Genomic DNA, 196,263 nt, shown 5'->3' with positions numbered 1-196,263 from the left:
CGGCTTCCTCCACCGCTACAACTACCATCGCTGTCACACCGCACTCGGAGGCCAAACCCCCATCAGCCGAGTCAACAACGCTGCGGATCAATACAGCTAGGGCCTTCCTGCTCCTCGATGCCGTCGCCGGACCGGAAGCGTCAGGCCAGCGCCCGCGCGAGGTCGTCGCAGAGGTCCTCGGTGTCCTCCAGGCCGACCGAGAGGCGCAGCAGCGACGGGTGCGGGCGCGCCTCCGGGGCGACCGGGCGGTGGGTGAGCGAGGCCGGGTGCTGGATCAGCGAGTCGACGCCGCCGAGTGAGACCGCGTGGGTGACCAGCTCGCAGCGCTCGGCCGCCGAGGCCGCCGCCGCATAACCGCCGCGCAACGAGAACGCCAGCACCGAGCCCGGCGCGGACATCTGGGTACCGACCAGCCCGTGCGGGTCGCACTCCGGCAGGCCCGGGTAGAAGACGCGCTCGACGGCGGGCTGTTCGGCGAGCCAGAGGGCGAGCTTGCCCGCGCTGTCGCTCTGGTGGCGGACGCGCAGCGGCAGCGTCTGCAGGCCGCGGTGGAGCAGGTAGGAGGCGAGCGGGTGCAGGATGCCGCCGGTCACCGCGCGGACCGGGCGGATCTTCTGCGCCCACTCCGCCGAGGTCGCCACCACGCCGGCCAGCACGTCGCCGTGGCCGCCGAGGTACTTGGTCGCACTGTGGACGACGAGGGTCGCGCCGTGCCGGAGCGGCTGCTGCAGCACCGGGGTGGCGAAGGTGTTGTCGACCATCAGCGGCACGGAGCCGCAGCGGGCCGCGAGCGCGGCCAGGTCGATGAGTTCGAGGGTCGGGTTGGCGGGCGTCTCGACGACGACCAGGCCGGTGTCGGGGCGGATCGCGCCGTCGACCTCGTCGGCGCCGGCGTAGGTGACCTCCGTGCCGAGCAGGCCCGTGGCGAGCAGGTGGTCCGTGCCGCCGTAGAGGGGACGAACGGCGACGACGTGCCCGCGGCCCTCGGCGCGCGCGGCCAGCAGGCAGGCGGTGATCGCGGCCATGCCGGAGCTGAACGCGACCGCCTGCTCGGCGCCCTCCAGCTCGGCCAGCGCCTCCTCGAACCGACCCGTGGTCGGGTTCCACAGCCGCTGGTAGACGGCACTGCCGCCCTCCGGCATCAGTCCGCCGGTTGCCAGCGCCTCATAGCTGTCGCCACCGAGTTCGACACCGGGCAGCGGGTTGGTGGAGGAGAGGTCGATCGGCGGGACGTGGACGCCGAGGGCGCGCAGGTCGCGGCGTCCGGCGTGCACGGCGCGGGTGTCGGGGCGGGCGGCAGTGCGGGCAGCGGGGTGCGGGGTGACGTCGGCGGGGGGCATGGGTGGGACCTCTCCGTCCTGTGCTGTGGGGTGGCCCCCAGGGTGAAGATCTGCCAAGGCAATGGCCAGTGTTTCGAAGGAAATTCGGATCCGGTCGGACCGGGCATGTACTTCTTCGACCGACAGGGGGCAGCATGGGCCTCGTGCCGAAGAAACCGCAGCCCGAACTCCTCCCCGTCGACCGCGCCATCCTGCGGCTGCTCGCCGAGAACGCGCGGATGCCCAACAACGCGATCGCCGAGCAGGTCGGCATCGCCCCCTCGACCTGCCTGTCCCGGATCCGGGCACTGCGCGAGCGCGGAGTGATCCGCGGCTACCACGCGGACGTGGACCCGGCCACGCTCGGGCTCGGGATCCAGGCGATGATCGCGGTCCGTCTGCACGCCCACACCAAGGAGCGGATCTCCAGCTTCACCGCGCAGATCCCGCTGCTGCCCGGTGTCCTCGCCGCGTACCACCTGGCCGGGGCGGACGACTACCTGCTGCATGTGGCTGTCCCGGAGACCGACGCGCTGCGGGACTTCGTACTGGAGCATCTGACGGCTCATCCGGCGGTCGCCCACACCGAGACCAGCCTGATCTTCGGCCACATGCGCGGCCAGATGACCACGTAGGCGCTGAAGCAAAAGCCGCCGAGTCATAACCGCCGAGCAGTATCGACGTTTGGATCCGCGCGGATCCAAAGTGCTCCGTGCGAGACTGGCACGAGCCCGGAGCGCCGTCAATGGCGCCCAGGGAACCGAAGACACCACGACCCGAGGAGCCGGGGAGGCCCTAGCAGTGGGGACGGACAGGCCGGCCGACGTGCCGGACGCAGCCGAGGATCTCGGCCCCGCGGAGCAGCGCGCTCCCTCGCACGCCGTCGTCGCCGACGCGCTGCGGACGCGTATCACCCTCGGCGGGTTCGCGCCCGGCGCCCGGCTGCCCACCGAGCGGGACCTGGCCGCCGCGCTCGGCGTCGGCCGGAACACCGTCCGCCAGGCGCTGCGCCAACTGGCCGACGAGGGCCTGGTGGTGACCACTCCGGGACGCGCGGGCGGGACCCGGGTCCGCACGGCGGACGACGCCACGGCGGCTCCGTCCGTCCAGGCCGAGGCCCTCGCGGAGCTGCGTGCCTCGCTGCGCGACTACATGGAGTACCGGGCCGCGATCGAGCCGCTGGCGGCCCGGCTCGCTGCCGAGCGCGGCCCGACCGCCGCCCGGCGTGCGCTGGTACGGATGCTCGACGAGGAGGTCACCGACCTCACCAGCTACCACCGAATGGACTCGCGGTTCCATCTGGCCGTCGCTGCGGCAGCCGGGAACGAGGTGCTGCGCGAGGCCGTCTCCCGGGCCCGGACGGAGATGTTCGTCGGCGGCAACTCCCTCTGGTTGCAGACCGACTGGGGCGTGGTCTACCCCGAGGGCCGTGATCTGGCGCAGGTCTTCCGCGAGGAGCATCTGGCCACCGCGCTGGCTGTGCTGGCCGGGGACGGAGCCGCCGCGGAGGCCTCGATGCGGCGCCATCTGGAGGAGGCCGCAACCCAGTTCACGGCCCTGCTGGACCGCCTCACCCCGGGACGCGGTTCCGACGCCGCGCAGGCGGGCACCGAAGCACCCGCTCTCGACGCGAGGGATTGACCTCGCCGGCATGCCCCCCTAACCTCCCGGCATTGGGTCTGAATCAGATCCAAAAGCGCGACCGGCACCGAGCGGCTTCCCCCTGCCCTGCTCCGGCCGCCGGTAGTTCCACCGGGAGGACCGCCCCTTGCACGCCTTCGACACCAAACTCACCGACACGATCGTCCGGCATATGGTCGACCGCCTGAGCCTGGATCCGGCCTCACTCGGGCGGATCGGCGGGGCGGCCGAGCTGGAGGTCCAGCTCAAGGGCGCGATCGGCGCCCGGGGCGCGGACCCGGCCGATGTCCTGCGCCGCTACACCGAGGCCGTGGAGCCGACCGTCGTCTCCTGCGACAGCCCGCGCTTCCTGGCCTTCATACCCGGCGCGCCGACCAAGGCCGCCGCACTCTTCGACATGGTGGTCTCCGCCGCCTCCCTGCACGGCGTCTCCTGGCTGGAGGCGTCCGGGGCGATCGCCGCCGAGAACCAGGTGCTGCGACTCCTCGCCGACCTGGCCGGACTGCCCGCGGAGGCAGGCGGCTGCTTCGTCAGCGGCGGTTCCGCAGGCAACCTCTCCGCGCTGGTCGTCGCCCGCGACACCGCGCGCCGTTCGCTCGGTCTGGACCGCCGCGCGCCGCTGCGGATCGCGGTCAGCGACCAGACCCACTCCTCGGTCGCCAACACGCTCTCGATCATCGGCGTCGACCCGCTCGTGGTGCCGACCGAGGACCACCGGCTCACCGGCCGGGCCCTGGCGGCAGCGCTCGCCGAGGCCGAGCGCACCGCCGCGGAGGACGGTCCGGTGATCGGCGTGGTCGCCACCGCCGGCACCACCAACGCGGGCATCATCGACGACCTGGCCGGGATCGCGGACCAGGCCGCCGCGCACGGGCTCTGGCTCCATGTCGACGCCGCCTACGGCGGTGCCGGGCTGTTCGCGCCGGAGATCCGCGCGGCCATGACGGGCATCGAGCGCGCCGACTCCGTCGTCATCGACCCGCACAAGTGGCTCTTCGCGCCCTTCGACTGCGGCGCACTGCTCTACCGCGACCCGCGCCTCGCCCGCGCCGTGCACACCCAGGACGCGTCCTACCTGGACGCGATCCACGGCGACGGCGCCGAGGGCCACGACGAGTGGAACCCCAGCGACTACGCCTACCACCTCACCCGGCGCCCGCGCGGCCTGCCGCTCTGGTTCTCGCTCGCGGTCCACGGCACCGACGCCTACCGCGCGGCGGTGGAGCAGGGGCTGCGGATCGCGCGTTTCACGGCCGAGCTGGTGCGGCGCACCGACGGGTTGGAGCTGGTGCGCGAGCCGGAGCTGTCGGTCGTGGTGCTGCGCCGCGTCGGCTGGAGCTGTGCCGACTACCGGGCCTGGTGCGACGACTTGATGCAGCGTCAGATCGCCTTTGTCGCACCGACCGTGTGGGAGGGCGAGACCGTCGCCCGGCTCGCCTACGTCCACCCCGACATCACCGAGCAGATGGTCGAGGAGATCGTCGCCACCCTGGTCGCACCCGCCGCCTCCGCTGAAGGTCGTGCCTAGCAAGAGAGGAGCACCACCATGAGCAGAACCTCCGCACCGTCCACGGGCTCAACCGGCTCCACCAACGACGGGAATGGGAGCGGCAGCGCCGATCCCGACGGCAGAGGCCGCACGCTGCGGCGCGAGGTCGGCCTGATCGGCCTGCTGTGGGCGTCGGTCGGCTCGATCATCGGCTCGGGCTGGCTGTTCAGCGCGAAGAACGCGGTCACCGCCGCCGGACCGGCGGCGCTGGTCGCCTGGGGCATCGGCGCGGTCGCGATGATCATCCTGGCCCTGGTCCACGCCGAACTCGGCGGCATGTTCCCGATATCCGGCGGCACCGCCCGCTACCCCCACCTGGCCTTCGGCGGCGCGGCCGGTGCGTCGTTCGGCTGGTTCTCCTGGCTCTCCGTGGCGACCACCGCGCCGATCGAGGTCATGGCGATGATCGGCTACGCGGACCACTACAGCTGGGCCAGGGGCTTCGAGAACGGCCAGGGCCTGCTGACCGGTTCGGGCCTGGTGATCGCGGTGCTGCTGATGGCGGTCTTCTGCGGCATCAACCTGATGGGCATCAAAACCCTCGCCCGTGCCAACAACGCCGCGACCTGGTGGAAGATCGGCGTGCCGATGCTGGTCGTGCTGCTGCTGGCGATCGCCGGCTTCCACCCCGCCAACTTCACGGCGGGCGGCGGGTTCGCGCCCTTCGGCGCCAAGGGCGTGCTGCTGGCCGTGCCCGGAAGCGGGATCATCTTCGCGCTGATGGGCTTCGAGCAGGCGATCCAGATCGGCGGGGAGAGCAAGCAGCCCGGACGGGACATCCCGCGCGCCGTGGTCGGCTCGATGGTGCTGGGCGTGCTGCTCTACATCCTGCTGCAGATCGTCTACATCGGCGCGCTGCCCAGCGGCGCCATCCACCACTGGGCGGACCTGGCGTACGCGGGGATCTCCGGGCCCTTCGCCGGTCTGGTCTCGGTGGTGGGCATGGGCTGGCTGGCGGCCGTGCTCTACCTGGACGCCGTCATCTCCCCCGCCGGAACGGGTCTGATCTACACCACCGCCGCCTCCCGGATCTCCTACGGGCTCAGCCGCAACGGCTACGTGCCGTCCGCCTTCGAGAAGTTGGACCGACGCGGGGTTCCGTGGGTCGGCATCGTGGCGGCGTTCGTGGTCGGCTGCGTGGCCTTCCTGCCCTTCCCGAGCTGGAACTCGCTGGTCAACCTGGTGACGTCGGCGAGTGTGCTGATGTACGCGGGCGCGCCGCTGGCGTTCGGCGTGTTCCGGTCCCGACTGCCGGACGTGGCACGGCCGTTCAGGCTGAAGGCGGGCGGGGTGCTGGCTCCCGCGGCCTTCGTGGTGGCCAATCTGATCATCTTCTGGAGCGGCTGGGACACCGTCTGGAAGCTGGGAGTGGCCGTCGGCATCGGCTATCTGCTGCTCGCGATCGCCCGCGTACTGCACACCAATCCGGTCGAGGTACGACTGGACTTCCGCGCCGCGCAGTGGCTGCCGGCCTACCTGGTCGGCATGGGCCTGATCACCTGGGTCAGCGACTTCGGGCCCTGGGCCCACCCGTGGCTGCCGTTCGGCTGGGACATGGCGGTGGTCGCCGTGTTCAGCATCGCCATCTACGCCTGGGCCGTGGCGGTGGCCCTGCCGACCGATCGTATCGAGGAACTCACCCGCGAGACGCAGGACTTGGCGGACACGCCGGTGGCGGACCCGCAGGCAACGCCCTGAGTTCGAGTGCCTCTGGTGCCATGGCGCGAGCCGGGGCACCATGGCCGCGTGACGTCAACTCACGCTCCTGCCAACGGAATCCATGCGCCGTCCGCCACGGGACCGCGCGGTCTGCCGCTGCTCGGCAACCTGCCCGCGTTCGCGCGCGATCCGCTCGCCTTCTTCTGCCACCTCCGCGACAGCTACGGCGACTGGGCGCCGTGGTCGCTGGGCCCGAAGCGCAGTCTGCTGGTCTCCCGGCCCGAGGACGTCGGCGAGTTGCTGGCCGGGGTCGAGGTCACCTTCAGCCCCGTCGACCTGGGCTGGGCGATGCACCAGGTGCTCGGTGAGGGCGTGGTGACCAGCACCGGGGCGGACTGGCGGCGCAAGCGGGCCCTGGTCCAGCCCTCCGTCCGGCCCCGCCAGGTGCGCAGCTACGCGGCGACCATGGTCGAGTGCGCGGACGCGACGGCGTCGGCCTGGACGGACGGTCAGGCCGTGGACGTGCAGCAGGAGATGACCCGGCTGACGCAGCGGATCGCGGTGCGGACGTTGTTCGGCGTGGAGACCGCCGGACGCGAGGAGGTCGTCGCCGGTGCGATGGCGGTGGCCCAGCAGGCGATCGGTGCGGAGTTGCGCGGCGTCACCGTCTTCCTGCCGTCGTGGATCCCGACCCCGGGCCGGCGGCGCCTGCGCGCGGCAGTGGGCCGGCTCGACGAGGAGATCCACCGCATCATCGCCGAGCACCAGGCCGCCTCTGCGGCGGGCCAGGAACGCGACGACCTGCTCAGCCGTCTGCTCACCGCCCGGGACGAGCACGGCGCGCCGCTGTCGCAGCAGGAGCTGCGGGACGAGGCCGTCACCCTCTACATCGGCGGCCACGAGACCACGTCGACCACCCTGACCTGGGCCTGGCATCTGCTCTCCGGCTCCCCGGAGGCCAGGGAACGCCTGGACGCGGAGCTGGCCGAGGTGCTGGACGGGCGGCTGCCGGACTTCGACGACTACGCCCGGTTGCCGTTCACCCAGGCGATCGTCAAGGAGTCGCTGCGCCTCTACCCGCCGATCTGGCTGATCACTGCGGTGTCACGCGCCGGAGCGACGCTGGGCGGCCGTCCCGTCCCGGAGGGGACGACGGTCTGGGCGAGCCAGTGGTCGGTCCACCGCGACCGTCGGTACTTCCCGCAGCCGGACGCGTTCCGGCCCGAACGCTGGGACCCCGACGCCGCCGACGTCATCCCCGACCACGCCTGGTTCCCCTTCGGCGGCGGCCAACGCACCTGCCTCGGCGCGCGGTTCGCGCTGGTGGAGGCGGTTCTCGTGCTGGCGGTGCTGGCGCAGCGGTTCCGCGTCGAGACCGAGCCGGGCGAGGTGAAGCCGCACACGGGCCTGACCCTCCAGCCGTCCCGCCCGATTCCGGCGGTGCTGCGGTCGGCCGCGCGCTGACCGACGCGTCAGGACTGGGCGAGGCGCAGCAGGTACTCGGCCAGGTCCGCGCCGCCCTGCGGGTCGCGGCTGATGACCAGGACGGTGTCGTCCCCCGCGATGGTGCCGATGATCTCCTCGACGCCGGACTGGTCGATCGAGGAGGCGAAGAACTGCGCCGCCCCCGGCGGCGTCCGCAGCACCACGAGGTTGCCCGAGGACGTCGCCGAGACGAGCAGCTCCGCGGCCAGCCGTGCCATCCGGCTCTCCGACGCGGACTCGCCCATCGGGGCGAGCGGGGTGCGGTCGCCGCCCTCCGCCGGGACGGCGTAGATCAGCGCGCCGTCCGAGCTACGGATCTTGACCGCACCCAGTTCGTCCAGATCGCGCGAGAGCGTCGCCTGAGTGACCATCAGCCCGTCGTCGGCGAGCAGCTTGGCCAGCTGGCTCTGCGAGCGGACGGGCTGACGGGTCAGCAGCTCCACGATCCGTCGGTGCCGCGCCGTGCGCGTCTGCGGTAGGTGCACCGCAGGGGCGTCGCGATGGGGTTCGGTCATGGAGCAATTGTTCCTTACTTGACGGAGCGGAGCACACCCGGAAGCACGGCCAGGAACGCGTCGACGTCACGCTCGGTGAGAATCAGCGGCGGCGCGAGCCGGATCGTGTCCGTTGTGGCGGCGTTGACCAGGAAGCCCGCCCGCTGCAGCGCCGCCTGCACCTCACCCGCCACCGGACGGGTCAGCACCACGCCGAGCAGCAGTCCCGCGCCACGGACGTGGTCGACCATCGGGTCGCCCAGCGCCTCGACGCCGGAGCGGAGCCGGTCCCCCACCTTGGCGACCTGGTCGAGCAGACCGTCGTACTCGATGGTGTCCAGCACCGCGTTGGCCGCCGCGCAGACGACCGGGTTGCCGGAGAAGGTGCTGCCGTGGTGGCCCGGCTGGAAGAGCTGCGCCGCCTCGCCGAAGGCCAGGGTCGCACCGATCGGCAGCCCGCCGCCGAGGCCCTTGGCGAGGGTGACCACGTCGGGGTCGACGCCCTCGAAGGCCTGGTAGGCGAACCAGTGGCCGCAGCGGCCGATGCCGGTCTGGATCTCGTCCAGGATCAGCAGCGTGCCGGTGGCCCGGGTGATCTCGCGGGCGGCGAGCAGGTAGTCGGCGGGCGGGACGACCACGCCGTTCTCGCCCTGGATCGGCTCCAGGAACACCGCCGCGGTCTCCTCCGTCACCGCCGCCCGCAGCGCGTCCACGTCCCCGAAGGGGACGTTGGTGACGTCCCCCGGCAGCGGGTGGAAGCCGTCCTGCTTCTTCGGCTGCGCGGTCAGCGAGAGCGCGCCCATGGTCCGGCCGTGGAAGGCGCCGGTCGCGGAGACCAGGTGGGTCCGGCCGGTGAGCCGGCTCAGCTTGAACGCGGCCTCGTTGGCCTCGGCGCCGGAGTTGGAGAAGTAGACCCGGGCGTCCTCGCGGCCGCTGAAGGCGACCAGCCGCTCGGCCAGCCGGACCGGCGGCTCGGCGACGAAGAGGTTCGAGACATGGCCCAGCGTGCCGATCTGCTGGGTGACCGCCGCGACGATCGCCGGATGCGCGTGGCCCAGGGAGTTGACCGCGATACCGCCGAGGAAGTCGGTGTAGCGCTTGCCGTCGGCATCCCAGACGTGCACGCCCTCACCGCGGACCAGCGGGACCCGCGGGGTGCCGAAGTTGTCCATCAGCGCGTGCTGCCAACGGGCGGTCAGTTCCTCGTTGCCCGTGCCGGTCATGCCAGTCCCCCATTGATGACGGTCTCGTCGGTGTCGATGGCATCCGGCGTGTCCGGAACGACCATGGTGCCGATGCCCTCGTCGGTGAAGATCTCCAGCAACAGGCTGTGCTGGACCCGGCCGTCCAGCACGCGCGCGGTGCCGACGCCCTCGCGGACGGCGCGCAGGCAGCCCTCCATCTTCGGCAGCATGCCGCTGGCCAGCGTCGGCAGCAGCTTCTCCAGCTCGCTCGCGCCGAGCAGGCTGATCACGTCGTCGGAGGCGGGCCAGTCGGCGTAGAGGCCTTCGACGTCGGTCAGCACGACCAGCATCTCCGCCTTGAGCGCGACCGCCATGGCGCTGGCGGCGGTGTCCGCGTTGACGTTGTAGACGTGGCCGTCCGCGCCGCGCGCCACCGAGGAGATGACCGGGATCCGGCCGTCGTCCAGCAGCGCCCTGACCGCGCCGATCTCGACATGGGCGATGTCGCCGACCAGGCCGATGTCGACCTGCTCGCCGTCCACGTCGGCGAAGCGCTTGACCGCGGTCATGGTGTGGGCGTCTTCGCCGGTCATGCCGACGGCGAAGGGGCCGTGCGTGTTGAGCAGCCCGACCAGCTCGCGCTGGACCTGTCCGGCCAGGACCATCCGGACCACGTCCATGGTCTCCGGCGTGGTCACCCGCAGCCCGGCGGTAAAGGTGGACTCCAGCCCCAGCTTGGCGAGTTGGGCGCTGATCTGCGGTCCGCCGCCGTGCACGACGACCGGGCGCAGCCCGGCGTAGCGGAGGAAGACGACGTCCTGGGCGAAGGCCGCCTTGAGCGAGTCGTCGACCATGGCGTTGCCGCCGAACTTGATCACGACGGTCTTGCCGTGGAAGCGCTCCAACCACGGCAACGCTTCCACGAGCGTCATCGCCTTGGGCAGCGCGGTGTTGTTGCGGGCCTGTTCGCCCTTGGGTGCGATCTGCACGACGGGTCCCGGTCCTCCGGTAGGCAGGGTCAGCTGGGGTCAGGGTCAGCTGGAGTAGGCGCTGTTCTCGTGGACGTACTCGGCGGTCAGGTCGTTGGTCCAGACGGTCGCGGCCTGGTCCCCGGCCTTGAGGTCGGCGGTGATGACCACCTCGCGGTCCTTCATGCTCACCAGCTCGCGGTCCTCGCCCACGCCGCCGTCGCGGCAGACCCAGACGCCGTTGATGGCGACGTCCAGTTGGTCCGGCTCGAAGGCGGCCGAGGTGGTGCCGATCGCGGAGAGCACCCGGCCCCAGTTCGGGTCCTCACCGTGGATCGCGCACTTGAGCAGGTTGTTGCGGGCGATGGAGCGTGCCACCTCGACGGCGTCGGCCTCGGTGGCGGCGTTCACGATGTCGATCCGGATGTCCTTGCTGGCGCCCTCGGCGTCGCCGATCAGCTGGCGGGCCAGGTCGGCGCTGACCTCGCGGACGGCGGCGGCGAACTCGTCGGCGTCGGGGACGATGCCGCTGGCGCCGGAGGCGAGCAGCAGCACGGTGTCGTTGGTGGACATGCAGCCGTCGGAGTCGACCCGGTCGAAGGTCTTCGCCGTCGCGCCGCGCAGCACCGCGTCCAGCTCCGGGGCCTCGACCAGCGCGTCGGTGGTGATCACGACGAGCATGGTGGCCAGGCCCGGGGCGAGCATGCCCGCGCCCTTGGCCATGCCGCCGACGGTCCAGCCGGTGCCGTGGGCGACGGCGGTCTTGTGGACGGTGTCGGTGGTCTTGATCGCGATCGCGGCCTGCTCGCCGCCGCCGTCGCTGAGCGCGGCAGCGGCCGTCTCCACGCCCGGAAGCAGCTTGTCCATCGGCAGCCGGACGCCGATCAGACCGGTCGACGCGACGGCGACCTCACCCGCGTTCAGGCCCAGCACCTCGGCGACCCTCTCGGCGGTGGCGTGGGTGTCCTGGAACCCCAGCGGGCCGGTACAGGCGTTGGCGCCACCGGAGTTGAGGATGACGGCGCTGATCGCGCCGCCCTTGACGACCTGCTCCGACCAGTACACCGGAGCGGCCTTGACCCGGTTGGAGGTGAAGACGCCTGCGGCGGCGAGCGACGGGCCGTCGTTGACGACGAGCGCGAGGTCCGGCGTTCCGGAGGCCTTGATCCCGGCGGTGACGCCCGCCGCGCGGAAACCGCGGGCCGCCGTGACGCCGATGCCTTCGTGGGTCACGGGGTTCTGGCTCACGGTGCGACTCCTGTCTGCGGAAGGCCGAGCTCCTCGGGCAGGCCGAGGGCGAGGTTCATGCTCTGGACGGCGCCGCCAGCGGTGCCCTTGACCAGGTTGTCGATGGCGGCGATCGCGATGATCCGGCCGACGCTCTCGTCGAGCGCGACCTGGACCAGCGCGTTGTTGGACCCGTGGACGGAGGCGGTGGCGGGCCACTGCCCCTCCGGGAGCAGGTGGACGAAGGGCTCCCCGTCGAACGCCTCGGCATAGGCGGCGCGGACCTGCGCGGCGGTGACACCGGGCTTGGCCTTGGCGCTGCAGGTGGCGAGGATGCCACGGGACATCGGCGCGAGGGTCGGGGTGAAGGAGACCGCGATGCGCTCTCCCGCGACGGCGGAGAGGTTCTGCGTCATCTCCGGCGTGTGCCGGTGGACGCCGCCGACGCCGTAGGGGCTCATCGACCCCATCACCTCGCTGCCGAGCAGGTGCGGCTTGGGCGCCTTGCCCGCGCCGGACGTGCCGGACGCGGCGACGACCACGGCCTCGGGCTCGGCGATCCCGGCGGCGTACGCGGGGAAGAGCGCGAGCGAGACGGAGGTGGGGTAGCAGCCGGGGACGGCGATCCGCTTGGTGCCCTCCAGCGCCTTGCGCCCGCCGGGCAGCTCCGGCAGGCCGTAGGGCCAGGTGCCGGCGTGCGGGGAACCGTAGAAGTTCTCCCAGTCCTCGGCGCTGTGCAGGCGGAAGTCCGCGCCGCAGTCGACGACCAGCACATCGGGACCGAGCTGCTCGGCCACGGCGGCGGACTGGCCGTGCGGCAGCCCGAGGAAGACGACGTCGTGCCCGGCGAGCGTCTCCGGCGTGGTCGGCTCCAGCACCCGGTCGGCCAACGGCCACAGATGCGGCTGCAGTTCGCCCAGCGTCGCCCCGGCGTTGGACCCGCCGGTCAGCGCGCCGATCTCGATCGCGGGATGAGCGAGCAACAGCCGCAGCACCTCACCCCCGGCGTACCCGCTCGCGCCGGCGACTGCCGCGCGGAATCTCGCCTGGGATGCCATCTGCGTGCCTCCTCGAACCCGAACAGCTTCCGTCGGGATAACTATACGGAGGATGGCACATTCATGCAATGAAGGGCATGGATATACATCGAGGCGGCCAAGTGCCGCCCGAAGGGCAGGCCCTACTGCTCGTCGTCCGGGGAGTAGCGGCGCAGCTTGCCGGTGTCGATCGTCCACTCCTCGACGGTGATGACGTCGCCGAACACATAGGGGACGTGGGCGTCGTAGACGGCCCGCCCGTTCTTGACCACCGGCTTCCAGTAATGGTGTGCCGTGCCGTCACGCGGGTCGATGATCACGTAATGCGGGATGCCCATCGCGGGGTAGTCACGCAACTTGCCCTTGTAGTCGTTGTCCGGGTTGTTCGGGGACACGATCTCGACCGCGAGCAGTATCTCCGCCGGGTCGAGAGCAGAGTCGGAGGTGTCGAAGGCAGCCTCTGGGACCACGATGACGTCCGGCCGGCGCAGCACACCCAGGTTCTCGTCCTCGATGTCGCCGAGTGTTGCCGCAACCAGCCCATCGCCCAACTGCCTCATGAGCTGTTGCTGGATACGGAGAGCATTCAGGTCATGACGCGGCGACGGGCTCATCATCATGAGGATCTGGCCGCGGCTGATCTCGGGCCAGGCGAAGTGGGGCGCGGGCGTCAGGGTGTCCCGGTGCTCGCGAAGATGCCGGTAGATCTCAGCCTGCGTCTCCATACCCCCGAGTCTATCGACAGTCACCGACAGTGCTCAGGCGTAAGCCGCGAGCGGGTCCCCGTCGCCGTAGGTGCGCAGGCGCAGGGTGCGGGCGTCGTGGTCGCGGATGGTCGCCGCGTCGCGGAGGAGGGCCTCCAGGTTGTCCTGGCCGAGGTGGAGGAAGCGTCCGTGGAGTGGGTCGAAGCGGCCGCGGGCGGCGTCGACGACCGTGCTGACCAGGTACGGGATGCTGCCCCAGTGCACCATGCCGTCGAACATCGGCATGCTCGCCGTCATCTCGGTGGCCACCGCGCCGGGCGAGATGTCCAGCACCGTCACGCCGTGCGGGCGCAGCGACTCCGCGATGTTGTCGCTGAGCCGCAGCAGGGCCGCCTTGGAGGTGGCGTACGCCGTGTAACGGCCGTCCGGGCGCAGCGCGAAACCGGAGTTGAGGTTGACCACCCGGCCCGCGCCGCGTGCGACCATCCCCGGCAGGACCGAGCGGAGCAGGTTGAACGGTCCGCGCAGGTTGGTCTCCATCACCTGCCACCACTGGGTCTGGTCCGCCTCCCAGAGCGGCACCTCGGCGCGGTCGACCTGGCCCGCGTTGTTGACCAGCAGGTCGATCCGGCCCAGGTCGCGCTGCATGCTGGTGATCGCGGACTTGACCTGCCCGGGGTGGGAGACGTCGGCGGCGAGTGCGATGCATTTCACGCCGTGGCGTGCGCAGAGCCGCAGCGTCTGGGTCAGGGTGTCCCGATGGCGTCCGAGCAGGCCGAGGTTCATGCCCTCCTCGGCGAGCCCGATCGCGATCTCCCGTCCGATGCCGCGTCCCGCACCGGTCACCAGCGCCGACTGGCCCTGAAGGCTGCGGAGCCCCATGGCGACTCCCTCCCGTCCATCCTGAAATCGGCTTGTTCGATCAGCCCATCCTGAGGCGGTCCCGGCGATACCGGCGGCGGACACGCGGAGGGGACAGGAGGTAACGTCGGGCCGTTGCGTGGATTGCACCGACGAACCGACTAACTGAGGAAGCCACGAGTGAGCGACATCGCGCGTGTAGGAGTGGTGGGCTGCGGCCTGATGGGGTCCGGGATCGCGGAGGTGTTCGCCCGCTCCGGCCTGGACGTCAAGGTCTCCGAGGCCAACGGTGAGGCGCTGGAGCTGGGCCGCACCCGGATCACCACCTCCTTCGACACCGCCGTCAAGCGCGGCAAGCTCACGCAGGAGGACCGCGACACCGCGCTGGCGCGGATCTCCTTCACCACCGACCTCGCCGAGTTCGCCGACCGCGACCTCACGATCGAGGCCGTCGCGGAGCGCGAGGACATCAAGATCGCCATCTTCGAGACCCTGGACCGGGTCGTCGAGCGCCGCGATGCGATCCTCGCCTCGAACACCTCGTCGATCCCGATCGTCAAGCTGGCCGCCTCGACCAGCCGCCCCGAGCAGGTCCTGGGCGTGCACTTCTTCAACCCCGCGCCGGTGCAGAAGCTGGTCGAGATCATCCCGACGCTGACCACCTCGGCCGAGACCGTGGCCCGCGCCGAGGCCTTCACCCGCGACATCCTCACCAAGGACCCGATCCGCGCCCGCGACCGCGCGGGCTTCGTGGTCAACGCGCTGCTGGTGCCCTACCTGCTGTCCGCCGTCCGCATGTTCGAGTCCGGCATCGCCACCGCCGAGGACATCGACAAGGGCATGGAGGCCGGCTGCGCCCACCCGATGGGCCCGCTCCGCCTGTGCGACCTGATCGGCCTGGACACCATCGTCTCCATCGCCGAGTCGATGTACGACGAATTCAAGGAGCCCCTGTACGCGGCCCCGCCGCTGCTCCAGCGCATGGTCGACGCGGGCCTGCTGGGCCGCAAGTCCGGCCGCGGCTTCTACCAGTACTGAGCGTGTACTCAGCTGCCCTCCCCGCCTCCTCGGCCTCGGCCGGCCGGGGAGGGCGTGCGGACGACGGAAACTGACGGAGTATCGTCGCTGCCATGGCTTCGACGATCCGGATCGTGACCCGCTCCTCCCCCATGGCCCTCGCCCAGGTCGAGCGGGTCCGCGCGCTGCTCCACCGGCAGCATCCGGGCCTGGAGACGCAGGTCGTTCCCGTCACCACCAGCGGCGACCGCTGGCAGGGCGCGCTGTCCCAGCTCGGCGGCAAGGGCGCGTTCACCAAGGAGGTCGACGCAGCACTGCTCTCCGGCGAGGCGGACCTGGCCGTCCACTGCCTCAAGGACATGCCCGGCGACCGGCCGCTGCCCGAGGGCACCACCGTGGCCGCCTACCTGGAACGCGACGACATCCGCGACGCCGTCGTCCACCCCCGGGGCCTCACCCTCGACGAACTGCCGCACGGCGCCAGGGTCGGCACCAGCTCGGTCCGCCGGATCGCCCAACTCGCCGACTCCCACCCGTGGCTGGACTGCGTGCCGATCCGCGGCAACGCCAACTCCCGTCTGGCCAAGCTGGACGCGGGCGAGTTCGACGCGCTGATCCTCGCCGTCTCCGGTCTGCACCGGATCGGCCTGGAGGAGCGCATCAGCCACATCCTCGACGTGGACGCCATGTGCCCGCCGATCGGCGCGGGCATCCTCGCCCTGCAGTGCCGCGACGACGACACCGACACCATCGACGCCATCGCGCCGCTGAACCACGTCCCGACCTGGCGCGAGGCCCACGCGGAGCGGATGATGCTGCACGCCCTCCAGGGCCACTGCAACTCCCCCATCGCGGGCTACGCCGCCTGCGCCGCCGACGGCAGCCTCTCGCTGCGCGCCAAGGTCTTCACCCCGGACGGCAAGAAGGTCGTCAACGCCCACGAGTGGGCGGGCGCGCTCACCCCGGACGAGCTGGGCATGGCCACCGCCCTCGCCCTGCTCCGCCAGGGCGCACGCGAGCTGATCGACCAGATCCCGCACTGAGCACTGAGCGCCGCTGCGCGGCCTCAGTCCCGCCAGGCGTAGCGCCGGCACGCACGACCGGCCGCCGGAAAACCGTTCGCTGAGCCAATCCCCCGTCCGTAGAGTCGATCTCGGCACCGCAGCAGCAGCCCGACACCGGGCGGCGCTTGCGGATGTCATGGCGTCGTACCCCAACGGCAGAGGGATCCGGTTCAGGACCGGAACAGTGTGCGTTCGAATCGCACCGACGCTACGCAAGGCGCTGTGGCCCAACGGTAGAGGCAGCGGTCTGAGGGACCGCACGGTGCAGGTTCGAATCCTGTCGGCGTCACGTTTCACGCGGCCGTCGAAGGGGCCCGGGAGCCGGACGCGCTCCCGGGCCCCAGGGCATCAGCCGCCGACACGGGCCCAGCACTGGACCATGGTGAACGACATGCCCCAACGCCCCGGATCGCCCAGCTCCTCGGTCGCGGCGGCGACGAGCGCGTCGAGCGTCCCCTCCTCGACCGAGGCGAGCAGCCCGGGCCGCAGCGACTCCGCGAGGTGGAGCGGTGACCGCAGGTACGGATGGCCCGGTTCGAGCGCCAGGACCTCGGTGCGTATCCGCGGGGTGAGGCCCTGCGCCCGGAACAGGGCCGGGAGTCGACGCCCCGCGTCCATGTCGCCGCCCGCTGCGGCGACGGCCTCGGTGATCAGGCCGACCAGCCGTTCCGCCGCCGGGGCCGGGGCGTTGAACCGCCAGGAGCAGGTGTCGGGCTCCTCCAGGACCAGCGCACCGCCCGGCGCCACCAGCGCCAGATGGCTGCGGAGTTGCTCCTCGGCGCGGCCGAGGGAGGCGAGCGTCAGCCGCGCGTGGACGAGGTCGAAGCCGTGCTGCTCCAGCTCCGAGGCGAACGGGTCGTCCACGATCAGGCGGACGTTGACCAGGCTCTCCTCCTCGACCAGGCCCGCCGCGTGCTCCAGCTTCCTCCGGTCGGCGTCGGCCCCGAGCACCGCGCCGGACTCGCCGGTCCAGTCGCTGAGCAGCCGTAGCCAGCCGAGGCTGCCGCAGCCCACGTCGAGGGCGCGCGTGCCGCGCCCGTCCCCCGCCAGCTCCAGCAGACGTCGTCCGGCGGGCTCCCACACGGTCGACTCCAGCCGGAGCCGCTCCAGCTCGGCGACTTCCTGACCTGTCATCAGACGGCTGTTCACTGACCCCCCTCAGCGTCGGGAACGGCCGCCGAAGCCGAGCCCCATCGCCAGCCCGAAGAGCAGCGCGAGCGCGAGCCCGGCGATGAACGCGTCCAGCGTGCTGACCGTGCCGAACGCGTGGTTGAGCACGGTGACGTGGTACGTGGGCCCACCGCCCCGGTTGTCCGCGATCAGCAGCCCGGCGAAGGCCGCAGCCGCGGCGGCAATGATCAGTCGTATCGCCTTCATGCGCGTGGCACCTCTCATCCCAGTCGGTCACACAGAAGCCGAGTGATCCACCATCAAGAGTGATGCCTGCGGGGCCGTGTGACCAGAGGTCGGCAGGACGCGGCCAACTGGGCAGGTCAGCGCACGTGCTGGAGCCAGGCGGGACGCCCGGCCAGGGTCTCGCGGCGCTTGGCCGCCTCGCGGTCGGCGAGCTCCTGCGGGGTGGCGAAGCAGCGCGGGATCCACTCGTCGGAGCGGGCCACGCGCGCGGCGAGTTGGGCGACGTAGGCCTCGCGCAGCCCATCCGGCGTCGCGAGACCGGCCTGGGACCCGGATTCGGGCTCCAGCCACGGATCCGGGACCTCGGCCAGCACCTCCCGCAGCAGCGCCTCCGTCACCAGCGGCGCGAGCGCGGTGTCGGCGGCGAGGACGTCGGGGCGGTAGCCGCCGAGCGCGTGCGCGGACAGGTCGTAGGCCTTGGCCACGGCGTCCTCGGCGGTCTCCCAGCGGTGGTGGAAGATCAGCGCCGCACCGTGGTCGATCAGCCAGAGGCGGCGGTGCCAGACCATCAGATTGGGGTTGCGGACGGTCCGGTCGACGTTCCCGACGAGCGCGTCGAACCAGACCACGCGACCCGCCTCCTCGGCGGAGATGTCGACCCCTTCCTGTCCGGGCCGGAAGTCCGTCGCACCGGGCAGGTAGTCGAGCCCCAGGTTCAGCCCCTCGCTGGCCCGGTGCAGGTCCTGCACCTCCTGGTCCGGCTCGGCGGCGGAGACCGCCGGGTCGAACCGCACCAGCACCAGCTCCGGCACCCGCAGCCCCAGCCTGCGGCCCAGCTCCCCCACGATCACCTCGGCGACCAGCGCCTTGCGTCCCTGGGCCGCGGCGTGAAACTTCACCACATAGGTGCCCAGGTCGTCGGTCTCGACGATCGCGGGCAGGGAGCCGCCCGCGCGCAGCGGCGCGACGTACCCGAGCGCCGTGACCTCGGCGAGCGCAGCGCGCCCGGCGGGCCCGGTCACCGTCCGCTCCCGGCTAGTGCGCCGAGCAGCGCGGAGAGCGTGGCCACCTCGGCGGTCGAGCAGCTCGGGGTGAACCAGTCGGAGGCGACCTCCTGCGCGCTCACCGTCATCTCGACGAGCAGCGCCCGCCCGGTCTCGGTCAGCGCGGCGTATGCGACGCGGGCGTCGCGGGGGTCCTTCTCGCGGTCCACCAGCCCGATCCGCTCCAGCGGCCCGAGGCCCCTGGTCACCCCGGACGCGGTCAGTCCCAGCGCCTCCGCGAGGTCCACGCGCCGCATCCGGGTGTTGGGCGCAGCGCCCAGGTGCAGCAGGATCTGGAAGTCGGAGTAGCTGATGCCGTGCCGGTTGGAGAGGACCGCGTCCAACCGCTTGGCCATGGCGGTGTGCGCGCGGGTGAAGCGCAGTGCGGTGTCGAGCGAGTCGGTGGCGGAGCGGGTGGACATACACCCACGCTAGCAGATACTTGAGCACTCAAGGATCAGTCCAGCAATCAACCTGTTCCGTGCTGACGATTGCCTCCGGCCGCGCTCGTGGTGTTGCCTTGGCTGAGGCCATGTCAGAAACCGGGGGCTGCGTTGGGCTCAGGCTTACGGGCATTGGCCCGCTGGACGACGGTCGTCGCGGTGGTGACGCTGTACGTGGCACTGCAGCTGGCGATCAACGCGGGTCTGGACCTCCAGGCCCGCGACCGCTTCCGCGAGGCCCCGGACCAGGCGGCGGCGTTCGTCGCGGCGCTGGACCACTACGCCGACGGGGACGCCTCGGCGCGCGCCGGGATCACGGCGGGCAGCGCCTGGTTCGCGAAGAACGCTCCCCCAGCGGGCGAGAGCCGACCCACGGTCGCCGCTGCCGCCGAGGAGGCCGAGGCCGGCAGGGTCGCACCGGCCCGCCAGCGGGTCGCCTCACTGTCGGCGCAGGTCGCCCACGATCAGGCCTCGCTCAGCCGACAGTTCACCTCCTCGGCCCTGGACGCACTGTGGTGGCTGGTGGCGGCCGAGGCCCTGCTTGCGCCCGCGCTGTGGCTGCGGCGTCGCCGCCGGGCGGGCGCGGCGGAGATGGCCAGGATCGTCAGCCGGTTCGCGCCGAACCATCCCTGGTGGCGGCGGCCGCTCTTCCTGACGGCGAACGGCTTCGGCAGCGGTCTCTTCGCGGCGGGCTTCTACGCCTACAGCGCGTTCACCCACCAGGGCGCCTCCCCTATGCCCGTGGTGGTGCAGATGCTCCTCCTCCCGCTCGGGCTGGGCTCGCTGGCCGCCGGATTCTTCCTGCTGCGCTACACCCGCCCGCGCGCAGCGAGGGACGCGGCACGGGCGCTGCTCTCCGACGGTCGACGTCCCGTGCTCTACCTGCGCAGCTTCAAGCCCGCCGACGAGGACATGGCCGAGGTCGACGACGTGGTGGCCGTCAACATCCACTCCCGTGAGGAGCAGCTCGCGGCGTCCCTGAGCGCCTTCGGCCCGGTGATCGCGGTGGGCGACCCCGAGGAATCGCTGCCGCGACTCGGCGCGGCCCGGTTCTACCTGCCGACCGACGACTGGAAGCCCGCGGTCAGACAGCTCATGGACCTGTCCCAACTCATCGTGCTGCACCTGGGTTTGGGCGACGGCCTGTGGTGGGAGGTCGAGCAGGCACGCTCCACCCAGCCCCCACGGAAGCTGATCCTGCTGGTGCCGAAGGACCGGGAGGACCTGGCCCCCCGGCTGGACGTGCTGCTGCCGACACCGACCCGACTCGACGAGGTGACCGCGGGGCAATCCTGGATCTCCGCAGTCGTCTCCTTCGACGCCGAATGGAATCCCCAGGTGCACCCGGTGCACCGCCCGCCATGGGAGTCGCCCCGGCGCAGCTGGCTGGCCCGCCTCCCCTCCCGTTCGAAGTCCGCCTTCCTGGCGACGATGACCACGTTCACCCCGGTCCACCTCGTGGCCCGCGCCGTGAAGGCCGCCCTCGCGTCGAACGGGATCCGCCGACGAGGCATGGTCGCCCGGGGCGACTACGCCGCACAGGCCGTGCTGTGGAAGGGCATCGAGCTGGTCACCGGGCTGGGCCTGCTGGTCTGGCTCGCGGTCCGGGTACTGCAGCTCTTCGGACTGTCCTAGCCACGATCGTGCAAAGAGCCACTAGTGGCTGTTCGTGTCATGACAGTGCCTCTACCATCCGAAGTCCTGCTCGGCGGCTTTCAGGGGGACGGATGGACAGCCCACGGTCTGGCACAGCACAGCCCGCGAACACCACGAATGCAACCGGCTCACAAAGGCCCCGGTCGGTGACCGGCTCCGCGCAGCTGGTGACGTTTCTGATCGCGCTGACGATCGTGCGCGAAATCGTGGTCCTGGCCGGGAACTGGCGCGACTACTTCCTGATCCACGACTACCTCGCGGGAACCGCGAGCGCCGCGGACCTCGAGTCCGCGAGCAACGACCTGCTCACCCAGCTGAGTTCGGAGTGGACCCTGCTGGTCTGGTTCGTGACCGGCGTGGTCTTCCTGGTCTGGCTGTGGCGCGCGCGGATCAACGCCGAGCTGCTACGCGGCGTCGAGTCACAGCACCGCTCCCGGCCCTGGGTCATCGGCGCCTGGATCACGCCGGTGGCCAACCTCTGGTACCCGTACCAGGTCCTCCGCGACATCTGGCGGGCCAGCGCTCCTAAGCGGCCCGCGCCCTCGCTGACCCTGGTTCAGTGGTGGTGGGCGTGCTTCCTGCTCGACGGCTTCCTCAAGCCGACCCAGTGGCGGCTCGCCCAGCAGGAGGCCTCCGAACACGACGCCCTGGTCAACGCGAACGTCGACACGGTACTCATGCTGCTCATCCTGGGGGCCGGCGTGTTCCTCGTCCTCGTCGTCAGGCGGATCACCGCCTGGCAGACCGCCGGCCTGGTCGACTGAAAACGGCCCGCCCCTCCCCCGCGAAACGGGTGGAGGGGCGGGCCTTTCCGCTGAGCCCGGCAGGTCAGCCGCGGAGCGTCGCTCCGACGCGCGCGCTCGCCTCGGCGACCGCCGACTCGCGGGCCGCGCTCGCCTCGTCCGCGGTGAGGGTGCGGTCCGACGCGCGGAAGCGCAGCGCGTACGCCAGGGACTTCCGGCCCTCGCCGACGCTCTCGCCCCGGTAGACGTCGAAGAGCCGCAGGCTCTCCAGCAGGTCGCCCGCCCCGGCGCGCAGCGCCGCCTCGACGTCGCCGGCCGGGACCGCGTCGTCCACGATCAGGGCCACGTCCTGGGTCGCCACCGGGAAGGTGGAGATCTTCGGACCCTCCGGCTTGACCGCGCCGTCCTCGACGAGCGCGTCGAGGTCCAGCTCCATCGCGCAGGTGCGCTCCGTCAGGTTCAGCGCCTTGATGACGCGCGGGTGCAGCTCGCCCGCGTGGCCGACCAGCCGATCGCCGGCATAAAGGGCGGCGCAGCGGCCCGGATGCCAGGGGGCGTGCTGGTCCTGACGGACCGTCAGCGGGACGCCGGCCGCGTCCGCGACGGTGCGCGCGGCCTCGACCGCGTCGACCCAGGTCCACGCCTCGGCCTTGCCCCACCAGCCCTGCGGGTCGCGGCTGCCCGCGAGCACCACACCGACCCGGTACGGCTGACGCGGCAGGGCGGCGTCCAGCTGCGCGATCTCGTCCTCGGTGGGACGGCGGTCGATCGGCAGACGCGGCGCGCTGTAGAGCGTGTCGGCGGTGCCGTCGACGCGGAAGATCCGACCGAGCTCGAACAGCGCCACGTCCGTCGTGCCACGGCCGACGTTGCGGTGCAGCGCACCCAGCAGGCCGGGCAGGATCGTCGTACGGAGCGAGGGCTCCTCGTGGGAGATCGGGTTGGCGATCTTCACCGTCTCGCGGCGCGGGTCGCCCGCCTCGATGCCGAGGTGGTCGAGGACCGCCTCGCCGATGAACGGGTAGTTCTGCACCTCGACGTGACCGGCCGCGGCCAGCGCCAGGCCGATCCGGCGGCGCAGCCGCTGAATCTCCGTCAGGCCGGTGCCCGCCGGGACGTTCGGCAGCGTGGAGGGCAGGTTCTCGTAGCCCTCCAGGCGGATGACCTCCTCCGCCAGGTCGTTCGGGTCGGTGAGGTCCGGACGCCAGCTCGGCGGGGTGACCGTCAGCACGTCCGAGCCGACGACCGTGCAGCCGACCTCCTGGAGGCGGCGGACGACGGTCTCGCGCCCGTACTCCTGGCCCGCGACGCGGTCCGGGTGGTCGGCGGCGATGGTGATCGCGTGGACCGGGTGCGGGGCGACGACGTCGGTGACGCCCGCCTCGGCGGTGCCGCCCGCGACCAGGACCAGCAGGTCCACGGCTCGCTGCGCGGCAGCCTTGGTGGCCTCCGGGTCGACGCCGCGCTCGAACCGCTTGGCGGCCTCGGAGGGCAGCTTGTGGCGACGGGCGCTGCGGGCGATGGAGACCGGCGCGAAGTGCGCGGCCTCGATGACGACCTCGGTGGTGCCGGTGGCCAGGCCCGTCTCCGGGTCCACGACCGGGTCGGCGATCTCGGTGCCCGCGCCGCCCATGACACCGGCGATGCCGATCGGGCCGCTGTTGTCCGTGATCAGCAGGTCCTCGGGGTCGAGGGTGCGCTCCACGCCGTCCAGCGTGCGCAGCTTCTCGCCCGGCGTCGCACGGCGGACCGTGATGCCGCCGTCGACGCGGTGCTTGTCGTACGCGTGCAGCGGCTGACCCAGCTCCAGCATCACGTAGTTGGTGATGTCGACGGCCAGCGAGATCGGGCGCATGCCCGCCTTCTGGACCCGGCGCTGCATCCAGATCGGCGACTTGGCCGCCGGGTCCAGGCCGATGACGCTGCGCGCGACGAAGCGGTCGCAAGCGGCCTGGTCCTCGACCGTGACCAGCGGGCCGTAGGAGTTGGCCGGCGGCACGTCGATCAGGGCCGGGTCGCGCAGTGGCAGGTCGTAGGCGATGGCGGTCTCCCGCGCCACGCCGCGGACCGAGAGGCAGTAGCCACGGTCCGCGGTGACGGCGATGTCCAGCACCTCGTCGACCAGCTCCAGCAGCTCGATCGCGTCGGTGCCGGGCTCGTACTCCGGCGGCAGCACGATGATGCCGTCGTGGTCGTCGCCCATGCCCAGCTCGCGGGCCGAGCAGATCATGCCCTCGGAGGTCTTGCCGTAGGTCTGACGCGCCGCGATCGGGAACGGACCGGGCAGCACCGCGCCCGGGAGCACGACGACGACCTTGTCGCCGACGGCGAAGTTCCGCGCGCCGCAGACGATGTTCTGCGGCTCACCGGTTCCGTTGGCGACGCCGACGTCCACCTGGCAGTAGCGGATCGGCTTCTTGAAGCCCGTGAGCTCCTCGATGGCCAGGACCTTGCCGACCACCAGCGGGCCCTTGAGGTCGCCGCCGAGCTGCTCGACGGACTCGACCTCCAGGCCGGCCCGGACCAGCTTGGCCTGGATGTCTCGGCCGGTCTCACCGGCAGGGAGGTCGACGTACTCCCGCAGCCAGGAAAGCGGGACGCGCATCAGATCTCCATCCCGAAGGGAAGGGTGAAACGGACGTCACCCTCGACGATGTCTCGCATGTCCTCGACGTTGTGCCGGAACATGAGCATGCGCTCGATGCCGAAGCCGAACGCGAAGCCGCTGTACTTGTTGGGGTCGATGCCGCAGGCGACCAGCACCCGCGGGTTGACCATGCCGCAGCCGCCGAGCTCGATCCATCCCTCGGAGGAGCAGGTCCGGCAGGGACGGTCCGGGTTGCCGACGGACTCGCCGCGGCAGACGAAGCAGACCATGTCCATCTCGGCGGACGGCTCGGTGAAGGGGAAGTAGTTCGGGCGCAGGCGGGTGGTGAGGCCCTCGCCGAACAGCGCCTGGACCATGTGGTCCAGGGTGCCCTTGAGGTCCGACATGGTCAGACCCTGGTCGACGGCCAGCAGCTCGACCTGGTTGAAGACGGGGGTGTGCGTCGCGTCCAGCTCGTCGCTGCGGAAGACGCGGCCCGGGCAGATCACGTAGACCGGCGGCTCGGCGGCGGCGAGGAGGGAGCGGATCTGCACGCCGGACGTGTGGGTCCGGAGGACGACGGAGTCGGCGTCCTTGAGGAAGAAGGTGTCCTGGGTGGACCGCGCCGGGTGGTCCGGGCCCATGTTCAGGGCGTCGAAGTTGAGCCACTCGGCCTCGACCTCGGGGCCCTCGGCGACGGAGTAGCCCATGGCCGTGAAGACGTCCATCAGCCGCTCGGCGAAGGTCGTCAGCGGGTGCCGACCACCGCGCGGGGCACGGTCGTAGGGCAGCGTGACGTCGACGGCCTCCTCGACGAGCACGCGCGCGTCGCGCTCGGCCTCCAGCGCGGTACGACGCTCGGCGAGGGCCTTGTTGACGGCGCCACGGGCCGCGCCGACGCGCTTGCCGGCGTCCGCCTTGGCGGCGGGCGGCAGGGCGCCGATCTCACGGTTGGCGAGCGCGAGCGGGGAACGGTCACCGGTGTGGGCGACCTTGGCCTCGTGCAGGGCGTCGAGATCGGTCGCAGCGGCGAAGGCAGCGATCGCCTCGTCGCGCAGGCGCTCGATCTCCTCCGGCTTCAAGGCCTCGACCTCCACCGGGTCGTACGACTTGTTGGGTGCGGACATCTCTCTCTTCCCGTTTACGGCGAAGCGGCCAATGGCCGAGTCTAGTGGGTTTGCCGACGTTCCCTTTTCCCGGGCCAGGGACGATGCACTATCCAGGGGCGCGAGGAACTGCGCGAGAAACCACTGATGAGCGGATGGCCCTGCGCGTTCGGTGCTCGACCTGCGTGGGTGGCGTGTCGCGCAGTTCCCCGCGCCCCTGTGGTGGCTTACGCCAGAACCTCGGGAATCCCGGGCGGCAGAATAAATCGGAAACTCGCCCCGCCCTCGGGCCCGCGGTCGACACGGATCGTTCCGCCGTGCGCTTCGACGATGCCCTTGACGATGTAAAGGCCCAGGCCCGTGCCGCCGCGCTTGCTGCCGCGCCAGAAGCGGGTGAAGACGCGCGGGATCGACTCCTCGGGAATGCCGGGTCCCTGGTCGCTCACCGTCACCGCCGTCCCTTCGCGCACGCGGCCCGAGGCTTCCTCGGACTTCGTCGGTTCCACCATGATGGTGACAGTGCCCTCACCGTGCCGCACGGCATTTTCCAGCAGGTTCCCCAGCACCTGGTCCAACTTGTCGGAGTCGGCCCACAACTGCGGCAGCGGCTCCGCGAGCCGCACCGCGAAACGTTCCTCCGGCACGCCCGCCGCGACGAGGCCGTCCACATGACGCCGCACCGCCACGTCCAGCCGGACCGGCTGCCGCCGCACTTCCAGGCGGCCGGAGTCGATCCGGGAGATGTCGAGCAGCTCGGCGATCAGCCGGGTGACCCGGTTGGCGTCGGCGTCGACCGTCTCCAGCATCAGCTTCTTCTGCGGTTCGGTGAACCGCTCCCACTTCTGCAGCAGGGTGGCCGTGAACCCCTTGACGCTGGTCAGCGGCGAGCGCAACTCGTGGGCGACGGTGGCGATCAGCTCCGCATGGCTGCGTTCCGTGCGCCGTCGCGCCTCCGTGCCGCGCAACGCGACCACGACGCGGCGGACCGGGCCGGTGCGGCCGCCGGCGCGGAGGTAGCGCGCGGAGACCAGGACCTCGCGTCCGCCGGGGCCGGGCAGCAGCAGATTGCGCTCGGGCTGGCTGGTGCGGATGGAGAGGCCGCCGTACGGATCGGTCAACTGCCACCAGCGGCGGCCCTCGAGGTCTTCGAGCGGGAGCGCCGCGGCCAGCGGACGGCCGAGGACGGTTTCACGACGCAGACCGGTGATCCTGGCGGCGGCGAGGTTGAAGACCACGACGACGCCGTTCTCGTCGGCGATCAGCAGACCGTCGGGCAGGTCCTCGGGATCGACGGAGTCGTCCGTGGGAACGTCGTCTTTGGGAACGCAGGCACCGCGCTGTTCCGGTATCGGACTCCCCATGGCCGCGCCTCCCCTCCAGACCCCGTACGCCGAGCCCCGCGATCGCGGCCCCGCGACCGCGATTACGACAGCACGGCCACCCTAGCGACATCCGCCCTACCCACGGCAGTCAGGAACGACACCCTCCGGGTGCACGCTGGGCGCGCGCCGAGGCGTAGAGGCAGACGGCGGCGGCCGTGGCCAGGTTGAGGCTCTCCGCATGCCCGTGGATCGGGACCCGGACGACCGCGTCTGCCAGCGCCCGGGTCTCCTCCGGCAGGCCCCAGGCCTCGTTGCCGAAGAGCCACGCGGTGGGCGCGCCGAGGGCGCCCTCGTCCAGTTCGGCGTCGAGGTCGCGGTCGCCCGCGCCGTCCGCCGCGACGACCCGGATCCCGGCCTCGCGCAGTCCGGCCACGGCCTCCTCCACGGGGACTCCGACGGCCACCGGCAGGTGGTAGAGGCTGCCGACGGAGGCGCGCACGGCCTTGGGGTTGTAGAGGTCGACCGAGGCGTCGGTCAGCACGACCGCGTCGGCGCCCGCGGCGTCCGCGGTGCGCAGGACGGTCCCGGCGTTGCCGGGGTCGCGGACGTTGGCGAGCAGCGCGACCAGGCGCGGCTTGGCGGCCAGCACCGAGGCGAAGGAGGCATCGACAAAGCGACAAACCGCCACGATCCCCTGGGGCGTGACGGTCTGGCAGACGGCCGCGATGACCTCGTCGGTCGCGGTCAGCACCGGCACCCGCTCGTCGCGGGCGCGGCCGATCAGGTCGGCGTGCCGCTCGGCGGCCTCGAAGGTGGTGTAGATCTCGACGACCGAGTGGCTGCCGTCGGGCAGCGTCCCGAAGTCGACCGCCTCGCGCACGGCCTGCGGCCCCTCGGCGATGAATCGCCGCTCCTTGCCGCGCTGGGCACGCCGGGAGAGCCGCCGGGCGGCGTTGACCCGGGGCGAGCGCAGCGAGGTGAGCTCGGGCTGGGACTGCGAGTACGGCAGGGACATCGCGGTGATCACTCCACAGAAGACGGTCGCGCCGGGGGCGAGGGCCTGTTTGAGAACTCGCGGCGGCGCGGGCCCGGCGAGAGTTCTCAAACAGGCTCCGCCACCGCCGCAGCCACAGAACGGGCCCGCAGGGGATTACCCCCTGCGGGCCCACAGCACTACAGACGTGCGATGCCTGTCACTCAGGCGGCGTCAGCGGCGACCTTCGGCGCGTTGACGTCGGCCGGCAGGGCCTTGCGAGCGGCCTCGACGAGCGCCTCGAACGCGGCGATGTCGTTGACGGCGAGCTCGGCCAGCATCTTGCGGTCGATCTCGATGTTGGCAGCCTTCAGGCCCTGGATCAGGCGGTTGTAGGTCATGCCGTTCGCGCGGGCAGCGGCGTTGATGCGCTGGATCCACAGCTGACGGAAGTCGCCCTTGCGCTTCTTCCGGTCGTTGTAGTTGTAGACGAACGAGTGGGTGACCTGCTCCTTCGCCTTGCGGTACAGGCGCGAGCGCTGGCCGCGGTAACCGCTGGCCAGCTCGAGGACGACCCGGCGCTTCTTGTGGGCGTTGACTGCCCGCTTGACGCGTGCCACGTTTTACTCCTTCAAAGGGACCGCGGTCGTGTCACACGGTCCGGTTACTGATGTGGTCGAAAGGATCGGCGTGCCCTGATCGGGCAGCGATCACTTGCCGAGAAGCTTCTTGATCTTCTTCGCGTCGGCGGGAGCCACCTCGACGGTGCCGGCCAGGCGGCGCGTCAGGGTGGACGACTTGTGCTCGAGCAGGTGGCGGCGACCGGCGCGCTGGCGCAGCACCTTGCCGGAGCCGGTGAGCTTGAAGCGCTTGCTGGCACCGGAGTGCGTCTTGTTCTTCGGCATGTCGCCGTACTCTCCTCGTCGGTCCGCTCCCGCCCGCGACCGCCTCACGGCGGGACGAGCGGGAGCGCTTCGTGATTACTGGGGCCCTCGGGCGGGTGCCCGGGGGCCGGTGCGGTCGGGGCGCACCGGCGTCAGCCGGCCGCGGCCTCCGAACCAGCCTCGGTCGAGACCTCTTCGACGGCGTCAGCCTGCGGCTGCTCCTCCGCCTCGACGACCTCGACGATCTCGTCGACCTCGCCTGCCTCGTCGACCTCGTCGGTCGCGGTGCGACCGGTGCGTCCGCCCAACGCCGCCTTGCGGGCGGCCTGGGCCTCGCGGGCCTCGGCCATGGCTTCGGTCTTCTTCTTGTGCGGACCGAGGACCATGATCATGTTGCGGCCGTCCTGCTTCGGGTTCGACTCGACGAACCCGAGGTCCTGGACGTCCTCCGCGAGACGCTGCAGCAGTCGGAAGCCCAGCTCGGGGCGGGACTGCTCACGGCCACGGAACATGATCGTGATCTTGACCTTGTCGCCCTGCTTGAGGAACCGAACGACGTGACCCTTCTTGGTGTCATAGTCGTGCGGGTCGATCTTCGGCCGGAGCTTCATTTCCTTGATGACCGTGTGCGCCTGGTTCTTGCGCGCCTCACGGGCCTTCATGGCGGACTCGTACTTGAACTTGCCGTAGTCCATGAGCTTGCACACGGGCGGACGCGCGGTCGCGGCAACCTCGACCAGGTCGAGGTCGTATTCCTGCGCGAGCTCGAGGGCCTTGGCAAGCGGAACGATGCCGACCTGCTCGCCGCTGGGACCAACGAGTCGCACCTCGGGGACGCGAATCCGGTCGTTGATGCGGGGCTCGGTGCTGATGGATCCTCCTCGGTTGCATTCCGCGCCTGCCGGGTGGCAGTCGCGACAGCTGGCTTGGTACCGCCACGCAGAGCTTCATTCGCATCCGCGGTGTCGAAACTGCACCGCGGGCACGAAAAAAGCCCCGCATGACGCGCAGGCGGGGCTCCGAGGTACAACGAACGAACGCGCACCGCTGGTGGCACGCCATCAATGGCATGCCGGCGCGGAACGCCACGTCGGACCGTTGACCCGACGACCCGGAGGTCGATGCGGGTGGGAGCCTTGGAGCCTCCACTTGCGGGCCGGGACTGCTGAAGCCGTAATGGCAGAGCGGTACCTGGCCGGTCTCAGTCTGCAAGCATAGCAGCGTCCGCCGGTACCGCAGAATTCCCGCTCTCGCGGGTGATTCCGGCACACTGCGGGTGAGACACCGACCAGCGTAGACGAAGTGAGACCTGAGCCATGAGCGGCGAGACTCCCGAATTCGACGACCTGACCCGTGACATCGCGGACGTCCCTGCCGTGGAGGTCATCACGACCGTCGCGGTCCACCTGATGAGCGCGGCGGCGGTCAACCTGGGCCTGGCGGAGGGCGGCGAGGGCCACAAGGACCTCGACGAGGCCCGGAAGCTGATCACCGCACTGGCCGGGCTGGTGACGGCGGGGGCGCCGGAGATCAGCAACTTCCATGCTGCGCCGCTGCGCGACGGCCTGAAGTCGCTCCAGCTGGCCTTCCGCGAGGCCTCTCTCGTCCCGGACGCCCCGGGCACGGGTCCGGGCGAGAAGTTCACGGGTCCCGTGTACAGCTGAGACACGCCTTTCGACACGGGGGACGTCGCAGTACCCGGGGGCGCGGGGAACTGCGCGAGAACCACTGATATGCGGATGGCCCTGAACGTTCGGGGCCCTGCCTCACCGGGTGGCTTGTCGCGCAGTTCCCCGCGCCCCTGCTGGTGCGACTACCTGCGGGAGCGAACCGTCAGCGTTCGTACAGCGGAGCCTTCGGCTCCGAGGGGCTCGGGGCGATGACGGCGAGGTCGAGGCCGCGGTCCAGGCGGATGCGCAACAGCTGACTGTCCGCCAGGTCCCCCGCCACCGCCTGGAACGCTTCCGCGGGAGCGCCCGGCTCGGCGATGAGGACGAGTTGGGCGTCGGTCTGCTCGCTTGCGAGCAGGTGCGCGCGCAACACGGCCGGGTGCTTGGCCAGAAGCGCGCGCAGTGCGTCCGCGATCTCCGGATCGTCCAACGGACGACGATGCGCGCGGCCCTCGGCGACAGCCCGCAGCGCCGCTCCGGACAGCTCGTAGGGGACCGGCCCGGCCAGGTCGATCAGCAGGGCCTCCGCCTGCTCACTCCACGCTGCCTGGACGGCCTGCGCCGCGGGCACCGGCGCCGGGCGGGCGTCGGCGCGCCAGCGGGCGAGGGCGTCGAGGGAGGTGAAGGCCGGCAGGCCCTTGCGTCCGTCGGGGGCTTGGAGGGTGGGGACGGCCATGTCGCTGGTCTTCTCGTGGCGGTGACCGTGCTCGTCCGTCTCGACCTCGCCGAGGATCGCGACGATCGGCACCATCAGCCGGGCCTTCGCGAGCAGGGCGAGGACCCGCGTCTCCGCCTCAGGGCCGGAGTCCGCCGCGTACGCGGCGAACGCCGCTGCCAGCTCGGGGTCTGCTGAACCGTCGTCACCCGCGAACCCCGGGTCAGGGATGTTCTTGCGCTCCACCCCGCGAGCGTAGTCCAGTCCGCCGCCAGCGGAATCCCAGGCCCCGGCCAGGCTCCTTCTCTACCGTCGACGGGATGGTCCGTCATGGTGCATGGCGTGTGCTCCTTGGGGTGGGGACGGTGCTCACGGCCGTCGTTCTGTGTGCGGTTCTGCTGCACGCTTCGGCCGCGCGGCGGCCGGAGGCGAGGCCCTCGGCCGCTCCTTCGAGGATCCGGACGAGGACGGTGAGATCGTTACCTGTGCCACGTCACTCCCCCTCCGCGCCGCCGACCCGCAGCGCGACACCGACACCACGTCCCACTCCCCCTCCCACATCGGCCCCGGCCCCGACTCCGACCCTGCACACCGACGGCATCGACGCCGCTCTCGCGAGCGCGGACGGGAACGCGGCGGTCGCCGCCGTCGACCTGACCACCGGCCTCTCGCTCGATCGCGGGGACACCGGGCACGCGTTCGTCACCGCGAGCATCGTCAAGGTCGACATCCTGGCCACACTGCTGCTCCAGCACCAGGACAACGGCACCTCGCTCGACTCGGACGAGCGAGCGCTCGCCCGGCAGATGATCGAGAACAGCGACAACGACGCGGCGACCAGTCTCTTCGACGCGGTGGGCGGTGCGTCCGGGGTGGACGCGGCCAACCAGCGCTTCGGCCTGAACGACACCAGTGCCGGGACCGGCGGCTACTGGGGTCTGACCACGACCACCGCGCGCGACCAACTGACCCTGCTGCGCCAGGTGTTCACTTCGCACTCGCACCTGGACCGCGGCTCCAGGGAGTATCTGGACTCGCTGATGTCCTCCGTCGAGCCGGACCAGGCCTGGGGCGTCAGCGCGGCGGCCGACGACGGCGGGTCGTTCGCGCTGAAGAACGGGTGGCTGCCGCGCTCCGCCACCGGCCTGTGGGTGATCAACAGCATCGGCGAGGTCCACCGGGACGGCCACACCCTGCTGATCGCCGCGCTCTCCGACGACATCCAGAGCATGGACGGCGGCGTCGGCCTGGTGCAGCGCGTCGCTACAGCCGTCGGATCCGCCTTCGACTGACCCGAACTGGACCCGAGCGGGGTCGGTGCGGGGTCGGTGCGGTTCGGACGAGTCGGATGGTTCGGACGAGTCGGACCGACCCCTACCCGCAGGTAGTTCCGTGTGGCAGGCTTCGGCCATGGTGCACCGTTCCGCTGGTTCCCTTGCCGTCGGCTCCCTCGCTGCCGACCGCGCACGTTACGACCGTGCCACGGCGCATCTCGACGCCCCGCTGGCGATCGTCGACCTTGCGGCGTTCGACGCGAACGCCGCCGACCTGGTGCGCCGCGCGAGCGGCAAGCCGGTCCGGGTGGCGAGCAAGTCGGTGCGCTGCCGGACGCTGCTGGAACGGGTGCTCGCCAAGGACGGCTTCCAGGGGATCATGAGCTTCACCCTGGAGGAGTCGATCTGGCTGGCCCGCGAGGGCTTCGACGACATCCTGCTCGCCTACCCGTCGGTGGACCGCGCGGGGTTCGCCGCGGTGGCCGCCGACCCGAAGCTGGCCGGGGCGATCAGCGTCCTGGTCGACGACCCGGCCCAGCTGGACCTGATCGACGCGGCTCGCGAGGGCGGGACCGAGGAGATCCGGGTCTGCCTGGAGCTGGACACCGCGCTGCACCTGCTGGGCGGGCGCGTCCGGATCGGCGCGCGCCGATCGCCGCTGCGTACGCCCGAGGCGCTGCGCGGGCTGGCGGAACTGATCGGCCGTCGGCCGGGCTTCCGGGTGGTCGGGCTGATGGCCTACGAGGGCCACGTCGCCGGGGTCGGCGACAGCATCGCCGGGCGGCCGTTCCGGTCCCGGGCGATCCAGCTGATGCAGCGGACCGCGCGCCAGGAGCTGGCGGCGCGGCGCGACGCCGTGGTCCGGGCCGTCCGCGAGGTCGCCGACCTGGAGTTCGTCAACGGCGGCGGCACCGGCAGTGTGGAGAGCACCGTCGCCGAGAGCTGCGTGACCGAGGTGGCCGCCGGCTCCGGGCTCTACGTCCCGCGCCTCTTCGACAACTACCGCTCCTTCAGCGGCCGTCCGGCCGCGCTGTTCGCCCAGCCCGTGGTGCGCCGTCCCGGTGTGGGCGTGGTGACCGTGCTCGGCGGCGGCTACCCCGCCTCCGGCGCGGCGGGCGCGGACCGGTCACCCGTCCCCTACCTCCCGGAGAGCCTGCGCTACGACCCGCAGGAGGGCGCGGGCGAGGTGCAGACGCCGCTGCTCGGCTCCCCCGCAGACGATCTGCGAATCGGCGACCGGGTCTGGTTCCGGCACGCCAAGGCCGGCGAGCTGTGCGAGCGCTTCGCCACGCTGCACCTGGTCGAGGGCGACCGCGTGGTCGAGTCCGTGCCGACCTACCGGGGCGAGGGCAGGACCTTCCTCTGACGTCGGATCAGCTGACGGCGGTGGCCCCGGTCGAGGACTCGACCGGGGCCACCGCCGTTGGGAGTCGGCTCAGCTGCTGCCGGGCGCGTCGCTCGCAGAACCTGACGACCCCGACGAGCCCGCGCTGCCGCCGCCGGTGAGTGCGCCGGCGGAGAAGTCGGTGATGCTGGAGACGATCTGGTCCATCTCGGAGACGCTCGGGGCCTTGCTCGCGATGTCGAAGCCCATCCGCACGGCGACCAGCTTGTTCCCGGCCGTGTTCGGGAAGACGACGGTCTCCACCGTCCCGTTGTTGCCGACCTTGGCGTCCACCTGCCACCGGACCAGGTAACCGGAGCGGCCCGCGACGGTGACGGCCTTCTGCTCCAGGACCTGGTGGCCGGTGATGGCGGCGTAGGACTCCTTGGCAGCGGCGGAGATGTCCGTCTCGGCCGCGGCCTGCACGCCGGTGCTGACGGGAGTGCTCAGGGTCACACTGTCGACGCCCGCGAGGGAGCAGGAGTTGCTCGACCCCGCGCAGGTGTAGCTGCCGAAGTAGGCCGAGGCGTGGCCGTCCTGCGTCGTGCCGCCGGTCCAGCCGCTCGGGACCGGGAAGCTGATGCCGTCGACGACGTCGACCGCCGTGTTCGAACCGCTGCCGCCGGAGCCGCCCGTGCTCCCGCCCGAACCGCCGGTGCTGCCGCCGCCGCTGCTGCCGCCCGAACCGCCGGTGCTGCCGCCGCCGCTGCCGAACGGGTTGAGCCCGCCGCTGCCACCGGAACCGCCGTTGCCACCCTGACCGCCGTTGCCGTCCTGGGAGAACGGGCTGCTCGACGCGGTGGTCGACGCGTTGTCGTGGTGCATCACCAGGTACGTGCTGAGCGTGCCGAGGCCCGCGCCGACCAGGGCCGCCGCGACGCCCACGACCACCAGCGGGCGGCGAGGTCCGCGCGTGGGCGCGGCCGGGGGCTCACCGGAGATGAAGACCGTGGTCTCGTCGCTGCGGGTGCTGACGGTCCATTCGGAACCGTTCCACCAGCGTTCGCCGATGTGGTCGGGGTCGGCCGGCTTGGGGTCCGGATACCAGCCGGCTGGTGGGGGCGTCGTATCACTCACGTGGGCAACGTACCGTGCGGCCGATAAGCATCCGATCAGCTCCGCCTGTCGAGCCGTGCGCCGAGCCTTGCGCCGAGTCGTCGCGAACCGTCGCGAACCGTGCCGGCTCGCACCGCGTCGTGGCGCGTCTTCCCAGGTCAGGACAGGCCGGGGCAGGCCGGACCGAGCGGTGCTCCAGGGCTGGGACGGGTCTTGACGTGCGCGGATATCGCCCGCAGATTGTGGCGCGAACGCCGAACCGCGGGAAGGACAGCGCCATGAGGGGTACCAGCAGATCGGATCAGCTCGGGCGCTGGGGTCGCTCGCGTCGGAGGACGGCGGGTTCTGGACGCCGATGGCGCGGGGGCAGGCGGAGCTGGTCCTGGTCGAGCTGGTCGCCGTCCTCGCGGTGCTGGCGCTGCGTCCGCTGCTGGCGCGGGTTCCCCGTGCCCGCCTGCCCTACGGGCCCGTGCCGGTGCTGGCGTTGGCGTTCGTCGTGGTCTGCGCGGCGGTGCAGTGGCAGGAGTTCGGCTTCGCCGACGCGTCGACGCTCGACACGCTGCTCGGCATCAGCGACCGGGCCAAGGAGATGCTGCCGGGCCTGCTCGCGGGCTGGTGGCTGCTGCGCGGGAACCGTCGTGCGAGCTTCCCCACGACGATTCCCGCGCAGCGGGACGAGTCGGTCATCGAGCTCACCCTCGAACCCTTCGAGGTGCTGACCGAGCGCGGCTGAGACCCCGACCGGCCCGCCACGTTCTCCTGGGTCTCCTACAGCGGGGTGACGTACGCGCCGGAGATCCCGCCGTCGACCAGGAACTCGCTGGCGGTGATGAACGCGGAGTCGTCGCTGGCCAGGAACGCGACCGCGGCGGCGATCTCCTCGGCGTGCGCGAACCGTCCGACCGGGATGTGGACCAGACGGCGCGCGGCGCGCTCCGGGTCCTTGGCGAACAGCTCCTGCAGCAGCGGCGTGTTCACCGGTCCCGGGCAGAGCGCGTTGACGCGGATCCCCTCGCGGGCGAACTGGACGCCCAGCTCGCGGGACATCGCCAGGACCCCACCCTTGGAGGCGGTGTAGGAGATCTGCGAGGTGGCTGCGCCCATCTTGGCCACGAAGCTGGCCGTGTTGATGATCGAGCCCTTGCCCTGCCGCTGCATGTACGGCAGCGCCGCCTTGCAACAGAGGTAGACCGAGGTCAGGTTGACCTCCTGGACGCGGCGCCAGGCGTCGATGCCGGTGGTGAGGATGGAGTCGTCGTCGGGCGGCGAGATGCCCGCGTTGTTGAAGGCGACGTCGACGCTGCCGTAAGTGTCGAAGGCGGCCTTGAACAGCGCCTCGACCTGCTCGGCGTCGGTGACGTCGACCTTGACGAAGAGTCCGCCGACCTCCTCGGCGGCGGCCTTTCCGGCCGTCTCGTCGATGTCCGCGCAGACGACGTTCGCGCCCTCGGACGCCAGCCGGCGGGCGGTGGCCAGGCCGATCCCGGAGCCCGCGCCGGTGACGACGGCGGTCCGGCCGACCAGACGACGGCAGACCGGCGCGGCCTGCTGCTCCTCGTGCTGAGTGGTGGTCACCACGTGTCTCCTGTCTTCCTATTCCTCGGTGCTGATGAAGACGTTCTTGGTCTCGGTGAAGTGCGCCAGTGCGTCCGGGCCGAGCTCGCGGCCGAGGCCGGACTCGCCGAAGCCGCCGAAGGGCGTCCAGTAACGGACCGAGCTGTGCGAGTTGACGGACAGGTTGCCCGCGTTGACGCCGCGCGCCATCCGCACCGCGCGGCCGATGTCGCGCGTCCAGAGCGAGCCGGAGAGCCCGTAGCGGGTGGCGTTGGCCAGCCGCAGCGCGTCGGCCTCGTCGGTGAAGGGGAGGACGACGGCGACCGGCCCGAAGATCTCCTCGGTGGCGGCGCGGCAGCCCTCGTCCTCGGGCGCGAGCAGCGTCGGCGCCTGCCAGAAGCCGGGGCCCTCCGGGGCCTTGCCGCGGGCCAACACCGGCACGTCGTCGGTGAGGTAGGAGCGGACCCGTTCGCGCTGGACGGCGGAGATCAGCGGGCCCATCTCGGTCGCCGCGTCGCGCGGGTCGCCCACACGGACCGCCTCGATCGCGGGCGCGACCAGCGCGAGGAAGTCGTCGTAGACCTTTCGCTGGACCAGGATCCGGGTTCGGGCACAGCAGTCCTGGCCGCTGTTGTCGAGGAACGACATCGGCGCGGCGGCTGCGGCGCGCTGCAGGTCGGCGTCGGCGAAGACGATGTTGGGGCTCTTTCCGCCGAGTTCGAGGGTGACCCGCTTCAGGTCCGCGGCGCAGCGGGACATGATCCCCTTGCCGACCGGGGTGGAGCCGGTGAAGACGATCTTCCGTACGCCGGGGTGGTCGACGATCGCCTGCCCGGTGATCCGCCCGTGGCCGGGCAGCACCTGGAACAGGCCCTCGGGCAGACCGGCCGCCAGCGCGATGTCCTGCAGCAACAGCGCGGTCAGCGGGGTGGTCTCGGCCGGCTTGAGCAGCACCGAGTTCCCGGCCGCCAGCGCGGGTGCGAAGCCCCAGGCGGCGATCGGCATCGGGAAGTTCCACGGCGCGATCACCCCGACGACGCCGAGCGGCTCGTGGAAAGTGACGTTCAGGCCGCCCGCGACCGGGATCTGACGGCCGGTCAGCCGCTCGATGCCGCCTGCCGCGTACTCCAGCAGGTCACGGGCGTTGCCCGCCTCCCAGCGGGCGTTGCCGAGGGTGTGCCCGGCCTCGGTGACCTCCAGGTCGGCCAGCTCGTCGATCCGCGCGTCGACGCCGTCGGCGAAGCGGCGCAGCAGGCGCGCCCGGTCGCCGGGGGCGAGCGCGGCCCACGACTGCTGGGCCTTGGCCGCGCGTTCGACGGCGACGGCCACCTGTTCGGGTGAAGCGGCCGGGATCTCCGCGACAACCTCTTCCGTCGCGGGGTTCAATACCGTCAGAGATTCGGGGAGATCGCGAAGTTCGGGTAGATCGGGAATTTCGGGAAGTTCGGGGAGCGAAGCAGTCCTGGCATTCACGGGGCGGCTCACATGCGCTCGAAGGAGCGGTAGCGCTCCCAGTCGGTGACGGCGGTGTCGAAGGCGTCCTGCTCGACCTGGGCCATGGTCAGGTAGTGCTGGACGACGTCAGGACCGAAGGCGGCCTTGGCGAGTTCGCTGCCGGCCCAGAGCTCGGCTGCCTCACGCAGGGTCGTCGGCAAGTGGGCGTAGTCGGCGGAGTAGGCGTTGCCGGTGCACGGTTCGGGCAGCTCCAGGCGCTGTTCGATGCCGTGCAGTCCGGCCGCGATCATGCCCGCGATGGCGAGATAGGGGTTGACGTCGCCGCCTGGCGCGCGGTTCTCGAAGCGCAGCGAGGGCCCGTGGCCGACGACGCGGAGCGAACAGGTGCGGTTGTCGGGGCCCCAGGCCACGGCGGTCGGCGCGAAGGAGCCCGGCCGGTACCGCTTGTACGAGTTGATGTTGGGTGCGTAGAGGAGCGTCAGCTCGCGCATGGCCGCCAGCTGACCGGCGAGGAAGTGCCGCATCAGCGGGGACATGTGCCCGCTGCCGTCGGCGAAGGCCGGGCTGCCGTCGGCGTCGCGCAGCGAGAGGTGGATGTGGCAGCTGTTGCCCTCGCGCTCGTCGTACTTGGCCATGAAGGTGAGCGCCATGCCCTCCTGGGAGGCGATCTCCTTGGCGCCGGTCTTGTAGACGCTGTGCTGGTCACAGGTGGTCAGCGCGCGGTCGTAGCGGAAGGCGATCTCGTGCTGCCCGAGGTTGCACTCGCCCTTGGCGGACTCCACGACGAGCCCGGCGGCGCCCATCTCGTTGCGGATCCGGGCCAGCAGCGGCTCGATCCGGGCGGTGGCGAGGAGGGAGTAGTCGGCGTTGTACTGGTTGGCCGGGGTCAGCGTGCGGTAGCCGCGCTCCCAGGCCTGTTCGTAGGTGTCGCGGAAGACGATGAACTCGAGCTCGGTGCCCGCCCAGGCGGTCAGCCCGCGCTCGGCCAGGCGGTCCAGTTGCCGCTTGAGGATCTGCCGGGGTGAGGCGACGACGGGCGTGCCGTCCTCCCAGGTCAGGTCGGCGGTGACCAGCGCGGTTCCCAGCTGCCAGGGCAGCCGGCGGAGCGTGTCGAAGTCCGGGCGGAACACGAAGTCGCCGTAGCCGGTCTCCCAGGAGGCCATGGTGTAGCCGGGCACGGTGTTGAGCTCGACGTCCACGGCGAGCAGGTAGGCGCAGCCCTCGCTGCCGTGGGCGACCACCTCGTCGAGGAAGTGGCCGGCCGCGAAGCGCTTGCCCTGAAGCCTGCCCTGCATGTCGGTGAAGGCGAGGGCTACGGTGTGGATCTCTCCTGACGCGACGAGGCCACGGAGCGCCTCCAGGGTCAGGGGCGCTTGCAGGGGCGCCTGAGAAGTCATGGGTGGTGCCTCCGGGTGCATGGGGACATGTGGACCGGGTCGGGCGCTTTAAAGGTATGGCCTTGTACCATTGAAAGGGAAGGGGGTGCCATGATCGAAAAAGACGTGTCCGCCGACGGCGGCTCCAGGGCCTCGGGCGACGGCGCATCCGTCGTCGACGCCTACGCGGCCGTGCTGCGTCCGGTTCGCTCCGGCAACACCTTTGAGGAGACGGTCCAGAAGGTGCTGCAGCTGGTCCGGTTGGGCCTGGTCCCGGTCGGCGAGCGGTTGCCGCCCGAGCGCGAGCTCGCGGAACGGCTCCAGATCAGCCGGGTGACGCTGCGTGAGGCGCTCAAGGTGCTGCAGGACGCGGGAGTGCTGGAGGTCCGCCGCGGCCGGTACGGGGGCGCGTTCGTCCGCCAGCCCGTCGCCGCGCCGTCCGCCGCCGAGGGCGACGGCGAGCAACTGCGGCGCCGCACCGAGGAGTTGGGCGACCAGCTGGAGGACACCCTGCTCTTCCGCGAGGTCCTGGAGGTCGGCGCGGCCGAGCTGTGCGCGGCACGCCGCCCCATCGGCGCCGAGGCCGAGCTGCTGCGCGAGTTGCTCACCGCCACCGGCGAGGCCTCACTCGACGAGTACCGGCGGGTAGACACCCGGCTGCACCTGGCCGTCGCCGAGCTCAGCGGCTCCCCCTCCGTGGCCGCGCACTACGCGACGGTGCGCGCCACCGTCAACGAGCTGCTCGACTGCATACCGCTGCTGCCGCCCAACCTGGACCACTCCCAATGCCAGCACGAGCAGCTGGTCGAGGCGATCCTGGCGGGCGACCAGGACCGCGCCCGCGCCGCGATGCGCGAACACCTCGCCGGCACGGCCGCACTGCTGCGCGGCTTCCTCGCCTGACCACCTCTGCTTCCCAGCCTGCCCGCCTTTGCTGCCTCCCCCGACTGCCTCTGCTTCTCCGCTTCCCTTCCGTTCACCTTTCCGTACAGCTTTTCGTACAGCTTCCGTCCCTGCCCCTCACTCCGGAGGTCTCCGTGCCCCGCCCGCTGATCGGCATCACCACCTATCTGAACTCCGCCAGTTGGGGAGTCTGGCGGGACACCCCCGCCGATCTGCTGCCCAGGCGCTACGCCGAGTTCATCCAGGCGGGCGGCGGTCTGGTCGCCATGCTCCCGCCCGACGACCACCCGGACGCGGCAGCCGAGGCGGTCGCCCGGCTGGACGGCCTGATCATCGCCGGTGGACCCGACGTTGCCCCGGCCCGCTACGGCGCGGTCGCCGACCCGCACACACAGGCCCCCACCCCCGACTCCCTCACCCGCGATGCCTGGGAACTCGCGCTGATCCGCGCGGCCCTCGACCGCGAGCGACCGCTGCTGGGCATCTGCCGCGGCATGCAACTCCTCAACGTCGCCCTCGGCGGCGACCTGACGCAGCATCTGCCGAACCTCATCGGCGGCAATCTGGAGCACTCCCCCGCTCCGGGCCGCTACGGCCACCACACCGTCAACGCCGTCGACGGCACTCGCACCGCAACCATCCTCGGCACCGACGCCCTCACTGTTCCCACCTACCACCACCAGGCCGTCGCCACCCTCGGCCACGGCCTCCGTCCCTCCGCCCACGCAGACGACGGCACGGTCGAGGCGGTGGAGGGCGGGGGCCAATCCTTCCTCCTCGCCGTCCAGTGGCACCCGGAGCAGGACGACGACGCCCGCCTCACCGCCGCCCTGGTCCACGCCTCCGCCCGGGTCCACGCCGCGAGCTGACTGGCCGGCGGTGCGCCGATGGTGCGCCGACGGCGCGATCTGATCGCACCACCCCTGGTCGAAAGACCCGGGCCCGGCAAGACTGTCCGCATGCCGACGAACCCGCAGCAGCCCCATGGGGCAACGCCGTTCCACGACCTCGACGCCTTCCTCGCGATCCCGCGCATCGGCGGGCTCGCGCTCTCACCCGACGGATCGTGCCTGGTCACGACCGTGTCGGAACTCTCCTCCGACCGGACCCGGTCCATCTCCGCGCTGTGGGAGCTCGACCCGGAGGGCGAACGGCCCGCGAGGCGGTTGACCCGGTCCGACAAGGGCGAGTCCGCGCCCGCCTTCCGTGCGGACGGCGCGCTGCTGTTCCTCTCCGGCCGGGCGCAGCCCGACGCGCCGAAGGGCGAGCCGGAGGTGAAGACGGCCACGCTGTGGGCGCTGCCCGCCGACGGCGGCGAGGCGGAGCGGATCCTGCACCCTGCCGCCGGGGTCGACTCGTTCGCGACGGCGCGGTCGGGTGGTCGGATCGCCTACCTCTCCCCCCGGCTCCCCGGCGCGGTCGACGCCGAGTCGGACGCCGCGCTGCGCAAGGCGCGTGACGAGGCGAAGGTCAGCGCCGTACTGCACGAGGACGCGATCGTGCGCTACTGGGACCACGACCTCGGCCCCGGTCGCCCGCACGTCATCACCGCCTCGGACACCGCCCCCGCCGAGGCGCCGGTGGACTGCGGTTCCTCGAACGCCTTCGAGCCCACCGTCGTGATCTCCCCCGACGGCTCGCTCGTCGCCTGGACCGCGCTCAGCGGCGGCCACCCGGACACCACCACCGAAGTGATCGTCGTCTCCGACGCGGTGACCGGCAAGGAGCTGCGGCGGATTCACGTCGACGGCGTCTCCTTCACGTCCGCGCTCTTCACCCCCGACTCGCGCGGGCTGGTCTGCCTGCGCTCACTCAACTCCTCCTGGGAGAAGAGCCACGAGGCCACGCTGTGGTACTTCACCGACGCCACCGACCCCCTCGACGCGGGCCGCGACCTGCTGCCGGACTTCCCGCACTGGCCGGGAAACGTCGCCGTCTCCCCCGTCCCGGGGCGGGACGGGGCACCGGTCGTCTTCTTCACCGCCGACACGGAGGGCCGTTCGCCGATCTACCGGCTCGACACCGCCGACACCGGCAACTCCGGCAACACCGCCACGCGCAATGGCACAGGCAACGGCAACGGCAACCGCAGCGGCACCCCGACCCGCCTGACGCTGTCGGGCGCCTACACCAACCTGACCGTCTCCCCGGACGGGACGACGCTCTACGCGCTGCGCGCCGCGGTCGACAGCCCGCCGACCCCTGTCCGCCTGGACGCGCGGCGCGCCGACCAGGACGACCCGGCGGTCCTGCCCGCGCCCGGCCGGATCGCATCGGTCCCGGGGTCGCTGACCGAGGTCACCACCACCGCCGAGGACGGCACCCCGCTGCGCGCCTGGCTGGTCCTGCCGGAGGGCGCGTCGGCGGAGCGTCCGGCACCACTCCTGCTCTGGGTTCACGGCGGGCCGCAGATGAGCTGGAACTCCTGGACCTGGCGCTGGAACCCGTGGGTCGCGGCTGCGGCCGGCTACGCCGTCCTGCTGCCCGACCCGGCCCTCTCCACCGGCTACGGCCAGGAGATGCACGCCCGCGGCTGGGGTGACTGGGGCGGCAACCCGTTCACGGACGTGCTCGCCCTCACCGACGCCGCGCTGGAGCGCGACGACCTCGACGCGGAGCGGACCGCCATGATGGGCGGCTCGTTCGGCGGCTACATGGCCAACTGGATCGCCGGCCACACCGACCGGTTCAAGGCCATCGTCACCCACGCCGCCCTCTGGAACCTGTACTCGTTCAACGGCACCACCGACGCGACCGCCTGGTGGCGCAGGCACTTCGGCGACCCGCTGACCCGGCCGGAGCGGCTGGACTCCTCCTCCCCGCACTTCCACGCGGCGTCCATCCGGACCCCGATGCTGGTCGTCCACGGCGACAAGGACTACCGCGTCCCGATCGGCGAGGCACTGGCGCTCTGGTCGGACCTGGTCCGCTTCGAGGTCCCGGCGAAGTTCCTCTACTTCCCGGACGAGGGCCACTGGGTGCTCAAGCCCAACAACGCCAAGCTCTGGTACACCACCGTGCTGGCGTTCCTCGCCCACCACGTGCTGGGCGAGGAGTGGCGCCGCCCCGACCACGTCTGAGCCGGACGGCGCCAGGCGACCGACAGGGTGTCAGACGGTGTAGGTGACCCCGGTCAGCTCCTCCGACACCGACCACAGCCGTCGCTGTGCGTCGGTGTCGTGGGAGGCCCGGGTGGAGTTGACCCGCTTCGGCGCGCCGCGCATCTCCTGGAATCCGTCGGGTCCGTAGTACTCGCCGCCCTGCGCCTGCGGGTCGGTCGCGGCGCGCAGCGACGGCAACGCGCCGGCCACGGCGGGCTGGGCCAGCAGCGGCTCGACCAGAACCCGGTTGGCGGGCTGCAGGAACTGCGGCAGATGACGCGTCAGCTCGGTGCTGGAGTAGCCGGGGTGGGCGGCCAGCGCCACGGTCCGGACGTTCTCCGCGGCGGCGAGACGGCGCTGCAGCTCGTAGGTGAAGAGCAGGTTGGCCAGCTTGGACTGCCCGTAGGCGAGCACCCGGTTGTAGCTGCGCTCGGACTGCAGGTCGTCGAAGTTGACGCCGCGTCGGGCGAACTGGTGGGCCAGGCTGGCCACGACCACGATCCGCGAGTCGGGCACGTCGCGCAGCAGGTCGAGCACGAGCCCGGTGAAGGCGAAGTGCCCGAGGTGGTTGGTGCCGAGCTGCAGCTCGAAGCCGTCGGCGGTCCGGCCGTACGGCGGGAACATCACCCCGGCGTTGTTGACCAGCAGGTCGACGCGCGGGTGCCGCTCGTGCAGCTCCTCCGCCGCCGACCGGACGGAGTCCAGCGACGCCAGGTCCAGCCGGAGCACCTCGGCCTTGCCGTCCCCCTGCTGTCCGACCTCGGCGGCGGCCTGCTCGGCGCGCTGCGGATCGCGGCAGGCCATCACGACGGTCGCACCACGCGCGGCAAGGACCTTGGCGGTCTCCAGCCCGAGACCGCTGTTGGCGCCGGTGACGACGGCCACCCGGCCGCTCTGATCGGGTACGTCGGCTGCGCTCCAAGCCACGAAGGCCCTCCGAATCCGAGAATCACAGAAAAGTAAACGCTGTAAACAACAGCCTTGTCCCGATCGTGCGCCTCCGCCGTGGGGGCTGTCAAGCGCCGAGGTCAGCGCCGCTCCCGCGAAGTGCAGTGGTGTCCGACCGCGACTGTCGGTGCCGTACGGCAAGATGAGCGTATGAGTCGAACCGCCCCCCGGCTGATGCTGCTGGACTCCGCGAGCCTCTACTTCCGCGCCTACTTCGGCGTTCCCGACTCCGTGCGGTCCCCGCAGGGCGAGCCGGTCAACGCGGTGCGCGGGCTGCTCGACTTCATCGCCCGCCTGGTCGCGGACCACGCCCCGGACCAGCTGGTCGCCTGCATGGACGCCGACTGGCGTCCTCAGTGGCGCGTCGACCTGATCCCGAGCTACAAGACCCACCGCCTCGCCCAGCCCGCCGACGAGGCGTCAGGCGACGCTTCCGGCGCGGCATCCGGCGCGGAGGAGATCCCGGACACGCTCTCCCCGCAGGTCCCGGTCATCACCGCCGTCCTCGACGCCCTCGGCATCGCCCGGCTCGGCGTCCCCGACTACGAGGCCGACGACGTCATCGGCACCCTCACCACGCGCGCCACCGGACCGGTCGACGTGGTGACGGGTGACCGGGACCTCTTCCAGCTCGTGGACGACGCCCGGGGCGTCCGCGTGCTTTACCCGATCAAGGGCATGGGCACCCTCCAACTCACCGACAACGCCCAGCTGATGGAGAAGTACGGCGTCACCGGCGCCCAGTACGCCGACATGGCCGCCCTGCGCGGCGACCCCAGCGACGGTCTCCCCGGCGTCCCCGGCATCGGCGACAAGACCGCCGCCAAGCTCATCACCCAGTTCGGCGACCTCGCCGCGATCCAGGCGGCTGCCCTGGACCCCTCCGCCAAGCTCACCCCCACCCAACGCAAGCGCATCGCCGACGCCACCGGCTACCTCGCCGTCGCCCCCAAGGTCGTCCGCGTCGCCACCGACGTCCCCATCCCCACCGACCTCGACCCCACCCTCCCCACCGAACCCCGCGACCCCATGACCCTGGAAGAACTCGCCACCCGCTGGGGCCTCGGCGGCTCCCTCACCCGCGTCCTCGACGCCCTCGCCCAGAACGGAAATAGGACCTGAGGATTCGCTTTTCCGGCGGGCGGACAATGAGTCAACTCACGGGATAGCCATACACCGGTGGCGCGCTCGATGTGAGCCCCTCGAGGAGTGACTGCTTCACCCGGAGGTGTAAGCCGTCCGGCGCGAGGCGGCTGGTGGAGCCGTCACAAGAGGCCGGCGAGCGGTTCGCCGATGCGGATGCGCCATGCGGGGATGCGGACCGTGCGGACGACGGTGCCAGGCTTGCGCCTTGGCCGCCGCTGGGCGCGCCGGTGAGCAGGTCCGCCCGGGTGTGGAGCAGCCGTAGGTGACGTGCGAGGTCGTCCTGGTCGTGGGGGCCGGTGTCGATGAGGACGGCCATGTTGCCTTCGGGCGTGGTGATGATGAAGTCGCAGAGGTGCCCCATGACGGTGGTGGCGCGTTCACATGCTGACAGGCCCTCTGTGCGGAGCCGGGGTTGGAGGAGGTCCGCGAGGTGGGTGCGCTCATCGTCTTGGATGGCCGTGGGTGGGAGGTGCTCGTCGGCCGAGGCGGTGCAGTGCGCGGTGAGGATCTGAGGAAGGCCGCTGCGGGAGGCCCACAGGTCGCGGTGTCCGACGACAGCGAGGCGGGACTTGGCGCGGGTGATGGCCACGTTCCAGATCCGGGTCTGTTCGGCTACCCAGGTGATGCTGTCTGCGGGGCTGTCCGTGGTTGGGACCAGGCTGAGCACGACGGCGTCGAACTCCCCGCCCTGGACGGAGTGGATGGTGCCGACGTGGACTCTGCCCTTCGCACCCTGTAGTGCTTTCAGGCGCCGCTCAACTGCGCTTTTCTGGGCGTGGCACGGGTCGAGTGGATCGTGGGTCTGTCGCCTGGGACGCGGGGCTCGGCTGTGGCGTAGCGGAAGCCCGGGCGTGGGCTCGCCTGGGCCGGAGTTCCCCGCCGCACCGGCTGGGAAAAGCGCTGTCGGGCAAGTGAATCAAGGTGGTAGAACCACCGCTGTGCATAAGACTCTGGAGTTTTCCGATCTGCTGCGGCTGATCGACGAACGTGCGACCGCCTTCCGCGCCGTGATCGCCTCGGCGCCCAGCCTCGACGTGCAGGTGCCGACCTGCCCTGAGTGGACGCTGTTCGATCTGGCGCAGCACCTCGGCCAGGGGCGTCGTTTCCGGGCCGCCACCATCGCCGCGGGACCTGCCGACGCTCCCCCGGCCGAGGCCGTCGCCGAGAGCACTGTGCCGGCCCCCCGGGAGCGCGATGAGCTGCTGGCCTGGTCGGCCGCAACGACGCAGCAGTTGCTGGACGCGTTGCTGGCGGCTGACCCGGACGGCAGTTGCTGGACCGGGTGGGGTCTCACGCAGGTGACGGACACCTGCGGTTCCGTCGCCCGGCACCAGATCCTGGAGATCGCGGTGCACACGTACGACGCTCAGGTCGCCGTGGGCGCACCGCAGCCGCTGCCGACCGAGGTGGCACTCGACGGTGTCGAGGAGGACCTGTTCATCAGCTGCTTCACGACGAGCGCCTGGCCGCACAAGCCCACCGCCTTCGACTTCCACGCCACCGAGGGCCGCTCCTGGCGCCTCACGGTCGACGGCGACGGTGCACGGACCACTCGGCTGCCCGCTACCGGCGAGGACCCGGACGCGGCCGGTCTCTCCATTGGCGGCACCGCCAGTGATCTGGTCCTCTACCTGTACCAACGCATTTCGGTGGACTCCCTGCAACTCGACGGGGACCTGGAGCTGCTCGACCTGTTCCACGCCTGGGAACCGGAGGACTGAGCGTCACGACACGCCACCGCGTACAAACGGGCCGCCTGAATCGCGAACGGTCTCGTACCGAACGGCCGCGGTCTCACCGGATGATCGATTCCAACGGGTCCAGGGGTAGAACGTCAGCGTGACGATGTGCCGTATGGCTGGAAAGAAATAGGTCGCGGCGGCGTTGATGGGCCCCTACCGTCACCTCCCATGAAGCTGCTCTCCGTCAATGTCGGCAGGCCCCGGCCCAACCCGTGGAACGGCCTGAGCGCGACGGGCATCGACAAGCAGCCCGTCAACGGTCCAGTCCCCGTCACCGCACCTGGACCGAAGGGCACCGGTGAGGTCGGTCTCCTTGGCGATCGAGTGTACGACGTGAAGCACCACGGCGGAGTCGACCAGGCCGTCTACGCCTACGCGCGCGAGGACCTCGACGGCTGGGAGGCCGAGTTGGGCAGGCCGCTTCACAACGGTGTCTTCGGGGAGAACCTCACAAGCCTGGGCCTGGACGTCAACGGCGCCCTGATCGGTGAGCGTTGGCGGATCGGGTCGGACGTCGTCCTGGAGGTGTCGTGCGCGCGGATCCCGTGTGGCACCTTCCAGGGCTGGCTGGAGCGCGACGGCTGGATCAAGCGGTTCACGCAGGCCGCACGGCCCGGCGCGTATCTGCGCGTGATCGAGCCCGGCGATATCCGCGCTGCTGACCCGGTCGAGATCGTGCACCGGCCCGACCACGACGTGACCGTCGCGCTCGTCTTCCGTGCGATGACCCTGGAACCGGACCTGCTGCCGCGGCTGCTGGTCGCCGAGGCGCTGCCGTTGGAGGAGAAGGAGCTGGCCCGCAAGCGCTCCGCATAGACATCAGCTGCGGGGATCGCCCGCGCGGGCGAGGTGAGGGAGTCCAGCGTCGGTGTGTGTGAAGACAGAGTTGGACTCCCTCGCGACCGCACTCTGGCCCAACGCCGGCTCGACGACGAGGACGCGAGTAGCCGACAGCCGAGAGCCCTCTGCCCCAGGCACCATGCGGGAAGACAGAGGGCTTCGTCGTGCCGCTTGTCAGTTCTGGGTGTCAGTCCTGCTCATCGGCATTCGCACCGGCGATCTCACGAACGGCGTCGCCGATGGCACCGGCGCCGCCGGTGAGGATCTTGCCGTGCCCGGTCGGCACTTTGGCACTGATTTTGAGGTTTGCGTTCTTCGCGAGCACCGGCTCGATGGAGGCCCGCACCTGCTCCATCTCCTCAGTGCTGGAGCCGATGTTGCCACCGGTGGCCAGCACGTACCGGACCTGGAAGGCCGCGCCCTCCAGCATCGGCCCGATGCCCGCGTTGATCTCGTTGTTCTCGATGCTGACGTCGGCGTGCTGCGCGGCGCTCATCCGCGCGGCCAGGCCCAGCGGACGCAGGATCCACATCATGGGCCGCATCCGGCCGAACAGCTTCCGGATCCGCGCCTGCGCCTCCGGCCCGGTGATACCGAAGGGCACCGCGCCGTCGATCGCGACCACACCCACGATCTTCGCGGGGTTCCGGTCGCCCCAGAACACGCCGGTCGGCGCGCCGTAGGACCACCCGACAAGGACAGGCTCTTCGACGTCCCGTGCCTTCAGGACCGCGTCGAGGCTGCGGATGCAGGCCTCGAAGGAGTAGTCCTTCGACGTCTTGGACTTGCCCCGGCCGCGCTCGTCGAAGCAGATGTGCCGGTAGCCGTCACCGAGGCCAGCGATCACGTACTTCCAGTACTTCATTCCAGCAAACGAGCCGTTCAGATAGACGACCACGGGGCCGGAGCCGCCGCTGTCGGTCACCCACAGCTCGGTGTCGTCTACTGGCACCATGCCTGACCAGGCGGAGATCGTGTCACTCACTATTCTGCCCCTCTCCCGTTCGACGTGCGTTCGGATCGGTGCATGGTGCTGCCGTGAGGGTGGGCGCGTTGCGCGCCTCGACAACTGTGTCAGTTTCCTGAGACCAGGAGCGGCTGTCCAGACATCCGGGACAGCGGCCGAGTCCCGGCGAGGCCGCAGCCCGTATGAGTCAAGGTCTCGCCGACCGTCGTGGCCGACGCGGCCCGTCCAGCCGCAGCACAGTTGACGTTGTCTCATTCACCGGAGATCGGGACCTCTTCCAGCTCGTCGACGACGCCCGGGGCGTCCGCGTGCCTTACCCGATCAAGGGCATGGGCACCCTCCAACTCACCGACAACGCCCAGCTGATGGAGAAGTACGGCGTCACCGGCGCCCAGTACGGCGTCACCCCAGTACGCCGACATGGCCGCCCTGCGGGGCGACCCGAGCGGCGGTCTCCCCGGCGTCCCGTCCGCGTCGCCACCGACGTCCCCATCCCCACCGACCTCGACCCACCCTCCCCACCGAACCCCGCGACCCCATGACCCTGGAAGAACTCGCCACCCGCTGCCGTGGAAGACCGCCCGGCCCTGCGGAGCGAGCGCCACAAGGGCGTCGGCGATGACGGCCTCGGCCTGTGGCGTGGCGTGACGGCCCGTGGCGTGACGGCGGCCAGCACACGGTGACCCTCGTCGGTCACGTGGTAGTCCACGATCCGGCCGCGCCCCGAGCCCCGTTCGACGAGCCCGCGGTCCTCCAGTCGCTGCAGCACCCGCTGAGCGTCTGGCCGGAAGACCGATGATCCAGACGGATCGGCATCCGCGTCCTGGCCTGCCGTGCGCCGCCTAGCTGCGTTCGAGGCGGCTGCGTTCGAGGCACTGCTTCAGCGTCGCCAGATTGGCCGGCATCTCCGTGCGAGCCTGACGGCGGACGACGAGCGGGACAAGGAGCCTGCCGATGCCGTGGCCTTCGAAGTCCACGGTGATGGTCAGCCGGGATCGATCAGCCGTCAGGGGCTCGACAGTGACGTCGACGGCCGCCCGGATGGGCCCGTCGATGCCTCGCACGCCCCAGGTCTTGGGCGGGTTGATGGGCACGACTTCGGCGGTGCTGGGACGGTTGGCGCCGCCGATGCGCCGGGTCGTCAGGCACCGGTCTCCTTCAGCGGGGGCGCCGGGGTGGTCCATGCGGCCGTCGATGACGCCCGCCTGCCATTCGTGGAAGCGAGTCGGGTCGACGGCGTAGGCGAACACGTCCTCGGCTGACCGGTCCACCTCGGTGCTGACCGTGATCGCAGACATTCAACTGCCCTCCGTGAACAGGGCCGCGTACCGCGCGAGGTACAGCGGCCATCCCTGGTCGTGGGCGATGCCGTCGCTGACGGCCTGCCAGCCGGGGCCGTGCCGGTCGATGTGGCGGTGCTCCAGCTCCACCCGGGTGCGGTGCGGGGTCTCGGCGACGAAGGTGACCTCGACCTCGCTGGTGTTGTCCGGGTCGGTCTCGATCTGCCACTGCGGGCTGATGTCCCAGCTGAACACCACCCGGTCCGGCGTCTCGAAGGCCAGGATGCGCGCCCAGCGGCACTCGCTGCCGTCGACGCCCCGGTCGTAGATGTGACCGCCGACCTTCGGTTCGAACACCGTCTCGGCGATCGCGACACCGAGCAGGTTGTGCTCCGGCGGCTTGAAGTCGCCGAACCGCTCGGTGAACACGGTGAAGGCCCGCTCGATCGGCGCCTGGACGACGATCTCCCTGTGGACCACGGCAGCCGCTGCTTGGGTCATGGCTTCTCCTCGGTCTGTTCCACGACGTCCTGATAGCTGTCCAGCGCGCGGTTCCAGAACGTCTCAAGCTGATCGCGCAGCGCGGCCACGCCCGCCGGATTGAGCCGGTAGACGCGGCGGGTGCCGACCGCGCGGTCGGTGACCAGCCCTGCCTCCTTGAGCACCTTCAGGTGCTGGGACACCGCCGGCCGACTGATCGGCAGCTCGTCGGCCAGCTCGCCGACGGCACGCGGCCGCTCCGCCAAACACGCGACTATGGAGCGCCTGGTGCGATCCCCCAAGGCGTCAAAGCCATCGCCAGCTCGGTAAGTATCCACGAACAGTAAGTTACGACTTACGGATGCTTCGAGTCAAGACCCCGGCCGAGACCCCGGCCAGCCGACCCGCCTCCGCGGCGGCCCTGGCCGCCCAGCCGCGACCCGGCGGTGTCCTCCAGGTCGAGGTCGGGTTGGCGACGGGCCCATTGCCCGCTCCGGCCCACGACCGCCACAGCGTGCGCCGGTGGATACCACCTCGCTCATGTGGGGTCATGTACCTGACGATTGCTCAATTTCTGCTTATGCTTCGAAGAGTGCTGGACTCACGCCATCTCGCCACCTTCCACGAAGTCGTACGGGCGGGCACGCTCTCCGCGGCGGCGCGGACCATGGGGTGCACGCAGCCGGCGGTCACGCAGCAGATCAAGGCCCTCGAGCGCAGCGTCGGTATGCCGCTCTTCGTCCGGGCCGGGCGCCGGCTGCGGCTGACCGAGGCAGGCGAGACGCTCGCGCGGCACACCGGCCTGATCCTCGGGCAGTTGTCGGCTGCGGAGCAGCAGCTCGGAGCCCTGGCCAGACTGCACGGCGGACGGGTGCGGATCTGCTCCTTCCCCAGCGCGAACGCCACCCTGGTGCCGGAGGCGATCGCACGCCTGCTGGCGGAACATCCGGGCATCCGGATCGAGTTGCAGGAGGACGAGCCTCCCGCTTCGCTGCGGCGCGTGCCGCAGGGCAGCTGCGACGTGGCGCTCGCGTTCAGCTATCCGGAGCTCCAGGCGAGCGACTCGGCGGAGCTGGTCGAGTTCCCGCTGATGGAGGACCCGGTCACCGCACTCCTGCCGGTCGGCCACCCGAGCGCGCGGCGGCACGTGGTCCGGCTGTCCGACCTGGCGTCGGAGCGCTGGATCGCGGGCTGCCCGCGGTGCCAGGCGCACCTGCTCCACACCTGCGCGGAGCAGGGGTTCGCGCCCGACATCGTCTTCGCCACCGACGACAACCTCGCGGTGCAGAACCTCGTCTCCGTCGGGGCCGGGGTCGCGCTGGTGCCCGCGCTGATGTTGGCCTTCCTCTGCCACGACCGGGTGACGGCACGTCCGGTGGAACCGCACTCCCGGCGCAGGATCGCGGCGTACGTGCTGCGCGACCACGTGCACGTGCCCGCGATCGGCCTGGTGCTCGACGTGCTCAAGCAGGTCGCCGACGCCCACAACCATTTCTGATGGTCGATAAGCAACGCTGTGCAGCACCCAACAGACCGTTCTTGGACGCGATCCACCGCGCGCTGCACTGTGAAGCGCGTGACTTCCTCCACCTCACGTAGCACCGAACGTCACGCTACAGGTCACGCTGAACGTGGCTCTGAACGTGACGCTGAACGTGACTCGTCCGACCTCGGGACGCCGCCGTGGATCGACGACCTGGCCTCCGGCATCCGCCGGGTGCTCCGACGCGGCCTGCCCCCGCTCCTGACCGCACACCGCGTGGCCGACCTGCTCGGACCGTTACTCGGCCGACCGGGCCTCCTCACCCCTGCCCAGGAGGCGGGAGATCCCCGGTCCTACCGTCAACACCTGCTGCACACCGGCCCCGAAGACGGGTTCTCCGTCGTCGCGCTGGTCTGGCTGCCGGGCCAGCACACCCCCGTCCACGACCATGTCTGCTGGTGCGTCGCGGGCGTCCATGAGGGCCAGGAGACCGAGCGGACCTATTGCCGGGCCCCCGGCGACCGGACCGGCCGACTGATCCCGGACGGGAGCGTGGTGAACCCGACCGGCGCGCTCTCCGCGCTCGCGCCGCCCGGCGACATCCACCGCGTCGGCAACACCGGTCCCGCAAAGGCGATCTCGCTCCACGTCTACGGGGCGGACCTCTCCCGGCTCGGTTCCAGCATCCGCCGGGTCTACCCGGAAGCGCCCGGTGGGATCTGAGGTCACACCGGCTCGGCGACCGCCGACGGCGCGGTGGCGAACCGGGCCCCCGGACGCGGCAGGCCGTAGTGCTCGCGCAGCGTGCGGCCCTCGTAGTCGGTGCGGAACAGCCCGCGCTCGCGCAGGATCGGGAGCACCTTCGCCACGAAGACCTCCAAGCCGGACGGCAGCACCGCGGGCATCACGTTGAACCCGTCGGCCGCACCGTGCTCGAACCAGTGCCCGATCGTGTCGGCGACCTGGACCGGTGTGCCGGTGAACGTCCGGTGCCCGCGGCCGCCGCCGAGCCGGCCGATGAGTTGACGCACCGTCAGCTGCTCCCGGCGGGCCAGCTCCACGATCAGGGTGTAGCGGCTCTTCGACCCCTCGACCTCGTCCTCGGAGGGGAGGTCGTCGGGCAACTGCGCGTCGAAGGCCAACCGCTCCGGCTCCACCTTCAGCAGCGCGGCCAGCTGCTCGCGCGCGTACTCGGGCCGGATCAGCCGGTCCAGTTCGGCCTCCAGCTCGCGTGCTTCGGCCTCGGTGTCGCCGATGACCGGGACGATGCCGGGCAGGATCTTGACGTGCTCGGGGTCGCGGCCGAAGGCCACCGCACGGCGTTTGACGTCGGCGTAGAAGGCCTGCCCCTCCGCCAGCGTCGGCTGGGCGGTGAACACCGCCTCCGCCCACCGGGCGGCGAACTCCCTGCCGTCCTCCGAGGAGCCGGCCTGCACGAGCAGGGGGTGCCCCTGCGGCGAGCGGCGCACGTTCAGCGCCCCCTCGACGCGGAAGAACCGGCCCTGATGCCCAGCGGGACGCACGCGGTCCGGCAGCGCGTGCACGCCGGTGTCCTTGTCCCCCACCAGCGCGTCGTCGGCCCAGCTGTCCCAAAGCTTGGCCGAGACGTCGAGGAACTCCGCGGCCCGCTCGTAGCGGGTCCGGTGCAGCGGCTGCCCGTCCAGGCCGAAGTTGCGTGCCGCCGCGTCGCCCGCGGTGGTGACGATGTTCCAGCCTGCGCGCCCACCCGACAGGTGGTCCAGTGAGGCGAACCGGCGGGCCAGGTTGTACGGCTCGTTGTAGCTGGTCGAGGCCGTGGCGATCAGCCCGATGCGCGTCGTGCCCGCAGCGAGTGCGGCGAGGAGGACGGTGGGCTCCAGCCTCGCAGAGGGCCGGCGGGAGGGGTCGCCCCAGAGCACCGGGCTGTCGGCCAGGAACACCGAGTCGAACTTCGCGTCCTCCGCGATGCGGGCCAGTCTCTGGTGGAAGCCGAGGTCCAGGTCGGCATGGGGATCGGACTCAGGGAGCCGCCAGGACGCCTCATGGTGTCCGGTGTCGTGGATGAACAGGTTGAGGTGCAGTTGCCGTTGCGGTCGCTTGCTCATGAGTGGTCCTTCGTAGGGTGGTCGGTGCGGAGTGAACGGAACGTCCCGGTGTGGAAGACCAGGGGCTCGACGTCCGGTTCGGCGTACAGGTCGTGGACGCGGAGGACGAGGATGTCGTGGTCCCCGGCGCGGATCTCCTGCTCGACCGAACAGTCGAACCAGGCACTCGCGCCGTCCAGCAGCACGGCGCCGTCCGGGGTCGCCCGCCAGGCGACGCCGGTGAACCGCTCGTCGCTCGGACCGGCCAGCTGGCGGCAGAGCAGAGCGTGCTCCGCGCCCAGCACACTGACCCCAAGGCGCTCGGCGCGGCGCAGCAGCGGCCAGGTCGACGAGGTCTGCCCCGCGCACACCGAGACGAGCGGCGGCGCGAGGGACACGGACGTGAAGGAGCTGGCCGCCAGCCCGACCGGTCGCCCCTCGACCAGGGCGGCGACTGCCGTGACGCCGGAGGGAAAGGCACCGTAGACCGCGCGCAGTGCTGCCGCGTCGTGCAGTGCTGACGTGTCGTGCACGAGTGTGGTCATGCGGGGACCTCCAGCGGGGTCGTGGCGGGAGCGGGCTGCTTCAGCAGCGGCAGGAGCTGGTCGCCGACCCTGGCGATCTCCTGCTTGTAGGGCGTGTCGGACAGCACGAAGTGGGTCACACCCAACGCGCGGTACCGCTCCAGGGCGTCGGCGACCTCCCGTGCGGAGCCGACCAGCCAGGTCGTCCCGGCGCCGCCGCCTCCGTAGCGGCCCGGCTCCGTGTAGAGGCAGCTGTCCAGGACCTCCCCGCGTGCCGTCAGGTCGAGCAGGCGGCGCTGGCCGACCGCCGTCCGGCGTTGGAACGCCTCGGGGTCCTTCGGTCCCTGCTGTGCCATCCGGGCGACCTTGTCCTCCGCGTCGCGCCAGGCCTCCTCGCTGGTGTCCCGGACGAGGGTCGTCACGCGCAGTCCGAACTCCAGTGGCCGGTGCCGTCTTTCGACCGTCCCGCTGAGGGTGCGGAGCCGGTCGATCCGCTCGGCGACGCCGTCCAGCGGTTCGCCCCAGAACAGTTGGACGTCCGCCTCCTGCGCGGCCACCCGCTCCGCGGCGGCGCTCGCTCCACCGAAGTACAGGCGCGGATGCCGTCCCTCGTCCGCGCCCCACGGACGCGGACGGACGGAGGAGTCGGTCACCCGGTAGTGCTCGCCGTGGAAGGTCACCTGCTCCTCGCTCCACAGCCGGCGCACCAACTGGAGGAACTCCCGCGTGCGCTCGTAACGGCGGGACTGGTCGAACTCGCCGTCGCCGTAGGACGCGGCGTTGTCCAGGCCGCTGACGATGTTGACCAGGACCCGGCCCCGGCTGAGCTGGTCGAGCGTGGCCGCGGCCGATGCGAAGTTCGCCGGGTGCCAGTACCCGGGCCGGACCGCGACGAGCGGCTTGAAGGTCGTCGTGCGCGCCGCGAGCGACGCCGCGACGGTGAAGGTGTCGGGCCGTCCCCAGCCGGTGCCCAGCAGCGCCCCGGCCCAGCCGTGGTCCTCCACGGCCCGCGCGAGTTCGGTCGAGTGGTCGAGCGTGCCCCAGCCGTCGCGCGTGTCGTCACCGCGGTGGCCGGGTTCCACCGTGTTGGGTATGTACCAGAGATACTCGCCCATCTCAGCCCTCCCCTCGGTCTTCGGACTCGGCTTCGCCGTCCGGGCCGACGCCGAGCGCGGCGAGCAGCCGCTCGCGGTACTCCCCCAACCGCGGGTCGCGGTAGGAACGCGGGTGGGGCAGATCGACCGTCAGGTCGAGGGAGGTGCGGCCCTGGTCGAGGACGAGGACTCGGTCGGCCAACACGGCGGCCTCGTCGACGTCGTGGGTGACCAGGAGCACGGACGGGTGGTGGCGTTGCCACAGTTCGCGCAGCAGCGCGTGCATCCGGATCCGGGTGAGGGCGTCGAGCGCGCCGAACGGCTCGTCGGCGAGCAGCAGTTCGGGATCCCTGACCAGCGCGCGGGCGAGTGCGGCACGCTGCTGCTCGCCGCCGGAGAGTTGACCGGGCCAGGCGTTCTCGCGCCCGGCCAGCCCCACCTCGGCGAGCGCCTCCCGGCCGCGCAGGGCCGCGTCACGACCGTCGGCGTCCCGCCTGTCCAGGCCGAGCAGGACGTTGTCCAACACCCGGCGCCAGGGCAGCAGTCGGGAGTCCTGGAAGACCACCGAGGCCCGCTCCGGAGTGTCGATGCCGCCGCTGCCCACCGTGTCGTGGTCGAGCCCGGCGACTGCGCGCAGCAGGGTGGTCTTGCCGGAGCCGGAGCGGCCGAGCAGGGCGACGAACTGGCCGGACGGGATCTCCAGGTCGATGCCGTCGAGCACGGTGCGCTCACCGAAGGACCTGGTCAGGCCGGTGAGTCGGACGGCGGGGGTCAGGGTCGGCAGATCAGTTGCCGTGGGGGTCAGCTGCTCAGCGATCGGCGCCATGCCAGGACCCTCCTCTCCAGGAGACGGACTGCCGCATCCGAGGCGAAGCCGAAGACGCCGTAGATGAGCAGTCCGAGGACGATGACGTCGGTCTGGCCGTAGTTCTGTGCCTGGAACATCAGGTAGCCGAGGCCGTTGGTGGCGTTGATCTGCTCCAGGACGACCAGGGAGAGCCAGGAGCCGGTGACTCCGAGGCGCAGTCCGACGAAGAATCCGGGCAGCGCACCGGGGATGACGACCTGCCGGACGAACTGCCACCGGCTCAGCCGCAGCACCTCGGCGAGTTCGACATAGCGGGCGTCGATGCCGGACAGGGCGGCATGCAGGTTGAGGTAGACCGGGATGTAGACGACGATCGCGATGATGACGATCTTGAATGTCTCGCCGATGCCCAGCCAGAGGATGAACAGCGGGATCAGGCCCAGGGTCGGGACGGCACGGTTGACCTGCACGGTGCCGTCGATCAGCGCCTCGCCGATCCGGCTCAGCCCGGCGGCGAGCGCGAGCACCACGCCGGCCACCAGCCCGATCGTGAAGCCCTGGACCGCGCGCCAGAGGGAGGTGCCCAGATCGGTGCGCAGCGTCCCTGCGGTCCACAGATGCGCGCCGGTGTGCAGCACGGTCCAGGGTGCGGGCAGGATCCTCGGGTCCAGCAGTCCGGCGGCGCTGGCCCCGGACCAGACGGCCAGCAGGAGCAGCGGGCCGACGAGCCGGGCGTAGGGTCGGCGTCGGCCGGGCGCGAGTCGCCGCACCCGGGGACGTGCGGACCTCGCACTCGGCGCACTCGGCTCGCTCGGCGCACTCGGCGCGAGTACCGGTACGACGGCCGGCGCGGACGCGGTGACGAGCCGTTCGGGCACGGCCACCGTTGCGGTCGATGCGTTCTCTGCCATCGTCAACTCCGGTATTCGACGGGGACGGCGGCGGCCGCGAGGTGCTCGAACCGGCGGTCGAAGAGCACCTCGGCCTTGAAGGAGTTCACATAGCCGCCCTGGGCCAGGAGGTCGACGGTCTCCTGCTCCCAGGCAATGGCCTCGTCCCAACTCGGGGGCAGCAGCGGCTTGTTGCTCAGCGCGGTGACCTGCTGGGCCTGGGCGGCGCTGATGTTCTGGGTCTTGACGTAGTACTCGTCCTCCCAGACGGACGGGTTCTCGTAGACCCAGACCAGGCTCTTGGCCCAGAGGGGAATGAAGGCCGCGACGGCGGCGGCCTTGTCCGAGTCGGCGAGCACCTCGGCCGGAGCCCACAGCAGGTTGAGCAGGTCCACGACGTCGGTGGTGACGGTGTGCGCACCGTCCGAGGCGTAGCGGTTGAGATAGGCGGGCGCCTGGGAGATGGCCAGCGGTGCGATGTCCACCTGTCCGGCCTCCAGGGCGGTCAGGAACTGATCGCTCGTCAGCGGCACCAGCTGCACGTCGGAGTCCTTCAGCCCTGCCTCGCGCAGCGCCCGCAACAACACCACACCCTGCGCCTGTCCCTGCGAGAAGGCCAGCTTCCTTCCCGCGAACTCGGCCACCGACCGGATGTCGCTGTGCGGCTTGGTGGCGAACAGGTACGACGGCTTGCGGGTCAGGTCGATCGCCACGATCCGGGTGTCGAAACCCTGGTAGTGGGCCTGGATCGGCGGGATGCCGGCGTTGTTGGCCAGGTCGAGGGAGTTGGCGCGGAACGCGTTGATCACGTCCGGTCCCGCGCTGATGTTCGGCCAGGACGGGACGGTGAAGGGGATCTGCTTGATCAGGCCCGAGAGTTGGAGCTGGAGCTGCTCGGCCCCGAGGGCGGAGGCGATGGTCAGGCTGTCCCCCGACGGCACCCGGGTGGGCAGCGGCGCGGTGGACGACAGGGCCGGGCCGCTGGCTGCGGCGGCGGTGCAGGCACTGAGGCCGAGCGCGGCACCGGCGCCCAGGAGGGTCTGCAGGAACAGTCTTCGGTTCGGGGCGGAGAGGCCCTGTGGAGCAGACACGGATGTGTGGTCCTTCCGGTCGGGTCGTGGCGGGAGCGGCGGCGGGTGGCTGTCCGCCGCCGCTGCAGTGCGGGTGCGGGTGTGGCTGCCGGTGCGTCAGGAGGCGACCGTGACACGGTGGTTGGCGGTGAAGGGCCGACCGGCGACGAGTTCGGACTCGCGGCCGTCCGGTCCGACCGGCGTCTCGCCGATCAGGGTGACCCGGTGCAGGCGGCGTTCCACGTCCAGGTGCTCCAGGTCGCGCGGGGCGAGGTGGGCGGTGGCGCGGTTGTCCCAGAAGGCGACATGGCCGGGCTCCCAGCGGAACCGGACCGTGTACTCGGGCCGGGTGATCTCGGCGTAGAGCAGGTCGAGGATGCGCTTGCTCTCACTCGGCGTCACGTCGACGATGTGGCTGGTGAAGCCGGGGTTGACGAAGAGCGCGCGCTCCCCCGTCTCCGGGTGCACCCGGACCACGGGATGAACGGCCACCAGCAGGTTGTCGTTGATCCTGCGGGCGTACTCGCTGCCGCCGTCGACGGTTCGGCTGCCGCCGTAGCGATGCTCGGCGCGCAGGGTGTCTACAAAGGCCCGGACGGGTGCGGACAGCCCCTCGTACGCGGCGACGAGGTTGGTCCAGTGCGTGTCACCGCCGAACTCGGGGACGGTCTCGGCGCGCAGGACGGATCCGGCGGGCGGGTTCACCGCCGGGGTGACGTCGGTGTGCCAGCCGTCGACGTAGCTGTACCGGCGCTTGCGGTACTCGTCACGGAAGTTCTTTCCGTAGCGCTCCTCGAACCGGCGCGGATCGACCGTGAAGATCTCGGGGTGCTCCTCGGGCGGGGTGTCGTCGTGCGGGTGGGCGTAGGTGAGCTCGCCGAACTGACGGGCGAAGGCGATCTGGGTGGCGTGGTCGAGTTGCTGCCCCCGGAAGAAGACGACCTTGTGGCGGTGGAGGGCCCGCTTGATGGTGTCGACAGCCTCGGCGGACAGTGGCTGGGCGAGGTCCACGCCGTCGATGTCGGCGCCGATGTGACCGGCGACGGGACGGACGGAAGGCGTGCTCATGGTGGCGGTTTCCTTTCGGTGATGACGGATCTGTTCCGTCGGGGCACGACGGCATCGCCCTGCGGGCACGTGCCTGCGGATGCGGACGTGCCAGCGGACGCGGACGTGCCTGTGGACGTGCCTGTGTGTGCGAGGAGAAGAATCCGACCCGGCGACTACTGCGCCGGGAACGGCAGTGGCAGTGGCAACGGCAGCGGCAACGGAATGCGCGCTGCGCTCAGAAGCCGGTCAGCAGGCGTGACAGCGCAGGCCCGCGAAGTGGTGCGCACGGAAGGCGTTCACGGGGTGCCGCTGCGCGGCTGCCCGGACCGTGGCCCTCTGCTGTGCGTCCATGGCAGCAGTCTGCTGCCCCGATGACCGTGCGGACAACGTTTTCTGGCGGCGCGGAAGAAACCCCACCCGGTCACGCCTCACCGCGTACCCCCGACCGTGCGCAGTCCCAACGGGTCCTGGTAGACCGCCGCGAGCACCGGCGCAGCCGCCGCCACCGCGAGCGTGTCCACGCCGAAGGAGCCGACCCGCACCTGACCGGCGGAAGCGCCCAGATCCCGGCTCAACTCGGCCAGCAGTTCCGGAAGATGGAGGGTCACGCTCTCGGTCAGCACCACGGTGTCCGGGCTGATCAGGTCGAGCATCGGCCGGACCGCACGGGCTACCGCCCGGAGCCGGGACCGGCACAGCTCCAGGGCACGGGCGTCGCCCGCACGCGCGGCACGCAGCAGCAACGGCAGGTCAGGACGCGGGACGATGCCCTCGGCTGCGGCGCGCTCCGCGACGGCGCGGTCAGCGACGGTCACCTGAAGGCAGCCGGTACGACCGCACGGGCATGCTTCCGTCGACCCGGGGACGGGGAGGTGCGCGATGCCGCCTGCACCGTACCGACGGCCGCGCATCAGGATCCCGCCGGTGGCGATCGCCGCGTCGACGGCGTTGCCCACGAACAGGTGCACGAGAACGCCGTTTCCGCCCGCACCGAACAGCAGCTCCGCCCGGGCCAGCGCCCGGGCGTGCCCCTCGACATGGACCGGCAACCGGACCATCCGCTGCAGCGCGCGCCGCAGCGGGACGTCACGCCAGCCGAGTGCGGCGTTCTCCACGAGGAGCCCCGCGCCCGGATCCACCCAGCCGCCGGTGACCACGCCGAGCCCGAGCACCGAGCCGCCCCGGGCGTGCCGCCGCACGAAGCCCGGCAGCAGTCCGGCCGCCTGCCGCAGGACCGCACCGGGGTGCGGCTCCCTCGGCACACGCTCGGACGCGACCACGCGCCCGCGCAGGTCGGTCAGCGAGAACGTCAGCTGCGGCACGGCGATGTGCACGCCCGCAGCGAAGTGGTGCGAGGTGTCGATGTCGAGGGGGATCCGTGGGCGTCCCGGCCGGGACGGCTGCGCGGGCTCGGGTGGTTGCCGGACCAGCCCCATCGCGAGCAGGTCCGCCGCATGCCGCGACACGGCCGCAGCGCTCAGCCCGGTCTCCCCCGCGATCGCGGTGCGGGCCAACGGGCCCTGGTCCAGGACGGCCCGCAGCACGGCAGCCGCTCCGTCCGGCCGCTCGGCGGCGGGCGGCTGCGGGTCCGGCGTCGCGATGAGCGCTGGCAGCACAGGTGATCCTCTGTCCGGGGTCGGCCACGGCACGGCGTGGTAGCCCGGTACTGCGGGCTACCTGATGCGGGGACACTCCGACGACGTCATGCCCGGAATGCTCGCAAGTGCCGTGGCCCCGGTCAATGGACCACCGTTACGGCCGCGTGGCAGTTGCGCGAACGGCCCGATCCGCTCCGCTGCGTCTTGTTCGTTCGTTTCATTCGTTCGAGTGGCGGTATGCCGAACCCGAGTGCGATCACTGCGTGGCCTCCCCACGCTGGACGGCATGAGCGAGCCACACGCCGAGGACACCGAGGACATCAGCGACGCCGACGGCGCCGGGGACATCAGGGACACCGGGCACGCCACGCACGTGGTCGTGCACCCCGTCGAAACCGACCCACAGACCGGTCCGTTCCGCCGGGTCGACATCCTCACCGCCCATGTCGGCAAGGCCTACGGGCTCACGGACGTGCTGGAGTTCCTACGCCGCGCGGGCCTCGACGAGCACGCCGTCGACGCGCCCGGCCTGATCGACTGGCAGGGCGGCGACGCCGGGGTGTGGGAGTGACCGGCTACGAGCTGCGCGCGCAGCACGAGCCGGCCGATCCGGTCGGCCGGGACACCACACGCTGGCACGTCGTGCGCCAGGGCGCGTTCGTGGCGATGTGCGGCTACCGCATCGATCCGGTCGCCGACACCCGGCCGATCGGGGACGTCGAGGAGATCGCCCCGGAGTGCCGCTGCCCGGAGTGCTGGGAGTGGTGGGGCGCCGTCGAGCAGGTGTGGGCCGAGGGCAGCCCCCGCGAACCGGAGCCGTGACCCGCACCGGCGCCCACGCCCCTCAGCACTGCACCAGCGCTGCGCTGACGCGGCACTAGCGCTGCTTGAGGGCGATCCACCGCCCGGGCAGCGCCAGTGCCATCAGCATCAGTGGCCAGACCGGCTGGGAGTGGCATCGGAACTCAACCGTGGACGCGTCCGCGGCGCTGAACGTCCGGACGGGACTGCGGCGCTTGCCGGTCGAGGTCAGCTGGAGGGTGTGCGAGCCGGGCGCCACCTGCGTCTCGAAGGCCTCGTCCGGTGCGATGTGCCCGACCTCCTGGCCATCGAGCAGGATCGCCCAGCTGCCGTGGCGGTCCTGGACCGCCATCGTCGCCCCCGGCATCGCGCGCTCCAGCTGCAGTGTCGTCGCCATGTCCTTCTCCCTGCTGCTGATCCGCTGCCGATCCTCTGCTGAACAAAGTGATATCACTTACTTGCCCGATTGGTAAGGCCCCCGCCAGGGAGTGAGCCGGCGAGTCTCAGCAGGCGTCGCGAGACCCGGGGCTCACCCTTCGAGGTAGGCGAGGACCGCGCGCATCCCGTCGAGGACGGCCGCGCGGGACTCGTCCGTCTGGTCGGCATGTTCGAAGGCGTGGTGGCCGTTCGGCACGTCGACGATGTCGACCGCGACTCCGGCGTCCTTCGCCGCCGTGAGGAAGTCCGCGACGGTGGCGGCGATGTCGGGGCCCTCAAGACCGGCGCGGGTCAGGACGAGGGGCAGGCGGGTCGCGCCGTGGAGGGCGTCCGCCGGGCGGAAGTGGGGGTCGACCGCGAGCCAGGCCGGCAGCGGGGCGAGGAGCGGGTAGCTGGCGGCCAGGCAGCGGAGCCAACTCGGCGGTGCGGCGAGCCAGTCGGTGGTGAGCAGGCCGCCGCCGGAGAAGAACCAGAGGGCGACGCGGTCGGCGTCGACGCGCGGGTCGCTGCGGACCGTCTCCACCGCCTCGGCGACGTCCGCCGCAGCGGTCGGGAAGTCGGTCAGGGCGTGCAGGCGGTGGGCGACGACCGCGCCGACCACGCCCAGGCTCACTGCAAGTCGGGCGTAGCAGAGGTAGAGCGGCGCGTCGCGGATACCCGGCTCCATGTCGCGGGGCAGCGGGCCGCCGTGGACGAACACGATCGCCGGACGCGGCCCGCTCGCCGCACCCCCGTCCGGCAGGTGCAGGTCCACCCGACCGATGCGCTCGCGAGGGCACTCCGGAACGTCCAACAGGAAGCCCTGCGGGCGCCCGGCCGCGCCCTCGGGCGCGTCCTTCGGCGGATCCAGCCGTCGTCCCTCCCCTGCGGCGGCGCTGAGCAACGCCCCGGCCAGCGCCTGCGGTTCGGAGAGCATCGGCCAGTGGCCGGTCGCCAGCTCGAAGAAGCCGATCCGTGGGTCGGCGAGCCACCGGAACTGCGGCGGTCCGTAGGAGACGAGGTTCTGCACCGCGGCGATCGTGGTGCCGCCCGCCGTACAGAGGATGCCGCTGGTCGGCACCGCGTCGATGCTGCCGGTCAGCCGCAGCGGCTGGGTCAGCGTGCGGCCGGGCTGCGGCGCGGCGAGCGCGGAGAGGCGGTCGAGGTGCTGCGCGGAGAGTCCGGCGGTGCTGCCCCAGCGCTGCCACTCCTCCCCCTCGGGCGGCGGGACCAGCGCGTCGGGCTGCCCGCTCAGCAGCGCGTGGACGCCCGGGTCGGGCACGAGCGCGAGCGGCGCATCGCCGTCCTGCGGCAGGCCCGCGTCCAGGTACACGATCCGGGCCACCCGCTCCGACCGCCGCGCCGCCGCGCCGAGCACGGGGTGGATGCCGTAGTCGTGGCCAACCAGGACCACGGGCGACGCGTCAGGCGCGTCTCCGGCATCGCCTGCGTCAGCCGCATCGAGGGAGTCGATCAGCCGGACAACCTCCTCGATGTGCGCTTCCAGGTCGGCCCCCGCCCCCTCCGCGCCCTCCGCTCCGGCCAGCGCAGCGGGAAGCACCTGCGCACCGGCCGCGCGCAGCCCGGCGGCCACCTCGTCCCACACGGCTGCGCCGGTGAACGGGCCGGAGGCCAGGATGAATGCCGTCATGGTGAGACCTCCACGTCTCTTGTCCCCCGCGGTACACCCTCCGGGTGCGGCCGCGCCGTACCAGTACCGTAGGAACTCCCCCTGATGGAGGTTCAAGTCGTGTCCCGACCCGAGCTGCTGACCATCGGCGAACTCGCCGAGCGCGCCGGGGTGACCGTGAAGACCCTGCGCTTCTGGTCCGACCGGGGGTTGCTGCCCGAGGCGGACCGGAGCAGCGGCGGGCACCGCCGTTACGCGCCGGAGGCCGTCGAGCGGCTGCAGCTGATCCGTTCGCTGCGCGGACTGCGCATGCCGCTGCCGGAGATCGGCCGGGTACTGGACGGCGAGCGCGGCGACGCGCCGGACGGGGCCGGACTGGACGGGGCCGCGCTGGCGGATGTCGTCGAACGGCAGCTGGACGAGCTCGGCGTCCAACTGACCGCGCTGCGCTGGCGCGAGGCAGGGCTGCGGCTGCTGCACGAGTCCGCGCCGGAGCAGCGGCCCGAGCGGCTGCGCCTGATCGGCGCGCTCGCCTCGCCGCCGGACACGGACGCGGTGGTCCGGTACTGGCGACGGCTCCTGCCGTACCCGCTCCCGGCCCGGCTGGTGGCCTCGATCACCGACATGGCCGTGCCGCAGCTCCCCGAAGCGCCCACTCCGGCGCAGGTGCTGACCTTCGCCCGACTTCACGCGCTGACCGGTTCCGCCTCCGACGCGTGCCTGGCCGCGCACCGGCCGGTCGTGCCCCGCGCCGACGTGCTCTACGACGGCCTGTTCGAGGCCTACACCCTGGCCCTCGCCCCGCTCCTCGCGCAGCGCCCGCCCCATCCAGGCGCGGCGCTCGACTGCTTCGTGGACGCGCACGCCCGCGCACAGGACGCACGCGACACCCCGGCGTTCCGCCGCACGCTCGGCCGGGCGCTCGCCTTGGGCGCGGAGCCGGTGATGGACCGGTACTGGCAACTGGCGGGCGAGCTGTCGACGGCGCCCACGCTGGGAGCCGCCCACGCCTGGCTGCAGTCCGCGCTCGACGTGGAGCTCGCGGACGCGTAGTCCCGCTGACGCAGCCGCGCCTTCACCATGGGCTACGCGACGGTCGTCGTCACGGCGACACCTTCGGGGGGAAGTTCGGAGAGGAGTTGGGAGAGGAGTTCGGGGACGCACCAGGGGACGCGCTGACGGATGCGGTCGTCGAACCCGCGCCGGACGGTGGGATGTCCTTCGTCAGGTGGGCGAAGACGACGACGTTGGCGTTGTAGCCGCCGGCACTGCTGTAGGAGCCGCCACAGGTGATCAGTCGGAGCTCCGGGCGAAGGGTGTTGTCGTAGACGGAGCTCGGGAAGGCGCTCTTCGCGTAGACGTTGATCCCGTCGATCGTGAACTCCGCGGTGTGCCTGTCCGCCCGCAGGACGTCGATGACCTCGCCCTTGTGCAGCACGCTCAGGCCGTAGAAGACGGCGGGGCCGGTCTTGCTGTCGACGTGGCCGACGATGACCGCCGTGCCGATGCTGCCCGGGGTGACGCCCTGGCTGTCCCAGCCCGCCAGGTTGCGGTTGTCGTCCGGCGGGACGGCGAGGCTCTGGCCGGTGGGGTCGGTGGTCAGCGGCATCAGCGGCGCGTCCACGGCGATCTCCGGGATGCGGATCCGCGTCGGAACCGAGTCGGCCATGTCGGGGAAGCCCAGCGCCGCGTCCTCGGCGGCGGCGCCGGATGCGGAGCCGGACGGGAGCGCGTCTGCCGCCGAGGGCGGCGGAGGCGGCGATGAGCCGGGGGCGGCAGCGGCGAGCATGACGCCGCCGAGCACGGCGGACGCGGCAACCAGCGTCCAGCCGATCCGTTGGCTGCGAGAAGAGTTACCGCTGCGCGGCTGAGCCATGGTGGTCTCCGGACTTCAACAAGCAGGTCGAGCGAGTCGACCATGTCGAGCAATCAAGCGGTCAGGCGATCGACCTGTCGAACGATCAAACAGTCAGTCGGTCAGGCGATCAGTCGATCGGGCGATGCCTGTGTCACGCAGTTCTGCCGCCACGCGCACGTCAGACGTCGATGTCCGATGTCCGTGCGCGCGGCGGCAAGCAACTGCACCTTCGCTACTTCACTACTTCACTACTTGCGGGACCTGCTACCTCAGCGACCGAGGTTGCGACGGCGCACCAGCGCCGTGCCACCCACGCCGGCCGCGGCGACGGCAGCGGCGCCGCCCGCGAGGGCACCGTTGTCGGTGCCGCTCTGGGTGCCGCCGAGACCGGCCTGGACATGACCGCGGTGGTCGCGGTGGCCCAGGCAGCAGGCGTCCTGGACACGGTCCCAGGCGCGGGCGACCTCCCGCTTGGCCTTGGCGATGGCCCAGTCCTTGTCGGACTTCAGGGCCTTCTTCAGGTCGTCCTTCGCCTTGTCGAGCTCCTTGGCGGCCTTGACGCAGGCAGCGGCGGGGTGGTGGTGGCCGGCCGGCGCCGTGGTGGTGGCGGCGAAGGCAGAGGAGACGGGCAGCGCGACCAGACCGGCCGTCAGACCGGCCGCGGCGAGAACGCGAACAGAACGCATTTTTGATGGACCTCCGAGACGGTGCGGCCACGGTGCACTGTGCACCGCGCAGACGGGCCGGAAGACCCGCGCCGCATAATCAGACAATCTGATGGTTCGTCGAATGTCGCGCTGAGCGATCGGTCCGTCACCGTGATGGAGGATCAAGGTCCCGCTTTCGGACGCAGCGGCGCCCGGAGCAGACCCACCGTCAGGCGCTGTGACCAGGGAAATCGCAGACCGCCTCAGAAAAGTCTGAACGAAGGCTGATTGTCTGCTGAAAGAGTGTCGGATCGGGCTCCGGGCCGTCCGACGTCACGCAGCGCAGCCGAAACGAGGCCGCGCAGGCCGCCCGATCCGCGTGCGCTCACGCCCCATCATTACTGTTCGGTAACGAGTCTGGTCCAAGCGTTCGCTTTGATTCACCGTCCTGCCACTTTGTTACCCGCCAGTTGACATCCGAGCGTTGGATCGTCTTCGGCGTCGGTCTGAATCTCTCGTTCCGGAGGCCTCTCGTGGCGCCCGTCACCCGTCGTACGTTCCTCGGTTCCGCAGCCGCGCTCGGCGCGGTGCTGGGACTGGACGCCCTGCCCGGCACCACGTCTCGCGCGTCCGCCGCGACCACGGGCACGATCACCGACGTCAAGCACGTCGTCGTGCTGATGCAGGAAAACCGCAGCTTCGACCACTACTTCGGCACGCTCCAGGGCGTGCGCGGCTTCGACGACCGCTCGGCCATCCAGATCTCCGGTGGCAACAGCGTCTTCAACCAGCCCAACGGCAGTGGACGGCAGTACCCGTGGCAGCTCAGCGACACCTCCACCTGGTGGTGGGGTGTGAGCAAGGAGCAACTCGCCCAGTGCGACGGCTCGTTGGACCACTCCTGGTCGACGCAGCACACCGCCTGGAACAACGGCAAGATGGACTCCTGGATCTCGGCCAAGGGCTCCGACCGGACCATGGGCTTCATGACCAGGTCCGACATCCCGTTCCACTACGCGCTGGCCGACGCCTACACCGTCTGCGACGCGTACCACTGCTCGATCCTGTCGGCGACCGGTCCCAACCGGACCTACCTGTGGTCCGGCATGATCGACCCGTCCGCCACCGCGGGCGGCCCGGCGTACGACGGCGGTTCCGAGTCCGGGCTCTCGTGGCAGACCTACGCCGAGGCACTGCAGAACGCGGGCGTCAGCTGGAAGGTCTACCAGAACGCCGGTGACAACTTCGGCGACAACGCCCTGGCTTACTTCAAGCAGTTCACCAGCGCGCCCAGTTCGAGCCCGCTGGCGACGCAGGGCATGGGATCGGTACCGAGTACCGGGTCGACGCCGGACGACATCGCCGCCGCCATCAAGGCCGACGCCCAGGCCGGGACGCTCCCGCAGGTGAGCTGGGTGGTCGCCAACCAGGCGTTCTCCGAGCACCCCGACGGTCCGCCGGAGAACGGTGCGCACTTCGTCAACCTGGTCATCCAAGCGCTCGCCGCGGACCCGGACACCTTCGACTCGACCGTCCTGTTCCTCAACTACGACGAGAACGACGGCTTCTTCGACCACGTCCCGCCGCCCGCCGCCCCGTCGGGGACCTCCGGCGAGTTCTACTCCGGCACCAACATCGGCCTCGGCTTCCGCGTGCCCATGCTGATCGTCTCGCCGTGGACCCGCGGCGGCTGGGTCGACTCCCAGGTCTACGACCACACCAGCGTCATCCAGTTCCTGGAGACCTGGACCGCAGCCCTGGGCACCCCGGCCGCGTGCGCAAACATCTCAGCCTGGCGCCGCCAGGTCTGCGGCGACCTCACCGGCGCCTTCGACTTCGCCAACCCCGTCTACGGCCTGCCGTCCCTGCCGGACACCAGCGCCACGATCAGCCAGGCGACGGCTAACCTGCAGATCAACCCGGCTCCCGGCACCAACTCCATGCCGACGCAGGAGTCCGGCACCCGCTCCGCCCGCGCGCTGCCCTACCAGCCCAACGCGTGGATCGACAGCGTCACGTACGGCGCCAACGGCCAGGTCCAGGTCTGGATCACCATGGCCAACCAGGGCGCGCAGGCCGCCGCCTACGCCCACTACTCCGTCTACGCCAACAACTTCCGCAGCGGCGGGCCGTGGCAGTACACCGTCGCGCCCTACGCCAACGGCACCGACGGCAGCACCCGGGACTTCTACAACGTCGGCACCAACTACGGTAACGGCGACTACGACCTCAGCTGCGTCGGCCCCAACCGCTTCCTGCGCCACTTCACCGGCAACGCCAACGGCGCGGCCAAGGGCTGCGAGGCGACGACCCACTACGCCCCGGCGCCGGACAGCGGCAAGGACGCGGTCTGGTTCACCATGACCAACACCGGCACTGCCACCGTCACCTACACCATCACCTCGAACCACTACCGCAGCGGCACCTGGACCTACCAGGTCGCACCGGGCGCGACGGTCTCGGACTTCTTCAACGCCGTGTCCATCGCCGACGGCTGGTACGACTTCACGGTCACCGTCGATGCCGACTCCAGCTGGAGCCGCCGGGCCATGGGCCACATCGAGACCGGCTCGGCCAGCGTCACCGGCTGAGCCGGAGCGCCCCGTACATCACTCGCACGCGCGGAACCGTGCGCGCGAAACTCGCGGAATCCGCCGGGTCCGACGGGCCCGGCGGGCTACGCTGCGATCATGGGCACGCCTTCTCCGGCCCCGCCGCCGGCGCAACCCGCAGACGACGCCGCACCCGCACTGCGGTTCGGAACCGGCCCCGGCCGGTGGGTGCTGGCGGCCACCGTGATGGGCTCCGCGCTGGCGTCCATCGACGCGACCGTGGTCGGCATCGCCCTGCCCGCGATCGGTCGGGACTTCGGCGTCGGACTGGCCGGACTCCAGTGGGTGGTCACCGCTTACACCCTCACCCTGGCAGGCCTGTTGCTGGTCGCCGGTTCGCTCGGCGACCGGTACGGGCGCAAGCGGTTCTTCGTGATCGGCGTGGTCTGGTTCGCCTGCGCGTCACTGCTCTGCGGGCTGGCGCCGAACGTGTCGGTGCTCATCGCCTCGCGCGCGTTGCAGGGCGTCGGCGCAGCGCTGTTGACGCCGGGCAGCCTGGCGATCCTGGAAGCGTCGTTCGTCCCCGAGGACCGGGGCCGGGCCATCGGCGCGTGGTCCGGGCTGAGCGGGGTGGCCACCGCCATCGGCCCGTTCCTGGGCGGCTGGCTGGTGCAGGCGGTGTCCTGGCGGCTGATCTTCGTGATCAACCTGCCGTTGGCCGTCGGGGTGGTGGCAGTGGCGCTGCGTCATGTCCCCGAGTCGCGCGATCCGGCCACGCGCGGAACGCGGATCGACCTGACCGGCGGGGCGCTGATCACGCTCGGCCTGGTCGGCGTCACCTACGGGCTGATCGAGGGACCGTCCAGCGGCTTCCAGAGCGCGGGCGTGCTCACCTCGCTGTTCGGCGGGGTGGCACTGCTGGCGGCCTTCGTCTGGTGGGAGGGGCACACGCCCGCCCCGATGCTGCCGCTCTCGCTCTTCTCCTCACGGCAGTTCACCGCGACCAACGTGGTCACCTTCGTGATGTACGGGGCGCTGGGCGGCGTGCTGTTCCTGCTGCCGATCCAACTGCAGCAGGTCTCCGGCTACTCCGCGCTGGAGGCCGGGGTCTCGCTGCTGCCGCTGACGCTGATCATGCTGGCGCTCTCCGCGCGCTCCGGCGCGCTGTCCGGACGGATCGGGCCGCGGCTGCAGATGAGCGTGGGCCCGTGCCTGGTCGGCGTGGGCATCGCGCTGATGGTCCGGGTCACCGGCTCCGGCACGTACTGGACCGAGGTGCTGCCCGCCGTGCTGGTCCTCGGCTTCGGGCTGGCAACGGTGGTCGCGCCGCTGACGTCGACCGCGCTCTCCTCCGCCCCCGCGCAGCACGCGGGCATGGCGTCGGCGGTCAACAACGACGTGGCACGTGCCGCCTCGCTGGTCGCGGTCGCGGTGCTGCCGGCCGTCGCCGGGATCACCGGCGACGCCTATCTGCACCCGGCCACGTTCTCGGCCGGGTTCCACAAGGCCTCGCTGGTCTCGGCCTCGCTCTGCCTGCTGAGCGGCGTGCTGGCCGCCGCGCTGATCCGCAATCCGGCCCGCGTCGCCGAGGCGGAGCAGCCCATCCCGCAGCACAGCTGCGGTCTGGACGCGCCGCCTCGGGAGCGGTCCTGACGACGGGTCAGCCGGTGACGCTGGCCGAGCCGGTCTCGATGTGGCCGGTGACGCGGCGGCTCCAGCTGGAGTCGCCGCTGACGGTGACCGTGAAGTCGTACCAGCCGTCCTGGTTGGCGACCGCGTTGAAGTAGTCCGACGTGGTCTGTCCGGCGGCGACCTGGTAGGTCCACGGGCCGTCACTGCGGTAGTTGTTCGACGTGACCGTGAAGGTGACGGTGCTGGTCCCGGTGTTGGTCATGTGGACGTAGAGCGCCTCCTTCCCGGTGTCCGGCGCGGTGGCGTAGGTCGTGGTGGCCTCGCAGCTCTTGCCCGCGGCGGTGGTGTTGCCGGTGAAGTGGCGCAGGAAGCGGTTGGGGCCGACGCAGGTGAGGTCGTATTTGCCGCTACCGTAGTTGGTGCCGACGTTGAAGTAGTCGATCGTCGTGCCGTCGGTGCCGTTGGCGTAGGGCGCGACGGTGTACTGCCACGGCCCGCCGCTGCGGTAGGCATTGGCGTAGATCGAGTAGTGGGCGTGACTGGTGGCCTGCGCGCCCTGGTTGGCCATCCGGATCCAGACCAGCGTCTTGCCGCCCGAGTCGAACTCGATGTGGTCGACCCACGCGTTGGGCTGGTAGGGCAGCGCGCGGGCGGAGCGGGTGCCGGACTCCTGCGCCGGCAGCGCGTTGGTGGTCGGGGCCGGATTGGGCAGCGGGTCGCAGTTGGCCTGACCGAAGACCGCACTGGTGCTGGGCAGGGACGGCAGGCCGTAGACGGGGTTGGCGAAGTCGAAGGCGCCGGTGAGGTCGCCGCAGACCTGGCGGCGCCAGGCTGAGATGTTTGCGCACGCGGCCGGGGTGCCCAGGGCTGCGGTCCAGGTCTCCAGGAACTGGATGACGCTGGTGTGGTCGTAGACCTGGGAGTCGACCCAGCCGCCGCGGGTCCACGGCGAGACGATCAGCATGGGCACGCGGAAGCCGAGGCCGATGTTGGTGCCGGAGTAGAACTCGCCGGAGGTCCCCGACGGGGCGGCGGGCGGCGGGACGTGGTCGAAGAAGCCGTCGTTCTCGTCGTAGTTGAGGAACAGGACGGTCGAGTCGAAGGTGGTCTCGTCGGCGGCCAGCGCCTGGATCACCAGGTTGAGGAAGTGGGCACCGTCGTTGGGCGGGCAGTCGGGGTGCTCGGAGAACGCCTGGTTGGCGACCACCCAGGAGACCTGCGGGAGCGTCCCGGCCTGGGCGTCGGCCTTGATGGCGGCGGCGATGTCGTCCGGGGTCGAACCGGTGACCGCCGGGACCGAGGCCATGCCCTTGGTGTAGAGGTCGCTGCCGGTCGAGGCGTTGGCGAACTGCTTGAAGTAGGCAAGGCCGTTGTCGCCGTAGTTGTCGTTGGCGTTCTGGTAGACCTTCCAGCTGACGCCCGCGTTCTGCAGTGCCTCGGCGTAGGTCTGCCAGGACAGACCGGACTCGGAACCGCCGTCGTACGCCGGGCCCCCGGCCGAGCCGGACGGATCGATCATGCCGGACCACAGGTAGGTCCGGTTGGGACCGGTCGCCGACAGGATCGAGCAGTGGTACGCGTCGCAGACGGTGTAGGCGTCGGCCAGCGCGTAGTGGAACGGGATGTCCGCGCGGGACAGGTAGCCCAGCGTGCGGTCCGTGCCCTTGGCCGAGACCCACGAGTCCATCTTGCCGTTGTTCCAGGCGGTGTGCTGCGTCGACCACGAGTGGTCCAACGAACCGTCGCACTGCGCCAGTTGCTCGGAGGTCTGGCCGTCGGCCGGAGCGGTGGTGCTCATCCGCCACGGGTACTGCCGTCCACTGCCGTTGGGCTGGTTGAAGACGCTGTTGCCACCGGACAGCTGGATGGTGGCCTTGTCGCCGAAGCCGCGCACACCCTGGAGCGTGCCGAAGTAGTGGTCGAAGCTGCGGTTCTCCTGCATCAGCACGACGACGTGCTTGACGTCGGTGATCGTGCCCGTGGTCGCCGCCGCCGCGCGCGGCGCGACACCCGGCAGGGCATCCAGTCCCAGCACCGCGCCGAGCGCGGCTGCGGAACCGAGGAAGGTTCTACGAGTAACGGGCGCCACGTGATTCCTCCGGAGGGAGAGGGGGTCGACGTGGGGACTATGGAGCGCGCGAGTGACCTGAGCCCCCGTCCAAAGTGACAGGGGCATGAAGCGCAGCCTACGTCTGGCCCAGACTCGTTGCCGATCCGTTATCTATGTGTACGCAGCAGCAGGCAAACTGATCATCCGTCAGATGCTGGTTCGAGCACAGCGCCCCCTCACACGACCCCTGATGAAAATGCCTTCCAAGGAAGGTACTCTTGTCGGGTAACCGGACCGCACCGCCCGCACCCCGCCGACCTCCCGAGGAGCCGCTCCCGTGGACGCCACCCAGGCACCCGCCCCGACCAGCCGCGCCGCCGGGCTGCGGCTGCTGCTGATCCTCGGCGCACTCTCCGCCTTCGGGCCGCTCTGCCTGGACATGTACCTCCCCGGGCTCCCGCAGCTGGCGGCGGACTTCCGGGTCTCAGACTCCGCGGTGCAGCTGACGCTGACCAGTTGCCTGGTCGGTCTGGCGCTCGGCCAGCTGATCGCCGGGCCGATGGCGGACACCTGGGGACGGCGTCGGCCGCTGCTGGTCGGGCTCGCCGCCTACGCCGCCGCGTCGGTGCTGTGCGCGCTGGCGCCCTCGGTGGAGATGCTCACCGCGCTGCGGCTCGTGCAGGGGCTGGCGGGCGGCGTCGGCATCGTCATATCCCGCGCCGTGGTCCGCGACCTGCACGAAGGCACTGCGGCGGCGCGCTTCTTCTCCATGCTGATGCTGGTCAACGGCACCGCGCCGATCCTCGCGCCGCTGCTGGGCGGGCAGTTGCTGCGGTTCACCGACTGGCGCGGGATCTTCGTCACGCTGTCGGTGATCGGCTGCGTGCTGCTGGCCGCAGCCGCCTTCGGCCTGCGCGAGACCCTTCCGCCCGAGGGCCGACGCCGCGGCGGCCTGGGCGAGACCCTGCACGGGATGCGTGCGCTGCTGCGCGACCGCGCCTTCGTCGGCTACGCGCTCTCCGGCGGCTTCTCGCTCGCGGCGATGTTCGCCTACATCTCCGGTTCGTCCTTCGTGCTGCAGGACATCTACGGCCTGGACGCGCAGACGTTCAGTCTCGTCTTCGGCGCCAACGCGCTCGGCATCGTGGCGCTGGGGCAGCTGAACGGCGCCTTGCTGCGCAGGTTCCGGGTCGAGACGCTGCTGCGGGCCGGACTGGTGCTGAGTGGTGCGGGCGGGATCGGCCTGCTCGTCTCGGTGCTGGCCGGGCTCGGGCTGCCCGGGGTGCTGGTCAGCCTGTTCGCGCTGGTCTCCAGCATCGGCCTGATCGGCCCCAACGGCACCGCGCGGGCCATGGACGGTCACGCCGGGCAGATAGGCGCGGCCTCGGCGCTGGTCGGGCTGCTCCAGTACGGCGTCGGCGGTTTCGCGGCACCGCTGGTCGGGCTCGGCGGCAGCGGGACGGCCGTGCCGATGGCGGTCGTCGCCTGCACCTTCGCGTTGGCCGCGGTCGTCGTCTACGCCGCGCTGGTCGGCCGCGTCCGGACCGGGGCCTCGGTGGACGAGGCGGTCGGGCACCCCGCCGAGGACGCCCTCACGCGGTGAGGCCGCGCTCGACCAGGTCCAGCGTCGACTCCAGCACCGCCTCGAACTGCTCCTCCCCGCACGCGGCCAGCGGACCGTCGATGCTGAGCAGCGCCAGGCCGTGCAGCGCGGCCCAGGCGGGGAACTCCGCGCCCGCACGGCGCTCCGGCCGCATCAGCCCGGCCGCCGCGACCGCGTCGAGCGCCTCGCCGACGATCCGGAACGCGCGGTAGTCCGCGAGCGCCTCCGGCTGGACGTCCAGCTCGCTCAGGCCGTGACAGAACGCGGTGCGGAACAGCCCGGGTTCGATCTGGGCGAAGCCGACGTAGGCCTTGCCCAGTGCCCGCAGCCGGGCCAGCGGGCCCGCGTCGGCCGGGACCTGCGCCAACCCCGCGTCCAGCGCCTCGGCCAGCAGCTCGAGACCGCGCTCCTTGGCCGCCCGCACCAGCTCCTCGTGCGAGGCGAAGTGCCGGTAGGCGGCGGGGGCGGAGACGCCGACGCGTCGGGCTGCCTCCCGCAGCACCACCGCCTCGGGTCCGCCCTCTCGGGCGAGCGCCACGGCCTCCTGGGCCAGGGCGTTGGCCAGGTCGCCGTGGTGGTAGCGCGTACGGGGGCGGGCGGAAGGCGGTGTCTGCGGCACACCCCGATTCTGCCGCCCGCACCGGGCGAATGGCCAAAGCCCGGGGCCCGAACCCGTGAACCGGATTCGAGCTCCGTCGCTCAGACCGACTTCTGGTACGAGCGGAAGGTCCGCATGGACAGCCAGACCGCGCCGGCCGCCAGCAGCACCAGCCAACCGCCGTGGCTGAGCACCGACCACCAGTCCGGGTGCGCGGCCATCGCCGCACGGCCCGCCTCAAGCGCCCAGTTGACCGGGTTGAACCGGGCCACCACCTGCATCCAGTGCGGCATCAGCGACGCCGCCATGAACGCCGAGGAGAGGAAGGTCATCGGCAGCAGCAGGAAGGTGTTGATGCCGATGATCGACTCACGCTCACGCACCAGCATGCCGAGCGCGTTCGAGAAGGCGCCGAACACGGTCCCCAGCACCGAGGAGGCGACGATCAGCACGAGCAGGCCGAGCACGCCGCCGGGGTAGTGGGCCCCACCCACCCAGCCGAGCAGCACGATGATCACCGACTGGAAGGCCGTGGTCAGCGCCTGCATCACCACGTTGGCGTTCATCAGCGCGCTGCGGTGGACCGGGGTGATCAGGAACCGGTTGAGCGTGCCGCGCTCGATCTCCTCCAGTGTGCCCATCCCCGCCCACATGTTGGAGGAGACGGCGCTCATCACGATGACGCCGGGGACCAGGTAGTCCAGGTAGCTGCCGGAGCCGAAGCCGGGCAACTCGACGACCCTGCGGAAGAGCGCGCCGAAGAGGAAGAGCCAGATCACCGGCTGGATCAGCGTGATGATCAGGTAGGCGGGCTGCCGCACGAAGGCCATGAACTGACGCTGCGTCATGAACAGGGTCTCGCGCAGCGCGGCCGAGGGCGCGAAGGCGGTCCGGACCGGGCCCGGGGTCAGGGTCGCGGTGCTCATCGGGAGGCTCCTTCCAGAACCGAGGAGTGGGCAGCCTCGGCGGAGGAGAAGCTGCGGCCTGCGTAGCGGAGGTAGACGTCGTCCAACGAGGGACGCGAGACGGTGACGGCGGCGACCGGCAGGCCGATCCGCTCCAGCGCGGCCAGCGCGGCAGGGACTGCGGCGGCGCCGTCGTCCGCGCGGGCCGCGACGCGGCGGCCGTCGACGGTGATGTCCCGCAGGCCCGGCAGCGCGCCGAGCGCGCCGACCACCGGGAGGTGGTCAAGGACCGGCTCGGTGAGCTCCACCGCGACCGCGTCACCGCGCAGTTCGCCCTTGAGTGCGTCCGGCGTCCCCTCGGCGACGATCCGGCCGCGGTCGACGATGGCGAGCCGCGCCGCCAGCTTGTCGGCCTCCTCCAGGTAGTGCGTGGTGAGCAGGATGGTCAGGCCCTCGGAGCCGGCCAGCCGCTCGATCTCCTCCCACATCGCGGTGCGCGCCTCCGGGTCCAGGCCGGTGGTCGGCTCGTCCAGGAAGAGCACTTGGGGGCGGTGGACCAGACCGATCGCCACGTCGAGGCGGCGCAGCATGCCGCCCGAGTAGGTCTTCACCTGCCGCCTGGCGGCGTCGACCAGGTCGAACCGCTCCAGCAGCTGGTCGACGCGGTGGGTCAGCTCGGCGCCGCGCATGCCGTAGAGGCGGCCCTGGAGCAGCAGGTTGTCGCGGCCGGTGGCGACCGGGTCGGCCCCGGACCGCTGGGCGACCACGCCGATGGCGCGCCGCACCCGGCCCGGCTCGCGGGCCACGTCGAACCCGGCGACAGTGGCGCTGCCGGAGTCGGCGGAGGCCAGCGTGGTCAGGATCTTGACGGTGGTGGACTTTCCCGCACCGTTCGGCCCGAGCAGGCCGAAGACGATGCCGGGCTCGACACTGATGCCGAGCCCGTCGAGCGCCCGCACTCCCCCGGGCACGGCCTTGCCGCGCCCCTTGGGGTGGTAGGTCTTGACGAGGCCTGTGGCGTGGACGGCGTAGCCGCCCCCGCCCGGGGCGGCCGTTGCCGCGGCCGCTCCGGGGACGACGCCGAGCGTCGTCCGGGACTGGGTGTTCATGACGGGGATTCCCTCCGGTCGTGACGGCGGACACTGCTGCCGATCTACGACGGGGGATCCGGGGCTACGATGGAGCTGCGTGTTCCTCGTAGGCGCCGGATCTGTTGCCGCAGGCCGGTCGCGAGGTCCCTGCCCCCGCCCGGTGTTGCCGCACCGCGCGGGGGCTCTTTCATTCGGTTGTGCCGGATCTCTCCGGAACTCTTCTCATGGCGTGGCGCACATGGGTGCTGACGCCCGGTCAGGCGGAGCCGAAGCCGGGGTCCTCCTCCCACAGGGCGCGGGCGCGCTCCTCGATGTCGATCCACTCCTGGGGCGGCTTTCCGGTGGCGGAGAACTGCCGCCAGCCGTCCATGCCGCTGAGCGTGCCGTCCTCCATCTCGGCGAGCAGGCCGCTCAGCCACGCCGCCTCCGCACGCCGCATCGCCAGCGCGTACTCGGCCTCGACCAGGAAGATCCGCGGCAGCAGCGTCAGGCAGGTCTCCAGCATCTGCTGCTGCGTCGCGATGCCCTCGTCCAGCGCGCTGAGCCGCTTGCGCAGCAGCACGAGGACCTCGTCCGGAGGCAGGCTGCCGGCCAGCGACAGGCCCGCCTCGAACTGGGGGTACTCCTTGGCCGGGACGCTGAGCAGCTCCGACAGCCAGTCGTGCAGCTCGGCGCGGCCGGCCTCGGTGACGCCGTAGACCGTGCGTTCGGGCCTGCGGCCGTCACGCTCACTGCCCACGGCCTCGATGAAGCCGTGACGCTCCAGGTTCTGGACCACGGTGTAGAGCGAGCCGAAGTTGATCTTGATGCTGAAGTGCTTGCCACGCTGCTTCAGTACCTGGGCGATCTCGTAGGGGTGGCGCGGCTGCTCGGCACAGGTCGAGAGCACGGCCAGGGCGAGCGGATTGCTGAGCTTGCGCTTGGCCACCGGGTCACCTCCCATCGACAACGCGAACCTACTCACTTACTCGCCTACGAGTATATGAGCACGGGTATAGCGCGTGTCAATACGCTATATCGCGATAGCCTTCCCGGCCTTGGCCCAGTTGGAGTTGAGCGTGTCGAGATACTGCTGCGCCTGCGGCCCGAGCGGGACGCCGCGTGCGAAGGCCAGCATGTTGCCCGGACCGGTGTTGTAGCCGAGGGCCAGCAGCTGGTCCTCGGTGAGGGAGCCGGTGCGCTGCGCGGGCAGGTCGGTGGCCAGGTCGTGCAGGCACCAGGCCTCCGCCTCGATGGCGAGGTCCGGGTCGTCCGGCAGGCTCAGCCAGGGCCGGTCGGCGAAGGCGCGGCCCTGCTTGACCTGGTCGTAGGTGGCCTCGTGCATGTTGGCGACACCGAGCGCCGCGGTCGGTTTGATCTTGAGCCAGGCGCGCTCGAAGGCCGGGTCGTGCGGCTTGTAGTCCTCGTTGTAGAGCACCGCCATCACCAACTGCGGGTCCACTCCCGCCTCCTTGGCCCGCTGCCGCACCTGGGCGGCGAACTGGGACGGGTCGTAGCTGCCCGTGTACCAGCTGCCGCCCGTCGCCGACGGGCTCGGCGAAGCGCCGCCGTGCCCGGCGGCGAAACCGGAGGCTGACGCCGCGTCAGTCTTCGAGGACGGCGACTTGCCCTGACCGTGCGTCACCCCCCAGAGCAGCAGCGCCGCCACCGGCAGCACGATCCACCACACCCGCGACGATCGCCCACCGGCCACGCCCCCGCTCACCCCACCGACGAGTAGGCAATGATGCCGCGCCGGATCTGGTCGACGGCCTTGCGCGCGGCCGTGCGCACCGCGCCGTCGTCCGGGGCGGCGTTCATGATCTGGCCCAGTACGTCGATCAGTTGCCGGGTCCAGCGGACGAAGTCGCCGGCGGGCATGTCGGCCTCGCGGAGCACCTTGTCCAGCGCGTCGCCGGACGCCCAGCGGAAGGCCGTCCAGGCGAAGCCGAGGTCCGGCTCGCGCTGGCCCCAGTTCTCCATGGTGGAGAGCTTGTGCTGCTCCTCCAGCGCGTCCAGGTGGCCCCAGATGCGGACCATCTCGCCCAGCGCGTCACGGGCCTTGCCGTCCGGCAGCTTGACCGCGCTGCCCTCGTCGTCGCCGCGTCGGGACTCGTACACCAGGGCCGAGGCGCAGGCCGCGAGCTCCGCCGGGCTGAGGCCGTCGAAGACGCCCTCGCGCAGGCACTCGGAGGCGAGCAGGTCCAGGTCGCCGTAGAGGCGGCCGAGGCGGCGGCCCTGCTCGGTGACGGTGTCCCCCTCGAGGTAGTCCAGGTCGGCCAGCAGTGCGCAGACCCGGTCGAAGGTGCGGGCGATGGTGTGGGTGCGCGAGCGCATCCGGCGCTCGAGCTGCTCGGTGTCGCGCTTGAGCCGGTCGTGGCGCTCGGCCCAGCGGGCGTGGTCCTCGCGCTCGTCGCAGCCGTGGCACGGGTGCTGCCGGATCTCGGCGCGCAACCGGGAGATCTCCGGGTCGTCCGCCGCCGCGGCCCGGCCCTTGCGGACCCGGCCCGGATCGATGTGCCCGGCCTTGCTGCGCAGCGCCGACGCCAGGTCGCGCCGGGACTGCGGGCTGCGCGGGTTGAAGCTCTTGGGGATCCGCAGCCGTTCGATCGCCTCGACCGGCGTCGGGAAGTCGATCATCGCCAGCCGCTTGACCTGCCGCTCGGCGGTGAGCACCACCGGACGCGGGCCGTCGCCGTACTCCTGGCCGCGGCCGTTGCCGTAGCCGCGGGTGCCGTGGCGGCCGACCGGCGGGATGCCCGGGTCCAGCACGACGGCCAGCCCGGCGAAGCGGCCGGTCGGGACGTGGATGACGTCGCCGGGACGCAGCTTCTCCAACGAGTCGGCCGCGCTGGCCCGGCGCTGCGCGGCGCCCTCGCGGGCCAGCAGCGTCTCGCGCTCCTTGAGGGCGCGGCGCAGGCCCATGTACTCCTCGAAGTCGCCGAGATGGCACTCGACCGCCTCGCGGTAACCGGCCAGGCCCTCCTCGTTGCGCTGCACCTGCCGGGCGATGCCGACGACGCTGCGGTCCGCCTGGAACTGCGCGAAGGAGGTCTCCAGCAGCTCTCGCGCGGTGTGCCGGCCGAACTGGCCGACCAGGTTGACGGCCATGTTGTACGACGGCTTGAACGACGACCGCAGCGGATACGTACGCGTGCCCGCCAGCCCGGCCAGCGCGGCCGGGTCCAGCCCCGGCTGCCAGAGCACCACGGCGTGGCCCTCGACGTCGATCCCGCGCCGCCCGGCGCGGCCGGTGAGCTGGGTGTACTCGCCCGGGGTGACGTCGGCGTGGGTCTCGCCGTTCCACTTGACCAGCTTCTCCATGACGACCGAACGGGCCGGCATGTTGATGCCCAGCGCCAGCGTCTCGGTCGCGAAGACCGCCTTGACCAGGCCCTTCTGGAAGAGCTCCTCGACGACCTCCTTGAAGGTCGGCAGCATGCCCGCGTGGTGGGCGGCGATGCCGCGCTCCAGGCCGTCCAGCCACTCGTAGTAGCCCAGGACGTGCAGGTCCTCGGCGGGGATGGCGGCGGTGCGCGACTCGACGACCTGGCGCACCTCGGCCCGCTCGGCGTCGGTGTTCAGGCGCAGGCCCGAGTGGAGGCACTGCTGGACGGCGGCCTCGCAGCCGGCGCGGCTGAAGATGAAGGTGATAGCGGGCAACAGGCCCTCGGCGTCCAGCCGGTCGATCACCTCGACCCGACTCGGCGTCCAGGCCCGGCCCGGACGACCGTTGGACATCGACCGGCCCCGACCACGCCGGTCGAACCGGTCCCGGCCACCCCGACGGTCCTGCTCGGCGCGGGCCAGCCGGACCAGCTCCGGGTTGACGTCGGCCTCTCCCCCGCGCGCGCCGTCACGCTTGCGGCCGGAGGCGCGCTCCTCGGCGACGCGGTCCGTGAACAGGTCATACATCCGATGACCCGCCAGCACGTGCTGCCAGAGCGGGACCGGGCGGTGCTCGGAGACGATGACCTTGGTGCCGCCGCGGACGGTGTCCAGCCAGTCGCCGAACTCCTCGGCGTTGGAGACGGTGGCCGAGAGCGAGACCAGGGTGACCGACTCGGGGAGGTGGATGATGACCTCCTCCCACACCGCGCCGCGGAAGCGGTCCGCGAGGTAGTGGACCTCGTCCATGACCACGTAGCCCAGGCCCGAGAGGGTGCGGGAGCCCGCGTAGAGCATGTTGCGCAGCACCTCGGTCGTCATGACGACGACGGGCGCCTCGCTGTTGACCGTGTTGTCACCGGTGAGCAGGCCGACCTTGTCGGCGCCGTAGCGCTTCACCAGGTCCTGGTACTTCTGGTTCGACAGCGCCTTGATGGGCGTCGTGTAGAAGCACTTGCGGCCCTCGGCCAGCGCGAGGTGCACGGCGAACTCGCCGACGATGGTCTTGCCGGAGCCCGTCGGTGCGGCCACGAGGACACCCTCGCCGCCCTCCAGCGCCTGGCACGCCTCCACCTGGAACGGGTCCAGCGGGAAGTCGTACAGCTGCCGGAAGGCGTGCAGGGCACTCGCCTCCTCCTGCGCGCGGCGCCGGGACGCGGCGTAGCGCTCGGAGGGGCTGAGGTTCTCCTCGTCGGACGGATCGGACGAGTCGGGCGAGAGCAGGTTCTGGTCAGTCATCTCGCTAGGAGAGTACCCGCCAGGACTGACACTCCACCTCAAGATTGTTTACTGCGTGCGCCATCGCCCGATCGGGCGGTACGGCGGGTGCTCAGGTGACGTCGTCCGGGTGGTACGTCATCGGCTCGCCCGCGGCCAGCTCGGTGGCGTTGACCGGCTCCGGGATGGGCAGGTCGTCGGCGCCGAGGGAGGACGGGCGCAGATCCACCGAGGAGGCCTGGTCCGGGTCGAGCTGGTGGTCCGGGTTCTCGGCGTAGCGCCGGGCCACGGCCTTGTCCCGCAGCGTCGCCACGCCGACGGCGGCGAAGTAGAGCAGACACATCGGGACGGCGAGCACCGTCATGGTCACCGGGTCACCGGTGGGCACGGCGATCGCGGAGAAGACGAAGATCCCGAAGACCGCACCGCGCCACCAGCCGCGCAGCCGGGCGGCGCTGACGATCCCGAGGAAGTTCAGCATCACCAGCAGCAGCGGGACCTCGAAGGAGAGCCCGAAGACCAGCACCATCCGGATGAAGAAGTCCAGGAACTCGGCGCCGGAGAAGGCCAGCGAGAAGTTGGCCGGGTTGAAGCTGGCCAGGATCTGCAGGGCCTTGGGGAAGATCTCGTACGCCAGGTACGCGCCGCCGAGGAAGAGGGGGACTGCGGCGCCGACGAACCCGAGACCGTACTTCTTCTCCTTCTTGTACAGACCCGGCGCGACGAAGGCCCAGAGCTGGTAGCTCCACACGGGGCTGGCCAGGATGAAGCCGATCATCATCGCGATCTTGAAGGTGAAGGTCAGCGGCGAGAGCACGCCGTTGTTCACCAGCAGACCGTTGGGACACGCCGCGGTCTTCTCGCCGTAGCCGTGCACGCCGGTGATGTGACAGGCCGGGGTGACCAGCTCGTTGATCGCCCAGTTGTGCATCAGCCAGCCGATGACCGTGGTCACGAGCAGGGCGAGGATCGAGACGATGAGCCGGTAGCGCAGCTCGCGGAGGTGGTCCGCGAGCGGCATCCGGCCGTCATCGTTCTTCGGAGGCCGCTGCTGCTTCTGCCTCTGTTGGGTGTCGCTCACCGTGCGGCTACGTCCCTGCGAGAAAAAGGTGGGAGTGAGGAGGAATGCGCCTGATTCAGACCTGGCTGCTCGGCTGCTTGTCCTCGGTGACGGGACGCGCGGAGGCGGTGTCCCCCGGCGCGGACTGGATGGTCCGCGGCGCGGCGGGGGCCTGCGCCTGCTCCTCGGAGGTGGTGACGTTGGAGACCTGGGCGTCGGTCTTCTTGCCGTCGTCCTTCATCGCGCCGACCTCGGACTTGAGGATGCGCAGCGACTTGCCGAGCGCACGCGCGGAGTCCGGGAGCCGCTTCGCTCCGAAGAGCAGCAGCACGATGACCGCAATGATGATGATTTCCAGAGCGCGGTTCTCGAGCATCGGGTTTCCCTCTTCGTCGTCGTGTCTGCGCCGATGATACGCACCGTGAAGGCACGGCCCATAGCGTCGCGACAGAAAGCTGCCCCAACGCATCTTCGATACTACGCGGATCCGTTTGGCGCTTGAATAGACGGTGCACGCGTGGTCAGCAGCGCGGCTCCCCCGCTGCGCGCGACCGCCTCAGCCGCGCGCTCGACGTCCGCGCCCGCCTTGGACAGCCGCTCCGAGCTGCGCGAGAGTGCCCTGGCCAGCGCGGCTACCTCGCGGTAGGCCAACACGGACAGCGCTCCCAGCACGAGCAGACCTGCGGTCGTCAGTCCCACGATGATCCACACCACGGGACCAAGCATGCACCATCGCAGGACCGGTCTTTTCGGTGGGCGGGGAAGTTGCACCATCACGGGCGCGGCGCAGTGCAACCTCCCTCTCCGTCTCCGCTTCCGTCTAAGTCCCGACGTGCAGCCTCATGGTGGGCACGCCCGCCCCCGTCAGTGCGTCGATGATCCGCGCGCCGGCGTGCTTGCGCACGGCGGAACCGCACGCCGGGCAGGTGAAGCTGTAGAAGGTCCGTTCCGCCGTACGGCCGAGCGCCAGGCGGAACGCGCGAGCGTCCAGCTCCGTGGTGACCCGGCAGTCGGGGCAGGAGGCGCGGAACCGCGTCACGCTCATCCGGTGCGCCCGTCGTGCCCGGCCTCGTACCCCGCCAGCGCGCGGGACGCGACGTCGCGGGCCCGCGCGGCCAGGGACTCGGGGGCGACCACGCGGCCGTCAGGGCCGAGCCGGAGGACGAGCCGCAGCAGGCTGGACGGGTCCGGCGTGCGCAGCACGATGCGGAGGCCGCCGTCGGGCTGCTCCTCCGCCGCCTCGTGCGGGTAGTACTCGGCGACCCAGCGGCCCGCCGGGCCGACCTCGAGGACGACCTGGGGGTCGTCGGTGGACGGGCGCATCATGCCCTCGGAGAGGTCGCGGAGCTCCAGCTTGGGCGGGTCGGCGGGGGTGTCCAGGACCTTGATCTCGGCGATCCGGTCCAGCCGGAAGATCCGCCGGTCCTCGGAGAGGCGGCACCAGGCCTCGAGGTAGGTGTGGCCCTCGGTGACCAGCCGGATCGGGTCGACCTCGCGCTCGGTGAGCTCGCCACGCGCGGAGGACCAGTACTGCAGCCAGAGCCGCTTGCGCTCGGTGAACGCGCGGTCGATCTCGGCGAAGACGTCGCCCTCGGCCTCGAAGGTCACGCCGACGCGCGTGCTGCCCTCGGCGACGTCGCCGGCGGCGGCCTCCAGCTTGGCGACCGCACGGGTCAGCGCCTCGCGGTCGCGCTCGCGCAGGCCCGGCAGACCAGCCACCGCGCGGGCGGCGACCAGCAGGGAGGTCGCCTCGTCGGCGGCGAGCCGCAACGGCTGGGCCACGTCGTCCGGGTTGTGCCACCAGATCTGCTCGCCGTCGGTGTCGATGTCGAGCAGGTCGCCGCCGCGGAAGCTGGTGCCGCACATCGGCAGCACGCTGAGGTCGCGGATCAGCTCGCGCTCGGTGACGCCGAAGGCGCGGGCGACCTCGCCGACCCGGGCACCGGGGCGCTCGCGCAGGTAGGTGACCAGCGACAGCATCCGCCGGGTCTGGTCGATCGCGCTGCTCACTCGCCCACCTCGTTCTCGGAAATGCCGGAGGTCCCCGCGTCCGTCCCACCCGCCACGGCCCGCAGACGTGCGATGACCTCCGCGCGGAGCTCGGCGGGTTCGACCACGACCACGTCCGGGCCGAACTCGACCAGGTCCGCGGCCAGGCCGTGGCCGTAAGGAATGGTCAGCTCATCCCATTCTGCGTCGTCCGGCGCGGGTGCCGCGGTGAGTGCCTTGGCCCGGACCGGGAAGGCGGCCCTCCGGCGGACCCGGACGCGGGCCTGCTCGGTCGCGCCCTCCCCCGCGAAGCGGGCGACGGTCTCGCGGACGTCGACGTGATCGGGGACGGGCACGCTGAACTGGCCGCCCTTGCTGCGGACCCGCCCGACGATCCGGCTCAGCCGGAAGACCCGGACGTCGGAGCGGTCGCGGTCCCAGCCCGCGAGGTACCAGTGGCCGTGCCAGAACTCCAGCGCCCACGGCTCGACGGTGCGCGGCTCGGCCTGGGCGGCGCCGCTCTTGCGGTAGTCGAAGGCGACCGGACGCCGATCGCGCGCGGCGACCAGCAGTGGCTCGAACGCGGCGTCGCGCGCGGGGACGCGGGGCTGGAGCGTGGTCCGGCCCTCGCCGCCGTCCTCGGCCAGCGAACCGGCGGCACGCAGCTTCTGCAGGGCGCCACTGGCGGCTCCGGCCAGGCGTGCCTGCTCCCAGACCCCGGCGGCCAGGCTCAGCGCGGCGGCCTCCTCCGCGTCCAGGTGAATCTCGGGCAGCCGGTTGACGTCGCGCCGGGCCAGATAGCCGAGTTCGCCGTCGAGCGGGTTCTCCACCACGTCGATGACCAGGCCGAGTTCGCGCAGATCGTCCTTGTCGCGCTCGAACATCCGGTTGAACGCGTCCTCGCTGACCTGCTCCCCCGCAGACCCCGCCTCACGGTAGGCCTCGATGGACGTCCGCAACTCCCGCTTGCTCAGCGGGCGTTTGGTGTTCATCAGACACAGCGCGAGGTTCATCAGGCGCTCGGACTTGGCGATGGGCATCGCTCACCCTTCTTCTACGCGCGGCACCGACCGCGACCCGGAACTCGGCACCCGGTATCAACTGACCGTACCGCTAGGGCTCTCGACGACGAAGCGCACCCCCGTCCAAAGGGACGGGGGTGCGCTTGCGTGACTCGCGCGTCGCGTGCGACTCGTGTGCGGCTCGCGTGCGACAGGGCGTCAGACGCCGAGCAGGTCCACGACGAAGATCAGCGTCTCGCCGGGCTTGATCGCGTCGCCCGCGCCACGGTCGCCGTAGGCGAGCTTGGCCGGGATGATCAGCTCGCGACGGCCGCCGACCTTCATGCCCTGGACGCCCTGGTCCCAGCCGGCGATGACCTGGCCGATGCCCAGCTTGAAGCGGAGCGGGGCGCCACGGTTCCAGCTCGCGTCGAACTCCTCGCCGGTGCTGAAGGCCACGCCGACGTAGTGGACGCTGACGTTGTCCTTGGCCTTGGCCTCGGCGCCGTCGCCCACCCAGATGTCGCGGATCTGCAGCGTCGTGGGGGCCTCGCCGCCCGGGAAGTCGATCTCCGGCTTCTCGATGCTCACGGTGGTGGTTCTCCTTGGAGGGACGAAAGATGGTGCAGAGCTGGTGCTGTGCGCCCCTACGTTACGCGGCGCCGAGGATGTCCACGACGAAGACCAGGGGTGCGTTGGCCGGAATGCCCGAACCCTGCGGCGGCTGCGCCCCGTAGGCCTCGGCCGCCGGGATGGTCAGCAGCACCCGGGAACCGACCGTCTGCCCGACCAGGCCCTTGTCCCAGCCGGGGATGACCTGGCCCTTGCCGATGACGAAGTTGGTCGCCCCGCCGTGGCTCCACGACGAGTCGAAGACCTTGCCGTTGGCCAGAACCGCACCGGTGTACTGGGCGATCAGGTTCTGGCCGGGCTGGACCGTCGGGCCGTTGCCCTTGAGCAGCACCGTGGCGCCCAGGGTCTTCGGGTCGCGCTGCGAGGAGCTGATGGTGAAGGAGGCCGCGGCCTTGTCGTTCATCTGCACCTTGGGCACGTCGGCCGTCGGCGTCTGGGGGGTGCCGTCGGCCGACCCGTCGACGGGGACAGCGGCGGTGATGTCGAAGACCATCGCCAGCGTGTCGTGGCAGGTGATCTGCAGCTGGGGGTAGCCCGCGTTGCCGAAGCCCGCCGCCGGCGGGGCGACGACCTCGACCCGGCTGCCGACCTTCTGGCCCACGACGGCCTTGCTGAACATCGGCAGCATCGGCGTGGTGTGCAGGTTGTCGACCGCGGCGCCGCCGCTGTCCTTGTAGGAGTCCTGGAAGGGCTTGCCGGCCCAGGTCTGGCCGACGATGTTGAAGCCGACCACGTCGTCGTTGGTCACCACCGGGCCGTTGCCCACGGAGATCGGCTTGACGACGAAGTTGCCCGTCGGGTCGCCCTTCGGGACGGTGATGGTCGCGCTCTTGCCGAACTCGCCCGAGACGGTCGGCAGCTGGCTGTCCGTGCTGGTCACGGGCGGCACCGGCAGCGGCGACTGGGCGGCGGAACCGGACGGGCAGGGCGCCGCGGTGTCGGCGGCCGTGGCCGTCTTGGCGCTGCTCCCACAACCGGTGAGCAGCAGCGTGGGCGCAAGAAGCAGCGCGGCGGCGAGTCGGCGCACGGTGATCCTTAGGTGGTGAGCGGTTCAGCGGTCCGCGCCACTCTATGGCCTTGTCCCGGATCTGCGCAGAGACCCCGCCCACAACTCAGGTCACAAGTCGGTCATGTTCACTCCAAAGCTGGCTCCGAGACACGAGGACCGGCCGACGGGCTCGCGCCCACCGACCGGCCCCCACGTCCGGCCCTCGCGTCCGACCCCGACCCCCGGGCTCACATGCCGGCGATCAGCTTCTCCACGCGCTCGTCGACCGATCGGAACGGGTCCTTGCACAGGACGGTCCGCTGCGCCTGGTCGTTGAGCTTGAGGTGGACCCAGTCGACGGTGAAGTCGCGCCGCTGCTCCTGGGCCCGGCGGATGAAGTCGCCACGCAGTCGCGCCCGGGTGGTCTGCGGCGGCACCGACTTGGCCTCGAAGATCTTGAGGTCGTTGGTGACCCGCTCCGCCTGCCCGCGGTTCTCGAGCAGGTAGTACAGGCCGCGGCGACGGTGGATGTCGTGGTACGCGAGGTCGATCTGGGCGACCCGCGGGTGCGACATCGAGATGCCGTTCTTGGCCCGGTAGCGCTCGATCAGCTGGTACTTCATCACCCAGTCGATCTCGCGCTCGACCTTGGCGTAGTCCTCGGTGCGGACCGCTTCCAGCGTGCGGCCCCACAGGTCGAGCACCCGCGCGATCGTGCCGGTGCGGATGCCCCGGTGGTCGGCGAAGTCGCTGGCCTTCTGGAAGTACTCCTGCTGGATCTCCAGCGCGCTGGCCTCGCGGCCGTTGGCGAGCCGGACCAGGCGCTGGCCGGTCAGGTCGTGGGAGACCTCGCGGATGGCCCGGATCGGGTTCTCCAGGGTGAGGTCGCGCAGCACCGTGCCGGCCTCGATCATCCGCAGCACCAGGTCGGTCGCGCCGACCTTGAGCAGCGTGGTGGTCTCCGACATGTTGGAGTCGCCCACGATGACGTGCAGACGGCGGTAGCGCTCGGCGTCCGCGTGCGGCTCGTCGCGGGTGTTGATGATCGGACGGGACCGGGTGGTCGCCGAGCTGACGCCCTCCCAGATGTGCTCGGCACGCTGGCTGACGCAGTAGACCGCGCCGCGCGGCGTCTGCAGCACCTTGCCCGCGCCGCAGATCAGCTGACGGGTGACCAGGAACGGGATCAGGATGTCCGCCAGGCGGGAGAACTCCCCGTGCCGCGCCACCAGGTAGTTCTCGTGGCAGCCGTAGGAGTTGCCGGCGGAGTCGGTGTTGTTCTTGAACAGGTAGACGTCCCCGGCGATGCCCTCCTCGTGGAGCCGGCGCTCGGCGTCCACCAGCAGGCCCTCGAGGATGCGCTCCCCGGCCTTGTCGTGCGTCACCAGCTCGGCGACGTCGTCGCACTCGGGGGTGGCGTACTCGGGGTGCGAACCCACATCCAGATAGAGGCGGGCACCGTTGCGCAGGAACACGTTGCTGCTGCGGCCCCATGACACGACGCGGCGGAAGAGGTACCTGGCCACCTCGTCCGGTGACAGGCGACGCTGCCCCCGGAACGTACAGGTGACGCCGTACTCGTTCTCCAACCCGAAGATTCGGCGGTCCATGCCTAGTAGTTCACCTTCCCGCCCTGATCGAAACCATGGGAAAAGCGGCTGTTGCTACTCCCCCTCGGCCGCGGCGGCCGAACCGGCCGGCGGCTCCTCGTCGTCGGACGCCGCACTGGCGTCCCCCTCCAGCAGCCGGCTCAGCTGGGTGCCGAGCAGGCGCTTGAACTTTCGCTGCTGCCAACGGCCCCGGTCCAGCACCGCGACCTCCAGTTGCTCCGGGGTCAGGGTGCGGGGCGCGCCGCCGTTCGGGTCCCTGGCCAGGCTCTCTACGGCGAGCTTGAGGGCGTCCAGCAGGGATGTGCCCTCCTCGTGGCGCTGCTCCAGGTAGGTGGCGATGGATTCGGAGTTGCCGCCGACGGCGACCGAGCCGTGCTCGTCCACGACCGAGCCGTCGGGGGTGAGGCGGTAGATCTGGTCGTCGCCCGGGGTCTTGCCGACCTCGGCGACGATCAGCTCGACCTCGTAGGGCTTCTCCCCGGTGGAGGAGAAGATGGTGCCCAGGGTCTGGGCGTAGACGTTGGCCAGACCACGGGCGTTGACGTCCGCCCGGTCGTAGGAGTAGCCGCGCAGGTCGGCGTAGCGGACGCCGCCGATCCGCAGGTTCTCGAACTCGTTGTAGCGGCCCACCGCGGCGAAGGCGATCCGGTCGTAGATCTCGGAGACCTTGTGCAGCGCGCGGGAGGTGTTCTCCGCGACGAAGAGGATGCCGTCGGCGTAGGTGAGCACGACCACCGACCGACCGCGGGCGATGCCCTTGCGGGCGTACTCGGCGCGGTCGGCCATGGCCTGCTGGGGTGAGACGTAGAACGGCGTCGACACCGGTCGCCCCTTCTTCTTGTCGAGCGGTCAGATGATTGGGGGTCAGGAACGGCCCGAACGGCTACAGCAGGGGCGCCTGCGGGCCGTCCGGCTGCTCCAGCCGGTGGCCGAGCACTGCCTTGGCGAGCTCTCCGACCTCCTGGTCGCCGAGGCGGCGGAAGCCCTCGTCGGTGATGACCGAGACGATCGGGAAGATCTGGCGGGTGAGGTCCGGCCCACCGGTCGCGGAGTCGTCGTCGGCGGCGTCGTAGAGGGCCTGGATGACCGCCGTCGCGGCCTGCTCGGCAGTCAGGCCCGCCCGGTAGAGCTTCTTCAACGAGCCCTTGGCGAAGAGCGAGCCGGAGCCGGTGGCGGCGAAGCCCGTCTCCTCGGAGCGCCCGCCGGTGACGTCGTAGGTGAAGATCCGCCCGCGGCTCTGGTCCAGGTCGTAGCCGGCGAAGAGCGGGACGACGGCGAGGCCCTGCATGGCCATGCCGAGGTTGCCGCGGATCATGGTGGTGAGGCGGTTGGCCTTGCCCTCCAGCGAGAGCGAGGTGCCCTCGATCTTCTCGTAGTGCTCCAGCTCCAGCTGGAACAGCTTCACCATCTCCACCGCGAGGCCGGCGGTGCCGGCGATGCCGACCGCGGAGTACTCGTCGGCCGGGAAGACCTTCTCGATGTCCCGCTGCGCGATGATGTTGCCCATGGTGGCGCGCCGGTCACCGGCGAGGACGACCCCGCCGTCGAACGTCGCCGCGACGATGGTGGTGCCGTGCGGCGCCTGGAGCGGCTGCGCACCGGCCGGCAGCTCACGCCGGCCGGGCAGCAGTTCGGGCTGGTGGTCGCCGAGGAACTCGATGAACGAGGACGAGCCCGGCCGCAGGAAGGCAGCCGGCAGACGCCCGGTGCCAGAGAGATAGGCTTCCACAGCTTTCCTTCCGGTTCGTTGAGTCGATCGTGGAGTCGATCAAGGAGAGAATCTACTCTCCACCCTTCTGGACGAAGCCCCGCACGAAGTCCTCGGCGTTCGACTCGAGGACCTCGTCGATCTCGTCCAGGACCGCGTCGACGTCGTCGTCGATCTTCTCCTTGCGCTCCTTGAGGTCCGAGGCCTCCTCGGCCTGGACGTCGGTCTCCTCGACCTCCTCGGAGGAGCGGTTCGCCCGCTGCTGGCCGCCGCCGGTGTCCTTGGTCGCCATTTCCCTCACCCCGCTCTTGAGTGGATCAGCTGATCTCTGACCCTACGGCTTGTAGTCGAAGAACGTCGATCGTTGCCCGGATGATGCCCAAAGGCGTGCAGTTCACCCATGGTGAACGAACACCCTCGTACAGTTACGCTCTGCGCGGACACGCGTTCACACGTGTTCACACCCGACCCCGGCTCACCCTCCGCTGAGCACCCGTACCAGCTCCTCCGCCGTGCGGCAGCGGTCCAGCAGCGCCTTGACGTGGTTCCTGGTGCCGCGCAGCGGCTCCAGGGTGGGCACGCGCTGCAGGGAGTCACGTCCGGGGATGTCGAAGATGACCGAGTCCCACGAGGCCGCCGCGACGTGGTCGGCGTACTGCTCCAGGCAACGGCCGCGGAAGTAGGCGCGGGTGTCCTCAGGTGGCTCGTGGGCGGCCCGCAGCACCTCGGCGTCGTCCAGCAGCCGGTCCATCCGCCCGCGGGCCACCAGCCGGTTGTAGAGGCCCTTCTCCTGGCGGACGTCCGCGTACTGGAGGTCGACCAGGTGCAGCCGGGCGTCGTCCCAGCCCAGGTCGTCCCGGCGGCGGTAGCCCTCCAGGATCTCCTTCTTGGCCACCCAGTCCAGCTGCCGGGAGAGCGACATCGGGTCGCGCTCCAGCTTGCCCAGCACGTCCTCCCAGCGGTCCAGGACGTCGTGGGTCTGCTCGTCGGCGTCCTGGCCGTAGCGGTCCTCGACGTACTTCCTGGCCAGCTCGCAGTACTCCATCTGGAGCTGCACCGCGGTGAGCTTGCGCCCGCTGCGCAGCTGGATCAGGTGCTGCAGTGAGGGGTCGTGGGAGACCTGGTGCAGCGTGCGGACCGGCTGGTCGACGACCAGGTCGACGGTGATGAAGGAGTCCTCGATCATGGACAGCACCAGGGCGGTGGTGCCGAGCTTGAGGTAGGTCGAGATCTCGGAGAGGTTGGCGTCGCCGATGATCACGTGCAGCCGCCGGTACTTCTCCGCGTCGGCGTGCGGTTCGTCGCGGGTGTTGATGATCGGGCGCTTGAGCGTGGTCTCCAGGCCGACCTCGACCTCGAAGTAGTCGGCGCGCTGGCTGAGCTGGAAGCCCTGGGCGGAGCCGTCCTGGTTGATGCCGACCCGGCCGGCGCCGGTGACCACCGGGCGCGAGACGAAGAACGGGGTGAGGTGGCGCACGATGTCCGCGAACGGCGTGGCCCGCTTCATCAGGTAGTTCTCGTGGGTGCCGTAGGAGGCGCCCTTGTTGTCGGTGTTGTTCTTGTACAGGTGGATCGGCTGCGCGCCGGGCAACTGCAGGGCGCGGTTGGCCGCCTCCTCCATGACCCGCTCGCCGGCCTTGTCCCAGAGCACGGCGTCGCGCGGGTTGGTGACCTCCGGCGAGGAGTACTCGGGGTGGGCGTGGTCCACGTAGAAGCGCGCGCCGTTGGTCAGGATGATGTTGGCGAGCCCGATGTCCTCGTCGGTCAGCTGGCTGGCGTCCGCCGCATCTCTGGCCAGGTCGAAGCCACGCGCGTCGCGCAGCGGGTTCTCCTCCTCGAAGTCCCAGCGGGCCCTGCGGGCCCGGTGCATCGCCGCCGCGTAGGCGTTGACGATCTGGGACGAGGTGAGCATGGCATTGGCGTTGGGATGACCCGGGACGGAGATCCCGTACTCCGTCTCGATGCCCATGACGCGCCGTACAGACATACGGCCCTCCTTCGCGCTGCCGCGGACGAACCCGTGCGGTAACCCGAGACTAAGACTGCCGACTGACAACCGGGAGATCACTGACACGATCGTTGTGACGCGAACGTCCGGCTGTGAGGGCCCACGGGCTCCCGCAGCCGGACGTCTCGAAGGTACTGCGTGGTGCTGGTGTTTCTGCCGTTCTGCGCGTGCAGGTCTTACAGGTCGTGCTGGTCCTACAGGTACTGACCCGTGTTGGCCACGGTGTCGATGGAGCGGCCGGACTCGGCGCCCTGCTTCCCGGTGACCAGCGTGCGGATGAAGACGATCCGCTCGCCCTTCTTGCCGGAGATGCGGGCCCAGTCGTCCGGGTTGGTGGTGTTGGGCAGGTCCTCGTTCTCCTTGAACTCGTCCACGCAGGCGGCGAGCAGGTGGGAGACGCGCAGACCGCGCTGGCCGTGGTCAAGGAAGTCCTTGATGGCCATCTTCTTGGCCCGGTCCACGATGTTCTGGATCATGGCGCCGGAGTTGAAGTCCTTGAAGTAGAGGACCTCCTTGTCACCGTTGGCGTAGGTGACCTCCAGGAAGCGGTTCTCCTCGGACTCGGTGTACATCCGCTCCACCACGGCCTGGATCATCGCGGCCACGGCGGCGTCGGTCGAGTCGCCGTGCTCCTTGACGTCGTCCGGGTGCAGCGGCAGCGAGGTCTTCAGGTACTTGGAGAAGATGTCCTTGGCGCCCTCGGCGTCCGGCCGCTCGATCTTGATCTTGACGTCCAGACGGCCGGGCCGCAGGATCGCCGGGTCGATCATGTCCTCGCGGTTGGAGGCGCCGATGACGATGACGTTCTCCAGCCCCTCCACACCGTCGATCTCGGCCAGCAGCTGCGGGACGATGGTGTTCTCCACGTCCGAGCTGACGCCGGAACCGCGGGTGCGGAACAGGGACTCCATCTCGTCGAAGAAGACGATGACAGGGGTGCCCTCGCTCGCCTTCTCCCGTGCGCGCTGGAAGACCAGGCGGATCTGGCGCTCGGTCTCACCGACGTACTTGTTGAGCAGCTCCGGGCCCTTGATGTTGAGGAAGTAGCTCTTCCCCTGGGGCTGGCCGGTCACCTCGGCGACCTTCTTGGCAAGCGAGTTGGCGACCGCCTTGGCGATCATCGTCTTGCCGCAGCCGGGCGGGCCGTAGAGCAGCACGCCCTTGGGCGGGCGCAGCTCGAACTCCTTGAAGAGGTCGGCGTGCAGGTAGGGCAGCTCGACCGCGTCGCGGATCTGCTCGATCTGCTGGCCGAGGCCGCCGATCCGGTCGTAGTCGGTGTCCGGGACCTCTTCGAGGACCAGCTCCTCGACCTCGCTCTTCGGCACGACCTCGTAGACGTAGCCGGAGCGCGGTTCGAGGAGCAGCGCGTCGCCGGCCCGCAGCACGATGTCGCGCAGCGGCTCGGCGAGCCGGACCACCCGCTCCTCGTCCGTGTGCCCGACGACCAGCGCGCGTTCGCCGTCCTCCAGGACCTCCTTGAGCGTGACGATGTCGCCGATGCTCTCGAAGGCCATGGCGTCGACGATGTTCAGCGCCTCGTTGAGCATGACCTCCTGGCCACGCCGCATGTCCTCGAGCGGGATGCTCGGGCTGACGTTCACCCGGAGCTTCCGTCCACCGGTGAAGATGTCGGCGGTGCCGTCCTCGTTGGCCACGAGGAAGGTGCCGAATCCGGCCGGGGGTTGTGCCAGCCGGTCGACCTCCTCCTTGAGGGCCACGATCTGGTCGCGGGCCTCGCGCAAGGTGGACGCCAGCCGCTCGTTCTGGGCGGTGACACCGTTCAGGTTGGTCTGCAGCTCGACGATCCGCTCTTCGAGGATCCTCGTGTGCCGCGTGGGCTCGGCGATCTTGCGACGCAGAGCTGCGATCTCCTGCTCCAGCATCGAGATCTGGGCCTGTGCCTCTTCAGAACCCCGTGCGGGCCTGCCGCCTCGGGCGTAGTCGTCATCGTGGGCTGCCACGGTCCTCACCTCCTCCGGGGGGAGCTGACGCTTCCAGACCCTACCTGCGCCTGGGAGTGTTGAAACCCCTTGATCGAAAGTCCGAAGGGGTGTGTCCGATCTTCACCCTTGCGTACGTCCCCTCTGGTAAGGCACATACCCACCTCGGCATTGGTCGAAAGCGGTCGGAGGTAGGCTGACGAGGTCAGCGCCATCGAGACCATCAAGAACGCAGAACGGACGGCCGGGATGTCCACCAGCACCGAGAGCGGGGCCACGGAGGCCCTGGAAGTCTGGATCGACCAGGACCTGTGCACGGGCGACGGCATCTGCGTGCAGTACGCGCCCGAGGTGTTCGAGCTCGACATCGACGGGCTCGCCTACGTGAAGGGCACCGACGAGGAGCTGCTGACGGAGCCAGGCGCCTGCGTGCCCGTCCCGTTGACGCTGCTTCAGGACGTGGCGGATTCGGCCAAGGACTGCCCCGGCGACTGCATCCACGTCCGACGCGTCCGCGACCGGGTCGAGGTGCACGGACCCGACGCGGAGTAGTCCGCGCCGACGCAAACGCCCCTCGCCACGTGACGAAGATCACATGACGAGGGGTGAGCTGTCTCTGCGTCAGTTCCCGTCGGCGGGAAGGGGCCTGAGACCCCCTCCCGGACGAGGTGACGGGTCCGGTCAGACGGAGGCCCCGTTGGCGGCCACCACGGGCTGGGCCCAGGAACCCCCCTTGCCGAAGGCCCAACTGAGGGTCTCGTTGATGTCGGGGCAGCAGTTCGGCACGGAGGCCGAGGAGTAGCCGCTGACCACCGCGCGGATGCTGCCGTCCGAACGCATGGTGACGCTCTGCACGCTCATCCGCTTGGCCGGGTCGAGCAGCGTGGCCGCCAGCACCGGTGCCGCGGCCGCGCTCTTTCCGGGCTCCAGCACGTAGAGGCCGTCCGGCGGCGTGCCACCGGCGGCGTCGCAGCGGGCCGAGGCGACGGTGACCGGGGTGCCGCTGCCGGGCAGGGCCGCGGCGAACTGCTGGTCGATCTTGACCGCCTGACCTGCGCAGTCCAGCGGCAGCTTGGCCTTGGCCGGGTTCGGCGCGGCGGCGGCCGGGACCGGGTGCGCGGCCGGGCCCGCCGCGGTGCCGGCGCCGGTGCCGGCTGCGGCGCTCGCACCGGACCCGGCTCCCGCTCCTGTGCCGGGGAGGTCTCCGGCGACGCGCTGGGCGGCGCCGGCCGGTCCGACCACCAGCACCAGACCGACCACGGAGGCGACACCGGCGGCGGTGGCGATCCAGTGCAGCGGTTTACTTCGCGCGTGGGCGGGGAGTTTTGACAGGGCCTTCGCCTTCTCGGCGACGGCGGCCTCGCCCGCGCTCTCCGCCTCGACACCGCCCGACTCGACACTCCCCGACTCGACGGACTCAACGGTCTCGTCGGACCTCGCCACCAGCTGCACCACCAGGGGACACCCCATTTCCCGCAGTCACCGCGCGATTGTGCGCGTCATCGTCCCACAGTCCGGACGCGCGCAGAGCAACGGGGAAGCGACGATTCCGTCGCCTCCCCGTGGAGGTTGTGCAGAGGCCGACTCGCGGCCATGGGACCGGCGCGCGGCTCAGTCGCGCTCGTCGGCCACGCGGTCGAAGTCCTCGACGTAGTCCTCGCCGGAGGCGTCCGCGCGGTCCTCGGCCAGCTTCAGGAACCGGCCCGGCTTGACCTTCTCCGGCGCCTCCGTCTCGCCGTAGGCGCCCTTGGCCGGACGGCGACGACGCAGCGGCGGCTCGACGCCGTCCGCGAGACGGCGCGAGGTGAGCAGGAAGCCGGTGTGACCGATCATCCGGTGGTCCGGACGCACGGCCAGGCCCTCGACGTGCCAGTTGCGCACCATCGACTCCCAGGCCTGCGGCTCGGTGAAGGTGCCGTGCTCGCGCAGCGCCTCGACGGTGCGGGAGAGCTGGGTGGTGGTCGCGACGTAGCAGCAGATCACGCCACCGGGCACCAGCGCCTTGGACACCACGTCCAGGCACTCCCAGGGCGCCAGCATGTCCAGCACGACCCGGTCGATCTCGGTCTCGACCAGGTTGTCCTGAAGGTCGCCCAGGGTGAGCTTCCACGCCGGGTGCGGGCCGCCGAAGTAGCGCTCGACGTTGCTGCGCGCGATCCCGGCGAAGTCCTCGCGGCGCTCGTAGGAGAAGAGCGAGCCGCTGTCCCCCACCGCGCGCAGCAGCGACATGCTGAGCGCACCGGAACCGACACCGGCCTCCACGACGCGCGCGCCGGGGAAGATGTCGGCCATGGTGACGATCTGCCCCGCGTCCTTCGGGTACACGACGGCGGCGCCGCGCGGCATGGAGAGGACGTAGTCGGGGAGCAGGGGGCGCAGCGCGAGGTACTGGGTGTTCCCGGTGGTGCGCACGACAGTGCCCTCGAGGGCGCCGATCAGCTCGTCATGGGAGAAGGCACCCTTGTGGGTGTGGAACGCCTTCCCTGCTTCGAGCGTGATGGTGTGGTGGCGTCCCTTGGGGTCGGTGAGCTGGACCTGGTCCCCGACCTGGAAGGGCCCGCGACGGCGGGCGGCGCCGGTCGGTTGAGTCATGGGGGCTAGTCTACGGGCGCAACTGGGGCCTGCCGACCACGTCGCGCTTGGCTCACGCGGCGGGCGGAGGGGCGGCGACCAGGACGTCCTCGCCCGACATCGCGCGGGAGAAGGCGCGTTCCACGTCGACTGCGGCGAGGACGCCGACGGGTTCGTCGTCCTCCCCGACGACCAGGTACTCCGCCGAGGGCACGGCGCGCAGCGCGTCCAGCAGTTCCTCGCCCGCCAGCCCAGTCGGGACCCGGCTGCCGGGGCCGAGCGGGACCGAGACCTCGCTGACCTGCATCCACGGACGCCGGTGTTCCGGCACCGCCCGCACCGCGCGCTCGCGGACCAGGGCGATCGGCGTGCCAGCGCTGTCGGTGACGATGATGCCGAGCGCACCGGCCGCGTCCAGCCGGCGCAGCGCCTCGGCGAGCGGGGTGTCGGCGGTGACGCTGACGGCGGGTCGGGTCAGCACGCCCGCACTGAGCTCCGGCAGCCGTTCGCGCAGCCGCGCGTTGCGCAGGCTGCTGTTCGCGCCGTTCCAGATGATCGCGGCCAGGATCGCGCCGAGCACGGCGTCGGTCAGCAGTTCGCCGGTGCCGATCTCGGCGGCCTGCGCGGCGGACAGGGCGGGCATGCCGATCAGCACCACCAGGGCCAGGCCACGCCCGGCCCAGGCCGCCGCGACCGTCCCGGCCATCGGGCGGCCGGTGAGCTTCCAGACCACCGCACGCAGCATCCGGCCGCCGTCGAGCGGCAGTCCGGGCAGCAGGTTGAAGACGGCGACGACGAAGTTGCTCAGCATCAACGCCGTCAGCAGCACGCCGGGCACCGTGGCCGGAACCACGAACTGCATCGCGCCCAGGAACACCCCGCCCAGCACCAGCGAGAGCAGCGGTCCGGCGAAGGCCAGCCAGAACTCGCGTCCGGCCGTCTCCGCCTCCTTGGTGATCTCGGAGACGCCGCCGAAGAACTGGAGTTGGATCCGGAGCACCGGCAGCTTGAAGCGCAGTGCCAGCACGGTGTGGGCCAGTTCGTGGATCAGTACCGAGCCGTAGAAGGCGACCGCGAAGAAGAGCGAGACCAGGTAGCGGGCGCCGCCGAGGCCCGGCAGCACGGCGTCGATCTGGCCGCCGAAGAGCCAGGTGATCAGCGCCGCGACCAGGAACCAGCTGGGCGTGACGTAGACCGGCACCCCGAAGGGCCGGCCCATGCGCAGCGCGCCGGGCGGACGCTCGGGATCGGGAGCGCCCGCTGTCGTCTCGCCGTTGCCGCTGTCGCCGCTGCTCACGTCCGCCCCTCCGTGCCCGTCTCCGCGCCACACGCTACGCGATCTCCCGCGCTTGCGGCGCGCGGCGGGCCGTCGGTACACCGTTGCCCCCACCCTCGTGCTTACCCACTTACCCACGCGGTGTCGGTGCCAGGCCATAGGGTCGGACCCATGCAAGCCGCCGACCCCACCGTCGACACCCCCGTCAGCCCCGCAACCGGCACCACCGACGCCGCGCCGGACCTCGCGCCCGAGGCTGCGCCGGAGGTCGCGCCGCCCGCGGTCCCGACCTCGCTCTCGCCTTCGCGGGCAGGCGACTTCATGACCTGCCCGCTGCTCTACCGGCTGCGGGTGATCGACAAGGTGCCCGAGCCGCCCAGTCCGGCGGCCACCCGGGGCACGCTGGTGCATGCCGTGCTGGAGCGCCTCTTCGACGCCCCGCTCGGCGAGCGCACACCCGAGGCGGCGCGGGCGCTGCTACGTCCGGAGTGGGAGAAGCTGCTGCTGGAGCGCCCGGAGGTGGCCGAGCTCTTCCCCGAGCAGGCGGGCGCCGACGAGCTGGCGGGCTGGCTGGCCGACGCCGAGAAGCTCCTCGACGCCTACTTCCGCGTCGAGGACCCGAACCGCCTCCAGCCCGCCGAGCGCGAGTTGCTGGTGCAGACCACGCTGGAGTCCGGGCTCCGGCTGCGCGGCTATGTGGACCGGGTCGACGTCGCCCCGACCGGCGAGGTCCGGGTGGTCGACTACAAGACCGGCCGGGCGCCCTCGCGGGACTTCGAGGGCAAGGCCATGTTCCAGATGAAGTTCTACGCGCTGGTGATCTGGCGCGAGCGCGGGGTGATCCCCAAGCGGCTCCAGCTGATGTACCTGGGCGGCGGCGGCCAGGTGGTCACCTACGACCCGGACGAGGCCGATCTGCGCGCCGTGGAGCGGAAACTGCTGGCGCTGTGGCAGGCCGTCCAGCAGGCCCTGGCGAGCGGCGACTGGCCCGCCAACCCGAACCGGCTCTGCGACTGGTGCGCGCACAAGCCGCTGTGCCCGGCGTGGGGCGGAACCCCGCCTGCGTACCCTTTGAGTGTCCCGTCCTGATCGACTGTCCCGACCTGATCAACGTGATCGACCTGATCGACGTGATCGCCGAGTGGAGCGTGCTGTGACGATCCGAGTGCTGCTGGTCGACGACCAGCCGCTGCTGCGCACCGGTTTCCGGATGATTCTGGAGGCCGAGTCCGACATCGCCGTGGTCGGCGAGGCCGGGGACGGGCAGCAGGCGCTCGACCAGGTCCGGGCGCTGCAGCCCGACGTGGTCCTGATGGACATCCGGATGCCGCGGATGGACGGCGTCGAGGCCACCCGCCGCATCGCCGGACCGGGCCGTGACGGCCCGGCCAAGGTGCTGGTGCTGACCACCTTCGACCTGGACGAGTACGTGGTGGAGGCGCTGCGCGCCGGGGCCAGCGGCTTCCTGCTCAAGGACGTCCCGGCGGAGGAGCTGGTCCAGGCGATCCGCGTGGTCGCCGAGGGCGCGGCGATGCTGGCCCCCAGCGTCACCCGCCGCCTGCTGGACATGTACGCCGGTCGGCTCCCGTCCGGCGACGAGGCCCCGCCGCCGTCCCTGGGCACGCTGACCGATCGCGAGGTGGAGGTGCTGAAGCTGGTTGCCAAGGGCCTCTCCAACGCCGAGGTCGCGGGCGAACTGTTCGTCAGCGAGACGACGGTGAAGACGCACGTCGGCCATGTGCTGACCAAGCTCGGCCTGCGCGACCGGGTCCAGGCGGCGGTCTTCGCCTACGAGAGCGGCCTGGTGCGCCCCGGCGGCAACTGAGGCTCCGTCAGCAACCAGGAGCAGGCGAACAACAAACAGGCGAACAGGCAGAGCCGAGGAACGAAACAGGCCCGGCTCCCGCGTGCTGCGGGGCCGGGCCTGCTGCTGTCGTCAGTTGCTGGTCTTGCCGATCAGCCACCAGCGGGGGGTGCCCGAGTCGTCCAGGGTCAGCGGGACGCCGGTGATGTTCGCCTGCGAGGCCGCGTACTGGGAGTTGGTCCAGATCGGTATGACCGGGACGTCCTGGGCGATGGTGTTCTGGATCTGCTTGTACGCCTTCTCCGCGGAGGTACGCGGCGTAATGGACAGCGCCTGCGAGATCTCCTGGTCGAGCGTCGGATTGTTGTAGTTGTTGTAGAGGGCGTTGCCCTCGACGATCGGCGAGATGTAGTCGTCGGCGTCCAGGTAGTCGGCTTCCCAGGCGATCATGAAGGCCTGGAAGTTGCCGCTGGTCAGGATCGCCGACTGCATCTGGCCGACGCCGCCGGGGAAGCCCTGGAGGCCGACCTGGAAGATGCCCGTGCTGTTCAGCTGCTGGGCGATCAGCTTGGTCTCGGCCTCCTTGGCCGCGTCACCCCCGCCGTAGGAGAGCGTGAACTTGACCGGGAGGGAGACCCCCGCGTCCTTCAGCTGCTGCCTGACCTCGCCGTCCGTGCGCTGCGGAGTGCTCCACATGCTGAAGGACTGCGAGGAGTTGGCGATGCCGGCGGGCATCAGCGAGTAGGCCGGCGTCACGGTGTGCTGGTAGGGCCCGGAGGCGATCTGGCTGCGGTTGATCAGCTCGGCCACCGCCTGGCGCACGTGGACGTCGTTGAACGGCGCCTTCTTGGTGTTGAAGGACATCATCCGGACCTGGCCGCCGGGGCCCTGCGCGACCTGAAGGCCGCTGCCCAGCTGCTGGTTGTTCTGCATGGTGACGACGTCGTTGGCGTTGAGGTCCTGGATGACGACGTCGGCATCCTTGTCGTCGAGCGCCTTCTTCGTCCCGTTCTGGTCCGCGTAGTACTTGACGTCGACGTAGGAGTTCTGCGGGGCGGTGGCCGCGCCCTTGTAGTTGGGGTTGAGCGCCAGCTTGAGCTCGGTCGGCTGCTGACCGCCGCCCAGGTTGCCCCACTGGGCCGACTGGACCACGTAGCGGCCTGAGCCCACCACGCCGCTGAAGGTGTTCGGCTCGGCCTGGGTGGCGCTGTAGACCTTGGGGTCGACGATGGACGCCACGCCGGAGGCGAGACGGTCCTCCATGGTCGCGTCCGGCTCGGTCAGGTGGAGCACGAAGCGGGTGGGGCTGAGCACGTCGATCGACTTGATCGTGCTGAGCAGGCCGGAGACGCCGGTCTTGGACTTGATCGCGAGCACGCGGTCCAGGGAGAACTTGACGGCGTTGGCGTCCAGCGCGTCGCCGTTGGAGAACTCCAGGCCCGGCTGCAGGTCGCAGGTCACCGTCACGCCGGAGTTGGTGCAGTCCTTGGCGGCGTCCGGCGTCGGCAGGTTGGCGCCCGGCATGTAGGTGAAGAGCTGCTGGTAGATGTTGTAGTACACATTCCACGAGCCCGAGTCGTACGCGTTGGCCGGGTCGAGCGTGGTGAAGGGCGTCGCCGAGCCGACGTTGATCGTCACATTGGGAGCACCGTCGACGGGGCCGGTCGACTTCGACGAGCCACAGGCGGTGGTCGTGGCGATCAGGCCGACGCAGCTGAGCGCCGCCAGCCGCTTGAGTGCTGACATGTGTCCTTCTTCTCCTCGCCGGCGCTGGATCTCACCACCACCCCGCGGCGCGGTATACCACGCAGAGATGGTGCGCAGGATCCGCGGCAGGGTCGATAGAGCGGTAGCCTGCCATACGATCGCACGATCCCCCAGCCGCCCTTTACCGAGGGTTTGGCCAACCGGCCGGAAATGCGGCGGAAGTGACGCCACATGTACTGATTCGTCCGTTTTAGCGTTAGCAGGTAGTTACTTTTCCGCACGTTCACAGGCTCCTCACAAGATCGCGGAGGGGCTGGACATGGCGGAGCGTCAGCCCCCTGCGACCAGCGCCCGCAGCATCGCGGTGTCGACACCCTCCAGAGTGGTGCGCACGGTCGTCCGCGGCCCCTCCTCGATCGCCGCGACCGAGGGCACCGCCAGCACGTGGCAGCCCGCCGCCTGACCGGCCCGCACTCCCGTCGGGGCGTCCTCGATCACTACGCAGCGCGCCGGGTCCGCCCCGAGCCGCGCGGCGGCCAGCAGGTACGGGTCCGGGTGGGGCTTGGTCCGTTCGACCTCGTCGCCAGCGACGGTGAAGGCGAAGTTGTGCGCGCCGAGTGTGCGCAGCACCTGGTCGATGATCCGCCGGTGCGACGCGGAGACCAACGCCGTCGGGACGCCGTGCGCGGCCAGGTCCGCAAGCAGCGCCTTGGCGCCCGGCAGGACCGGGACGCCCTGGCCGATCAGCTCGACGAAACGCTCGTTGATCAGGTCGCCCAGCCGCTCCGGCGTCAGCGGGGCGCCGGAGACCGCCAGCAGGTGGGCGACCACCCGCGACATCGGGCCGCCGACCACGATCTCGCGCTCCTCGGGCCCGATCGGATGGCCGAGCTCGGCCAGCAGCGTGCTCTCCGCCTCCCACCAGAAGTCCTCGGTGTCGACCAGCGTGCCGTCCATGTCGAGCAGGACGGCCTGCAGGGTGCGGGAGGCGACTGTGGTCACGGGCGGTTCCGGCTTTCTTGCGGCCCGGCGTCCGGGCGAGACGGCTCGGGCCGATCACCACCGAGGTGACCGGCCCGGGGCCCCCGGCCGGAGGCCGGCCAAGGGAGGGTCCTACATCGTAATCCTGTCGAGCTCAACGCGCGTTGAAGTACTTCGCCTCCGGGTGGTGGATCACGATGGCGTCGGTGGACTGCTCCGGGTGGAGCTGGAACTCCTCGGAGAGCTCGACGCCGATCCGCTCCGGGCGCAGCAGCTCGGCGATCTTGGCGCGGTCCTCCAGGTCGGGGCAGGCGCCGTAGCCGAGGGAGAAGCGCGCACCCCGGTACTTCAGGGCGAACATGTCGCGCATGTCCTTCGGGTCCTCGGAGGAGAAGCCCAGCTCGGCGCGGACGCGGGCGTGCCAGTACTCGGCCAGGGCCTCGGCCAGCTGGACGGAGAGGCCGTGCAGCTCCATGTAGTCGCGGTAGGAGTTCTCCGCGAACAGCTTGTTGGCCGCCTCGGAGATCCTGCTGCCCATGGTGACCACCTGGAAGGCGACGACGTCCTTCTCGCCGGAGTCCTCCGGGCGGAAGAAGTCCGCCAGGCAGAGCCGACGCCCGCGCCGCTGGCGCGGGAAGGTGAACGCGGTGCGCTCCCGGCCGTCCTCACCCAGCACCACCAGGGAGTTCTCCCGCGAGACCGCCGGGAAGTAGCCGTAGACCACGGCGGCCTCCAGCAGGCCCTCCGTCTGCAGCCGGTCCAGCCAGCCGCGCAACCGCGGCCGACCCTCGGTCTCCACCAGCTCCTCGTAGCTCGGACCCCCGGCACGCGCCGCCTTCAGCCCCCACTGCCCCTTGAACAGCGCGTCCTCGTCCAGCCAGGAGACGTAGTCGGCCAGCGCGATGCCCTTGACGATCCGGTCGCCCCAGAACGGCGGGGACGGCACCGGGTTGTCGGCGGCCACGTTCGAACGGGTCGTGGTCTCCTCCGGCTCGTCCACCTCGACCTTGGCGTGGCGGCGCTGCCGCAGCTCCGGCAGGGCAGCGCCGGGGACGCCGCGCTTGACCGCGACCAGCGCGTCCATCAGCCGCAGGCCCTCGAAGGCGTCGCGGGCGTAGCGGACCTCGCCGGCGTAGATCTCGTGCAGGTCCTGCTCGACATAGGCGCGGGTCAGCGCCGCGCCGCCGAGGATCACCGGGAACTCGGCGGCCAGGCCGCGCTGGTTGAGCTCCTCCAGGTTCTCCTTCATGATCACCGTGGACTTGACCAGCAGGCCGGACATGCCGATCACGTCCGCCCGGTGCTCCTGCGCGGCCTCCAGGATCGCCGAGACCGGTTGCTTGATGCCGATGTTGACGACGTTGTAGCCGTTGTTGGACAGGATGATGTCGACCAGGTTCTTGCCGATGTCGTGGACGTCGCCCTTGACGGTGGCCAGCACGATGGTGCCCTTGCCCTCCGAGTCGGACTTCTCCATGTGCGGCTCCAGATGGGCCACCGCCGCCTTCATCACCTCGGCGGACTGGAGCACGAACGGCAGCTGCATCTGGCCGGAGCCGAACAGCTCGCCGACCGTCTTCATGCCCTCCAGCAGCACCTCGTTGACGATCTCCAGCGCGGGCCGGACGGTCAGCGCCTCGTCGAGGTCCGCCTCCAGGCCCTTGCGCTCGCCGTCGACGATCCGTGCCTGCAGCCGCTCCTCCAGCGGCAGCGCGGCCAGCTCCTCCGCCTTGCCCGCGCGCACCGAGGCGGCGCTGACGCCCTCGAACAGCTCCAGGAACCGGCTCAGCGGGTCGTAGGCTGGCTCGTCGCCCTGCTCGGGCCGGCGGCGGTCGTAGACCAGGTCGAGCGCGACCTCGCGCTGCTCGTCCGGGATCCGGTTCATCGGCAGGATCTTCGCCGCGTGGACGATCGCCGAGTCCAGACCGGCCTCGACGCACTCGTTGAGGAAGACCGAGTTGAGGACCTGACGGGCGGCCGGGTTGAGGCCGAAGGAGATGTTGGACAGACCCAGCGTGGTCTGCACCGCGGGGTGACGGCGCTTCAACTCCCGGATGGCCTCGATGGTCTCCATGCCGTCGCGACGCGACTCCTCCTGGCCGGTGGCCAGGGTGAAGGCGAGACAGTCGACCAGGATGTCGTGCTCCGCGATGCCGAAGCGCGTGCCCAGGTCCTCGATCAGGCGCTCGGCGATGGCGACCTTCGTCTCGGCGGTGCGGGCCTGGCCCGCCTCGTCGATGGTCAACGCGATCAGCGCCGCACCGTGCTCGGACGCCAGCGCCGCGATCCGGCCGTAACGGGAGTCGTCCGCGTCGCCGTCCTCGAAGTTGACCGAGTTGAGCACCGCGCGACCGCCGAGCAGCTCCAGACCCGCCCGCAGCACCTGCGGCTCGGTGGAGTCCAGCACGATCGGCAGCGTCGAGGCCGTGGCCAGCCGACCGGCCAGCTCCTTCATGTCCGCGACGCCGTCACGGCCGACGTAGTCGACGCAGAGGTCGAGCAGGTGCGCGCCCTCGCGGATCTGCTCACGGGCGATGTCGACGCAGGCCTGCCAGTCCCCCGCGACCATCGACTCACGGAACTTCTTCGACCCGTTGGCGTTGGTCCGCTCACCGATCGCCAGGTAGGAGGTGTCCTGGCGGAACGGCACCGACTGGTAGAGCGAGGACGCCGCCGCCTCCGGCTGCGGGGTGCGCGGCGCGACCGGCCGGCCCTGAACACGCTCCACGACCTGGCGCAGGTGCTCCGGCGTGGTGCCGCAGCAGCCACCGACCAGGGAGAGGCCGTACTCCCGGGTGAACACGTCGTGGGCGTCGGCCAGCTCCTCGGGCGAGAGCGGGAAGACCGCGCCGTCCTTGCCCAGCACCGGCAGACCGGCGTTCGGCATGCAGGAGAGCCCGACCTTGGCGTGCCGGGCCAGGTAGCGCAGGTGCTCGCTCATCTCGGCCGGACCGGTGGCGCAGTTCATGCCGACGTAGTCGACGCCCAGCGGCTCCAACGCGGTCAGCGCCGCGCCGATCTCGGAGCCCAGCAGCATGGTGCCGGTGGTCTCCATGGTCACCTGGGCGAGGATCGGCAGGCTGATCCCGGCGTCGGCCTGCGCCTGCTTGATGCCCAGCACCGCGGCCTTGACCTGGAGCAGGTCCTGCGCCGTCTCCACCAGCAACGCGTCCGCGCCACCGGCGATCAGACCGGCCGCGTTCTGCCGGAAGCCCTCGCGCAGCGCCTCGAAGGGCATGTGGCCGAGGGTCGGCAGCTTGGTACCGGGACCGATCGAGCCGAGCACCCAGCGCTGCCGGCCGTCCTTCGCGGCGAACTCGTCCGCGGCCTCGCGCGCGATCCGCGCGCCGCACTCGGCCAGCTCGAAGATGCGGTCGGCGATGTCGTACTCGCCCATGGCGGACAGGTTCGTGCCGAAGGTGTTGGTCTCCACGCAGTCGACGCCGACCCCGAAGTAGGCCTCGTGCACCGAGCGGACGATGTCCGGGCGGGAGACGTTCAGCACCTCGTTGCAGCCCTCGTGACCCTGGAAATCCTCCAGGGTGGGGTTCTGCGCCTGGAGCATGGTCCCCATGGCCCCGTCGGCCACCACAACCCTGGTGGCGAGCGCCTCGCGCAGCGCGTCGGCGCGCTCTTGGGCGGCAAGAGGGACGAAAACGGCCATGGTGAGCTCCCTGTGTGCGACGGCTGTCGACTTTGCGCCCACACGGACGCGGGCGCACGCGCCCAGCCTATTGCAGGGACACATGGTGAGCTCAGGGATTCCGCCAGGTGGGACACGGGCGGCCACCGCGGCCCTGGTCAGCGGTGTCCGGAAAACGACGGGACACCACCCGGAGCAAGCACATCGGGTAAAAGGAATGGTTGCCCGTACGCTGGGCACTTACAGTCCGTGGGACGAGCTGAATCGGGCCCGTACCAGGCAAGTGGAGGGAGGCCCCGGGGTGATCGAGCTTGAGGACATGCCCGAGCTCATCGACCCGGTCATGGTGGCCGCGTTCGAGGGCTGGAACGATGCGGGGGACGCCGCCTCCACCGCTGTCGCGCATCTGGACGAGATCTGGGGTGGGAAGGTCTTCGCGGAGCTCGACGCCGAGGACTACTACGACTTCCAGGTGAACCGTCCCACGATCTGGATGGACGGGGGCGTCCGCCGGATCACCTGGCCCACGACCCGGCTCTCGGTGGTCCGGGTGACCGAGCCGAAGACCCGCGACCTGGTGATCATCCGCGGCATCGAGCCGAGCATGCGCTGGCGCAGCTTCTGCCAGGAGCTGTTGGGCTTCGCCCACGAGCTGGGCGTGGAGATGGTCGTCATCCTGGGCGCGCTCCTCGGCGACACCCCGCACACCCGGCCGGTGCCGGTCAGCGGCGTCACCTCCGACCCTGACGTGGCCTCCTCGCTGGAGCTGGAGGAGAGCCGGTACGAGGGCCCGACGGGCATCGTCGGCGTCCTGCAGGAGGCGTGCGCCCACGCGGGCATCCCGGTGGCGACGTTCTGGGCGGCTGTCCCCCACTACGTGGCTCAGCCGCCGAACCCGAAGGCGACGCTGGCGCTGCTGAACAAGTTGGAGGACCTGCTGGACATCCGGGTCCCGCTGGGCGAACTCCCGGACGACGCACGGGCATGGCAGCTGGGCGTCGACCAGCTGGCCGCGGAGGACAGCGAGGTCGCGGAGTACGTCCAGCAGCTGGAGGAGGCCAGGGACACGGTCGACCTCCCCGAGGCCTCCGGCGACGCGATCGCCCGCGAGTTCGAACGCTACCTGCGCCGCCGCGACAACCAACCGCCGAAGGCGGGCGAGTAGCGCTTTTGCAGACGGGCCGCTGCACTACTCCAGGGGCGCGGGGAACTGCGCGACAAGCCACCCGCCTACGTAGAGCACCGATCGCGCAGGGTCATCTGCACAGGGTGGTTAGTCGCGCAGTTCCCCGCGCCCCTGATGGTGCAACCACCTGCAGCAGCACAAGCCCGCCTTGTCGCGCCCACGCGGCGGAGCCGCACATCAGCAGAGCCCCCGCGCCCCGGACAGCGCAAGTAACTCATCGCAGCGACATCAGCCAACGCGGGATTGACGCCTGGTGACCGCACGGTGCACAGCGCGGAGCGCGGTGTGGAGAGCGACCGTCCGGTAAATATTGGCTCAACAATGGTCCCGCCTGCAGCTACACCAGGCAGGTGATCTGACCGATTTTCACACTTTCGACCCAGCCTGTGAGCCCGCCACCGCGCAATCCCCACAACTACCTGCCGTGACACTCTCCTCAGCAGGCACGTTGTGGGCTTACCGTATGCGTCATGACCTCCCGCTCCTACGACGGAGTCGGTTACTACGCTCCGTCCTTCTCCTCGGACACCCCGATCTACGACAGTCTCGTGGCTGAACGCGGCGTCCCCCAGATCGCGCCGATCAACGTGCCTGCGGCGCTGCCGCCGGCCGCATACGACAGCTTCGGCTCGTCGTCCTACGGGTCCTCTTTCGGCCAGGGCGGCAACCTGCCCGCCATCGCCACGCCCCGGCTCGCGCTGGGGCCGGGGCCGAGCAGTCCCAGCTATGCACCTTCCACTCCGACGCCCGCGCACTACCCGGCCCCGCAGCCGTACATCCCGCAGCAGCCGCAGTACGCCGGCGGGCAGACGTACGGCGGGAACCAGCAGCAGTTCGGCGGGCAGCAGTTCGGCGGGCAGCAGATGACGCCGTCGCACGGCACGCCCGTCGCGCCGGTGACGCCGCTGCGCTCCGGGTACCCGCAGGCCCAGCCCCAGCCGGGGCAGCCGCAGTACGCGCAGCCGCAGGCGGGCGGCGGTTACGGCTACCCGCAGCAGCAGCCCGGCGCCGGTTACGGCTACCCGCAGCAGCAGAGCGGCGCCGGATACGGCTACCCGCCGCAACGCGGTCGCTGAGCACCGCACCACGGAGCGACACCGCAGGGCGAAGGACGGGAGCGACACTCGGGGTCCGGGCCACCGGCACCCCGGGTGGACGTCGGGAGCTGGCACCATTGGGGGTATGGCCCAGCTCACCGCCTTGCGAATACATCCGGTCAAGTCGTTCCACGCCGTTCCGGTCGACGCGTGCCGAGTCGAGCCCTGGGGGCTGGCCGGGGACCGTCGTTGGATGCTGGTCGGCGAGGACGGCGAGACGCTGACGCAGCGCCAGGATCCGCGGCTGGCACGGTTCCACGCGTCCGTTGCCGAGGACGGCACGCTGACCGTGGAGCACCCGGACGCCGTCGCGCCGCTGCGTGTGCCCGCACCCGCGGCTGCCGGGCTGACGCAGGTCTCGATCTTCGGCGACGGCTTCAGCACGCCGGTCGTCGACTCCGCCGAGGTCGCCGCCTTCTTCCGCAAACTGCTCGGCCGCGAGCTGCGGCTCGCCCGCCTGGACCTGCCGGAACGTCGTCCGGCCCCGGCGACCACCACCTTCGCGGACCAGTACCCACTCCTGCTGACCACCACCGGCTCCCTCGACGCCCTCGACGGGCTGATCGCGCGGGACCAGCCGGACGCCGTCGCGGCCGTGCCCGTCCCGATGGACCGGTTCCGCCCCAACCTGGTGCTGGACGGCTGCGCGCCCTGGGCCGAGACCGGCTGGCGCCGGATCCGCATCGGCGAGGTCGAGTTCGAGGTCGTCCAGCAGTGCGGACGGTGTGTGATGACCACCGTCGACCAGGAGGCCGGGGTCTTCACCGGCCAGCAGCCACTGCGGACGCTGCGCAAGCGCCGCCGCTTCGGCAAGGAGGCCGCCTTCGGCATCCACATGGTGCCGCTCGCGCCCTACGGCACGCTGCGGCTCGGCGACGAGCTCACCGTGCTCGACGCCGGTCCGCTGCCGCACCCCGACTGAGCGCGCGGCACGCTCCCGGCGACCCGGGATCCCGTCCGAACGGCGGAAACTGACGCCGCATCCAGATCATCATCCCTACGAGCGACCACCCGACGTCGCCTCGCTCGTTGTCATCGTTGTCACAGGAAGAGGGCCAGGACCAGGTGCCGGACGCAGTACCGTGGGCGGACGCGGCAGAACGGAAGAGCTGGGGGCAGCGGATCGTCATGGGAGCAGGCGTGGTGCGGGTGACCCTGGACGGCGCCTCGCGCTGGCGTCGCCGCTCGGGTGAGTACACCACCGTGGCCGACGCGTTGGCGGCGGCCGAGCCCGGCGACACGATCGCCCTCGGCGCGGGTGTCTACCGCGAGACCGTCGTGCTCGACAAGGCCGTGACGCTGCGTAGCGCCGAGGGCCCGGGGACGGTGCGGATCGAGCCGCCGACCGGTAGCGCGCTGGTGGTGGCGGCCTCGGCGGCAGTGCACGGGCTGGTGCTGGAGGGTCAGGACGGATCCGCACCCGCGGTGCTCCTGGCGGCGGGCGCACCGGAGTTGGCGGAGTGCCGGATCTCGACCCGCTCGTCGGTAGGCATCGAGGTGCTGGGCGATGCGCGGCCGGTGGTCAGGCAGACCACCGTGGAGAACCCCGGCGGGCTGGGCCTGCGGGTCTCGGACGCCGCCGAGGCGGTGGTCGAGGACTGCGTGGTGGACAGCGCCGGCCAGTCCGGCGTGGTGGTCCGCAGCGGCGGCAGCCTGCAGCTGACCCGGTGCCGGATCCGCCAGTGCACCGGCGCAGGGCTGGTGCTGACCGGTGAGGGCAGCCGGGCGCGGCTGGACGAGTGCGAGATCTCCGAGGTCAACGGCAACGGCGTGCAGGCCGACAGCCTGGCCGAGGGACTGCTGGCCGACTGCACCGTCTCCCGGGTCAGCGACAACGGCCTCACCCTGGACGGGCAGGCGACGCTGACGCTGGAACGCTGCCGGATCCACGAGGTCCCGGAGAACGCCGCCGACCTGCGCGGGCGCTCGCACCTCTCGCTGACCGACTGTCAGCTCCGTGCCTTCGGCCGCAACGGCCTCTCGGTCTGGGACGCGGGCACCACGGTCGCCGCGACCAGCTGCGAACTGCGCGACAGCACCGGCGACTACCCGGCGGTCTGGGTCATCGACGGCGCGGGCGCGACGCTGACCGACTGCCGGATCCACGACGTGCCGGACGCGCTCTTCGTGCTGGACCGGGGATCCACCGCGGAGGCGGTCGGCTGTTCCATCGCCCAGGTCCGCAGCACGGCCGTCTCGGTCAGCGCGGGCGGCCAGGTGCGGATCGACGCGCTGCGGGTGCAGGATGCGACGACGGGGGTCTGGTTCCGCGACCACGGCAGCATCGGGTTGCTGACGGGCTGTGAGATCGCGGACGTGGCCACGGCCGTGATCGTCACCAAGGGCGCGGACCCGGTGGTCCGCAACACCGTGCTGCGCGGCAGCGGGGAGGCCGGGGTCTACGTCTCGGCGGGCGGCCGGGGCACCTTCGAGGAGTGCACGGCCGTACACGGCAAGGGCTTCGGCTTCCATGTGATCGACGGCTGCGCGACGGTGCTGACGCGCTGCCGCGCGGAGCAGAACGCCCGTGGCGGCTTCGAGTTCAGCGAGCCCGGCCCGGTGGTGGAGGCCTGCGTCTCCGACGACGCGAAGCCGCTCGCGCCCGCGCCCGCCGCCAGTAGCCTGCCGGTCCCCGCCGACCCGTCCGGCGCTCCCCTGGCGACGACGGCGCTGCCGACGCAGGCGCGGCTGACGGCGGCCCAACAGACCACGCGGCAGCGCGCGGAGGCACTCGGGCAGATCGCGCCGATCCCGGACTGCCGTCCGGCCGACGAGGCGCTGGCGGAGCTGGACGCGCTGGTCGGTCTGGCGACCGTCAAGCAGGAGGTGCGGACGCTGATCGACCTGATCTCGGTCGGCCGTCGCCGCCGCCAGGCGGGCCTCAAGGCGCCCTCGCTCCGCCGCCATCTAGTCTTCACCGGCTCCCCCGGTACCGGAAAGACCACGGTCGCCCGGCTCTACGGCGAGATCCTCGCCTCCCTCGGCGTGCTCCAGCGCGGCCATCTGGTCGAGGTGGCCCGGATGGACCTGGTCGGCGAGCACATCGGCTCGACCGCGCTGCGCACCGCCGAGGCCTTCGACCGCGCCCGTGGCGGGGTCCTCTTCATCGACGAGGCCTACGCGCTGGCCCCGGAGGACGGCGGGCGCGACTTCGGCCGCGAGGCGATCGACACGCTGGTCAAGCTGATGGAGGACCACCGCGACGAGGTGGTGGTCATCGTGGCCGGCTACACCACCGAGATGGAGCGGTTCCTGGGTTCGAACCCGGGCGTCGCGTCCCGGTTCTCACGGACCATCACGTTCCCGGACTACTCGGCGGAGGAACTGCTGCAGATCGCCCGCGCCCAGGCCGAGGAGCACGAGTACGACCTGGCGGAGGCGACGGCGGAGGCGCTGCTCGCGCACTTCGACACGTTGCCGAAGGGCCCCGGCTTCGGCAACGGCCGCACGGCCCGTCAGGTCTTCGAGACGATGATCGAGCGCCACGCGGTCCGCGTCGCCCACCTCCCCGACCCGACGACCGAGCAGTTGCAACTGCTGATCCCGGAGGATCTGCCGTAGGGCGCTTCGCTCCGGCTGCGGTTGCACTGCCTAGAGGCGCGGGGAACTGCGCGACAAGCCACCCGGCCACGTAGCGCCCCGAACGCGCAGGGCCATCCGCATGTCAGTAGTTCTCGCGCAGTTCCCCGCGCCCCTGGACAGTGCAACTTCCCCATCGCCACACAGGCACCGTCAGTGCGTAAGGGCGCGCAGGAGCTCGTCGCGCGCAGCGATGAAGCGCGGGTCCACGCGGTAGTCGAAGTGGGCCCGGATCGGGACCAGGATCGGATGATCCTCGCTGCGGCCGAAGGAGACCGGGTCAGGGAACGGTGGGAGGTCCGGGCTGGTCTCCGGCGCCTGCGTCGGGACACGGACCGGGCCGCCGATCGGGTCGGTCAGCCGGAACAGGTTGTCCCAGCGCGGCACGTCCCGCTCCAGCCGGGCCAGCATCGTCGGGCCCATGTAGGCCGGGAAGAACCGGCCGTAGAGGCGGCGCAGCGGCGAGCCGTAGGTCAGCAGGGCGATGCGGGAGCGGGTGTCCGGGTCGAGCTGCCACAGCGCGGCCGCCGCCAGCACCGTGCCCTGCGAATGCGCGGACAGCACCAGACGCCGTCCCGGATCGGGCTTCAGCCAGGCGCGGATGCGTGCCTCGATGTCCGGGACGGCACGCTCCGCGTAGCAGGGCGGGGCCAGCGGATGCGCGGCGCGCGGCCAGAACGTGCCGATGTCCCAGATGATGCCGACGCTGCGCCGGGTGGTGAGCGAGTCGTACGCCTTGAGCCCCAGCACCAGCAGGCCGAGGACCAGCACGGTGGTCAGCCAACCGCCCAGGTTCTGCAGCACGGTGGTGAGGTGGGAGAGGACCATCCCGTCCTTGGCGGTCACCGCCTCCGGGGAGCGTCCGACGGTGAGAGAGCCGACGAGCGCGGCCAGCGAGAGCAGCCCGGCGAGCCCGGCGAAGGCCGCGACCAGGCCGGCGGCGGACTCGGTCAGCCGGGCGCCGGAGAGCGCCTTGGCGATCTGGCCGGTGCGCACCGAGTCGGTCGTCGTCCCCGGCTCGTCGTAGGCCGCGAGGACCTGGGGGCGCAGCGACTCGGCGGTGCGCATCAACCGCCTGGCGAGGCGGGCGCCGACCACCAGCAGCACCGGGACCAGCAGTGTGGCCCCGCTCGCGGCCCAGACCAGCAGCGGCGCAGCCTGCAGGTCGCTGCCCAGCCGCTGCCCGGTGAAGAGCGCGGCGCCCGCCGTGAAGAGGCCGCCGACGCCGCAGCCCAGCATCGCTGTGACCGGTCCGGTCAGGTTGTGCAGCGCCGCGCCGTTGGGGCCGCCGAAGCCGCTGTCCGGCACCGTGGAGCCGTCCGGTGCGGGGACGGTGAGATCGGGGTCGACCGGCGAGGGTGAGGGCTGACGGTGCGTCATCTGCCAGGCGACGACGCCCAGTGCCAGCACCAGCGCCACCTGGGCGGCGACGAGTGCGGCCAGTCCGCGCTGCACGCCGGGTAGTTCGCCCGTCGGAACCCAACCGGGCCGCGACCAGGCCGCGTAGAGGTAGACGGCGGCCAACGCCGCAAGCGACGCGCGGAGTTGGGTGCGCGGCGACAGCGTCTCGTGTCCCGCACCGGCTGCCAGGGCGACCAGCAGGACCGCGCCGAGGCCGACCAGCGCGGCCAGCAGCACGTAGCCGATCCAGGCGGGCACACCACCGGACTGCGTCGAGCCACCCGCGCTGCCCGCGTGGAGGTCGTGGGCGAGGACGGGCACCAGCACGGCCCAGGCGACGGTCAGCAGCCCGGCCGCCAGGTGCAGCACCCGCAGTCGACCGACGGCGGCCTCCCCGAACCAGAAGCCGTCCCGCTCCATCTCGATCGGCTCAGGACCGTTGCCGCGCTCCGCCTCCATCGGACGGACCGCCTCGTAGCTGCTCCAGGTCATCCGGGACAGCCGGCCGAGGACGCCGAGCATCGCCAGCGGGACCAGCGCGGCCACCACCAGGCGGCGACCCGGCATGCCCCACCAACCGCCGTGGCCGCCGAGCGCGAAGACCAGCCAGGAGTGCTGCGCCACGCAGCGCCCGTCGGCGGCGCACTGCCAGGCCAGCAGGTCCAGCGCGATCTCGCAGGCGGCGGCCGTGAGCAGCACGGTGAGCGATCCGGCGATCACCCGGACCAGCGCCTCGTAGAGCACCCTGTCGCGGCTGCCCACCGCACCGTCAGCCGTGCCGCTGTCCGCACCGTCAGCCGTGCCCGTGCCCGTGCCGCCGACCGCACCGCCGGCCTGCTCCGGCTCGGCCGGGCGCATCCAGTGGGCGAGGTTGACGAACATGAAGGGCAGGAGCAGCAGCCAGAACGCGCGGCTGGCCGCACCCGAGGTGAGCCGGGCCCAGGAGTACGCCTCCAGCACCGCGCCGCCCCGGTAGTCGGCGGGACGGCGCTCGGCGTCCTGGTCCTGCCAACGGCGGTAGGTGCCGGAGACGGTGTCGCCGGTCATCTGCTTCAGGTGCGGGTCGTCGAGCATCGTCTCGGGCGTGGTGCCGCCGACCCCGTGCACCAGCAGCTCCATCCGCAGCGCGGGCACCCGGAAGCCGGGCCCCGGCCCGTCCGTGCGTTGTCTGGGCAGGATCACGCCGCCACGCCCGGCGGCCCGGCCCGCCGCCTCGTCGTCCATCGATCCCCTCCCCGGCCCTCTCCGGTCCCCCGTCATCCGGTCCCCCGTCCTCTCCTGCTCCCACGTCGGCGCGGGGACCGTCCCGGTCCCCCGTTCCACTGGACGCCGACTCCACCGGATATGCTGCCGCTTTGCGTTGATCCGTACAGCACTTTCACGCCGTGGACCACACGGCCGTGCAAGGATTCAACCGCAGGACACCGACAATGAGCCCGGAACGAGCCCGAGGGGACAGCAGCGGCGTGGCCGAGAACAGCAGTCTGCTCGCCGAACAGCGGCGTGCGCTGATCCTGGACGAGGTGCGGCGCCGCGGCGGGGTGCGGGTCAACGAGCTGACCCGCAAGCTGAACGTCTCGGACATGACGGTCCGCCGGGACCTCGACGCGCTGGCCCGGCAGGGCATGCTGGAGAAGGTCCACGGCGGCGCGGTGCCGGTGTTGGAGGCGAGCACCCACGAGCCGGGCTTCGAGGCCAAGTCGGCGCTCGAGCTCAGCGCCAAGGAGGAGATCGCCGAGGCCGCGGCCGGGCTGGTCGCCCCCGGCAGCGCGGTCGCGCTCTCCGGCGGCACCACCACCTTCGCGCTCGCCCACCGCCTGGTGCGGATCGACGGGCTGACAGTGGTGACCAACTCGGTGCGGGTCGCCGACGTCTTCGAGCACGCGGCCCGTACCGGCGGCGCAGCCGCGCAGCCCGCCACGGTGGTGCTGACCGGCGGGGTACGGACGCCGTCCGACGCGCTGGTCGGGCCGATCGCGGACCGGGCGATCCGCTCGCTCCACTTCGACCTGCTCTTCCTCGGCTGCCACGGCATCTCGCTGGAGGCGGGCCTTTCCACGCCCAACCTGGCGGAGGCGGAGACCAATCGCAGCTTCGTCGCGGCGGCGCGGCGGGTGGTCGCGGTGGCCGACCACACCAAGTGGGGAACGGTAGGGCTCTCCACCTTCGCCACGCTGGCCGAGGTGGACACCCTGGTCACCGACGCCGGCCTGCCACCGGAGATCCGCGGCGTGGTCGCCGAACAGGTCCGCGAAGTGGTCGTCGCCGGGTGAGGGCCGTGGCCGTGGCCGTGGCCATGGTGACCAGAACCACGCCACCTGCTCCCTGGAACGTTTGACGCAGCGTCAACTAGACTGCGCAGCTGCACACCTGAACGACAATCAACCGGACGCACCGCCGATCCGAGAGGGGAACTGCGATGGGAATCAGGCTTCGTCCCGTGACGACGGAGTTCCTGGAGTCCGCGCCGGTACGGATCGTGACCGAGGAGCGGCTGACCTCCGGTCCCGAGGCCGTCTTCCGCGAGCTGACCGACGACGCGTCCACCTGGCCGAGCTGGTTCGGCGCGATCAGCCGCGCCTCCTACACCGGCCCGCCGCCGTACGGGGTGGGAGCGGGCCGCGCGGTCAAGCTCGTCGGCGGGGTGCGCTTCGTGGAGAGCGTCCTGGTCTGGGAAGACTCCCAGCGGTTCGTCTACCGGATCGAGGAGACCAATCTGCTGGGCGCGCACGCCTGGTTGGAGGAGTGGCTGCTCACCCCCGACGGCGACGGCACGCTGCTGCGCTTCACCATGGCGATCGAAGGCCACGCCGTGATCGAGCTCCCGACACAGGCCGCCCACTCCCTGGTCGAACGCTCGGTCCGCACCGCGATGCACAAGCTCGACGCCCGCGCGGGCAGGAGAGCACGGGTCTCCTGACGACCCGGGTCGCCGGGCCGGGATGTGACGCGACGTCACTCCCCGGTCCACACACCCGTCTTCAGCATGGTCGTCAGGACCTCGAAGTACGGCGCGATGTCGAGACCCTGCTCGGCCAGCCAGGCGTCGGAGTAGTACTTGTCGAGGTAGCGGTCGCCCGGGTCGCAGATCAGGGTGACGACGCTGCCCTGCTCCCCCGCGGCGCGCATCTCAGCCACGATGCGCAGGGCGCTCCACACCCCGGTGCCCGTGGAGCCGCCGGGCTTGCGGCCCATGAGCTGGTCGAGCAGCCGGACCGCCGCGACCGTGGCCGCGTCCGGGACCTTCATCATCCGGTCGATCGCGCCTGGCACGAAGCTCGGTTCGACGCGAGGTCGGCCGATGCCCTCGATCCGGGAGCCACAGTCGCACGTGACCGTCGGATCGCCGCTCACCCAGCCGTCGAAGAACGCCGAGTTCTCCGGGTCGGCCACGCAGACCCGGGTGTCGGCCAGGATGTAGTGGACGTAGCGGGCGAGGGTGGCCGAGGTGCCGCCGGTCCCGGCGGTGGCGACGATCCAACTCGGCTCGGGGAACCGCTCCTCGGCCATCTGGTGGTAGATCGACTCGGCGATGTTGTTGTTGCCGCGCCAGTCGGTGGCCCGCTCCGCGTAGGTGAACTGGTCCATGTAGTGCCCGCCCGCCTCGGCGGCCAGCCGGGCGGAGACCTCGTAGAGGGTCCGGGTGTCGTCGACCAGGTGGCAGGAGCCGCCCTGGGCCTCGATCAGGCTGATCTTCTCCTGGCTGGTCGTGCGCGGCACGACCGCGATGAACGGCACCCCGATCAGCTTCGAGAAGTACGCCTCGGAGATGGCGGTCGACCCGCTGGACGCCTCGACCACCGGACGCCCGGGACGGATCCAGCCGTTGCAGAGCGCGTGCAGGAAGAGCGAGCGGGCCAGACGGTGCTTGAGGCTGCCGGTCGGGTGGGTCGACTCGTCCTTGAGGTAGAGGTCGATGCCCCACTCCTCCGGGAGCGGGAAGCGCAACAGATGGGTGTCGGCGGAGCGGTTGGCGTCCGCCTTGACCTTGCGGACGGCCTCCTTGAGCCAGGAGCGGTACTCGCCGTCGCTACGGTCCACATCCAGGGTCTTCACGACGGCCCACCTCTGCCTTGCGCGTTGCCTTGCTCGTTGCTCGAAACGACTGCCCGAGGCCGAACGGCGCAATGTCGCCGCCGCGTCACCGCAGCCTCGTCTGCATCGTAACGTGTCGCAGGTCACAACTTTTCCTTGGATCTCCCCCTACCCGGGCGCATGATCCGCAACGTTCCGCGTCCGATCACTTACCCACGGCGAACTTCCGGGGCAGGATGGACGCGTCTCCCGAGTTGCGCCACCCGGCAAGTCGGGAAACTCTTGGTTCATCACTGACTGCTTCGCATTGCTCACTCTTCGAAGTCGGCACGTCGGCCGCCTGTGCGGAAGGAGTCGAAAGCGCGATGGAGGACCTCGACCGCCACTACGAACTGCGCCTCACCGCCGAACCCTGCCGGTTCGGGGTGGTGCGCAGGATCGTCACAGCGCATCTGCGTCACTGGAACCTCGCGTCGGTCACCGACCAGACCCTGCTCGGCCTGACCGAGCTGCTCGCCAACGTCCACCAGCACGTCGGCCCCACCGCGCCGTGCACCCTGCGGATGCGCTCCGACGCGGACGCGCTGACCGTCGAGGTCCGCGACGAATCCCCCGAGCTGCCGCAGGCCAGAACGCCCGACCCGCTGGACGCGGGCGGGCGTGGGTTGGCGATCGTGGCCGCGCTCTGCAAGGACTGGGGCGCACAGGCGGACGAGAGCGGCAAGACGGTGTGGTTCACCGTCGCCACCGCTCCCGTCCAGACCCCCGCCCTGCTCCAGCCCGTCGAGCTCGCGCTCGACGTCGACCCGCTGGAGCTGGAGGCCGTGCTCGCGGACTGACGACCCCGGGTCCGCGAGCAGGGCTTCGGCTGTCCGGTCGACCCGCCTACGGCTGTGGCGTGCTGTCCTCGCCGTTGAGGACGTCCAGTCGCTGGCGGTACTCGAACTCGTCGATCTCACCGTCCGCGTAGCGGCGGTTCAGGGTTTCGAGCGGCGAGGGGGCCGGGCCCTGGCGGGTGTCCGTCCAGCCCTGGGGGCGGCCGGGACGGCCGGGTCCCGCCTGCCATCCCGGGCGCGGCCCACCGGCCGCGAACCAGGGCGCTCCCCCGCGCCCGCGGAAGAAGATCCGGCGCACCAGCACGATGGCGCCGATCCACACAAGCGGCATCAGCAGGATCCACGGGCCGGGTCCGCCGTGCCAACCGTCAGCCAGGAAGGTGTTCATCACGCGCTCCTCGATCTCGTCGTCGGCCTCCACACGGCGGCCTGGCTCGACAGCCGGACTCGCGCTGTCGGTCTACTGACGAGACTCCTCCGCGGAGCGCCGCGAGGCGTCGTACGGCGGCGGGCAGTTGTGCTGCTACCCCGGGAGTACGTGGCAGGCTCGGCGGATCCACCTGTGGGTGGTCACCCGGCGACCAGCTGCGGGTCGGCGAGGACGGGCTCCCACGCCAGTTCCGCCGCTCCGGCCAGCTCCGGCCGGGGCAGCTCGGCGGGGCGGAGCGGGACGGGCCCGTAGGCGCCCCAGTGCGCGCGGGACGCGACCGTCTCCGGGAGCAGCTCCGGCGCCCCCGCCAGCAGGGCGCTGTGGAAGGCGCCCAGGACGACCCGGTCGGGGTTCAGCACGTCGACCACGGCGGCGATACCGCGTCCGAGCCGTACCGCGACGTGCTCGACGGCCTCGTGCGCGGCCCGGTCGCCCGTGCGGGAGGCCGCCAGGATCGCGTCGACCTCGGTGAGCGGCGCGTCCGCCGGCAGCCCGTAGGCGGCGAGCAGCGCGGGTGGACCGGCCTCGACGTCCAGGCAGCCGCGTCGGCCGCAGCGGCAGCGGAGCCCGTCCGGATCGACCGTCAACTGCCCGATCTCCAGGGCCAGTCCGGCGCTGCCGGTGTGGAGGCGTCCGTCGACGACCAACGCGCCGCCGACGCCCTGGTGGCCGGAGGTGACGTAGAGCAGGTGGCGTGCGTCGCGGCCCGCGCCGTGCCGGTGCTCGGCCAGGGCGGCCAGGTTGGCGTCGTTGGCGACTGCCGGTACGACGCCGGGCGGCAACTCGACCCCGGCGGCACGGAGTTCCTCCTCCCACAGCGCGCCGATCGGCGTGCCGGTCGGCCAGCCCAGGCAGGCGGAGATGACGGCGCGTCGGTCCGGCTCGGTGACGGGGGTCGGCGCGGCCAGGCCCGCGCCGACACAGCGGCGGGGGTTGGCGGCGATCAGCCGGGCGGCCTCCTCGGCCATGGTGCGGAGCGTCTCGCGCGGGTCGTTGCCGCGGAGCGGCAGGTCCAGCGGCCGCCCGATCCGGCCGCCCAGACCGGCGAGGGCCAGGGTGAAGCCGTCGGTGTGCAGCTGCGCGGCGAGGACGACGGGCCCCTGCGGGTCGACGTCCAGCCGGTGCGAGGGACGGCCGCGCGCGCCGCCCGCCGGGCGCGCGTCGACGGTGATCAGGCGCAGCGCCTCCAGCTCGGCGGTGATCGCGCCCACGGTGGTCCGGGTGACGCCGAGCGCCCCGGTCAGCACGGATCGGGTCGGTGCGCCGCCGGTGTGGATCAGGGTCAGCGCGGGACCGAGCACGGCCCGGCCGCGCTCCAGGCTTGTCTGCGTCTGCGTCACCCTTCTATTATGAATTTGTGCCGCTGATGAACAAAATAGAGTCGGCTTCGCTCCCTCCTGCCTCCTCTGTCCACCGCTGGCCCGCCGCCCGTACGGCGCTGACCGGCTTCTTCGCCCTGGACGGCTTCCTCTTCGCCGGCTGGGTCGTGCGCATCCCCGAAATCAAGGCGCAGGTCCACGCCTCTCCCGCACTGCTCGGTCTGGCACTGCTCTGCGTGTCGGCCGGTGCCGTGGCCGTGATGGGGCCGATCGGACGGCTCTGCGTGCGCTTCGGCAACCACGCGGTGACGGTGGCCGCGTCCGTGCTGCTCTGCCTGGCGGTCGCGCTGCCGCCGCTGACGCACTCCGTGCTCGCGCTGGGGCTGGTTCTGCTGGTCTTCGGCGCCGGGTACGGCGCGATGAACGTCGGGATCAACAGCGCGGCCGTCGACTTCGTGGCCGCCGCGCGGCGTCCGGTGATGCCCGCGTTCCACGCCGCCTACAGCCTGGGCGGGTTGGTCGGCGCGACCGTCGGCGGGCTGCTGACGTCGGTGCTGACGGCCACTCAGTACCTGGGCCTGCTTGCGGTCGGCGGCCTGGTGGCCACGGCGTGGGCGGCGCTCCCACTGCTGCGCCACCCGGTCCCGCGTGCGAGGCGAGACGACGCCCCGCCCAGCTCGGCGAACACCGCTTCGGCCGCATCCGGCGTGGCTCTGCTGGTGGTACTGCTGGGCGTGGTCGCGCTCTGCGACGCCTACGGCGAGGGCGCGATGGCCGACTGGGGCGCGCTGCACCTGCGCCAGGACCTGCACGCGGCTCCCGGCGTGGCCGCCGCCGGATTCGCCCTCTACTCGGCCACGATGACCCTCGGCCGCCTCAGCGGCACCCGGCTGGTGGAGCGGTTCGGGCCGATCCGGCTGCTGGTCGGCGGCGCGGCGCTCGCCACCGTCGGGATGACCGCCGCGGCACTGAGTCCGACACTGCCGCTGGCACTGGCCGGATTCCTGCTGGTGGGGCTGGGGTTGTCCAACATCTTCCCACTGGCGATCGACCGCGCGGGCGCCCTGCGCGGACCGCGCGGCGTGGCCACCGCGTCGATGCTCGGCTACGGCGGCATGGTCGCCGGACCGCCGGTCATCGGGTTCCTGGCGCAGGGGCTGGGACTTCCGGTGGCGCTGCTCTCGGTCGCGCTGCTGGTCGCCCTGTCCGGCGTGGCCTCGCTGGCGGTGCGGCGGAAGACCACGGCCTGAAGCTGAATCTGACAGAGCGTCATATCTCCTGTCTCAGACGGAAGCTGCGGCCGAGGTCGAGATGCCGAGCACGTCCTGCGCCTTGGAGACGGCGATCTGGTAGTACGCGTAGGCGGACTGAGACGAGGTGGCGCCGACCTGGATGTAGAGGTAGACCATCGCCACATTGGAGTTGAGCCGGTCCACCACGAAGTAGCCGTTGACGGTGACACCTTGGACGGTGCCATCCATCCGCCGCGCGACCGAGCCCGGGCTGCCGAAGTCGACCGGCGAGAGCGCGAAGTCGATCGTGGTGCCGCCGGCGGACAGATTGAGGTTCTTGCAGGACGAGAGCGCGTTCTTGACCTGCGGATACGTCGTGTCGAGCACGTGCTGGGGCCGCGCGGAGAGGAACTCGCCGACGAACGGGCCGACCTGACCGCCGTTGAGCAGCACCTGAGCCTCGCCGCCCTGGTTGGCGCCCGGCGTGCTGCCGGGGCTCGACGTCGGGCTCGAACTCGGGCTGGAACCCCCGTTCTGCGGCGAGCCGTTGATCAGGTTGCTGAGCTGCTTGCAGCCCGTGGCGCCGTTGCCGGAGCCGGAGCCCTTGCCCGTGTTGAGACTCGGCGACGACGAGTCGCTGGGCTCGACGGAGAAGTTCGCCCCGAGGTCGTCCGGGCTGAGCAGTGCCGCCTGCAACGAGTCCGCGCCCGGCAGGGACTGGGAGGGGCTCGGGGTTGCTCCGGCCGCGGCGTCACCGATGCCGAGCGCGCCCTGGGAGGAGGCCGAGCATCCGGCGAGCGCCGCGAGCACCGTCGAGACGGCGAGCGCGAGGCCGCAGAACCGGACCCGGGTGGCCTGGATACGCGTGGGCCGGGTACGCATGATGGGCGGGATACGCGTGGGCTGGATACGCATGGGGTGCCTCCACGAATCCTCGAAAGGCGGGACTCATACGAATCCGTTCCACTGTGCCATCGCCACGCGAACCGCGCAGATCGCGCGACGGTGGGTGACCAGCACTTTCGGAGCGTGATCGCACCCCGGGCGTGGAGCCGTTCGCGAAGGCCTAGGAAACCGGGTCGGGATCGCTGTCCTTGGCACCGTCGGCGCCGGCCGCCTCGGTCGGCAGCCGCAGGTCCCAGCCGATCAGCGCGACCAGCTGCTCGTGCGTGATGCCCTCCGGGATCGGGCGCGGCGGCGCGGTACGGATCGGCGGCTGCCAGCCCTCCGCCTCGGTCCAGCGGCGCACGGGTTTGGCGGGCGCGCCCGCGACCACGCTGTGGTCCGGCACCGTGCCGCGCACCACGGCGTTGGCCGCCACCACCACGTTGCGGCCGATGTCCGCACCGGGGAGGATCACCGCGCCCGTGCCGATCCAGCTGCCCGCGCCGATCCGGACCGACTCGTTGCGCGGCCACTGCTTGCCGATGGGCAGCGTCGGGTCGTCGTAGGAGTGGTTCTGGTCACTGATGTAGACACTCGGTCCGGTCCACACGTTGTCCTCGATCACGATGGACTGGTGGCCGACGATGTTGCTGTCCCGGCCGATCACGCAGCCGTCGCCGATCCGCACGATGGGCTCCGGGCCGAGCTGCAGGCCGGGCGCGAAACCCGCCGAGACGGAGACCCGCTCGCCGATGATGCAGTAGCAACCGACCGCGATCGCCTGCTCGTTGAAGATCGTCCCCTGCGGGAAGGCGAGCTTGGTGAACGCCCCGAGCTCGGCGAACCGCAGCGGGCCGGGCCGCTCGGCGCTGATCGCGCCCGCCTCGCGCACGACGCCCCACCCGCGGTGGACCAGTTGCGTCGCGGCGCGGCGCGCCCGCTCCCGGGCGGCGCGGCGTATCTTCTCGGCGAACGGCATGGGCCTACGTTAACCGGTGAGTAACCGCCGGACTCACATGGCCTGCGTCACGCCGACCCGTCCCTGCGTCCCCGCGCCCCTGTGCCCCTGTGCCCCTGCGTCACTCGGCCGCCCACGCGGGCGGGCGGCGCTCCAGGAAGGAGAGCATGCCCTCGCGGGCCTCCTCGGAGCCGAAGAGCAGCGCCGACTGCGCCACCATCGACTCGCCGTCGCGCTCGAAGCTCCGCAGCACCTCGACCGTGACCAGGCGCTTGGTCTCCGCCAGGCCCTGCGGGCTGGCCTTGCGGAAGGCGTCCAGGATCTCGGTCAGCGCCTCGGCGGGAGCAGCGCAGGCCTCGGTGATCAGGCCGATCCGCTGGGCCTCGGCGGAGTCGAAGACGGAACCGGTCAGGTACCAGCGCGACGCGCCGCGCGAGTCCAGGCGCGGCAGCAGCGGCAGCGAGATGACGGCCGGGGCGAGCCCGAGCCGGACCTCGGTGAAGGCGAAGGTGGACTTCGGTCCGGCCAGCACGATGTCGCAGGCGCCCAGCAGCCCCAGGCCGCCCGCCCGGACGTGCCCGTCGACCAGCGCGACGACCGGCTTGGGCGACTCCACCACCGACCGCATCGCGGTCACCAGACGGCGCGGGTTGGCGGTCGGGTCGCCGCCGGTGGCCTCGGACAGGTCCGCACCGGCGCAGAAGGTGCCACCGGTGTGGGTGAGCACGATCGCGCGCACCGCCGGGTCCTTGCCCGCGTCCAGCAGCCCCTGCTCCAACTCCGCCACCAGGCGGGAGGAGAGGGCGTTGCGGTTGGCGGGCGAGTCGAGGGTCAGTGTGGCGACGCCTCGGTCGACGGCGTAGCGGACCAACGGCTCAAGCGGCTGTGCGGCGGACATCGGGCGATCCCTTCCGGCAGGTCGACGCCACCACCCTGTGGCGCGCGTCCCCAGCCTATGCACCAGGTCAAGCCCTTGACGGCGACTTCCGCACGGCAGGACGCGTGCCAGGCCCGACCCCTCACATCCCGACCCCTCACACCCCCGTCGCAGTGAGCTCTCGGCGGCGCGCCCGGGACCAGAGCAGCCGCTGCACCAGCAGCGTCAGCGTGCCCGCGACGGCGATCCCGCCCAGGTTGACTCCGAGTTGGACGAACGAGCCCCAGGCCTGGGCGTAGTCGCCGTAGGTGACGGCCAGCGCTGCGTTGCCCGCCGCCGGGACGGTGGTGACGGAGATGGCGACGCCGATCAGCGTGGCGGACTTGGCCGACGTCAGCGACAGCACCCCGGCGACGCCCGCGAGCATCGCGACGACCACGGACATGGCGTCCGGCTGGTAGATGAACGAGCTGGCCGGGCGCGGCCCGTTGAACCGCGTGGCGGTGAAGAGTCCCAACTGGTCCATCGCCGCGCTGAACAGGACGGTCAGCAGCATCGCCACCACGAAGCCCATCACCAACGTCACCAACGACTTCCAGGCCTGCCGGGGCTGACGCCGTACCAGCGCGACGCAGAGCCCCGCCAACGGGCCGAACTCCGGGCCGACGACCATGGCGCCGACGATCAGGATCGCGTTGTCCAGCATCACCCCGCAGGCCGCCAGCATGGTGGCGACGGAGAGGAAGGCGACGTAGACGGCGCTGAAGACCGACTCCTCCTGTGTGATACCGCTGACCGCCTCCCAGACCACCGCGTCCGCGCCCTCGCCGGGCGCCTCGGCCAGGGCGCGGGCGGCGGCGTCGGACGCGATGAACTCGGCACCGGTCATGGCGATCGCGCCCTGCTGCGGCAGGCCGAGTCGGCGCAGCGCGGCCACCAGTTCGTCCGCCGACTCGCGCGCCACGTCGCACTCGACCAGCGCCCCCGCCGGACGCAGCGCGGCCCCCGGGACCACCACGAGATGGGTGACCCCGAGGGCCTGGTCGAGCACCGAACGGACCTCGGACTCCAGCGACGGCGGGACGATGAGGCGGATGTGCATCACCTGCGTGAGGGTATGTCACCTTTCGCCCGGTTCAACCGATATCGCGCGGCTCACCTGACGTCGCGTCGCCGCCATCCGGCGAGCCCCGAGCCTGCGAGCAGCACGGAGAGCAGCACCATCCACAGCAGCGGCTGCGCCTGGAACGCGCTGCCGGGCAGCTTGGGCACGTGCGTGAACGGGCTGAGGTCGAGCAGCCACTGCCCCGCGTTCACGGCCGGGCCGAGGTAGGCGATGAAGAGCAGCACGCCCAGCACGCCCCAGGCCGCCGTGGACCACTGCGGCAGCAGCCCGAACAGCGCGACCGTCACCGCCGCGAAGATCCACACTGCCGGGAGCTGGATCAGCGCCGCGACCAGCAGCTTGCCCGTCCAGCCCGCCGCGTCGCCGAGCACCACGCCCGTGCCGAGCCCTGCGGTGATCCCACCGACCAGCAGCAGCACGGCAGATCCGAGCAGCGGGTAGAGCAGGTGACTGCCCGCCCAGCCGAGCCGGCTGACGCCGGTGGCGAGCACGGGTTCGGCGCGGCCGGAGGTCTCCTCGCCGCGCAGCCGCAGCGCGGTCTGCACCGCGTAGACGGCGGCGACCATGGCCAGCAGGTTCATCGCCGTCGCGAGGTAGGCGTCGACCATGCCCGAACTGCCGCCCATCCGCTCCATGATCTGCTCGACGTTGGAGCTGCTGGAGATCAGCTGCTTGACGCCCTCGGTGATGCCGCCCAGCATCGAGCCGCCGACCGCGAAGCCGACCGCCCAGCCGAGCAGTCCGCCCCGCTGGAGCCGCCAGGCCAGGCCGGTGGCACCGCGCAGCGACGGCTCGGCCGAGGCCGGTCCGGGACGCTGTGGCAGCAGACCGGCGCCGAGGTCACGGCGGCCGGCGAGCAGGTAGCCGACGGCGATCTGCACCGCTCCGGCGACGACCAGCAGCGCCACCAGCCACCACGCGTCGTCCGCGTAGGGGCGGACGCGCTCGGCCCAGCCGAGCGGGGAGAGCCAGAGCAGCCAGCCCGGTCCGGTCGATCCGGCGGCGTCCCCGCAGGCGCGCAGCAGGAAGGCGAGCCCGAGCAGCGCGCCGCCGATCCCGTTGGCGGCCCGGCTGGTCCCGCTGAGCTGCGCGGCCATGGCCCCGACCCCCGCGAAGCAGACCCCGCACCCGAACAGCGCGCCACCGAAGGCGAGCGAGCCGCCCAGCGGCTGCCCGGTCGCGGCCAGGACGGCGGCGGTCAGCACGCCGACCAGCGCGGACGCGATCACGGCCGTGCCCAGCCCGGCGGCCAGCGGCGCGCCACGTCCGACCGCGCCCGCGCCGATCAGCTCCAGTCGACCGGACTCCTCCTCGGCCCGGGTGTGCCGGACCACCAGCAGGATGCAGAGCAGCCCCAGCATCAGGCCGCCGTAGGGCAGCATCCGCCAGGCCGTCAGCGCGCCGTTGCTGGTCGCGTCGTAGACCGGTCCGTAGAGCGCGCGCAGCGAACCGTTGCTGTTGATGCTCTGCGCGAGTGAGACGCGGGACGCCGTGGTCGGGTAGAGCTTGCCGATCGACGCGGCGGTGGCGCCGGTCGAGCCGACCAGGGCGTAGAGCCAGACGGGCAGCATGATCCGGTCGCGGCGCAGCGCGAAGCGGAGCAGCTCGCCGGTCCCGGCGGTACCGCCGCCCCCACCGCCCCCGCCGACGGCCCAGCGCCGGGTCACGCCTGCTCCCCGACGGACGAGGTGGCGGATGACGAGCGGGGCGCCGAGGCGGACTCCGAGGCGACCGACGACGTGACGGCTGCCTGCGGATCGGCGTCCGGCGCGGACTCGTAGTGGCGCAGGAAGAGCTCCTCCAGCGTCGGCGGACGGCTCGTCAGGGAGCGGACACCGGCGTCGGTCAGCGCGCGGAGCAGGCCGTCGAGCCGGTCCGTGTCGACCTGGCAGTGCAGCCGCGCTCCCGCCGGCCCGTCCGCCAACTCCACGTCGTGCAGGCCCGGCAGCGCGTCCAGGCCGGTCGGCCGCGAGGCGAGCTCGGCGGTGACGGAGGTGCGGGTCAGATGGCGCAGCTCGGACAGGGTGCCGGTCTCGACGGTGCGGCCCGCGCGGATGATGCTGACGCGGTCGCAGAGCGCCTCGACCTCGGAGAGGATGTGGCTGCTCAGCAGCACCGTCCGGCCGCGCGCACGCTCCTCGGCGACGCAGGACCGGAACACCTCCTCCATCAGCGGGTCGAGCCCGGAGGTCGGCTCGTCCAGGATCAGCAGCTCCGCGTCCGAGCAGAACGCCGCGACCAGGGCGACCTTCTGACGGTTGCCCTTGGAGTACGTCTGGCCCTTCTTGGTCGGGTCCAGCTCGAAGCGCTCCAGCAACTCGGCGCGGCGCTCGGCCCGCTGCTCGGCGGTGGTGTTGCCGTTGCCGCGCAGTCGGCCGAGCAGGTCGATCACCTCGCCACCGCTCAGCCCACGCCACAGGGTCACGTCCCCGGGCACGTAGGCGATACGCCGGTGCAGCGCGACCGACTCGCGCCACGGATCCCCGCCGAGGAGCCGGGCGCTGCCCGCGTCGGCCCGGATCAGGCCGAGCAGCACCCGGATGGTCGTTGACTTGCCCGCGCCGTTGGGCCCGAGGAAGCCGTGCACCTCACCACGCTCGACGCGCAGGTCGAGACCGTCCAGGGCCCGGGTCCGCCCGAAGGTCTTGACCAGGCCCGACACGTCGATCGCCGGGGCGTCCCCGGCCATGCTTGCAGCGCTCACCGTCACGGTTCGACGCTACACTGATTTCACGAATTCGTGAATCTTCTGAACTCGGTGATGCCCGGGATAAGGTGAACCCCATGGCGACGAACCGGACGGATCAGGCAGCGGCCGATCAGGAGGAGCTGCGCGACTACATCGAGCGCTTCGCCAACGTCCTGACCGACACCGGCTTCCCGCGCATGCCCGCCCGCGTCTTCGTCGCCCTGCTCACCTCCGACACCGGCCGTCTCACGGCGGCGGAGCTGGCATCCCTGCTGCAGATCAGCCCGGCCGCGGTCTCCGGCGCGGTCCGCTACCTCTCGACCGTCCACCTCGTCGGCCGCGAACGCGATCCCGGCTCCCGCCGCGACCGCTACCGCGTCTTCGACGACGTCTGGCGCGACGCCCTCCTCCAGCGCGACTCGATGCTCTCCCGCTGGGAGACCTCCCTCACCGAGGGCATCCACATGCTCGGCCCCGACTCCCCGGCCGCGTCACGACTCGGCGAGTCGCTGCACTTCTTCAGCTTCGTGCGACGGGAGCTGCCCCTCCTGCTGGAGCGCTACTACCGCGAGCGCGAGGGGATGACGCCGCAGCAGTGAACTCGAAGCCACCGGGCTTCACCTTCTGCTCGCCGAATTGCAGACGGGAAATAATCGAACAGAATGACTAACTCGTTCGTGTTCGGAAGATAGTCCTGATGGGCCATGGTCTTGGGTGGGGTTATGGCTTGATAATTGTTCTATGGACGCCTCGATGTTCGGGGGCGGGTGTGAAGACGGAGATGGCGTCCATGGGTGGGGTGGGTCCCCGGAGTCCCAGGGTTCGTCTTCTGGTTCGGATCCCCGTGACCCCTCAATTCCTTCTCCTTCTCCGGCTGGTGATGACTGGCTGGGTCTGCCGCGGGATGCGGCGGGTTCCCGGTTCGTCTCGGGTACTCCTTCCTCTTCGCGTCAGGCGCGGTTCGTGGATCCGTTGCGGACTCTTCCGGGGTGTGCTCGGGAGTTGTTGACGGCGCTTGCGGATGAGGGTGATGACGCGCTGCTGGGTGCGGGTGTGGATTTCCTCGCGGAGCAGTTCCTGGCGCTTGAGCGTGTGACGGAGATGTTGGACGCGCAGAAGCTGCGCCGTCTGGCGGTCTTCGACCGCGTGGGTGGTGCGACGGCGGTGCGGTGTCGTTCGACGAAGGGTTTCCTGCGGACGCATGCGCAGATGGCGCAGGGCCACGCGAACCGCCTGGTGAATCTGGCGCGGGACTTGGACAAGTTGCCGACGGTGCGTCAGGCGCAGGCCGATGGCGTCCTGTCCACGGACCAGGTCGAGATCCTCGCGAAGGAGCTCGCCCCCATCGACGATGTCGCCGCGCGTCACGCGGCGGAGGTGTTGATGGTGGAGCAGACCCCGAAGCTCCACCTCGCCCACGTGCGCCAGGCGGCGAAGCAGATCCACGCCCACCTGATCCCTGAGCAGGACGCGGACGCTGCTGAGGTTCCGGCGGTGTTCCAGTCCTGGGTCAAGCTCTCCGCCACGGGGACGTCGGACCGGCCGTTCTGGGTCCTGTCGGGGGAGCTGTCGCCGGTGGCGGGGGAGAAGCTGCGGGTGGCTCTGGAGGCGGCGATGGGCGCCCCCGTCGAGGGCGAGACCCGGACGCATTCCGAGCGGATGGGCGACGCCCTCGAAGCCGTCACGGATCTCGCGCTGGGTTCGGACAAGCTGCCCACCACGGGTGGGCAGCGTCCGCACCTGACGCTGATCGCCGACCTCGACGCCCTGCGCACCACCTGCCCCACCCACCCGGTCCTCGCCACCGAGGACGGCGACGAGTTGTCGGGGCTGCTGCGCCCGAAGGCGGCGGCGACCACGACGCGTGGCTATCAGCTCCCGGCGTGGCAGGCGCGGAAGGAGTCCTGTGACTGCCAGCTCCGGGTCATCCTCACCCGGGGTCAGGACAAGCCGCTGTCGATCGGCCGGGCTACCCGTACTGTTCCCGCGCACCTGCGGGACGCGGTCATCGCCCGGGACCGGCACTGCGTGTGGCCCGGCTGCGACCGGCCGCCCACCTGGTGCGAGGTCCACCATCTGGTCCACTGGGCCGACGGCGGCGAGACGGGGCTGGACAACCTCGCCCTGCTCTGCAACGAACACCACACCGATCTCCACCACACCGGCTGGGAACTACAGATGAAGAGCGGCCGACCCCGAGCTGTCCCACCACCCGACACCCCACCCCCACCCAACACCCGCTACCCCCACCGCGACTAGCAACCCCCCGCCCGCCGACCAGCCGCTGTCCCAGCCGGGAGCGGCCCATCGGCACGCCCTCACACGCGTGGGCTCAGCGCACTCCGCGGGGGCGGAACTGGATGCTGATGCGTGGGCCCACCGGGCGGGCGGTCTTGGGGATGGCGTGCTCCCAGGTTCGTTGGCACGAGCCACCCATCACGATCAGGTCGCCGTGGCCCAGCAGCTGACGAACCGTTGTGCCGCTCAGGTTGTACTCGGGGCGGGGGCGGAGCAGCAGTGCCCGGGGCTCGCCAACGGACAGGATCGCCACCATGGTGTCCTCTGTCCGGCCTCGGCCGATGGTGTCGCCGTGCCAGGCGACGCTGTCGCGCCCGTCGCGGTAGTAGCAGAGGCCGAGCGTGGCGAAGTGCTCGCCGAGCTCCGCCGTGTAGTGATCGCTCAGCATGTCCCGAGCGTCTCTGAGGAGCGGGTCGGGCAGGCGGTCGCCCTCGTCGTAGAAGGCGAGCAGGCGTGGCACGTCGACCACCCGCTCGTACATCTTCCGGCGCTCCGCGTGCCACGGCACCTGGGTCGTCAGCCGTTCGAACAGTGCGTCTGCTCCCGAGAGCCAGCCGGGCAGCAGGTCGATCCAGGCGCCGGCGCCCAGGTCCGTCCGAGTCGGAGAGGACATACGCAGGGGACGCAGGCACGTCTCCTCCGCCTCGTCGAACAGTGAGGCCTGCAGTGCTGCGGAGGTTGGCGTGTCGCCGGAGTGCTGGAGGGCCATGGAACGAGCCTACCTCCTTATTCGAACATGTGAGCGATAAGGAGTGCACGTGCGCGGTGCACTTCATGAACCGCACTACTGTGACTGAGCGCCCGGGTTGGCGACTGAGCGTTCGAGTTGGCGGGGACCGGGCTCAGCAGTCCGCTCCACCCCTGAGTCGGGGCACGATAGGTGGAACCTGGCCGGGCATGTTGGAACTATCGGAGACGTGTCGCAGTCCGGACTAGGTCGGCAACGGCTCTGGACCGGCTGTGCGGGGGCCAGGCGATGACGGTGGTGACTGCTGGCGCGTCCAGCACGGGCACGGCGGCGAGGTCGCCGTGCAGTTGGGCTCGGCACGACTCCGGTGAGACCGCGCAGGCTCGGCCGAGCGCGACGAGGTGCAGCAACTGTGCGTGGTCGCGGACCAGCGGGCCGGGGCCGGGCGGGTAGGTGCCGTCGGGGTCGGGCCAGCGCGGCAGGGGCAGGCCCGGCAGGCCGGTGATGTCGGCCATGTGCACCTGGGCGCGGACGGTGAGCGGATGCCCGGCCGGCAGGACCACCACCTGGCCCTCCGTGCCGAGCTCCTCGGTGTGGAACCCCGCCGTCGAGTCGAACGGCCGGTGCAGCAGCGCCACGTCGGCCCGGCCCTCGCGCAGGAGTCGTGCCTGCTCGGCCGGGCCGCACAGGATGACGTCGACGGGGACTGCGCCGGGTTCGGCGGCGTACGCGTCGAGCAGTTTCGCCAGCAGTTCACGGGACGCGCTGGCTTTCGTCACCAGAACGAGGCCGGGACGGCCGGTCGCGGACAGGGCGGCGCGGCGCGTCCGGCGCTCGGCGGCGTCGACCGCGTCCAGGGCCGCCCGACCCTCGACCAGCAGGACCGAGCCGGCCTCGGTCAGCGTGACGGTGCGGCTGGTCCGGTCCAGCAGCGCTGTTCCGAGCCGGCGTTCGAGCTTCTGGATCGCCCGTGACAGAGGCGGCTGTGCGATTCCCAGGCGCTGCGCGGCGCGTCCGAAGTGCAGCTCTTCAGCGACAGCGACGAAATACCGCAGTTCCCGCGTCTCCATGCGGCCACGCTACCCCTGATCAATACCCGGACGGTATCGGCGCCCACCCGATTGGTCTTGGACCTCCGCCGGGGGCCGAGAGCAGCATGGTCCCCATGAGCGAACGAACGATTGCGCTGGTCACTGGCGCGAACAAGGGCATCGGCTACGAGATCGCCGCGGGCCTGGGCGCCCTTGGCTGGCGCGTCGGCGTCGGGGCCCGCGACGAGCAGCGCCGCAAGGTCGCGGTGGAGCAACTGCGTGCGGCCGGAGTGGACGCCTTCGGTGTTCCGCTGGACGTGACCGACGACGCGAGCGCGACAGCCGCCGCACGGCTGATCGAGGAGCAAGCCGGGCGCCTCGACGTGCTCGTCAACAATGCCGCCATCACCGGCGGCATGCCGCAGGAGCCCACTCAGGTCGATCCCGCGAACATCCGCACGGTCGTGGAGACCAACGTGATCGGCGTCATCCGCGTCACCAACGCGATGCTGCCGCTGCTGCGCCGCTCCGCCTCGCCGCGGATCGTGAACATGTCCAGCAGCGTCGGCTCCCTCACCCGGCAGTCGGGAACCGCTGCCGAGCAGACGGCGGGTCCGGTGGCCGTGGCGTACGCCCCCTCGAAGACGTTCCTGAACGCCGTCACCCTCCAGTACGCCCGGGAGTTGAGTGGCACGAACATCCTGATCAACGTCGGCTGCCCCGGCTACGTCGCCACCGACCTCAACGGCTTCCGTGGCGTGCGCACCCCTGAGCAGGGCGCGGCGATCGCCATCAAGCTCGCGACGCTGCCCGACGACGGGCCGACCGGCCAGTTCTTCGAGGACGCGGGCGTCGTGCCCTGGTGAAGTGCACGGCGGTGACCCGCGACAACACCGACCAGAAGTACGCGCACCTGATCGACCCGAACCGGATCGGCATGGCCGGACACTCCTGGGCGGCGACGCCACACTCAGGACCATGGCCACCGACAAGCGGGTGCGAGCCGGAGCGAACCTGGACGGTACATTCAGCAAGCCCATTCCGGACGCCGCCGTCGGGCGCCGCCCATTCCTGATGATCGGCACCCAGATCGACCACAACGTGGGTGGTTCGGACGCCAGTTGGGGAGACACCTGGGCCGGCCTGCACGGCTGGAAGCGGTGGCTGACCGTCGCCGGTACCGTCCATTTCAGTTTCACCGACCTGCCCGTCCTCAGCGCCGAGGTAGGTCTTCCCACCCCCAACGGGCAGACGCCCCCCGTGCGCGCGATGGGCATCACCCGAACCTACCTCGGGGCCTTCTTCGCCCAGCAGCTCAAGGGCATCCCGCAGCCGCTGCTCGACGGACCGTCGCCGACCGACCCCGAGGTTGCTTTCCCGAACCCCTGGGCTCGCCACGGTCGATCGCTCCGCGCGAGCCGACGGCCCCGCTGCCTGAGCTGCGGCGGAAACCATCAGCGCCTGAGCGCTTCGGCGGGCGATACCCGCCGACTGAAGCGCTCGGTCACAACTACCGGACTGCAGGGCGCTGCAGAATCCGGAGTGCCATCAGGCCCGCCTCAGGATCGCGATCATCGCGGTGTCGTCCTGCAGCGGGCCGCCCACGTGGCGCTGGACGTCGTCGGTGAGCAGACGGAGCAGCGAGTCAGGGTTCTGGGCGGCGTGGACGGCCAGGGCCTGGACCCGGGGGAGGAGCGGGTAGAACCGGCCGTGGCTGTCCCGGGCCTCGATCAGTCCGTCGGTAGTTGACGAGATGGAGCAGGGGACGCTGGTCGAAGATGTCGACAATCGCCGCGGTCACGAACCGCTCGCCGACGTCGCCCTCCGCGTCCTCGTAGCCGTAGTCGCTGCCGGAGCCGTCGTCTCTGGCGGAGTCATCGGCGTCGTAGCCGTAGTCGGCGCTGTATGCGAAGGCTTTCGCACCCCCGCCGGGGTCTGCGTTTTCCTCGTCATCGCCATGGCTGCCGCTGTCGGCGGCAGTCCGTCTGTCGATCCGGGCCTGGCTCTGCGCGAGCTCCGCCAAGCCCCAACTGACGCTGTCCTCGAGTGACGTGGCGAGCTCGGGGAGCGGGGCCTGGCGGTGTGCGGCGGCGTGAAACGCGCCCAGCAGCACGGCGGCGTCGCCCAGCGTCTCCAGGCCCTTGCCGCGGACGTCGCCGATGACCAGGCGGGTGCCCTCCTGGGTCCGAGCGGAGGCATACAGGTCACCGCCGACATGCGCGTCGACAGTGGCGGCGTGGTAGGCGGACGCGATCCGCAGCGGTCCGGCGCGGGTCGGGAGGGGGCGCAACAGGACTTGCTGCGCCGCCTCCGAGACGGATCTCACCCGTTCGAGTTCGCGGAAGCGTCGTTCGCGGACCCGGACGAAGACGACGATGAAGACCGAGATGGCGAAGAGCGAGGCGATCTGCACTTGCAGGTTCTCGGTGGTGATGGCGTCGCGGGCGATCCCGATGCTGACCAGCGCGGCCACGGCGAGCGCCCCGATGGCGGCAGTTGCCCGTGGGCCGGCGAAGGAGGCGGTGATCGCCGGAGCCACGACGAGCAGCGGGCCCAGGTGGATGTCGGCGGGGGCGACGATGTCGGAGGCGGCGATCAGCGCCATCAGCGCGAGCGGGAGCAGCAGGAGCAGTCGGCTCGACCGTCCGCCCGAGGCGCCGGACACCCCGCGCTGCCGCATGGCGCCGCTCCTCTCTCGCCCGCCTCCGCAGGTCTTCCCTGCCATGCTGGGTCTCCATGCCACGCCAACCCTGCCCCTTCCGCAACCGCTCGCGGCCGCCTGACCAGGCGGGTGATCCGGCGCGGGCCCGGTGCTGCGTCGGCGGGCGAGGCACTAGGCTCCGCGTGTGAGCAGTCCCCCGCTCGAGCCCTCTGCCGCCCTTGGCTCCTCTGCCTCCCATGCCCTTATCTCCCCTGCGTCCCCGGCACCGCTGGCGGCTGTCCGCGCGGGCGTGCCGGAGCGTGGGGAGCCGCCCAAGTACTTCCAGGTCAAGCAGAAGATCGATGCGGTCCTCGACGAGCTGGGTCAGGGGACGCCGCTTCCCACCGAGCGTGAGTTCGCCGAGCGGTTCGGGGTGTCCCGGATGACCGTGCGTCAGGCGATCCGGGAACTGCGCCTGGAGGGACGGGTACAGCGCAGCGGCCGGTCCACGGTGGCGGCCGGGCCCAAGCTGGTGCAGCCGCTGACCTTGGCCAGCTATACCGAGGGGGTGCGCCGGCAGGGGCGCCGTCCAGGGCGTCAGCTGATCGTGTTCGAGCAGGTCGCCGCGGATGCGGCACTGGCGGCGGGGTTGCGGATCGCGGTCGGCGCGCCGGTGCTGCACCTCGAACGGTTGTTGCTCGCGGACGACGAGCGCGTAGGGCTGGAGAGCACCTACCTCTCGGTGGCCCGATTCCCGGCACTGGCCGACGACTTCGACCCGACCACCTCGCTGTACGCCTTCCTCCGGGGCTCCGGCGTGATCTTCGCCGACGCCGACGAGCGGATCGAGACCGTCCTCGCCTCGCCGCGCGAGGTGCAACTGATCGGGACCAGCCCGGCCCTGCCGATGCTGCTGATGAACCGGGTGACCCGGGACGGCGACGGCATGCCCGTCGAGTGCGTGCGCGCCCTCTACCGGGGCGACCGCTTCAGCTTCACGGCACATCTCGTCGGCGAGGAGTGAGCCGCCCGGTGTCGATGGCCGTGGATAGCGCCCCTACCCACGGGCCCATTACCTAGTAGTAGGGCAGTCCGCTTTCAACTGCACCAATTCTCCGCAGAAGTCTCACATGGAGCACCTGTTCGACTTTGCCAGGGCACTTCTAGGCTCAGCCGGTACCGATCACGGCAATTTCCGCACGGAAGAATCCATGGACTACTGCCCAGCGTGCCGCCGTTACCTCAACGGTGCCCTCTGCTGCGCCGGTTGCGGCATCTCCGCCGGCGACCTTCGCGGCTCTTCCGTGCCCCCGCAGCGATCCGCTCCGCCCGTCATGCCTGCACCGGTGATGCCTGCACCGGTCATGACCGCACCGGTGATGACCGCGCCCGCGATGGCCGCGCCGGCGTTTACCCAGCCGTCGTACGCCCCGCCCACCGCTCCGCTGCCCACGCAGCCCTACGAGCCGGTGTACGAGCCCGCATACGAGGCGTCCTACCAAGGGCTGCCTGACGGATCGTCGGACGGTTTCTCCGAGATCGACCTGTCCGAGGATCTGGGTCCGCACGTGGGCTCTGACATGGTCCCGACCGCGGACCTGGACGCGGAGCCCGGCCCGGCGGATCCGGCGACCGACCTGGCCGCCGAACCGACCGCCGTGGCGGCCGCCGCGCCTGGCCCGCGGTCGGGCGGTCGACGGGCACAGGGTCGCCGTAAGGCGCGGCGGCATGGTCGGGGTGTCGTGGTGATCGGGGGAGTCGGCGCGCTGGCCATCGTCGCGGTGGGAACGGCGATCGTGGGCGGGGTGGTCTCGTCCGGCGCGGCGCCGGTGGGGGCGGCGCCGACTCCTGGTCCCGTCAGCAGCGCCGCCACGGCCTCGACGAGCGCATCGCCTGATCCTGGCCCGAGCCCCACCGAGACCGGCGTCCACCACGCTCCTGCGCCCCGGCCTTCCGCGCCGTCCGCCTCACCGCACGCCGCCGCATCGGGCAAACCGCATCCGTCGGCGCCAGCCTCCGCCTCGGCGGTGCCCAGCTCGACCGGGACCGGTTCGGCCAACGGGACAGCGGGCGGCACGACCGGATCGGGAACCGGAGGCACCCAGCCGTCGCCCACCCCCAAGCCCTCGCCGTCCTCGACCTGCCGCCCGTTCCTCTTCTGGTGTACGTGAGTTCTCGGTCTACTTCAGCAGCCGGGACATGCGGCGGTCGGCCAACGGCTTGCCACCCGTCTGGCACGTCGGGCAGTACTGCAGCGACGAGTCGCTGAACGACACTTCGAGGATGGTGTCGCCACACACCGGGCAGGGTTCCCCGGTGCGGCCGTGGACGCGGAGGCCGCTCTTCTTCTCGGCCTTGAGGTCGCGGAGCGCGAGCCCGTGGGCCCGCTCGACGGCGTCCGCAAGGGTCGTCGCCATCGCCTGGTAGAGCCGGGTGACCTCCTCGTCGGAGAGGTTGGCCGCGGGCTTGAACGGGGACATCTGCGCGGCGTGCAGGATCTCGTCGGAGTACGCGTTGCCGATCCCGGCCAGCACCGCCTGGTCGCGGAGGACGCCCTTGATCTGCCGCCGCTCGGAGCGCACCAGCTCCGCGAAGCGCTCCTCCGTCACGTCGGGGGAGAGCGGGTCGGGACCGAGTCGGGCGATCCCCGGCACGTCGTGCGGGTCGCGGACCAGGTAGACGGCCAAGTGCTTCTGCGTACCGGCCTCGGTGACGTCGAAGCCGGACCCTCCGTCCAGCGCGACCCTCAGCGCGAGCGGTCCCTTGCCGGGTCGCGGAGGCGCAGTCGGCAGCGCGTCGTACCAGCGCACCCATCCGGCCCGGGCCAGATGCACCACGAGGTGCAGCGCCTGCCCCTCCGGGTCCTCGGACGAAGCCGGCGCGGCGACGAGATCCAGGAACTTGCCGTGCCTGGTCGCGTCGGCGAACGTGCGTCCCACCAGGGCGGTCAGCGGCGGGTCGTAGGTCTTCAGTGCGGCCACCGCGACGGGATGGACACGCTCGACCGTGCGCCCGGTCAGGTGCTCGGCCAGGAACTGCGTCAACGACTCGACCTCGGGCAGCTCGGGCATGCGTCCAGTCTGCCCCGGCGTGGGCGCGCTCGCTTCACGCCTTGAGTCACGCGTCGGGTCATGCGTCGAGCCGGACCCGCCCTCGCGGATCCGGCTCGATGTGTTGCTTAGTGGCAGCCCGCTCTTACAGGTCGAAGTAGAGCTCGAACTCGTGCGGGTGCGGACGCAGGGCAATCGGGGCGACCTCGTGCGTGCGCTTGTAGTCGACCCAGGTCTCGATCAGGTCCTGGCTGAAGACACCGCCGGAGAGCAGGTACTCGTGGTCCTGCTCCAGCGCCTCGAGGACGGCCGGGAGCGTGGACGGGACCTGCGGGACCGCGGCGTGGTCCTCGGGAGCGAGCTCGTAGAGGTCCTTGTCGACCGGCTCGAGCGGCTCGACCTTGTTCTTGATGCCGTCCAGGCCTGCCATCAGCATGGCGGAGAAGGCCAGGTAGGGGTTGGAGGACGGGTCCGGCGCGCGGAACTCGATGCGCTTGGCCTTGGCGTTGGCGCCCGTGATCGGGATGCGGATCGCGGCCGAGCGGTTGCGCTGCGAGTAGACCAGGTTGACCGGGGCCTCGAAGCCGGGGACCAGGCGGTGGTAGGAGTTGACCGTCGGGTTGGTGAACGCCAGCAGCGACGGGGCGTGCTTGAGCAGGCCGCCGATGTAGTAGCGGGCGGTGTCCGACAGACCGGCGTAGCCCTGCTCGTCGTAGAAGAGCGGCGAGCCGTCCGTCCACAGCGACTGGTGGCAGTGCATGCCGGAGCCGTTGTCGCCGAAGATCGGCTTGGGCATGAAGGTCGCGGTCTTGCCGTTCCGCCAGGCGACGTTCTTGATGATGTACTTGAACAGCATCAGGTCGTCGGCGGCGGCGAGGAGCGTGTTGTACTTGTAGTTGATCTCCGCCTGGCCGGCCGTGCCGACCTCGTGGTGCTGGCGCTCGACCTGGAGGCCCGCGGCGGCCAGCTCCAGGGACATCTCGGCGCGCAGGTCGGCGAAGTGGTCGACGGGAGGGGCCGGGAAGTAGCCGCCCTTGTAGCGGACCTTGTAACCACGGTTGCCGCCCTCCTCGACCCGGCCGGTGTTCCAGGCGCCGGCCTCGGAGTCGATCTCGTAGAACGAGCGGTTCTGCTTGGTCTCGAAGCGGACGTCGTCGAAGACGTAGAACTCCGCCTCGGGGCCGAAGTACGCGGTGTCGGCGATGCCGGAGGAGGCGAGGTAGGCCTCGGCCTTCTTGGCGACGTTGCGCGGGTCGCGGCTGTACTGCTCGCCGGTGATCGGGTCGTGGATGAAGAAGTTGATGTTGAGCGTCGCGTCCTTGCGGAACGGGTCCAGTCGCGACGTGCTCAGGTCCGGAACCAGGCCCATGTCGGACTCGTGGATCGCCTGGAAGCCGCGGATCGAGGAACCGTCGAACATCAGCATCTCGGACGGATCAAACGCCGAAGCAGGCACGGTGAAGTGCTGCATGACGCCCGGCAGGTCGCAGAACCTGACATCGACGAACTTGACGTCGTTGTCCGAGATGTAGCGCGACACCTCGTCGGCGTTGTTGAACATCCATCCTCCTTGGCCCCGGCGGGTGTGCCGGGATTTTGGGTGCGGACCGCCGTTCCCGTCCGGCGATACCGTGCTGGAAACCATAGGAACGGGCCATTTCTCGGCCGTGACCCGTATGTTTCGCGGTTGTTAACCGCATGAGGTGAACGAGTTGGCAACCGGTGCCGTTCCTGGCGTCTTGTCGGGCACGGGGTTGACCAGGCGTTCACCCGCAGGAGGGTGGTCTAGACCGGTCTCGGTTGCCTTGGCGGGGTGTGGTGGTGCCTCGACGAGGTGCGGTGGGCGCGCCGACTTCTGGGGGAGGGGTGCATTCAGGGCGTGGCTCGGGGCCGGGCTAATGTTGTCGCGTGGAAGAGAGCCGTAAAGCCATAGGCAGCTGGATCGAGGGCCCCCGGGCGGCCGCCGAGCAGATGGGCGCCGACTTCGGATACCGGGGCAAGCGCCTCGGCCTGCCGGAGGAGGGCCCCGGGTCGATCGCCGGTACCGGGCGGCGACTGCTCGCCGTCCTCATCGACTGGATGCTCTGCTACCTGATCGCCTACGCATTGATCGCGGGGCGGGATGTGAACAAGGTCAGCATGTGGGTCACCCTGCTGTTCTTCCTGGTCAGCGTACTGACCCTGGGGGCGACGGGGTCCACGCCGGGCAAGAAGCTGGTCGGCCTGCGGGTGGTCAGCCTGAATGGCGGGCGCGCCGGTCTCGGCCAGATCGCGCTGCGGACCTTCCTGCTGGTCCTCGCCGTCCCTGCCCTGATCTGGGACCGCGACGGGCGAGGCCTCCACGACAAGGCCGTCCACACTGTCGAGGTCCGGGTCTGAGGCCTCAAGGGAGGGTCTGAGGCGCTGAGGTGCGAAGCCTGAGGCACGAAGCCTGAGGTATGAATCCTGAGACATGAAGAAGCCCCGGCCGTGTCCGCGAGGACGAGGCCGGGGCTTTGGCTTTGTGTGTTGTGCCGTGGGTGTGTCTGCTCAGCGCATCTTGCTGGCGCCCTTGGGCATCCGCGAGCCCTTGGGGAGCGGACCCTTCGGGACAGGGGCGTTGGTCATGAGGTCGCCCATCGCCCGCAGACGGTCGTTGATCTCGGTGGCCTGCGCGCCGGAGATGGCCTTGGGCAGCTTGGTCAGGTGCAGTTGGAGCCGCTTGAGCGGGATCTGGCCCTCGTCGTTGCCGACGATGACGTCGATCACCGGGGCGTCCCCGACGACCTTGCTCATCTTGCGCTTCTCGGCGGCCATCATCGGGCGGACCCGGTTGACGTTGCCCTCGCCGACCAGCACCACACCGGCCCGGCCGACCGCGCGGTGCACGGCGTCCTGGTTCCGGTTGGCGGCGACGACCAGCTGGATGTTCCAGCCGCGCTTGATGTTGTTGAGTACCGCGGCCGCCGCTCCGGGCTGGCCCTCGAGCTGGCCGAACGCGGCCTTCTCGGCACGGCGGCCGAAGATGATGACCGCCGCGAGCACGCCGAGCACGAAGCCCAGGATGCCTAGGTAGGCCGGGTGGCCGATCGCGAAACCGATGGCGAGGAGCACCACGAAGGTGCCGAGCCCGACGCCGGCGACGATAAGACCGATCTTCGGGTCGACCCGCTTGGTCATGGTGTATGCCTGGCGGATCTGTGAGAGCCGTCCAGAGCCGTTGGTGGATTCCTGCCTCGCCATGACGTTCATGGTACGGGGCCGGATGCCCGGTTGCCCAAGCCCGGTGCCAGGGTGGGACTGCCCGTGTCCCAGTCGTGACCGGCGGCCACGACTCAGCGCACGCTCAAGGGTCTGTCGGCCCATCCCCGAAAGGCTCCGCGCATGCCCGAAAGGCCCGGGCATGCTCGAAAGCTCAGCGCTCGCTTCAGCGCACGGCGCGGAGCAGGACGCGTTCGGTCTCCTGGCGGTCCCGGGCATGGCGGCGGTTCTCACAGACGGCGTCCCAGGCGTTGCGCCTGGCTGTCTGCTGACCGCCGCCGAAGAACACCGACTCGGCCATGCGCAGCGCGTTGGTGAGGCTCCGGGCAAACTGCATGGTGACCATCTCCCCTTGCGGCTACCAGGCCATCGTCACCACTTTGTGTTACCGCTCCATGACCGGTCGGTCAAACCCCCGTGAAGCCTGTGCGACCGAGGTCACAGGCTGCCTCACCCTCATCCTGTGACCACAGCCTGTGAACTCGGCCGGCGACTTCAGACCGCTCAGCCCGCGACGGCCTGGCGGTGTTCGACGGCCTGGCGATAGAGGCGACCGGCGCGGTAGGACGAGCGGACCAGCGGGCCGGACATGACGCCCGCGAAACCGATCTCCTCTGCCTCGGCCTGGAGCTCGACGAACTCGTGCGGCTTGACCCAGCGCTCGACGGGGTGGTGCCGAGGAGAGGGGCGCAGGTACTGGGTGATGGTGATCAGCTCGCAGCCGGCCTCGTGCAGGTCGCGCAGGGCCTCGCTGACCTCTTCGCGGGTCTCGCCCATGCCCAGGATCAGGTTGGACTTGGTGACCAGGCCGTAGGCGCGGGCCTCGGTGATCACCTTGAGGGAGCGCTCGTAGCGGAAGCCCGGGCGGATCCGCTTGAAGATGCGCGGCACCGTCTCGACGTTGTGCGCCAGCACCTGGGGCTGGGACGAGAAGACCTCGGCCAGCTGCTCCGGGACCGCGTTGAAGTCCGGGATCAGCAGCTCGACACCGGTGCGACCGGCCTCGCGCTCGGCCGTGACGGCGTGGATCTGGCGGACCGTCTCGGCGTACAGCCAGGCGCCGCCGTCCTCCAGGTCGTCACGGGCGACACCGGTGATGGTCGCGTAGTTCAGGTCCATGGTGCGCACGGACTCGGCGACGCGGCGGGGCTCGTCCCGGTCGAACTCGGCGGGCTTGCCGGTGTCGATCTGGCAGAAGTCACAGCGCCGGGTGCACTGGTCACCGCCGATGAGGAAGGTCGCCTCGCGGTCCTCCCAGCACTCGAAGATGTTCGGACAGCCGGCTTCCTGGCAGACCGTGTGCAGGCCCTCGCGCTTCACCAGCGACTGCAGTGCGGTGTACTCCGGACCCATCTTGGCGCGGGTCTTGATCCACTCGGGCTTGCGCTCGATGGGGGTCTCGCTGTTGCGGACCTCCAGACGCAGCAGCTTCCGGCCGTCGGGTGCGACAGCGGACACGTGCGGCTCCCTCATCTTCGAAATTCAGTGCGGACCCTAGGTTACGCCCGCACGGGGTGGTCGTTTTCCGGTCGGACCGAGCCGACGCCTCAGCTGCCGAACACTTCAGCTCAGCTGCCGAACACTTCGGCGAAGTGGCGCTCCACGACGGGCAGTGCCTCGGAGACCGTGACGTCCCGCTTCAACTCCGTGCTCAGGGAGCTCACTCCGGCGTCGCGGATGCCGCACGGAATGATGCGATCGAACCAGGTCATGTCCGGATTGCAGTTCAGGGCGAAACCGTGCATGGTCACGCTGCGGGCCACCCGGACTCCGATCGCGGCGAGCTTGCGGTCGTCGCCTCGCTGGCCGGCGTTGGAGGGCGCGTACTCGGGGCCCGCCATCCGCGGGTCGATGCCGAGCTTGGCCCCCATGCGGAGGGTGAGGGCGCCGATGTTGACCACCTGGGACTCGTCGACCGTGGCCCCCGGTATCTCCTGGCCGAGCACCCAGACGCCGCTGCGGCCCTCCACTCGACTGGTTCCCACGCCGAACTCGGCGCAGGCCCGGACCAGCGCCTCCTCGAGGCGGCGGACGTAGGCCACCACGTCCATGGGCTCGGCTAGCTTCATGATCGGGTAGCCGATCAGCTGGCCGGGGCCGTGCCAGGTGATTTCGCCACCGCGGGTCACCTCGACGACGGGCGTGCCGTCCAGCGGGCGGTCCTCGGGGCGGGTGCGGCGGCCGGCGGTGTAGACGGGCGGATGCTCCAGCAGCAGCACTGTGTCGGGGATCTCGTCGGCCACCCGGAGCGAGTGCAGCCGCAACTGCTCGTCGAGCGCCTCCTGGTAGGGGACCTTCGTGCCCGCACCGGCACCGTTCTCGTCGCGACCGTTCTCGCTGATGCCGAGTCGCACGAACCGCAGCTCGCTCGCCGTGTCGATGCTCACCGGGCGCCCCTCACCTTCTCTTGTTCTGCCATTCGCAACTGTACGACCCGCTCGATCTGTTCCCGCCGGATATGCGCCCCGTTCAAACGAACGAGTGACAGATATTGAAATCTGTCAGTGCATCTGTGCATACTCAAGCCATGGCACTCACACAACGCACTCTCGGCAGCGACAGCACCGACAGCGACAGCAGGGGCAGCGCACTCACCGTCTCGGCCCTCGGGCTCGGCGCGATGGGCATGTCCGACCTCTACGGGCCGGCGGACGAGGCCGAGTCCACGGCAACGATCCACGCCGCCCTCGACGCCGGCGTCACCCTGATCGACACGGGTGACTTCTACGGAATGGGCCACAACGAGCTGCTCATTCGGGACGCCCTGCGCAGCAGCGGTCGGGCCCGGGGCGAGGTGGCCGTCAGCGTGAAGTTCGGCGCCCAGCGCAGCTACGACGGCCAGTGGCTCGGTTACGACGCCAGCCCCAACGCCGTCAAGACCGCTCTTGCCTACACATTGCGCCGCCTCGGCACGGACTACGTCGACGTCTACCGTCCGGCACGGCTCGACCCGCGGGTTCCGATCGAGGAGACGGTCGGCGCCATCGCGGAGATGGTCCAGTCGGGCCACGTCCGGCACATAGGGCTTTCCGAGGTGGGAGCGGAGACGCTACGACGGGCGCACGCCGTGCACCCGATCACGGATCTTCAGATCGAGTACTCCCTGATATCCCGGGGTATCGAGGCCGCCATCCTTCCCACGGCCCGGGAGCTCGGCATCGGCATCACGGCCTACGGGGTCCTCTCCCGCGGCCTGATCAGCGGTCACTGGCAGGCCGACCGGGCGTTTGCCGCTGGGGATTTCCGCAGCGTCAGTCCACGCTTCCAGGAGGGGAACGTGGACGCCAACCTCAAGCTGGTCGAGGCGCTGCGGGCGGTTGCCGGTGCCAAGGACGCCACGGTGGCGCAGATCGCCATCGCCTGGGTGTTGGCCCAGGGTGACGACATCGTTCCGCTGGTCGGAGCCCGTCGCCGGGAGCGGCTGACGGAGGCCCTGGGCGCTGCGGGGCTCACGCTCGACGCCGCCGACCTTGCCGCCATCGAGGAGGCTGTTCCGGCGGGGGCGGTCTCCGGGGACAGGTATGTTGCTGCTCAGATGGCACATCTGGACAGCGAGAGGTAAACCCAGGCCCATGGCGGAGGCAGCACTCACCCCCGAGGACATCCTCCAGACCGCTGAGGAGGTCCTGCGTCGCTACGGGCCGGCCAAGGCCACTGTGGTGGACGTCGCCCGCGCTCTTGGGGTCAGCCATGGCACTGTCTACCGCCACTTCCCCAGCAAGGCGGCACTCCGGGAGGCGGTCACCCGGCGCTGGCTGGACCGGGCCCATGCGGCCCTCCCCGGCATCGCGGCGGGCCAGGAGGAGCCGGGCGAACGGCTGCGGCACTGGCTGGCGGCGCTGTTCGCCGCCAAGCAGGAGAAGGCACTGGCCGATCCCGAGCTCTTCGAGACCTATCAGGTACTGGTGGGCGAGAACAGCGCACTGATCACCGAGCATGTGACGGGGCTGGAGGACCAGCTTGCCGGGATCATCCGCGAGGGGCAGACGCAGGGCGTCTTCGCCCAGGGCGACGCACAGATGCTGGGCCGCGTCGTCTTCCAGGTCACGGCGCACTTCCACGATCCGGGGTATGCCCCGGAGTGGTCCCGGCCGGACGTCGACACCGAGTTCGACGCCGTCGTCGGGTTGGTGCTGAAGGGATTGATGTAAGGGGCGAGGCCTGTCGCGCTTCACTGTGTCAGGAGATGGAGACGCAGGGCGAGTTGGAGCTCAAGGGCGCGATCGGGGGAGTTCCAGTCCCGGCCGAGGAGGGCCTCGACGCGGTCCAGACGTTGCACCACGGTGTTCACATGCACGTGCAACGCGTCCTTCGCCCGGGTGAGGCTGCCGCCGCAGGCGAAGTAGGCGTCGAGGGTCCGCACCAGCTCGGTGCCCCGGCGCTCGTCGTAGGCCAGAAGCGGTCCGACGGTCTCGTGGACGAAGCCGCCCACGTCGTGACCGTCCCCGAGGAGCACCCCCAGGAAGCCCAGGTCCGCAGCACACGCGCCGTCCCCCTCACGGCCCAGGGCACGGAGTGCCCGGAGCGTGCGCACGGCCTCGGCATGGGCGGCGGCCAACTCGGCGATCCCGCAGGCCGGGCCTGCCGCGCCGACGGTGACGGGAAGGGACGTCAGCTGCGAGAGCTGGGCCGCTGCGGCTGAGGCCCCGGCGGAAGCTGTCTCGCCCGGCGCCCGCGGGCCTGGCGTCGACTCAGCAGCCGTGGACGTGGAGGCGGGAACCAGGAGGACCACGACGTCCCCGTGCTCGGCGCTGATTCCGCCCTTGCCGAAGAGCAACTGGGTTGCGGCGCTTGCCAGTTTGCCGCGGAGCTGGGCGACGGTCCCGGGGGCGGAGGCCTGCGCGGTCAGCAGCAGGTGCGGTTGTCGGAGGTCCACGCCCAGCCGCAGACCGCGCTGGATCAGCCCGGCCGGGTCGCGCTGCGGACTGTCGAGCAGATCCGTCAGCAACTCGCCCCGGACCCGGTTCTCCGCCTCGGCGACCGATCGGCGCAGCAGCAGGAGCAGCGCGGTGACCACACCGGCCCGCTCGAACAACCGCCGGTCGGCGTCCTCCAGGGTTCGACGGTCCGTCAGGACCAGGCTGCCCAGCAACTCCTGGCCGGCCAGTACCGCGCAGATCCAGCGATCCTCCGCCTTGACGGCGCGACCGCTGGCGCGGGACTCGCCGACGTGCTCGGCCACCTGTCGGGCGTTCCCGCGCGGCACCGGGGTGCCGACCAGGGGCTGCCCCTGTGGGTCCAGGACGGTGATGCCGCCACCGAGCAGGGTGGAGACCGCCTCGGCCACAGCGGTGATCTCGCCGCCGCGCAGGACGAGGTCGGTGAGTCGGTCGTGGGCCTCCTCGGCGCGTTGCATGGCTGCGGAGTGGTCGCGGATCACCGCGTTGGCCTGGGCCAGGTCGGCAAGTGCCGCACGGGTGTCGGTCAGGGCACGTGCGGTGTCGATGGCGATCGCCGCGTGGGTGGCCAGGGTGCAGAGCAGCGCGACCTCGTCCGGGGCGAACGGACGGGCACTGCGGTCGGCGGCGAAGAGTACGCCGATCACCTGCTTCCCCAACAGGAGGGGCACACCCAGGATGCCGACCAGCCCCTCGTCCAGCACCCCGGCGTCGATATTGCGGGTGTGGTGGAAGCGGCTGTCCGTCGGGTAGTCGGGAGTGGCGTAGGGGCGCGCGGTCTGGGCCACCAGACCGCCGAGGCCCTCGCCCAGCTCCAGGCGCAGAGTCTGGAAGAGCGGCGAGACGGAGCCGTCGGTCACCCGCATGTAGGTGTCGCCGGCCTCCTCGTCCGGGAGGGTGAGATAGGCGAGGTCGGTGCCGAGCAGCAGCCGCGCCCGCCGGACGATGGCCTGGAGCACCTCGTCCAGGTCCCGGGAGGCGGCCAGGTCGGTCGCAGTGTCGAAGAGCGCGCTGAGCTGGGCCTCGCGCCGGCGGTGCTGGGCCAGGGTGCGGTGTACCCGAAGCGCCTGGGCGGCGGCCCCGGACAAGCCCGCGCCGACCGCCCCCAGCTCTTCCGCTGACGCTCCGTCGGCGAGTAGCCGGAGCAGTCGCTCGGCCGTCGCGGGCGCGTCGGCGTCGGCGTCGTTGTCGGCGATGGTGCCGGCTTGGCCGTCAACATCGCTGTCGGCCTGGTCGGTGCGGGCTTCGTCGTCCATGGTGCGGGCCATCGTGGCAGCAGCGACGGTTCGTGTCACGAGGGCCGCCGACCTCACGAGGAGGTGGGGACCGCTGCCGTGCCGGCCTGCTGGTCGGCGGACCCGTCCTCGGCGTCCAGCGCGGAGCCGCGGGTCTCGCGGGCGCAGAGCACGGCGATGACCGTGACGACGGCCGAGAGGGTGACGTAGAGCGAGATCGGTGAGCCGCTGTGGTAGCTCTGCAGCAGCGCCACGGCGATCAGCGGAGCCGGCGCGCCCGCCGCGACTGAGGCGAACTGGGCGCCGATGGAGGCGCCGGAGAACCGCATCCGGGTGGCGAACAGCTCGGCGAAGAAGGCCGCCTGGGGTGCGTACATCGCGCTGTGGAAGATCAGACCGACCGTCACCGCGAGCACCAGAGCCGGGAAGGACCGGGTGTCCAGCAGGGCGAAGAAGGCCCAGGCCCACAGCCCGGTACCGATCGCCCCGACCAGGTAGACCGGCTTGCGGCCGACCCGGTCCGAGAGCGCTCCGAAGACCGGTATCAGGCAGAACTGGATCGCGGAGCCGATCAGGACGGCATTGAGCGCCGTCTGCTTGGCGAGGCCCAGGTGGTCGACGCAGTAGGTGAGAACGAAGGTGACGATCACGTAGTACGTGATGTTCTCCGCCATCCGGGCGCCCATCGCGACGAGGATGTCCCGCCAGTGGTGGCGCACCACCGCGATCAGCGGCGGCTGTTCGGCCTGACCACCGGAGGCGCGGGCAGCCGCGTCCCGGGCGTCGGCCCGGCGGCGCGCCTCCTGGAAGAGCGGCGACTCCTCGACACCGAGTCGGACCCACAGACCGATCCCGACCAGCAGCGCGGACAGCAGGAACGGGATCCGCCAACCCCAGGCGACGAAGGACGCGTCGCTCTGCAACGCGGTCATCAGGGAGAGCACGCCGACCGCCAGCAGATTGCCGAGGGGAGCTCCGCCCTGGGGCCACGAGGCCCAGAAGCCCCGGCGTCGTGCGTCGCCGTGCTCGGAGACCAGCAGCACGGCCCCGCCCCACTCGCCGCCGAGGGCGAATCCCTGGATCAGCCGCAGCAGGGTCAGCAGGATCGGCGCGGTGACGCCGAGGGTGGCGTATCCGGGGACACAGCCGATCAGGGTGCTGGCCACGCCCATCATCAGAAGGCTGATGACCAGCAGCTTCTTCCGGCCGATCCGGTCGCCGTAGTGACCGAAGACCAGGGCCCCGACGGGCCGGGCGGCGAAGCCGATCGCGTAGGTCAGGAAGGAGAGCAGGGTACCAGTGAGCGGGTCGGTGGTCGGAAAGAAGACCTTGTCGAAGACCAGCGCGGCAGCGGAGCCGTAGAGGAAGTAGTCGTACCACTCGATCGTGGTTCCGACGAGGCTGGCGGCGACGATTCTGGCGAGGGCTCTCGGAGCGGGGGATGCGGATGCCACGGCGGTGGGGCCTTCCGTTCGGAGGGAACCTGTGGGGGTCAAGAACCTGTGGGGGAGCAAGAACACACGGGGGGCAAGAACCTGCGGGGCGGGAGAGGGGTGGGGCACGGGACTGTCAGCGGGCGGTCCAGCCGCCGTCCATCGGGAGGGAGGTACCGGTGACGGAGTCGGCACCCGGGGAGCAGAGCCAGAGCACCGAGGCGGCCACCTCTTCGGGTTCGATAAGGCGCTTGATCGCCGTGCGATCGAGCAGGATCCGGTCGACGACCTCGGCTTCGGGGATGTCGTGGGCGCGTGCCTGGTCGGCGATCTGACCCTCCACCAGCGCCGTGCGCACATAGCCGGGGTTGACGCAGTTGCTGGTGACGCCGTGCGCTGCGCCCTCCAGGGCGACGACCTTGCTGAGGCCTTCGAGACCGTGCTTCGCGGTCACGTAGGCGGCCTTGAAGGCACTGGCCCGCAGCCCGTGGACGGAGGAGACGTTGACGACCCGTCCCCAACCCGTCGCGTACATGTGCGGCAGGGTCCGACGGAGGATGCGGAAGGGCGCCTCGACCATGATCTTCTGGATCAGGGCGAACTGTTCCGGCGGGAACTCGTGCAGCGGGGCGACGTGTTGCAGGCCCGCGTTGTTGACGACGATGTCCGCGTCGTCCGGGAGCGCGTCCACGGCCCCGGCGTCGGCGAGGTCGACCACCAGGGCGGTCCCGCCGATCTCTGCGGCGACTGCCTCCGCGGCCTCCGCGGCCCGGTCCACGACGTACACCCCGGCCCCGGCTTGGGCCAGGGCGTGTGCGCAGGCGCGGCCGATACCGCCGGCCGCGCCGGTGACCAGGGCCTTCCGCCCGGTCAGAAAGGTGCTGTGGGTGCTCTCCATGGGCGGAGACGGTAGGCGGCGGACGCGGGCGCTCCCATGTGGGACGGCGCTACAGAGTCGGGCCGGACTGTGGGGTGGCACACCACACAGCACGTCAGGAAGCGCCTCTGGGGGCGACTTGGGCAACGGCTCACACAGCGCCTCACGCAACGCCTCAGGCGACGCCTTCGCCCACAGGGGTGATTCAGTGGTAAACCGATACGTCGCCTCACGCGCCGCATCGTCCCCGCCAGGAGGGATGCCCTTCACCCGTTCGGACGATTGTCCGGCCGTAACCGGCCACGGGCCCCAAATGCTCGCTACATTCACGCCGTTCCCCTAGGGAGCCCGCGGCGCTCCGCAGCGCGGGCACCCGGAAGGTGTGTGCCCCATGCCCCAACGGCCTGTGACCGATCGACCGACCTTCGACGCCCGCGCGGATCGTGCCCTGCGCGTCGGCGCTCCACGGGTGCCGGAGTCCACCGCGGCCGGCCCGACCTCAGCCGGCGCAACCTCCCAGGCCGGGCCGTCCGGAGCCGCGGGAGAGTCCGGGACGCCAGGCCAGACCGGGAGTGCGAGCCAGGCCGGAGCCACCGGCCAGGGCGGAGCGAACAGCGATCGGCTGCAGTACAACGAGCGGCTGGCTGCCTTGATCGAGGAGGCGGGGTTCTCCCACGCGGGGTTGGCCAGGAGGGTGGACCAACTCGGCAGCGAGCACGGGCTGGACCTGCGCTACGACAAGACCTCGGTGACCCGTTGGCTTCGCGGACAGCAACCGCGCGGGGCTACCCCGGCGCTGATCGCCGAGGTGTTCACCCGGCGGCTGGGGCGTCGCCTGACCGCGCAGGACCTGGGGCTGGACGCCTGCGCCCCGGTCTACGCGGGCCTGGAGTTCGCCGAGAGCCCGGCCGAGGCGGTCGACATCGTCGCCAGCATGTGGCGCAAGGACACCGGGGTCCACAGCGAGCTGCGCCGGATCGCCTTCACGCCAGCGGGGTTGGTGGTGCCCAGCAGGGACTGGCTGATCGGACGGACGGACGAGCGCGTCGCGCGCGAGACGCCGCAGGACCTCGGCCGCACCGGCATCCCCACGCAGGCCCGCCGCGCTTCGACGGCCGCATCAGCAGCAGCGTCAGGAACAGCGGCGGCCGGAGCAGCCGGATCAGCCGGGGCGGAGGCTGCGAGCGCGTCACGCGCCGCACCGGCGGGGGCGACCCGTGGGCTGCAGCGGGTCAGTCGCGGGGACGTGGCGGCGGTGCGGGCCGTGGGGGACCTGTTCCGGGCCCTGGACAACGCCTACGGCGGGGGGCACGCCCGGCAGGCGCTGATCCGGTACCTGGAGAGCGAGGCCGAGCCGATGCTGCGCGGCCGGTACAACGAGGCCATCGGCCGGGCGCTCTTCGGCGCCGTCGCCGACCTGACCCGGCTGGCCGGGTGGACCTCGTACGACATCGGCGCGCACGGTCTCGCCCAGCGCTACTTCGTCCAGTCGCTCCGCCTGGCCCAGGCCGCCAACGACCGTCTCTACGGCGGCTACGTCCTGGTGACGATGAGTCGGCAGGCGGTCTACCTGGGTCATGGCCGCGAGGCGGTACAGCTGGCCAGGGTGGCCCAGCAGGGTGTGGGTAGCACGGCGCCGGTCGCCGTGCAGGCCTTGATGCACGCGGCGGAGGCGCGCGGCCACGGGCTGCTGGGCGACGCCCGTTCCTGCACGGCGGCGCTGGTGCGAGCCGAGCGCGCGCTGCAGGCCTCGCACGGCAGCGACGAACTGCCCAGCTGGGCCCGGTTCTTCGACGAGGCACAGTTGGCGGACGAGTTCGCGCACTGCTACCGCGACCTGCAGCAGTGGCGGCCTGCCGCGCAGCATGCGGAACGCTCGCTGCGGCTGCGCCCGCAGACCTACGCCCGCAGCCGGGTCTTCTGCCGGGTGGTGCTGGCCACGTCCCGACTGGGGCTGGGCGAGTTGGACGAGGCGTGCGCGGCGGCGACCGAGGCGCTGCGCGGGGTGACCGAGATGCGGTCGCTCCGGGCGGTGGAGTACCTGCGGGACTTCGCCCGGAGGCTGGCGCCCTACCGGGGCAACCCGTCGGTGCGGGCCTTCGAGGAGGCGGCCCGCACCGCAGGCCTCGCCTGACGGTCTGGACATGCCCGTCGGACAGGGCACGTCTGCCGGTCAGGGCACGTCTGACGGTCGGGACGTGTCTGGCCGCCAGGCGACGGGTCAGGCCGCCAGCTCGTCCGACGTGGCGGCCGGGGAGTGCAGCAGGCCCAGGTCGCGGAGGAGTGCGTCGGCGGCGCGGCGGCCGGAGACCAGCGCGCCCTGGACGGTGCTGGTGCCGCGATGGTCGCCGCAGACGTAGAGCCCGCGGAGGACCCGGACCGGGCGGCCGAACACGTGCGGCGGCGGCATGGCCGGGAGGGCGTCGGCGAAGTGCCGGACGGTCAGGAACCGCCAGCCGCTGGTGTCGGTGTCGTAGAGGCGGCCGAGGGAGCGTCGGACGGCGGGTTCGGCAGCTTCGGCCGTCTCGGTGGCTTCAGTTTCGGCGGCTTCGGCCGGCGCCGAGGCGCGGCCGTTGAGGGCGGCCCTGCCGAGGACGGTGGAGGCGACCAGCGCCCCGCTCGGAGCGTAGGAGCGGTCGACGTCGCTCAGCACCAGGGTGTGTGAGACGAGCGCGTCCGGCGTGGCGTCGAGGAGCAGGACGGGTTCGGCCACCGGTGACGACTCGGCGACGTGGTAGTACGTCGTGACCGGGCGGTGCGACGGCTGATGCAGGCCCGGGAGCAGCTCACTGGCGGACCGGGCGTCGGTGGCCACCACCACGGCGCGGCAGGCGAATCGGCCGTGGCGCTCGGTCTCGACGCCGTTGGCGGCGATCGCGGTGACCCGCACGCCCAGTTGGACGGTGCCGGCCGGGAGCCGCTGGGCCACGGCGAGCGGGACCGCGCCGACGCCCTGGGCGGGTAGGCAGAGCCCTCCGCGTGCGTAGCCGCGCAGGACCAGGTCGGCGACCCGGGAGCTGGTGCCCAGGGTCGGGTCGCTGAGCAGGGCGGTCAGCAGCGGGCGCAGGAAGCCGTCGACGGTGGCGGCGGGGATGCCCCGTTCGCGGAGCGCGTCGGCGGTGGTGCGTTCGGGGCGGGCCAGCAGCCGGTCGACCGGCGTGGCGGCGAGGCGGGCCAGGTTGGCGCTTAGGCGGGCACGGTCCCAGGGGCGGCCGATCGGTGCGCGGGCCGCTCCGAAGGCGGCTCGGGCGGAGGTGGGCGCGCCCACGCGGTAGCGCCGTCCGTCACTGTGGACCATGACATCGGGGCTGAGTGGGCGCAGTTCGAGGTCGGCCGGTTCGAGGTCGGCGAGGCCGAGGTTGGCCAGGCCTGGATCGGAGAGGCCCGGGTCCGAGAGGCCGGTGTGGGAGAGGCCGGGGTTGGAGAGGCCGAGGGCGCGGCGCAGCTCCGGGTAGGCGCTGTTGAGCAGGTGCGTGCCGTGGTCCAGCCGGTAGCCGTCGTACTCCTGCCCGGCCATGCGGCCGCCGACCTTGTCGGCGGCCTCCAGGACGGTCACGGACAGTCCGTGCGCGCTGAGTCTGGCGGCTGCGACGAGACCTGCGAGACCGGCTCCGACGATCACGACGTCGGCGCTGCGATGGCGCGGATACAGGGGGGTAGGGGTTGCTGCTGCGGGCACGGACGGCTCCCTCCGGGTGCCAGGCTTCCGGGGCTTCCCCCTGTGATGCCCCGTCAAGCACCCACTCAGACAAGGGAGTTTGCGGCACCGATGGCGGTCGGTCAGGCTTCGGTCACGGTCCGTGAGTGAACCGGGGCAGTTGTGCGCCCCTCGGTACCCCGGTGTGAGCGTGCGCCCCGGATGTGCTCCCGTACGCCCCCGGCCCGACCAGTCCGACCGCGAGCAGTTGCGTGGCTGTGCGCCTCTTCGTAGCGGAGCGTGACCAGTTGGGCGACCGCGTCGTGTGGGCCCGACGGGGCGGACGTGGTCCATGCGCCGGATCGCGCGGCCTTCCGGGCGAAGAAGCGCCTCGGGCCGTGACGGGGCGACCAGGTCGAGGTAGCAGCACGCCACGGGAGATCGGGCCGCAGCTCCCTGACCCGGGCGACCAGGGCCTCGGTTGAGGCGAGGCCCTCCGGATCGCGGGTGCCGTGGGTGACGACGAGGGGCGTCGCCGCCCCACGAGCAGCCACGCCGCGAGTCGCCGCGCCGCGAGCTGGTGCGTCACCAGCCGGAGCGTCACCAGCCGGTGCATCGTCGGCCTTCATCCGACCGCCAGGCGGTAGCCGCGCTTGGGGACGGTGCGGACCAGGTCGCTGTGCGGACCGAGGGCGGCGCGCAGCCGGGCCACGGCGGCCTCGACCGCGTGCTCGTCGGCGTCGGAGTCGGCCCAGGCGCGGCGCAGCAGTTCGGCGCGGCTGAGCACCCAGCCGGGATGTTCGGCGAGCGTACGCAGCAGGGCGGCGCCCTTGGGGGAGAGCCAGTAGCTCTCGCCGTCGACCAGCAACACGCTGCCCTGCAGCACCAGTTCGCGTCCGCCGAGCTTGAGGTGCCGGCGACTGCGGGCGGGCAGCACCTCGGTGAGGGTGCGGACCATCGCGCCGAGCCGGCCCCGCTCGGGCCAGACCACCGGCAGGTCGGCCTCCAGCAGCGGTCTGGCGCAGACCGGGCCGACGCAGAGTGAGAGCACGTCCGCCCGCATCGCTTCCAGGGTCAGCTCGCGCAGGCCCTCGGCCGCGGCGGTTTCCAGGAAGGCGGTGATCGCCGGGGCGCTGGTGAAGGTCAGGGCGTGGATCTCGCGGCGGACGGTCTGCTCGACGAGCCGTCGGACCGAGGCCGGGTCCTCCGGTGGGGCCCATCGGTAGACGGGGACGGAGACCACCTCCGCGCCACGCTCGCGCAGTGCGGCGGCGAACGTGTCGAGGGGCAGGCCGTGTTCCTGCACCGCGATCCGGCGACCGGCCAGGGGACGGGCCAACAGCCAGGTCAGCAGCTCGTCGGTGGCCTCGGTGGTCGGGGACCAGGCCTCGTCCAAGCCGCTGGCCCGGACCGCTTCGGTCGCCTTCGGGCCGCGGGTCAGCACCACCGCGTCGCGGCAGGCGGCGGCCAGGTCTGCACCGTGTCCCCAGCCGTCGGCGGCGCTCATCCAGCCGCGCCAGCCGACGCCGGTCGTGGCGACGACGTAGTCCAACGGCGCGGTCAGGCACTGCTCCGTGGCGCGCCGCAGTGCCACGTCGTCCTCCAGCGGGAGGACGGGGGCCTCCACCACCCGCGCACCGCGTCGCGTCAGCAGCGCGACCAGCTTGTCGCCTCGGCGCGCGGCGGTGACGCCGACGGTGAACCCGGTCAGCGGACCCATCCCGGCGAAGCCGTCAGCAGACGGTGCCGCCGGAGACGCACACGGTGCCGCCGAAGGAGCAGGCGATGGTTCCGAACGAGTCGATGGTTCTGAAGCAGGTGGTGCAGTGCCCATGAACGCAGACTCAGGCCGGCTCGTTACCGGGAGGTTGCCCGGCCATCACGTCGGCGTTAGCGAACCCGTGTGCCGGGGAGACCTGGTGCCGCTACGGCGTCCAGGCTCGGTCGGGCTGGCGATCGAACTGGAGCTGCGCTACCGGGGTTGCGCTCCCCGCACAAGCTCAAGGCGGCGGTAGCCGGCTGCGCCCGCGAGTGCACGAGCCGGCGTGGCGCGCTGCGCGAGGTCGTCCGCGAGCCGCACAGCCGGGGTCATGGCGCTGCTCTGCATCGGCAGCTTCTGCTCGTTCATCGGATTCGGCTTCACCTCCGCGCAGGTGCTCCAGGTGCAGTTCCCGCAGCAGTTCGGCACCGCGGTGGACGCGGCCACGCCGGCTGCTTCGCGGTCACCTGGGCGGTCTACCTGCGCCCGGGCGCGGGACGGCTGCGCGGGATCTGACAGGAGGCGACCTACAGCGCGGCCTGGATCGCCTGGTCGACGGTGGTGTGCGCGAACCGGAAGCCCGAGTCCAACAGCCGGGTGGGGACGCAGCGGTGACTGCCCACCACCTCGACCGCCATGTCGCCCAGCACCGCCTTGAGGGCGAACTCCGGCACCGCGAAGACGGTGGGGCGGCGCAGCACCCGACCCAGCGCCGCGGTCACCTCGGCGTTGGTGACCGGAACCGGAGCGGTCAGGTTGAACGGACCGGACAGGCCCTGGGTGTCGATCAGATGGCGCAACGCCGCCACCTCGTCGCGCAGCGAGATGAAGCTCCAGTACTGCCGACCGTCGCCGAGCCGTCCGCCGAGGCCCAGCTTGAACAGCGGGAACAGCCGGGCGAACGCCCCGCCGCCGCTGCCGACGACCAGCCCGGTGCGGGCGTGGGCGACCCGGATCCCGGCGTCGGCGGCGGGCGCGGTGGCCGCCTCCCACCCGACGCAGACCCGGGCCAGGAAGTCCCCGCCGGCCGGCGCGGACTCGTCGATGACGGCGTCCCCGGTCTGGCCGTAGTAGCCGACCGCGGAGCCGGACACCAGGACACGCGGCGGCTGCGGCAGCCCGGCCAGGGCGTCGGCGAGCGTCGCGGTGCCGAGGAGCCGGCTGTCGTGGATCTTCCGCTTGTAGGAGGCCGTCCAGCGGTGGTCGCCGACTCCGGCGCCGGCCAGATGGACGGCCGCGTCGACGCCGATCAGGCCCGTGCGGTCGATGGCGCGCAGGGGAGGGTTCCAGCGGACCTCGACGCTGCCGTCGGCACGCTCCTGCGGCTCCCGCCGGACGATGCGGACCACCTCGTGTCCGTCGTCCAGCAGCGAGCGGACCAGTGCGGAGCCGATGAGCCCGGTCGAGCCGGTGACCGCGATGCGCATGCCGACATTCAATCAGGCGGGCCGGTAAGGACCGCGTAGGCTCCCGCCATGGGAACCGGAGAATTCGCAGGCGGCGCGGCTGAAAGCGACGTGGCTGAAGGCGACGCGGCTGAAGGTGGCGCGGCCGGCGGCGGAGTTCGCCACGCGGCTGACCACGGGGCGGAGGGCCGTGACGCTCACACCGGCCGCGTCACCGCCCGCCTCGTCCTCCGTCCGGCGGTGGCGGCCGACGGGTACGAGGTCTACGCGCTGGAGTACCGCTGCTGGTCGCCGGAGTCCGAGGTCTCGGAGCGTCCCGACCCGCCGCTGCCGGACAGCACGGCGTTCCGCGACGAGCGGCATCAGCCGGAGCACATGCTGGTCGCCGAACTGGACGGCCGGATCGTCGGCTGGGTGCGGGTGCTGCCGCCGACGCCGCTGACCAGCAACGCGCATATCCGGGCGATCCAGGGGCTGTTGGTCGCGCCCGAGGCGCGCGGGCACGGGCTCGGCCACCGCCTGCTCGACGCCGCCCTGCTGAAAGCCCGCGAGGAGGGCGCCCGGCGAGTGACGCTCCGGGTCCTGGGCGGCAACTCGGTGGCCCGGTCGCTCTACGAGAAGGCCGGATTCACCGTGACCGGGGTCCAGCCGGGTGAGTTCCTGTTGGCGGGTGCCTACGTCGACGACGTGCTGATGGGGATCGAGCTGTGAGCGCTCTTCCGGGGTCGAGATTTCTGGTGATCGGCGAGAGCGTCGCCGACATCGTCCGGAGCCCGGGGCGGCGGGACGTGGCGCATCCCGGTGGCAGTCCCGCCAACGTCGCCTACGGGCTGGGCCGGCTCGGGCACCGCCCCGCGCTGCTGACCCAGCTCGGCGCGGACTCGCTCGGCGACCTGATCCGCGCCCACCTCACCTCGGCGGGTGTCACCTTGCTCGACGACGGACAGCAGGGTATTGACACTCCGTCAGCCATCGTCTCGCTGGACGAGGCGGGCCGGGCCTCGTACGCCTTCGACATCGCCTGGACGTTGCGGCACGTCGACCCGGAGACGCTCCTGGCCGCCCTGCCCGAGCCGCCGCACCACGTGCACCTGGGCTCGATCGCCTCCGTCGCGGAACCGGGCGCGGACGCCGCGCTGGCGCTGGTCCGGGCCCTGCGCGAGCGCGGGGCCGTGGTCAGCTACGACCCGAACGTACGGCCCACGCTGATCGGCGACCGGGACGCGGCGCTGACCCGCGTCGAGCGCTGCGTGGCGGCGGCGCACGTGGTGAAGGCGAGTGACGAGGACCTGGCGTGGCTCTACCCGGGCGCCACCGAGGCGGAGGTGGCGGCGCGTTGGTCGGCGGCGGGCGCGAAGTTCGTGCTCGTCACCCGCGGCGCAGCCGGCGCGGCGGCGTACGCGGGGGAGCGCGCGGTTTCCGTGGAAGCCCGACCGACGCCGGTGGTGGACACGGTCGGTGCGGGGGACCCGTTCATGGCGGCCGTCCTGCACGGGCTGGCCGCCTGCGACGTCACGGAACCCGACACGGCGACGCTGACCGCCCTGCTGGAGCTGGCGACCACGGCCGCCGCGATCACCGTCGCCCGGGCGGGCGCCAACCCGCCGGACGCGGCTGAACTGCGGCGTGGGCTCAACGCCGCCCTCGGCCCTGCCCTCAGCCCCCGTACCGCTCCCACAGGCGCGGATAGCGCTGCTCCATGACCCGGGCGTCGTCGAAGTCGAAGTCGGTGCCGACCGGGTCTTTGGCGCGACGGCCGAGATCGGGGATGTGCAGGCCGGTGAGCTGCTCGTAGGCGCGGTCACCGGCGTAGCCGAGCTCCTCGGCGTCGCCGTCCTCGTCCTCGTCGAAGTCGGGGAGGAGGTCGGCCAGCTCGTCGGGGTCGGCCAGCGCGCCCTCGAAGACCTCGCGGCCCTGGCCGATCAGCCAGGCGCAGAAGAACTCGAAGGCGTCCTCGCCCGCGCCGCCCAGCAGCAGGTCGGCGGCGCCCCACAGGTCGGTGCGCCACGCGCGGGCCATCCGTGCCTCGAAGAGCCGGGCGAAGTCGATCACCTCGTCGGGCGTCAGCCCGACCAGACGTTCGACCAGTAGGTCGGCGTGGTCGACGGGATCGCCCTGGGACGCGTCCCGGGTCTCGTCGATCAGGAGCCAGAAGTCCGTCTCGTCCATCACGACCACCAGCATCGCGGTCGGCAGCCCGGACCGCACGCGAAACGCCGTGGGCCCCGCCTCCCGGAACGGGGAGCGGGGCCCACGGCGCGAAGCCCGTGACGAGTGTCAACCCGTGACACGTCTCAGGGCGAGGGGATCACAGCCCGAGGTCGCCCTCGAACGCGCCCTCCTCGAGGCGGGCCTTGAGCGTGCCCAGGAAGCGGGCGGCGTCGGCGCCGTCCACGATCCGGTGGTCGTAGGAGAGGGCCAGGTACACCATGTCGCGGACGGCGATGGTGGTGCCCAGCTCCTCGGTCTCCATGACGACCGGGCGCTTGACCGTCGCGCCGATGCCGAGGATCGCGACCTGCGGCGGCGTGAAGATCGGGGTGTCGAACAGCGCGCCGCGCGAGCCCGTGTTGGTGACGGTGAAGGTGCCGCCGGACAGCTCGTCCGGGGTGACCTTGCTGTCGCGGGTACGGGCGGCCAGGTCGGCGGTCTTCTTGGCGATGCCGGCGATGTTGAGGTCGCCCGCGTCGTGGATGACCGGGACCATCAGGCCACGCTCGGTGTCGACGGCGATACCGATGTTCTCGACCGCGTGGTACGTGATCGTGTCGTCGTCGTTGATGGAGGCGTTGACGACCGGGTGCGCCTTGAGCGCCTCGGCGGCGGCCTTCACGAAGAACGGCATCGGCGAGAGCTTGACACCCTCACGGGCGGCGAAGCCGCCCTTGGCCTGCTCGCGCAGACGCATGATGTTGGTGACGTCGACCTCGACGACCGTGGTCAGCTGCGCGGCGGTCTGCAGCGCCTTGACCATGTTGTCGGCGATGACCTTGCGCATGCGGGTCATCTTGACGGTCTGACCACGCAGCGGGGACGCGGCGGCGATGGTCGTCGGGGCCTTGCGGGCACCGGTCGCGGCGGCGGGGGCAGCCACGGTGGCGCGGGCGGCCTCGGCGGCGGCCAGCACGTCCTGCTTACGGATGCGGCCACCGACGCCGGTGCCCTTGACGGCGTTCAGGTCGATGCCGTTCTCGGCGGCGAGCTTCCGGACCAGCGGGGTCACGTAGGCGTCGGATGCCTCCGCGGCGGCCGGGGCGGCAGCGACGGGGGCGGCGACCGGCGCGGCCGGGGCGACGGGGGCCGGGGCAGCAGCCGGAACCGGAGCGGCGACGGGAGCCGGGGCGACCGGAGCAGCAGGCGCGACCGGAGCCGGGGCCACCGGGGCAGCAGGCGCGACCGGGGCCGGGGCGGCGGCCGGAGCAGCCGGAGCGGCCGGGGCCGCCGGAGCCGGGGCGGCACCCGGAGCGCCGATGACGGCCAGACGGGCGCCGACCTCGGCGGTCTCGTCCTCGCCGACCAGGATCTCCAGCAGCACACCGCCGACCGGGGCCGGGATCTCGGTGTCGACCTTGTCGGTGGAGACCTCGAGCAGCGGCTCGTCGACGGCAATGGTGTCGCCGACCGACTTGAGCCAGCGGGTGACGGTGCCCTCGGTCACCGACTCGCCCAGGGCGGGCAGGGTGACGTCGGTGCCGGTGGCGCCACCGGCCGGTGCGGCAGCCGGAGCGGGCGCGGCGGCGACCGGCGCGGGGGCCGGGGTCTCGACGGGGGCGGCAGCGGCCGGGGCCGCCGCCGGGACCGGGGCGCCGGTGCCGTCGTCGATGATGGCCAGCTCGGAACCGACCTCGACCGTCTCGTCCTCGCCGACCTTGATCGAGGCCAGGATGCCGGACGCGGGGGCCGGGATCTCGGTGTCGACCTTGTCGGTGGAGACCTCGAGCAGGGGCTCGTCGACCTCGACGCGCTCGCCCTCGGCCTTGAGCCAACGGGTGACGGTGCCCTCGGTCACGCTCTCGCCGAGTGCGGGCAGTGTTACTGAGACCGCCATGGTTTCAGTTGCTCCTTGTGGTGCGTACGGATGATTGGCGTGTGCGAGGGGAGGTCAGTCGTGATTGTGCAGCGGCTTGCCCGCCAGCGCGAGGTGGGCCTCGCCGAGGGCCTCGTTCTGGGTCGGGTGCGCGTGGATCAGCTGCGCGACCTCGGCGGGCAGGGCCTCCCAGTTGTAGATCAGCTGGGCCTCGCCGACCTGCTCACCCATGCGCTCGCCGACCATGTGGACGCCGACCACGGCACCGTCCTTGACCTGGACCAGCTTGATCTCGCCGGCGGTCTTGAGGATCTTGCTCTTGCCGTTGCCGGCCAGGTTGAACTTGGCGGTGACGACCTTGTCGTCGCCGTACAGCTCCTTGGCCTTGGCCTCGGTGATGCCGACGGAGGCGACCTCGGGGTTGCAGTAGGTCACGCGCGGCACGCCGTCGTAGTCGATCGGGACGACCTTCTGGCCGGCGATGCGCTCGGCGACCAGGATGCCCTCGGCGAAGCCGACGTGGGCCAGCTGCAGGGTCGGGATCAGGTCGCCGACCGCGGAGATGGTGGGCACGTTGGTCTGGCAGTACTCGTCGACCAGGACGTAGCCGCGGTCCATGGCGACCCCGGCCTCCTCGTAGCCGAGACCGGACGAGACCGGGCCGCGGCCGACGGCGACGAGCATGATCTCGGCCTCGACCTGCTTGCCGTTCTCCAGCGAGGCGCGGACACCGGTCTCGGTGTACTCGACCCCCGCGAAGCGGGCGCCCAGCTCGAACTTGATGCCGCGCTTGCGGAAGGCGCGCTCCAGCAGCTTCGAGGAGTTCTCGTCCTCGAGCGGGGCCAGGTGCGGCAGCGCCTCGATGATGGTGACCTCGGCGCCGAAGGACTTCCAGACCGAGGCGAACTCGACGCCGATCACGCCGCCGCCGAGGACGATGGCGGACTTCGGCACGCGGTCCAGCGTCAGCGCGTGGTCGGAGGAGATGACCCGGTTGCCGTCGATGGCCAGGCCCGGCAGGGACTTCGGCACGGAGCCGGTGGCCAGCACGATGTGGCGGCCGGTCACGCGCTGGCCGTTGACGTCGACCGAGGTCGGGGAGGAGAGGCGGCCCTCGCCCTCGATGTAGGTGATCTTCCGGCTGGCGACCAGGCCCTGCAGGCCCTTGTAGAGGCCGGAGATGACGCCGTCCTTGTAGGCGTGCACGGCGTTGATGTCGATGCCCTCGAAGACGGCCTTGACGCCGAAGCCCGCGGCCTCGCGGGTCTGGTCGGCAACCTCGCCGGCGTGGAGCAGCGCCTTGGTCGGGATGCAGCCCTGGTGCAGGCAGGTGCCGCCCAGCTTGTTCTTCTCGATCAGGGCGACCTGCAGACCCAGCTGGGCCGCTCGCAGCGCCGCGGCGTAACCGCCGCTTCCGCCTCCGAGAATGACAACGTCGAAAACGGTGCTGGCGTCGTTCGCCACGTCACGTCCTCCATGCAAAGGGTGCGGATGCTCCCGGTCGATCGCCGGCCGGGTGTGGTGCTCCCTTGTGGGGAGACCCGTCGTGCCGGAGATACATCCTCGCACTTGTTGCCTGGTGGTGATGGACCGGGCCACGGTGTGGACAGGGCGAATCAGGTGCGGCGGACCGGGCGGCTCGCTCGGAAATGTCTGTTTCCGCAGGTCGGTAGGGGAATTCCGGCCTGAGAAAGGGGCCCAGGTCACCCGGGGCCCCGGCCGGACCGGCGGAGGACCTCCGCCCGTGTTCGCTGATGGCGAACGTGTGGGCGAGGTCCACCGCCGGTTACCGGCTGGTATAGCGCGTGATCAGCCGACTGCGTGATGGCCGACTGCGTGCTGGTCGGCCGCGTGATCAGCCTGCCGCGTGCTCGGCCAGGGCGACCAGGGTGCGGACGGCCGTGGCGGTCCCGCCCTTGGGCGTGTAGCCGAAGGGGGCGGCCTCGTTGAAGGCCGGGCCGGCGATGTCCAGGTGGGCCCAGGTGATGCCGTCGGCGACGAACTCCTTGAGGAAGAGGCCGGCGACCAGGCCGCCGCCCATCCGCTCGCCCATGTTGGCGAGGTCGGCCACGCCGGTGTCCATGCCCTTGCGCAGGTGCGCCGGGAGCGGCATCTGCCAGGCCGGCTCGCCCGCGGCCTCGGCCAGGGTGTGCACGGTCGCGCGCAGCTCGTCGTCGTTGGCCATGATGCCGAAGGTGCGGCTGCCCAGGGCCATCATCATCGCGCCGGTCAGGGTGGCCACGTCGACGATGGTGTCCGGCTTCTCCTCGCCCGCGCGGACGATGGCGTCGGCGAGTACCAGGCGGCCCTCGGCGTCGGTGTTGAGCACCTCGACGGTCTTGCCGCCGTACATCCGCAGCACGTCGCCGGGGCGGGTGGCCGTGCCCGACGGCATGTTCTCGGCCAGCGCCAGCCAGCCGGTGACGTTGACCTGGAGGCCCAGACGGGCCGCGGCCACCACGGCGCCGAAGACGGCGCCGGCACCGGCCATGTCGCACTTCATGGTCTCGTTGTGGCCGGCCGGCTTGAGCGAGATGCCGCCCGAGTCGTAGGTGATGCCCTTGCCGACGAAGGCGAGCGAGGTCTTGGCCTTCGGGTGGGTGTAGGCGATCTTGACCAGGCGCGGACCGTGCTCGGAGCCGATGCCGACGCCGAGGATGCCGCCGAAGCCGCCCTTGGTCAGCGCCTTCTCGTCGAGCACCTCGACCTTGAGGCCGTACTCCTTGCCCGCCGTGACGACCCGCTCGGCGAAGGTCTTCGGGAAGAGGTCGTTCGGGGGCAGGTTCACCAGGTCGCGGGTGCGGTTCATCTCCTCGCCCAGCACCGTGGCGCGCTCGACGGCGGCCTTGACCGCCTTGTCGCCACGCTTGGTGCCGACGATGGCGATCTCGCCCAGCGAGCCCTTGGCGTCGGCGGCGACGTTACGGGTGGCGGTGTACTCGTAGGTGCCGAGCACCGCGCCGAGTGCGACCGCGCCCGCCGCGTCCGCGTCGGCGACCGGAAGCGCGAAGGCGGCCTTCTTGGAGCCGGCCAGCGTGCGGGCGGCGACACCGGCGGCGGCGCGCAGCGCCTCGGCGTCGTAGGAGCCGTCGGTGGCTTCGCCCAGGCCCACGGCCAGCACCAGCGGAGCCTTGATCCCGGCCGCCGCGGGGACCTTGACGGCCTCGCCCTCGGCACCGGTCGCGCCCACGGTGGTGAGGACCTCGGCGAGCCTGCCCTCGAACGCCTCGTCGACCGCCTCGGCGCCGGGGGCCAGCACGAGGCCCTTGGGGCCCTTCGCCACGGCCACGACGACGGCGTCCGCGCGCAGCGCGGCGGCCGTGGAGGTGCTCAATGACACTGCAGTCACGGAAATGCGTCCTGTTCTGTCGGAGATAAGTGTCCGGTGCGCTACGGGTGGGAAACGGACCGGCCACTGGCATGGTAGTCCGCATGGTGGGCCCTGAGACCGCCCAGGAGGCCCCAATTTCGAGACAGCACCCCGCTACGGGGTGGCAGCTGCGAAAAGCACCCACACAATGAGCGTGCCGGTGGCAGCGGACTCAACCATCGCACCCAGGACATCTCCTGTGATTCCACCGAAACGGCGCACGCAGTGCGTCAGCAGCAGGGAGGCGACGGCGAGTCCGGCCACCACCGCGAGGCCCGTGCCCAGCGCCAGCGGCAGTCCGTTGTCACCCGTACGGGCGATGCCGTAGGCCACCAGTCCGAGCACGACGAGGGTCAGCGCCGCCACCGAGGCGCCCTGTCGGCGCGGCACGGTCCCGGCCACCATCGCGCCGAGTCCGTCGGGCCGCGCGGACGGGACGCCGACCTGACAGCCGCGCAGCAGCGCGGTCCGGGCGGTGACCGCGGCCAGCAGCACGCCGAACGCGCCGTCGGCCAGGCCGAGTTCGAAGCACCGGGCCAGTGCCGCGACCTGGGCCAGCAGGGTCAGCAGCAGCACCAGCACGCCGAAGGGCCCGATGTCCGAGGCCTTCATGATCTTCAGCGCCGCCTCGGGCGGGCGGTTGCTGCCCAGGCCGTCCGCGACGTCGGCCAGGCCGTCCAGATGCAGCCCGCGCGTCGACGCGGCGAGCACGGACACGCCCGCGACGGCGGCGAGCAACGGTCCGGCATGCGCCCACGCCAGTGCGGTGGCCAGGGCGGCGGCGACGCCGCCCAGCACCAGCCCCACCAGCGGGGCGAGGAGTATCGCGCGCCCCGCCGTGGGCCGGTCCCAGCGGGTGACCCGGACGGGCAGCACGGAGAGCGTGCCGAAGGAGAAGCGCAGTGCGTCGAACAAGGCGGTGAACAAGGCCGTGAACAAGATGGTCAGGCCTCGTCGGCGGGGGTGACCGGCTCGGCAACCTCGGCGGGCTTGGCAACCGGCTCCGGCTCCGGCAGCGGCAGTTCGGCCAGCAGCGCGGCGGCGCCGCGCAGCAGCGGCAGCGCCATCAGCGCGCCCGCGCCGCCACCGGCGGCCACCCGCTGCTGCTGGAGCGGCGTGATGCTCATCCGCTCGTACGCCTTCGCCTGGGCGGGTTCGCCGGTGAGCTGCCCGGCACGCCACCACTCCGGGGCGCGGAACGCGACCCGCTGCGCGACCAGCGCGCACGCGGTGGACACCACCCCGTCCAGCAGCACCGGGACCCGCCGCATCGCGCACTGCAGCAGGAAGCCCGCCATCGCCGCGAAGTCCGCGCCGCCGACGGCGGCCAGCAGGTCGATCTGGTCGGCCAGCACCGGACGCGCCCGGCGCAGCGAGTCGCGGATGGCGGCGCACTTGACCATCCACACCCTGTCGTCGATGCCCGAGCCGCGACCGGTGACGGCGGCGGCGTCGGTGCCGCACAGCACGCCGATCAGGACCGAGGCGACGGTGGTCGAGCCGACGCCGAGGTCGCCGAGGACCACCAGGTCGGTGCCGGAGTCGGCCTCCTCGTCGGCGAGCGCGACGCCGACGGCGAAGGCGCGCTCGGCCTCCTCGCGGGTCAGCGCGTTCTCGACGTCGATCCGGCCCGAGCCGCGCCGGATCCGGTGGCGGCTCACCTCCGCGGGGAACACGCCCTCCTCCGCGTCGACGGCCATGTCCACCACGCGCACCTGGGCGCCGAACTGACGGGCCAACACACTGACCGGCGCGGTGCCGTCCAGCACCTCGCGGACCCTGCGGGCGGTGGTGCCCGGCGGGAGGGCGGAGACGCCGAGCGAGGCGATGCCGTGGTCGGCGGCGAAGACCAGCACCTTGGCCTGGCTGATCGGCCGCGTCGGGACGCGGGCCTGGACCGCGGCCAGCCAGCCGGCCAGGTCCTGCAGCTCGCCGAGCGCGCCGTGCGGCAGGTCCAGCGCGTCGAAACGCTGCTCCGCGGCCAGGCGGTACTCGTCGTCGGGGCGCGCCACCTGCGCGGAGAACTCGTCGAGGTCGAAGGTGCTCACGCGCGGAACGTTACCGTCACTGGCGGCGGAGCCGTCAGTGCGAAGGTCCAGTCAGTCACCAGCGGCGGCCCCGTCAGCGAGAAGGCCCGGTCAGTCCCCGCCTTCAGCCCCGTGCCAGCGGCAGCGAGCGGCCCGCCACCACGAGCCGCACGTCCGCGCACTCGGCGGCGAACGCGGCGTTGAGGCGGCCCAGCTCGTCGCGGAACCGGCGGCCGGAGGGGGTGGCCGGGACGACGCCGCTGCCCACCTCGTTGCTGACCGCGACGACCCGGCGGCGGCTCTCACGCAGCGCGGCGACCAGCTCGGCGGTGCGCTCGCGCAGCTGCTTCTCGCCGGTCGCGTACCAGGTGGCGTCGTCCCAGGCGCCGACCCGGTCCATGGCGTCGGTCAGCCAGAGTGCCAGGCAGTCGACCAGCAGCGACCCGGCGTGGGCGGGTTCGGCGAGCAGCGGGGCCAGCTCGCAGGTCTCGACGGTGCGCCAGTGGTCGGGGCGGCGGGCCCGGTGCAGGTCGATCCGCTCGGCCCACTCGGCGTCGCCCTCGCGGCGTCCGGCGGTGGCGACGTAGGTGACGCCGCCTGGCGTGTCACGGCCGTCGGCGAGCAGCAGTCGCTCGGCGAGCGAGGACTTGCCGGAGCGGGCGCCGCCCAGCAGCAGCGTCCGCTGCGGCGGGAGCGTGTGCGCGCGTTGCCCCCAGGCAATGCCGATCCGTGTGGCCCCGTCGGCTGTTCGCTCCTTGAAGATCCTCACGGCGTCATTCTGCGGCACGACGGCTCGGCAGCGACTTTCTGGGTACTGTCCTGTCCGAGATGTGATCAGGTGCGGAAGGGAGCCCAGCATGGTGTGGACGTGGCGGTTCGAGAAGACCGACGGGTCCGCGGTCACCGCGCCGAACGGGACCGAGGAGTTCCCCACCCAGGGCGACGCGGAGACCTGGATCGGCGAGTCCTGGAAGGACCTGCTGTCCGACGGTGTCGACCAGGTCGTGCTGTTCGAGGACAGCCGGAAGATCTACGGCCCGATGAGCCTGCACTCCGGCGAGCAGTGAGGCGAGCAGTGAACTGACGTGTGGGAGCCCGCCCTCGCCACGTGCCGGGGGCGGGCTCCTCGCGCTTGTTACGGGCGCGCCTGCGGGGAGTTCTCGAGGGTCTTCGCCGGGTCGAACTCCGCGACCGGGGCGAGGATCTCGTCCATCCGCTTGACCAGCTCGGCGTCCAGCTTCACGCCCGCGGCCTTGACGTTCTCGGCGACCTGCTCGGGACGCGAGGCGCCGACGATCGCCGCCGAGACGTTCGCGTTCCGCAGCACCCAGGCCACCGCGAGCTGAGCCAGCGTCAGACCGGCCTCGGCGGCGAGCGGCTGGAGCAGCTGGACCCGCTCCAGCACGTCGTCCCGCAGCCAGCGGGAGATCATGTTCGCGCCGCCCTTGTCGTCGGTGGCGCGGGAGCCCGCCGGGGGCTCGGCGCCGGGCAGGTACTTGCCCGTCAGCGCGCCCTGGGCGATGGGGGACCAGACGATCTGACCGATGCCCAGCTCCTCGCAGGTCGGGACGACCTCGGCCTCGATGACCCGCCACAGCGCGGAGTACTGCGGCTGCGAGGAGACCAGCGGGATCCGCAGCTCGCGGGCGAGCCCGTGGGCGGCGCGGATCTGGTCGGCGGTCCACTCGGAGACGCCGATGTAGTGGGCCTTGCCGGAGTGGACGACGTCGGCGAAGGCGACCATGGTCTCCTCCAGCGGCGTCGCCACGTCGAAGCGGTGGGCCTGGTAGAGGTCGACGTAGTCGGTCTGCAGACGGCGCAGCGAGCCGTCGATCGACTCCATGATGTGCTTGCGGCTCAGGCCGCGGTCGTTCTTGCCGGGACCGGTCGGCCAGTAGACCTTGGTGAAGACCTCCAGGCCCTCGCGGCGCTGCCCCTTGAGCGCGCGGCCGAGGACGGCCTCGGCGCGGGTGGCGGCGTAGACGTCGGCGGTGTCGAAGGTGGTGATGCCCGCGTCCAGGGCGGCGTGGACGCAGGCGGTCGCCGCGTCCTCCTCGACCTGGGAGCCGTGGGTGAGCCAGTTGCCGTAGGCGATCTCGCTGATGACCAGGCCGCTACGGCCCAAGTGACGAAACTCCATGGCCTGACCTTAACTCCATGGCCTGACCCGAACTCAGGGGCCCCGACTCCAACTCAGGGGCCCCGACTCCATGACCCGACCCCGGATCGAAGCGCTACGGCCGCACGCCCACCAGGTGCAGCAGGGCGGCGACGCGGCGGTAGGGGTCGGTGCGGCCGGCCCGGTCCTCGGCGTCGAGGAGTAAGGAGAGTTCCGGCCCGGACGGCAGCGGCGCGTCGTCGTCGGCCTGGTCGGTGAAGACCCGGACGCCGAACCAGGCCTGCACCGGGACGTCCAGCTCGGCCAGGGTGCGGGCGAGCACGGCACGGCGGTCGGCGCGGGTCGGCAGGCCGAGGCGGTTGGTGTAGGCGTCGTCGTCGAAGGCGGCCAGAGCGGCTCCCCAGTCCCCGGCCAGGCCGGGACGGAGCGCCAGGGCGTCGCCGTTGCGGGCCAGCACGGACAGCAGCCCGCCGGGCGCCAGCACCCGGGCCAGCGCGGCCAGCAGCGGTTCCGGGTCGGGCAGGTACATCAGCACGCCGTGGCAGAGCACGACGTCGAAGCTGGCCGGGCCGAACCATCGGCCGCAGTCGCCGCCCTCGCCCTGCAGCAGCCGTACCCGGGCCTGGACCGCGAGCGGTTCCCGGGTGAGCGCCTGCTGGGCGGCGGCGAGGGTGCCGGGATCCGGGTCCAGGCCGGTGACCTGGTGGCCGTCCCGGGCCAGGCGGAGCAGCTGGGTGCCCTGGCCGCAGCCCGCGTCCAGTACCCGCAGCCGGGCGTCCGGGCCGAACCGGTCGTGCAGCTGCTCGGTCAGCTGGCGGGTGACCAGCTCCTGACGGACCACGTTGCGCAGCCCGCCGAGCTTGGCCAGCCAGGAGGCCGATCCCGGCGTGAAACCAGCCTGCCCGCCCGACGGGAGGGTCCGTTGGGCGGGCAGCACCATCGTCGAGTCGTCCGTTCCCGGACGCGGCTCGAGCGGCGAGTAGGAGTACCCGGGGTAGCCCGGGTGTCCGGTCAGGGCCTCTGTCCGCGCTTGACGGCCGGCTTGGGCAGACGCATCCGGCGCAGGTTCATCGAGCGCATGAGGCCGTAGGCGAGGGCGCCCCTGGTGTTCTGGCCCGGGAAGCGGGTGGCGAGCTCCTTGCGCAGCCGGGTCGCCAGCCACAGCATCTGGATCACGACGGCGACCAGGAACGCCAGCCACAGGACGTAGATCAGCTCGACGGCCGCGGGGGAGCGGAAGAACGCCAGCACCATGAAGACGACCGCGAACGGCAGGAAGAACTCCAGCACCGTGAAGCGCGAGTCGAAGTAGTCGCGGACGAACGCGCGCACCGGGCCGCGGTCACGGGCCGGGAGGTACTTGGCGTCGGCCTCGCCGCGCAGCGCCAGCATGGTCTTGTCCCGGTCGCTGCGGTTGGCCTCGCGAGACTTGCGCGCGCTGGCCTTGCGGTCCGGCGGCACGTAGGCGCGGCCGCGGCGGTTCGCCTCGGCCTCGCTGCGCTTGGGCGTGGGGCGGCCCTTCTTGGCCTCGGCGCTGGGAACGTCCGCCTCTGCCGCCTCGGCGTCGTCGCTCTTGTCGAGCGTCACGGCGTCGGCGGGGGCATCCTGGGAGCTTCGTCGGAACACAACAGCAAGAGTACGTGGTGAACGGGTGTATTCCCCAGCCCCCCGGGTAGTGGATCCCACCGGAACAATCAGCCCCACGGATGAGGCCTGGACTGTTTTCGCTGTAGCAGTCTTGTTGCAGCGCGGACCGCTGCGGTGAAGGCCGCGCGACCCGTAGGCTTGGTACGAGAAACCGGCAGGTCCGAGAAGGGGGCGCGCGAAGCCCATGAGCGACGGAATCATGAAGCGGATGGGGATGATCTTCCGCGCCAAGGCGAACAAGGCCTTGGATCGTGCGGAGGATCCGCGCGAGACGCTGGACTACTCGTACCAGAAGCAGCTCGAACTGCTGCAGAAGGTGCGTCGTGGGGTGGCGGATGTCGCGACCAGCCGCAAGCGGCTGGAACTGCAGCTCACCCAGCTGCAGCAGCAGTCCGCAAAGCTGGAGGAGCAGGGCCGCAAGGCGCTGTCGCTGGGTCGTGAGGACCTGGCCCGGGAGGCGCTGACCCGCCGCTCCGGCATCCAGCAGCAGGTGCAGGACCTGGAGGTCCAGTACCAGCAGCTGCAGGGCGAGGAGGAGAAGCTGACGCTCGCCTCCCAGCGGCTGCAGGCCAAGGTGGACGCCTTCCGTACGAAGAAGGAGACCATCAAGGCCCAGTACAGCGCCGCGCAGGCGCAGACCCAGATCGCCGAGTCGTTCTCGGGCATCTCGGAGGAGATGGGCGACGTCGGCCTGGCGATCCAGCGGGCCGAGGACAAGACGGCCCAGCTGCAGGCCCGTGCGGGTGCGATCGACGAGCTGCTTGCCAGCGGCGCGCTCGACGACCCCAGCGGTCTGCGCAAGGACGACATCTCCGCCGAGCTGGACGCCATGTCCGCGGGCAGTGACGTCGAGCTTGAGCTGGCCCGGATGAAGGCCGAGCTCACCGGTGGTTCGACGCCGACCCCGGCGATCGAGCAGGGGCAGCAGGACGCCACCCCGCAGGACCAGCCCCGCTTCGACAAGTAGGGAGAGCCGCCATGATCGTAAGGATCCTGACGGAGGGCCAGTACGAGGTGCCCGACTCCCTGGTCGACCACCTCAACGCGCTGGACAACGCGGTTCTCGCGTCGCTGGACAGCGGCCACGAGGAGGAGTTCCGGCTCCGCCTGAACGAGCTCCTGGCCGCGGTCCGGTCCGGCGGTGAGCCGGTGGCCCAGGACTATCTGGGCGCCTCGGACGCCACGCTTCCGTACGCGGACGCGACGGTGGAGGAGGTCCGCGCGCTGCTCAAGCCCGACGGGCTGATCCCCGGTTAGTTGCACACGACGAAGGGGCGTGAGGCCGTAGCCTCACGCCCCTTCGTGCTGCCCGCGCCTGCTGCTGCCTACGGCAGGGCCAGCATCTGGTCCAGCGCGGCCTTGGCGAACTTCTCCGTCTCCGGGTCGACCGTGATCACGTTCGGGACCCGGCCGTCGACCAGCGACTCCAGCGCCCAGACCAGGTGCGGCAGGTCGATCCGGTTCATCGTGCTGCAGAAGCAGACGCTCCGGTCGAGGAAGACGATCTCCTTGTCCGGGTGCGCCTTGGCCAGGCGGCGGACCAGGTTGAGCTCCGTGCCGATGGCCCACTTGGTGCCGGGCTCGGCGGCGTCCAGCGCCTTGATGATGTACTCGGTCGAGCCGACCATGTCGGCCGCCTCGACGACCTCGTGCTTGCACTCGGGGTGCACCAGCACGGTCACGCCAGGGACCCGCTCGCGGACCTCGTTGACCGAGTCCAGGCTGAACCGGCCGTGGACCGAGCAGTGGCCCCGCCAGAGGATCATCTTGGCCGCGCGCAGCTGCTCGGTGGTCAGGCCGCCGTTCGGCTTGTGCGGGTTGTAGACGACGCAGTCGGTGAGCGAGAGGCCCATGTCGCGCACGGCGGTGTTGCGGCCCAGGTGCTGGTCCGGCAGGAAGAGCACCTTCTCACCCTGCTCGAAGGCCCACTCCAGGGCGCGCTTGGCGTTGGACGAGGTGCAGATCGTCCCGCCGTGGCGACCGGTGAAGGCCTTGATGTCGGCCGAGGAGTTCATGTACGCGACCGGCACCACGCTGTCGGCCACGCCCGCGTCGACCAGCTGGTCCCAGCACTCGGCGACCTGCTCGGCGGTGGCCATGTCGGCCATCGAGCAGCCGGCGGCCAGGTCCGGCAGGACGACCTGCTGGCGCTCGGCGGTGAGGATGTCCGCGGACTCGGCCATGAAGTGCACGCCGCAGAAGACGATGTACTCGGCCTCGGGGCGGGCCGCCGCGTCGCGGGCCAGCTTGAAGGAGTCGCCGGTCACGTCGGCGAACTGGATGACCTCGTCGCGCTGGTAGTGGTGGCCCAGGATGAAGACCTTGTCGCCGAGCGCGGCCTTGGCGGCGGCGGCACGCGCGACCAGGTCGGGGTCGGAGGCGGCGGGCAGCTCGCCGGGGCAGTCGACGCCGCGCTCGCTGCCGGTGTCGGCCTCGCGGCCGAGAAGCAGCAGCGCCAGCGGAGTCGCCCCGGGCTCGGCGAAGGTGGCGCCCGTCCCGGGCGCGGTGGTGGTGGTCACGGGCTGCTGCCCTTCTGTTCGGCGGTGGTGAGGGACCGACCGCCTTATCGTCTACCTGACGCAATCTATGATAGCCCTCCCCGATCACAGTGGCGATGGTCACCGAGGCAATGTGACGTACCCCGCTGTGGCCGTTGCGGCGCTACCGTCGCGCGGCCCGGACCTGCCTTATCGTCTGGCGGGAACAGAGCGGCAGAAAAGCACCAGCTCGAACACACCGGACGCACAGGGTGGCGAAGGAGAGGGTACGCGGCGATGAGCGAGGAGCCGAGCGCGGGGGTCGGCGACACATCGGGGACGGTGCCGGGAACGGGGACTGCGCCGGGAGCGGGGACGGCGCCGGGAGCGCTGCGGCGGATGCGTCCGCGCGGGCGGGAGGAGAAGCACCGGGCCGCCACGCCGCTGGAGCTCTTCTTCGACCTCTGCTTCGTCGTCGCGGTCGCCCAGGCGGGCGCGCAGTTGGGCGGCGCGCTGGGGGAGGGACACGTCCGGCACGGGATCGCGGGATACCTCTTCGTCTTCTTCGCCATCTGGTGGGCCTGGATGAACTTCACCTGGTTCGCCTCCGCCTACGACACCGACGACGTGCCGTACCGGATCGCCACCTTCGTGATCATCGTGGGCGCGCTGATCCTGGCCGCCGGCGTGCCGCGTGCCTTCGCGGACTCGGACTTCTCGGTGACCGTCACCGGCTACGTGGTGATGCGTGTGGCGCTGGTCGCGCAGTGGCTGCGGGCGGCTGCCTCCAACGCCGGGCCGCAGCGGAGAACCGCCGCGCGGTACGCGGTCGGTGTCGCGTTGGTGCAGGTGTACTGGGTGCTCTGGCTGGTGTACGTTCCGGCCGGGGACAAGAGCTGGGCTCTCCTGCCCGGGCTGGTCGCCGACCTGGCGGTGCCGGTGGTGGCCGAGCGGGTCGCCGAGACGGCCTGGCACCCTGGGCACATCGCCGAGCGCTACGGCTGCTTCACGCTGATCGTGCTGGGGGAGTCGGTCTCGGCGGCGACCGTCGCGGTGCAGTCGGCGGTGGACGAGCACCAGGCGTTCCACGAACTGCTGCCGATCGCCGTCGGCGGACTGCTGATCTGCTTCTCCGCCTGGTGGATCTACTTCGCCCGCTCGGTCGAGGAGCACCTGAGGTCCAACCGGGTGGCCTTCACCTGGGGCTACGGGCACTACTTCGTCTTCCTCTCGGCCGCGGCGATCGGGGCGGGCATCGAGGTGGCGGTCGAGCACGCCGTCGGCAAGGTCCACATCTCCGCGCAGGCGGCCACGTTCGGGGTGACCGTCCCGGCCGCGGTCTACCTGATCACGGTCTGGGCGCTGCACTCGCGGCACACCAAGCGCGGGATCGCGCTGTGGGTGCTGCCGGTGGCCGGGGTGGCGGTGCTGTTCTCCCCGTCGGTGCTGGTGGCCGGGCTGGTCTGCGCGGTGGCGGTCGCCGTCGGACTGCTGCTCCACCGGCTGCAGGACGGCGATGCGGTTGTCGGCACGGGGGCGGGGGACCCGGCGAACGCCTGATCGGTCCGCCCTGTGAAAAGCTGGGTGCGTGCCAGCCCCGCAGCCGCCGATCAGCCCCTCCGCCGCGCTCGACGACACCGACCGTCGGCTGCTGGAGCTGCTCGGGCGTGACGGGCGCGCCTCGTACGCCGAGATCGGTCTGCTGGTGAACCTGTCCGCGACGGCCGTCAAGCGCCGGATCGACCGGCTGCGCGAGCGCGGCGTGGTGCGCGGCTTCACCGTGGTGCTCGATCCCGCGGCGCTGGACTGGCACACGGAGGCCTTCGTCGAGGTCTTCTGCCGCGAGCGCACGCCGCCGGAGGAGATCCTCTCCTCCCTGCGGCAGTTCCCCGAGGTCGTCGCGGCCTGGACGGTCACCGGCGACCCGGACGCGCTGGTCCACCTGCGGGCCGCCGACATGCGGCATCTGGAGGCCGTGATCGAGCGGATCCGCCGCGAGCCGGGCGTGCAGCGCAGCCGCAGCACGGTGGTGCTGAGCCGGCTCATCGGCTGATCCTCGCGCGCTTGCGGACGGCAGAAACTCGCGCGGCTGTACGGGGGTGCGCAGGAATCCCGCGCCGGGGGTGGTGATCACGCCGGTTGCCTGCGTGGGCTGCCGGATTCCGACATGCCCGGCGGGGGGTGCGCTGCCTAGGGTTGCAATGCCCCCCACACCCGTCACCAAAGGACCGTCCCGTGGCCCACCCTGAGCGAATGCACCAGTACGACGCCCGCATGGTCGACCTGGTCTTCGACTACATGCGGGAGCGTCTGCAGTACGACCCGGTCCCGCTGGACCACCCCGGCGACGGCGAGAAGCTGTCCGGGGCGCTCGAAGGCCTGCTGGGCGAGCGCGGAAACGATCCTGCGGACGTCCTCAAGCTCTACGACCACGAGCTGTCCCGTGCGGTCATCTCCGCCGACAGCCCGCGCTACCTGAGCTTCATCCCGTGCGCGCCGACCAAGGCCGCGCTCCTCTTCGACATGGTCGTCTCCTGCGCCTCGCTCCAGGGCATCTCGTGGCTGGAGGCGGCGGGCGCGATCGCGGCCGAGAACCAGGTGCTGCGCCTGATCGCCGACCGGGCCGGGCTGCCGGCCTCGGCAGGCGGCTGCTTCGTCTCCGGCGGCTCCGCGGGCAACCTGTCCGCGCTGGTCGTGGCCAGGGACTCGGCCCGCCGCCGGCTCGGCGTGGGCATCGGCGCACGGCTGCGGGTCGCGGTCAGCGACCAGACCCACTCCTCGGTCACCAACACGCTCAACATCATCGGCGTCGAGAAGCTGGTCGTCCCGACCGAGAACCACCGCCTGACCGGCGTGGCCCTGCGCAAGGCCATCGAGGCCGACGGGGACCCGGGCTCGATCATCGCCGTCGTCGGCACGGCCGGCACCACCAACGCGGGCATCGTCGACGACCTGGCGGGCATCGCCGAGGTCGCCCGCGAGCACGGCCTCTGGTTCCACGTCGACGGCGCCTACGGCGGCGCCGGGCTCTTCGCCCCGTCGGTGCGGGAGAAGTACAACGGCATCGAGCACGCGGACTCGTTCGTGGTGGACCCGCACAAGTGGCTCTTCGCGCCGTTCGACTGCGCCGCGCTGATCTACCGCGACCCGCGCCTGGCCAAGTCCGTGCACACCCAGGACGCGTCCTACCTGGACGTGCTCCACACCGGCGAGCACGACCAGGAGTGGAACCCGACCGACTACGCGTACCACCTGACCCGGCGCGCCCGCGGCCTGCCGCTGTGGTTCTCGCTGGCGGTCCACGGCACCGAGGCCTACAGCGAGGCGATCGAGGCCGGCATCGCGCTGGCCCGCGACACCGCCGCGCTGATCCGCGCCGAGTACCCGGACCTGGAGGTCATCCGCGAGCCGGAGCTCTCCAGCATCGTCTACCGGCGCAAGGGCTGGACGGCGGAGCAGTACTACGCCTGGTCCGAGCGGCTGCTGGCGGAGCAGACCGGCTTCGTCACCCCGACCGGCTGGGAGGGCGAGGTCGTGGCCCGGTTCGCGTTCCTGCACCCGGGGACGACCATGGACATGGTCCGCGAGATCCTCGACACGATGGTGTGAGGACACGGCGGCCTGGGAGCACGGGGGTCTAAGGGCACGGCGGTCTGAGCGCACGGCGGTCTGAGAGCGCGGCGGTCCGAGAGCACGGCGCTCCGATCCGGCCTTCCGGACCGCTACAGGTAGGCCCCCGACGGCAGGTACGGCGTCGGGGGCCTCATGCCGCGCAGGGCGAGGTAGCCACGGGTGCTGACGGAGAGTCCGACGGCCAGCGAGACGTCCACCGCCCAGTCCTGCTCCGCGGTGACGGTGCGGATCTCGGCGCTCGTGGACTCCGGTATCCGGGCCAGGGCCCCGACCAGCAGCGCCGTGGCGACCCGGCGCGAGGTCGCGGCCAGCATCATCACCCGGCCGCCCAGCCGGTAGGCGTACCCGGAACCGGCCAGGGTGTCCGCGACCAGCAACTCGTCGCTCGTGCGCAGCAGCGCGAGGTGGTCCTCGCCGTGCGCGGCGCCACGCGTGCGGCGGTCGATCGAGTCCAGCAGGTCGAAGTGGTTCGCGTCACCCAGATGGACGGGTACGCCGCCGGTCTCGGGGAGCGCGGTGCGGTCGACCGTCCCGGTCATCGCCATGGTGGGGTGCAGCCGGAAGCCCGCCGCGTGGTAGCGCCGCGCCGCGCGCGGGTCGTCGGAGGCGACGATCATGCCGCGCAGACAGCCTCCGGAGTGCGCGAGCGCGTGGTCCAGCAGCAGCCGCCCGACGCCCTTCCCCTGGGCCTCCGGACGCACCGCGAAGAGGGCCAGCCCCCACAGGCCCTCGCGCCGCAGCGACAGCGACACGCCCAGCGGATCGCCGTCACCCTCGCGGTCGTCCACGGCGAACCAGCAGCCGCCCTCGTCCGCGGCGGCCAGCCGCCTGGTGCGGACGTCGGCGCGCGCCCGTTCCCGGTCGGAGAGGGGTGGGACCGCGAACGCGGCCCGGTAGATCGAGCGGACGGCGCTCGCGTCGGCGGCGGAGTCGTGCACGGGTCGCAGGATCATCTCTGCATTCTCGTGCGCGCCCGGGTGTGCGAGCATGGAGGTTCAGGACTTCACCCGGAATACATCCGGGGCGCCGCCGGTTCTCGCCGGTGGAAGTACGTCGTCAAACCCGGGAGTATGCAGATGACCGTCCAGGACGAGACCAGCGTCGAGAGCGGGATCATCCTCACCGACACCGCCGCCGCCAAGGTCAAGAGCCTGCTGGAGCAGGAGGGCCGCGATGACCTGGCGCTCCGCGTCGCGGTGCAGCCCGGCGGCTGCTCGGGCCTGCGCTACCAGCTGTTCTTCGACGAGCGTTCGCTCGACGGCGACGTCGTGGCCGACTTCGGCGGCGTCAGCGTCGTCACCGACCGCATGAGCGCCCCCTACCTGACCGGCGCCACGGTCGACTTCGTCGACACGATCGAGAAGCAGGGCTTCACGATCGACAACCCGAACGCGACCGGCTCCTGCGCCTGCGGCGACTCCTTCAGCTGAGCGGAGCCGAATCCGGTGAAGTGAATGCAGTCCCGTGGGGCCCCGGCCGATGACGGCCGGGGCCCCACGTATGCGGTCCTCACCCCGTCATCGGACCGTGTGTCACCTTGCTGGTCGGCATGGTGCTGACCTGCGCCAGCGCCTTGCTGTCGGAGGCGTCGACGACGCGGCGGCCGTCGAGCGGGCGGCCCAGGTCCACGGTGACGTGCTGCGGGGTGATCACCAGCGGGCACATCTGGGTCGCGGGCGCGCGCTGCGTGATCACGATGCGGACCAGCACCTTGCCCGGCTGCGACTGGTCGGCGTTCGCGCCGTACTTGTCGCAGGTGCCCGCGTCGAAGTAGACGGTCAGGTCGTTGCCCGCCGCGCTGAATCCGGTGGCGGGGACGACCTGTGCGCGCGGGGCGGACGGGCTGGGGGAGAGCGTGCGCACCGGGCCGCCGGGGTTGACCGACGGTGAGGCGGACACGCTGGAACCCGCCGTGACCGAGCTGGTGCCCGCTCCGGAGGCGCAGGCCGTCAGGCCGACGGCGCCCGCCGCGGCGACGACGGCCAGAGCGACGCGGACCCGCGGGCGCGGGCGGGCGCCGGGCGGGCGGGGACTGCTGCGAAACTCCACGGTTCGGCCTCCTGGTCTGTTCCTTGCTGAACGACCATGGGACGTGGGAGTGACAGAAGCGGTTCCCCTGCCCGGCTGCTTGCGCAGGTACCTGTATCAGTCGCCTGTATCAGTCGCCTGTTCTGGCGTCTGTTCAGTCGCCGAAGGGCGACATGCTGCCGAACCTGCGCGCCTCGCGGGCGCTGACCTTGAAGCCGGGGTGGCGCACCGACGTCGCCGACTCCTTCGGGGCGGGCTGGAGCGGCCAGAACAGGCCCAGTCGACGTCCGCCCTCGACCAGCGCCGCCAGCGTGTCCTGGTCCGCGTCGCCGCGCAGGTGCGCCGGAATCCTCACAGGGCTGCGGTCGGGCATCATCAAGGCCTCCTCGGCGGCTGAGCTGCCGCCTCTCGCTCTCTCAGTTCGACACTAGAACCGCGCACGGAGCGGTTCCACCCCTACGCTGCGGTAACGCCCGGACGCGGCAAGAACAGCCCGGAGGCGGGACCCGCCCCACCGGTGGAGGCAGGCCGGTACGGTAGAACGCCTGCACTCACCGCAGCCCCGCCTTGCAGTCATAGGAGTCCGCCGCCGTGCGTATTGCTGTCACCGGCTCGATCGCCACCGACCACCTGATGACCTTTCCCGGCCGCTTCGCCGAGCAGTTCGTCGCGGAGCAGCTGCACACGGTGTCGCTCTCCTTCCTGGTGGACACCCTGGACGTGCGACGTGGCGGCGTGGCGCCGAACATCTGCTTCGGCATGGGCCTGCTCGGGCTGAAGCCGGTGCTGGTCGGCGCGGCCGGAGCCGACTTCGCCGAGTACCGCTCCTGGCTGGACCGGCACGGCGTCGAGACCGGTGCGGTGCACATCTCGGAGACCCGGCACACCGCCCGCTTCGTCTGCACCACCGACCAGGACCACAACCAGATCGCGTCCTTCTACACCGGCGCGATGAGCGAGGCCCGCAACATCGAGCTGCAGCCGATCGCCGAGCGTGCGGGCGGCCTGGACCTGGTGCTGATCGGCGCGGACGACCCGGAGGCGATGGTCCGTCACACCGAGGAGTGCCGCGCCCGTGGCTACGCCTTCGCCGCCGACCCCTCGCAGCAGCTGGCCCGGCTGGAGGGCGACGACATCCGCAACCTGGTCGACGGCGCCGCCTACCTCTTCTCCAACGAGTACGAGAAGGCCCTGATCGAGTCCAAGACCGGCTGGTCCGAGGAGGACGTGCTGGACCGGGTCGGCGTCCGGATCACGACGCTCGGGGCCAAGGGCGCGCGGATCGACCGCAAGGGCGAGGCGCCGATCTTCGTCTCCTGCCCGCAGGAGAACGCCAAGGTCGACCCGACCGGTGTCGGCGACGCCTTCCGGGCCGGCTTCGTGGCCGGTCTCACCTGGGGCATCTCGCTGGAGCGGGCCGCACAGGTCGGCGCGATGATGGCGACACTGGTCATCGAGACGCTGGGCACCCAGGAGTACGAGCTGCGCCGCGGCCACTTCGCTGAGCGGTTCGCCGTGGCCTACGGGGAAGAGGCGGCGGCAGAGCTGCGCTCCCACCTCGGCTGAGCCCCCAACTCGTCGGCTGAGCCCCTGACTCGGCTGAGCGCCCCCTGTGCAGGTGGAGCGTCAGGAGACCCGGCGGACCAGGTAGGCCGTGCCCTCGGCGCCCGGCTGGTACCGGTCCGCCGGGGCCTGGCCCTCGTACTCCTGGTCCCGCAGGTGGCACCAGGCCGGGACGTCGATCGCGGCGACCTCGTCGTCGGCGAGCAGCGCCACCCGGCCGCCCAGCGGCACCTGTTCGAAGGCCTTGGCCAATTCGGAGACGGGGACCGGGCAGAGCATGCCCAGTGCGTCCACCACGGTCACGTCCGTCACCTGCCCGGTTCCGCCCGGCGTCGGCACGGTTCCGCCCGCGGCCGGGCCCAGCAGCTGGGCCCGGACCTCGGCGACCGCGCCGGGCAGCACCGCGAGGAACTCCTCCACCTGCGCGGCGGTCGCGTCGCGGCCCAGCGAGACCCGGACGTTGCCCTCGGTCAACGCCCCCATCGCGGCCAGGACATGACTGGGCGTCAGGGTGCTGGACGTGCACGAGGAGCCGGACGAGACCGCGAAGCCGGCCCGGTCGAGTGCGCCCAGCAGGGACTCTCCGTCCACGTACAGGCAGGAGAAGGTGAGCAGGTGCGGCAGCCGTCGCGCCGGATCGCCGAGCGCCGGGTCGCCGAGCACCGACACGTCCGGGACCAGGGCGGGTACCCGCTCGTGGAGCAGGGTGATCAGCGGGCGCAGCCGGGCGTCGGCCTCCGCCGCCTCCTGGCGGGCGGCACGCAGCGCGACGGCCGAGGCCACAACGGCGGGAACGTTGACATAGCCGGGTACCCGGCCGCCCTCGCGTTCGTCCGCAGGAAGCGGTGAGCGGTAGCGGACGCCCTTGCGCACCGCGAGGACGCCGACCCCGGCCGGACCGCCCCACTTGTGCGCGGACGCGGCCAGCGCCGACCAGTCGCCGGCCACCCGTACCCAGGCCGCCGACTGTGCGGCGTCGACGAAGAGCGGGACGCCCGCCTCGGCGCACAGCTGTGCCGCCTCGGCGACCGGTTGGACGGTGCCGACCTCGTGGTTGGCCGACTGGAGGCAGAGGAGCGCGGTCCCCTCGGCGCGGGCGGCGACGGCCAGCGCGTCCAGGTTCACCCGTCCCGTCATATCCACCGGCACGGTGCTGACGGTGCCTCCGGCCGCCTCGTGTTGTTCCGCCGCGTGGAGTACGGAGGAATGTTCGACGGCGGAATGTGCGAGGTGACGTCCTTTCCGGTGGTTTCCGGAGAGGAGGCCGAGAACGGCGAGATGGTTCGCCTGCGTACCCGAAGCGGTGAAACTCACCTCGTCCGCACGGACGCCGAGATCGGCGGCGACGCTCTCGCGGGCCGCGTCCAGCAGCATCCGGGCGTGCCGGGCGTCGCGGTAGAGCCGGGCCGGGTCGGCCCATCCCTCGTCCAGGGCGGAGAGCAGCGCCTGCCTGGCCAGTGGGTGCAACGGCGCGGTGGACGCGACATCAAAGTTCGGCACGGTCCCACCGTAACGAGCGCGCGGGTGGCAGAGTGTCAGCCGGTGCTGCGCACACCGTCAGGCAGGCGCAACAGCAGGTACAGAGCAGCCAGGGCAGGAGGCGCAGGAGCAGGCGCAGTGCAGGCAACCGCCGTACCAGCGGCAGAAGGGACACCGCTCCCGTTCGCCCCTGATCGTATTACGTGCTCATAAGGCGTCAGAAGGCGGCCCCCCGGCGTGTCGCCGGGCTGTCCGCCCGGTCCGGGCAAACCGCTCTGACCTGCGATTCCGCCTGTCCGGGGGCCATCCGGAGGCATGATCGGCGCGTTAGTGGGACCTGCCCGCGAACCTTCGATTCGCCTGGAGTAGGGTTTGGGCCGCATAAACATCCAAACCCTGCCCGTGACCACGCCATCGGGAATCCCGGAGAGCTCTCCGGTGTCTCTTCGGTCGGCTGGTGAGCGGGCGAGACTTCGGGAAGGCGCTACGTGAGTCCCAACGGCTCCGACCGCTCGCCGCGGCGCTCGATGCGGCGGAAGCTGCTTTCAGCGCTGACGCTGGGCCTCGTCCTTGCCACCGCCACAGGCTGCCAGTCCAGTGACCTGCCCCGGCTCGGCCTCCCCACTCCCAGGGACCAGCAGGGCCACACGGTCCTCTTCCTCTGGCAGAGCTCCTGGATCGCCGCGCTGGCGGTCGGTGCGCTCGTCTGGGGCCTGATCCTGTGGGCGGTCTTCTTCTACCGGCGCAGCCGCACCAAGGTCGAGGTGCCGCCGCAGTTCCGCTACAACATGCCGCTCGAGGCACTGTTCACCGTGGTCCCGCTGATCATGGTGTCGGTCTTCTTCTACTACACGGCGCGGGACGAGACGGACCTGCTCAAGATCGACAACCCGACGAACCACGTCAACGTGGTCGGGTTCCAGTGGAGCTGGGCGTTCAACTACGACTACACGGTCGACCCGCACAACCAGACCGCTGCGAACCCGAACGGTCCCGGCGCCTACGACGTCGGCACGCCGGGTCAGGAGCCGACGCTGTGGCTGCCGCTCGGTGAGACCACCGAGTTCGAGCTGACGTCGCGTGACGTCATCCACGGCTTCTGGCCGATCGACTTCCTCATGAAGATGGACGTCATCCCGGGCATCGTGAACAAGTTCGAGGTCACCCCGACCGTGCTGGGCACCTTCCGCGGCAAGTGCACCGAGCTCTGCGGTGTCGACCACTCGGAGATGCTCTTCAACGTCAAGGTGGTCACGCCGGCCCAGTACCAGGCCCACCTGGCTCAGCTGCGGGCCAAGGGCCAGGGCGGCAACGTTCCGTCCGGCATCGTCACCACGGGAGCAGGGAACCTCCAGAAATGACCATCCTCAATGAACCCCATGGGCTCAGCGGGGGGACCGCCACCGCCGCGCGCCCGGCAAAGGGGCAGAAGCACGGGACGTCGATCATCAAGTGGATGACGACGACGGACCACAAGACGATCGGCACCCTGTACCTGGTGACGTCGTTCGCGTTCTTCCTGATCGGCGGCATCCTCGCGCTGACGATGCGTGCGCAGCTGGCACAGCCGGACGGCGGCGTCCTGACGAACGAACAGTTCAACCAGGCGTTCACCATGCACGGCACGATCATGCTGCTGATGTTCGCGACGCCGCTCTTCGCCGGCTTCACGAACTGGATCATGCCGCTCCAGATCGGCGCCCCTGACGTCGCGTTCCCGCGACTGAACATGTTCGCCTACTGGCTCTACCTGTTCGGCTCGCTGATCGCCGTCGGCGGCTTCCTCACCCCGCAGGGTGCGGCCGACTTCGGCTGGTTCGCCTACGCGCCGCTCTCCGACGCGATCCACAGCCCCGGTGTCGGCGGCGACATGTGGATCATGGGTCTGGCGCTCTCGGGCTTCGGCACCATCCTCGGTTCGGTGAACTTCATCACCACCATCCTCTGCATGCGTGCCCCGGGCATGACCATGTTCCGGATGCCGATCTTCGTGTGGAACGTCCTGCTGACCGCTGTCCTGGTCCTGCTGGCCTTCCCGGTCCTGGCCGCTGCGCTGCTGGCGCTGGAGGCCGACCGCAAGTTCGGTGCGCACGTCTTCGACCCGGCCAACGGTGGTGCCATCCTCTGGCAACACTTGTTCTGGTTCTTCGGGCACCCAGAGGTGTACATCATCGCGCTGCCGTTCTTCGGCATCATCTCCGAGGTCGTGCCGGTCTTCTCGCGCAAGCCGATGTTCGGTTACCAGTCGCTGATCGCGGCCACCATCGCGATCGCCGGTCTGTCCGTGACCGTGTGGGCCCACCACATGTACGTCACCGGCGCGGTGCTGCTGCCGTTCTTCTCCTTCATGACGTTCCTGATCGCCGTTCCGACCGGCGTCAAGTTCTTCAACTGGATCGGCACCATGTGGCGGGGCTCGCTGAGCTTCGAGACCCCGATGCTGTGGACCATCGGCTTCCTGGTCACCTTCGTCTTCGGTGGTCTGACGGGTGTTCTGCTCGCCTCCCCGCCGATCGACTTCCACGTCTCGGACTCGTACTTCGTCGTCGCCCACTTCCACTACGTGGTCTTCGGCACCGTCGTCTTCGCGATGTTCGCGGGCTTCCACTTCTGGTGGCCCAAGATGACCGGCAAGATGCTGGACGAGCGTCTGGGCAAGATCTGCTTCTGGATGCTGTTCGTCGGCTTCCACACCACCTTCCTGGTGCAGCACTGGCTGGGCGCCGAGGGCATGCCGCGTCGTTACGCGACGTACCTGCCCACCGACGGCTTCACCACGCTGAACCTGATCTCGACCATCGGCTCCTTCATCCTGGGCGCGTCGATCCTGCCGTTCCTCTACAACGTCTGGAAGACCGCCAAGTACGGCAAGAAGGTCGAGGTCGACGACCCGTGGGGTTACGGCCGCTCGCTCGAGTGGGCGACCTCCTGCCCGCCGCCGCGGCACAACTTCCTCACGCTGCCCCGCATCCGTTCGGAATCCCCGGCGTTCGACCTGCACCACCCGGAGATCGCGGCGCAGGACTACCTGGAGAACCACGGCGAGGTGCCGGCCCATCTGCAGGCCGCACTGGAGAAGAAGGAGGCGGGTGACCGATGAAGGAACAGGGCAAGATCTTCGCCGGCTTCGCGGTCTTCGTTCTGGGCATGGCGATCTGGTACGGCATCTGGTCCAAGGACCCGACCGGCACCACCTGCCTCTTCCTGGCCTTCGGCCTGGGTTCGTTCATCGCCTTCTATCTGCTGTTCACCGCCAACCGCGTGGACACGGGCGCGAGCGACAACCCGCAGGCCGAGGTCTCGGACGACGCGGGTGTGCAGGGCTTCTTCAGCCCGCACAGCTGGCAGCCGCTGGCCCTGGGCCTCGGCGGCACGCTGGCCTTCCTGGGCGTCATCTTCGGCTGGTGGCTGATGATGTTCGCCATGCCGGTGATCCTCATGGGCATCTGGGGTTGGAGCTTCGAGTACTACCGCGGCGAGAACCAGACGCAGTGACCCACGTGGGGCAACACCGCTGACGGTTCGTCCGGCAGAGCGTGATGCAAGGGCCGAACACCCCGCCTTCGGGCGGAGTGTTCGGCCCTTCGTGTTACCCGGACCACTCCGGTGGGTCAGCGGAGCGGTGGAAAATGTCCTGATTTCCTACGATGTGACGGAGCGTCGAAATCTGGAAGAGGGTGGTACCGCATGAAGTCCGCGAAGTCGGTATGGGTGCGCAGTCTGCTCACCGGCGCGGTGCTGGCGACCCCGCTGGTCCTGACGGCCTGCAGCGGGGGAGGAGTCGAGCCGCCGGCCCAGGTGGACGCGGCCACGCTGGTCCAGGTCTCCCCGACGGCCGACGGCAGGACGGGCGTCGACCCGAACCTGCCCGTCGTCATCACCGCGAGGAACGGCGGCCGGCTGACCGACGTCACCGTCGTCGCCGACAACGGCCGCCATGTGGCGGGCACGCTGGCCGCGGACGGCCGCTCCTGGCGCTCCAGCGGCCCGCTGGCGATCGCTACGCACTACACGGTCCACGTGACCGCCGCGAACGGCGACGGACGCGGCAGCGTCCAGCGGGACTTCACCACCCTCAACTCCTCCGCGCTGCTCACCGCGACGATGACCCCGGGCGACCACGCGGTGTACGGCGTCGGGGAACCCATCGCCGTCGCGCTCAGCGCGCCGGTGCACGACCCGGCTGCGCGGAAGATCGTGGAGCGGGCGCTGACCGTGCGTTCCACGCCACAGGTGGTCGGCGGCTGGTACTGGGTGGACGACAAGACGCTGCATTTCCGTCCGCAGTCCTACTGGCCGGCGCACGCGACGATCGCGGCCGCCTTCGACCTCGGCGGCGCACGCGTCCAGAACGGCCTCTACGGGGGCGCTCCGGCCTCCGTGGCCTTCCGCACCGGGGACCGGATGCTCGCGGTCACCGACGCCGCCAGCGACTACCTGACGGTCTACAAGAACGGCCAGGAGATCCGCAGCATCCCGGTGACCACCGGAAAGCCCGGCTTCTCCACCCGCAACGGCATCAAGGTGGTCCTGGAGCAGTCGCAGGAGGTCTTCATGAACTCCTCGACCGTCGGCATCGCCGCGGACAGCTCCAACGCCTACCACCTGGACGTCTACTGGGACACCCGGGTCACCTGGAGCGGCGAGTTCGTGCACGCCGCGCCCTGGTCGGTCGGCTCCCAGGGCGTCGCCAACGTCAGCCACGGCTGCACGGGCATGAGCACCGGCAACGCCGAGTGGTTCTACAACGCCTTCCGGCGGGGGGACCTGGTCCAGGTGATCAACAGCGCGGGCCACCAGATGGAGCCGTTCGGCAACGGCTTCGGCGACTGGAACCTCAGCTGGTCCGCGTGGCAGCAGGGCACCGCGCTCGGCGGCCCGGTCCGCACCGCGCCGGTGACGGCGGCGGACCTCGCGGCGGCGAGCTCCTCGACGTCCACGACCACGGCGTCCACGACCACGGCCTCCACCACGGCCTCCACCACCACCGCGTCCACGACGGCGTCCACGACGGCGTCGACCACGGCGTCGACGACGGCGTCCGTTTCGGGCTCCGGCGCAGCGGGCGGTGACGCGACGCGGCAGGGCGGCGCAGGCGCGCTGACGGCGGGTTACCTCCGGCCGGGCACCTGAGGCAGAACACCTGAGGCCACGCACCCCTCCTTCGAAAACTCCTGCGAACACGGAGCGCCCCCTCCACAATGGGGTGCTGCGTGATCAGGGGAGTGATCGAGGGAGGGGTGCGTGGCAGGCAGAGAACTCGGCAGACGGTTGACGCTGCCGATCGTGCTGGTCGGAACGTTCATGGCGATCCTGGACGTCGCCATCGTCAATGTGGCGATCCCGTCCATCCGTTCCGGACTCGACGCGGGGTTCGGCGCGGTGGAACTGGTGGTCTCCGGATACACCATCGCCTATGCGTCGCTGCTGGTGACGGGCGGGCGGCTCGGGGACATCCTGGGCCGCAAACGAATGTTCGTGCTGGGGTTGCTGGTCTTCACGGCCGCCTCGGCACTGTGCGGGGCGGCACCGGACATCCCGGTGCTGGTGCTGGCCCGGGTGTTGCAGGGCGTCGGCGGGGCGATGCTCTACCCGCAGGTGCTGGCCATCATCCAGACCACCTACACGGGCGCCGAACGCGGCAGGGCGCTGGGCGTCTTCGGCGCGGTGATCGGGATCGCGTCGATCGCCGGTCAGCTGATCGGGGGCGCGCTGCTGGCGCTGAACCTGTTCGGGTGGACCTGGCGGCCGGTCTTCCTGGTCAATGTACCCGTAGGGATCCTCGCGGCGGTGGCCGCCGTGGTGTGGCTGCCGGACGACCGGAGCGAGTCGCGGACGCGGCTGGACCTCGGCGGCGCCGGCCTGGTGACGGCGCTGCTGCTGCTGGTCAGCGTGCCGCTGTTGCTGGGCAGGGATGAGGGGTGGCCGCTCTGGCTGGTGCTGCTGCTGGTCGCGTCGCTGCCGGTGGGCTGGGTCTTCCTGCGGTTCGAGCGCGGCGTCGCGTCCCGTGGCGGGCAGCCGCTGGTACGGCTGGACCTCTTCCGGAACAGGGGATTCGCCGGCGGCGTGCCGATCGCGATCCTGTTCATGATGTCCTACGCGGGGTTCCTCTTCACCCTCGCCGTCTACCTGCAGACGGGGCTCGGCTTCTCTCCGCTGAAGTCGGCGCTGGTCTACACGCCGAGCGCGGTGGGGTTCTTCGCCGCCTCGCTGGTGGCGCCCCGACTGGTCCCGATGCTGGGGCGCCACGTCCTCGGCGCCGGCTACGTGCTGGCGGCGCTGGGTCTGTTCGGCACGGCCGCGACGGCGGCGGTCGCCGGGAGCTCGCTGACGGTCTGGTCACTGGCACCCACCATGCTGCTGACCGGCATCGGCCAGGGTTTCGGCATGAGCCCGCTGGTCGGCACCATTCTCTCCGGCGTGCCACCGCAGGACGCGGGCGGCGCGTCGGGCATCGTCACGACGTCGATGCAGACGGCGAACGTGCTGGGCGTCGCGCTCTTCGGGCTGCTCTTCTTCAGCCTCGTCGGTACGCAGCCGCCGGGCGCGGCGTACACCACGGCGTTCGGCGAGCTGATGCCGATCAGCGCGGCGCTGCTGCTGGGCGCGGCCCTGCTGGTCCACCGGCTGCCGGTCAGCCCGGGACAGCCTGCGAACGCGCTGATCGAGCGCCTTCCGGGCTGGGCGGGCGGCTTCGCCTGGTCGATGTTCCTCGCCACCGGCGGCCGGGTCGGCCAGTCGTTCTTCGACGAGTTGCTCAGCCGCGTCCGCGGCCAGCGGCTCACCCGCACTGAGCAGGCACCGGAACGGCTGGGCGAGTTCCTCGCCTTCCACTACCGCGAGCACGAGTCGGCCGACACGGCCTGGCTCGCGTACCTCCAACGCGAGGCGCTGGCGTACGGGGACCGCACGATTCCGAAGGAGGACGAGCGCGAGCCGGTCATCCGCGCGCAGATCGCGGAGGTGACACGCCGCCAGGAAGCGGGTCTGATCGACCCGGAGCTGGACCCGGCCCTCTTCCGCCTGCTCTGCTTCGCCCTGGCGAGCTACCCGGCGCTGCTGCCGCAGATCACCCGGATGGCGACCGGACTCTCCCCCCACGACCCGGAGTTCGTCGCCCGCTGGGAGGGGTTCATCCGGAGGATAGGAACGGACCTGGAGTTGCAGGTGCCTCAGGGGCGCGGGGAACTGCGCGAGTAACCACCCGGTGCGGAGGTGGTCTGCCCGCTCGTGGCGGCAACAGCAAGGGCCCCCTCCCGACTTCGGGAGGGGGCCCTACCGCTGTGGCGGCGGCTTACTGCAGGTGCGCTGCGCGCTTAGTGGTGGCCGTGGCCGCTGGTGAGCTCGGCGTGCTCCTCGGCCGTCGGCTTCGCGATCTGGCTCTGCGGGCCGAAGTAGCCGTCGGAGAGCTTCGCGCGGAGCTTGGCGACGCGACCGACCTTGCGCTTGACGCCGTTCTCGTCGACCGCCGGGGGCAGCTCGGCCGGGGCGTTCTGCTCGTGGGCGGTGAGGCGGAACAGCTCGTCCTGCGGCAGCTGCGCGTGGACCTCGATGAACTCACCGTGGGGCAGGCGCTTGATCGTGCCGGTCTCGCGACCGTGCAGGATCTTGTCCCGGTCCGCGCGCTGCAGACCCATGCACCAACGCTTCGTCACGATGAACGCGATGACCGGGCCGACGAAGAACAGGATGCGGCAGGCCCAGGTGATCGAGTCGATCGACAGGTGCAGGTGGGTGGCGAACAGGTCGTTGCCGCCGCCGACCAGCAGGATGATGTACTCCACGATCCACGCGACGCCCAGACCGGTGCGGACCGGGGCGTTGCGCGGGCGGTCGAGGATGTGGTGCTCGCGCTTGTCACCGGTGATCCAACCCTCGATGAAGGGGTAGAGCGCGATGACGACGAACATCAGACCGAAGACCACGAGCGGGATGAAGACGCCCAGCACCAGGGTGTGACCCCAGGCCCGGATCTCCCAGCCCGGCATGATGCGGATCAGGCCCTCGGAGAAGCCCATGTACCAGTCCGGCTGGGCGTCGGTGGACACCTGGTCGGGGCGGTAGGGACCGTACGCCCAGATCGGGTTGACCGAGGCGATCGCCGAGACGAACGCGATGACACCGAAGACCAGGAAGAAGAAGCCACCGGCCTTGGCCATGTAGACCGGCATCAGCGGCATGCCGACGACGTTCTTCTCGGTGCGGCCGGGGCCCGCGAACTGGGTGTGCTTGTGGTAGAAGACCAGGATCAGGTGGGCCACCAGCAGGCCCAGCATGATGCCCGGGATCAGCAGCACGTGGATCGTGAAGAAGCGCGGGATGATGTCGTTGCCCGGGAACTGACCCCCGTACAGGAACATCGCCAGGTAGGAGCCGACGATCGGCACCGACAGGATCGCGCCCTCCATGAAGCGGATACCCGTACCGGACAGCAGGTCGTCCGGGAGCGAGTAGCCCATGAAGCCGTCGAACATGCCCAGGAAGAGCAGCAGGAAGCCGAACAGCCAGTTGATCTCACGCGGCTTGCGGAACGCGCCGGTGAAGAAGACGCGCATCATGTGCACCAGCATGGCCGCGACAAAGACGATCGCCGCCCAGTGGTGGATCTGACGGATCAGCAGACCGCCGCGCACGTCGAAGCTGATGTCCAGCGCCGACTCGTACGCCGCGGACATCTTGATGCCCTGCAGCGGCACGTACGAGCCGTGGTAGACGACCTCGGCCATGCTGGGCTGGAAGAACAGCGTCAGGTAGACGCCGGTCAGGATGATGATGATGAAGCTGTAGAGGCAGATCTCACCGAGCATGAAGGACCAGTGGTCCGGGAAGATCTTCCGCAGGTTGGACTTGGCCAGGTTGTAGATGCCGAGGCGGCCGTCCGCCCAGTCTGCAGCCTTCTCGCCGAGGTGCTTCTGCTCGACGCCGGCCTCGCTGTGGCCGATCTGCTCCACGTGGGAGTCCTCGTGTGCGTGGGTACTCATTCGCTGCGCTCCCAGAAGCCGGGGCCGACGGGGGCGGTGAAGCCGTTGAGGGCCTCGAGGTTGCCAGTCGTGTCGATCCCGATCTGCAGCTGCGGCAGCGGGTGACCGGCCGGGCCGAAGATGACGCGGGCGCCGTCCGACAGGTCGAACGTCGACTGGTGGCACGGGCAGAGGACGTGGTGCGTCTGCTGCTCGTAGAGGCTGATCGGGCAACCGACGTGGGTGCAGATCTTGGAGAAGGCCAGCACGCCCTGGTAACCCATGGACGCCGACTTCTTGTCCTTGATGTCGGACGGCTGCATGCGAACCAGCATCAGCGCGTCCTTGGCGATGCGCTCCTGGAAGTCGTCGTCCGTCTCCGAGAGGTCGGACGGCATCGCGAAGGTCAGCGAACCGACCTGGACGTCGGAGGCCTGGATCGGTTCACCGGTGTTCATGTTCTTCAGGAGCATCCCGGCCTTCCAGCCGGTGGTCTCCAGCTTGTTCTCCGGCAGCGGGCCCAGGTCGCGGAAGAGCACGACCGCGGAGAGCGGGACCATCGCCATGGCGCCGATCATCGTGTTGCGGATCAGCTTGCGACGGCCGAAGCCCGACTCCTTGGAGCCCTGGCGGAAGTCCGAGAAGACCTGCTCGCGGACCGCCGGGGTGGCCTCGATCGGGTGACGCTCGGAGATGTGCTCCTCGTCCGACATCAGCGTGCGGGCCCAGTGGACCGCGCCGGCGCCGATGGCGAACAGCGACACGCCCAGCGAGACGCCGAGGGCGAAGTTCAGCGGGGCCACGTTGCCGATGGGCCAGATGTAGACGTGGTGCGTCGGCCCCGGCTTGAAGATGACATAGCTGGCGATGAAGGCCACGGTGGCCACCATCGACAGCATGAACCACATCGCGACCTGGCGCTCCGCACGGCGGGCGGCCTTCTCGTCGATGTCGGTGCGGCGGTGCTCGTGGGGCGGCAGGCCCGGGTCGGCGAAGTAACCGTCAGGTCCTACGACGGGTTCGCCGCCCTGGCCGTGCGAGGCCTCCGGCAGGTGTTCTTCAGACATGTTGTCCTGGCTCGTCATGACTTCTTGGCCTTGGGGGTGCGGGCAGCGACCCAGATCGCCACGCCGATCAGGGCGCCCAGCGCGAAGATCCAGCCGAAGAGACCCTCGGAAACCGGACCGATGGAGCCCAGCGTCATACCGCCGTAGCTCGGGTTGGAGTTGCTGTTCGTCGCGTGGGTGACGTAGGCGACGATGTCCTTCTTCTGCTGCTCCGGCATCGTGGAGTCAGGGAAGAGGGGCATGTTCTGCGGGCCGGTCAGCATGGCCTCGTAGATGTGCTTGTCGCTGACGCCCGCCAGCGGCGGTGCGTACTTGCCCTCGCTCAGTGCGCCACCGGCGCCCGCGAAGTTGTGGCACTGCGCGCAGTTGGTGCGGAACAGTTCGCCACCTGCCGCGACGTCACCACCGGTGTACTGGTCGGCGGAGGGGATCGCCGGGCCCGCGCCCAGCGTGCCGACGAAAGCGGCGAGCTGGTCGATCTGAGCCTGGTTGTAGATGACCTTCTTCGCGGGCACCTGGGGGCCGGGCTGCTGCGCGGGCATACGGCCGGTGCCGACCTGGAAGTCGACGGCCGCCTGGCCGACGCCCACCAGGGAGGGTCCGTCCTTGGTGCCTTGTCCTTCCAGACCGTGGCAGCTGGCACAGCCGACCTGGTACAGCCGCTTGCCCTCCTCGACCTGGAGGGACTGGCTGGCGTCGGCCGATGCGCTGCTCGTCGGCGCGAGCGCGGCATACAGCCCCCCGGTGAACGCCAGCGCGAAGATGAGGACGACGAGCGCTGCCAGCGGGTGGCGCCGTCGTGCGGAGAGCTTTTTCACGGATTAACCCCGGTGTGAGGATCTGGAGCGTCTTGGAGTCCGGTAGACCGTCAGGACGGTCCGGCCCTGCTACTTGATCAGATAGATGGTCGCGAAGAGGCCGATCCAGACCACGTCGACGAAGTGCCAGTAGTACGACACGACGATGGCCGCGGTCGCCTGCTCATGCGTGAAGCGCTTGGCCGCATAGGTGCGCCCGAGCACCAGCAGGAACGCGATCAGACCACCCGTCACGTGCATCCCGTGGAAGCCGGTGGTGAGGTAGAACACCGAGCCGTAGGGGGAGGACGACAGCGAAAGGCCGTCGTGCTTGACCAGCTCCGTGTACTCGTAGATCTGACCGCCGATGAACATCGAGCCCATGATGAAGGTCACGATGAACCAGGCCCGGAGCTTCTTCACGTCGCCGCGCTCGGCGGCGAAGACACCCATCTGGCAGGTGAACGAGGAGAGCACCAGGATCGTGGTGTTCGTTGCGGAGAAGGGAACGTTCAACGCCTGGTTCTGCGAGTGCCAGAAGGCGGTACCCGTCACCGAACGAAGCGTGAAGTACATCGCGAAGAGGGCCGCGAAGAACATCAGCTCGGAACTCAGCCAGACGATGGTTCCGACGCTGGTGAGGTTCGGCCGGTTGACCGAACCGTGTGCGTGCCCGGTTTCTACTGCAGTTGCTGTCGCCACGACCGACATTATGTCGGTCCCTTATTCCGCACTAACGCCGGGGGGTCATCCTCGGTGTGTCCGGGGTGTGACGTACCCTCCGACCTCGCCGATCTTCCTGTTCTCCCTCGAATGGCCTGCCCATTCGGCGCGTGTCGCGCTTGCGCGACGGGCCGTGGTGTCCCTCGAAGTAGTGAAGGGGATGGGGCTGTCCGGGCCGAGTCCGGCGGAAGACGACGCCTCGGCCGTCACGTTACGGGGGAGACCGTCGTTGTCCCGGTGTTGTGTTCACCCGGTGTTGTGGCGTGCGGGACACGAGTAGCATCCGGAGCGAGCACCCCGCAGTGGCCCCGATCACACTCACGTCGATTCACACTCGCGTCGATGACACCCGAGGGGGAGTACGAGCGATGGCACTGAACATCCTTGTCTACAGCGACGACCGGAACACCCGTGAGCAGGTGCGCCTGGCGCTCGGCAAGCGGCCGGACGCGGAGCTGCCGGAGCTCGCCTACTTCGAGTGCGCCACCGCGCCGGCGGTCGTGGCTGCGATGGACGCGCACAGCAAGGGCGCCAAGCGGGTCGACCTGCTGGTGCTGGACGGCGAGGCGGTGCCGCTGGGCGGCATGGGCCTGTGCCGCCAGCTGAAGGAGGAGATCTACCAGTGCCCGCCGGTGCTGGTGCTGATCGGCCGTCCGCAGGACTCCTGGCTCGCCACCTGGAGCCACGCCGACGCGGCGGTCCCGGCGCCGGTCGACCCGGTCGCGCTGGTGGAGACGGCGTGCGCGCTGCTGCGCCCCGGGCACCGTCCGTCGCTGGCGAGCTGAGGCGCTGGCAAGCTGAGGCGTTGACGGGCTGAGGCGTTGACGGGCTGAGGCGCCGACGCGGTGAGCTGCGGGCCAGGCTGAGAACGTACGTCTCGCCGCGTGAGATCTTGCGTCTTGCAGGGTGTGCCGCTCGATAGGCTGGGCCGGTCTGGCAGATCAGAACCCGGCCTTCGAGAGGCGACAGCCATGGTGCACTCCAATCCTGCGTTCGGCGGCGACGACCCCGCGCGGGTGCGCACCTGGCCGGACGTCCTGATGCCGCTGTTGTCGGGCGAGGACCTCTCCGCGGCGGACACCGCCTGGGCGATGGACCAGATCTTCTCCGGCGAGGCGACCCCGGCCCAGGTGGCCGGCTTCATGGTCGCGATGCGCGCCAAGGGCGAGACGGTGGAGGAGATCACCGGTCTGGTCGAGGCGATGTACGCGCACGCCACGGTGATCGAGGTCCCCGGCCCCGCCGTCGACATCGTCGGTACCGGCGGCGACCGGGCCAAGACCGTCAACATCTCCACCATGTCCGCGATCGTCGCGGCGGGCGCGGGCGCGCGGGTCGCCAAGCACGGCAACCGGGCCGCGTCCAGCGCGAGCGGCGCGACGGACGTGCTGGAGAAGCTGGGCGTCAACCTCGCCCTGACGCCGCGTCGGGTGGCGGAGGTCGCGGTGGAGACGGGCATCACCTACTGTCCGGCGCCGGTCTTTCACCCCTCCATGCGGCATGCCGCGACGGCGCGCGCGGAGCTGCGCGTCCCCACCTTCTTCAACCTGCTCGGCCCGCTGACCAATCCGGCCCGGGTGGGCGCGAACGCGGTCGGCTGCTTCGACCGGCGCATGGCCGGTCTGATCGCCGGCGTGCTGGCGCGCCGGGGCAACTCGTCGCTGGTCTTCCGCGGCGACGACGGCTTGGACGAGCTGACCATCACCACGACCTCGACCGTGTGGCGGGTGAGGGAAGGCGAGGTCGAGCAGTTCGTCTTCGACCCGCGTGAGGTCGGCATCTCCCTGGCCCCGATCGAGGCGCTGCGCGGCGCGGACGCGTCCTTCAACGCGGAGGTCGCCCGACGGGTGCTGGCGGGCGAGCGGAGCCCCGTCCGGGACGCGGTGGTGCTGAACAGCGCGTCGGCGCTGGTGGCGCTGGAGCAGGGCGGTTCCACCGCGCCGTTCGTGGAGCAGATGCGCTCCGCGATGGAGCGGACCGCCGAGTCGATCGACTCGGGCGCGGCGGAGCGCAAGCTGGCCGAGTGGGCCAACGCGACCTCGAAGGGGTAGTTGCGGTACCTCCAGGGGCGCGGGGCTCTGCTGAAGTGCGGCTCCGCCGCGCCCCTGGACAGTGCAGCGTCCCATTATCTGAAACGCGCTTCGCCCACGGAGTGAACATCTGCCATACTCCCTGACAGGTCACGAGTGATAGCACGCGGCGTCAGCCGCTGAAGCCCCGGCTCGCTGTCCGGCAACCCTCCAACCGTGGTGGGGTGCCTCCGGGTGACGACCAGGCCTGTGGCGAGAACGCCGCCAGGCAAGCGCGGATCTCCCGAGGAGTGTTCTCGTGTCGAAGCGAATGCGGTAGAGGCTCTCAGCGCCTCCAACTCTCCGTTCCCTGCCCCGTAGCCCGGGGTTCGTTCGCATACCCATGTGCAACTTCCGGAGGTACCGCCATGTCTGTCGTCGCCCGTAATGTCACTATTTCTGAGCATGTGACTGTTTGCGCTCCGCTCGAGGTCCTCGGCCGGGACGTCGAGGTCCCGCTGGTCTCCGGCGAGAAGGTCACCTACGCCGCGCTCGACTACGCCGCCAGCGCGCCCGCGCTCCAGCGGGTCTGGGACGACGTCGCCGCGTACGCGCCGTACTACGGCAGCGTCCACCGGGGCGCGGGGTACCTCTCGCAGCTGTCCACGGACCTGTTCGAGCAGAGCCGGGCGACGGTCACGGACTTCCTCGACCTGCGTGAGGGCGACCAGGTCGTCTTCACCCGGGCCACCACCGACTCGCTCAACCTGCTGGCCGGCGCGCTGCCCGCCGGGACCCGCGTCTTCGCCTTCGAGACCGAGCACCACGCCTCGCTGCTGCCCTGGCCGGGACGTGGCCTGGAGGTCACCTACCTCCGCGCGCCGCGCTCGCCGGAGCAGGCCGTGGCCGCGCTGGACGAGGCGCTGCGCGCCGCAGGCGGGGGACCGAAGCTGGTGTGCGTCACGGGCGCGTCCAACGTGACGGGGGAGATCTGGCCGGTCCGGGAGCTGGCTGCCACCGCGCACGCCTACGGTGCGCGCATCGTGCTGGACGCCGCGCAGTTGGCGCCGCACCATCGGGTCTCGGTGCGCGAGCTGGACGTGGACTGGGTGGCCTTCTCCGGGCACAAGCTCTACGCGCCGTTCGGCGCAGGGGTGTTGGCGGGACGTGCCGACTGGCTCGACGACGCGCAGCCGTACCTCGCGGGCGGCGGCGCGAGCCGTACCGTGGCGCGGGAGGTGGACGGTTCCGTCGCCGTCGAGTGGCACCAGGGCCCGGCCCGGCACGAGGCGGGCTCGCCGAACGTGATCGGTGCCTACGCCGTCGCCTCGGCCTGCCGGGCGCTGACCGAGATCGGGTTCGACGCGCTTCAGGAGCGCGAGCAGCAGCTGATCGACCGGCTGCGGGCGGGCCTCGCGGAGGTGCCGCAGGTACGGGTGCTGACGCTCTTCGGGGAGGACCACCCGCGCGTGGGCGTGCTCTCCTTCGTGGTGCAGGGCTGGAACAGCTCGCACTTCGCCGCCGCGCTCTCCGCCGAGTACGGGATCGGCGTGCGCGACGGTCTGTTCTGCGCGCACCCGCTGGTGCGGACGCTTCTCGGGGGCGAGGAAGCCGCTCCCTCCCAGTGCGGCGCGCCGGAGGCGTCCCTGCCGGGGGAGCGCAGTCTGAACGCGATCCGGGTCAGCTTCGGCGCCGGCACGCCGGTCGAGCACGTGGACCGGTTCCTGCACGCCGTACGGGAGTTGGTGACCGACGGGGCGCAGTGGTCCTACCGCACCGAGGGCGGTCGCTGCGTGCCGGACACCCGTCGCGGCTGAACGGTACGGGAGACGGGGCGCGGCTCAGTCGTCGAGCCCGATGGCGAAGGCCGCGTCCAGGTCGTGGGAGGAGTAGGTGCGGAACGCCACGTGCGTCTCGGTGTGCGCGACGCCCGGAACCTTGTTGACCTGACCGGGGATCACGTCGGCCAGCTCCTCGTGCGCGCGCACCCGCACGACGGCGATCAGGTCCCAGCCGCCGGTGACCGAGTAGACCTCGGTGACGTTGTCCAGCGCCGCGATGCTCTCCGCGATCTCCGGGATCCGGTCGACGCTGGCCTTGATGAGGACAATGGCGGTGATCACGGAGTCTCCTGTCGCGCGGGATGCGGGCTCTCACATGCTAGTGCTGCGGCCGGACGCGCGACCCCGCGACCGCGTCGGCCTCCCCGCTGCCCGCTGCGCCGCCCGCCGCGACGCCACAGCAGCCAGGCGAAGGCGAAGCCGCCGGCGAAGCCGATCAGGTGGGCGGCGTAGGCTACGCCCGGGACGGACGGGTCGGTGGCGCGGATGGAGAGCCACTGCACCAGGAACCAGAAGCCCAGCACCAGCCAGGCGGGGAACCGGAGCGGCAGGAAGAGCAGCAAGGGGATCAGACTGGTGATCCGTGCCCGGGGATAGAGACAGAGGTATGCCCCGAGTACGCCCGCGATCGCG

General features: G+C 71.1%; 180 protein-coding genes, 2 tRNA genes, 3 pseudogenes and 1 riboswitch (1 of these 186 running past the window's edge). Of the genes and pseudogenes, 68 read left to right on the top strand and 117 right to left on the bottom strand.

The window, feature by feature from the left end; genetic code table 11:
• Positions 1-140 precede the first annotated feature (140 nt).
• Complete coding sequence (locus ABH940_RS04045) at positions 141-1,340, bottom strand: PLP-dependent aspartate aminotransferase family protein (RefSeq protein WP_370104272.1); 1,200 nt, start codon at positions 1,338-1,340, stop codon at positions 141-143.
• A 134-nt stretch (positions 1,341-1,474) separates the two neighbouring features.
• Here ABH940_RS04045 and ABH940_RS04040 point away from each other — a divergent pair, with 134 nt between their 5' ends.
• The 5 genes from ABH940_RS04040 to ABH940_RS04020 all read left to right on the top strand — a co-directional run bounded on the left by ABH940_RS04040 (position 1,475) and on the right by ABH940_RS04020 (position 7,632).
• A complete protein-coding gene (locus tag ABH940_RS04040; protein ID WP_370104270.1) occupies positions 1,475-1,954 on the top strand; it encodes an Lrp/AsnC family transcriptional regulator in 480 nt (159 codons plus the stop codon).
• Between the two features lie 166 nt (positions 1,955-2,120).
• Entirely contained in the window at positions 2,121-2,960 is an 840-nt protein-coding gene (locus ABH940_RS04035; RefSeq protein WP_370104269.1) for a FadR/GntR family transcriptional regulator, read from the top strand.
• Between the two features lie 127 nt (positions 2,961-3,087).
• Positions 3,088-4,488: an aspartate aminotransferase family protein gene (locus ABH940_RS04030; RefSeq protein WP_370104267.1), complete on the top strand. Its 1,401-nt coding sequence runs from the start codon at positions 3,088-3,090 to the stop codon at positions 4,486-4,488.
• 18 nt (positions 4,489-4,506) lie between these two features.
• Positions 4,507-6,207, top strand: coding sequence for an APC family permease (locus ABH940_RS04025; RefSeq protein WP_370104265.1), 1,701 nt, complete (start codon positions 4,507-4,509; stop codon positions 6,205-6,207).
• 48 nt (positions 6,208-6,255) lie between these two features.
• Complete coding sequence (locus ABH940_RS04020) at positions 6,256-7,632, top strand: cytochrome P450 (RefSeq protein WP_370072768.1); 1,377 nt, start codon at positions 6,256-6,258, stop codon at positions 7,630-7,632.
• 8 nt (positions 7,633-7,640) lie between these two features.
• On the opposite strand, the gene ABH940_RS04015 is transcribed toward ABH940_RS04020, so the two are convergent.
• The 7 genes from ABH940_RS04015 to ABH940_RS03985 all read right to left on the bottom strand — a co-directional run bounded on the left by ABH940_RS04015 (position 7,641) and on the right by ABH940_RS03985 (position 14,149).
• Positions 7,641-8,168: an arginine repressor gene (locus ABH940_RS04015; protein ID WP_370072769.1), complete on the bottom strand. Its 528-nt coding sequence runs from the start codon at positions 8,166-8,168 to the stop codon at positions 7,641-7,643.
• Between the two features lie 14 nt (positions 8,169-8,182).
• Positions 8,183-9,370: an acetylornithine transaminase gene (locus ABH940_RS04010; RefSeq protein ID WP_370072770.1), complete on the bottom strand. Its 1,188-nt coding sequence runs from the start codon at positions 9,368-9,370 to the stop codon at positions 8,183-8,185.
• Positions 9,367-10,263 carry an acetylglutamate kinase gene (gene argB / locus ABH940_RS04005; RefSeq protein ID WP_370072791.1) on the bottom strand — a complete coding sequence of 299 codons (897 nt, stop codon included), beginning with the start codon at positions 10,261-10,263 and terminating at the stop codon, positions 9,367-9,369. The genes ABH940_RS04010 and argB overlap by 4 nt, the downstream gene beginning before the upstream one ends.
• A 102-nt stretch (positions 10,264-10,365) precedes the next feature.
• Positions 10,366-11,517 carry a bifunctional glutamate N-acetyltransferase/amino-acid acetyltransferase ArgJ gene (argJ, locus tag ABH940_RS04000; RefSeq protein WP_370104294.1) on the bottom strand — a complete coding sequence of 384 codons (1,152 nt, stop codon included), beginning with the start codon at positions 11,515-11,517 and terminating at the stop codon, positions 10,366-10,368.
• A gap of 26 nt (positions 11,518-11,543) precedes the next feature.
• Positions 11,544-12,584: an N-acetyl-gamma-glutamyl-phosphate reductase gene (gene argC, locus ABH940_RS03995; RefSeq protein ID WP_370072771.1), complete on the bottom strand. Its 1,041-nt coding sequence runs from the start codon at positions 12,582-12,584 to the stop codon at positions 11,544-11,546.
• A 122-nt stretch (positions 12,585-12,706) separates the two neighbouring features.
• On the bottom strand, positions 12,707-13,288 hold the full coding sequence (locus tag ABH940_RS03990; RefSeq protein WP_370104263.1) for a Uma2 family endonuclease: 582 nt from the start codon (positions 13,286-13,288) through the stop codon (positions 12,707-12,709).
• Positions 13,289-13,321: 33 nt separating this feature from the next.
• Positions 13,322-14,149, bottom strand: a complete 828-nt coding sequence (locus tag ABH940_RS03985) for an SDR family NAD(P)-dependent oxidoreductase (protein WP_370104261.1) — start codon at positions 14,147-14,149, stop codon at positions 13,322-13,324.
• 159 nt (positions 14,150-14,308) lie between these two features.
• Here ABH940_RS03985 and ABH940_RS03980 point away from each other — a divergent pair, with 159 nt between their 5' ends.
• From ABH940_RS03980 to ABH940_RS03965, 4 genes are all read left to right on the top strand, one after another.
• The gene (locus ABH940_RS03980; protein ID WP_370072774.1) at positions 14,309-15,166 is read left to right on the top strand and encodes a 3-hydroxybutyryl-CoA dehydrogenase; all 858 of its coding nucleotides are present in this window, start codon (positions 14,309-14,311) and stop codon (positions 15,164-15,166) included.
• Positions 15,167-15,258: 92 nt separating this feature from the next.
• Positions 15,259-16,188, top strand: a complete 930-nt coding sequence (gene hemC, locus ABH940_RS03975; RefSeq protein WP_370072775.1) for a hydroxymethylbilane synthase — start codon at positions 15,259-15,261, stop codon at positions 16,186-16,188.
• A 159-nt stretch (positions 16,189-16,347) separates the two neighbouring features.
• Positions 16,348-16,420: transfer RNA gene (locus ABH940_RS03970), tRNA-Leu, on the top strand.
• A gap of 5 nt (positions 16,421-16,425) precedes the next feature.
• Positions 16,426-16,498, top strand: a tRNA-Leu gene (locus ABH940_RS03965).
• Between the two features lie 59 nt (positions 16,499-16,557).
• Here ABH940_RS03965 and ABH940_RS03960 read toward each other — a convergent pair.
• The 4 genes from ABH940_RS03960 to ABH940_RS03945 all read right to left on the bottom strand — a co-directional run bounded on the left by ABH940_RS03960 (position 16,558) and on the right by ABH940_RS03945 (position 19,030).
• Positions 16,558-17,343, bottom strand: a complete 786-nt coding sequence (locus ABH940_RS03960) for a class I SAM-dependent methyltransferase (protein WP_370104259.1) — start codon at positions 17,341-17,343, stop codon at positions 16,558-16,560.
• 24 nt (positions 17,344-17,367) lie between these two features.
• Positions 17,368-17,586, bottom strand: coding sequence for a hypothetical protein (locus tag ABH940_RS03955; protein WP_370072777.1), 219 nt, complete (start codon positions 17,584-17,586; stop codon positions 17,368-17,370).
• A 116-nt stretch (positions 17,587-17,702) separates the two neighbouring features.
• On the bottom strand, positions 17,703-18,587 hold the full coding sequence (locus ABH940_RS03950) for a HipA family kinase (RefSeq protein ID WP_370072778.1): 885 nt from the start codon (positions 18,585-18,587) through the stop codon (positions 17,703-17,705).
• Positions 18,584-19,030, bottom strand: coding sequence for a MarR family winged helix-turn-helix transcriptional regulator (locus ABH940_RS03945; RefSeq protein ID WP_370072779.1), 447 nt, complete (start codon positions 19,028-19,030; stop codon positions 18,584-18,586). Before ABH940_RS03945 ends, ABH940_RS03950 begins: the two co-directional genes overlap by 4 nt.
• A gap of 153 nt (positions 19,031-19,183) precedes the next feature.
• On the opposite strand from ABH940_RS03945, the gene ABH940_RS03940 reads away from it, so the two are divergent.
• Positions 19,184-20,686 carry a transferase gene (locus tag ABH940_RS03940; RefSeq protein WP_370104257.1) on the top strand — a complete coding sequence of 501 codons (1,503 nt, stop codon included), beginning with the start codon at positions 19,184-19,186 and terminating at the stop codon, positions 20,684-20,686.
• A gap of 167 nt (positions 20,687-20,853) precedes the next feature.
• Positions 20,854-21,471 (top strand): DUF4328 domain-containing protein, encoded by a 618-nt coding sequence (locus tag ABH940_RS03935; RefSeq protein ID WP_370104255.1) that lies wholly within the window; start codon positions 20,854-20,856, stop codon positions 21,469-21,471.
• A 64-nt stretch (positions 21,472-21,535) separates the two neighbouring features.
• Here ABH940_RS03935 and pheT read toward each other — a convergent pair whose 3' ends face one another.
• The 7 genes from pheT to infC form a co-directional block, all read right to left on the bottom strand.
• A complete protein-coding gene (pheT, locus tag ABH940_RS03930) occupies positions 21,536-24,055 on the bottom strand; it encodes a phenylalanine--tRNA ligase subunit beta (protein WP_370072782.1) in 2,520 nt (839 codons plus the stop codon).
• The gene (gene pheS, locus ABH940_RS03925; protein WP_370072783.1) at positions 24,055-25,164 is read right to left on the bottom strand and encodes a phenylalanine--tRNA ligase subunit alpha; all 1,110 of its coding nucleotides are present in this window, start codon (positions 25,162-25,164) and stop codon (positions 24,055-24,057) included. Before pheS ends, pheT begins: the two co-directional genes overlap by 1 nt.
• A 206-nt stretch (positions 25,165-25,370) precedes the next feature.
• Positions 25,371-26,504, bottom strand: a complete 1,134-nt coding sequence (locus ABH940_RS03920) for an ATP-binding protein (protein ID WP_370072784.1) — start codon at positions 26,502-26,504, stop codon at positions 25,371-25,373.
• Positions 26,505-26,613: 109 nt separating this feature from the next.
• Positions 26,614-27,480 (bottom strand): TrmH family RNA methyltransferase, encoded by an 867-nt coding sequence (locus ABH940_RS03915; protein ID WP_370072785.1) that lies wholly within the window; start codon positions 27,478-27,480, stop codon positions 26,614-26,616.
• A gap of 182 nt (positions 27,481-27,662) precedes the next feature.
• Positions 27,663-28,058: a 50S ribosomal protein L20 gene (gene rplT, locus ABH940_RS03910; protein ID WP_370072786.1), complete on the bottom strand. Its 396-nt coding sequence runs from the start codon at positions 28,056-28,058 to the stop codon at positions 27,663-27,665.
• A 90-nt stretch (positions 28,059-28,148) separates the two neighbouring features.
• Entirely contained in the window at positions 28,149-28,343 is a 195-nt protein-coding gene (rpmI, locus tag ABH940_RS03905) for a 50S ribosomal protein L35 (protein ID WP_370072787.1), read from the bottom strand.
• A 131-nt stretch (positions 28,344-28,474) separates the two neighbouring features.
• Positions 28,475-29,194, bottom strand: coding sequence for a translation initiation factor IF-3 (infC, locus tag ABH940_RS03900; protein WP_370072793.1), 720 nt, complete (start codon positions 29,192-29,194; stop codon positions 28,475-28,477).
• Between the two features lie 444 nt (positions 29,195-29,638).
• Between infC and ABH940_RS03895 the strand changes: the two genes are divergently transcribed.
• On the top strand, positions 29,639-29,986 hold the full coding sequence (locus ABH940_RS03895; RefSeq protein ID WP_196193755.1) for a DUF1844 domain-containing protein: 348 nt from the start codon (positions 29,639-29,641) through the stop codon (positions 29,984-29,986).
• Between the two features lie 169 nt (positions 29,987-30,155).
• On the opposite strand, the gene ABH940_RS03890 is transcribed toward ABH940_RS03895, so the two are convergent.
• The gene (locus ABH940_RS03890; RefSeq protein ID WP_370104253.1) at positions 30,156-30,893 is read right to left on the bottom strand and encodes an SseB family protein; all 738 of its coding nucleotides are present in this window, start codon (positions 30,891-30,893) and stop codon (positions 30,156-30,158) included.
• Positions 30,894-31,132: 239 nt separating this feature from the next.
• Here ABH940_RS03890 and ABH940_RS03885 point away from each other — a divergent pair, with 239 nt between their 5' ends.
• Both ABH940_RS03885 and ABH940_RS03880 read left to right on the top strand, forming a co-directional pair.
• Positions 31,133-31,939: a serine hydrolase gene (locus ABH940_RS03885; protein WP_370104251.1), complete on the top strand. Its 807-nt coding sequence runs from the start codon at positions 31,133-31,135 to the stop codon at positions 31,937-31,939.
• Between the two features lie 118 nt (positions 31,940-32,057).
• Positions 32,058-33,287 (top strand): amino acid deaminase/aldolase, encoded by a 1,230-nt coding sequence (locus ABH940_RS03880; protein WP_370104249.1) that lies wholly within the window; start codon positions 32,058-32,060, stop codon positions 33,285-33,287.
• 69 nt (positions 33,288-33,356) lie between these two features.
• Here ABH940_RS03880 and ABH940_RS03875 read toward each other — a convergent pair whose 3' ends face one another.
• On the bottom strand, positions 33,357-34,382 hold the full coding sequence (locus ABH940_RS03875) for a DUF2510 domain-containing protein (RefSeq protein WP_370071846.1): 1,026 nt from the start codon (positions 34,380-34,382) through the stop codon (positions 33,357-33,359).
• A gap of 334 nt (positions 34,383-34,716) precedes the next feature.
• Here ABH940_RS03875 and ABH940_RS03870 point away from each other — a divergent pair, with 334 nt between their 5' ends.
• Positions 34,717-35,094 carry a hypothetical protein gene (locus tag ABH940_RS03870; protein ID WP_370104247.1) on the top strand — a complete coding sequence of 126 codons (378 nt, stop codon included), beginning with the start codon at positions 34,717-34,719 and terminating at the stop codon, positions 35,092-35,094.
• A gap of 35 nt (positions 35,095-35,129) precedes the next feature.
• Here the strand turns inward: ABH940_RS03870 and ABH940_RS03865 are convergent, their stop codons facing one another.
• From ABH940_RS03865 to ABH940_RS03855, 3 genes are read right to left on the bottom strand one after another with little or no spacing between them, the layout of a single operon-like run.
• Positions 35,130-35,936 (bottom strand): 3-oxoacyl-ACP reductase, encoded by an 807-nt coding sequence (locus ABH940_RS03865; protein ID WP_370071848.1) that lies wholly within the window; start codon positions 35,934-35,936, stop codon positions 35,130-35,132.
• 18 nt (positions 35,937-35,954) lie between these two features.
• Positions 35,955-37,349 carry an aldehyde dehydrogenase gene (locus ABH940_RS03860; RefSeq protein WP_370104292.1) on the bottom strand — a complete coding sequence of 465 codons (1,395 nt, stop codon included), beginning with the start codon at positions 37,347-37,349 and terminating at the stop codon, positions 35,955-35,957.
• A gap of 47 nt (positions 37,350-37,396) precedes the next feature.
• Positions 37,397-38,767, bottom strand: a complete 1,371-nt coding sequence (locus ABH940_RS03855; RefSeq protein ID WP_370104245.1) for a glutamine synthetase family protein — start codon at positions 38,765-38,767, stop codon at positions 37,397-37,399.
• A 90-nt stretch (positions 38,768-38,857) separates the two neighbouring features.
• Between ABH940_RS03855 and ABH940_RS03850 the strand changes: the two genes are divergently transcribed.
• The 3 genes from ABH940_RS03850 (at position 38,858) to ABH940_RS03840 (ending at position 42,729) form a co-directional block, all read left to right on the top strand.
• Positions 38,858-39,649, top strand: a complete 792-nt coding sequence (locus tag ABH940_RS03850; RefSeq protein ID WP_370104243.1) for a FadR/GntR family transcriptional regulator — start codon at positions 38,858-38,860, stop codon at positions 39,647-39,649.
• 134 nt (positions 39,650-39,783) lie between these two features.
• The gene (locus ABH940_RS03845; RefSeq protein ID WP_370071851.1) at positions 39,784-40,518 is read left to right on the top strand and encodes a gamma-glutamyl-gamma-aminobutyrate hydrolase family protein; all 735 of its coding nucleotides are present in this window, start codon (positions 39,784-39,786) and stop codon (positions 40,516-40,518) included.
• A 90-nt stretch (positions 40,519-40,608) separates the two neighbouring features.
• On the top strand, positions 40,609-42,729 hold the full coding sequence (locus tag ABH940_RS03840) for an alpha/beta fold hydrolase (protein ID WP_370104241.1): 2,121 nt from the start codon (positions 40,609-40,611) through the stop codon (positions 42,727-42,729).
• 30 nt (positions 42,730-42,759) lie between these two features.
• On the opposite strand, the gene ABH940_RS03835 is transcribed toward ABH940_RS03840, so the two are convergent.
• The gene (locus tag ABH940_RS03835) at positions 42,760-43,677 is read right to left on the bottom strand and encodes an SDR family NAD(P)-dependent oxidoreductase (RefSeq protein ID WP_370104239.1); all 918 of its coding nucleotides are present in this window, start codon (positions 43,675-43,677) and stop codon (positions 42,760-42,762) included.
• A 195-nt stretch (positions 43,678-43,872) separates the two neighbouring features.
• On the opposite strand from ABH940_RS03835, the gene ABH940_RS03830 reads away from it, so the two are divergent.
• Positions 43,873-44,820 (top strand): 5'-3' exonuclease H3TH domain-containing protein, encoded by a 948-nt coding sequence (locus ABH940_RS03830; protein WP_370104290.1) that lies wholly within the window; start codon positions 43,873-43,875, stop codon positions 44,818-44,820.
• A gap of 31 nt (positions 44,821-44,851) precedes the next feature.
• Here the strand turns inward: ABH940_RS03830 and ABH940_RS03825 are convergent.
• A pseudogene (locus ABH940_RS03825) lies at positions 44,852-45,610 on the bottom strand (AAA domain-containing protein); the annotation flags it as partial.
• Between the two features lie 172 nt (positions 45,611-45,782).
• On the opposite strand from ABH940_RS03825, the gene ABH940_RS03820 reads away from it, so the two are divergent.
• Positions 45,783-46,565 (top strand): maleylpyruvate isomerase family mycothiol-dependent enzyme, encoded by a 783-nt coding sequence (locus ABH940_RS03820; RefSeq protein WP_370071854.1) that lies wholly within the window; start codon positions 45,783-45,785, stop codon positions 46,563-46,565.
• A 189-nt stretch (positions 46,566-46,754) separates the two neighbouring features.
• On the top strand, positions 46,755-47,402 hold the full coding sequence (locus ABH940_RS03815; RefSeq protein ID WP_370071855.1) for an MOSC domain-containing protein: 648 nt from the start codon (positions 46,755-46,757) through the stop codon (positions 47,400-47,402).
• Positions 47,403-47,613: 211 nt separating this feature from the next.
• Here the strand turns inward: ABH940_RS03815 and ABH940_RS03810 are convergent, their stop codons facing one another.
• Entirely contained in the window at positions 47,614-48,495 is an 882-nt protein-coding gene (locus ABH940_RS03810) for an alpha/beta fold hydrolase (protein WP_370104237.1), read from the bottom strand.
• A gap of 137 nt (positions 48,496-48,632) precedes the next feature.
• On the opposite strand from ABH940_RS03810, the pseudogene ABH940_RS03805 reads away from it, so the two are divergent.
• Positions 48,633-48,882: pseudogene (locus tag ABH940_RS03805) on the top strand (flap endonuclease); the annotation flags it as partial.
• A 353-nt stretch (positions 48,883-49,235) separates the two neighbouring features.
• On the opposite strand, the gene ABH940_RS03800 reads toward ABH940_RS03805, so the two are convergent.
• Genes ABH940_RS03800 through ABH940_RS03790 form a run of 3 tightly spaced genes read right to left on the bottom strand, consistent with a single transcriptional unit; the run spans position 49,236 to position 50,491 of the window.
• Entirely contained in the window at positions 49,236-49,691 is a 456-nt protein-coding gene (locus ABH940_RS03800; protein WP_370071857.1) for an SRPBCC family protein, read from the bottom strand.
• On the bottom strand, positions 49,692-50,174 hold the full coding sequence (locus ABH940_RS03795; RefSeq protein WP_370104235.1) for an SRPBCC family protein: 483 nt from the start codon (positions 50,172-50,174) through the stop codon (positions 49,692-49,694).
• On the bottom strand, positions 50,171-50,491 hold the full coding sequence (locus ABH940_RS03790) for an ArsR/SmtB family transcription factor (protein ID WP_370071859.1): 321 nt from the start codon (positions 50,489-50,491) through the stop codon (positions 50,171-50,173). Before ABH940_RS03790 ends, ABH940_RS03795 begins: the two co-directional genes overlap by 4 nt.
• A gap of 254 nt (positions 50,492-50,745) precedes the next feature.
• Here ABH940_RS03790 and ABH940_RS03785 point away from each other — a divergent pair, with 254 nt between their 5' ends.
• Both ABH940_RS03785 and ABH940_RS03780 read left to right on the top strand, forming a co-directional pair.
• Positions 50,746-51,651, top strand: a complete 906-nt coding sequence (locus ABH940_RS03785) for a LysR family transcriptional regulator (protein WP_370071860.1) — start codon at positions 50,746-50,748, stop codon at positions 51,649-51,651.
• Positions 51,652-51,912: 261 nt separating this feature from the next.
• The gene (locus ABH940_RS03780; RefSeq protein WP_370104233.1) at positions 51,913-52,359 is read left to right on the top strand and encodes a cysteine dioxygenase; all 447 of its coding nucleotides are present in this window, start codon (positions 51,913-51,915) and stop codon (positions 52,357-52,359) included.
• A 2-nt stretch (positions 52,360-52,361) separates the two neighbouring features.
• On the opposite strand, the gene ABH940_RS03775 is transcribed toward ABH940_RS03780, so the two are convergent.
• From ABH940_RS03775 to ABH940_RS03740, 8 genes are all read right to left on the bottom strand, one after another.
• Entirely contained in the window at positions 52,362-53,720 is a 1,359-nt protein-coding gene (locus ABH940_RS03775; protein ID WP_370104231.1) for an LLM class flavin-dependent oxidoreductase, read from the bottom strand.
• Positions 53,717-54,244, bottom strand: a complete 528-nt coding sequence (locus tag ABH940_RS03770) for a flavin reductase family protein (RefSeq protein ID WP_370104229.1) — start codon at positions 54,242-54,244, stop codon at positions 53,717-53,719. Before ABH940_RS03770 ends, ABH940_RS03775 begins: the two co-directional genes overlap by 4 nt.
• Positions 54,241-55,338, bottom strand: coding sequence for an LLM class flavin-dependent oxidoreductase (locus ABH940_RS03765; RefSeq protein WP_370071864.1), 1,098 nt, complete (start codon positions 55,336-55,338; stop codon positions 54,241-54,243). The genes ABH940_RS03770 and ABH940_RS03765 overlap by 4 nt, the downstream gene beginning before the upstream one ends.
• A gap of 1 nt (position 55,339) precedes the next feature.
• Entirely contained in the window at positions 55,340-56,143 is an 804-nt protein-coding gene (locus tag ABH940_RS03760) for an ABC transporter ATP-binding protein (RefSeq protein WP_370071865.1), read from the bottom strand.
• Positions 56,119-57,036, bottom strand: coding sequence for an ABC transporter permease (locus tag ABH940_RS03755; protein WP_370071866.1), 918 nt, complete (start codon positions 57,034-57,036; stop codon positions 56,119-56,121). Before ABH940_RS03755 ends, ABH940_RS03760 begins: the two co-directional genes overlap by 25 nt.
• A gap of 2 nt (positions 57,037-57,038) precedes the next feature.
• Positions 57,039-58,106, bottom strand: coding sequence for an ABC transporter substrate-binding protein (locus ABH940_RS03750; protein WP_370104228.1), 1,068 nt, complete (start codon positions 58,104-58,106; stop codon positions 57,039-57,041).
• A gap of 96 nt (positions 58,107-58,202) precedes the next feature.
• Positions 58,203-59,153, bottom strand: a complete 951-nt coding sequence (locus tag ABH940_RS03745) for a TauD/TfdA dioxygenase family protein (RefSeq protein WP_370104226.1) — start codon at positions 59,151-59,153, stop codon at positions 58,203-58,205.
• A gap of 410 nt (positions 59,154-59,563) precedes the next feature.
• Positions 59,564-60,751: an ROK family protein gene (locus ABH940_RS03740; protein ID WP_370071869.1), complete on the bottom strand. Its 1,188-nt coding sequence runs from the start codon at positions 60,749-60,751 to the stop codon at positions 59,564-59,566.
• A 268-nt stretch (positions 60,752-61,019) separates the two neighbouring features.
• Here ABH940_RS03740 and ABH940_RS03735 point away from each other — a divergent pair, with 268 nt between their 5' ends.
• On the top strand, positions 61,020-61,304 hold the full coding sequence (locus ABH940_RS03735; RefSeq protein WP_370071870.1) for a hypothetical protein: 285 nt from the start codon (positions 61,020-61,022) through the stop codon (positions 61,302-61,304).
• Entirely contained in the window at positions 61,301-61,555 is a 255-nt protein-coding gene (locus ABH940_RS03730; protein ID WP_370071871.1) for a hypothetical protein, read from the top strand. Before ABH940_RS03735 ends, ABH940_RS03730 begins: the two co-directional genes overlap by 4 nt.
• Before the next feature lie 55 nt (positions 61,556-61,610).
• Here the strand turns inward: ABH940_RS03730 and ABH940_RS03725 are convergent, their stop codons facing one another.
• Both ABH940_RS03725 and ABH940_RS03720 read right to left on the bottom strand, forming a co-directional pair.
• Complete coding sequence (locus ABH940_RS03725; RefSeq protein ID WP_370104224.1) at positions 61,611-61,931, bottom strand: hypothetical protein; 321 nt, start codon at positions 61,929-61,931, stop codon at positions 61,611-61,613.
• 132 nt (positions 61,932-62,063) lie between these two features.
• Positions 62,064-63,602, bottom strand: coding sequence for an alpha/beta hydrolase (locus tag ABH940_RS03720; RefSeq protein ID WP_370104222.1), 1,539 nt, complete (start codon positions 63,600-63,602; stop codon positions 62,064-62,066).
• Between the two features lie 99 nt (positions 63,603-63,701).
• On the opposite strand from ABH940_RS03720, the gene ABH940_RS03715 reads away from it, so the two are divergent.
• The gene (locus ABH940_RS03715) at positions 63,702-64,634 is read left to right on the top strand and encodes a MerR family transcriptional regulator (RefSeq protein ID WP_370071874.1); all 933 of its coding nucleotides are present in this window, start codon (positions 63,702-63,704) and stop codon (positions 64,632-64,634) included.
• A gap of 49 nt (positions 64,635-64,683) precedes the next feature.
• Here the strand turns inward: ABH940_RS03715 and ABH940_RS03710 are convergent, their stop codons facing one another.
• Complete coding sequence (locus ABH940_RS03710; RefSeq protein WP_370071875.1) at positions 64,684-65,457, bottom strand: class F sortase; 774 nt, start codon at positions 65,455-65,457, stop codon at positions 64,684-64,686.
• A 251-nt stretch (positions 65,458-65,708) separates the two neighbouring features.
• On the bottom strand, positions 65,709-66,125 hold the full coding sequence (locus tag ABH940_RS03705) for a hypothetical protein (RefSeq protein WP_370104220.1): 417 nt from the start codon (positions 66,123-66,125) through the stop codon (positions 65,709-65,711).
• A gap of 494 nt (positions 66,126-66,619) precedes the next feature.
• Here ABH940_RS03705 and ABH940_RS03700 point away from each other — a divergent pair, with 494 nt between their 5' ends.
• Together ABH940_RS03700 and ABH940_RS03695 are read left to right on the top strand one after the other, a co-directional pair.
• On the top strand, positions 66,620-68,677 hold the full coding sequence (locus ABH940_RS03700) for a phosphocholine-specific phospholipase C (RefSeq protein WP_370104219.1): 2,058 nt from the start codon (positions 66,620-66,622) through the stop codon (positions 68,675-68,677).
• Positions 68,678-68,776: 99 nt separating this feature from the next.
• Positions 68,777-70,291: a DHA2 family efflux MFS transporter permease subunit gene (locus ABH940_RS03695; protein ID WP_370071878.1), complete on the top strand. Its 1,515-nt coding sequence runs from the start codon at positions 68,777-68,779 to the stop codon at positions 70,289-70,291.
• 7 nt (positions 70,292-70,298) lie between these two features.
• Here ABH940_RS03695 and ABH940_RS03690 read toward each other — a convergent pair whose 3' ends face one another.
• Positions 70,299-72,359 (bottom strand): phosphocholine-specific phospholipase C, encoded by a 2,061-nt coding sequence (locus tag ABH940_RS03690; protein WP_370104217.1) that lies wholly within the window; start codon positions 72,357-72,359, stop codon positions 70,299-70,301.
• Between the two features lie 298 nt (positions 72,360-72,657).
• On the opposite strand from ABH940_RS03690, the gene ABH940_RS03685 reads away from it, so the two are divergent.
• Complete coding sequence (locus ABH940_RS03685; RefSeq protein ID WP_370071880.1) at positions 72,658-73,923, top strand: multidrug effflux MFS transporter; 1,266 nt, start codon at positions 72,658-72,660, stop codon at positions 73,921-73,923.
• On the opposite strand, the gene ABH940_RS03680 is transcribed toward ABH940_RS03685, so the two are convergent.
• The 20 genes from ABH940_RS03680 to arc form a co-directional block, all read right to left on the bottom strand.
• A complete protein-coding gene (locus tag ABH940_RS03680; protein ID WP_370071881.1) occupies positions 73,913-74,542 on the bottom strand; it encodes a TetR/AcrR family transcriptional regulator in 630 nt (209 codons plus the stop codon). The two genes, ABH940_RS03685 and ABH940_RS03680, sit on opposite strands and share 11 nt — an antisense overlap.
• 80 nt (positions 74,543-74,622) lie before the next feature.
• On the bottom strand, positions 74,623-75,369 hold the full coding sequence (locus ABH940_RS03675) for an ABC transporter permease (protein WP_370071921.1): 747 nt from the start codon (positions 75,367-75,369) through the stop codon (positions 74,623-74,625).
• A gap of 74 nt (positions 75,370-75,443) precedes the next feature.
• Positions 75,444-76,535 (bottom strand): ATP-binding cassette domain-containing protein, encoded by a 1,092-nt coding sequence (locus tag ABH940_RS03670; protein ID WP_370071882.1) that lies wholly within the window; start codon positions 76,533-76,535, stop codon positions 75,444-75,446.
• A 238-nt stretch (positions 76,536-76,773) separates the two neighbouring features.
• The gene (locus ABH940_RS03665; protein WP_370071883.1) at positions 76,774-77,445 is read right to left on the bottom strand and encodes a PadR family transcriptional regulator; all 672 of its coding nucleotides are present in this window, start codon (positions 77,443-77,445) and stop codon (positions 76,774-76,776) included.
• An 84-nt stretch (positions 77,446-77,529) separates the two neighbouring features.
• Positions 77,530-78,210, bottom strand: a complete 681-nt coding sequence (locus tag ABH940_RS03660) for a lytic transglycosylase domain-containing protein (RefSeq protein ID WP_370104215.1) — start codon at positions 78,208-78,210, stop codon at positions 77,530-77,532.
• A gap of 8 nt (positions 78,211-78,218) precedes the next feature.
• Entirely contained in the window at positions 78,219-81,122 is a 2,904-nt protein-coding gene (locus tag ABH940_RS03655; protein ID WP_370071885.1) for a DEAD/DEAH box helicase, read from the bottom strand.
• Between the two features lie 91 nt (positions 81,123-81,213).
• Positions 81,214-82,182, bottom strand: a complete 969-nt coding sequence (gene tatC / locus ABH940_RS03650) for a twin-arginine translocase subunit TatC (RefSeq protein WP_370071886.1) — start codon at positions 82,180-82,182, stop codon at positions 81,214-81,216.
• 55 nt (positions 82,183-82,237) lie between these two features.
• Positions 82,238-82,537 (bottom strand): Sec-independent protein translocase subunit TatA, encoded by a 300-nt coding sequence (gene tatA / locus ABH940_RS03645; RefSeq protein ID WP_370071887.1) that lies wholly within the window; start codon positions 82,535-82,537, stop codon positions 82,238-82,240.
• A 101-nt stretch (positions 82,538-82,638) separates the two neighbouring features.
• Positions 82,639-82,875 carry a hypothetical protein gene (locus ABH940_RS03640; RefSeq protein WP_370071888.1) on the bottom strand — a complete coding sequence of 79 codons (237 nt, stop codon included), beginning with the start codon at positions 82,873-82,875 and terminating at the stop codon, positions 82,639-82,641.
• A gap of 106 nt (positions 82,876-82,981) precedes the next feature.
• A complete protein-coding gene (locus ABH940_RS03635; protein WP_370071889.1) occupies positions 82,982-83,206 on the bottom strand; it encodes a hypothetical protein in 225 nt (74 codons plus the stop codon).
• Positions 83,203-84,141: a helix-turn-helix transcriptional regulator gene (locus tag ABH940_RS03630; protein WP_370071922.1), complete on the bottom strand. Its 939-nt coding sequence runs from the start codon at positions 84,139-84,141 to the stop codon at positions 83,203-83,205. Before ABH940_RS03630 ends, ABH940_RS03635 begins: the two co-directional genes overlap by 4 nt.
• Before the next feature lie 26 nt (positions 84,142-84,167).
• Complete coding sequence (locus ABH940_RS03625) at positions 84,168-85,190, bottom strand: helix-turn-helix transcriptional regulator (RefSeq protein ID WP_370104214.1); 1,023 nt, start codon at positions 85,188-85,190, stop codon at positions 84,168-84,170.
• Positions 85,191-85,370: 180 nt separating this feature from the next.
• Positions 85,371-85,742, bottom strand: a complete 372-nt coding sequence (locus ABH940_RS03620; RefSeq protein WP_370104212.1) for an FKBP-type peptidyl-prolyl cis-trans isomerase — start codon at positions 85,740-85,742, stop codon at positions 85,371-85,373.
• A 61-nt stretch (positions 85,743-85,803) separates the two neighbouring features.
• Positions 85,804-86,811, bottom strand: a complete 1,008-nt coding sequence (locus tag ABH940_RS03615) for an FKBP-type peptidyl-prolyl cis-trans isomerase (RefSeq protein WP_370104209.1) — start codon at positions 86,809-86,811, stop codon at positions 85,804-85,806.
• 209 nt (positions 86,812-87,020) lie between these two features.
• The gene (pafA, locus tag ABH940_RS03610) at positions 87,021-88,382 is read right to left on the bottom strand and encodes a Pup--protein ligase (RefSeq protein ID WP_370071893.1); all 1,362 of its coding nucleotides are present in this window, start codon (positions 88,380-88,382) and stop codon (positions 87,021-87,023) included.
• A gap of 54 nt (positions 88,383-88,436) precedes the next feature.
• On the bottom strand, positions 88,437-89,204 hold the full coding sequence (prcA, locus tag ABH940_RS03605; RefSeq protein ID WP_370071894.1) for a proteasome subunit alpha: 768 nt from the start codon (positions 89,202-89,204) through the stop codon (positions 88,437-88,439).
• A gap of 61 nt (positions 89,205-89,265) precedes the next feature.
• A complete protein-coding gene (prcB, locus tag ABH940_RS03600; RefSeq protein ID WP_370071895.1) occupies positions 89,266-90,111 on the bottom strand; it encodes a proteasome subunit beta in 846 nt (281 codons plus the stop codon).
• A gap of 52 nt (positions 90,112-90,163) precedes the next feature.
• Complete coding sequence (locus tag ABH940_RS03595) at positions 90,164-90,382, bottom strand: ubiquitin-like protein Pup (protein WP_370071896.1); 219 nt, start codon at positions 90,380-90,382, stop codon at positions 90,164-90,166.
• A 183-nt stretch (positions 90,383-90,565) separates the two neighbouring features.
• Positions 90,566-92,077, bottom strand: a complete 1,512-nt coding sequence (dop, locus tag ABH940_RS03590; RefSeq protein ID WP_370071897.1) for a depupylase/deamidase Dop — start codon at positions 92,075-92,077, stop codon at positions 90,566-90,568.
• 215 nt (positions 92,078-92,292) lie between these two features.
• Positions 92,293-94,059, bottom strand: coding sequence for a proteasome ATPase (gene arc / locus ABH940_RS03585; protein ID WP_370104207.1), 1,767 nt, complete (start codon positions 94,057-94,059; stop codon positions 92,293-92,295).
• Between the two features lie 228 nt (positions 94,060-94,287).
• Here arc and ABH940_RS03580 point away from each other — a divergent pair, with 228 nt between their 5' ends.
• Complete coding sequence (locus ABH940_RS03580) at positions 94,288-94,590, top strand: ferredoxin (protein ID WP_370071899.1); 303 nt, start codon at positions 94,288-94,290, stop codon at positions 94,588-94,590.
• Between the two features lie 129 nt (positions 94,591-94,719).
• On the opposite strand, the gene ABH940_RS03575 is transcribed toward ABH940_RS03580, so the two are convergent.
• From ABH940_RS03575 to ABH940_RS03565, 3 genes are all read right to left on the bottom strand, one after another.
• Positions 94,720-95,481 carry a hypothetical protein gene (locus tag ABH940_RS03575; RefSeq protein ID WP_370071900.1) on the bottom strand — a complete coding sequence of 254 codons (762 nt, stop codon included), beginning with the start codon at positions 95,479-95,481 and terminating at the stop codon, positions 94,720-94,722.
• 168 nt (positions 95,482-95,649) lie between these two features.
• Positions 95,650-96,630, bottom strand: a complete 981-nt coding sequence (locus ABH940_RS03570) for a tRNA (adenine-N1)-methyltransferase (protein WP_370104205.1) — start codon at positions 96,628-96,630, stop codon at positions 95,650-95,652.
• A gap of 52 nt (positions 96,631-96,682) precedes the next feature.
• Entirely contained in the window at positions 96,683-98,044 is a 1,362-nt protein-coding gene (locus tag ABH940_RS03565) for a site-2 protease family protein (RefSeq protein WP_370071902.1), read from the bottom strand.
• Between the two features lie 12 nt (positions 98,045-98,056).
• Here ABH940_RS03565 and ABH940_RS03560 point away from each other — a divergent pair, with 12 nt between their 5' ends.
• Both ABH940_RS03560 and ABH940_RS03555 read left to right on the top strand, forming a co-directional pair.
• Positions 98,057-98,974 (top strand): RecB family exonuclease, encoded by a 918-nt coding sequence (locus ABH940_RS03560; protein ID WP_370104204.1) that lies wholly within the window; start codon positions 98,057-98,059, stop codon positions 98,972-98,974.
• A gap of 64 nt (positions 98,975-99,038) precedes the next feature.
• A complete protein-coding gene (locus tag ABH940_RS03555; RefSeq protein WP_370071904.1) occupies positions 99,039-99,710 on the top strand; it encodes a response regulator in 672 nt (223 codons plus the stop codon).
• A gap of 111 nt (positions 99,711-99,821) precedes the next feature.
• Here the strand turns inward: ABH940_RS03555 and ABH940_RS03550 are convergent, their stop codons facing one another.
• From ABH940_RS03550 to metH, 3 genes are all read right to left on the bottom strand, one after another.
• On the bottom strand, positions 99,822-101,435 hold the full coding sequence (locus ABH940_RS03550; RefSeq protein WP_370071905.1) for an ABC transporter substrate-binding protein: 1,614 nt from the start codon (positions 101,433-101,435) through the stop codon (positions 99,822-99,824).
• Positions 101,436-101,726: 291 nt separating this feature from the next.
• Positions 101,727-102,398 carry an HAD family hydrolase gene (locus ABH940_RS03545; RefSeq protein WP_370104202.1) on the bottom strand — a complete coding sequence of 224 codons (672 nt, stop codon included), beginning with the start codon at positions 102,396-102,398 and terminating at the stop codon, positions 101,727-101,729.
• Positions 102,399-102,531: 133 nt separating this feature from the next.
• Positions 102,532-106,041: a methionine synthase gene (metH, locus tag ABH940_RS03540; protein WP_370104201.1), complete on the bottom strand. Its 3,510-nt coding sequence runs from the start codon at positions 106,039-106,041 to the stop codon at positions 102,532-102,534.
• Between the two features lie 280 nt (positions 106,042-106,321).
• On the opposite strand from metH, the gene ABH940_RS03535 reads away from it, so the two are divergent.
• The 4 genes from ABH940_RS03535 (at position 106,322) to ABH940_RS03520 (ending at position 111,864) form a co-directional block, all read left to right on the top strand.
• Entirely contained in the window at positions 106,322-107,185 is an 864-nt protein-coding gene (locus ABH940_RS03535; protein ID WP_370071908.1) for a PAC2 family protein, read from the top strand.
• 491 nt (positions 107,186-107,676) lie between these two features.
• Positions 107,677-108,282 carry a DUF6643 family protein gene (locus ABH940_RS03530; RefSeq protein ID WP_370071909.1) on the top strand — a complete coding sequence of 202 codons (606 nt, stop codon included), beginning with the start codon at positions 107,677-107,679 and terminating at the stop codon, positions 108,280-108,282.
• A gap of 106 nt (positions 108,283-108,388) precedes the next feature.
• Positions 108,389-109,225 (top strand): MOSC domain-containing protein, encoded by an 837-nt coding sequence (locus tag ABH940_RS03525; RefSeq protein ID WP_370071910.1) that lies wholly within the window; start codon positions 108,389-108,391, stop codon positions 109,223-109,225.
• A gap of 206 nt (positions 109,226-109,431) precedes the next feature.
• The gene (locus tag ABH940_RS03520; RefSeq protein WP_370071923.1) at positions 109,432-111,864 is read left to right on the top strand and encodes a right-handed parallel beta-helix repeat-containing protein; all 2,433 of its coding nucleotides are present in this window, start codon (positions 109,432-109,434) and stop codon (positions 111,862-111,864) included.
• Between the two features lie 171 nt (positions 111,865-112,035).
• Here ABH940_RS03520 and ABH940_RS03515 read toward each other — a convergent pair whose 3' ends face one another.
• Positions 112,036-114,507: a hypothetical protein gene (locus ABH940_RS03515; RefSeq protein ID WP_370104199.1), complete on the bottom strand. Its 2,472-nt coding sequence runs from the start codon at positions 114,505-114,507 to the stop codon at positions 112,036-112,038.
• Positions 114,508-114,749: 242 nt separating this feature from the next.
• Between ABH940_RS03515 and ABH940_RS03510 the strand changes: the two genes are divergently transcribed.
• Together ABH940_RS03510 and ABH940_RS03505 are read left to right on the top strand one after the other, a co-directional pair.
• Positions 114,750-115,556: a DeoR/GlpR family DNA-binding transcription regulator gene (locus tag ABH940_RS03510; RefSeq protein ID WP_370071924.1), complete on the top strand. Its 807-nt coding sequence runs from the start codon at positions 114,750-114,752 to the stop codon at positions 115,554-115,556.
• A 167-nt stretch (positions 115,557-115,723) separates the two neighbouring features.
• On the top strand, positions 115,724-116,203 hold the full coding sequence (locus tag ABH940_RS03505; protein ID WP_370071912.1) for an SRPBCC family protein: 480 nt from the start codon (positions 115,724-115,726) through the stop codon (positions 116,201-116,203).
• A 35-nt stretch (positions 116,204-116,238) separates the two neighbouring features.
• Here the strand turns inward: ABH940_RS03505 and ABH940_RS03500 are convergent, their stop codons facing one another.
• The gene (locus ABH940_RS03500) at positions 116,239-117,339 is read right to left on the bottom strand and encodes a PLP-dependent cysteine synthase family protein (RefSeq protein WP_370071913.1); all 1,101 of its coding nucleotides are present in this window, start codon (positions 117,337-117,339) and stop codon (positions 116,239-116,241) included.
• Between the two features lie 344 nt (positions 117,340-117,683).
• Between ABH940_RS03500 and ABH940_RS03495 the strand changes: the two genes are divergently transcribed.
• Positions 117,684-118,157, top strand: a complete 474-nt coding sequence (locus tag ABH940_RS03495; RefSeq protein WP_370104197.1) for an ATP-binding protein — start codon at positions 117,684-117,686, stop codon at positions 118,155-118,157.
• A gap of 46 nt (positions 118,158-118,203) precedes the next feature.
• Here the strand turns inward: ABH940_RS03495 and ABH940_RS03490 are convergent, their stop codons facing one another.
• Both ABH940_RS03490 and ABH940_RS03485 read right to left on the bottom strand, forming a co-directional pair.
• Positions 118,204-118,575 (bottom strand): SHOCT domain-containing protein, encoded by a 372-nt coding sequence (locus ABH940_RS03490; protein WP_370104195.1) that lies wholly within the window; start codon positions 118,573-118,575, stop codon positions 118,204-118,206.
• 149 nt (positions 118,576-118,724) lie between these two features.
• On the bottom strand, positions 118,725-119,924 hold the full coding sequence (locus tag ABH940_RS03485; protein WP_370104193.1) for an ROK family protein: 1,200 nt from the start codon (positions 119,922-119,924) through the stop codon (positions 118,725-118,727).
• Between the two features lie 17 nt (positions 119,925-119,941).
• On the opposite strand from ABH940_RS03485, the gene ABH940_RS03480 reads away from it, so the two are divergent.
• The gene (locus ABH940_RS03480; protein WP_370104191.1) at positions 119,942-121,153 is read left to right on the top strand and encodes an MFS transporter; all 1,212 of its coding nucleotides are present in this window, start codon (positions 119,942-119,944) and stop codon (positions 121,151-121,153) included.
• 33 nt (positions 121,154-121,186) lie between these two features.
• Here ABH940_RS03480 and ABH940_RS03475 read toward each other — a convergent pair whose 3' ends face one another.
• The 6 genes from ABH940_RS03475 to ABH940_RS03450 all read right to left on the bottom strand — a co-directional run bounded on the left by ABH940_RS03475 (position 121,187) and on the right by ABH940_RS03450 (position 127,670).
• A complete protein-coding gene (locus ABH940_RS03475) occupies positions 121,187-122,050 on the bottom strand; it encodes a hypothetical protein (RefSeq protein WP_370071918.1) in 864 nt (287 codons plus the stop codon).
• A gap of 151 nt (positions 122,051-122,201) precedes the next feature.
• Positions 122,202-122,999 carry a DapH/DapD/GlmU-related protein gene (locus tag ABH940_RS03470; protein ID WP_370104190.1) on the bottom strand — a complete coding sequence of 266 codons (798 nt, stop codon included), beginning with the start codon at positions 122,997-122,999 and terminating at the stop codon, positions 122,202-122,204.
• 100 nt (positions 123,000-123,099) lie between these two features.
• Positions 123,100-123,876: an enoyl-CoA hydratase family protein gene (locus ABH940_RS03465; RefSeq protein ID WP_370104188.1), complete on the bottom strand. Its 777-nt coding sequence runs from the start codon at positions 123,874-123,876 to the stop codon at positions 123,100-123,102.
• Positions 123,877-124,012: 136 nt separating this feature from the next.
• On the bottom strand, positions 124,013-124,960 hold the full coding sequence (locus ABH940_RS03460; protein WP_370073021.1) for a DUF389 domain-containing protein: 948 nt from the start codon (positions 124,958-124,960) through the stop codon (positions 124,013-124,015).
• Between the two features lie 50 nt (positions 124,961-125,010).
• Positions 125,011-126,648: an ABC transporter permease gene (locus tag ABH940_RS03455; RefSeq protein ID WP_370073022.1), complete on the bottom strand. Its 1,638-nt coding sequence runs from the start codon at positions 126,646-126,648 to the stop codon at positions 125,011-125,013.
• Complete coding sequence (locus ABH940_RS03450; protein WP_370073024.1) at positions 126,645-127,670, bottom strand: ATP-binding cassette domain-containing protein; 1,026 nt, start codon at positions 127,668-127,670, stop codon at positions 126,645-126,647. Before ABH940_RS03450 ends, ABH940_RS03455 begins: the two co-directional genes overlap by 4 nt.
• 95 nt (positions 127,671-127,765) lie before the next feature.
• Here ABH940_RS03450 and ABH940_RS03445 point away from each other — a divergent pair, with 95 nt between their 5' ends.
• Together ABH940_RS03445 and ABH940_RS03440 are read left to right on the top strand one after the other, a co-directional pair.
• The gene (locus ABH940_RS03445) at positions 127,766-128,269 is read left to right on the top strand and encodes a GbsR/MarR family transcriptional regulator (protein ID WP_370073023.1); all 504 of its coding nucleotides are present in this window, start codon (positions 127,766-127,768) and stop codon (positions 128,267-128,269) included.
• A gap of 454 nt (positions 128,270-128,723) precedes the next feature.
• Positions 128,724-129,929, top strand: a complete 1,206-nt coding sequence (locus ABH940_RS03440) for a DUF222 domain-containing protein (protein ID WP_370104186.1) — start codon at positions 128,724-128,726, stop codon at positions 129,927-129,929.
• 73 nt (positions 129,930-130,002) lie between these two features.
• Here ABH940_RS03440 and ABH940_RS03435 read toward each other — a convergent pair whose 3' ends face one another.
• Entirely contained in the window at positions 130,003-130,677 is a 675-nt protein-coding gene (locus ABH940_RS03435) for an alpha-ketoglutarate-dependent dioxygenase AlkB (RefSeq protein WP_370064904.1), read from the bottom strand.
• A 197-nt stretch (positions 130,678-130,874) separates the two neighbouring features.
• Complete coding sequence (locus ABH940_RS03430; protein WP_370104184.1) at positions 130,875-131,726, bottom strand: LysR family transcriptional regulator; 852 nt, start codon at positions 131,724-131,726, stop codon at positions 130,875-130,877.
• Positions 131,727-131,821: 95 nt separating this feature from the next.
• Here ABH940_RS03430 and ABH940_RS03425 point away from each other — a divergent pair, with 95 nt between their 5' ends.
• Entirely contained in the window at positions 131,822-132,553 is a 732-nt protein-coding gene (locus ABH940_RS03425; protein ID WP_370104182.1) for an SDR family NAD(P)-dependent oxidoreductase, read from the top strand.
• Between the two features lie 682 nt (positions 132,554-133,235).
• Here ABH940_RS03425 and ABH940_RS03420 read toward each other — a convergent pair.
• Together ABH940_RS03420 and ABH940_RS03415 are read right to left on the bottom strand one after the other, a co-directional pair.
• Positions 133,236-133,418: a SpoIIE family protein phosphatase gene (locus ABH940_RS03420; protein ID WP_370104288.1), complete on the bottom strand. Its 183-nt coding sequence runs from the start codon at positions 133,416-133,418 to the stop codon at positions 133,236-133,238.
• The gene (locus ABH940_RS03415; RefSeq protein WP_370104181.1) at positions 133,333-134,367 is read right to left on the bottom strand and encodes a SpoIIE family protein phosphatase; all 1,035 of its coding nucleotides are present in this window, start codon (positions 134,365-134,367) and stop codon (positions 133,333-133,335) included. The genes ABH940_RS03420 and ABH940_RS03415 overlap by 86 nt, the downstream gene beginning before the upstream one ends.
• 226 nt (positions 134,368-134,593) lie before the next feature.
• Here ABH940_RS03415 and ABH940_RS03410 point away from each other — a divergent pair, with 226 nt between their 5' ends.
• Entirely contained in the window at positions 134,594-135,352 is a 759-nt protein-coding gene (locus tag ABH940_RS03410; protein WP_370065032.1) for a GntR family transcriptional regulator, read from the top strand.
• Positions 135,353-135,692: 340 nt separating this feature from the next.
• Positions 135,693-136,499 (top strand): hypothetical protein, encoded by an 807-nt coding sequence (locus ABH940_RS03405; RefSeq protein WP_370104179.1) that lies wholly within the window; start codon positions 135,693-135,695, stop codon positions 136,497-136,499.
• A 9-nt stretch (positions 136,500-136,508) separates the two neighbouring features.
• Here the strand turns inward: ABH940_RS03405 and ABH940_RS03400 are convergent, their stop codons facing one another.
• Together ABH940_RS03400 and glnA are read right to left on the bottom strand one after the other, a co-directional pair.
• Positions 136,509-137,399: an Fpg/Nei family DNA glycosylase gene (locus tag ABH940_RS03400; protein ID WP_370064894.1), complete on the bottom strand. Its 891-nt coding sequence runs from the start codon at positions 137,397-137,399 to the stop codon at positions 136,509-136,511.
• A 124-nt stretch (positions 137,400-137,523) separates the two neighbouring features.
• A complete protein-coding gene (glnA, locus tag ABH940_RS03395; RefSeq protein ID WP_370064892.1) occupies positions 137,524-138,939 on the bottom strand; it encodes a type I glutamate--ammonia ligase in 1,416 nt (471 codons plus the stop codon).
• A 410-nt stretch (positions 138,940-139,349) separates the two neighbouring features.
• On the opposite strand from glnA, the gene ABH940_RS03390 reads away from it, so the two are divergent.
• The gene (locus tag ABH940_RS03390) at positions 139,350-139,757 is read left to right on the top strand and encodes an RDD family protein (protein ID WP_370065030.1); all 408 of its coding nucleotides are present in this window, start codon (positions 139,350-139,352) and stop codon (positions 139,755-139,757) included.
• A 150-nt stretch (positions 139,758-139,907) separates the two neighbouring features.
• Here the strand turns inward: ABH940_RS03390 and ABH940_RS03385 are convergent, their stop codons facing one another.
• The 4 genes from ABH940_RS03385 to lipB form a co-directional block, all read right to left on the bottom strand.
• On the bottom strand, positions 139,908-140,600 hold the full coding sequence (locus ABH940_RS03385; RefSeq protein ID WP_370064890.1) for a DUF4191 domain-containing protein: 693 nt from the start codon (positions 140,598-140,600) through the stop codon (positions 139,908-139,910).
• Between the two features lie 184 nt (positions 140,601-140,784).
• Positions 140,785-140,955 (bottom strand): hypothetical protein, encoded by a 171-nt coding sequence (locus tag ABH940_RS03380; RefSeq protein ID WP_370064888.1) that lies wholly within the window; start codon positions 140,953-140,955, stop codon positions 140,785-140,787.
• Positions 140,956-141,122: 167 nt separating this feature from the next.
• Positions 141,123-142,076 carry a lipoyl synthase gene (gene lipA / locus ABH940_RS03375; protein ID WP_370064886.1) on the bottom strand — a complete coding sequence of 318 codons (954 nt, stop codon included), beginning with the start codon at positions 142,074-142,076 and terminating at the stop codon, positions 141,123-141,125.
• Between the two features lie 110 nt (positions 142,077-142,186).
• The gene (gene lipB, locus ABH940_RS03370) at positions 142,187-142,999 is read right to left on the bottom strand and encodes a lipoyl(octanoyl) transferase LipB (protein ID WP_370104286.1); all 813 of its coding nucleotides are present in this window, start codon (positions 142,997-142,999) and stop codon (positions 142,187-142,189) included.
• Positions 143,000-143,145: 146 nt separating this feature from the next.
• Here lipB and ABH940_RS03365 point away from each other — a divergent pair, with 146 nt between their 5' ends.
• Entirely contained in the window at positions 143,146-144,180 is a 1,035-nt protein-coding gene (locus tag ABH940_RS03365) for an aldo/keto reductase (protein ID WP_370064884.1), read from the top strand.
• A gap of 10 nt (positions 144,181-144,190) precedes the next feature.
• Entirely contained in the window at positions 144,191-144,769 is a 579-nt protein-coding gene (locus ABH940_RS03360) for a TetR family transcriptional regulator (protein WP_370064882.1), read from the top strand.
• A 20-nt stretch (positions 144,770-144,789) separates the two neighbouring features.
• Here the strand turns inward: ABH940_RS03360 and ABH940_RS03355 are convergent, their stop codons facing one another.
• From ABH940_RS03355 to ABH940_RS03345, 3 genes are all read right to left on the bottom strand, one after another.
• On the bottom strand, positions 144,790-146,784 hold the full coding sequence (locus ABH940_RS03355) for a helix-turn-helix domain-containing protein (RefSeq protein WP_370065026.1): 1,995 nt from the start codon (positions 146,782-146,784) through the stop codon (positions 144,790-144,792).
• 41 nt (positions 146,785-146,825) lie between these two features.
• Positions 146,826-148,205 carry an MFS transporter gene (locus tag ABH940_RS03350; protein WP_370064880.1) on the bottom strand — a complete coding sequence of 460 codons (1,380 nt, stop codon included), beginning with the start codon at positions 148,203-148,205 and terminating at the stop codon, positions 146,826-146,828.
• A gap of 115 nt (positions 148,206-148,320) precedes the next feature.
• A complete protein-coding gene (locus ABH940_RS03345) occupies positions 148,321-149,082 on the bottom strand; it encodes a 3-hydroxybutyrate dehydrogenase (protein WP_370064878.1) in 762 nt (253 codons plus the stop codon).
• A gap of 370 nt (positions 149,083-149,452) precedes the next feature.
• Between ABH940_RS03345 and ABH940_RS03340 the strand changes: the two genes are divergently transcribed.
• The gene (locus ABH940_RS03340) at positions 149,453-151,195 is read left to right on the top strand and encodes a collagen-like protein (RefSeq protein ID WP_370064876.1); all 1,743 of its coding nucleotides are present in this window, start codon (positions 149,453-149,455) and stop codon (positions 151,193-151,195) included.
• An 87-nt stretch (positions 151,196-151,282) separates the two neighbouring features.
• On the opposite strand, the gene ABH940_RS03335 is transcribed toward ABH940_RS03340, so the two are convergent.
• The 4 genes from ABH940_RS03335 to ABH940_RS03320 all read right to left on the bottom strand — a co-directional run bounded on the left by ABH940_RS03335 (position 151,283) and on the right by ABH940_RS03320 (position 155,884).
• Positions 151,283-152,740 carry an FAD-dependent oxidoreductase gene (locus tag ABH940_RS03335; RefSeq protein WP_370064874.1) on the bottom strand — a complete coding sequence of 486 codons (1,458 nt, stop codon included), beginning with the start codon at positions 152,738-152,740 and terminating at the stop codon, positions 151,283-151,285.
• A 583-nt stretch (positions 152,741-153,323) separates the two neighbouring features.
• Entirely contained in the window at positions 153,324-154,418 is a 1,095-nt protein-coding gene (locus ABH940_RS03330) for a uroporphyrinogen-III synthase (RefSeq protein ID WP_370104177.1), read from the bottom strand.
• A 252-nt stretch (positions 154,419-154,670) separates the two neighbouring features.
• Positions 154,671-154,904 carry a hypothetical protein gene (locus ABH940_RS03325; protein WP_370065042.1) on the bottom strand — a complete coding sequence of 78 codons (234 nt, stop codon included), beginning with the start codon at positions 154,902-154,904 and terminating at the stop codon, positions 154,671-154,673.
• An 80-nt stretch (positions 154,905-154,984) separates the two neighbouring features.
• Positions 154,985-155,884: a TIGR01777 family oxidoreductase gene (locus tag ABH940_RS03320; protein ID WP_370064870.1), complete on the bottom strand. Its 900-nt coding sequence runs from the start codon at positions 155,882-155,884 to the stop codon at positions 154,985-154,987.
• Between the two features lie 48 nt (positions 155,885-155,932).
• On the opposite strand from ABH940_RS03320, the gene ABH940_RS03315 reads away from it, so the two are divergent.
• Together ABH940_RS03315 and ABH940_RS03310 are read left to right on the top strand one after the other, a co-directional pair.
• Complete coding sequence (locus ABH940_RS03315) at positions 155,933-156,574, top strand: N-acetyltransferase family protein (RefSeq protein WP_370064868.1); 642 nt, start codon at positions 155,933-155,935, stop codon at positions 156,572-156,574.
• On the top strand, positions 156,571-157,566 hold the full coding sequence (locus ABH940_RS03310) for a carbohydrate kinase (RefSeq protein WP_370104175.1): 996 nt from the start codon (positions 156,571-156,573) through the stop codon (positions 157,564-157,566). The genes ABH940_RS03315 and ABH940_RS03310 overlap by 4 nt, the downstream gene beginning before the upstream one ends.
• On the opposite strand, the gene ABH940_RS03305 is transcribed toward ABH940_RS03310, so the two are convergent.
• The 7 genes and pseudogenes from ABH940_RS03305 to cobU all read right to left on the bottom strand — a co-directional run.
• On the bottom strand, positions 157,520-158,032 hold the full coding sequence (locus ABH940_RS03305; RefSeq protein WP_370104284.1) for a DUF4240 domain-containing protein: 513 nt from the start codon (positions 158,030-158,032) through the stop codon (positions 157,520-157,522). The genes ABH940_RS03310 and ABH940_RS03305 overlap by 47 nt on opposite strands.
• 139 nt (positions 158,033-158,171) lie before the next feature.
• Entirely contained in the window at positions 158,172-159,911 is a 1,740-nt protein-coding gene (gene sucB, locus ABH940_RS03300) for a 2-oxoglutarate dehydrogenase, E2 component, dihydrolipoamide succinyltransferase (RefSeq protein WP_370104173.1), read from the bottom strand.
• A 54-nt stretch (positions 159,912-159,965) separates the two neighbouring features.
• A complete protein-coding gene (gene lpdA, locus ABH940_RS03295; RefSeq protein ID WP_370064862.1) occupies positions 159,966-161,372 on the bottom strand; it encodes a dihydrolipoyl dehydrogenase in 1,407 nt (468 codons plus the stop codon).
• A 373-nt stretch (positions 161,373-161,745) separates the two neighbouring features.
• A complete protein-coding gene (locus ABH940_RS03290) occupies positions 161,746-163,239 on the bottom strand; it encodes a leucyl aminopeptidase (RefSeq protein WP_370064860.1) in 1,494 nt (497 codons plus the stop codon).
• Positions 163,240-163,374: 135 nt separating this feature from the next.
• Positions 163,375-164,187 (bottom strand): adenosylcobinamide-GDP ribazoletransferase, encoded by an 813-nt coding sequence (locus tag ABH940_RS03285; RefSeq protein ID WP_370064858.1) that lies wholly within the window; start codon positions 164,185-164,187, stop codon positions 163,375-163,377.
• A gap of 17 nt (positions 164,188-164,204) precedes the next feature.
• Positions 164,205-165,308: a nicotinate-nucleotide--dimethylbenzimidazole phosphoribosyltransferase gene (cobT, locus tag ABH940_RS03280; RefSeq protein ID WP_370064856.1), complete on the bottom strand. Its 1,104-nt coding sequence runs from the start codon at positions 165,306-165,308 to the stop codon at positions 164,205-164,207.
• Positions 165,309-165,411: 103 nt separating this feature from the next.
• Positions 165,412-165,987, bottom strand: a pseudogene (cobU, locus tag ABH940_RS03275) (bifunctional adenosylcobinamide kinase/adenosylcobinamide-phosphate guanylyltransferase); the annotation flags it as partial.
• A 157-nt stretch (positions 165,988-166,144) separates the two neighbouring features.
• Between cobU and ABH940_RS03270 the strand changes: the two are divergent.
• Positions 166,145-166,354, top strand: a complete 210-nt coding sequence (locus ABH940_RS03270; RefSeq protein ID WP_370064854.1) for a hypothetical protein — start codon at positions 166,145-166,147, stop codon at positions 166,352-166,354.
• 68 nt (positions 166,355-166,422) lie between these two features.
• Here ABH940_RS03270 and ABH940_RS03265 read toward each other — a convergent pair whose 3' ends face one another.
• The 3 genes from ABH940_RS03265 to ABH940_RS03255 form a co-directional block, all read right to left on the bottom strand.
• Entirely contained in the window at positions 166,423-167,427 is a 1,005-nt protein-coding gene (locus ABH940_RS03265) for an aldo/keto reductase family protein (RefSeq protein ID WP_370064852.1), read from the bottom strand.
• Between the two features lie 94 nt (positions 167,428-167,521).
• Positions 167,522-168,346 carry a class I SAM-dependent methyltransferase gene (locus ABH940_RS03260; RefSeq protein WP_370104171.1) on the bottom strand — a complete coding sequence of 275 codons (825 nt, stop codon included), beginning with the start codon at positions 168,344-168,346 and terminating at the stop codon, positions 167,522-167,524.
• 71 nt (positions 168,347-168,417) lie between these two features.
• Entirely contained in the window at positions 168,418-169,032 is a 615-nt protein-coding gene (locus ABH940_RS03255) for a DUF3043 domain-containing protein (protein WP_370064848.1), read from the bottom strand.
• A gap of 205 nt (positions 169,033-169,237) precedes the next feature.
• Here ABH940_RS03255 and ABH940_RS03250 point away from each other — a divergent pair, with 205 nt between their 5' ends.
• Together ABH940_RS03250 and ABH940_RS03245 are read left to right on the top strand one after the other, a co-directional pair.
• On the top strand, positions 169,238-170,020 hold the full coding sequence (locus ABH940_RS03250) for a PspA/IM30 family protein (protein ID WP_370064846.1): 783 nt from the start codon (positions 169,238-169,240) through the stop codon (positions 170,018-170,020).
• Between the two features lie 11 nt (positions 170,021-170,031).
• A complete protein-coding gene (locus tag ABH940_RS03245) occupies positions 170,032-170,310 on the top strand; it encodes a hypothetical protein (protein WP_370064844.1) in 279 nt (92 codons plus the stop codon).
• A 68-nt stretch (positions 170,311-170,378) separates the two neighbouring features.
• On the opposite strand, the gene nadA is transcribed toward ABH940_RS03245, so the two are convergent.
• Positions 170,379-171,572, bottom strand: a complete 1,194-nt coding sequence (gene nadA / locus ABH940_RS03240) for a quinolinate synthase NadA (RefSeq protein WP_370064842.1) — start codon at positions 171,570-171,572, stop codon at positions 170,379-170,381.
• A 255-nt stretch (positions 171,573-171,827) separates the two neighbouring features.
• Between nadA and ABH940_RS03235 the strand changes: the two genes are divergently transcribed.
• From ABH940_RS03235 to ABH940_RS03225, 3 genes are all read left to right on the top strand, one after another.
• Positions 171,828-173,090 carry a low temperature requirement protein A gene (locus tag ABH940_RS03235; protein WP_370064840.1) on the top strand — a complete coding sequence of 421 codons (1,263 nt, stop codon included), beginning with the start codon at positions 171,828-171,830 and terminating at the stop codon, positions 173,088-173,090.
• Positions 173,091-173,118: 28 nt separating this feature from the next.
• Positions 173,119-173,583 carry an Lrp/AsnC family transcriptional regulator gene (locus tag ABH940_RS03230; protein WP_370064838.1) on the top strand — a complete coding sequence of 155 codons (465 nt, stop codon included), beginning with the start codon at positions 173,119-173,121 and terminating at the stop codon, positions 173,581-173,583.
• A 200-nt stretch (positions 173,584-173,783) separates the two neighbouring features.
• Positions 173,784-175,139, top strand: a complete 1,356-nt coding sequence (locus ABH940_RS03225) for an aspartate aminotransferase family protein (protein ID WP_370064836.1) — start codon at positions 173,784-173,786, stop codon at positions 175,137-175,139.
• Between the two features lie 113 nt (positions 175,140-175,252).
• Here the strand turns inward: ABH940_RS03225 and ABH940_RS03220 are convergent, their stop codons facing one another.
• Positions 175,253-176,116 (bottom strand): GNAT family N-acetyltransferase, encoded by an 864-nt coding sequence (locus tag ABH940_RS03220; RefSeq protein ID WP_370064834.1) that lies wholly within the window; start codon positions 176,114-176,116, stop codon positions 175,253-175,255.
• Between the two features lie 123 nt (positions 176,117-176,239).
• Between ABH940_RS03220 and erpA the strand changes: the two genes are divergently transcribed.
• A complete protein-coding gene (gene erpA, locus ABH940_RS03215; protein ID WP_370064832.1) occupies positions 176,240-176,593 on the top strand; it encodes an iron-sulfur cluster insertion protein ErpA in 354 nt (117 codons plus the stop codon).
• A gap of 79 nt (positions 176,594-176,672) precedes the next feature.
• Here erpA and ABH940_RS03210 read toward each other — a convergent pair whose 3' ends face one another.
• Both ABH940_RS03210 and ABH940_RS03205 read right to left on the bottom strand, forming a co-directional pair.
• Positions 176,673-177,212: a hypothetical protein gene (locus ABH940_RS03210; protein WP_370104169.1), complete on the bottom strand. Its 540-nt coding sequence runs from the start codon at positions 177,210-177,212 to the stop codon at positions 176,673-176,675.
• Positions 177,213-177,345: 133 nt separating this feature from the next.
• Positions 177,346-177,564, bottom strand: coding sequence for a hypothetical protein (locus tag ABH940_RS03205; RefSeq protein ID WP_370064828.1), 219 nt, complete (start codon positions 177,562-177,564; stop codon positions 177,346-177,348).
• A 218-nt stretch (positions 177,565-177,782) separates the two neighbouring features.
• Here ABH940_RS03205 and ABH940_RS03200 point away from each other — a divergent pair, with 218 nt between their 5' ends.
• Positions 177,783-178,757, top strand: coding sequence for a carbohydrate kinase family protein (locus ABH940_RS03200; RefSeq protein WP_370064826.1), 975 nt, complete (start codon positions 177,783-177,785; stop codon positions 178,755-178,757).
• Positions 178,758-178,817: 60 nt separating this feature from the next.
• Here ABH940_RS03200 and ABH940_RS03195 read toward each other — a convergent pair whose 3' ends face one another.
• Positions 178,818-180,254 (bottom strand): cysteine desulfurase/sulfurtransferase TusA family protein, encoded by a 1,437-nt coding sequence (locus tag ABH940_RS03195; protein ID WP_370064824.1) that lies wholly within the window; start codon positions 180,252-180,254, stop codon positions 178,818-178,820.
• Between the two features lie 467 nt (positions 180,255-180,721).
• Here ABH940_RS03195 and ABH940_RS03190 point away from each other — a divergent pair, with 467 nt between their 5' ends.
• The 5 genes from ABH940_RS03190 to ABH940_RS03170 all read left to right on the top strand — a co-directional run bounded on the left by ABH940_RS03190 (position 180,722) and on the right by ABH940_RS03170 (position 187,433).
• Positions 180,722-181,594 carry a cytochrome c oxidase subunit II gene (locus tag ABH940_RS03190; protein ID WP_370064822.1) on the top strand — a complete coding sequence of 291 codons (873 nt, stop codon included), beginning with the start codon at positions 180,722-180,724 and terminating at the stop codon, positions 181,592-181,594.
• Positions 181,591-183,333, top strand: coding sequence for a cytochrome c oxidase subunit I (ctaD, locus tag ABH940_RS03185; protein WP_370064820.1), 1,743 nt, complete (start codon positions 181,591-181,593; stop codon positions 183,331-183,333). The genes ABH940_RS03190 and ctaD overlap by 4 nt, the downstream gene beginning before the upstream one ends.
• Positions 183,330-183,728: a cytochrome c oxidase subunit 4 gene (locus ABH940_RS03180; protein ID WP_370064818.1), complete on the top strand. Its 399-nt coding sequence runs from the start codon at positions 183,330-183,332 to the stop codon at positions 183,726-183,728. The genes ctaD and ABH940_RS03180 overlap by 4 nt, the downstream gene beginning before the upstream one ends.
• Before the next feature lie 192 nt (positions 183,729-183,920).
• Positions 183,921-185,366: an Ig-like domain-containing protein gene (locus tag ABH940_RS03175; RefSeq protein ID WP_370104167.1), complete on the top strand. Its 1,446-nt coding sequence runs from the start codon at positions 183,921-183,923 to the stop codon at positions 185,364-185,366.
• A 111-nt stretch (positions 185,367-185,477) separates the two neighbouring features.
• A complete protein-coding gene (locus ABH940_RS03170) occupies positions 185,478-187,433 on the top strand; it encodes an MFS transporter (RefSeq protein ID WP_370104166.1) in 1,956 nt (651 codons plus the stop codon).
• Positions 187,434-187,549: 116 nt separating this feature from the next.
• Here the strand turns inward: ABH940_RS03170 and ABH940_RS03165 are convergent, their stop codons facing one another.
• The 4 genes from ABH940_RS03165 to ABH940_RS03150 form a co-directional block, all read right to left on the bottom strand.
• The gene (locus ABH940_RS03165) at positions 187,550-189,214 is read right to left on the bottom strand and encodes a cytochrome bc complex cytochrome b subunit (protein WP_370104164.1); all 1,665 of its coding nucleotides are present in this window, start codon (positions 189,212-189,214) and stop codon (positions 187,550-187,552) included.
• Complete coding sequence (locus ABH940_RS03160; RefSeq protein ID WP_370064810.1) at positions 189,211-190,278, bottom strand: Rieske 2Fe-2S domain-containing protein; 1,068 nt, start codon at positions 190,276-190,278, stop codon at positions 189,211-189,213. Before ABH940_RS03160 ends, ABH940_RS03165 begins: the two co-directional genes overlap by 4 nt.
• Entirely contained in the window at positions 190,275-191,078 is an 804-nt protein-coding gene (locus ABH940_RS03155) for a c-type cytochrome (RefSeq protein ID WP_370064808.1), read from the bottom strand. The genes ABH940_RS03160 and ABH940_RS03155 overlap by 4 nt, the downstream gene beginning before the upstream one ends.
• Positions 191,079-191,147: 69 nt before the next feature.
• A complete protein-coding gene (locus tag ABH940_RS03150) occupies positions 191,148-191,768 on the bottom strand; it encodes a heme-copper oxidase subunit III (RefSeq protein ID WP_370064806.1) in 621 nt (206 codons plus the stop codon).
• Between the two features lie 380 nt (positions 191,769-192,148).
• Here ABH940_RS03150 and ABH940_RS03145 point away from each other — a divergent pair, with 380 nt between their 5' ends.
• The 3 genes from ABH940_RS03145 (at position 192,149) to ABH940_RS03135 (ending at position 195,606) form a co-directional block, all read left to right on the top strand.
• A complete protein-coding gene (locus ABH940_RS03145) occupies positions 192,149-192,565 on the top strand; it encodes a hypothetical protein (protein WP_370064804.1) in 417 nt (138 codons plus the stop codon).
• A gap of 186 nt (positions 192,566-192,751) precedes the next feature.
• Positions 192,752-193,831 (top strand): anthranilate phosphoribosyltransferase, encoded by a 1,080-nt coding sequence (trpD, locus tag ABH940_RS03140; RefSeq protein ID WP_370104162.1) that lies wholly within the window; start codon positions 192,752-192,754, stop codon positions 193,829-193,831.
• A gap of 127 nt (positions 193,832-193,958) precedes the next feature.
• Positions 193,959-194,091: riboswitch (SAM riboswitch) on the top strand.
• Between the two features lie 126 nt (positions 194,092-194,217).
• On the top strand, positions 194,218-195,606 hold the full coding sequence (locus ABH940_RS03135; RefSeq protein ID WP_370064800.1) for an aminotransferase class V-fold PLP-dependent enzyme: 1,389 nt from the start codon (positions 194,218-194,220) through the stop codon (positions 195,604-195,606).
• A 24-nt stretch (positions 195,607-195,630) separates the two neighbouring features.
• On the opposite strand, the gene ABH940_RS03130 is transcribed toward ABH940_RS03135, so the two are convergent.
• Together ABH940_RS03130 and ABH940_RS03125 are read right to left on the bottom strand one after the other, a co-directional pair.
• A complete protein-coding gene (locus ABH940_RS03130; RefSeq protein WP_370064798.1) occupies positions 195,631-195,912 on the bottom strand; it encodes an Lrp/AsnC family transcriptional regulator in 282 nt (93 codons plus the stop codon).
• Positions 195,909-196,263 carry the 3' end of a rhomboid family intramembrane serine protease gene (locus ABH940_RS03125; RefSeq protein WP_370104282.1) on the bottom strand. It continues 524 nt past the right edge of the window, so only the last 355 of its 879 coding nucleotides appear in the window; the start codon falls outside the window, past its right edge; its stop codon occupies positions 195,909-195,911. The genes ABH940_RS03130 and ABH940_RS03125 overlap by 4 nt, the downstream gene beginning before the upstream one ends.

This window comes from Streptacidiphilus sp. BW17 (assembly GCF_041262485.1).
Taxonomy (GTDB): Bacteria; Actinomycetota; Actinomycetes; order Streptomycetales; family Streptomycetaceae; genus Streptacidiphilus.
This window is presented reverse-complemented; position numbering and strand designations above follow the sequence as displayed.

Bases quoted from the DNA above. Each gene is read 5' to 3' on its own strand.
- ABH940_RS04045 (WP_370104272.1), bottom strand. From the start codon at position 1,340: ATGCCCCCCGCCGACGTCACCCCGCACCCCGCTGCCCGCACTGCCGCC.
- ABH940_RS04040 (WP_370104270.1), top strand. From the start codon at position 1,475: ATGGGCCTCGTGCCGAAGAAACCGCAGCCCGAACTCCTCCCCGTCGAC.
- ABH940_RS04025 (WP_370104265.1), top strand. From the start codon at position 4,507: ATGAGCAGAACCTCCGCACCGTCCACGGGCTCAACCGGCTCCACCAAC.
- ABH940_RS04015 (WP_370072769.1), bottom strand. From the start codon at position 8,168: ATGACCGAACCCCATCGCGACGCCCCTGCGGTGCACCTACCGCAGACG.
- ABH940_RS04010 (WP_370072770.1), bottom strand. From the start codon at position 9,370: ATGACCGGCACGGGCAACGAGGAACTGACCGCCCGTTGGCAGCACGCG.
- argB (WP_370072791.1), bottom strand. From the start codon at position 10,263: ATGACGCTCGTGGAAGCGTTGCCGTGGTTGGAGCGCTTCCACGGCAAG.
- argC (WP_370072771.1), bottom strand. From the start codon at position 12,584: ATGGCATCCCAGGCGAGATTCCGCGCGGCAGTCGCCGGCGCGAGCGGG.
- ABH940_RS03990 (WP_370104263.1), bottom strand. From the start codon at position 13,288: ATGGAGACGCAGGCTGAGATCTACCGGCATCTTCGCGAGCACCGGGAC.
- ABH940_RS03985 (WP_370104261.1), bottom strand. From the start codon at position 14,149: ATGGGGCTCCGCAGCCTTCAGGGCCAGTCGGCGCTGGTGACCGGTGCG.
- hemC (WP_370072775.1), top strand. From the start codon at position 15,259: ATGGCTTCGACGATCCGGATCGTGACCCGCTCCTCCCCCATGGCCCTC.
- ABH940_RS03960 (WP_370104259.1), bottom strand. From the start codon at position 17,343: ATGACAGGTCAGGAAGTCGCCGAGCTGGAGCGGCTCCGGCTGGAGTCG.
- ABH940_RS03955 (WP_370072777.1), bottom strand. From the start codon at position 17,586: ATGAAGGCGATACGACTGATCATTGCCGCCGCGGCTGCGGCCTTCGCC.
- ABH940_RS03945 (WP_370072779.1), bottom strand. From the start codon at position 19,030: ATGTCCACCCGCTCCGCCACCGACTCGCTCGACACCGCACTGCGCTTC.
- pheT (WP_370072782.1), bottom strand. From the start codon at position 24,055: ATGCGCGTCCCGCTTTCCTGGCTGCGGGAGTACGTCGACCTCCCTGCC.
- pheS (WP_370072783.1), bottom strand. From the start codon at position 25,164: ATGTCCGCACCCAACAAGTCGTACGACCCGGTGGAGGTCGAGGCCTTG.
- ABH940_RS03920 (WP_370072784.1), bottom strand. From the start codon at position 26,504: ATGGGGAGTCCGATACCGGAACAGCGCGGTGCCTGCGTTCCCAAAGAC.
- ABH940_RS03915 (WP_370072785.1), bottom strand. From the start codon at position 27,480: ATGTCCCTGCCGTACTCGCAGTCCCAGCCCGAGCTCACCTCGCTGCGC.
- rpmI (WP_370072787.1), bottom strand. From the start codon at position 28,343: ATGCCGAAGAACAAGACGCACTCCGGTGCCAGCAAGCGCTTCAAGCTC.
- ABH940_RS03895 (WP_196193755.1), top strand. From the start codon at position 29,639: ATGAGCGGCGAGACTCCCGAATTCGACGACCTGACCCGTGACATCGCG.
- ABH940_RS03880 (WP_370104249.1), top strand. From the start codon at position 32,058: ATGGTGCACCGTTCCGCTGGTTCCCTTGCCGTCGGCTCCCTCGCTGCC.
- ABH940_RS03870 (WP_370104247.1), top strand. From the start codon at position 34,717: ATGGCGCGGGGGCAGGCGGAGCTGGTCCTGGTCGAGCTGGTCGCCGTC.
- ABH940_RS03855 (WP_370104245.1), bottom strand. From the start codon at position 38,767: ATGACTTCTCAGGCGCCCCTGCAAGCGCCCCTGACCCTGGAGGCGCTC.
- ABH940_RS03850 (WP_370104243.1), top strand. From the start codon at position 38,858: ATGATCGAAAAAGACGTGTCCGCCGACGGCGGCTCCAGGGCCTCGGGC.
- ABH940_RS03840 (WP_370104241.1), top strand. From the start codon at position 40,609: ATGCCGACGAACCCGCAGCAGCCCCATGGGGCAACGCCGTTCCACGAC.
- ABH940_RS03830 (WP_370104290.1), top strand. From the start codon at position 43,873: ATGCTGCTGGACTCCGCGAGCCTCTACTTCCGCGCCTACTTCGGCGTT.
- ABH940_RS03815 (WP_370071855.1), top strand. From the start codon at position 46,755: ATGAAGCTGCTCTCCGTCAATGTCGGCAGGCCCCGGCCCAACCCGTGG.
- ABH940_RS03800 (WP_370071857.1), bottom strand. From the start codon at position 49,691: ATGTCTGCGATCACGGTCAGCACCGAGGTGGACCGGTCAGCCGAGGAC.
- ABH940_RS03795 (WP_370104235.1), bottom strand. From the start codon at position 50,174: ATGACCCAAGCAGCGGCTGCCGTGGTCCACAGGGAGATCGTCGTCCAG.
- ABH940_RS03775 (WP_370104231.1), bottom strand. From the start codon at position 53,720: ATGAGCAAGCGACCGCAACGGCAACTGCACCTCAACCTGTTCATCCAC.
- ABH940_RS03770 (WP_370104229.1), bottom strand. From the start codon at position 54,244: ATGACCACACTCGTGCACGACACGTCAGCACTGCACGACGCGGCAGCA.
- ABH940_RS03765 (WP_370071864.1), bottom strand. From the start codon at position 55,338: ATGGGCGAGTATCTCTGGTACATACCCAACACGGTGGAACCCGGCCAC.
- ABH940_RS03760 (WP_370071865.1), bottom strand. From the start codon at position 56,143: ATGGCGCCGATCGCTGAGCAGCTGACCCCCACGGCAACTGATCTGCCG.
- ABH940_RS03755 (WP_370071866.1), bottom strand. From the start codon at position 57,036: ATGGCAGAGAACGCATCGACCGCAACGGTGGCCGTGCCCGAACGGCTC.
- ABH940_RS03745 (WP_370104226.1), bottom strand. From the start codon at position 59,153: ATGAGCACGCCTTCCGTCCGTCCCGTCGCCGGTCACATCGGCGCCGAC.
- ABH940_RS03735 (WP_370071870.1), top strand. From the start codon at position 61,020: ATGAGCGAGCCACACGCCGAGGACACCGAGGACATCAGCGACGCCGAC.
- ABH940_RS03725 (WP_370104224.1), bottom strand. From the start codon at position 61,931: ATGGCGACGACACTGCAGCTGGAGCGCGCGATGCCGGGGGCGACGATG.
- ABH940_RS03720 (WP_370104222.1), bottom strand. From the start codon at position 63,602: ATGACGGCATTCATCCTGGCCTCCGGCCCGTTCACCGGCGCAGCCGTG.
- ABH940_RS03710 (WP_370071875.1), bottom strand. From the start codon at position 65,457: ATGGCTCAGCCGCGCAGCGGTAACTCTTCTCGCAGCCAACGGATCGGC.
- ABH940_RS03705 (WP_370104220.1), bottom strand. From the start codon at position 66,125: ATGCGTTCTGTTCGCGTTCTCGCCGCGGCCGGTCTGACGGCCGGTCTG.
- ABH940_RS03695 (WP_370071878.1), top strand. From the start codon at position 68,777: ATGGGCACGCCTTCTCCGGCCCCGCCGCCGGCGCAACCCGCAGACGAC.
- ABH940_RS03675 (WP_370071921.1), bottom strand. From the start codon at position 75,369: ATGACGCAGCGTCAGTTCATGGCCTTCGTGCGGCAGCCCGCCTACCTG.
- ABH940_RS03670 (WP_370071882.1), bottom strand. From the start codon at position 76,535: ATGAACACCCAGTCCCGGACGACGCTCGGCGTCGTCCCCGGAGCGGCC.
- ABH940_RS03655 (WP_370071885.1), bottom strand. From the start codon at position 81,122: ATGACTGACCAGAACCTGCTCTCGCCCGACTCGTCCGATCCGTCCGAC.
- tatA (WP_370071887.1), bottom strand. From the start codon at position 82,537: ATGCTCGAGAACCGCGCTCTGGAAATCATCATCATTGCGGTCATCGTG.
- ABH940_RS03635 (WP_370071889.1), bottom strand. From the start codon at position 83,206: ATGAGCGTGACGCGGTTCCGCGCCTCCTGCCCCGACTGCCGGGTCACC.
- ABH940_RS03630 (WP_370071922.1), bottom strand. From the start codon at position 84,141: ATGCTGTCGCTGGTCACCTACCTGCGCGAGCGCCCCGGTGCCCGGGTC.
- ABH940_RS03625 (WP_370104214.1), bottom strand. From the start codon at position 85,190: ATGCCCATCGCCAAGTCCGAGCGCCTGATGAACCTCGCGCTGTGTCTG.
- pafA (WP_370071893.1), bottom strand. From the start codon at position 88,382: ATGGACCGCCGAATCTTCGGGTTGGAGAACGAGTACGGCGTCACCTGT.
- ABH940_RS03595 (WP_370071896.1), bottom strand. From the start codon at position 90,382: ATGGCGACCAAGGACACCGGCGGCGGCCAGCAGCGGGCGAACCGCTCC.
- dop (WP_370071897.1), bottom strand. From the start codon at position 92,077: ATGTCTGTACGGCGCGTCATGGGCATCGAGACGGAGTACGGGATCTCC.
- ABH940_RS03580 (WP_370071899.1), top strand. From the start codon at position 94,288: ATGTCCACCAGCACCGAGAGCGGGGCCACGGAGGCCCTGGAAGTCTGG.
- ABH940_RS03570 (WP_370104205.1), bottom strand. From the start codon at position 96,630: ATGACTCAACCGACCGGCGCCGCCCGCCGTCGCGGGCCCTTCCAGGTC.
- ABH940_RS03565 (WP_370071902.1), bottom strand. From the start codon at position 98,044: ATGGCCTGGCACCGACACCGCGTGGGTAAGTGGGTAAGCACGAGGGTG.
- ABH940_RS03560 (WP_370104204.1), top strand. From the start codon at position 98,057: ATGCAAGCCGCCGACCCCACCGTCGACACCCCCGTCAGCCCCGCAACC.
- ABH940_RS03550 (WP_370071905.1), bottom strand. From the start codon at position 101,435: ATGTCAGCACTCAAGCGGCTGGCGGCGCTCAGCTGCGTCGGCCTGATC.
- metH (WP_370104201.1), bottom strand. From the start codon at position 106,041: ATGGCCGTTTTCGTCCCTCTTGCCGCCCAAGAGCGCGCCGACGCGCTG.
- ABH940_RS03530 (WP_370071909.1), top strand. From the start codon at position 107,677: ATGACCTCCCGCTCCTACGACGGAGTCGGTTACTACGCTCCGTCCTTC.
- ABH940_RS03525 (WP_370071910.1), top strand. From the start codon at position 108,389: ATGGCCCAGCTCACCGCCTTGCGAATACATCCGGTCAAGTCGTTCCAC.
- ABH940_RS03520 (WP_370071923.1), top strand. From the start codon at position 109,432: ATGGGAGCAGGCGTGGTGCGGGTGACCCTGGACGGCGCCTCGCGCTGG.
- ABH940_RS03515 (WP_370104199.1), bottom strand. From the start codon at position 114,507: ATGGACGACGAGGCGGCGGGCCGGGCCGCCGGGCGTGGCGGCGTGATC.
- ABH940_RS03495 (WP_370104197.1), top strand. From the start codon at position 117,684: ATGGAGGACCTCGACCGCCACTACGAACTGCGCCTCACCGCCGAACCC.
- ABH940_RS03475 (WP_370071918.1), bottom strand. From the start codon at position 122,050: ATGCGTATCCAGCCCACGCGTATCCCGCCCATCATGCGTACCCGGCCC.
- ABH940_RS03470 (WP_370104190.1), bottom strand. From the start codon at position 122,999: ATGCCGTTCGCCGAGAAGATACGCCGCGCCGCCCGGGAGCGGGCGCGC.
- ABH940_RS03465 (WP_370104188.1), bottom strand. From the start codon at position 123,876: ATGTCCGCCGCACAGCCGCTTGAGCCGTTGGTCCGCTACGCCGTCGAC.
- ABH940_RS03450 (WP_370073024.1), bottom strand. From the start codon at position 127,670: ATGGCCGGGGACGCCCCGGCGATCGACGTGTCGGGCCTGGTCAAGACC.
- ABH940_RS03445 (WP_370073023.1), top strand. From the start codon at position 127,766: ATGGCGACGAACCGGACGGATCAGGCAGCGGCCGATCAGGAGGAGCTG.
- ABH940_RS03435 (WP_370064904.1), bottom strand. From the start codon at position 130,677: ATGGCCCTCCAGCACTCCGGCGACACGCCAACCTCCGCAGCACTGCAG.
- ABH940_RS03430 (WP_370104184.1), bottom strand. From the start codon at position 131,726: ATGGAGACGCGGGAACTGCGGTATTTCGTCGCTGTCGCTGAAGAGCTG.
- ABH940_RS03425 (WP_370104182.1), top strand. From the start codon at position 131,822: ATGAGCGAACGAACGATTGCGCTGGTCACTGGCGCGAACAAGGGCATC.
- ABH940_RS03415 (WP_370104181.1), bottom strand. From the start codon at position 134,367: ATGCGGCAGCGCGGGGTGTCCGGCGCCTCGGGCGGACGGTCGAGCCGA.
- ABH940_RS03405 (WP_370104179.1), top strand. From the start codon at position 135,693: ATGACCGCACCGGTGATGACCGCGCCCGCGATGGCCGCGCCGGCGTTT.
- ABH940_RS03400 (WP_370064894.1), bottom strand. From the start codon at position 137,399: ATGCCCGAGCTGCCCGAGGTCGAGTCGTTGACGCAGTTCCTGGCCGAG.
- glnA (WP_370064892.1), bottom strand. From the start codon at position 138,939: ATGTTCAACAACGCCGACGAGGTGTCGCGCTACATCTCGGACAACGAC.
- ABH940_RS03390 (WP_370065030.1), top strand. From the start codon at position 139,350: ATGGGCGCCGACTTCGGATACCGGGGCAAGCGCCTCGGCCTGCCGGAG.
- ABH940_RS03385 (WP_370064890.1), bottom strand. From the start codon at position 140,600: ATGGCGAGGCAGGAATCCACCAACGGCTCTGGACGGCTCTCACAGATC.
- ABH940_RS03380 (WP_370064888.1), bottom strand. From the start codon at position 140,955: ATGCAGTTTGCCCGGAGCCTCACCAACGCGCTGCGCATGGCCGAGTCG.
- ABH940_RS03365 (WP_370064884.1), top strand. From the start codon at position 143,146: ATGGCACTCACACAACGCACTCTCGGCAGCGACAGCACCGACAGCGAC.
- ABH940_RS03360 (WP_370064882.1), top strand. From the start codon at position 144,191: ATGGCGGAGGCAGCACTCACCCCCGAGGACATCCTCCAGACCGCTGAG.
- ABH940_RS03355 (WP_370065026.1), bottom strand. From the start codon at position 146,784: ATGGCCCGCACCATGGACGACGAAGCCCGCACCGACCAGGCCGACAGC.
- ABH940_RS03345 (WP_370064878.1), bottom strand. From the start codon at position 149,082: ATGGAGAGCACCCACAGCACCTTTCTGACCGGGCGGAAGGCCCTGGTC.
- ABH940_RS03340 (WP_370064876.1), top strand. From the start codon at position 149,453: ATGCCCCAACGGCCTGTGACCGATCGACCGACCTTCGACGCCCGCGCG.
- ABH940_RS03330 (WP_370104177.1), bottom strand. From the start codon at position 154,418: ATGGGTCCGCTGACCGGGTTCACCGTCGGCGTCACCGCCGCGCGCCGA.
- ABH940_RS03320 (WP_370064870.1), bottom strand. From the start codon at position 155,884: ATGCGCATCGCGGTCACCGGCTCGACCGGGCTCATCGGCTCCGCACTG.
- ABH940_RS03315 (WP_370064868.1), top strand. From the start codon at position 155,933: ATGGGAACCGGAGAATTCGCAGGCGGCGCGGCTGAAAGCGACGTGGCT.
- ABH940_RS03305 (WP_370104284.1), bottom strand. From the start codon at position 158,032: ATGGACGAGACGGACTTCTGGCTCCTGATCGACGAGACCCGGGACGCG.
- sucB (WP_370104173.1), bottom strand. From the start codon at position 159,911: ATGGCGGTCTCAGTAACACTGCCCGCACTCGGCGAGAGCGTGACCGAG.
- ABH940_RS03270 (WP_370064854.1), top strand. From the start codon at position 166,145: ATGGTGTGGACGTGGCGGTTCGAGAAGACCGACGGGTCCGCGGTCACC.
- ABH940_RS03265 (WP_370064852.1), bottom strand. From the start codon at position 167,427: ATGGAGTTTCGTCACTTGGGCCGTAGCGGCCTGGTCATCAGCGAGATC.
- ABH940_RS03260 (WP_370104171.1), bottom strand. From the start codon at position 168,346: ATGGTGCTGCCCGCCCAACGGACCCTCCCGTCGGGCGGGCAGGCTGGT.
- ABH940_RS03250 (WP_370064846.1), top strand. From the start codon at position 169,238: ATGAGCGACGGAATCATGAAGCGGATGGGGATGATCTTCCGCGCCAAG.
- ABH940_RS03245 (WP_370064844.1), top strand. From the start codon at position 170,032: ATGATCGTAAGGATCCTGACGGAGGGCCAGTACGAGGTGCCCGACTCC.
- ABH940_RS03235 (WP_370064840.1), top strand. From the start codon at position 171,828: ATGAGCGAGGAGCCGAGCGCGGGGGTCGGCGACACATCGGGGACGGTG.
- ABH940_RS03225 (WP_370064836.1), top strand. From the start codon at position 173,784: ATGCACCAGTACGACGCCCGCATGGTCGACCTGGTCTTCGACTACATG.
- ABH940_RS03220 (WP_370064834.1), bottom strand. From the start codon at position 176,116: ATGATCCTGCGACCCGTGCACGACTCCGCCGCCGACGCGAGCGCCGTC.
- erpA (WP_370064832.1), top strand. From the start codon at position 176,240: ATGACCGTCCAGGACGAGACCAGCGTCGAGAGCGGGATCATCCTCACC.
- ABH940_RS03205 (WP_370064828.1), bottom strand. From the start codon at position 177,564: ATGCCCGACCGCAGCCCTGTGAGGATTCCGGCGCACCTGCGCGGCGAC.
- ctaD (WP_370064820.1), top strand. From the start codon at position 181,591: ATGACCATCCTCAATGAACCCCATGGGCTCAGCGGGGGGACCGCCACC.
- ABH940_RS03180 (WP_370064818.1), top strand. From the start codon at position 183,330: ATGAAGGAACAGGGCAAGATCTTCGCCGGCTTCGCGGTCTTCGTTCTG.
- ABH940_RS03175 (WP_370104167.1), top strand. From the start codon at position 183,921: ATGAAGTCCGCGAAGTCGGTATGGGTGCGCAGTCTGCTCACCGGCGCG.
- ABH940_RS03165 (WP_370104164.1), bottom strand. From the start codon at position 189,214: ATGAGTACCCACGCACACGAGGACTCCCACGTGGAGCAGATCGGCCAC.
- ABH940_RS03160 (WP_370064810.1), bottom strand. From the start codon at position 190,278: ATGACGAGCCAGGACAACATGTCTGAAGAACACCTGCCGGAGGCCTCG.
- ABH940_RS03150 (WP_370064806.1), bottom strand. From the start codon at position 191,768: ATGTCGGTCGTGGCGACAGCAACTGCAGTAGAAACCGGGCACGCACAC.
- ABH940_RS03145 (WP_370064804.1), top strand. From the start codon at position 192,149: ATGGCACTGAACATCCTTGTCTACAGCGACGACCGGAACACCCGTGAG.
- trpD (WP_370104162.1), top strand. From the start codon at position 192,752: ATGGTGCACTCCAATCCTGCGTTCGGCGGCGACGACCCCGCGCGGGTG.
- ABH940_RS03135 (WP_370064800.1), top strand. From the start codon at position 194,218: ATGTCTGTCGTCGCCCGTAATGTCACTATTTCTGAGCATGTGACTGTT.